This window comes from Klebsiella pneumoniae complex sp. WS1778, assembly GCF_049472055.1.
In the GTDB taxonomy this organism is placed as follows: Bacteria; Pseudomonadota; Gammaproteobacteria; order Enterobacterales; family Enterobacteriaceae; genus Klebsiella; species Klebsiella quasipneumoniae.
On record NZ_JBKGTJ010000001.1, the window covers coordinates 1,227,054 to 1,456,491 of the forward strand.

Annotated in this window: 213 protein-coding genes, 2 tRNA genes, 3 other RNA genes, 5 pseudogenes and 1 other annotated feature (2 of these 224 only partly in view); of the genes and pseudogenes, 95 read left to right on the top strand and 128 right to left on the bottom strand. The window is 58.1% G+C overall.

Annotated features, from left to right (window positions below; genetic code table 11):
* A protein-coding gene (ydiJ, locus tag ACLEXF_RS06315) for a D-2-hydroxyglutarate dehydrogenase YdiJ (RefSeq protein ID WP_032456259.1) crosses the window boundary here: on the bottom strand, positions 1–2,897 show its 5' portion. It extends 160 nt beyond the left edge of the window; 2,897 of the gene's 3,057 nt are visible here — the first part of the coding sequence; it begins with the start codon at positions 2,895–2,897; its stop codon lies off the left edge, out of view.
* A gap of 218 nt (positions 2,898–3,115) precedes the next feature.
* Here ydiJ and ydiK point away from each other — a divergent pair, with 218 nt between their 5' ends.
* The gene (gene ydiK, locus ACLEXF_RS06320; RefSeq protein WP_004203114.1) at positions 3,116–4,228 is read left to right on the top strand and encodes an AI-2E family transporter YdiK; all 1,113 of its coding nucleotides are present in this window, start codon (positions 3,116–3,118) and stop codon (positions 4,226–4,228) included.
* A 190-nt stretch (positions 4,229–4,418) separates the two neighbouring features.
* Positions 4,419–4,526, top strand: an RNA gene (gene rprA / locus ACLEXF_RS06325) — antisense sRNA RprA.
* A gap of 85 nt (positions 4,527–4,611) precedes the next feature.
* On the opposite strand, the gene ppsA is transcribed toward rprA, so the two are convergent.
* The gene (gene ppsA, locus ACLEXF_RS06330) at positions 4,612–6,990 is read right to left on the bottom strand and encodes a phosphoenolpyruvate synthase (RefSeq protein ID WP_004203115.1); all 2,379 of its coding nucleotides are present in this window, start codon (positions 6,988–6,990) and stop codon (positions 4,612–4,614) included.
* 75 nt (positions 6,991–7,065) lie between these two features.
* Between ppsA and ACLEXF_RS06335 the strand changes: the two genes are divergently transcribed.
* The 4 genes from ACLEXF_RS06335 (at position 7,066) to hemP (ending at position 9,698) form a co-directional block, all read left to right on the top strand.
* Positions 7,066–7,185, top strand: a complete 120-nt coding sequence (locus ACLEXF_RS06335) for a hypothetical protein (RefSeq protein ID WP_004203117.1) — start codon at positions 7,066–7,068, stop codon at positions 7,183–7,185.
* A 144-nt stretch (positions 7,186–7,329) separates the two neighbouring features.
* On the top strand, positions 7,330–8,163 hold the full coding sequence (ppsR, locus tag ACLEXF_RS06340; RefSeq protein WP_002909061.1) for a posphoenolpyruvate synthetase regulatory kinase/phosphorylase PpsR: 834 nt from the start codon (positions 7,330–7,332) through the stop codon (positions 8,161–8,163).
* A gap of 154 nt (positions 8,164–8,317) precedes the next feature.
* Positions 8,318–9,364, top strand: a complete 1,047-nt coding sequence (gene aroH / locus ACLEXF_RS06345; protein ID WP_004203118.1) for a 3-deoxy-7-phosphoheptulonate synthase AroH — start codon at positions 8,318–8,320, stop codon at positions 9,362–9,364.
* Positions 9,365–9,518: 154 nt separating this feature from the next.
* Positions 9,519–9,698, top strand: coding sequence for a hemin uptake protein HemP (gene hemP / locus ACLEXF_RS06350; RefSeq protein ID WP_023290103.1), 180 nt, complete (start codon positions 9,519–9,521; stop codon positions 9,696–9,698).
* Positions 9,699–9,727: 29 nt separating this feature from the next.
* Here the strand turns inward: hemP and selO are convergent, their stop codons facing one another.
* The 4 genes from selO to ACLEXF_RS06370 form a co-directional block, all read right to left on the bottom strand.
* Positions 9,728–11,170: a protein adenylyltransferase SelO gene (gene selO / locus ACLEXF_RS06355; protein ID WP_407259754.1), complete on the bottom strand. Its 1,443-nt coding sequence runs from the start codon at positions 11,168–11,170 to the stop codon at positions 9,728–9,730.
* 113 nt (positions 11,171–11,283) lie between these two features.
* Entirely contained in the window at positions 11,284–11,748 is a 465-nt protein-coding gene (locus ACLEXF_RS06360) for an NlpC/P60 family protein (protein WP_002909082.1), read from the bottom strand.
* An 81-nt stretch (positions 11,749–11,829) separates the two neighbouring features.
* Positions 11,830–12,579 (bottom strand): vitamin B12 ABC transporter ATP-binding protein BtuD, encoded by a 750-nt coding sequence (gene btuD, locus ACLEXF_RS06365; protein WP_043519798.1) that lies wholly within the window; start codon positions 12,577–12,579, stop codon positions 11,830–11,832.
* Positions 12,579–13,130: a glutathione peroxidase gene (locus tag ACLEXF_RS06370; RefSeq protein ID WP_004203124.1), complete on the bottom strand. Its 552-nt coding sequence runs from the start codon at positions 13,128–13,130 to the stop codon at positions 12,579–12,581. Before ACLEXF_RS06370 ends, btuD begins: the two co-directional genes overlap by 1 nt.
* Before the next feature lie 236 nt (positions 13,131–13,366).
* Between ACLEXF_RS06370 and ACLEXF_RS06375 the strand changes: the two genes are divergently transcribed.
* Positions 13,367–14,167, top strand: coding sequence for a MetQ/NlpA family ABC transporter substrate-binding protein (locus ACLEXF_RS06375; RefSeq protein WP_004203125.1), 801 nt, complete (start codon positions 13,367–13,369; stop codon positions 14,165–14,167).
* 45 nt (positions 14,168–14,212) lie between these two features.
* Here ACLEXF_RS06375 and btuC read toward each other — a convergent pair whose 3' ends face one another.
* Both btuC and ACLEXF_RS06385 read right to left on the bottom strand, forming a co-directional pair.
* On the bottom strand, positions 14,213–15,190 hold the full coding sequence (gene btuC / locus ACLEXF_RS06380) for a vitamin B12 ABC transporter permease BtuC (protein WP_004203127.1): 978 nt from the start codon (positions 15,188–15,190) through the stop codon (positions 14,213–14,215).
* 121 nt (positions 15,191–15,311) lie between these two features.
* Positions 15,312–16,745: a gluconate:proton symporter gene (locus ACLEXF_RS06385; protein ID WP_043519797.1), complete on the bottom strand. Its 1,434-nt coding sequence runs from the start codon at positions 16,743–16,745 to the stop codon at positions 15,312–15,314.
* Positions 16,746–17,021: 276 nt separating this feature from the next.
* On the opposite strand from ACLEXF_RS06385, the gene ACLEXF_RS06390 reads away from it, so the two are divergent.
* Genes ACLEXF_RS06390 through ACLEXF_RS06400 form a run of 3 tightly spaced genes read left to right on the top strand, consistent with a single transcriptional unit; the run spans position 17,022 to position 19,589 of the window.
* Positions 17,022–17,936, top strand: coding sequence for a LysR family transcriptional regulator (locus ACLEXF_RS06390; protein ID WP_004203130.1), 915 nt, complete (start codon positions 17,022–17,024; stop codon positions 17,934–17,936).
* A 37-nt stretch (positions 17,937–17,973) separates the two neighbouring features.
* Complete coding sequence (locus ACLEXF_RS06395) at positions 17,974–19,239, top strand: D-amino acid dehydrogenase (protein WP_323108547.1); 1,266 nt, start codon at positions 17,974–17,976, stop codon at positions 19,237–19,239.
* Entirely contained in the window at positions 19,236–19,589 is a 354-nt protein-coding gene (locus ACLEXF_RS06400; RefSeq protein ID WP_004203134.1) for a RidA family protein, read from the top strand. Before ACLEXF_RS06395 ends, ACLEXF_RS06400 begins: the two co-directional genes overlap by 4 nt.
* Before the next feature lie 52 nt (positions 19,590–19,641).
* On the opposite strand, the gene ihfA is transcribed toward ACLEXF_RS06400, so the two are convergent.
* From ihfA to ACLEXF_RS06450, 10 genes are all read right to left on the bottom strand, one after another.
* Complete coding sequence (gene ihfA, locus ACLEXF_RS06405) at positions 19,642–19,941, bottom strand: integration host factor subunit alpha (protein WP_002909098.1); 300 nt, start codon at positions 19,939–19,941, stop codon at positions 19,642–19,644.
* A 4-nt stretch (positions 19,942–19,945) separates the two neighbouring features.
* On the bottom strand, positions 19,946–22,333 hold the full coding sequence (gene pheT / locus ACLEXF_RS06410) for a phenylalanine--tRNA ligase subunit beta (protein ID WP_205437229.1): 2,388 nt from the start codon (positions 22,331–22,333) through the stop codon (positions 19,946–19,948).
* 15 nt (positions 22,334–22,348) lie between these two features.
* Positions 22,349–23,332, bottom strand: coding sequence for a phenylalanine--tRNA ligase subunit alpha (gene pheS / locus ACLEXF_RS06415; RefSeq protein WP_002909105.1), 984 nt, complete (start codon positions 23,330–23,332; stop codon positions 22,349–22,351).
* 63 nt (positions 23,333–23,395) lie between these two features.
* Positions 23,396–23,520, bottom strand: a sequence feature (Phe leader region).
* Entirely contained in the window at positions 23,471–23,515 is a 45-nt protein-coding gene (gene pheM / locus ACLEXF_RS06420) for a pheST operon leader peptide PheM (RefSeq protein ID WP_001386830.1), read from the bottom strand. It overlaps the preceding feature by 45 nt.
* A gap of 118 nt (positions 23,521–23,638) precedes the next feature.
* Positions 23,639–23,995 (bottom strand): 50S ribosomal protein L20, encoded by a 357-nt coding sequence (gene rplT / locus ACLEXF_RS06425; protein ID WP_000124850.1) that lies wholly within the window; start codon positions 23,993–23,995, stop codon positions 23,639–23,641.
* A 50-nt stretch (positions 23,996–24,045) separates the two neighbouring features.
* Positions 24,046–24,243 carry a 50S ribosomal protein L35 gene (gene rpmI, locus ACLEXF_RS06430; RefSeq protein WP_001124225.1) on the bottom strand — a complete coding sequence of 66 codons (198 nt, stop codon included), beginning with the start codon at positions 24,241–24,243 and terminating at the stop codon, positions 24,046–24,048.
* A 92-nt stretch (positions 24,244–24,335) separates the two neighbouring features.
* Positions 24,336–24,878 (bottom strand): translation initiation factor IF-3, encoded by a 543-nt coding sequence (gene infC / locus ACLEXF_RS06435; protein WP_004189469.1) that lies wholly within the window; start codon positions 24,876–24,878, stop codon positions 24,336–24,338.
* A gap of 3 nt (positions 24,879–24,881) precedes the next feature.
* Positions 24,882–26,810 carry a threonine--tRNA ligase gene (gene thrS / locus ACLEXF_RS06440; protein WP_017900777.1) on the bottom strand — a complete coding sequence of 643 codons (1,929 nt, stop codon included), beginning with the start codon at positions 26,808–26,810 and terminating at the stop codon, positions 24,882–24,884.
* A gap of 431 nt (positions 26,811–27,241) precedes the next feature.
* Complete coding sequence (locus ACLEXF_RS06445; protein ID WP_004203141.1) at positions 27,242–27,475, bottom strand: hypothetical protein; 234 nt, start codon at positions 27,473–27,475, stop codon at positions 27,242–27,244.
* Positions 27,476–27,744: 269 nt separating this feature from the next.
* Positions 27,745–28,503 (bottom strand): DUF481 domain-containing protein, encoded by a 759-nt coding sequence (locus ACLEXF_RS06450; protein WP_004203142.1) that lies wholly within the window; start codon positions 28,501–28,503, stop codon positions 27,745–27,747.
* A 356-nt stretch (positions 28,504–28,859) separates the two neighbouring features.
* Between ACLEXF_RS06450 and pfkB the strand changes: the two genes are divergently transcribed.
* The 3 genes from pfkB (at position 28,860) to ACLEXF_RS06465 (ending at position 31,148) form a co-directional block, all read left to right on the top strand.
* Positions 28,860–29,792, top strand: coding sequence for a 6-phosphofructokinase II (pfkB, locus tag ACLEXF_RS06455; protein WP_004203145.1), 933 nt, complete (start codon positions 28,860–28,862; stop codon positions 29,790–29,792).
* Positions 29,793–29,885: 93 nt separating this feature from the next.
* Positions 29,886–30,170, top strand: a complete 285-nt coding sequence (gene ghoS, locus ACLEXF_RS06460) for a type V toxin-antitoxin system endoribonuclease antitoxin GhoS (protein WP_004203147.1) — start codon at positions 29,886–29,888, stop codon at positions 30,168–30,170.
* Between the two features lie 105 nt (positions 30,171–30,275).
* Positions 30,276–31,148, top strand: coding sequence for a fructosamine kinase family protein (locus tag ACLEXF_RS06465; protein ID WP_004203150.1), 873 nt, complete (start codon positions 30,276–30,278; stop codon positions 31,146–31,148).
* 43 nt (positions 31,149–31,191) lie between these two features.
* Here ACLEXF_RS06465 and tonB read toward each other — a convergent pair whose 3' ends face one another.
* A complete protein-coding gene (tonB, locus tag ACLEXF_RS06470; RefSeq protein WP_004203153.1) occupies positions 31,192–31,938 on the bottom strand; it encodes a TonB system transport protein TonB in 747 nt (248 codons plus the stop codon).
* Between the two features lie 210 nt (positions 31,939–32,148).
* Between tonB and ACLEXF_RS06475 the strand changes: the two genes are divergently transcribed.
* Together ACLEXF_RS06475 and ACLEXF_RS06480 are read left to right on the top strand one after the other, a co-directional pair.
* Positions 32,149–32,445 carry a YciI family protein gene (locus tag ACLEXF_RS06475; protein WP_002910042.1) on the top strand — a complete coding sequence of 99 codons (297 nt, stop codon included), beginning with the start codon at positions 32,149–32,151 and terminating at the stop codon, positions 32,443–32,445.
* Between the two features lie 680 nt (positions 32,446–33,125).
* A complete protein-coding gene (locus ACLEXF_RS06480; RefSeq protein WP_072206868.1) occupies positions 33,126–33,773 on the top strand; it encodes a YceI family protein in 648 nt (215 codons plus the stop codon).
* Positions 33,774–34,051: 278 nt separating this feature from the next.
* On the opposite strand, the gene ACLEXF_RS06485 is transcribed toward ACLEXF_RS06480, so the two are convergent.
* On the bottom strand, positions 34,052–34,225 hold the full coding sequence (locus ACLEXF_RS06485) for a YciY family protein (protein ID WP_023290120.1): 174 nt from the start codon (positions 34,223–34,225) through the stop codon (positions 34,052–34,054).
* 143 nt (positions 34,226–34,368) lie between these two features.
* On the opposite strand from ACLEXF_RS06485, the gene cls reads away from it, so the two are divergent.
* Entirely contained in the window at positions 34,369–35,829 is a 1,461-nt protein-coding gene (gene cls / locus ACLEXF_RS06490; RefSeq protein WP_004203158.1) for a cardiolipin synthase, read from the top strand.
* A 34-nt stretch (positions 35,830–35,863) separates the two neighbouring features.
* Positions 35,864–36,193: an HI1450 family dsDNA-mimic protein gene (locus tag ACLEXF_RS06495; RefSeq protein ID WP_002910079.1), complete on the top strand. Its 330-nt coding sequence runs from the start codon at positions 35,864–35,866 to the stop codon at positions 36,191–36,193.
* Between the two features lie 63 nt (positions 36,194–36,256).
* Here the strand turns inward: ACLEXF_RS06495 and ACLEXF_RS06500 are convergent, their stop codons facing one another.
* The 8 genes from ACLEXF_RS06500 to ACLEXF_RS06535 form a co-directional block, all read right to left on the bottom strand.
* Positions 36,257–37,084 (bottom strand): ion transporter, encoded by an 828-nt coding sequence (locus ACLEXF_RS06500; RefSeq protein ID WP_004203160.1) that lies wholly within the window; start codon positions 37,082–37,084, stop codon positions 36,257–36,259.
* A gap of 54 nt (positions 37,085–37,138) precedes the next feature.
* A complete protein-coding gene (oppF, locus tag ACLEXF_RS06505) occupies positions 37,139–38,143 on the bottom strand; it encodes a murein tripeptide/oligopeptide ABC transporter ATP-binding protein OppF (protein WP_002910083.1) in 1,005 nt (334 codons plus the stop codon).
* Positions 38,140–39,153 (bottom strand): ABC transporter ATP-binding protein, encoded by a 1,014-nt coding sequence (locus ACLEXF_RS06510; RefSeq protein ID WP_004151853.1) that lies wholly within the window; start codon positions 39,151–39,153, stop codon positions 38,140–38,142. Before ACLEXF_RS06510 ends, oppF begins: the two co-directional genes overlap by 4 nt.
* A gap of 11 nt (positions 39,154–39,164) precedes the next feature.
* Complete coding sequence (gene oppC / locus ACLEXF_RS06515; RefSeq protein WP_004145396.1) at positions 39,165–40,073, bottom strand: oligopeptide ABC transporter permease OppC; 909 nt, start codon at positions 40,071–40,073, stop codon at positions 39,165–39,167.
* Between the two features lie 14 nt (positions 40,074–40,087).
* Positions 40,088–41,008, bottom strand: a complete 921-nt coding sequence (gene oppB, locus ACLEXF_RS06520) for an oligopeptide ABC transporter permease OppB (RefSeq protein ID WP_002910089.1) — start codon at positions 41,006–41,008, stop codon at positions 40,088–40,090.
* 85 nt (positions 41,009–41,093) lie between these two features.
* Complete coding sequence (gene oppA, locus ACLEXF_RS06525) at positions 41,094–42,728, bottom strand: oligopeptide ABC transporter substrate-binding protein OppA (protein ID WP_004203164.1); 1,635 nt, start codon at positions 42,726–42,728, stop codon at positions 41,094–41,096.
* 743 nt (positions 42,729–43,471) lie between these two features.
* Positions 43,472–44,119, bottom strand: coding sequence for a YchE family NAAT transporter (locus tag ACLEXF_RS06530; protein ID WP_002910095.1), 648 nt, complete (start codon positions 44,117–44,119; stop codon positions 43,472–43,474).
* Between the two features lie 183 nt (positions 44,120–44,302).
* Complete coding sequence (locus ACLEXF_RS06535) at positions 44,303–44,518, bottom strand: hypothetical protein (protein WP_032456270.1); 216 nt, start codon at positions 44,516–44,518, stop codon at positions 44,303–44,305.
* A gap of 77 nt (positions 44,519–44,595) precedes the next feature.
* Here ACLEXF_RS06535 and adhE point away from each other — a divergent pair, with 77 nt between their 5' ends.
* Positions 44,596–47,271 carry a bifunctional acetaldehyde-CoA/alcohol dehydrogenase gene (adhE, locus tag ACLEXF_RS06540; RefSeq protein ID WP_004203165.1) on the top strand — a complete coding sequence of 892 codons (2,676 nt, stop codon included), beginning with the start codon at positions 44,596–44,598 and terminating at the stop codon, positions 47,269–47,271.
* Positions 47,272–47,417: 146 nt separating this feature from the next.
* Here the strand turns inward: adhE and tdk are convergent, their stop codons facing one another.
* Positions 47,418–48,035, bottom strand: a complete 618-nt coding sequence (tdk, locus tag ACLEXF_RS06545) for a thymidine kinase (RefSeq protein ID WP_025999297.1) — start codon at positions 48,033–48,035, stop codon at positions 47,418–47,420.
* A gap of 561 nt (positions 48,036–48,596) precedes the next feature.
* Between tdk and hns the strand changes: the two genes are divergently transcribed.
* Complete coding sequence (gene hns, locus ACLEXF_RS06550; protein WP_002910103.1) at positions 48,597–49,004, top strand: histone-like nucleoid-structuring protein H-NS; 408 nt, start codon at positions 48,597–48,599, stop codon at positions 49,002–49,004.
* Positions 49,005–49,126: 122 nt separating this feature from the next.
* Here hns and galU read toward each other — a convergent pair whose 3' ends face one another.
* From galU to rssA, 3 genes are all read right to left on the bottom strand, one after another.
* The gene (gene galU / locus ACLEXF_RS06555; RefSeq protein WP_004203168.1) at positions 49,127–50,029 is read right to left on the bottom strand and encodes a UTP--glucose-1-phosphate uridylyltransferase GalU; all 903 of its coding nucleotides are present in this window, start codon (positions 50,027–50,029) and stop codon (positions 49,127–49,129) included.
* A 197-nt stretch (positions 50,030–50,226) separates the two neighbouring features.
* The gene (rssB, locus tag ACLEXF_RS06560; protein ID WP_017900771.1) at positions 50,227–51,240 is read right to left on the bottom strand and encodes a two-component system response regulator RssB; all 1,014 of its coding nucleotides are present in this window, start codon (positions 51,238–51,240) and stop codon (positions 50,227–50,229) included.
* Between the two features lie 89 nt (positions 51,241–51,329).
* A complete protein-coding gene (rssA, locus tag ACLEXF_RS06565; RefSeq protein ID WP_004203175.1) occupies positions 51,330–52,232 on the bottom strand; it encodes a patatin-like phospholipase RssA in 903 nt (300 codons plus the stop codon).
* Between the two features lie 112 nt (positions 52,233–52,344).
* Here rssA and ACLEXF_RS06570 point away from each other — a divergent pair, with 112 nt between their 5' ends.
* From ACLEXF_RS06570 to ACLEXF_RS06595, 6 genes are all read left to right on the top strand, one after another.
* Positions 52,345–52,803, top strand: coding sequence for a YchJ family protein (locus ACLEXF_RS06570; protein ID WP_017900770.1), 459 nt, complete (start codon positions 52,345–52,347; stop codon positions 52,801–52,803).
* 42 nt (positions 52,804–52,845) lie between these two features.
* A complete protein-coding gene (purU, locus tag ACLEXF_RS06575) occupies positions 52,846–53,688 on the top strand; it encodes a formyltetrahydrofolate deformylase (RefSeq protein WP_004203178.1) in 843 nt (280 codons plus the stop codon).
* A gap of 159 nt (positions 53,689–53,847) precedes the next feature.
* A tRNA-Tyr gene (locus tag ACLEXF_RS06580) sits at positions 53,848–53,932 on the top strand.
* Positions 53,933–53,970: 38 nt separating this feature from the next.
* Positions 53,971–54,055 (top strand) — tRNA-Tyr (locus tag ACLEXF_RS06585).
* 43 nt (positions 54,056–54,098) lie between these two features.
* A non-coding RNA gene (locus tag ACLEXF_RS06590) (RtT sRNA) lies at positions 54,099–54,219 on the top strand.
* Positions 54,220–54,262: 43 nt separating this feature from the next.
* Positions 54,263–54,394, top strand: a non-coding RNA gene (locus ACLEXF_RS06595) — RtT sRNA.
* Positions 54,395–54,510: 116 nt separating this feature from the next.
* On the opposite strand, the gene ACLEXF_RS06600 is transcribed toward ACLEXF_RS06595, so the two are convergent.
* Complete coding sequence (locus tag ACLEXF_RS06600; RefSeq protein WP_004203179.1) at positions 54,511–54,954, bottom strand: Lrp/AsnC family transcriptional regulator; 444 nt, start codon at positions 54,952–54,954, stop codon at positions 54,511–54,513.
* A 107-nt stretch (positions 54,955–55,061) separates the two neighbouring features.
* On the opposite strand from ACLEXF_RS06600, the gene ACLEXF_RS06605 reads away from it, so the two are divergent.
* Positions 55,062–55,958 (top strand): DMT family transporter, encoded by an 897-nt coding sequence (locus ACLEXF_RS06605; protein ID WP_023318560.1) that lies wholly within the window; start codon positions 55,062–55,064, stop codon positions 55,956–55,958.
* Here ACLEXF_RS06605 and narI read toward each other — a convergent pair.
* The 5 genes from narI to ACLEXF_RS06630 form a co-directional block, all read right to left on the bottom strand.
* Positions 55,955–56,632, bottom strand: a complete 678-nt coding sequence (gene narI, locus ACLEXF_RS06610) for a respiratory nitrate reductase subunit gamma (RefSeq protein ID WP_002910189.1) — start codon at positions 56,630–56,632, stop codon at positions 55,955–55,957. The genes ACLEXF_RS06605 and narI overlap by 4 nt on opposite strands.
* Positions 56,632–57,342 carry a nitrate reductase molybdenum cofactor assembly chaperone gene (narJ, locus tag ACLEXF_RS06615; RefSeq protein WP_004203182.1) on the bottom strand — a complete coding sequence of 237 codons (711 nt, stop codon included), beginning with the start codon at positions 57,340–57,342 and terminating at the stop codon, positions 56,632–56,634. Before narJ ends, narI begins: the two co-directional genes overlap by 1 nt.
* On the bottom strand, positions 57,339–58,874 hold the full coding sequence (gene narH, locus ACLEXF_RS06620) for a nitrate reductase subunit beta (protein WP_241366462.1): 1,536 nt from the start codon (positions 58,872–58,874) through the stop codon (positions 57,339–57,341). Before narH ends, narJ begins: the two co-directional genes overlap by 4 nt.
* Positions 58,871–62,614: a nitrate reductase subunit alpha gene (locus ACLEXF_RS06625; RefSeq protein WP_200927928.1), complete on the bottom strand. Its 3,744-nt coding sequence runs from the start codon at positions 62,612–62,614 to the stop codon at positions 58,871–58,873. The genes narH and ACLEXF_RS06625 overlap by 4 nt, the downstream gene beginning before the upstream one ends.
* A 404-nt stretch (positions 62,615–63,018) precedes the next feature.
* Positions 63,019–64,407 carry a NarK family nitrate/nitrite MFS transporter gene (locus tag ACLEXF_RS06630; protein WP_004203185.1) on the bottom strand — a complete coding sequence of 463 codons (1,389 nt, stop codon included), beginning with the start codon at positions 64,405–64,407 and terminating at the stop codon, positions 63,019–63,021.
* A gap of 311 nt (positions 64,408–64,718) precedes the next feature.
* Here ACLEXF_RS06630 and narX point away from each other — a divergent pair, with 311 nt between their 5' ends.
* Entirely contained in the window at positions 64,719–66,497 is a 1,779-nt protein-coding gene (narX, locus tag ACLEXF_RS06635; RefSeq protein WP_017900764.1) for a nitrate/nitrite two-component system sensor histidine kinase NarX, read from the top strand.
* 10 nt (positions 66,498–66,507) lie between these two features.
* Positions 66,508–67,158: a two-component system response regulator NarL gene (gene narL / locus ACLEXF_RS06640; RefSeq protein ID WP_002910198.1), complete on the top strand. Its 651-nt coding sequence runs from the start codon at positions 66,508–66,510 to the stop codon at positions 67,156–67,158.
* Here the strand turns inward: narL and ACLEXF_RS06645 are convergent.
* The 7 genes from ACLEXF_RS06645 to nasR form a co-directional block, all read right to left on the bottom strand.
* On the bottom strand, positions 67,155–68,537 hold the full coding sequence (locus ACLEXF_RS06645) for a YchO/YchP family invasin (protein ID WP_043520491.1): 1,383 nt from the start codon (positions 68,535–68,537) through the stop codon (positions 67,155–67,157). The two genes, narL and ACLEXF_RS06645, sit on opposite strands and share 4 nt — an antisense overlap.
* A 153-nt stretch (positions 68,538–68,690) precedes the next feature.
* On the bottom strand, positions 68,691–71,297 hold the full coding sequence (locus ACLEXF_RS06650) for a nitrate reductase (protein WP_043520493.1): 2,607 nt from the start codon (positions 71,295–71,297) through the stop codon (positions 68,691–68,693).
* Positions 71,297–75,364, bottom strand: a complete 4,068-nt coding sequence (gene nirB, locus ACLEXF_RS06655) for a nitrite reductase large subunit NirB (RefSeq protein ID WP_407259751.1) — start codon at positions 75,362–75,364, stop codon at positions 71,297–71,299. Before nirB ends, ACLEXF_RS06650 begins: the two co-directional genes overlap by 1 nt.
* Positions 75,365–75,374: 10 nt before the next feature.
* Positions 75,375–76,163: an ABC transporter ATP-binding protein gene (locus ACLEXF_RS06660; protein WP_004203195.1), complete on the bottom strand. Its 789-nt coding sequence runs from the start codon at positions 76,161–76,163 to the stop codon at positions 75,375–75,377.
* Between the two features lie 9 nt (positions 76,164–76,172).
* A complete protein-coding gene (gene ntrB, locus ACLEXF_RS06665) occupies positions 76,173–77,057 on the bottom strand; it encodes a nitrate ABC transporter permease (protein WP_004203197.1) in 885 nt (294 codons plus the stop codon).
* Position 77,058: 1 nt separating this feature from the next.
* Positions 77,059–78,315, bottom strand: a complete 1,257-nt coding sequence (locus ACLEXF_RS06670) for a CmpA/NrtA family ABC transporter substrate-binding protein (RefSeq protein ID WP_004203198.1) — start codon at positions 78,313–78,315, stop codon at positions 77,059–77,061.
* 245 nt (positions 78,316–78,560) lie between these two features.
* Positions 78,561–79,742, bottom strand: coding sequence for a nitrate regulatory protein NasR (nasR, locus tag ACLEXF_RS06675; RefSeq protein ID WP_017899845.1), 1,182 nt, complete (start codon positions 79,740–79,742; stop codon positions 78,561–78,563).
* 68 nt (positions 79,743–79,810) lie between these two features.
* On the opposite strand from nasR, the gene ACLEXF_RS06680 reads away from it, so the two are divergent.
* Complete coding sequence (locus ACLEXF_RS06680) at positions 79,811–80,164, top strand: DsrE/DsrF/TusD sulfur relay family protein (protein ID WP_064794736.1); 354 nt, start codon at positions 79,811–79,813, stop codon at positions 80,162–80,164.
* Positions 80,165–80,402: 238 nt separating this feature from the next.
* A complete protein-coding gene (locus tag ACLEXF_RS06685) occupies positions 80,403–80,645 on the top strand; it encodes a DUF1883 domain-containing protein (protein WP_002910387.1) in 243 nt (80 codons plus the stop codon).
* A 56-nt stretch (positions 80,646–80,701) separates the two neighbouring features.
* Here ACLEXF_RS06685 and ACLEXF_RS06690 read toward each other — a convergent pair whose 3' ends face one another.
* Positions 80,702–81,382 (bottom strand): gamma-glutamylcyclotransferase, encoded by a 681-nt coding sequence (locus tag ACLEXF_RS06690; protein WP_004203203.1) that lies wholly within the window; start codon positions 81,380–81,382, stop codon positions 80,702–80,704.
* 136 nt (positions 81,383–81,518) lie between these two features.
* The gene (gene chaB, locus ACLEXF_RS06695; protein ID WP_004203206.1) at positions 81,519–81,749 is read right to left on the bottom strand and encodes a putative cation transport regulator ChaB; all 231 of its coding nucleotides are present in this window, start codon (positions 81,747–81,749) and stop codon (positions 81,519–81,521) included.
* Between the two features lie 263 nt (positions 81,750–82,012).
* Between chaB and chaA the strand changes: the two genes are divergently transcribed.
* The gene (gene chaA / locus ACLEXF_RS06700) at positions 82,013–83,113 is read left to right on the top strand and encodes a sodium-potassium/proton antiporter ChaA (protein ID WP_004203207.1); all 1,101 of its coding nucleotides are present in this window, start codon (positions 82,013–82,015) and stop codon (positions 83,111–83,113) included.
* Between the two features lie 87 nt (positions 83,114–83,200).
* Here chaA and kdsA read toward each other — a convergent pair whose 3' ends face one another.
* Genes kdsA through hemA form a run of 6 tightly spaced genes read right to left on the bottom strand, consistent with a single transcriptional unit; the run spans position 83,201 to position 88,532 of the window.
* A complete protein-coding gene (kdsA, locus tag ACLEXF_RS06705) occupies positions 83,201–84,055 on the bottom strand; it encodes a 3-deoxy-8-phosphooctulonate synthase (protein ID WP_002910393.1) in 855 nt (284 codons plus the stop codon).
* Positions 84,056–84,094: 39 nt separating this feature from the next.
* Complete coding sequence (gene sirB1, locus ACLEXF_RS06710; protein ID WP_017899847.1) at positions 84,095–84,907, bottom strand: invasion regulator SirB1; 813 nt, start codon at positions 84,905–84,907, stop codon at positions 84,095–84,097.
* A gap of 3 nt (positions 84,908–84,910) precedes the next feature.
* Positions 84,911–85,303, bottom strand: a complete 393-nt coding sequence (gene sirB2, locus ACLEXF_RS06715) for an invasion regulator SirB2 (protein WP_008804389.1) — start codon at positions 85,301–85,303, stop codon at positions 84,911–84,913.
* Positions 85,303–86,151, bottom strand: coding sequence for a peptide chain release factor N(5)-glutamine methyltransferase (gene prmC, locus ACLEXF_RS06720; RefSeq protein ID WP_017899848.1), 849 nt, complete (start codon positions 86,149–86,151; stop codon positions 85,303–85,305). The genes sirB2 and prmC overlap by 1 nt, the downstream gene beginning before the upstream one ends.
* Positions 86,151–87,233 carry a peptide chain release factor 1 gene (prfA, locus tag ACLEXF_RS06725; RefSeq protein WP_004203214.1) on the bottom strand — a complete coding sequence of 361 codons (1,083 nt, stop codon included), beginning with the start codon at positions 87,231–87,233 and terminating at the stop codon, positions 86,151–86,153. The genes prmC and prfA overlap by 1 nt, the downstream gene beginning before the upstream one ends.
* Positions 87,234–87,275: 42 nt before the next feature.
* Complete coding sequence (gene hemA / locus ACLEXF_RS06730) at positions 87,276–88,532, bottom strand: glutamyl-tRNA reductase (RefSeq protein WP_002910404.1); 1,257 nt, start codon at positions 88,530–88,532, stop codon at positions 87,276–87,278.
* 271 nt (positions 88,533–88,803) lie between these two features.
* Between hemA and lolB the strand changes: the two genes are divergently transcribed.
* From lolB to dauA, 4 genes are all read left to right on the top strand, one after another.
* Positions 88,804–89,415 carry a lipoprotein insertase outer membrane protein LolB gene (gene lolB, locus ACLEXF_RS06735; protein ID WP_004203216.1) on the top strand — a complete coding sequence of 204 codons (612 nt, stop codon included), beginning with the start codon at positions 88,804–88,806 and terminating at the stop codon, positions 89,413–89,415.
* A complete protein-coding gene (gene ispE / locus ACLEXF_RS06740; RefSeq protein WP_025999204.1) occupies positions 89,415–90,263 on the top strand; it encodes a 4-(cytidine 5'-diphospho)-2-C-methyl-D-erythritol kinase in 849 nt (282 codons plus the stop codon). The genes lolB and ispE overlap by 1 nt, the downstream gene beginning before the upstream one ends.
* A gap of 183 nt (positions 90,264–90,446) precedes the next feature.
* Positions 90,447–91,394: a ribose-phosphate diphosphokinase gene (gene prs, locus ACLEXF_RS06745; RefSeq protein WP_002910407.1), complete on the top strand. Its 948-nt coding sequence runs from the start codon at positions 90,447–90,449 to the stop codon at positions 91,392–91,394.
* Between the two features lie 250 nt (positions 91,395–91,644).
* Complete coding sequence (dauA, locus tag ACLEXF_RS06750; protein WP_004203219.1) at positions 91,645–93,324, top strand: C4-dicarboxylic acid transporter DauA; 1,680 nt, start codon at positions 91,645–91,647, stop codon at positions 93,322–93,324.
* On the opposite strand, the gene ACLEXF_RS06755 is transcribed toward dauA, so the two are convergent.
* On the bottom strand, positions 93,325–94,371 hold the full coding sequence (locus ACLEXF_RS06755) for a MerR family transcriptional regulator (protein WP_407259750.1): 1,047 nt from the start codon (positions 94,369–94,371) through the stop codon (positions 93,325–93,327).
* A 222-nt stretch (positions 94,372–94,593) separates the two neighbouring features.
* Positions 94,594–94,869, bottom strand: coding sequence for a stress-induced protein YchH (gene ychH / locus ACLEXF_RS06760; RefSeq protein WP_335897751.1), 276 nt, complete (start codon positions 94,867–94,869; stop codon positions 94,594–94,596).
* A 272-nt stretch (positions 94,870–95,141) separates the two neighbouring features.
* Between ychH and pth the strand changes: the two genes are divergently transcribed.
* Positions 95,142–95,726: an aminoacyl-tRNA hydrolase gene (gene pth / locus ACLEXF_RS06765; RefSeq protein WP_004180389.1), complete on the top strand. Its 585-nt coding sequence runs from the start codon at positions 95,142–95,144 to the stop codon at positions 95,724–95,726.
* 117 nt (positions 95,727–95,843) lie between these two features.
* Complete coding sequence (gene ychF / locus ACLEXF_RS06770) at positions 95,844–96,935, top strand: redox-regulated ATPase YchF (RefSeq protein ID WP_004203224.1); 1,092 nt, start codon at positions 95,844–95,846, stop codon at positions 96,933–96,935.
* 86 nt (positions 96,936–97,021) lie between these two features.
* On the opposite strand, the gene ACLEXF_RS06775 is transcribed toward ychF, so the two are convergent.
* From ACLEXF_RS06775 to ACLEXF_RS06785, 3 genes and pseudogenes are all read right to left on the bottom strand, one after another.
* A complete protein-coding gene (locus ACLEXF_RS06775; RefSeq protein ID WP_004203225.1) occupies positions 97,022–97,351 on the bottom strand; it encodes a DUF1869 domain-containing protein in 330 nt (109 codons plus the stop codon).
* Positions 97,352–97,434: 83 nt separating this feature from the next.
* Complete coding sequence (locus ACLEXF_RS06780) at positions 97,435–98,349, bottom strand: sugar ABC transporter substrate-binding protein (RefSeq protein ID WP_004203227.1); 915 nt, start codon at positions 98,347–98,349, stop codon at positions 97,435–97,437.
* Positions 98,350–98,480: 131 nt separating this feature from the next.
* Positions 98,481–98,843 (bottom strand): annotated as a pseudogene (locus ACLEXF_RS06785) (VasL domain-containing protein); the annotation flags it as partial.
* A gap of 297 nt (positions 98,844–99,140) precedes the next feature.
* On the opposite strand from ACLEXF_RS06785, the pseudogene ACLEXF_RS06790 reads away from it, so the two are divergent.
* Positions 99,141–99,470, top strand: a pseudogene (locus tag ACLEXF_RS06790) (gamma-glutamylcyclotransferase family protein).
* Between the two features lie 115 nt (positions 99,471–99,585).
* Entirely contained in the window at positions 99,586–100,125 is a 540-nt protein-coding gene (locus ACLEXF_RS06795; RefSeq protein WP_004203232.1) for a DUF2058 domain-containing protein, read from the top strand.
* 24 nt (positions 100,126–100,149) lie between these two features.
* Here the strand turns inward: ACLEXF_RS06795 and ACLEXF_RS06800 are convergent, their stop codons facing one another.
* A complete protein-coding gene (locus ACLEXF_RS06800; RefSeq protein ID WP_407259992.1) occupies positions 100,150–100,848 on the bottom strand; it encodes an RluA family pseudouridine synthase in 699 nt (232 codons plus the stop codon).
* Positions 100,849–101,039: 191 nt separating this feature from the next.
* On the opposite strand from ACLEXF_RS06800, the gene ACLEXF_RS06805 reads away from it, so the two are divergent.
* Both ACLEXF_RS06805 and ACLEXF_RS06810 read left to right on the top strand, forming a co-directional pair.
* Positions 101,040–101,522 carry a cold-shock protein gene (locus ACLEXF_RS06805; RefSeq protein WP_004203243.1) on the top strand — a complete coding sequence of 161 codons (483 nt, stop codon included), beginning with the start codon at positions 101,040–101,042 and terminating at the stop codon, positions 101,520–101,522.
* A gap of 114 nt (positions 101,523–101,636) precedes the next feature.
* Positions 101,637–102,536: a LysR family transcriptional regulator gene (locus ACLEXF_RS06810; RefSeq protein ID WP_017899856.1), complete on the top strand. Its 900-nt coding sequence runs from the start codon at positions 101,637–101,639 to the stop codon at positions 102,534–102,536.
* On the opposite strand, the gene ACLEXF_RS06815 is transcribed toward ACLEXF_RS06810, so the two are convergent.
* From ACLEXF_RS06815 to ACLEXF_RS06825, 3 genes are all read right to left on the bottom strand, one after another.
* Positions 102,511–103,320 (bottom strand): substrate-binding domain-containing protein, encoded by an 810-nt coding sequence (locus ACLEXF_RS06815; protein ID WP_423265747.1) that lies wholly within the window; start codon positions 103,318–103,320, stop codon positions 102,511–102,513. The two genes, ACLEXF_RS06810 and ACLEXF_RS06815, sit on opposite strands and share 26 nt — an antisense overlap.
* 11 nt (positions 103,321–103,331) lie before the next feature.
* Entirely contained in the window at positions 103,332–104,627 is a 1,296-nt protein-coding gene (locus ACLEXF_RS06820; protein WP_023318579.1) for an MFS transporter, read from the bottom strand.
* Between the two features lie 326 nt (positions 104,628–104,953).
* Entirely contained in the window at positions 104,954–105,886 is a 933-nt protein-coding gene (locus tag ACLEXF_RS06825) for a LysR family transcriptional regulator (RefSeq protein ID WP_407259989.1), read from the bottom strand.
* A 99-nt stretch (positions 105,887–105,985) separates the two neighbouring features.
* Here ACLEXF_RS06825 and ACLEXF_RS06830 point away from each other — a divergent pair, with 99 nt between their 5' ends.
* Positions 105,986–106,462: a GNAT family N-acetyltransferase gene (locus tag ACLEXF_RS06830; RefSeq protein ID WP_004203250.1), complete on the top strand. Its 477-nt coding sequence runs from the start codon at positions 105,986–105,988 to the stop codon at positions 106,460–106,462.
* Positions 106,463–106,511: 49 nt separating this feature from the next.
* Here the strand turns inward: ACLEXF_RS06830 and pckA are convergent, their stop codons facing one another.
* Complete coding sequence (gene pckA / locus ACLEXF_RS06835) at positions 106,512–108,155, bottom strand: phosphoenolpyruvate carboxykinase (ATP) (RefSeq protein WP_339110575.1); 1,644 nt, start codon at positions 108,153–108,155, stop codon at positions 106,512–106,514.
* A gap of 283 nt (positions 108,156–108,438) precedes the next feature.
* Here pckA and ACLEXF_RS06840 point away from each other — a divergent pair, with 283 nt between their 5' ends.
* Positions 108,439–109,332, top strand: coding sequence for a LysR substrate-binding domain-containing protein (locus ACLEXF_RS06840; protein WP_004203253.1), 894 nt, complete (start codon positions 108,439–108,441; stop codon positions 109,330–109,332).
* Positions 109,333–109,337: 5 nt separating this feature from the next.
* On the opposite strand, the gene ACLEXF_RS06845 is transcribed toward ACLEXF_RS06840, so the two are convergent.
* The 5 genes from ACLEXF_RS06845 to ACLEXF_RS06865 all read right to left on the bottom strand — a co-directional run bounded on the left by ACLEXF_RS06845 (position 109,338) and on the right by ACLEXF_RS06865 (position 114,304).
* The gene (locus tag ACLEXF_RS06845) at positions 109,338–110,057 is read right to left on the bottom strand and encodes an ABC transporter ATP-binding protein (RefSeq protein ID WP_032456283.1); all 720 of its coding nucleotides are present in this window, start codon (positions 110,055–110,057) and stop codon (positions 109,338–109,340) included.
* A complete protein-coding gene (locus tag ACLEXF_RS06850; RefSeq protein WP_004148803.1) occupies positions 110,054–110,929 on the bottom strand; it encodes an ABC transporter ATP-binding protein in 876 nt (291 codons plus the stop codon). The genes ACLEXF_RS06845 and ACLEXF_RS06850 overlap by 4 nt, the downstream gene beginning before the upstream one ends.
* The gene (gene livM / locus ACLEXF_RS06855; RefSeq protein WP_106938938.1) at positions 110,926–112,212 is read right to left on the bottom strand and encodes a high-affinity branched-chain amino acid ABC transporter permease LivM; all 1,287 of its coding nucleotides are present in this window, start codon (positions 112,210–112,212) and stop codon (positions 110,926–110,928) included. Before livM ends, ACLEXF_RS06850 begins: the two co-directional genes overlap by 4 nt.
* A 9-nt stretch (positions 112,213–112,221) precedes the next feature.
* The gene (locus ACLEXF_RS06860; RefSeq protein WP_017899862.1) at positions 112,222–113,136 is read right to left on the bottom strand and encodes an ABC transporter permease subunit; all 915 of its coding nucleotides are present in this window, start codon (positions 113,134–113,136) and stop codon (positions 112,222–112,224) included.
* Positions 113,137–113,245: 109 nt separating this feature from the next.
* Complete coding sequence (locus ACLEXF_RS06865; RefSeq protein ID WP_025999207.1) at positions 113,246–114,304, bottom strand: branched-chain amino acid ABC transporter substrate-binding protein; 1,059 nt, start codon at positions 114,302–114,304, stop codon at positions 113,246–113,248.
* Positions 114,305–114,593: 289 nt separating this feature from the next.
* On the opposite strand from ACLEXF_RS06865, the gene ACLEXF_RS06870 reads away from it, so the two are divergent.
* The gene (locus ACLEXF_RS06870; protein WP_032425919.1) at positions 114,594–114,740 is read left to right on the top strand and encodes a hypothetical protein; all 147 of its coding nucleotides are present in this window, start codon (positions 114,594–114,596) and stop codon (positions 114,738–114,740) included.
* Positions 114,741–114,791: 51 nt separating this feature from the next.
* On the opposite strand, the gene pflB is transcribed toward ACLEXF_RS06870, so the two are convergent.
* The 5 genes from pflB to tdcA all read right to left on the bottom strand — a co-directional run bounded on the left by pflB (position 114,792) and on the right by tdcA (position 121,730).
* Entirely contained in the window at positions 114,792–117,086 is a 2,295-nt protein-coding gene (gene pflB, locus ACLEXF_RS06875; protein WP_043520516.1) for a formate C-acetyltransferase, read from the bottom strand.
* A gap of 29 nt (positions 117,087–117,115) precedes the next feature.
* Positions 117,116–118,324: a propionate kinase gene (tdcD, locus tag ACLEXF_RS06880; protein ID WP_064189411.1), complete on the bottom strand. Its 1,209-nt coding sequence runs from the start codon at positions 118,322–118,324 to the stop codon at positions 117,116–117,118.
* Positions 118,325–118,351: 27 nt separating this feature from the next.
* On the bottom strand, positions 118,352–119,683 hold the full coding sequence (tdcC, locus tag ACLEXF_RS06885) for a threonine/serine transporter TdcC (RefSeq protein WP_004203264.1): 1,332 nt from the start codon (positions 119,681–119,683) through the stop codon (positions 118,352–118,354).
* A gap of 25 nt (positions 119,684–119,708) precedes the next feature.
* On the bottom strand, positions 119,709–120,698 hold the full coding sequence (gene tdcB / locus ACLEXF_RS06890) for a bifunctional threonine ammonia-lyase/L-serine ammonia-lyase TdcB (protein ID WP_004203265.1): 990 nt from the start codon (positions 120,696–120,698) through the stop codon (positions 119,709–119,711).
* Positions 120,699–120,791: 93 nt separating this feature from the next.
* A complete protein-coding gene (tdcA, locus tag ACLEXF_RS06895) occupies positions 120,792–121,730 on the bottom strand; it encodes a transcriptional regulator TdcA (protein WP_004203266.1) in 939 nt (312 codons plus the stop codon).
* Between the two features lie 197 nt (positions 121,731–121,927).
* Between tdcA and ACLEXF_RS06900 the strand changes: the two genes are divergently transcribed.
* The 6 genes from ACLEXF_RS06900 (at position 121,928) to ACLEXF_RS06925 (ending at position 127,228) form a co-directional block, all read left to right on the top strand.
* Positions 121,928–122,050 (top strand): hypothetical protein, encoded by a 123-nt coding sequence (locus tag ACLEXF_RS06900; RefSeq protein WP_032447029.1) that lies wholly within the window; start codon positions 121,928–121,930, stop codon positions 122,048–122,050.
* A gap of 437 nt (positions 122,051–122,487) precedes the next feature.
* Positions 122,488–123,576, top strand: coding sequence for an ABC transporter ATP-binding protein (locus tag ACLEXF_RS06905; protein ID WP_017899866.1), 1,089 nt, complete (start codon positions 122,488–122,490; stop codon positions 123,574–123,576).
* Complete coding sequence (locus tag ACLEXF_RS06910; protein WP_004203268.1) at positions 123,569–124,198, top strand: ABC transporter permease; 630 nt, start codon at positions 123,569–123,571, stop codon at positions 124,196–124,198. Before ACLEXF_RS06905 ends, ACLEXF_RS06910 begins: the two co-directional genes overlap by 8 nt.
* Entirely contained in the window at positions 124,198–124,866 is a 669-nt protein-coding gene (locus ACLEXF_RS06915) for an ABC transporter permease (protein WP_004203269.1), read from the top strand. Before ACLEXF_RS06910 ends, ACLEXF_RS06915 begins: the two co-directional genes overlap by 1 nt.
* Before the next feature lie 60 nt (positions 124,867–124,926).
* Positions 124,927–125,826 carry an ABC transporter substrate-binding protein gene (locus tag ACLEXF_RS06920; RefSeq protein WP_062914099.1) on the top strand — a complete coding sequence of 300 codons (900 nt, stop codon included), beginning with the start codon at positions 124,927–124,929 and terminating at the stop codon, positions 125,824–125,826.
* A gap of 58 nt (positions 125,827–125,884) precedes the next feature.
* Complete coding sequence (locus tag ACLEXF_RS06925; RefSeq protein WP_004203278.1) at positions 125,885–127,228, top strand: LLM class flavin-dependent oxidoreductase; 1,344 nt, start codon at positions 125,885–125,887, stop codon at positions 127,226–127,228.
* 47 nt (positions 127,229–127,275) lie between these two features.
* On the opposite strand, the gene ACLEXF_RS06930 is transcribed toward ACLEXF_RS06925, so the two are convergent.
* From ACLEXF_RS06930 to ACLEXF_RS06965, 8 genes are all read right to left on the bottom strand, one after another.
* Positions 127,276–128,076 carry a phosphate/phosphite/phosphonate ABC transporter substrate-binding protein gene (locus ACLEXF_RS06930; RefSeq protein WP_049093376.1) on the bottom strand — a complete coding sequence of 267 codons (801 nt, stop codon included), beginning with the start codon at positions 128,074–128,076 and terminating at the stop codon, positions 127,276–127,278.
* A complete protein-coding gene (locus ACLEXF_RS06935; RefSeq protein WP_072140489.1) occupies positions 128,069–129,055 on the bottom strand; it encodes a fatty acid desaturase in 987 nt (328 codons plus the stop codon). Before ACLEXF_RS06935 ends, ACLEXF_RS06930 begins: the two co-directional genes overlap by 8 nt.
* A gap of 469 nt (positions 129,056–129,524) precedes the next feature.
* Entirely contained in the window at positions 129,525–130,271 is a 747-nt protein-coding gene (locus ACLEXF_RS06940; RefSeq protein WP_049093377.1) for a proteasome-type protease, read from the bottom strand.
* 16 nt (positions 130,272–130,287) lie between these two features.
* Positions 130,288–131,103 carry a transglutaminase family protein gene (locus ACLEXF_RS06945; protein WP_017900188.1) on the bottom strand — a complete coding sequence of 272 codons (816 nt, stop codon included), beginning with the start codon at positions 131,101–131,103 and terminating at the stop codon, positions 130,288–130,290.
* Positions 131,100–132,029, bottom strand: coding sequence for an alpha-E domain-containing protein (locus tag ACLEXF_RS06950; RefSeq protein WP_002910835.1), 930 nt, complete (start codon positions 132,027–132,029; stop codon positions 131,100–131,102). Before ACLEXF_RS06950 ends, ACLEXF_RS06945 begins: the two co-directional genes overlap by 4 nt.
* Entirely contained in the window at positions 132,023–133,462 is a 1,440-nt protein-coding gene (locus tag ACLEXF_RS06955; protein WP_004180417.1) for a circularly permuted type 2 ATP-grasp protein, read from the bottom strand. Before ACLEXF_RS06955 ends, ACLEXF_RS06950 begins: the two co-directional genes overlap by 7 nt.
* 286 nt (positions 133,463–133,748) lie before the next feature.
* Positions 133,749–135,140, bottom strand: coding sequence for a carbohydrate porin (locus tag ACLEXF_RS06960; protein WP_043520526.1), 1,392 nt, complete (start codon positions 135,138–135,140; stop codon positions 133,749–133,751).
* 100 nt (positions 135,141–135,240) lie between these two features.
* The gene (locus ACLEXF_RS06965; protein ID WP_407259720.1) at positions 135,241–136,599 is read right to left on the bottom strand and encodes a glycoside-pentoside-hexuronide (GPH):cation symporter; all 1,359 of its coding nucleotides are present in this window, start codon (positions 136,597–136,599) and stop codon (positions 135,241–135,243) included.
* A 512-nt stretch (positions 136,600–137,111) separates the two neighbouring features.
* Here ACLEXF_RS06965 and ACLEXF_RS06970 point away from each other — a divergent pair.
* The 4 genes from ACLEXF_RS06970 (at position 137,112) to ACLEXF_RS06985 (ending at position 143,095) form a co-directional block, all read left to right on the top strand.
* Entirely contained in the window at positions 137,112–138,854 is a 1,743-nt protein-coding gene (locus tag ACLEXF_RS06970) for an alpha,alpha-trehalase (RefSeq protein WP_407259719.1), read from the top strand.
* Between the two features lie 251 nt (positions 138,855–139,105).
* Positions 139,106–141,226 (top strand): TonB-dependent siderophore receptor, encoded by a 2,121-nt coding sequence (locus ACLEXF_RS06975; protein WP_080841587.1) that lies wholly within the window; start codon positions 139,106–139,108, stop codon positions 141,224–141,226.
* 180 nt (positions 141,227–141,406) lie between these two features.
* Complete coding sequence (locus ACLEXF_RS06980) at positions 141,407–142,258, top strand: hypothetical protein (protein WP_407259718.1); 852 nt, start codon at positions 141,407–141,409, stop codon at positions 142,256–142,258.
* 27 nt (positions 142,259–142,285) lie between these two features.
* Entirely contained in the window at positions 142,286–143,095 is an 810-nt protein-coding gene (locus ACLEXF_RS06985) for a TIGR04222 domain-containing membrane protein (RefSeq protein ID WP_228298008.1), read from the top strand.
* Between the two features lie 32 nt (positions 143,096–143,127).
* Here ACLEXF_RS06985 and emtA read toward each other — a convergent pair whose 3' ends face one another.
* Complete coding sequence (gene emtA, locus ACLEXF_RS06990) at positions 143,128–143,739, bottom strand: membrane-bound lytic murein transglycosylase EmtA (protein ID WP_004203299.1); 612 nt, start codon at positions 143,737–143,739, stop codon at positions 143,128–143,130.
* Positions 143,740–143,914: 175 nt separating this feature from the next.
* On the opposite strand from emtA, the gene ldcA reads away from it, so the two are divergent.
* Positions 143,915–144,829: a muramoyltetrapeptide carboxypeptidase gene (gene ldcA, locus ACLEXF_RS06995; RefSeq protein ID WP_423265748.1), complete on the top strand. Its 915-nt coding sequence runs from the start codon at positions 143,915–143,917 to the stop codon at positions 144,827–144,829.
* 92 nt (positions 144,830–144,921) lie between these two features.
* A complete protein-coding gene (locus tag ACLEXF_RS07000) occupies positions 144,922–146,655 on the top strand; it encodes a potassium/proton antiporter (protein ID WP_004203303.1) in 1,734 nt (577 codons plus the stop codon).
* Positions 146,656–146,671: 16 nt separating this feature from the next.
* On the opposite strand, the gene dadX is transcribed toward ACLEXF_RS07000, so the two are convergent.
* The 3 genes and pseudogenes from dadX to ACLEXF_RS07015 all read right to left on the bottom strand — a co-directional run bounded on the left by dadX (position 146,672) and on the right by ACLEXF_RS07015 (position 149,295).
* A complete protein-coding gene (dadX, locus tag ACLEXF_RS07005) occupies positions 146,672–147,742 on the bottom strand; it encodes a catabolic alanine racemase DadX (RefSeq protein ID WP_130943887.1) in 1,071 nt (356 codons plus the stop codon).
* A gap of 9 nt (positions 147,743–147,751) precedes the next feature.
* Complete coding sequence (locus ACLEXF_RS07010; RefSeq protein WP_023318600.1) at positions 147,752–149,050, bottom strand: D-amino acid dehydrogenase; 1,299 nt, start codon at positions 149,048–149,050, stop codon at positions 147,752–147,754.
* 98 nt (positions 149,051–149,148) lie between these two features.
* A pseudogene (locus ACLEXF_RS07015) lies at positions 149,149–149,295 on the bottom strand (hypothetical protein).
* A gap of 76 nt (positions 149,296–149,371) precedes the next feature.
* On the opposite strand from ACLEXF_RS07015, the gene ACLEXF_RS07020 reads away from it, so the two are divergent.
* On the top strand, positions 149,372–150,904 hold the full coding sequence (locus tag ACLEXF_RS07020; protein ID WP_004203310.1) for a SpoVR family protein: 1,533 nt from the start codon (positions 149,372–149,374) through the stop codon (positions 150,902–150,904).
* Between the two features lie 73 nt (positions 150,905–150,977).
* Here ACLEXF_RS07020 and fadR read toward each other — a convergent pair whose 3' ends face one another.
* On the bottom strand, positions 150,978–151,697 hold the full coding sequence (fadR, locus tag ACLEXF_RS07025; RefSeq protein ID WP_004203311.1) for a fatty acid metabolism transcriptional regulator FadR: 720 nt from the start codon (positions 151,695–151,697) through the stop codon (positions 150,978–150,980).
* 248 nt (positions 151,698–151,945) lie between these two features.
* On the opposite strand from fadR, the gene nhaB reads away from it, so the two are divergent.
* The 3 genes from nhaB (at position 151,946) to ACLEXF_RS07040 (ending at position 154,648) form a co-directional block, all read left to right on the top strand.
* Positions 151,946–153,496 (top strand): sodium/proton antiporter NhaB, encoded by a 1,551-nt coding sequence (nhaB, locus tag ACLEXF_RS07030; RefSeq protein WP_004203313.1) that lies wholly within the window; start codon positions 151,946–151,948, stop codon positions 153,494–153,496.
* A gap of 128 nt (positions 153,497–153,624) precedes the next feature.
* Complete coding sequence (dsbB, locus tag ACLEXF_RS07035; RefSeq protein ID WP_004203315.1) at positions 153,625–154,155, top strand: disulfide bond formation protein DsbB; 531 nt, start codon at positions 153,625–153,627, stop codon at positions 154,153–154,155.
* 148 nt (positions 154,156–154,303) lie between these two features.
* Positions 154,304–154,648 (top strand): DUF1971 domain-containing protein, encoded by a 345-nt coding sequence (locus tag ACLEXF_RS07040; RefSeq protein WP_407259717.1) that lies wholly within the window; start codon positions 154,304–154,306, stop codon positions 154,646–154,648.
* A gap of 5 nt (positions 154,649–154,653) precedes the next feature.
* Here the strand turns inward: ACLEXF_RS07040 and ACLEXF_RS07045 are convergent, their stop codons facing one another.
* The 3 genes from ACLEXF_RS07045 to ACLEXF_RS07055 all read right to left on the bottom strand — a co-directional run bounded on the left by ACLEXF_RS07045 (position 154,654) and on the right by ACLEXF_RS07055 (position 156,152).
* Positions 154,654–155,100, bottom strand: a complete 447-nt coding sequence (locus ACLEXF_RS07045) for a YcgN family cysteine cluster protein (protein WP_423265749.1) — start codon at positions 155,098–155,100, stop codon at positions 154,654–154,656.
* 94 nt (positions 155,101–155,194) lie between these two features.
* Positions 155,195–155,854 carry a fumarylacetoacetate hydrolase family protein gene (locus ACLEXF_RS07050; RefSeq protein ID WP_017900198.1) on the bottom strand — a complete coding sequence of 220 codons (660 nt, stop codon included), beginning with the start codon at positions 155,852–155,854 and terminating at the stop codon, positions 155,195–155,197.
* Positions 155,855–155,870: 16 nt separating this feature from the next.
* Positions 155,871–156,152 (bottom strand): YcgL domain-containing protein, encoded by a 282-nt coding sequence (locus ACLEXF_RS07055; RefSeq protein WP_004203320.1) that lies wholly within the window; start codon positions 156,150–156,152, stop codon positions 155,871–155,873.
* Positions 156,153–156,278: 126 nt separating this feature from the next.
* Here ACLEXF_RS07055 and minC point away from each other — a divergent pair, with 126 nt between their 5' ends.
* Genes minC through minE form a run of 3 tightly spaced genes read left to right on the top strand, consistent with a single transcriptional unit; the run spans position 156,279 to position 158,086 of the window.
* Positions 156,279–156,977 (top strand): septum site-determining protein MinC, encoded by a 699-nt coding sequence (minC, locus tag ACLEXF_RS07060; protein ID WP_004203323.1) that lies wholly within the window; start codon positions 156,279–156,281, stop codon positions 156,975–156,977.
* 23 nt (positions 156,978–157,000) lie between these two features.
* Positions 157,001–157,813 carry a septum site-determining protein MinD gene (minD, locus tag ACLEXF_RS07065; protein ID WP_002910900.1) on the top strand — a complete coding sequence of 271 codons (813 nt, stop codon included), beginning with the start codon at positions 157,001–157,003 and terminating at the stop codon, positions 157,811–157,813.
* A gap of 3 nt (positions 157,814–157,816) precedes the next feature.
* A complete protein-coding gene (gene minE / locus ACLEXF_RS07070) occupies positions 157,817–158,086 on the top strand; it encodes a cell division topological specificity factor MinE (protein WP_004103270.1) in 270 nt (89 codons plus the stop codon).
* 77 nt (positions 158,087–158,163) lie between these two features.
* Here minE and rnd read toward each other — a convergent pair whose 3' ends face one another.
* The 5 genes from rnd to ACLEXF_RS07095 form a co-directional block, all read right to left on the bottom strand.
* A complete protein-coding gene (rnd, locus tag ACLEXF_RS07075; RefSeq protein WP_072500816.1) occupies positions 158,164–159,279 on the bottom strand; it encodes a ribonuclease D in 1,116 nt (371 codons plus the stop codon).
* Positions 159,280–159,360: 81 nt separating this feature from the next.
* Positions 159,361–161,046: a long-chain-fatty-acid--CoA ligase FadD gene (fadD, locus tag ACLEXF_RS07080; RefSeq protein ID WP_025999236.1), complete on the bottom strand. Its 1,686-nt coding sequence runs from the start codon at positions 161,044–161,046 to the stop codon at positions 159,361–159,363.
* A gap of 205 nt (positions 161,047–161,251) precedes the next feature.
* The gene (locus tag ACLEXF_RS07085; RefSeq protein WP_004203333.1) at positions 161,252–161,833 is read right to left on the bottom strand and encodes a Slp family lipoprotein; all 582 of its coding nucleotides are present in this window, start codon (positions 161,831–161,833) and stop codon (positions 161,252–161,254) included.
* 38 nt (positions 161,834–161,871) lie between these two features.
* A complete protein-coding gene (gene tsaB, locus ACLEXF_RS07090) occupies positions 161,872–162,567 on the bottom strand; it encodes a tRNA (adenosine(37)-N6)-threonylcarbamoyltransferase complex dimerization subunit type 1 TsaB (protein ID WP_017900203.1) in 696 nt (231 codons plus the stop codon).
* 145 nt (positions 162,568–162,712) lie between these two features.
* A complete protein-coding gene (locus ACLEXF_RS07095; protein ID WP_004175456.1) occupies positions 162,713–164,623 on the bottom strand; it encodes an ATP-dependent DNA helicase in 1,911 nt (636 codons plus the stop codon).
* 131 nt (positions 164,624–164,754) lie between these two features.
* On the opposite strand from ACLEXF_RS07095, the gene ACLEXF_RS07100 reads away from it, so the two are divergent.
* Positions 164,755–165,099: a RidA family protein gene (locus ACLEXF_RS07100; RefSeq protein WP_002910910.1), complete on the top strand. Its 345-nt coding sequence runs from the start codon at positions 164,755–164,757 to the stop codon at positions 165,097–165,099.
* Here the strand turns inward: ACLEXF_RS07100 and ACLEXF_RS07105 are convergent, their stop codons facing one another.
* A complete protein-coding gene (locus tag ACLEXF_RS07105) occupies positions 165,100–165,285 on the bottom strand; it encodes a YoaH family protein (protein ID WP_004203339.1) in 186 nt (61 codons plus the stop codon).
* An 88-nt stretch (positions 165,286–165,373) separates the two neighbouring features.
* On the opposite strand from ACLEXF_RS07105, the gene pabB reads away from it, so the two are divergent.
* From pabB to ACLEXF_RS07125, 4 genes are all read left to right on the top strand, one after another.
* Entirely contained in the window at positions 165,374–166,729 is a 1,356-nt protein-coding gene (gene pabB / locus ACLEXF_RS07110) for an aminodeoxychorismate synthase component 1 (RefSeq protein ID WP_062914104.1), read from the top strand.
* A gap of 3 nt (positions 166,730–166,732) precedes the next feature.
* Entirely contained in the window at positions 166,733–167,311 is a 579-nt protein-coding gene (locus ACLEXF_RS07115) for a CoA pyrophosphatase (protein WP_004203342.1), read from the top strand.
* Between the two features lie 162 nt (positions 167,312–167,473).
* A complete protein-coding gene (sdaA, locus tag ACLEXF_RS07120; RefSeq protein ID WP_004203344.1) occupies positions 167,474–168,838 on the top strand; it encodes an L-serine ammonia-lyase in 1,365 nt (454 codons plus the stop codon).
* Positions 168,839–169,027: 189 nt separating this feature from the next.
* A complete protein-coding gene (locus tag ACLEXF_RS07125) occupies positions 169,028–170,584 on the top strand; it encodes an EAL domain-containing protein (protein ID WP_043520546.1) in 1,557 nt (518 codons plus the stop codon).
* A gap of 36 nt (positions 170,585–170,620) precedes the next feature.
* On the opposite strand, the gene yoaE is transcribed toward ACLEXF_RS07125, so the two are convergent.
* Entirely contained in the window at positions 170,621–172,183 is a 1,563-nt protein-coding gene (gene yoaE, locus ACLEXF_RS07130; protein WP_004203354.1) for a CNNM family cation transport protein YoaE, read from the bottom strand.
* Between the two features lie 446 nt (positions 172,184–172,629).
* Here yoaE and manX point away from each other — a divergent pair, with 446 nt between their 5' ends.
* The 5 genes from manX (at position 172,630) to mntP (ending at position 176,829) form a co-directional block, all read left to right on the top strand.
* Complete coding sequence (gene manX / locus ACLEXF_RS07135; protein ID WP_004203357.1) at positions 172,630–173,601, top strand: PTS mannose transporter subunit IIAB; 972 nt, start codon at positions 172,630–172,632, stop codon at positions 173,599–173,601.
* A 56-nt stretch (positions 173,602–173,657) separates the two neighbouring features.
* A complete protein-coding gene (locus tag ACLEXF_RS07140; protein WP_004203359.1) occupies positions 173,658–174,458 on the top strand; it encodes a PTS mannose/fructose/sorbose transporter subunit IIC in 801 nt (266 codons plus the stop codon).
* Positions 174,459–174,470: 12 nt separating this feature from the next.
* A complete protein-coding gene (locus ACLEXF_RS07145; protein WP_004145526.1) occupies positions 174,471–175,322 on the top strand; it encodes a PTS mannose transporter subunit IID in 852 nt (283 codons plus the stop codon).
* A 62-nt stretch (positions 175,323–175,384) separates the two neighbouring features.
* On the top strand, positions 175,385–175,843 hold the full coding sequence (locus ACLEXF_RS07150) for a DUF986 family protein (protein ID WP_004203361.1): 459 nt from the start codon (positions 175,385–175,387) through the stop codon (positions 175,841–175,843).
* 419 nt (positions 175,844–176,262) lie between these two features.
* Positions 176,263–176,829 carry a manganese efflux pump MntP gene (mntP, locus tag ACLEXF_RS07155; RefSeq protein WP_017900206.1) on the top strand — a complete coding sequence of 189 codons (567 nt, stop codon included), beginning with the start codon at positions 176,263–176,265 and terminating at the stop codon, positions 176,827–176,829.
* Positions 176,830–176,832: 3 nt separating this feature from the next.
* Here mntP and rlmA read toward each other — a convergent pair whose 3' ends face one another.
* From rlmA to mgrB, 6 genes and pseudogenes are all read right to left on the bottom strand, one after another.
* Entirely contained in the window at positions 176,833–177,627 is a 795-nt protein-coding gene (gene rlmA, locus ACLEXF_RS07160) for a 23S rRNA (guanine(745)-N(1))-methyltransferase (protein WP_004203363.1), read from the bottom strand.
* Between the two features lie 61 nt (positions 177,628–177,688).
* On the bottom strand, positions 177,689–179,437 hold the full coding sequence (gene ftsI, locus ACLEXF_RS07165; protein ID WP_182949103.1) for a peptidoglycan glycosyltransferase FtsI: 1,749 nt from the start codon (positions 179,435–179,437) through the stop codon (positions 177,689–177,691).
* A 187-nt stretch (positions 179,438–179,624) separates the two neighbouring features.
* Positions 179,625–179,834: a transcription antiterminator/RNA stability regulator CspE gene (cspE, locus tag ACLEXF_RS07170; RefSeq protein ID WP_001062678.1), complete on the bottom strand. Its 210-nt coding sequence runs from the start codon at positions 179,832–179,834 to the stop codon at positions 179,625–179,627.
* 85 nt (positions 179,835–179,919) lie between these two features.
* Positions 179,920–179,991: pseudogene (locus tag ACLEXF_RS07175) on the bottom strand (DUF2627 domain-containing protein); the annotation flags it as partial.
* A gap of 591 nt (positions 179,992–180,582) precedes the next feature.
* Positions 180,583–180,873 (bottom strand): YebO family protein, encoded by a 291-nt coding sequence (locus tag ACLEXF_RS07180; protein ID WP_004203366.1) that lies wholly within the window; start codon positions 180,871–180,873, stop codon positions 180,583–180,585.
* A gap of 74 nt (positions 180,874–180,947) precedes the next feature.
* Positions 180,948–181,091: a PhoP/PhoQ regulator MgrB gene (mgrB, locus tag ACLEXF_RS07185; RefSeq protein ID WP_002911375.1), complete on the bottom strand. Its 144-nt coding sequence runs from the start codon at positions 181,089–181,091 to the stop codon at positions 180,948–180,950.
* A gap of 159 nt (positions 181,092–181,250) precedes the next feature.
* On the opposite strand from mgrB, the gene ACLEXF_RS07190 reads away from it, so the two are divergent.
* Positions 181,251–181,490 (top strand): YobH family protein, encoded by a 240-nt coding sequence (locus tag ACLEXF_RS07190; protein ID WP_004203368.1) that lies wholly within the window; start codon positions 181,251–181,253, stop codon positions 181,488–181,490.
* Positions 181,491–181,545: 55 nt separating this feature from the next.
* Here ACLEXF_RS07190 and kdgR read toward each other — a convergent pair whose 3' ends face one another.
* Positions 181,546–182,337, bottom strand: coding sequence for a DNA-binding transcriptional regulator KdgR (gene kdgR, locus ACLEXF_RS07195; RefSeq protein ID WP_004203369.1), 792 nt, complete (start codon positions 182,335–182,337; stop codon positions 181,546–181,548).
* 177 nt (positions 182,338–182,514) lie between these two features.
* Between kdgR and ACLEXF_RS07200 the strand changes: the two genes are divergently transcribed.
* On the top strand, positions 182,515–183,885 hold the full coding sequence (locus ACLEXF_RS07200) for an MFS transporter (protein ID WP_064177965.1): 1,371 nt from the start codon (positions 182,515–182,517) through the stop codon (positions 183,883–183,885).
* 69 nt (positions 183,886–183,954) lie between these two features.
* On the opposite strand, the gene htpX is transcribed toward ACLEXF_RS07200, so the two are convergent.
* The 4 genes and pseudogenes from htpX to ACLEXF_RS07220 all read right to left on the bottom strand — a co-directional run bounded on the left by htpX (position 183,955) and on the right by ACLEXF_RS07220 (position 188,415).
* Positions 183,955–184,839, bottom strand: coding sequence for a protease HtpX (htpX, locus tag ACLEXF_RS07205; protein ID WP_004203371.1), 885 nt, complete (start codon positions 184,837–184,839; stop codon positions 183,955–183,957).
* Positions 184,840–185,074: 235 nt separating this feature from the next.
* Entirely contained in the window at positions 185,075–187,123 is a 2,049-nt protein-coding gene (gene prc, locus ACLEXF_RS07210; protein ID WP_004203373.1) for a carboxy terminal-processing peptidase, read from the bottom strand.
* Between the two features lie 19 nt (positions 187,124–187,142).
* Positions 187,143–187,820, bottom strand: coding sequence for an RNA chaperone ProQ (proQ, locus tag ACLEXF_RS07215; protein WP_004203375.1), 678 nt, complete (start codon positions 187,818–187,820; stop codon positions 187,143–187,145).
* Positions 187,821–187,901: 81 nt separating this feature from the next.
* A pseudogene (locus tag ACLEXF_RS07220) lies at positions 187,902–188,415 on the bottom strand (GAF domain-containing protein).
* Positions 188,416–188,547: 132 nt separating this feature from the next.
* On the opposite strand from ACLEXF_RS07220, the gene yebS reads away from it, so the two are divergent.
* From yebS to ACLEXF_RS07245, 5 genes are all read left to right on the top strand, one after another.
* Positions 188,548–189,831 carry a membrane integrity lipid transport subunit YebS gene (gene yebS, locus ACLEXF_RS07225; RefSeq protein WP_004203379.1) on the top strand — a complete coding sequence of 428 codons (1,284 nt, stop codon included), beginning with the start codon at positions 188,548–188,550 and terminating at the stop codon, positions 189,829–189,831.
* Positions 189,800–192,433: a PqiB family protein gene (locus ACLEXF_RS07230; protein ID WP_017900210.1), complete on the top strand. Its 2,634-nt coding sequence runs from the start codon at positions 189,800–189,802 to the stop codon at positions 192,431–192,433. The genes yebS and ACLEXF_RS07230 overlap by 32 nt, the downstream gene beginning before the upstream one ends.
* A 128-nt stretch (positions 192,434–192,561) precedes the next feature.
* Complete coding sequence (rsmF, locus tag ACLEXF_RS07235) at positions 192,562–193,995, top strand: 16S rRNA (cytosine(1407)-C(5))-methyltransferase RsmF (RefSeq protein WP_017900211.1); 1,434 nt, start codon at positions 192,562–192,564, stop codon at positions 193,993–193,995.
* Between the two features lie 116 nt (positions 193,996–194,111).
* Positions 194,112–194,351: a YebV family protein gene (locus ACLEXF_RS07240; RefSeq protein ID WP_002911393.1), complete on the top strand. Its 240-nt coding sequence runs from the start codon at positions 194,112–194,114 to the stop codon at positions 194,349–194,351.
* 97 nt (positions 194,352–194,448) lie between these two features.
* Positions 194,449–194,640: a YebW family protein gene (locus tag ACLEXF_RS07245; protein ID WP_002911395.1), complete on the top strand. Its 192-nt coding sequence runs from the start codon at positions 194,449–194,451 to the stop codon at positions 194,638–194,640.
* On the opposite strand, the gene pphA is transcribed toward ACLEXF_RS07245, so the two are convergent.
* Positions 194,637–195,290, bottom strand: a complete 654-nt coding sequence (gene pphA / locus ACLEXF_RS07250; RefSeq protein WP_407259716.1) for a protein-serine/threonine phosphatase — start codon at positions 195,288–195,290, stop codon at positions 194,637–194,639. The genes ACLEXF_RS07245 and pphA overlap by 4 nt on opposite strands.
* Before the next feature lie 156 nt (positions 195,291–195,446).
* Here pphA and ACLEXF_RS07255 point away from each other — a divergent pair, with 156 nt between their 5' ends.
* Positions 195,447–196,415 carry a VirK/YbjX family protein gene (locus ACLEXF_RS07255; protein WP_064149721.1) on the top strand — a complete coding sequence of 323 codons (969 nt, stop codon included), beginning with the start codon at positions 195,447–195,449 and terminating at the stop codon, positions 196,413–196,415.
* 103 nt (positions 196,416–196,518) lie between these two features.
* On the top strand, positions 196,519–196,662 hold the full coding sequence (locus tag ACLEXF_RS07260; RefSeq protein ID WP_064183818.1) for an Ecr family regulatory small membrane protein: 144 nt from the start codon (positions 196,519–196,521) through the stop codon (positions 196,660–196,662).
* A 648-nt stretch (positions 196,663–197,310) separates the two neighbouring features.
* On the opposite strand, the gene ACLEXF_RS07265 is transcribed toward ACLEXF_RS07260, so the two are convergent.
* Genes ACLEXF_RS07265 through yobA form a run of 3 tightly spaced genes read right to left on the bottom strand, consistent with a single transcriptional unit; the run spans position 197,311 to position 198,913 of the window.
* Entirely contained in the window at positions 197,311–197,649 is a 339-nt protein-coding gene (locus tag ACLEXF_RS07265) for a YebY family protein (protein WP_002911404.1), read from the bottom strand.
* Positions 197,650–197,665: 16 nt separating this feature from the next.
* A complete protein-coding gene (copD, locus tag ACLEXF_RS07270) occupies positions 197,666–198,535 on the bottom strand; it encodes a copper homeostasis membrane protein CopD (RefSeq protein WP_135722190.1) in 870 nt (289 codons plus the stop codon).
* A gap of 3 nt (positions 198,536–198,538) precedes the next feature.
* Positions 198,539–198,913, bottom strand: a complete 375-nt coding sequence (gene yobA / locus ACLEXF_RS07275; protein WP_065877427.1) for a CopC domain-containing protein YobA — start codon at positions 198,911–198,913, stop codon at positions 198,539–198,541.
* Positions 198,914–199,025: 112 nt separating this feature from the next.
* Between yobA and ACLEXF_RS07280 the strand changes: the two genes are divergently transcribed.
* On the top strand, positions 199,026–199,256 hold the full coding sequence (locus ACLEXF_RS07280) for a DNA polymerase III subunit theta (protein WP_002911406.1): 231 nt from the start codon (positions 199,026–199,028) through the stop codon (positions 199,254–199,256).
* Positions 199,257–199,334: 78 nt separating this feature from the next.
* A complete protein-coding gene (gene exoX / locus ACLEXF_RS07285; RefSeq protein WP_004203387.1) occupies positions 199,335–199,994 on the top strand; it encodes an exodeoxyribonuclease X in 660 nt (219 codons plus the stop codon).
* A 3-nt stretch (positions 199,995–199,997) separates the two neighbouring features.
* Here the strand turns inward: exoX and ptrB are convergent, their stop codons facing one another.
* The 3 genes from ptrB to ACLEXF_RS07300 form a co-directional block, all read right to left on the bottom strand.
* Entirely contained in the window at positions 199,998–202,058 is a 2,061-nt protein-coding gene (gene ptrB, locus ACLEXF_RS07290; RefSeq protein ID WP_371330341.1) for an oligopeptidase B, read from the bottom strand.
* 120 nt (positions 202,059–202,178) lie between these two features.
* On the bottom strand, positions 202,179–202,838 hold the full coding sequence (locus ACLEXF_RS07295) for a tellurite resistance TerB family protein (protein ID WP_004203389.1): 660 nt from the start codon (positions 202,836–202,838) through the stop codon (positions 202,179–202,181).
* Positions 202,839–203,033: 195 nt separating this feature from the next.
* Positions 203,034–203,381 (bottom strand): YebG family protein, encoded by a 348-nt coding sequence (locus tag ACLEXF_RS07300; RefSeq protein ID WP_004203390.1) that lies wholly within the window; start codon positions 203,379–203,381, stop codon positions 203,034–203,036.
* 135 nt (positions 203,382–203,516) lie between these two features.
* Here ACLEXF_RS07300 and purT point away from each other — a divergent pair, with 135 nt between their 5' ends.
* The gene (purT, locus tag ACLEXF_RS07305; RefSeq protein WP_060656070.1) at positions 203,517–204,695 is read left to right on the top strand and encodes a formate-dependent phosphoribosylglycinamide formyltransferase; all 1,179 of its coding nucleotides are present in this window, start codon (positions 203,517–203,519) and stop codon (positions 204,693–204,695) included.
* A 57-nt stretch (positions 204,696–204,752) separates the two neighbouring features.
* Here the strand turns inward: purT and ACLEXF_RS07310 are convergent, their stop codons facing one another.
* From ACLEXF_RS07310 to ACLEXF_RS07325, 4 genes are all read right to left on the bottom strand, one after another.
* The gene (locus tag ACLEXF_RS07310) at positions 204,753–205,394 is read right to left on the bottom strand and encodes a bifunctional 4-hydroxy-2-oxoglutarate aldolase/2-dehydro-3-deoxy-phosphogluconate aldolase (protein ID WP_002911423.1); all 642 of its coding nucleotides are present in this window, start codon (positions 205,392–205,394) and stop codon (positions 204,753–204,755) included.
* Between the two features lie 38 nt (positions 205,395–205,432).
* Complete coding sequence (gene edd / locus ACLEXF_RS07315) at positions 205,433–207,244, bottom strand: phosphogluconate dehydratase (protein ID WP_004203393.1); 1,812 nt, start codon at positions 207,242–207,244, stop codon at positions 205,433–205,435.
* Positions 207,245–207,466: 222 nt separating this feature from the next.
* A complete protein-coding gene (gene zwf, locus ACLEXF_RS07320) occupies positions 207,467–208,942 on the bottom strand; it encodes a glucose-6-phosphate dehydrogenase (protein WP_004203394.1) in 1,476 nt (491 codons plus the stop codon).
* Between the two features lie 10 nt (positions 208,943–208,952).
* Positions 208,953–209,102 (bottom strand): hypothetical protein, encoded by a 150-nt coding sequence (locus ACLEXF_RS07325; protein ID WP_032425929.1) that lies wholly within the window; start codon positions 209,100–209,102, stop codon positions 208,953–208,955.
* 159 nt (positions 209,103–209,261) lie between these two features.
* On the opposite strand from ACLEXF_RS07325, the gene ACLEXF_RS07330 reads away from it, so the two are divergent.
* Complete coding sequence (locus ACLEXF_RS07330; protein WP_072096624.1) at positions 209,262–210,167, top strand: MurR/RpiR family transcriptional regulator; 906 nt, start codon at positions 209,262–209,264, stop codon at positions 210,165–210,167.
* Between the two features lie 125 nt (positions 210,168–210,292).
* A complete protein-coding gene (gene pyk / locus ACLEXF_RS07335) occupies positions 210,293–211,735 on the top strand; it encodes a pyruvate kinase (protein ID WP_002911440.1) in 1,443 nt (480 codons plus the stop codon).
* Positions 211,736–211,792: 57 nt separating this feature from the next.
* Here the strand turns inward: pyk and ACLEXF_RS07340 are convergent, their stop codons facing one another.
* The gene (locus ACLEXF_RS07340; protein WP_407259712.1) at positions 211,793–213,127 is read right to left on the bottom strand and encodes a 2-hydroxycarboxylate transporter family protein; all 1,335 of its coding nucleotides are present in this window, start codon (positions 213,125–213,127) and stop codon (positions 211,793–211,795) included.
* A 416-nt stretch (positions 213,128–213,543) separates the two neighbouring features.
* Between ACLEXF_RS07340 and ACLEXF_RS07345 the strand changes: the two genes are divergently transcribed.
* The 3 genes from ACLEXF_RS07345 (at position 213,544) to dcuR (ending at position 217,009) form a co-directional block, all read left to right on the top strand.
* Positions 213,544–214,491 (top strand): AEC family transporter, encoded by a 948-nt coding sequence (locus ACLEXF_RS07345; protein WP_004203397.1) that lies wholly within the window; start codon positions 213,544–213,546, stop codon positions 214,489–214,491.
* 62 nt (positions 214,492–214,553) lie between these two features.
* The gene (locus ACLEXF_RS07350; protein ID WP_407259711.1) at positions 214,554–216,239 is read left to right on the top strand and encodes an NAD-dependent malic enzyme; all 1,686 of its coding nucleotides are present in this window, start codon (positions 214,554–214,556) and stop codon (positions 216,237–216,239) included.
* A 53-nt stretch (positions 216,240–216,292) separates the two neighbouring features.
* Entirely contained in the window at positions 216,293–217,009 is a 717-nt protein-coding gene (dcuR, locus tag ACLEXF_RS07355) for a two-component system response regulator DcuR (protein ID WP_043520567.1), read from the top strand.
* A 30-nt stretch (positions 217,010–217,039) separates the two neighbouring features.
* On the opposite strand, the gene lpxM is transcribed toward dcuR, so the two are convergent.
* From lpxM to znuA, 3 genes are all read right to left on the bottom strand, one after another.
* Positions 217,040–218,011 (bottom strand): lauroyl-Kdo(2)-lipid IV(A) myristoyltransferase, encoded by a 972-nt coding sequence (gene lpxM / locus ACLEXF_RS07360; RefSeq protein WP_017900217.1) that lies wholly within the window; start codon positions 218,009–218,011, stop codon positions 217,040–217,042.
* Between the two features lie 117 nt (positions 218,012–218,128).
* Positions 218,129–219,448: a murein DD-endopeptidase MepM gene (gene mepM, locus ACLEXF_RS07365; protein ID WP_004203403.1), complete on the bottom strand. Its 1,320-nt coding sequence runs from the start codon at positions 219,446–219,448 to the stop codon at positions 218,129–218,131.
* Positions 219,449–219,463: 15 nt separating this feature from the next.
* Entirely contained in the window at positions 219,464–220,408 is a 945-nt protein-coding gene (gene znuA / locus ACLEXF_RS07370; protein ID WP_032431085.1) for a zinc ABC transporter substrate-binding protein ZnuA, read from the bottom strand.
* 111 nt (positions 220,409–220,519) lie between these two features.
* Here znuA and znuC point away from each other — a divergent pair, with 111 nt between their 5' ends.
* Both znuC and znuB read left to right on the top strand, forming a co-directional pair.
* Entirely contained in the window at positions 220,520–221,239 is a 720-nt protein-coding gene (gene znuC / locus ACLEXF_RS07375) for a zinc ABC transporter ATP-binding protein ZnuC (protein ID WP_229583919.1), read from the top strand.
* Complete coding sequence (gene znuB, locus ACLEXF_RS07380; RefSeq protein ID WP_004203408.1) at positions 221,239–222,024, top strand: zinc ABC transporter permease subunit ZnuB; 786 nt, start codon at positions 221,239–221,241, stop codon at positions 222,022–222,024. The genes znuC and znuB overlap by 1 nt, the downstream gene beginning before the upstream one ends.
* A gap of 63 nt (positions 222,025–222,087) precedes the next feature.
* Here znuB and ruvB read toward each other — a convergent pair whose 3' ends face one another.
* The 6 genes from ruvB to aspS all read right to left on the bottom strand — a co-directional run bounded on the left by ruvB (position 222,088) and on the right by aspS (position 227,354).
* Positions 222,088–223,098, bottom strand: coding sequence for a Holliday junction branch migration DNA helicase RuvB (gene ruvB, locus ACLEXF_RS07385; protein WP_004148860.1), 1,011 nt, complete (start codon positions 223,096–223,098; stop codon positions 222,088–222,090).
* Between the two features lie 8 nt (positions 223,099–223,106).
* On the bottom strand, positions 223,107–223,718 hold the full coding sequence (gene ruvA / locus ACLEXF_RS07390; protein ID WP_002911454.1) for a Holliday junction branch migration protein RuvA: 612 nt from the start codon (positions 223,716–223,718) through the stop codon (positions 223,107–223,109).
* 79 nt (positions 223,719–223,797) lie between these two features.
* Complete coding sequence (gene ruvC / locus ACLEXF_RS07395) at positions 223,798–224,319, bottom strand: crossover junction endodeoxyribonuclease RuvC (RefSeq protein WP_004203412.1); 522 nt, start codon at positions 224,317–224,319, stop codon at positions 223,798–223,800.
* Between the two features lie 34 nt (positions 224,320–224,353).
* Positions 224,354–225,094, bottom strand: a complete 741-nt coding sequence (locus ACLEXF_RS07400) for a YebC/PmpR family DNA-binding transcriptional regulator (protein ID WP_002911459.1) — start codon at positions 225,092–225,094, stop codon at positions 224,354–224,356.
* Between the two features lie 27 nt (positions 225,095–225,121).
* The gene (nudB, locus tag ACLEXF_RS07405) at positions 225,122–225,565 is read right to left on the bottom strand and encodes a dihydroneopterin triphosphate diphosphatase (RefSeq protein WP_002911477.1); all 444 of its coding nucleotides are present in this window, start codon (positions 225,563–225,565) and stop codon (positions 225,122–225,124) included.
* A 1-nt stretch (position 225,566) separates the two neighbouring features.
* Entirely contained in the window at positions 225,567–227,354 is a 1,788-nt protein-coding gene (gene aspS / locus ACLEXF_RS07410; protein ID WP_004203416.1) for an aspartate--tRNA ligase, read from the bottom strand.
* Between the two features lie 267 nt (positions 227,355–227,621).
* Here aspS and ACLEXF_RS07415 point away from each other — a divergent pair, with 267 nt between their 5' ends.
* The 3 genes in view from ACLEXF_RS07415 to ACLEXF_RS07425 are tightly spaced (at most 52 nt apart) and all read left to right on the top strand, a layout consistent with a single transcriptional unit that may run on beyond the window.
* A complete protein-coding gene (locus ACLEXF_RS07415; protein ID WP_022066254.1) occupies positions 227,622–228,188 on the top strand; it encodes a hydrolase in 567 nt (188 codons plus the stop codon).
* The gene (locus ACLEXF_RS07420) at positions 228,185–229,003 is read left to right on the top strand and encodes a DUF72 domain-containing protein (RefSeq protein WP_004203419.1); all 819 of its coding nucleotides are present in this window, start codon (positions 228,185–228,187) and stop codon (positions 229,001–229,003) included. The genes ACLEXF_RS07415 and ACLEXF_RS07420 overlap by 4 nt, the downstream gene beginning before the upstream one ends.
* Positions 229,004–229,055: 52 nt before the next feature.
* Positions 229,056–229,438, top strand: partial view of an MAPEG family protein gene (locus ACLEXF_RS07425; protein WP_004203421.1) — the 5' portion only. It continues 13 nt past the right edge of the window; only the first 383 of its 396 coding nucleotides appear in the window; the start codon lies at positions 229,056–229,058; its stop codon lies beyond the right edge, outside the window.

Genomic DNA, 229,438 nt, shown 5'->3' on the forward strand with positions numbered 1-229,438 from the left:
TTGGCATGGTTTTTCACTTCATGACCATAGGTGCCTGCCATCCCGCAGCACCCAACGCTGACGTTTTCCAGCTTCGCGCCGAAGTGGGCAAAAATCTCTGCCCACTGCTTTGTCGCCGCCGGCAGCGCGGTCACTTCCGTACAATGACCGAACAGGTACCAGGGCTCGCCGCCGAGATCGGGACGGGCGTCGGTCGGCAGGGCCTTCGGCAACCACTCATGCACCAGCATGACCTGGAAATCGCCGCGCTTGTCGCCGAGCGTTTGCTTATATTCATCGCGGTAGCAAAGCACCAGCGCCGGATCGACGCCGACCAGCGGCATACCCAGCTGCGCCACGCGGTTAAGGAAGTCTGCCGTTTTCTGCGCGGTGCGCGCGAAGCGGGTCAGGAATCCTTTAATATGCTGCGCCTTGCCGTTCGGCGAGAACGGCAGGAGCACCGGCTGATAGCCTAAGGCCTCGACCAGACGGATAAAGTCAGCCACCACCTGAGCGTCGTAATAGCTGGTGAAGGGATCCTGCACCACCAGCACCATCTTCGCCTTCTGCTCGTCGCTCAGCGCTTCGAGCTGCTCAAGGGTCATATTGGCGGAGCGGTGGCCGGCCATCTGCTGCTTCAGCGACGGCGCCGAGAGCAGCGGCAGATCGACCATCCCGATATGCTTCTCCGACAGCTTTTTCAGCCACGGCTGGTTAATGAAGAAGTTAAAGGTCTTCGGCGCCTGGGCCATCAGCGGTGCATAGGACTCCACCGACGCCACCAGATGATCCCGCACCGGACGCAGATAGCGGCTGTGATACAGCTGCAGGAAGCGCGAGCGGAACTCCGGGACATCGATTTTGATCGGGCACTGGGTCGAACAGGCTTTGCAGGCCAGACAGCCGGACATCGCCTCTTTGACCTCGTGCGAGAAGTCATATTCCCCTTTGCGCGCATGCCAACTGTTACGGGTGCGCGCCACCAGCGAGCGCAGGCTAACGCCCTGCTCCGGCAGCGCCTTCTCCAGCTGATTGGGATCGACGCCGCGATCCGCCAGCAGACGCAGCCATTCGCGGACCAGCGTCGCCCGCCCTTTCGGCGAGTGGATGCGCTGGTTGCTGACTTTCATCGACGGACACATCGGACTTTTTACGTCAAAGTTGAAGCACAACCCGTTGCCATTACACTCCATCGCCCCGCGCCAGCTGCTGCGCACCGCGATGGGGATCTGCCGATCCCAGGTGCCACGCTTCACCGCATCGACTTTCATCATCGGCGCGTCGACCCCTTCCGGAGGACAGATTTTCCCTGGGTTCAGGCGGTTATCGGGATCGAAGACCGCTTTGATCTTCCTAAGTTCGCCGTACAGCGCCTCGCCAAAGAAGGCCGGGCTGTACTCCGCGCGAAAGCCTTTGCCATGTTCCCCCCACAGCAGGCCGCCATACTTCGCCGTCAGCGCCACCACATCGTCGGAGATCTGCTTCATCAGCACCTCCTGCTGCGGATCGCACATGTCCAGCGCCGGGCGCACATGCAGCACCCCGGCGTCGACGTGGCCAAACATGCCGTAGCTCAGGCCGTGGCTGTCGAGCAGCGCGCGGAACTCGACGATATAATCCGCCAGGTGTTCTGGCGGGACGCAGGTATCCTCGGCAAAGGGGATCGGCTTGGCGGCACCTTTAGCATTACCCAACAGGCCTACCGCCTTCTTGCGCATGGCATAGATGCGCTCCACGCCATCAAGATCGTGACAAACCTGCCAGCCGATGACTCCCGCCTCGCTGCGGGCCATCAGCTCGTCCAGCCGCTGGCACAGGGTGGTGACCTGCTGGTCAATCAGCGCCGCGTCATCCCCGGCGAATTCGACGATATTCAGCCCGAGCATCTCTTTATCCGGTACGTCGGTGATCAGTTCGTTCACCGAGTGCCAGACGATATCCTCGCGCGCCAGATTGAGGACCTTAGAGTCGACGGTCTCCACCGACAGGGCCTTGGCTTCCACCATAAAGGGTGCATTACGCAGCGCAGAGTCAAAGGAGTCATATTTGACGTTGACCAGCCGGCGCACCTTCGGCAGGCGGGTAATATCCAGCCGCGCTTCGGTGATAAACGCCAGCGTCCCTTCCGAACCGGTTAAAATCCGGGTCAGGTCGAACTCGCTCATCTCATCGTTAAAGACGTGGCGCAGATCGTATCCGGTGAGGAAGCGGTTGAGTTTGGGAAACTTATCCATGATCAGCTCGCGCTGCGCCTTGCAGCGCTGGTAGACCGTGTTGTAGATCCGGCCGATCGTCGAGGGCGTATTGCCCAGCGTCTCCGCCAGCGCCACCGGCACCGCCTGGGTATCGAGGATATCACCGCCCATCAGCACCGCCCGCAGGCCAAGCACGTGATCCGACGTCTTACCGTACACCAGCGATCCCTGTCCGGACGCGTCGGTGTTAATCATCCCGCCCAGGGTAGCGCGGTTGCTGGTGGAGAGCTCCGGGGAAAAGAAATAGCCATAGGGCTTGAGAAACTGATTCAGCTGATCTTTGATGACTCCGGCTTCAACGCGCACCCAACCCTCTTCGGGGTTGATTTCGATAATGCGGTTCATATAGCGGGACATATCGACGATAATTCCGCCGTTCAGCGCCTGGCCGTTAGTGCCGGTGCCGCCGCCGCGCGGGGTGAAGATCAGCGATTTAAAGCGTGGTTCGGCGGCGACGCGCGCCAGTAGCGCGACGTCTGCCGTGGAACGTGGAAAAAGGACCGCATCCGGCAGCAGCTGATAGACGCTGTTGTCGGTGGCCATCGTCAGCCTGTCGGCATAGCTGGTGGCGGTATCGCCGGTAAAACCCTGTTGCTCCAGTACCTGCAAAAAATTCAGCACCAGCTGAACTACCCCTGGCGCCTGAGAAATTTGTGGGATCATCACACTTGACCCTGCCTGACTATGTTGTGTTTGAAAATATTGTGTTGGTGCTAACTAAACGTTTGCGTAGCGCATTCAACTTTTTATCACATTTTTTTCATATGCGCCCACGTGTTTTCTGTGCAAAATCAGCCCGGCAAAATTATTGATATTATTATCAGTACATGGATTTACGCGGCGCCAGCTTTTTGGCGCGACTGGAAAGGTAAAATTTATCTATGATTAACCCCCATCAGCCTCGGGACATACCGCAAATACTGCTGTCGGTGCTGTTCCTGGCCCTGATTATCATATCCTGCCTGTGGGTTGTGCAGCCGTTTATTCTGTCCTTCGCCTGGGCCGGCACCGTGGTGATCGCCACCTGGCCGGTGCTGCTGCGTCTGCAGCGTGTGCTGTTCGGCAAACGGATGCTGGCGGTGCTGGCGATGACCCTGCTGCTGTTTTTGCTATTCGTTATTCCTATCGCTCTGCTGGTCAACAGCCTGGTGGATAACAGCGTTCCGCTGATCAAACTCATCAGCAGCGGAAATGTGACGCTGCCGGATTTCGCCTGGCTCAACAGCGTGCCGCTGGTGGGCGATAAGCTCTACTCCGCCTGGCATGGCCTGCTGGATATGGGCGGCTCGGCGATTATGGCCAAGGTTCGCCCCTATATTGGCACCACTACCAGCTGGTTTGTCGGTCAGGCGGCGCACATCGGCAAGCTTCTGGTCTACTGCGGTTTGATGCTGCTGTTCAGCGCGTTGCTCTACTGGCGCGGTGAGCAGGTGGCCTACGGTTTCCGCTATTTCGCCACGCGCCTGGCGGCTAAACGCGGTGACGCCGCCGTGCTGCTGGCCGGCCAGGCCGTGCGCGCCGTGGCGCTGGGCGTGGTGGTGACAGCCCTCACCCAGGCGGTGCTGGGCGGTATCGGCCTTGCCATCTCCGGCGTGCCTTACGCCGCTCTGCTGACCGTGGTGATGATCTTTACCTGTCTGGTCCAGCTCGGACCTTTGCTGGTTCTGGTGCCGTCGATTATCTGGCTTTACTGGAGCGGGGACACCACCTGGGGCACCGTGCTGCTGGTGTGGAGCTGCGTGGTCGGCACCATGGACAACGTTATCCGCCCGGTGCTTATCCGCATGGGCGCCGACCTGCCGATGATCCTCATTCTTACCGGCGTCATTGGCGGCCTGATCGCCTTCGGCATGATCGGTCTGTTTATCGGTCCGGTGCTGCTGGCCGTCTCCTGGCGCCTGTATGACGCCTGGGTGCACGAAGTGCCGCCGCCGCCGAAAGATCCCGACGTCGTGCTCGAAGAGCTCAGCGAGCTGGAGGCCGGGCGCAAGTAATGCATTGTCAGGCGGGGAGACCCGCCTGTTTCCCCGCCAGCACAATTGTTAAGCAAAATTTATTGATCGCCGGCTCAACGCCAGACTTGTAAGCCCCTCACCCGCGTTTCACCTTCCGGACCTTCACAACAATTTAACTATTGAGAGGAATCTGATCGACGGCAAAGGCCCCGCTGCCTACTATTAGCTCACGGTTATAAATCAACACCTTGATTTATAAGCATGGAAATCCCCTGAGTGAAACAACGAATTGCTGTGTGTAGTCTTTGCCCATCTCCCACGATGGGCTTTTTTTTGTCCTGCGCTCACGTTGCCTGGCGCTCTGACACAGGCAAAAAAAATCCCCGGCATCGCTGCCGGGGATCGGTGTTGTCAGGGCGAACTTATTTATTCAGTTCCGCCAGACCTAACCAGGTTTGCACCACGGTGTCCGGGTTGAGGGACAGGCTATCGATCCCCTCCTCCATCAGCCAGGCGGCAAAATCTTCATGGTCAGACGGCCCCTGGCCGCAGATGCCGACGTATTTACCCTGCTGCTTCGCGGCGCGGATCGCCATCGACAGCAGGGCTTTCACCGCGTCGTTGCGTTCATCAAACAGCTCAGAGACCACGCCGGAGTCGCGGTCCAGACCGAGCGCCAGCTGGGTCATGTCGTTCGAACCGATGGAGAAGCCGTCGAAGTATTCGAGGAACTGCTCCGCCAGCAATGCGTTCGACGGGATCTCGCACATCATAATGATCTTCAGCCCGTTCTCGCCGCGCTTCAGCCCCTGACGCTCCAGCTCTTCGACCACCGCTTTCGCCTGGGCAACGGTACGGACGAACGGCACCATCACTTCAACGTTGGTCAGCCCCATGTCGTTACGCACGCGCTTCATGGCTTCACATTCCAGCGCGAAGCAGTCGCGGAAGCTTTCGGAAACGTAGCGTCCGGCACCGCGGAAGCCGAGCATCGGGTTCTCTTCTTCCGGCTCATAGCGCTCGCCGCCTACCAGGTTGGCGTATTCGTTCGACTTGAAGTCCGACAGACGCACGATCACCCGTTTCGGATAGAAAGCGGCACCAAGGGTGGCGATCCCTTCGGTCAGGCGGCCAACGTAGAACTCTCTCGGCGAATCGTAGCCTTTCATCAGCTCGCGGATTTCGTTCTGCAGGCCCGGCTCCTGGTCGTCAAACTCCAGCAGCGCGCGCGGGTGCACGCCAATCATGCGGTTGATGATAAACTCCAGCCGCGCCAGACCCACGCCTTCGTTCGGCAGGCAGGCGAAGTCGAAGGCGCGATCCGGGTTGCCGACGTTCATCATCACCTTCAGCGGCAGATCCGGCATGTCGCCGACGCTGGAACTCTTGACGCTGAAGTCGAGCAGCTCGGCGTAGACATAGCCGGTATCGCCTTCGGCGCAGGAGACGGTCACGTTCTGGTTTTCCTGAATGCGATCGGTGGCATCGCCGCAGCCGACCACCGCCGGAATACCCAGCTCACGGGCGATGATAGCCGCGTGGCAGGTACGGCCGCCGCGGTTGGTGACGATCGCCGAGGCTTTCTTCATGATCGGTTCCCAGTCCGGGTCGGTCATATCCGTAACCAGCACGTCGCCCGGCTCAATGCGGTTCATCTCGCTGATATCGTGGATCACCTTCACCGGACCGGCGCCAATGCGATGGCCGATGGCGCGCCCTTCGGCGATGATCTGCCCCTGAGCGTGGAGGGTATAACGCTCCATCACCTGGCCGCGGGAACGCACGGTTTCCGGACGCGCCTGGACGATAAACAGCTTACCGGTGTGGCCATCTTTCGCCCACTCGATATCCATCGGACGGCCGTAGTGCTTCTCGATCTGCACCGCCTGCTTCGCCAGCTCCTGCACCTCCTCGTTGGTTAACGAGAAGATATCGCGCTGCGCCTGCGGCACATCTTCGATACGCACCTGCTTGCCGTGCTCCTGGGTCGGCGCGTAAACCATGCGGATCTTTTTCGAGCCCATAGTGCGGCGCACGATCGCCGGGCGGCCAGCGGCCAGCGTCGGTTTGTGGACGTAGAATTCGTCCGGGTTCACCGCGCCCTGCACCACCATCTCGCCCAGACCCCACGCCGAGGTGATAAACACCACCTGGTCAAAGCCGGATTCGGTATCGATGGAGAACATGACGCCGGAGGAGGCCAGATCGGAGCGGACCATCCTCTGCACCCCGGCGGAGAGCGCCACGCCGCGATGATCGTAACCCTGATGCACGCGATAGGAGATCGCGCGATCGTTAAACAGTGAAGCAAATACGTGCTTCACGGCAACGAGCACGGCGTCAAAGCCCTGCACGTTGAGGAATGTCTCTTGCTGCCCGGCGAAGGAGGCGTCCGGCATATCCTCCGCGGTGGCGGAAGAGCGCACGGCGAATGAGGCCTCGGCGTCATCGGCGGACAGCAGGTCATAAGCATCGCGAATCGCGTTTTCCAGTTCGCTCTGGAAGGGGGTATCGATGATCCACTGTCGGATCTGCGCGCCCGCTTTCGCTAATGCGGAAACGTCGTCAATGTCGGTTTCATCCAGCAGCGCATAGATGCGCTGGTTAACACCGCTTTGGTCCAGGAACTGGTTGAAAGCATCAGCGGTGGTGGCAAACCCGTTAGGTACGGAAACACCCATACCGGACAGATTCGTAATCATTTCACCAAGGGAGGCATTTTTGCCCCCAACTCTGTCTACATCATTCATGCCGAGTTGGTTATACCAAAGCACCAGCGGTGACGAGCCATTGTTGGACATCGAGACAATCCTTTTGTGATTTAATACCAGTGAAAAAAATTTCACGATCGACTGCAAGATTATCCTGACATATTTATGGTGCTGAAAAAAACGGTGAATCGTTCAAGCAAATTATTTTTTCTTTTTTCGGACTGTTCCTCTGATATAGATAACTTGATGATTTTTAGGAATTATGACGAGAAACGCTGGAAATAACGGCAAAAAAAAGAAAATGAACCACCCTTTTCATAAAAAACAAAAATAGCGTTTCAATTTTAACAAGAGACAAATCAAACAGGGATATGCTTAAATTTAATATCCGCTTTCAGGCAATTAAACTCATTATACCGGATGGTCAAAATGGAAAGTGCTGTAGATCGCCACGTATTTTATATTTCTGACGGTACCGCCATTACGGCTGAGGTGCTGGGACATGCCGTCATGTCGCAATTCCCGGTCGCCATCAGCAGCGTGACCCTGCCGTTTGTGGAAAATATCAGCCGCGCGCGGGCGGTGAAAGAGCAGATCGACGCGATTTATCAGCAAACGGGCATCCGCCCGCTGGTGTTCTATTCCATCGTCATTCCGGAGATCCGCGATATCATTCTGCAAAGCGAGGGCTTTTGTCAGGATATCGTTCAGGCGCTGGTGGCCCCGCTGCAGCAGGAGCTCAACCTCGACCCGACCCCGGTGGCGCACCGCACCCACGGCCTGAACCCCGGGAACCTGATCAAATACGATGCGCGTATCGCCGCCATCGATTACACCCTCGCCCATGACGATGGCATCTCGCTGCGCAACCTTGACCAGGCGCAGGTGATCCTCCTCGGCGTGTCGCGCTGCGGCAAGACGCCCACCAGTCTGTACCTCGCCATGCAGTACGGCATTCGCGCCGCCAACTATCCGTTTATCGCCGACGATATGGACAATCTGGTTCTGCCGGCCTCGCTGAAACCCCTGCAGCATAAGATGTTCGGCCTGACCATCAATCCGGAGCGTCTGGCGGCGATCCGCGAGGAGCGCCGGGAGAACAGCCGCTACGCCTCTCTGCGCCAGTGTCGGATGGAAGTGACCGAAGTGGAGGCGCTGTATCGCAAGAATAAAATCCCCTGCCTGAACAGCACCAACTATTCCGTTGAGGAAATAGCGACAAAAATCATGGACATCATGGGGCTGAATCGCAGAATGTACTAATACACTAGTACATTATTAAAAATTTGTTTATGCTATCACCCGTGGCCTATACAGGATCATGCCCTGCTCTTGCAATAAGCAGGGATTGGTTTATCGTGATGCGCATCACTTCCCGGCATTTTCGCTGGCGAAGAAACAGATTTTTGAGACCCCAATGAATAAAACAGACGAATTGCGTACCGCGCGCATTGAAAGCCTGGTAACGCCCGCGGAGCTGGCCCAGCGCCATCCCGTTACGGCCGACGTGGCCGCCCACGTCTCGGCCTCCCGTCGCCGAATTGAAAAAATCCTCAACGGCGAAGACCGCCGCCTGCTGGTGATTATCGGCCCCTGCTCCATTCACGACACCGACGCGGCGATGGAGTATGCCCGCCGCCTGCAGACCATGCGCGAGCGATACCAGCCGCAGCTGGAGATCGTGATGCGCACCTACTTTGAAAAACCCCGTACCGTGGTGGGCTGGAAAGGCTTAATCTCCGATCCGGACCTCAACGGCAGCTACCGGGTCAACCACGGGATTGAGCTGGCACGGCGCCTGCTGCTGCAGGTCAATGAGTTGGGGGTACCGACGGCCACCGAGTTTCTCGATATGGTGACCGGTCAGTTTATCGCCGATCTCATCAGCTGGGGAGCCATCGGGGCGCGCACCACTGAAAGTCAGATCCACCGTGAAATGGCTTCGGCGCTCTCCTGCCCGGTCGGGTTTAAAAACGGCACCGACGGCAATACGCGCATCGCCGTGGACGCCATCCGCGCCTCCCGCGCCAGCCATATGTTCCTCTCCCCGGACAAGCAAGGGCAGATGACGATTTACCAGACCAGCGGCAACCCGTTCGGGCATATCATTATGCGCGGCGGCAAACGGCCGAACTATCACGCCGAGGACATCGCCGCCGCCGGCGAGGCGCTGCGGGAATTCGATCTGCCGGAGCAGCTGGTGGTCGACTTCAGCCATGGCAACTGCCAGAAGCAGCATCGCCGTCAGCTGGAGGTGTGCGCCGATATCTGTCAGCAAATTCGCGCGGGCTCTACCGCCATCGCCGGCATTATGGCGGAGAGCTTCCTGCAGGAAGGGACCCAGAAAGTGGTTCCCGGCCAGCCGCTGGCCTGGGGCCAGTCGATCACCGATCCCTGCCTGAGCTGGGAAGACAGCGAACGTTTATTGAGTGAGCTGGCGGCCGCCACGGCCACCCGTCTGTGACCGCTCCGCCCGCCGCGCATGCGGTGGGCGAACCCCTTCTGACATTCCCTACCAAATTCGGTAACACGAGAAATAACGCTTGCCGTCAAAAACAACATTATTGATAATGATTATCATTGTTGCTTTGATTTTTATTTTGAGAGCTATGACGCGTATGGATAACACTGCCACAGCTGAAAAACCAAAAGACAATGCCCCCTATCCCGTGGCGACGGACAGACAGATCAGCAGTCGGGTTCTGTTAGGCAGCGAAGGACGGGTAGTCATTGAGCATGGCGGCCAGCGCTATCTGCTGCGCCAGACCCACGCCGGGAAGTTGATCCTGACCAAATAGTCGCCCCGCGGTGCGCGGGGCGAGGCGAGTTAGCTCGAGCAGCTGACTTCCAGACGTTTCCCCCAGTCCGGCGGCCGGCGGACGTAGTCGTCCTCGCGATCGGTGAAGGGATCGGCCAGCGCGGCATGCAGACGCTCCAGCTCCCCCATATCGCCAGCCTCAGCCTGCTCGATCGCCCGCTGCGCCAGCCAGTTACGTAATACCAGCGCCGGGTTGACGCCCTGCATCCGCTGCTGGCGCTGGGCATCCCCCACCTGTTCATCACGCAGCCGCGCGCGATATCCGGCGAACCAGCTGTCGAAAGCTGCACGGTCGATAAACTCGTCGCGCAGCGGCGAGGCGGCGCTGAGCTGTTCGCTGTGGCTCAGCAGGCGGAACGTTCGGGTATAGTCGCTTCTTTCGCGGATCATCAGGGCAAACAGACCGTCGAGCAGGTCGTTATCCCCTTTCTGCTGGCTGAACAGGCCAAGCTTGTCGCGCATCCGCTGGCCATAGGCGGTCAGCAAGGCGTGCTGATACTCATCCAGCGTCGCATTCAGCGCTTCGGTGCTGATAAACGGCGACAGCGACTGGGCCAGACGCTGCAGATTCCACAGCCCCACCGCCGGCTGGTTTTCAAAACTGTAGCGCCCCTGATAGTCGGAGTGGTTGCAGATGAAGTCCGGCTGAAAATCGTCAAGGAAGCCATACGGGCCGTAGTCGATGGTCAAACCGAGAATCGACATGTTGTCGGTATTCATCACCCCATGGGCAAAGCCCACGGTTTGCCAGCTGGCGATGGTCTGCGCGGTACGCGTGACAACGTCACGGAACCATAACAGGTACTTGTCCGCCTCATCCTGCAGTTGCGGCCAGTGGTGGCGAATGACATAGTCGGCCAGCTGCTGGACCTTCTGCGGCTCGCGACGATAGTAAAAATGTTCGAAATGGCCAAAGCGGACATGGCTCTCGGCCACGCGCATCAGCATCGCGCCAGGCTCCACGCGCTCGCGGTAGACCGGCGTATCGCTGGTCACCATCGCCAGGGCGCGCGTCGTCGGGATCCCCAGGGCGTGCATCGCCTCTGACGCCAGACTTTCCCGGATCGTCGAGCGCAGCACGGCGCGGCCGTCTCCCATCCGCGAATAGGGGGTCAGGCCGGCGCCTTTCAGATGCCAGTCGTAACGACGGCCATCCGCCAGCTGCTGCTCGCCGAGCAGGATCCCACGGCCGTCGCCCAGCTGGCCGGCCCAGGCGCCAAACTGATGGCCGCTGTATACCTGCGCCAGCGGGGACATGCCCGGGAGCAGCGCTTCCCCGCCCCAGACGCCGGCCCCGCTTTCAGGCGCAAACAGCGCGTCAGGGACGCCCAGCTGTTGCGCCAGCGGGGCGTTGCGCCAGATAAGTCGGGCGTTATCCAGCGGCGTTGGTGACAGGGAAGTGTAAAAGTCCGGCAGTTCATCCCGCCAGTGGGTGGTAAAAGAAAGGGTCATGGTTCCTCCTCTCTCCAGTGTAGTGCCTGGAACAGCGGATTAACACGGGCGGAGTGCAGGGTTATCGGCATAAAAAAGGGAAGCGCTCGCTTCCCTCAGGCCGCTGAATGACGTCAGATACGCCGCGCCTGCCAGAACTTTTTGTTCCAGTAGACGTTATCCAGCGAGGAACGGGTGACGCCCTGACTGGTGGAGGCATGTATAAACTGGTTATCGGTATCGTAGATGCCGACGTGCAGGCCGCTTTCGCCTGAGCCGGTTTTGAAGAACACCAGATCGCCAGGCAGCAGATCGCGCTTATCAATCCGGGTACCGATTTCCGCCTGCTCGCGGGTTTCGCGCGGCAGCTGGAGGGCAAATTTATCGCGAAACGTGCGCACCACAAAGCCGGAGCAGTCGACGCCGCGCGGCGTCATGCCGCCGTAGCGATACGGTGCGCCGCGCCAGCTGCGCAGCTGCTCGTTCAGATTCGCCACCACCGTAATGGAGTCAGCCAGCCGAGGATTCGGCGGCGGTGCCCGATGGCTGCTGCAGCCGGCTAAAATTAACGCCGCCGCCAACATGAACCAGAAGCGCATTTCAGATGATCCCTCTGTCCCTAGTCTCTTTATCGCAATAATTTAGCTTGTTTATCAATATAGTGACAAGATAACTGCGTGCTACTGTGACGCGATGAGCATAATATGACCGGCCACCTCCACGCGCTGGAACGGGATCGCATAGGCGGCGGTTAAATTTTCCTCATTCAGCACCTCGGCGGTCTCCCCGCAGGCGATGGCTTCCCCCTGGCAGAGCAGCCAGCTCTGTCCGGCATGGCGCAAAGTGTGGTTGAGATCGTGACTGCTCATCACCACCGCAATTCCCGCCGCGCTTAGCTCGCGTAACAGCCGATCCAGCGCCGCCTGCTGGGCCACATCCAGACTGTTCATCGGCTCATCCAGCAGCAGCAGTTGACCCATGGGATTGCTTAAGGGATCGATCTGCAGGATCACTGCCGCCAGCCGCACGCGCTGCCACTCGCCGCCCGACAGCTGATTGACCGGACGGCCCAGCTTATTGTCCAGACCAAGCCGGGCCGCGATATCGCTCAGACGGGCGCTATCACCCTGCTGCTGCATATGCAGCGCCAGGTAGTGCCACACCGGCATGGCGAACGGCGGGGTCTGGTGTTGACACAGATATCCGCGACGGCGCGCCAGCTCCGTCGCCGGCCACTCGTCAAGCCGTCGTCCGTTAAAATGAATCGTACCGGGGCCGTCGGACAGTCCCGCCATGCGGGCCAGCAGCGTGCTCTTCCCTGCGCCGTTAGGCCCCACCAGGTGGACGATCTCCCCGGCGCGAAAGGCCGCAGAAAACGGGGCCAAACGCCCCGCCGCTTCTACATCCTGTAGCTGCATCAGAAACGACATTATTTCGCCAGCGCTCCTTTAATCGCCGCCACCAGCTGCGGATCGTCCGGCGTCATGTCCGGAGAGAAGCGCTGAATGACGTTGCCCTGGCGATCGACGAGGAATTTTTCGAAATTCCACAGAATGTCGTCCACGTACAGCGGCGCCCGGCCCTTGCTGGCCATCCGCTCATAAAAACCGCTGCCTTCCGGGGCCACCGCCTTCGGCGCGGCGGCAACCAGCTTTTGATAGAGCGGCGCGCGATGTTCGCCGTTGACGTCAATCTTGCTGAACAGCGGGAAGGTGACGCCGTAGGTGGTGCTGCAGAAGGTCTTAATCTCTTCTTCACTGCCCGGCTCCTGGCCGAGGAACTGGTTGCAGGGGAAGCCCAGGACGCTGAAGCCCTCGCCGGCAAACTGCTTTTGCAGGTCCTCCAGTTGCTCGTACTGCGGCGTCAGGCCGCATTTGGAGGCCACATTGACGATCAGCAGTACCTTGCCGGCAAAGGATGCCAGGGTGGTTTTCTCGCCATCAATGGTCGTCACTTCGGTATTCAGAATGTCATGTTGCATAGCCTGTCCTCAATGGATAAACCGGTTTCCGGTGAAGGTGATCCCTATCTACTGTAGCGGATTCAGCGCCCGCCATTCTACTGCCAATCCCCGCGAGTTGTCGCATGATGTAACAGCGCTTCGCTGCCCGTCGACAACATGAAATCCTCTCAATTGGGCAGGCAACCATTTCCGTGTACAGTGTTCCATGAATGTAATATGGTTTTGTTACTTGTTAATTTAAGAGAGTTTTATTGATGAAGAAGTTGTTTAGCCTGGCGTTAATCGCCGCCTCTGTCGCCCTGCTGAGCGCCTGCTCTCCGGATGAAGATAATAAAGTGAAAGTCGCTATCAATACCGGGCCGGACGAAGCCATCTGGAAAGTAGTGGAGCAGGTAGCGAAGGATAAATATCACCTCGACGTCGAAGTGGTCTCCTTCAATGATTACGTGCTGCCTAACGAAGCGCTGAACAACAAAGATGTGGATGCCAACGCCTTCCAGACCCTGCCTTACCTTGAGGCGCAGTCGAAGGAGCGCGGCTATAAATTCGCGGTGGTGGGTAAAACCTTTGTCTTCCCTATCGCCGCCTATTCACATCGTATCAAAAATATCAGCGAGCTCCCTGAGGGGGCGACAGTGACCATCTCTAATGAAACCACCACCCTGGGCCGCAGCCTGCTGCTGCTTCAGGCGCAGGGACTGCTCAAGCTGAAACCGGGCGTCGGCTATTTACCCACCACGCTGGATATCATCGACAACCCAAAACAGCTGAAAATTGTGGAGGTGGATACCCCGCAGCTGACTCGTACTCTGGATGACCCGAACGTCAGCCTGTCAATCATTAACACCAACTTCTCCGCCCAGGCCGGCCTGTCGGCCGCCCGCGACGGCCTGTTTATGGAGGGACCGGATTCCCCTTACGTGAATGCGATCGTCGCCCGCGAGGATAACAAGGACAGCAAGAAAATTCAGGAACTGAAAGCCGCCTTCCAGACCAGTGAAGTCGCGGAAAAAGCGAAGGAAGTCTACAAAGGCGACGCGATCAAAGGCTGGTAAGCCCGAGCCGGCGCCGTCCCTGCAGACGGCGTCGCGCTATCCCCGTCACCGCGAGCGCAGCAGCAACCAGATAAAGACCGGCGCGCCCAGCGTCGCCGTCACCACGCCAATCGGCAGCTCAGCGGCGGAAAGCGCCAGCCGGGCGATAATATCCGCCCCCAGCAAAGCGCTTGCCCCCGCCAGCATGCAGGCCGGGAGCAACACCCGGTGATCGCTCAAGCCGCATAGCCGCAGAATGTGCGGGATCACCAGGCCGATAAAGCCAATCGCCCCCGCCAGCGCCACGCTCACGCCGACCATCCAGCCGGTCGCCACCACCAGCAGCTTGCGCCACAGCCACAGCGGCAGCCCGAGCTGACGGGCGGAGACTTCGCCCAGCGCCAGTAAATTCAGGGGTTGTGACTGCAGACAGACCCAGCAGAGCACCGGCAGGAGGGCTATCATCAGCCACAGCTGCTGCCAGTCGACGCCGCCAAACCCGCCCATCATCCAGTACATCAGCTGCCGCAGGTCAAAAGAGGTGGAGAAGTACACCGCCCAGGTCATCAGGGCGCTGCAGATGATGCCCAGCGCCACCCCCGCCAGCAGCAGACGGCTGGTGGAAAGATGGCGGCGGGCGAAACGCAGCAGAATAAAGGTGATCAGCAGCGCGCCAAGGATCGCGCACAGCCCAAGCGCCCAGCCTGGTAACAGGCCTTTGCCCAACAGGACGGCGGCAATCAGCCCGACGCCCGCGCCGTTGGAGACGCCCAGCAGACCCGGTTCCGCCAGCGGATTTTCAAACAGCGCCTGCATTATCGCCCCGGAGAGCGCCAGCGCCGCCCCCACCAGCAGCACCGCCAGGGTCCGCGGCAGGCGGATCTGCCAGATAAACAGCTGCCCCTTGGCGCTGAACCACTCGCCGGGCGGGATCCATTGATCCCCCGCGCACAGACTGATCAGCAGGGTGACCAGCAGCAACAGCGTTAAACCAAAGAGCCAACGCCGGCTGCGGCGCTGTTGGAGATGGGCGAGAGTCAGCATAGATTCCATTACGCACTGGGAACAAGAGGCTGATTTTACGGTGGCTGTCGCGGTGAGAAAAGGAAAACCTCACGGCCAAACGTCGACGCGGAGGAGGCTCCCCCGCGTCGACCATCCCGCTTTACACCAGGATCTGAAACAGCAGCGCGAAGAGAATGATGTTCGCCACCACGATTGCCCAGCCGTTATAGAGCATGTATTTCAGATGTGTAGACTGTGCCAGCCCCATCTGGCCGAACATGTCCGATGAGGGGAACGGCCCGAACCAGTCCACCTGAGACGAGGCCAGCAGCACCGCGGTGGTCCCCTGCGGCGGCACGCCGGCGGCCATCAGCATTGGGCCAAAGATTTTATGAGTAAAGGTCATCTGGGCCACCGCCGCGCCAGGCACATGGCCGATAATATTGAACGCGAAGATGCTAAAGCACAGCCAGGCCGGGGAGATCCCCTCCAGCAACGGCTGGGTATACTCCAGCAGCCCCTGATAGGCGTGCAGGCCATCCATCAGCTCAAGGATCGGGTTGTACAGCCAGTAGAGAATAAACATCCACACCAGACGACCGCAGCCGTGATAGAGCGCCTGCAGGATCTGCGTCGGCCGCAGGCCGCCCACCAGCCCGGTCATCAGCGCCACCAGCAGCATGACGATAATTGCAAAGCTAAAGCCGGCTTTAATCACCACTCCAACTACCGCCATCACGATGATGGTCGCGGCGAAAGCCAGCGCGCTTAATTTACGCCGGCGCTGCTGCGCGGCGTTAAGTTCCTCTTGCGGCTTTTCCGAGAGATCGACCTCATAGCGCAGTTTGCCTTCGGTCATCTTCTGGATCCGTCCCGCCATGATCCAGCCGGCTAACAGGGTGACGGCGCTCATCGGCAGGCCGACATACAGCAGATAATCCGGATAGCTCAGTCCGCCAAGGCTGAGGATCGTCACGGTACTGGGAGTGAAGGGCCCGGTAAAGAGTCCAACGGAACCGGCGGTCATCATCAGCGCGGCCACCGTCGGCGGCGTTAAGCGTACCGCCGCCGCTACGGGGATAATCACTGCGACAATAATCGCGTTGCCGCCGGCCATGGTGCCCAGCGAACCGCAAATTAAAATCGATGACACCACAATGCCGAACTTGACCCGCGTCTGGCTCGACAGCCCAATACGGTGGACCACGAATTTCACCAGCTCAACCGCCGCACCGGTGCGGGTGGCTACCTCCCCCACGCCGGCGCCGAGCATAATGATAAGCCCGACGGTGGCAATAAATGACCCGGTGGATTTCGCCAACATCACGCCCATTTCCTGCAGACCGGTCGAGGTCATGATCATGGCGATAATAATCGAGGAGATGACCGCCAGCACAATATCGACGCCGATCAGCGATAATATCGCTAACGCCACCAGCGGCGTAAATCCCAGCAGGCCAAGCTCGCTGCCCGGTCGACCGTGGCACCACAGCGCAATCAACACGAACAGCAGCAATAACAGACCGGTAATAACGTTTTTTCGCGTGATATTTCGTCTGACAGGCGTATTGCCTGCGAGCGTTGAGTCACTCATAACACTCCTTAATGCCAATCAATCCGACCGTAAAGGTCAGGTGGTGTATTGGGGCCTGCTCAGAAAATATCCTCCCTCTTTTTCATTATTGGCCGCGGCCTGAGGGTCTGGTGGGGTACAAAGGAAACGATTCTGAGAGCGTTTTATTCCGCCATCAGGCGGGGCCAGCAGCACAATATGTAACCAATGCGCTGATTGGTGATTAAATTTATGTTAACTTAGTGTTAGTAGAAAATGACTTTTTATCGGTAGGCTATAACCCTGAGTTAACTGTTCATGAAACTGCGTCATCTGGAAATCTTCTATGCCGTCATGACCTGCGGCTCTCTGTCACGGGCAGCGGAATCGCTCAATATCTCCCAGCCAGCGGCCAGCAAAGCGTTAAAAAGCGCCGAGCTGAAGCTGGGCTTTACCCTCTTTCAGCGGGTGCGCGGCAAGCTGCTGCCGACCAGCGAGGCGATCACACTTTTCGAAAAAGCGCAGACTATTTATCAGGACCTCGATAACCTGCGCCTGCTGGCCGATAACCTGGCCCGCGATCCGCGTGCCAAAATCACCTTAGGCTGCCTGCCAAGCCTGGGGTTAAGCCTGGTACCGGAGCTGGTGACCGATTTTTATCAACAAAACAGCAACCTGGTAATGACGCTCACCACAGAACACACCGAGACGCTGGTTAGAAAACTGGATTTACGCGAGATAGATTTAGCGCTGACGCTGCAGCCGGTGCAGCAGGGAGAGATCCTTACCACCCTGATTGCCGAAGTGCCGCTGGTGTATATCGACCGTCATTATCGTCAGGGTGCGGTGGACATCAGCGAGATCGACCAGCAGCGGTGGATCTCGCCGGGGCCGCACTCGCTCTCCGCCGCCATCGCCACCCGTCGCGACTTTTCCACTACCCGGCTAAACGTCCAGACCTACTATATGGCCACCGAGTTCGTGAAGCGCGGCATGGGCTGCAGCATTACCGATATCTTTTCCGCCCAGCACAACCTTTCTCCCGAGATGATCCATCCCATTACGCCGCCGATCGCGATTAACCTCTGCCTGTTACGGCGGGCCGACGTTTCCCTGAGCCCGATGGCGCAAAAGTTCGTCGATTTTCTCTGCCAGCGCCTGCGCCAGCAGCTCAAGGAGATTAACCTGCGGTTATACCCTGACCATAAAAAGTCAATTGCGCCGCTGGGGTAAATGCTTTGACATAACCCGATAAATTGATCAGCGGTGGATATATCGGGTTATGAACAAACGCATTGTCATTATCGGCGGCGGCGTGGTCGGTCTGGCCACGGCCTGGGAACTGATTAAGCGCGGCCATCAGGTGCAATTACTGGAGCGCAATGGCGAACCGGCCAGCGCCACCAGTTTTGCCAACGGCGGACAATTAAGTTACCGCTACGTCGCTCCCCTTGCCGACAGCGGCGTTCCCCTGCAGGGGATGAGATGGATGGGTAAAGCCGATTCGCCGCTCAATATGCGTCTCAATATCTCTTTTCAGCAGTGGCGCTGGCTGCTGCAGTTCCTGCGCGCCTGTAATAGCCAGACCAATAAAATAAACGGCGACCATATATTGCGTCTGTCGCTGCTCAGCCGGCAGGTTATGCAGTCGTGGCGGGAAGAGGATAGGCTTGCCGATTTTCACTGGCGACGCAGCGGAAAATTAATTATCCATCGCCGGGAATACGATTTTACTAAAGCGGCAAAAGGGATAGATCCTCAATATCAGCAGGTGCTGAATGCTGAAGCCTGCCTGCGGCTGGAGCCGGCGCTAAAACATATCAGCCCTTCGCTACAGGGCGGCATTTATTCGCCGGGGGATGAAACGGCGGATTGCCATCAGTTTTGCCTTGCGCTGCTCGACAAGCTCACCGCCAGCAGCCGCTTCAGCCTGCTGACCCACTGTGAGGTGCTGCAGCTCACTAAGCGCGGCGGACGCGTCAGCGCCCTGGAGACCAGCCGCGGGAGCATCACCGGCGATGAGTATGTCGTCGCCGCCGGAAACGGCAGCGGCCCGCTGCTGGGACATCTGGGCGTTCGCGTGCCGCTCTGCGCCCTGAAGGGGTATAGCCTGACCCTTCCCTATCCCCAACAGACGGGCATTGCGCCGGACATCAGCGTTACCGACTATGGGCACAAAATTGTCTATGCCCGCCTTGGCCAGCAGTTGCGCATCGCAGCGATGGTGGACATCGGCTACGACGGCGACGAACTGCGCGAAAGCCGCATTCAGGCGCTGAAGAGCATCGTCGCCCGTAGCTTTCCCGAACTCGAGGGGTTGGACAAGGCCGAAGCCTGGACCGGCATGCGCCCCTCAACGCCAGCCGGCCCACCGCTGCTGGGACGCGCCGGCTACCCCAACCTGTGGATGAACCTCGGCCAGGGAAGCCTCGGCTTTACCCTCGCCGCCGGCAGCGCGGTGGTGCTGGGCGCGTTAATCGACAATCAGATGCCAGACATTTCTTTAGAAGGTCTCACATGGAAACAAACCGCATGACAATTATTCGCAATCATCCACAACCTCGTCTTTCCGCCAGCGTTGAGTATGGCAATCTGCTGTTCCTCTCCGGACAGACGCCGAAAAGCAACGAGGAGGAGATCACCTTGCAGACCCGCGAAGTGCTGGAGAAGATCGACGCCCTGCTGGCAGAGTCCGGGAGCGATAAGCGGCACATTCTCTCCGCGCAGATCTGGCTGAAAAATATCGAACGTGACTTTGCTGCGTTCAATGAGGCGTGGGTGGAGTGGATGCCGGACGGCCATAGCCCGGCGCGAGCGGCCGTGCAGGCGGAGATGGCGCGACCAGAAATCCTGGTGGAGATCATGCTCACTGCCGTTAAAGCGTAAGTTTCGACAGAAAAGAAAAAGGCCGCGATGCGGCCTTTTTAATTAGTTCAGATTATTTGTCTTTAGGCGACGCGTTTTCGACACGGCTTTTCAGCTTCTGACCGGGTCTGAAGGTCACCACGCGCCGGGCTGTAATGGGAATATCCTCCCCCGTCTTCGGGTTACGTCCCGGGCGTTGGTTTTTATCCCGCAAATCGAAGTTGCCGAACCCGGAGAGTTTGACCTGTTCTCCGTTTTCCAGAGCACGACGGATCTCTTCGAAAAACAACTCGACCAGTTCTTTGGCATCCCGCTTGCTAAGCCCAAGCTTATCAAACAGATATTCTGACATTTCAGCTTTTGTAAGCGCCATAGGTTCAATCCCTCAATGATGCCTGGAATCGCTCTTTTAATGCCTCTACACATCTGGCAACGGTAGCGGCAATCTCCTCTTCTTCGAGTGTACGGCTGGTATCCTGCAGGATCAGGCTAATCGCAAGGCTCTTATACCCTTCCGCCACACCTTTACCACGGTACACGTCAAATAAGTTTACGCCAACTACCTGATTTACGCCAACTTTCTTACATTCGGCTAAAACATCGGCGGCAGCCACGTTTTCCGCGACCAGCACCGCGATGTCGCGACGGTTCGCCGGGAAGCGGGAAATATCGCGCGCCTGAGGCACCACGCGGTCTGCGAGCTTGTTCCACTCCAGTTCAAACACCAGAGTGCGACCGTTCAGATCCAGTTTACGTTCCAGCTCAGGATGAACAACCCCAATGAAACCAATGCGTTCACCTTTAAGATAAATCGCTGCGGATTGCCCCGGATGCAGCGCGGTGGTCGCTTCAGCACGGAATTCGATATCCGCTAATTTTCCGGTTAAATCCAGAACGGCTTCCAGATCGCCTTTCAGATCATAGAAATCGACCGTCTCTTTCGCCAGTGTCCAGTGCTCTTCGTAGCGGTTGCCGCAGATGGCCCCGGCCAGCATCACATCCTGCCGAATGCCCAGCGGCGCGTTGGTGTCCGGCACAAAGCGCAGACCACTCTCAAAGATGCGTACCCGGCTCTGCTGACGGTTCTGGTTGTAGACCACGGTCCCCAGCAGGCCAGTCCACAGCGACAGGCGCATCGCCGACATTTCGCTGGAGATCGGGCTTGGCAGGATCAGCGCCTCTTCACCGGCGTGGATCAGCTGCTGGACTTTCGGGTCGACGAAGCTGTAGGTGATCACTTCCTGATAGCCTTTGTCATTCAGCAGCGTTTTCACCCGCTTCAGCGACAGGTCGGCTTCACGGTGGGTACCCATGATCAGACCCGCCTGCACCGGCTCATCAGGAATGTTGTTGTAGCCATAAACGCGAGCCACTTCCTCGACCAGATCCTCTTCGATCTCCATGTCGAAACGCCAGCTCGGGGCCACCGCCTGCCATTCGCCTTCACCCACCGTCACTTCGCAGCCGAGGCGCTGCAGAATATCGGTAACCTGCGCGTCGTCGATATGGTGGCCAATCAGGCGATCCAGTTTGCTACGACGCAGAGTGATGGTGGCGCGTTTTGGCAGAGTCTCTTCGTTGGTCACGTCGATCACCGGGCCGGCTTCGCCGCCGCAGAGGTCGATCAGCAGACGCGTGGCGCGCTCCAGCGCTTTATACTGCAGGGCCGGATCGACGCCGCGCTCATAGCGATGAGAGGCATCGGTGTGCAGGCCGTGACGGCGCGCGCGGCCGGTGATAGACAGCGGGCTGAAGAAGGCACACTCCAGCAGCACGTTCTGGGTTTCGTCGTTAACGCCGGAGTGCTCCCCGCCGAAGATCCCGCCCATTGCCAGCGCTTTGTTGTGGTCAGCAATGACCAGGGTATCGCTGTCGAGCTTCGCTTCGGAGCCATCAAGCAGGACCAGGGTTTCGCCCTCTTTCGCCATGCGCACCACGATCCCGCCTTCGATACGGTCGCGGTCAAAGGCGTGCATCGGCTGGCCCAGCTCAAGCAGCACATAGTTGGTTACGTCAACCACCGCGTCGATGGAGCGGATCCCGCAGCGGCGCAGTTTCTCTTTCATCCACAGCGGCGTCGGCGCTTTGACGTTGATGCCTTTCACCACGCGGCCCAGATAGCGCGGGCACGCCTGCGGGGCGTCAACCTGAATCGGCAGCACATCGTCAATGGTGGCGGCAACCGGGGTGATTTCCGGCGCCTTCAGCGGCGCCTTGTTCAGCACGGCCACGTCGCGCGCGACGCCGATGATGCCCAGGCAGTCGGCGCGGTTCGGGGTGACGCTGATCTCGATGGTGTTATCGTCTAGCTTAAGGTATTCGCGAATATCGGTACCGATCGGCGCATCCGCCGGCAGCTCGATAATTCCGCTATGATCGTCGGAAATGCCCAGCTCGGAGAAGGAGCACAGCATCCCTTCTGACGGTTCGCCGCGCAGCTTCGCAGCCTTGATTTTAAAATCGCCCGGCAGCACGGCGCCGATGGTCGCCACGGCGACTTTCAGCCCCTGACGGCAGTTTGGCGCGCCGCAGACGATGTCCAGTAGGCGTTCGCCGCCGACGTTGACTTTAGTGACGCGCAGTTTGTCGGCGTTCGGGTGCTGACCGCACTCCACGACTTCACCAACAACGACGCCGTTGAAGCTGCCGGCAACCGGCTCAACGCCGTCCACTTCGAGGCCCGCCATGGTGATCTGATCGGAAAGCGCTTCGCTGTCGATCGCCGGGTTAACCCACTCGCGTAACCACAGTTCACTGAATTTCATTGTTCTGTCCTGCCCTTATTTAAACTGTTTGAGGAAACGCAGATCGTTTTCGAAGAACGCGCGCAGATCGGTGACGCCATAGCGCAGCATGGTCAGACGCTCCATGCCCATGCCAAAGGCGAAGCCGGAATACACTTCCGGATCGATACCCACGTTGCGCAGCACGTTCGGGTGCACCATCCCGCAGCCCAGCACTTCCAGCCATTTGCCGTTTTTACCCATCACGTCGACTTCCGCGGACGGTTCGGTGAAGGGGAAGTAAGACGGACGGAAGCGTACCTGCAGATCTTCTTCAAAGAAGTTGTTCAGGAAATCGTGCAGGGTTCCTTTCAGGTTGGTGAAGCTGATGTTTTTATCAACGATCAGACCTTCCATCTGGTGGAACATCGGGGTGTGGGTCTGATCGTAGTCGTTACGATAGACGCGTCCCGGCGCGATAATACGGATCGGCGGCTGCTGGTTTTCCATGGTGCGGATCTGCACGCCGGAGGTCTGGGTGCGCAGCAGGCGAGTGGCATCGAACCAGAAAGTGTCGTGGTCAGCGCGCGCCGGATGGTGACCCGGGATATTCAGCGCATCGAAGTTGTGGTAATCGTCTTCGATTTCCGGGCCCGTCGCCACGGTAAAGCCGAGCTCACCGAAGAAACTTTCAATACGGTCGATGGTGCGGGTGACCGGATGCAGGCCGCCATTTTCAATGCGGCGACCCGGCAGCGAGACGTCGATGGTCTCTGCAGCCAGACGAGCATTCAGCGCCGCCCCTTCCAGTTCGGCTTTGCGCGCATTCAGCGCCTGCTGTACCTGCTCTTTCGCTTCGTTGATGACCGCACCGGCTGCCGGACGCTCTTCCGGCGGCAACTCACGCAGGGTGGTCATTTGCAGGGTCAGATGCCCTTTCTTACCCAGGTATTCCACGCGGACGTTGTCCAGCGCAGCAACATCTGATGCCTCGTTAATGGCTGCCTTGGCACTGGCAACCAGCTCTGCGAGATGTGACATGGTTTTCCTCATTATGTCGGTGCAGACACCGGTTATAGTGAAATTAATATTCCGAATCCATATACGAAAAAAGCCTCCACAGGGGAGGCTTTCTGGCGCTGTTTTCCGTTTCTTCTTTCACGCGCTAGCCTCCTGAGTTCAGGTGCTAAAGTAAAAAAAGAAGCGGAAAATAGCAGCATTCATGCTTGCATTACCTTGTCTGGTAAGAAACGTCAGACCTGTATTGAAAAGCCTGCGCCGATAAAAGTCAATGTATTGATGGTGTTGAAACGAAAAGAGGGAGACAAGCTCCCTCTTTCAACTGGCTTATGCCAGAGCTGCTTTCGCTTTTTCGACCAGAGCGGTGAACGCTACTTTGTCGAATACGGCGATGTCAGCCAGGATCTTACGGTCGATTTCAACAGAGGCTTTTTTCAGGCCATTGATGAATTTGCTGTAAGAAATACCGTTCTGACGTGCTGCTGCGTTGATACGTGCAATCCACAGTTGACGGAACTGACGTTTACGTTGACGACGGTCACGGTAAGCGTACTGACCAGCTTTGATAACAGCCTGGAAGGCAACGCGGTATACGCGAGAACGCGCACCGTAGTAGCCTTTAGCTTGTTTCAAAATTTTCTTGTGACGTGCACGTGCAATTACACCACGTTTTACGCGAGCCATGTGTGCTCTCCTGTATCTATTCTAAGTTAAAAAAGTTAAACGTTAACGACTTATGCGTACGGCAGGCACGCGATAACCAGGCCCAGATCGCCTTTGGAAACCATGGCTTTCGGACGCAGGTGACGTTTACGCTTGGTAGCTTTTTTAGTCAGAATGTGACGCAGGTTAGCGTGCTTGTGCTTAAAACCACCTTTACCGGTTTTTTTGAAGCGCTTAGCAGCACCGCGTACGGTCTTAATTTTTGGCATTTTAATAACTTCCACTTCGCATTGTTAATAAACGAAACAAAGGCGAACAAAACCAGTGAGCCGAAGCCCACCGGAAATGTTTCTTGATGGCCTTACTGTTTCTTCTTAGGAGCGAGCACCATGATCATCTGGCGGCCTTCGATCTTCGTTGGGAAGGATTCGACTACTGCCAGTTCAACCAGATCGTCTTTCACGCGGTTAAGCACTTCCATACCGATCTGCTGGTGGGCCATCTCACGACCGCGGAAACGCAGCGTGATTTTGGCCTTATCGCCATCTTCGAGAAAGCGAATCAGGCTGCGGAGTTTTACCTGATAGTCACCTTCATCAGTACCAGGGCGGAATTTAATTTCCTTAACCTGGATAACTTTCTGCTTCTTCTTCTGTTCCTTAGAAGACTTACTCTTTTCATAAAGGAACTTGCCGTAGTCCATGATACGACAAACTGGCGGCTCGGCGTTAGGGCTGATTTCAACTAAATCTACTCCAGCCTCTTCAGCCTTTTCGATAGCTTCTCTCAGACTCACAATACCCAGCTGCTCACCTTCCAGACCTGTTAAGCGAACTTCCTGGGCGCGAATCTCGCCATTGATACGATTCGGACGTGCCGTTTGAACTCGTTTTCCGCCTTTAATACCTTATTCCTCCAGTTGTTGAAGACTGCGGCTGCGAATCTCTTGTTGCAGCTTCTCGATCACTTCATTTACGTCCATGCTGCCGAGGTCTTTCCCGCGACGGGTGCGCACGGCCACTTTGCCGGCTTCGACTTCTTTGTCGCCACAGACCAACATATACGGGACACGACGTAAAGTGTGCTCGCGGATTTTAAAGCCAATCTTCTCATTTCTCAAGTCTGCTTTTACACGAATGCCCGCATTTTGTAGTTTACGCGTCAATTCGTTAACGTATTCAGCCTGAGAATCGGTGATATTCATGACCACCACCTGCACTGGCGCAATCCAGGTTGGGAAGAAGCCAGCGAACTCTTCGGTCAGGATGCCAATGAAGCGCTCCAGAGAACCGAGAATCGCACGGTGGATCATGACCGGCACCTGACGCTCGTTGTTTTCGCCCACATAGGAGGCGCTTAAACGCTGCGGCAGAGAGAAGTCCAGCTGTACCGTACCGCACTGCCATGCACGATCGAGGCAGTCATACAGGGTAAATTCAATTTTCGGGCCGTAGAACGCCCCTTCACCCAGTTGATATTCAAATGGGATATTATTTTCTTCCAGCGCCACCGCCAGATCCGCTTCCGCGCGATCCCAGGTCTCGTCGCTGCCGATACGTTTTTCCGGGCGAGTCGACAGTTTGACAACGATCTTCTCGAAGCCAAAGGTGCTGTACATATCGTAGACCATACGAATACAGGCGTTCACTTCATCGCGAACCTGATCTTCAGTACAGAAGATATGCGCATCATCCTGGGTAAAGCCGCGAACGCGCATCAGACCGTGCAGCGCACCTGACGGCTCGTTGCGGTGGCAGCTACCGAACTCCGCCATACGCAGCGGCAGGTCACGGTAGGATTTCAGCCCCTGGTTGAAGATCTGCACGTGGCCCGGGCAGTTCATCGGCTTAATGCAGTATTCACGGTTCTCAGAAGAGGTGGTGAACATCGCATCTTTGTAGTTGTCCCAGTGGCCGGTTTTTTCCCACAGCACGCGGTCCATCATGAACGGACCTTTCACTTCCTGGTACTGGTACTCTTTGAGCTTGGAGCGCACGAAGGTTTCCAGTTCACGGAAGATAGTCCAGCCGTCGTTATGCCAGAAGACCATACCCGGCGCCTCTTCCTGCATGTGGTACAGGTCGAGCTGCTTGCCGATTTTACGGTGGTCGCGCTTCGCGGCCTCTTCCAGGCGCTGCAGGTAGGCGTTCAGGGCTTTCTTATCGGCCCACGCGGTACCATAAATGCGCTGCAGCATCTTGTTGTTGCTGTCGCCGCGCCAGTACGCGCCTGCGGTTTTCATCAGCTTGAAGTGATGGCAGAAACGCATGTTCGGCACGTGCGGACCGCGGCACATATCGATATATTCTTCATGATGATACAGGCCAGGCTTGTCATCATGAGCAATGTTTTCGTCAAGAATAGAAACTTTATAGCTTTCGCCTCGCTTCACGAAGGTTTCACGCGCTTCGTGCCAGCTCACTTTCTTCTTGATGACATCGTAGTTTTTCTCGGCGAGCTCATGCATACGTTTTTCGAGCGCGTCGATATCTTCCTGAGTCAGGGTGTGGTCGAGGTCTACGTCATAGTAGAAGCCATTATCAACAACCGGACCGATAGCCATTTTGGTGTTGGGCCACAGCTGTTTGATAGCATGGCCTAACAGGTGCGCGCAGGAGTGACGAATGATCTCCAGCCCTTCTTCATCTTTAGCCGTGATAATAGAGAGGGTGGAATCGGTTTCGATCGGGTCGCAGGCGTCTACCAGTTCACCGTTTACCCGGCCGGCGATGGTGGCTTTCGCCAGGCCTGGGCCGATATCCAGCGCGACGTCCATCGGGCTGACGGCGTGATCAAAATGGCGTTGGCTGCCATCAGGAAGCGTAATTACAGGCATTTTATGTCCTTATTTGCAGTGGTGCCCCACACGAAAGAGCACATACAAAACAATATAATCATAATTATCACCAGGTTAAGGCGCAGTTCCCGCTTCACTCTGCGAAAAGAGGAGCACGACCGGAGCGATCGTTCCCGCCTGCTGCCGCCTGCTGATAACACCGGGGAGTAGTTTACACATCATTGGTACGTGATTAAAGCCGCAATAGCATAAATGATGGCGGAATGCGGAGAAAACAAGAGCGGCGCGGATAAAAGCAGAATATCCGCCAGGAAGGGCCGATAATAATCACCAGCGAAGCCGGACGATATTATGCGGGCTAACTAAAAGAGACGCGTTGATATTGCCTGCGTGATGTTTAGCGCGGGTCGTTAAACCGGTACCACTTTACCCGGCTTAATAGACTGCCCGTGAAGCAGTAGCCTGCGATATTAAGACCACTCGCCTGCCACCAGCGTATGCACATTAAAGGCATCGCTCATGGATTGTCCGGTGCTACGGGAACCGGGGGCAATATTCGATCCGGCCTCAACGTCGGTAGCTTTGGCGATACCTACCTGCGTATGGTCCTGGTTACCCGACGGCGGAACTGGCGTGGCGGCCGATGCGCCAAAGGAAAGCACGCACAGCGCCAGGGCTGCGATGGTAAACTGGCTTTTTTTCATGATGTTTATTCTCTTATTACGGAAGACGGACCGAACAATGTCTCCATTCGGTCAGTGGCTGTTAGTATAGATCCAGATCACATATTTGTCCGTTCAATATTTAGCTTTTCGTGTCAAATAGAATGAATATTTGTCAGCAAATGGAGAATAATGGAGAAAAGATGGAGGCCAGTTTCTTTTTATAAAAACTAAAACGAATTGCCAGAAAAAATAATGTCACTTATTGCTAAATCTAAAACGATCAGGCCGGGAAACCCGGCCTGAAAATATTACATTTTATACCCGAGGGAGAGCGAGGTCCGGCGATCGGTATGCTCCGGCGCAGACGCAGGCGGCTCCGAGTTCCAGGTGACGTTGTACGCCACTTTCAACGCAAAGTGGGCGTTAATCGCCACGTTTAACGCACTCTCTGAGTTGACCGTGGTGTCCTCGGCGCCAAATACCGATACCCCTTGGGTAAATTTGGCGTTATCGGTCATCTGCCAGGCCCAGGTTCCGGAGGCGTAGCCCAGCGGTTGAGTGTCGGTATCCCCGTCGGTGTATTCGTCATAGCGGACGCCAGGACCAAATTCAAACCGCAGGCTGTGCACCGGTCCGTTGAGGATTTGACGACCATAGCCCGCCGTCAGGACATCGCGCTGCTGATAGCCGTTATAACGGTCGGTTAGCCAACTGCCCTGCCCAAAGACGTAGTTCATATCGGTCAGGTTATAGCGACTACGACCACCGACTGCATATTTCTCTGAGGAGCGCTCATCGTTGGACGAGGTGTTGCTGGCGTTGCCCCACAGCGACCAGGCGGTGGTGTTGCCATACCAGGTCAGGGTGGAATCAGCCGTCATTGAGGAGTTCTTGGTGTTGCCGGACTGCGCCAGGTAACCTGCGTTGACCACCCCTTCGAACGGTTTTTTGGCAGCGGAAGGGTCATCCATGACGGTAAATACAGAATCATCGGCCATTGCGCCAACAGACGCAAAAAGCCCCCCCGCCAGCATGACCGCTGCGGGTACTGTCTTTAAAAGCTTCATTATAACTCTCTAAAATACATTTTTTTAGGACAGTACAAATGATGAACAGGCCTAACCATGCCGGCTCATTGAATTTAGCGTCCGTACAACATAAAAGAGACCTGTGGGTCCCGGAAACTTTCGCGAGGATCGCGGAGTGCAGGTCCTAAGAAAGGTAGCAAATTATAAAAAAGCACGAATAACATAGCAATCACTTACTCTTTCGTTTTTTGAATAAGACAGCTCCGGAAACAATCTTTATTTCATAATGAAAATACAGGCTTCTTTGCAAATCTCTCAGGGACAGCACTTTCCCTCCCTGAATCATCGTGCCATGCTTAAATAAAGCACAGTCGCCGTATTAAGGAGGAGAAGGAATGACCAAAATTTATACGCTCACGCTGGCCCCCTCGCTGGATAGCGCCACCCAGACCCCGCAGATCTACCCGGAAGGGAAACTCCGCTGCAGCGCGCCGGTATTTGAACCCGGCGGCGGCGGGATCAACGTCGCCCGCGCCGTGACCTTTCTCGGCGGCAAAGCCACCGCCATTTTCCCGATTGGCGGCGCCACCGGCGAGCACCTTGCCGCCCTGCTGGCCGATGAGCAGGTGCCGATCGAAACCGTCGAAACCCGCGACTGGACGCGACAGAACCTGCACGTTCACGTGGCCGCCAGCGGCGAACAGTATCGCTTTGTGATGCCCGGCGCCGCGCTGACAGACGATGAATTCCGCCGCCTGGAAGAAAAAGTCCTGACCATCGACCCCGGCTCACTGCTGGTGATCAGCGGCAGCCTGCCGCCAGGTATCAGCGTCGAAAATCTGATGCAGCTGGTTAAAAATGCGCAACAGCAAGGCCTGCGTTGCATTATCGACAGCTCCGGCGATGCGCTGGCCGCCGCGCTGGACGTCGGCAATATTGAATTAGTGAAGCCAAACCAGAAAGAGCTCAGCGCCCTCGTGCAGCGCGATCTGAGCCAGCCTGATGACGTCCGCCTTGCCGCTCAGTCGTTGATCCAGTCCGGTAAAGTGCGCCGGGTGGTGGTCTCCCTCGGTCCGCAGGGGGCGTTAGGGGTTGACGCCAGCGGCAGCGTTCAGGTGGTGCCGCCGCCAATGAAAAGCCAGAGCACCGTCGGCGCCGGCGACAGCATGGTGGGCGCCATGACCTTGCGTCTGGCGGAAAACGCCAGCCTCGAAGACATGGTACGCTTTGGCGTCGCCGCCGGTAGTGCCGCGACCATCAACCAGGGTACCCGCCTCTGTTCGCAGGCCAATACGCAAAAAATCTACGATTATCTCTGCGGACGTTGATTTCCCCTGCCCCTCCGCGCCGGCGGAGGGGAGCCGCGAGATTTGCAGGATGGTCTATGCTGGAAAGGCCATACATAACAACGGGGTGTCGAGATGAGCAATGAAATTACCGCCTGGGTCGTCAGCGTAACCTTCCATGAGCAGGTGCTGACGGAGATCAATGAGGTCAGCAACCATTTTACCCGTGCCGGGTTTGTACTAACGCTCAATGATGAAGAGGGCACGCCCCATGAGCTGGGCACCAATACCTTTGGCCTGCTGAGCGCCCAAACAGCCGAGGAAGTGAAAGCTCTCAGCGCCGGCCTGGCGGAATCGGCCCTTGGCCGTCCGGCAGAAATCGCCGTCAGCACATTCGCCGAGTGGTTAAAAGCTCAATAAATGCGTTTAGCGCAACGGAAAGCGTCAGTTGTGCGTCAGTTCCAGGTTTACCCGGTAGTAATGCGCTAACCTTATGATATGGTGGAAAACATGGGGAGAGACAGCATGTGGCAAGCAATCAGTACTCTTTTACGCGATTGGCATACCGAAGACGCTGAAATCGAACTGAAAACCGAGCTGCCCGGCGGAGAGATCCATTCCGCCTGGCATTTGCGCTTCGGCGGCAAAGATTACTTCGTGAAATGCGACGAACGGGAACTCCTGCCTATCTTCACCGCCGAGGCCGATCAGCTGGAGCTGCTGTCGCGAAGCAAAACCGTTCGCGTACCGCAGGTCTTTGCCGTCGGCAGCGATCGCGACTACAGCTTCGTGGTCATGGAATACCTCCCTCCCCGTCCGCTGGATGCGCATAACGCTTTCCTGCTTGGCCAGCAGTTAGCCCACCTGCATCGGTGGAGCGATCAGCCGCAGTTCGGTCTGGATTTTGATAACGATCTTTCCACCACGCCGCAGCCCAACGCCTGGCAGCGTCGCTGGTCGGTGTTTTTTGCCGAGCAGCGTATCGGCTGGCAGCTGGAGCTGGCGGCGGAGAAAGGGTTGCACTTTGGCGATATCGATACCTTAGTCGATGTGGTACAGCAGCGGCTGGCCAACCATCAGCCGCAACCTTCGCTGCTGCACGGGGATCTGTGGTCCGGCAACTGCGCCTTAGGGCCGGATGGCCCCTACATCTTCGACCCGGCCTGCTACTGGGGCGACCGCGAGTGTGATTTAGCAATGCTGCCGATGCACCCGGAACAACCCCCGCAGATCTATGACGGCTATCAGTCCGTCTCGCCGCTACCGGCTGGTTTTCTCGAGCGTCAGCCGATTTACCAGCTTTATACCCTGCTGAACCGGGCGATATTGTTCGGTGGCCAGCACCTGGTGACAGTCCAGCAGGCGCTGGACGATGTCCTGATGGAAAAAACGCGTTAGACAAGGTTTACGGCGGACCTCACCGGTCCGCCGCCCTGCATTATCAGTTAATCTCGACGCCGTTGAGGCGGAATTTAATGGTCATCGTCACGCCGGTTCCCGGTCTTGCCTGCTCGTAACGCCATCTGCGCATCGCGCTTTTCACCTCGCGCTCGAACATATTCGCCGGCTGGGCGGAGAGGATCTGCAAATTATCAATTCGGCCATCTGGCGTGACGTCAAACTTCACCCGCACCGTCCCTTCAATGCGCAGCGCCTGAGCGCGCGCCGGATAGGTCGGCTGGACACGGCTGATGGCCCGCGGGCCGCTCGGGGCAGTGACGGTGGGTTTGGCCGCTGCGGTGGAGGTGCTCGGCGCGGTGCGCGCTGGCGTCGTATTGTTGTTTTCAAACGGTGAAGCCGGACGCGGCTCCGCTGCCGGCTTGACGTCCCGCTTAGGCTGCTCAACCTTTTTCTCCGGCTTGGGCTTCGGTTTAGGTTTGGGCTTCGGCTTAGGTTCTGGTTTATGGATCACCACCGGCGCCTCTTTCGGCGGCTCAGGGACCACCTCAGGTTCCGGCTCTGGTTCGGGTTCAACAACGGGCTGCACGACGGGTTGCGCCGCCGGGGGCGGCTCAAGATCGGCCGGCGCCACCATGGTGATCTCTATCGGCTGCGTCGGGGAAGGCTGTTCAATAACCTGATGTACCGAGGTATAAAGCAGCCCCGCCACAACGGCACCGTGGATAGCCACGGACAGCAGCGTTGGCCACGGGAAGCGGCGAGGTAAATCAAGGGTCATTGCGCTCATAGTCGTTTCTGTTGAAAAATGATGCTACGATTTTAAATGCAAATAGCAATCATATTCAATAAGCCGTCTTAACCTGAGTCAATTTTTGCCGCCATTTGCGGAAAAAAGCCGCGTCGGCAGGGCATTCGGCGCCGGGGCGCATCTTTGCATTGCAGTCCATCGTCGTTTAACTTAACGTAATTCGCCTGTTTATTGATAAGGAGCTTTGCCGTGCTTTACGTTATCTACGCTGAAGATATCGCCGATTCTCTGGAAAAGCGGCTCTCGGTTCGCCCCGCGCATCTTGCGCGTCTACAACTTTTACATGATGAAGGTCGGTTGCTTACCGCCGGACCAATGCCGGCCGTTGACAGCAACGAACCGGGCGCAGCCGGATTCAGCGGCTCAACGGTAATCGCTGAGTTTGAATCGCTGGAAGCGGCTCAGGCCTGGGCCAATGACGATCCGTACATTGCAGCTGGCGTCTACCGCCAGGTCTCTGTTAAGCCATATAAGAAAGTATTTTGAAAATACCCTTTTCTTTTTCTGGTTAACCGCAAAAACACACCAGTCCATCAGATGAAAGGGCGCATTTTTCTACACAACATTAAAATGCCGCCCTTTTTAACCGCACGAAAGCGCTGGCTGTTATCCGCCTGAGATGCCTGGAAGATGAGCACATCTCTTCCCCAGCGACGACATCATCGACCATCACCTCGCCTTTTGCGGCAACAGAAAATGCCGACCAAACGTCGACGCCGGGCATGATATTGAATGGCTAATATATTGAATAAGTCTGTGACAGAGATCTTGCATGGATCTATCGCTTGCTTTGCATGCCAGCGCATCCCGACATCGTCCGGTAAATCTTAAACACAGTTGAAAGAAGATCGTTAAAGAGAGAGGGATTCTCAGCAACAGATATTAACGCCTGGAGTAAATAAGCATGTATATCCGGTTCAGCTGACATAGGACCAAATATCGCCTATCTTGCTGCATTCAGGATCGCGGTGTCTGGAAAGCAACCGGAAATAAAAAAATGCGCTGATCCAGGCATATCCCATAGGGATGAACGTATAAAGATCACGTGACCAGATTTACGTTACAGAGGATTTTTTTAATGCCTATTAATTTCGTTAGGTAAAATTCACGCGGAGTGATTGTAGGGTTATTATTGGTTGGTTAAAATATTTGAACGGGAATAACAAATGTTTTCAATAAGCCCTGCATTTTTTTGGGCTACCATTTATGCACCTGACGCTTATGAGGATTTTTGTATGAACACCCTGAAAAAAACCGCATTATTTTCTCTGCTTGCCTTATATATTCCTGTATCACAGGCCGCTGCGACAGAATATAGCCTGGATCCACAGCATACTTCGGTTGTTATTGCCTGGAACCATTTTGGTTTCTCTAACCCTACCGCCTATATCTCTGATGTTTCAGGGAAACTATCTTTTGACAAAGATAACCCAGAGAAATCCTCTGTGCACGTCACGCTGCCAGTCAAAACCATTGATACGCATGTCAAAGCGTTAACGGATGAGTTTTTAGGCAAAGAGTACTTCGATGTCAAAACGTATCCTGAGGCAACCTTTCAGAGCACCCGGGTGGAAAGTAAAGGCGGCAATAAATATGATGTTGAAGGTAACCTGACCATTAAAGGTATCACTAAACCGGTAGTATTGCATGCCACCCTGAACAAGCAGGACATGCATCCGATGGTGAAAAAGGAGGCCATTGGTTTTGATGCCACTGGGGTAATAAAACGTTCAGACTTCAAGCTTGATAAATATGTTCCGGCGGTGAGTGATAACGTGACCATCACGTTATCTACGGAAGCCTATGCCAAATAAATTTACACCCACAAAAGCGGTGCATTTTAATCAGAGTGGTCACCCCGATAGTTAGCATGAAATTGAAAAACGATCGACAACCCTACGCCCTGTTCAGGCTTCTGCAGGGCGGTTAATGTCTGTCGCAGAATAAGGAGTTCTGCCGGTAATTCCCCGTCATGCCCTGACAGACATCGCATAGATATTTCATTAGGCCACCAGGCGATGTTAAAAGGGAGTTCAGCGCAGGGCTGAGAAAACGACAACGGCACCGCGCACGGTGCCGTTAGCCTGCTCGCTTAACAGTCGGGGAAAATAAACAGCAGAGCATGGCGCTGCCGTTTCACCAGCCCCTTCCTGATGGCGAGGATCCGCATATTGCGGCGTGATTGGGCTTCCAGCCAGCGCGCTTTACGGCGATTCACCTGTCTCAGCATGCGCCAGCGCCCTACTTCCGTTCTACTACGCTTCATTGCAACGACTCTACGAGTGAAAACAGCCCCCATTATAAACCTCTGCCTGCGGCTGACCACCGCTTTCGCTGCGTTTTTATTTGCCAGAAAAATACTGATGCGTAAACTCATCACATAACGTCATTCAAAAGGATTTTACATCTATGACAACCTTTTACACGGTGGTGAACTGGCTGGTCATTCTGGGGTACTGGCTGTTGATCGCCGGTGTAACATTACGAATTCTAATGAAACGCCGCGCTGTGCCGTCCGCGATGGCATGGTTATTGATCATTTATATTCTACCGCTGGTGGGGATCATCGCCTATCTCTCCTTTGGCGAGCTGCATCTTGGCAAGCGGCGGGCAGAACGCGCGAGGGCGATGTGGCCTTCCACGGCCAAATGGTTAAACGACCTCAAAGCCTGCAAACATATCTTCGCGGAAGATAACAGCCCGGTGGCCGAGTCCCTGTTCAAGCTGTGCGAACGGCGCCAGGGCATTGGCGGCGTAAAAGGCAACCAGCTGCAGCTGCTGACGGAATCTGACGATGTTATGCAGGCCCTGATCCGCGATATTCAACTGGCTCGCCATAATATTGAGATGGTCTTCTATATCTGGCAGCCAGGCGGCATGGCCGACAGCGTCGCCGAATCGCTGATGGCCGCCGCCCGTCGCGGGGTCCACTGCCGGTTGATGCTCGACTCCGCGGGCAGTGTGGCTTTTTTCCGCAGCCCATGGGCGGCAATGATGCGTAACGCCGGCATTGAAGTGGTCGAGGCTCTCAAGGTCAATCTGATGCGTGTGTTTCTGCGCCGGATGGACCTGCGTCAGCATCGCAAAATGGTAATGATCGATAACTATATCGCCTACACCGGCAGCATGAATATGGTTGATCCCCGCTACTTTAAACAGGACTCAGGGGTCGGACAGTGGATTGACCTGATGGCGCGCATGGAAGGCCCGGTGGCGACCTCGATGGGCATCGTCTACTCCTGTGACTGGGAGATCGAGACCGGCAAGCGCATTCTGCCGCCGCCGCCGGACGTCAATATCATGCCGTTCGAAGAGGCCAGCGGACATACTATTCACACGATCGCCTCCGGACCGGGCTTTCCGGAAGATCTGATTCATCAGGCTCTCCTCACCGCCGCCTATGCGGCGAAAGAGCATTTGATCATGACCACACCCTACTTCGTACCCAGCGACGACCTGCTGCACGCGATCTGTACCGCCGCCCAGCGCGGCGTGGACGTGAGTATTATTTTACCGCGCAAGAACGATTCGCTGCTGGTGGGCTGGGCCAGCCGGGCCTTTTTCACCGAGCTGCTGGCAGCAGGGGTGAAGATTTACCAGTTCGAAGGCGGCCTGTTGCATACCAAGAGCGTGCTGGTCGATGGCGAACTGAGTCTGGTGGGTACCGTGAATCTGGATATGCGCAGCCTGTGGCTCAATTTTGAAATCACGCTGGTCATCGATGACGCCGGCTTCGGCAGCGATCTGGCGGCGGTCCAGGATGACTATATCTCGCGCTCGCGCCTGCTGGACGCCCGTCGCTGGTTAAAACGTCCGCTGTGGCAGCGGATCGCCGAGCGACTGTTTTACTTCTTCAGCCCGTTGCTGTAAAACGTGCCCATCAGATACCGAATGAGTAGCAATCATGGATATGGATTTAAACAACCGTCTGACCGAAGACGAAACGCTTGAGCAGGCATACGACATCTTCCTCGAACTGGCGGCCGATAACCTCGACCCGGCGGACATCATTCTGTTTAACCTGCAGTTTGAGGAGCGCGGCGGCGCCGAGCTGTTCGACCCGTCTGCAGACTGGGAAGAGCATGTGGATTACGATCTGAACCCGGATTTCTTCGCCGAAGTGGTGATTGGCCTGGCGGATACCGACGGCGGGGAAATCAATGATATCTTCGCCCGCGTACTGCTGTGCCGCGAGAAAGATCATAAGCTGTGTCATATTCTGTGGCGTGAATAACGCTGACTAGCCAGTGAAAAGCCTGCCGCGTTCCTCCCGGCAGGCTTTTTTTATGCCGAGGGTTTACTGCGGTAACGCATGGCCACAGGCGTGACAAAACCGGGCGTTATCGTCATGGTGGCCCTGCTGGCATTGCGGGCATACCCGCTGCTGACGCCGCCGGTTCAGGGCGCTGGTCATATGGGTGGTGATAAGCCCGGTCGGAATGGCAATAATGGAGTATCCGATCAGGATGAGAATGGAGGCCAGGATGCGGCCCAGCGGTGTATGCGGCGTGATATCCCCGTAGCCGACGGTAGTGATGGTTACAATGGCCCAATAGACCGAAGCGTTGAGCGTGGTAAAACCATACTCTGGCCCTTCTATCAGGTACATTAACGAGCCGAAAATCACCATCACAATGGCGATAAACGAATAGAACAGGATCAGCTGATGGCGCGCGCTGACAATCGCCCGCCAGAACACATTGAGCGAAGGCATAAAGCGCAACAGTTTGAGAATACGCAACGCGCGGATCGCCCGCATTGCCCGCCAGGCAAAGACATAATTGAGGCTAATTTCCGGCCACAGCCACATCACGTACAGCGGCAGGATGGTCGCTAAGTCAATAAACCCCCAGAAGCTGAAAATGTAGTGGAGCGGATTGGGCCATGTCGCAATACGCAGCAGATACTCCAGGGTAAAGACCGCGGTCACCAGCAGCTCCAGCCAGACGAAAATATGCCATTCATCTAATGTCAGATGATATTGCGTGCCCAGCCCCGACTCGACAAATATCACCACCACGCTGAGCAATGCGAAAAGTCCGCACAGACCTTCGAAGCGGCGGCCGGAACGTCGGTTTTGATCGAAAAGCAAATGATAAAGCCGCAGGCGAGCGGCAGAAAGCATACCCACTTCGTTAACCTCGCAAAAAAAAGGGCTGACCTGCGTCAGCCCCTGAGATTATAACGGGTCTACCTTAAGGCAGGAAACCGCATGGCGGAAGCTGCCTTCCAGCACCGGACGGGTTTTGGCGCACTCCGGTCCAGCGAGCGGACAGCGGGTGCGGAAGACACAGCCCGAAGGCGGATTAATCGGCGAGGGTAATTCGCCCTCCAGCAGTTGGATGGTTTTCGTTTTTTCGAGGTCCGGATCGGGGATCGGCACCGCCGACATCAGCGCTTTGGTATAGGGATGCAGCGGATTATGGTACACCTCATCGTAGGTTCCCAGCTCCACCGCATGGCCCAGATACATCACCAGTACGCGATCGGAGATGTGCTTAACTACCGCCAGATCGTGGGCGATAAATATCAGCGACAGTCCCATTTCACGCTGCAGCTGCTGCAGCAGGTTGACCACCTGGGCCTGGATGGACACGTCAAGTGCGGACACCGGCTCATCGCAGATAATCAGCTTCGGCTCGAGGATCAGCGCCCGGGCGATGCCGATACGCTGACACTGACCGCCAGAGAACTCGTGCGGATAGCGGTTGATCAGGTTAGGCAACAGCCCGACTTTCATCATCATCGCCTTCACGCGATCGCGCACTTCCTGACGCGGCATCTTCGGATGATAGGTACGCAGCGGTTCAGCGATGATTTCTCCGATGGTCATACGCGGGTTCAGCGAGGCCAGCGGATCCTGGAAGATCATCTGGATATCGCTGCGCACGTCGCGCCACTCTTCCTGCTTCATGCCCAGCAGATCTTTACCCAACCAGGCCACTTTGCCATCGGTGGCCTTCACCAGGCCAATGATGGCGCGGGCGAAAGTCGATTTACCGCAGCCTGACTCCCCCACCACGCCGAGGGTCTCGCCTTCATAGAGACGCAGCGTCACGCCATCTACGGCTTTCAGCGTTTTCGACGGCTGCCAGAACCACTGTTTGCCATCTTTAATATCGAAATGCACCTTCAGGTCGGCAATTTCGAGCAGGACTTTTCGTTGTTCAGTTACGGCGTTCATAGCAGATCCCCCACCGGTTTAAAGCAGGCGCGCAGGCGACCTGGCGCGAAAGACTCCAGCGGCGGCGCGCTGCTGCACTGTTCCATTGCATGCGGACAGCGCGGCTGGAATGGGCAGCCTTTCGGCAAACGCAGCAGGTTCGGCGGGTTGCCCGGAATGGTCAATAACGCATCGCCTTCGGCATCCAGACGAGGAACCGCATTCAACAGCCCAATAGAGTATGGGTGCGACGGCTGATAGAAGACATCGCGCGCCTGACCGTACTCCATGGTGCGGCCCGCATACATCACCAGCACTTTATCGCAGATCCCCGCCACGACTCCGAGGTCATGGGTGATCATAATGATGGCCGTATTAAATTCGCGTTTCAGCTCATTCAGTAACGTCATGATCTGCGCCTGCACAGTGACGTCCAAAGCGGTGGTCGGCTCATCGGCAATCAGCAGCCGCGGCCGGCACAGTAGCGCCATGGCAATCATCACGCGCTGGCGCATCCCGCCGGAGAACTCGTGCGGGAACATCTTCATGCGCTTGCGCGCTTCCGGCATTTTCACCGCGTCGAGCATCTTGACCGACTCCTCAAATGCTTCGGCTTTGCTCAGCCCCTTATGCAGCATCAGGACTTCCATTAACTGCTCTCCCACCCGCATATATGGGTTCAGAGAGGTCATCGGATCCTGGAAAATCATCGAGATTTGCTCGGCGCGCAGTTTGTTCAGCTCACGCTCGGGCAAATTGAGGATTTGCCGACCGTTAAAGGTGGCAGAACCCCCGATGCGACCGTTGGCCGCCAGCAGCCCCATCAGGGCGAAGGCGGTCTGCGATTTACCGGAGCCGGACTCCCCGACAATACCGAGCGTTTCGCCCGCCTGGAGGGTGAAGTTCAGATCATTGACGGCGGTGACATCGCCATCCGGCGTTTTAAAGGTGACGCGAAGATCTTTCACGTCCAGCAGCAGGCCGCTGTGACTCTGCGCTTGCGGCGCTTTTGCCGTTTCAATCATGGTCATGGCAGCGCTCCTTAGCGGTCTTTCGGGTCGAGGGCATCACGCAGACCATCGCCGATAAAGTTGAAACAGAACAGGGTCACCACCAGGAAACCCGCCGGGAACAGCAACAGCCAGGGCGAGACCTCCATTGAGTTGGCGCCATCGCTGAGCAATGCCCCCCAGCTGCTGAGCGGCTCCTGCGTCCCCAGCCCCAGGAAGCTGAGGAAGGATTCAAAGAGGATCATACTGGGGACCAGCAGCGAGGCGTACACCACCACCACACCCAGCACATTAGGAACGATATGGCGCAGCACGATGCTCGCTGTGGAGACCCCGCCGACCTGCGCCGCCTCAATAAACTCTTTGCGCTTCAGGCTCAAGGTCTGTCCGCGTACGATACGGGCCATGTCCAGCCAGGAGACCATGCCGATAGCGACAAAAATCAACAGGATATTCTGACCAAAAAAGGTCACCAGCAGGATAACGAAGAACATAAACGGGAAGGAGTTGAGGATCTCCAGCAGACGCATCATCACCGAATCCACTTTGCCGCCGAGATACCCGGAAAGCGAACCGTACAGCGTGCCGAGGATCACCGCCACCAGCGCCGCCGCCACCCCAACCATCAGCGAAATACGCCCGCCGATCGCCACGCGCACCAGCAGATCGCGACCGGAGGAGTCGGTCCCAAAGTAGTGGCCAGAGGCCATGTCCGGGGCATTGGACATCATGCCCCAGTCGGTATCGAAATAGGAGAATGACGACACCATCGGCGCGAAGGTCACGAACAGCGCAATGAGCACCAGCATAATCAAGCTGGTGACCGCGGCGCGGTTATGCATAAAGCGGCGACGCGCATCCTGCCAGAGGCTACGCCCCTCCACTTCCAGCTTCTCACTGAAGTTTTCCAGCGCCTCGCTATTTTTCTTACTTAACATCATGGCGAACTCCGGCTTCAGTAGCGAATCTTCGGATCGATAACGGCGTAAAGCACGTCAACGATGGCGTTGAACAGAATAGTCAGGGCACCCACGAGGATCGTCAGGCTGAGCACCAGCGAGTAGTCGCGGTTAAGCGCCCCGTTAACGAACAGCTGGCCAATCCCCGGCAGGCCGTAAATGGTTTCAATGACCATTGAGCCCGTAATGATGCCCACGAAAGCCGGCCCCATATAGGAGAGCACCGGCAGCAGCGCCGGCTTCAGCGCATGGCGCAAAATAATGCGGCGCATCGGCAGCCCCTTCGCCCGCGCGGTGCGGATAAAGTTAGAGTGCAGCACTTCAATCATTGAGCCGCGGGTAATTCGCGCGATGCTGGCGATATAGGCCAGGGAAAGCGCCACCATCGGCAGGATCATAAATTTCAACGCCCCGCCGTTCCAGCCGCCGCCCGGCAGCCAGTGCAGGGTAATAGCAAAGATCATCACCAGCAGAGGCGCCACCACAAAGCTCGGAATAACCACGCCGGTCATGGCTACCCCCATCACCGCATAGTCCCAGCGGGTATTCTGCTTCAAAGCGGCAATAACGCCCGCAGCGACGCCGATCACTACCGCCAGCAAAAAGGCAGCGAAGCCCAGTTTCGCCGAAACCGGGAAGCTGGCCGCCACCAGATCGTTGACCGAATAATCTTTGTATTTAAAGGAGGGACCAAAATCGCCATGCGCCAGCTGCTTCAGGTAATTGAAGTACTGCGTCATGATGGGGTCGTTTAAATGGTATTTTGCTTCAATATTCGCCATGACTTCCGGCGGTAGCGTGCGTTCCCCGGTAAAAGGACTTCCCGGAGCCAGACGCATCATGAAGAATGAAATGGTAATAAGAATGAATAGCGTCGGAATCGCTTCCAGACAGCGACGTAAGATAAATTTTAACATTGCCCGTACCTTCTGGCGTGTGCCTTTGCACTGCTCTCAAATAAGACACGATGGAGCGAGCACAGGCTCGCTCCACGTATTGCCATTAATGTTTGATAACGTAAAGGTCTTTGGTATAGACGTTATCCATCGGGTCTTTACCGGTGTAGCCACCGACCCACGGTTTCACCAGGCGGGCGTTAACGTAGTAATAGACCGGTACGATCGCGCTGTCTTTGTCCAGCTGCTGCTCTGCTTTCGCATAGGCTGCAGTGCGCTGCGCTTCATCGGATGCTTTCACGGATTCAGCCATAATCTTATCGAACGCCGGGCTCTTATAGTGCGCAGTGTTCATTGAGCTGTCTGAAAGCATGGTATTCAGGAATGAGGTTGGCTCGTTATAGTCGGCGCACCAGCCTGCACGCGCCACGTCATAGGTACCCTGATGACGGGTATCGAGGAACGTTTTCCACTCCTGGTTGACTAACTTCACGTCAATGCCCAGGTTTTTACGCCACAGCGAGGCGGCGGCAATCGCCAGCTTCTTGTGCAAATCAGAGGTGTTATACAGCAGGTTGAAGGTCAACGGTTTATCGGCGCTATAGCCGGCTTCGGCCAGCAGTTTTTTCGCTTCTTCATTCCGTTTTTCCTGCGACCAGGTAAACCATTCCGGCTCGGTCAGTTTCGCGCCATCGGTATACGGCGGGGTGTAGCCGTAGGCCGGCAGATCGCCCTGTCCTTTTACCTTATTGGCAATAATGTCGCGGTCCAGACCCAGCTTCAGCGCGGTACGTACGCGCACGTCGGTGAACGGTGCTTTCTGATTGTTAATTTCGTAGTAATAAGTACACAGATACGGGTCAACGTGCAGCTCGTTCGGGATCTCTTTTTTCAGTTTCTGGAAGAGCTCGATCGGCAGCTGGTTATAGGTCATATCCAGCTCACCGCTGCGGTAACGGTTAACATAGGTCACTTCAGAAGAGGTCGGCAGCCAGGTGACAGTGTTAATAACGGTTTTGGCATTATCCCAGTAATGCGGGTTGCGCTCCATGACGATACGTTCGTTGACCACCCAGTCTTTCAGGGTGTACGCGCCGTTGGTGACGATATTGCCAGGCTGCGTCCACTTCTCGCCAAATTTTTCAATCGCTGGTTTGTAGACAGGAGACATCGCCGGGTTAACCAGCAGTTTATAAAAATAGGGTACTGGCTCGCTGAGGGTGACTTCCAGCGTGTGGTCGTCAATGGCTTTTACGCCCAGTTCGCTCGGAGCTTTCTTGCCGTCAATGATTTCGTCGACGTTCACGATATGACCATACTGCGGATAGCTGGCATAAGGAGACGCGGTTTTCGGATCCACCAGACGCTGCCAGCTATAAACGAAGTCCTGGGCGGTCACCGGCTCGCCGTTAGACCATTTCGCATCTTTACGCAGATGGAAAGTCCAGACTTTGAAATCTTTATTATCCCAGCTCTCTGCCACGCCAGGGATCGGGTGGCCATCTTTCGGCGAGGTATTCAGCAAGCCTTCGAACAGGTCGCGGCTAATATTCGCCTCAGGCACCCCTTCGATTTTATTCGGGTCCAGCGATTGCGGTTCGGCGCCGCTATTTCGCACCAGCGTTTGCTTATCCGAAAGTTGCACACCGGCCGGGACATCCGCTGCCATAGCCATATTGCCGGCCATGAGTGCGGATAGCACTCCTGCGGCGATCAAACGTTTTTTAGTGATGATGGTCATTGTGTTGTAACTCCAGTCATTATAATTACTGGTTTTTTAACCAGCCTGTTTTTTTCCCGTTTAGGGGATCTGTCCAGCGCAGGAGTGTTTGCGATTGGCAGATTGCTATCACCGACTTATTTATTACGACCGCTCGAACGGCAGTCTTAACGTCGATTCGTTCCCCCTCGCTGGGGGGCAGTTCCGGCATAGCGAGATCATTAAAAATGATTCTCATTTACGCACATAATTCAGCAGACGATAACGGCGGAAAGTACCAAAAGGTAAACACCTCCGCCAATGCAATTTGCAAATATGTTACCGGATTCTCTTTTATTGCCGGCTTTGCCAGCGTTACTCGCGGTTGTCACAAAACACCGATAGGAAAATATCATTATTAATCATTTAGTTATGATGCTTCCACCAGCCAACATACTGATCAACGACCGCAAGATGATTTTTTGTACAAAAATTTAACAATAGATTACTTTTTAGCACATTCATCTACAGCCTTGTTAAAATTACTAATATCATTTCGATGATCCGACAGCAAGTACCAGAGAATGATGTGAAGAAAATAACATCACAGGATGGGGAGACGTGAGGGGAATGTTAAGAGAAATATTTCATATATTAATGAAAATTATGGAATTAATAGCGATATCGCAAAATGTTATTCCTACCGCCGGTTACGCGCTGGCTAATAGGTTTTGCTAATAATCGCGCAGGCGAGAAGGGAACCTACCCGCCTGCGTGGCAACCAGCTAACTCAGCAGCCCCGGAAAGAGCGCTTTAATCCCCGTCACAATAAACTCAATGCCAAGGGCCATCAGCAGCAGGCCCATAATACGGGTGATAACGTTGATCCCTGTCTGCCCTAGCAGACGCACCAGCCACGGCGCCATGCGGAAAATCCCCCAGCAGCAGAGGGCAAAGACGGCAATCGCCAGTGAAAAACCGACGAGGTGCACCCAGGAGTGATACCGCGTACCCCACACGATAGTGGAACTGATTGCCCCCGGTCCGGCCATTAGCGGTAGCGCGAGAGGAACCACGCCGATGCTCTCCCGCACCGCCGTCTCCGACTTCTCCTGCTTGTTCTGCTTATCTTCACCGAGCTTACCGCTGATCATCGACATCGCGATGGTCACCACCAGGATGCCGCCGGCGATACGGAACGAATCAATGGAGATACCAAAAATCTGCAGAATGCCATCGCCGAGAAACAATGACGTCAGGAGGATGATCGCCACCGACAGGTTGGCGGTCAGGTTGGTCTTATTGCGCACTGCTGCCGGTTGGTAGCTGGTCATACTAATGAACACCGGAATAATGCCCACCGGGTTAACCAGAGCAAATAAGCCGATGAAAAACTTGAAATATGCAGAAAAATCGAACAGTGATTGAGTCACAATGGGCTCCGCAGCATCATCAAAATTGGCGGTTGACTGTTAACAGCATAAAATAACTGCGCGAAACATACGCTTTTTGCATGCAATATTCATTATAAATATGCATAACCCGGTGATATGTATCGAATGTTAGCTATTTGTAGTTTTAATGCTAATCGTTTTTTTAATTTCAAAACCCTCCCATTACACTTGATCGAACCGGTCAAAAAGCAGCCAGCTGAAAGGTATCAGCAGTGCCAATACTTGATCTAAATCACGTAATTTGTACTCAGAAGTGAGTAATCTTGATGACACCAACAGAGTGGAAGGCAGCAGTACCTGAAAGTTAAAAAGATAAAGCTTTTTTAGTAAATCGGTAAAACAGCGTCCTGATTTTCCTACATAAACATTTACATGCAAGCTGTTTACAGCCTGTCTATAATGTCGAATCGAGCGACTGATTTACTAAAAAAGTTTAACATTATCAGGAGAGCATTATGGCTGTTACTAATATCGCTGAACTGAACGCGCTTGTTGAGCGTGTCAAGAAAGCCCAGCGTGAATATGCCAGTTTCACTCAAGAACAAGTCGACAAAATCTTCCGCGCCGCCGCGCTGGCCGCTGCAGATGCTCGAATCCCTCTCGCCAAAATGGCCGTTGCCGAATCCGGCATGGGCATCGTTGAAGACAAAGTGATCAAAAACCACTTCGCTTCCGAATACATCTACAACGCTTATAAAGACGAAAAAACCTGTGGCGTCCTGTCAGAAGACGACACTTTTGGTACCATCACTATCGCTGAACCTATCGGCATCATCTGCGGTATCGTTCCGACCACGAACCCGACTTCAACAGCCATCTTCAAATCGCTCATCAGCCTGAAGACGCGTAACGCCATCATTTTCTCTCCGCACCCGCGTGCTAAAGAAGCCACTAACAAAGCGGCTGACATTGTCCTGCAGGCTGCCATCGCTGCCGGCGCACCGAAAGACCTGATTGGTTGGATCGATCAGCCGTCTGTTGAGCTGTCTAACGCCCTGATGCACCACCCGGATATCAACCTGATCCTTGCAACCGGTGGTCCAGGCATGGTGAAAGCAGCATACAGCTCCGGTAAACCTGCTATCGGCGTAGGTGCCGGTAACACCCCGGTGGTGATTGATGAAACGGCTGACATCAAACGCGCCGTTGCTTCCGTTCTGATGTCTAAAACCTTCGATAACGGCGTTATCTGTGCTTCTGAGCAGTCCGTTGTGGTGGTTGATTCCGTTTATGACGCGGTTCGCGAACGTTTCGCCAGCCACGGCGGCTACCTGCTGCAGGGTAAAGAGCTGAAAGCCGTTCAGGACATTATCCTGAAAAATGGCGCGCTGAACGCCGCTATCGTTGGTCAGCCTGCAGCGAAAATCGCTGAACTGGCAGGCTTCACCGTACCGGCCACGACTAAAATCCTGATTGGCGAAGTCACCGACGTTGACGAAAGCGAGCCGTTTGCTCACGAAAAACTGTCTCCGACGCTGGCGATGTACCGTGCGAAAGATTTCGAAGACGCCGTGACCAAAGCAGAAAAACTGGTCGCCATGGGCGGTATCGGTCATACCTCTTGCCTGTACACCGACCAGGATAACCAGCCGGCTCGCGTGGCTTACTTCGGCCAGATGATGAAAACGGCGCGTATCCTGATCAACACCCCGGCTTCTCAGGGTGGTATCGGTGACCTGTACAACTTCAAACTCGCTCCTTCCCTGACTCTGGGTTGTGGTTCCTGGGGTGGTAACTCCATCTCTGAAAACGTTGGTCCGAAACACTTGATCAACAAGAAAACCGTTGCTAAGCGAGCTGAAAACATGTTGTGGCACAAACTTCCGAAATCTATCTACTTCCGTCGTGGCTCCCTGCCTATCGCACTGGATGAAGTGATTACTGATGGTCACAAACGCGCGCTGATCGTGACTGACCGCTTCCTGTTCAACAACGGTTATGCCGATCAGATCACCTCCGTACTGAAAGCGGCGGGTGTGGAAACTGAAGTCTTCTTCGAAGTTGAAGCTGACCCGACGCTGACCATCGTACGTAAAGGTGCTGAACTGGCGAACTCCTTCAAACCAGACGTGATCATCGCGCTGGGCGGCGGTTCCCCGATGGATGCGGCGAAAATCATGTGGGTCATGTACGAACATCCGGAAACCCACTTCGAAGAACTGGCCCTGCGCTTTATGGATATCCGTAAACGTATCTACAAGTTCCCGAAAATGGGCGTTAAAGCCAAGATGGTGGCGATCACTACCACCTCCGGTACCGGTTCTGAAGTTACGCCGTTCGCCGTTGTGACCGACGACGCGACAGGTCAGAAATATCCGCTGGCGGACTACGCGCTGACCCCGGATATGGCCATCGTCGATGCCAACCTGGTGATGGATATGCCGAAATCGCTGTGTGCGTTCGGTGGTCTGGATGCAGTAACCCACGCCCTGGAAGCTTACGTTTCCGTTCTGGCTTCTGAGTTCTCTGACGGCCAGGCTCTGCAGGCGCTGAAGCTGCTGAAAGAGTACCTGCCGGCGTCCTACCACGAAGGTTCCAAGAACCCGGTTGCCCGCGAGCGCGTACACAGTGCCGCCACCATCGCCGGTATTGCGTTTGCTAACGCCTTCCTCGGCGTGTGCCACTCCATGGCGCACAAACTGGGTTCCCAGTTCCATATTCCGCACGGTCTGGCCAACGCCCTGCTGATCTGCAACGTTATCCGCTACAACGCGAATGACAACCCGACCAAGCAGACCGCGTTCAGCCAGTACGACCGTCCGCAGGCTCGTCGTCGCTACGCTGAAATCGCCGATCACCTGGGTCTCTCCGCACCGGGCGACCGCACCGCAGCGAAAATCGAGAAACTGCTGGCATGGCTGGAAAGCGTGAAAGCTGAGCTGGGTATTCCGAAATCTATCCGCGAAGCTGGCGTTCAGGAAGCTGACTTCCTGGCCCACGTTGATAAGCTGTCTGAAGATGCATTCGATGACCAGTGCACCGGCGCTAACCCGCGCTACCCGCTGATCTCCGAACTGAAACAGATCCTGCTGGATACCTACTACGGTCGCGAGTTCGTCGAAGGCGAAGCCGCCGCGAAAGCCGAAGCGGCACCAGTGAAAGCTGAGAAAAAAGCGAAAAAATCCGCTTAATCAACAAGCATAAACGTTCTGCAAGCCCCGTCATCTGACGGGGCTTTTTTTTGCCTGCCGTCAGCCATGCTTTAACCCTGCTAACCCAACGGAGCGCAGGCAATAAAAAAGGCGCCTACAGGCGCCTGGACGAGCTTCTGCGCGTATTAGCAGGGGCGGTGCAGGTTTTGTACCTGGGTTAACGAGCCGACGCTCAGCGCTTCTTTATAATGCTTACGACAGACTGAAACGTATCGTTCATTACCGCCGATGACGACCTGCTCGCCCTCATTATAAGGACGCCCCTCCTGATCGAGGCGCAGCACCATGCTAGCCTTTCGTCCGCAGAAACAGATGGTTTTTAGCTCCACCAGCTTATCTGACCAGGCCAGCAAATACTGGCTACCGGTGAAGAGCTCACCGCGAAAGTCTGTCCGCAGGCCATAGCAAAGCACCGGAATGTCCAGCGTATCGACAACTTCAGACAGCTCATGAACCTGCTCGCGCGTCAGAAACTGGCTTTCATCCACCAGCACGCAGTGAATCGGTTTTAACTTGTGCTCTGCGGCAATATCGTTATATAGCGACGTCTGTGGATTATACAAACGGGCCGGCGATGAGAGACCGATACGCGAGCTAACTTTTCCGGCGCCAAAGCGGTCATCAATCTCAGCGGTATAAACGACGGTACGCATCCCCCGCTCCTGGTAATTGTACGAAGATTGCAACAGAGCGGTCGACTTACCTGCATTCATTGCAGAGTAGTAGAAATAAAGTTGTGCCATCGGCTGCGTGACCCCAATCAAAGTGTTTTATCGCGGCGGCGATTATACCATATTTTATGCGTACAGCCGCCCGTTTAGCAGGGGTATTGTATCGCAGCCGAAGAGCCTGCAAAGCCAAAGGATTAAGAGGATGAATTGAATTTACAGGGCCATTATTTGTGCGCCCCGTTACGCTACTGGCGGGGTAACCATTGTCTTTTCGTGCTTATAGGGCGGTTAACTATGGGGCTATAAGCTGGGCCGCACGTTGTTTTATATTAAGTCTCGTAACCAAAAATGCGCTAATACTGACGAGGGTTATTTACCCATGTAAAGGATAATTTTTCTCACCGTACCTCAGAAAAAGCATACCGTCTCAGTGTTTTAGCTTACCTTCTCCTCATTGCTATAAGGATGAAAGATGTGAAGCGGCACGGGAATTTTAACTTAAATTAATTAATTCTCGCGACAAATAACCAGTAATTTTGAATTCCTTACATTCCCCCCTATTGCACAACGCATTTTATCGCTCTATTATTAGTTCAACAAACCACCCCACAATATAAGTTTGAGATTACTACAATGAGCGAAGCACTTAAAATTTTGAACAACATCCGTACTCTTCGTGCGCAGGCAAGAGAATGCACCCTGGAAACGCTCGAAGAAATGCTGGAAAAATTAGAAGTCGTTGTTAACGAGCGCCGTGAAGAAGAAAACGCCGCCGCAGCAGAAATTGAAGAACGTACGCGCAAGCTGCAGCAATACCGTGAAATGCTGATTGCTGACGGTATTGATCCGAATGAACTGCTGAGCACCATGGCAGCCGTTAAAGCCGGTACCAAAACCAAGCGTGCTGCACGTCCGGCTAAATACAGCTATGTCGACGAAAACGGCGAAACCAAAACCTGGACCGGCCAGGGCCGTACCCCGGCGGTGATCAAAAAAGCAATGGATGAGCAAGGTAAATCACTGGACGATTTCCTGATCTAATCTCCGTTGTTTCGATATAAAAAATCCCGCTGCGGCGGGATTTTTTTTGCCCTCGGGGCCGATATAAAAAACCGGGAGCGCATCTGCGGCTCCCGGTTTTGTGCTTTCAACAGCGCGGCAGATTACTTCGTGACCGCGGTTTCCAGCCAGGCTTTAAAATCGTCACCCAGCGTTTTGTGGCGAATACCATATTCGACGAACGCCTGCATGTAGCCAAGCTTATTACCGCAGTCATGGCTCTTGCCTTTCATGTGATAAGCTTCGACAGTCTCTTTTTCGATCAGCATATCAATCGCGTCAGTCAGCTGAATTTCATCACCGGCACCCGGAGGAGTCTTCGCCAGCAGCGGCCAGATATCGGCGCTGAGGACATAGCGCCCCACCACCGCCAGGTTGGACGGCGCGACGTCAGCTTTCGGCTTCTCTACCACACCCACCATCGGTACGCTTTCGCCCGGCTGCAGAGACTCACCTTTGCAGTCAACCACGCCATAGGCGGTCACGTCCTCGACAGGCTCAACCATAATCTGGCTGGCGCCGGTCTCATCGAAACGAGAAATCATCTCCGCGAGGTTATCGCGGCTCAGATCGGATTCATATTCATCCAGAATAACGTCTGGCAGAATAACCGCGACCGGCTCATCACCCACTACCGGATGGGCGCAAAGTACCGCGTGCCCCAGACCTTTCGCCAGGCCCTGACGAACTTGCATAATGGTTACGTGCGGCGGGCAAATAGACTGCACTTCTTCCAGCAGCTGGCGTTTTACGCGTTTTTCCAGCATCGCTTCCAGCTCAAAACTGGTATCGAAATGGTTTTCGATAGAGTTTTTGGACGAGTGCGTTACCAGAACAATTTCAGTAATTCCTGCAGCGATACATTCATTAACAACGTACTGAATTAACGGCTTATCTACCAGCGGCAGCATTTCTTTTGGAATCGCTTTGGTGGCCGGCAGCATCCTGGTGCCTAATCCCGCAACCGGGATAACCGCTTTTCTGACTTTAGAATTAAGGGCAGCCATTGAAATCTCCTGGACTGTTTGTTTTTTAAACTTCTCGTTACAAATAACGTGTCGAGTATATCAGTCAACCGCGTATTCACTGGTCTGAAAAGCTTCCGATAGCCTCGAATTAGGACTTTTACGCATAAAACTGCTCGATGTTACCACCGCTAAAGGGCAACGGGTAATCCCGTCTGCTTAGATATAACCGTAATTGCTCATTCCGCAGACAACATTAAGCGTAAACGCCCTCCAGCCCCCCAAATTTGGCACTGCCATGAGGTACAACGCTGGCTAATTTGGTTAAGGTAAGCATCACCCAACGTTCCCAAAGGAACGCCATTACTAATCTGAATTTGATGCTCACCGGTATTCAGCGTGCCATTGAGCCCCGCCGACACCAGAATTAAATTTTTCAGTCCGCTGTGGTAATACCCCACTAACAAAGGAAACTGACCGGGAAGGTTTGCCTGACGCAGCAGCTGATTCACCTGTTTTAGCAGACTCCCCATTTCTGGAAGCCGTTGTCCCTGATGCGCCAGTTGCTCCTGTAACAAGCCATTGAACAACGCGCGCAATAATAAAGCTGCCAGTACGCCATTATCTCCTGCTCGTGTGACATCCAGACAATAGAAGGCCAAATCATTGTCCGAGAGCGGCGCGATATCGAGTACCAGACCGGGTTTATCCGCCGACACCAGCTGGCGATAATGAATGCGGCAGTGCGACATTTCCTGTTGCACCGGCGGCTGTAATTCCTGCAGTAATCGTGAGGCGGCGGTAGGATTACTGACCAGCGCGTCCCAGTCCTCAAATAGACGCTCTTCCTCTTCCACACGTGAACTGAACATCGCAGGATAGAGGCACGCATAAACGGTTTCACGCAGGCGATTGAAATCTTTTACTGGCTTTAACAACACGTCCTGAACGCCAAGCCGCAACGCTTTGGCTATATCGGCCATGTTTTCGGTAGCGGAAATCATCAGGATCGGTAGCTGCTCGCCGCGATTACGCAACGTCTCCACCAGCTCCAGACCGTTCATTCTCGGCATCGAAATGTCGCAGATCATCAGGTCCGGATGCACCTCCGTCATTTTATGCAGGGCATCCTTGCCATCTTCCGCCTGGAAGGTCGTTGCTCCCAGCGAGGTCAGCCATCCATGCAAGAGTGAGCGGAAAACGGGTTCGTCTTCAACTATCAGAATCTGTTTTCCCGCCAATGGCTGCGTCATGATATCTCCCCTGGCTGACGATAATTCAATAGTGGCACGCTATTCTCACTATCGCCTGTCAGAATTTGCTTAAGTCAGGTACTCGTGCGTCAAATCGCGGTACGCACTAAGGGTAATAATTCATCCATTTTCTTTTCTACCGCCAGCTGCCCTGCGGTAATCGCCTCGCCGGCGCGATGGAAATCAAGCGTCGAGACTTGTGGACAGTACGGTTGCAACAGGATATCCGGCGGGTCGCCCGCCATACGATTGCGTTTAAGACGATTCTCCAGGACCTGGATAGAAGTGGTCATGATCTCCATCGCCGTCGGCGTCACGGCCGTCCGGCGGGAACTCATTTGCGTCAAGCGTGCGCGCAGACGAGTATGCCATGGCCCCTCCTTCGCTTCGGCTTCGCGCCGCGGCGTTTCGAGGGAGAATAAATCCTGCTGCATAAGGTGGGCATCATGTTGCAGATCCACGGCAATCACGATATCAGCCCCCATTGCCCGCGTAAGCGACACGGGAACCGGATTGACCACCGCGCCATCGACCAGCCAGTAACCATTATGCCTTACCGGCGACATTAACCCCGGCATACTGCAGGAGGCTCGAATCGCTAAATGCAGATCGCCTTCGGTAAACCACAGCTCCCTGCCAGTGCTTAAATTTGTCGCGACGGCGGCAAATCGCCGTTCGCAGTGTTCGATATCGGTCACGGGCATGATGCGGCGATAATGATTGAATACCTTTTCACCCCGCAACAGTCCACCGCGGCGCCAGGAGAGGTCCATCAGTTTCAGAACGTCCCAGTTGCTGAAAGAGCAGACCCAGGACTCAAGGGCCGGGAGCCGGTTACAGGCATACGCCGCCCCTACCAGCGAACCGATAGAGCAACCGGCCACGATATCAATCTCAATGCCGGCCTGCTGGAGGGCGTTGATGACGCCAATATGCGACCATCCGCGGGCGGCACCCGCTCCTAACGCCAGACCAATTTTAAGCTTTCTCATTAGTACTGATAACTATCCTTCCACTCTGAGCGTGGCAACATTGTCACGGCTCAGTTAACATAAAGCCCTTTGGCGTAGAACCGCCGTTACTCATTCTTCCATGGAGGCAGTTTTGTCGCAATTATGCCCCTGTGGCAGCGCACTGGAGTATAGCTCATGTTGCCAGCGATATCTGTCCGGCGCTGAGCTTGCGCCAGGCCCGTCACAGCTTATGCGCTCCCGTTACAGCGCGTTCGTCATGAAAGATGCCGACTATCTGATCAAAACCTGGCATCCGTCCTGTCAGGCGCGGCAGTTTCGCGCCGAACTGGAGAAAGGCTTTGCCCACACAGAATGGCTGGGCTTAACCCTGTTCGCCAGCGATGAAGGACGAGCCGCAAATGAAGGCTTTGTCAGCTTTATCGCCCGCTTTAATGACAATAACCGCCCGGGCGCCATTATTGAACGTTCCAGATTCTTAAAAGAAAATGGACAGTGGTACTATATCGACGGGACACGACCGCTGATTGGCCGTAACGACCCCTGCCCTTGCGGTTCAGGTAAAAAATTTAAAAAATGCTGCGGCCAGTAACGCTGCCGCAGCGCTTGCAAACACTACAGGATTTTCCTCGCGATGCATTCATTACAACGTAAAGTACTACGCACTATTTGCCCTGATCAGAAAGGCCTCATCGCGCGTATCACCAATATCTGCTACAAGCACGAACTTAACATTGTGCAGAACAACGAATTTGTTGACCACCGTACCGGTCGTTTCTTTATGCGCACCGAACTGGAAGGCATTTTCAACGACGCTATTCTGCTGGCCGATCTGGACAGCGCCCTGCCGGAAGGCTCGATTCGTGAACTCAATCCGGCAGGCCGCCGCCGGGTGGTGATTCTGGTGACGAAAGAGGCCCACTGCCTCGGCGATCTGCTGATGAAAGCCAATTACGGCGGGCTGGATGTCGATATTGCCGCGGTTATTGGTAACCATGACACCCTGCGCCCGCTGGTGGAACGTTTTGGCATCCCGTTTGAACTGGTCAGCCATGAAGGGCTGAGCCGCGAAGAGCACGACAAACAGATGGGCGACGCGATTGCCGCCCACGAGCCGGATTACGTGGTGCTGGCCAAGTATATGCGCGTGCTTACGCCGGAATTTGTCGCCCGTTTCCCGAACAAGATCATTAACATTCACCACTCGTTCCTGCCGGCGTTTATCGGCGCGCGTCCGTATCATCAGGCCTATGAGCGTGGCGTGAAGATCATCGGCGCCACCGCCCACTACGTGAATGATAATCTGGACGAAGGCCCCATCATTATGCAGGACGTCATTCACGTCGATCATACTTATACCGCAGAAGATATGATGCGTGCCGGGCGCGATGTCGAAAAAAACGTATTGAGCCGGGCGCTGTATCAGGTACTGGCGCAGCGCGTCTTCGTCTACGGCAACCGGACGATTATTCTTTAATCGACTGAGAAATGAATTGGTTAGCTTTACGGCGTTACGGGTAAAAATCAGGCAACCAGTTTATTTTTGTCAAAGGAATGCTTTACAGGGGCGCATCATTTGGTATGATGCGCCCCGCTTCCCGAGAAGGAAGCAGGCCAGTACTAAGCATTACCCCGTGGTGGGGTTCCCGAGCGGCCAAAGGGAGCAGACTGTAAATCTGCCGTCATCGACTTCGAAGGTTCGAATCCTTCCCCCACCACCATTCATTTTGCTGAATAGCCTACAATGTGATTTTCCCCTGGTGGGGTTCCCGAGCGGCCAAAGGGAGCAGACTGTAAATCTGCCGTCATCGACTTCGAAGGTTCGAATCCTTCCCCCACCACCATCCCTTCATGTATTACCCAGCTTACTCCACTTGCAATACTTTATATTCTGCCCTACGGGGAAGGATGAGAAGGTTCGACTCGAGCGTAGCGAGAGAACGTTGCCGCAGGCAACGGCCCGAAGGGCGAGGCGCTTTAGCGCCGAGTTATCCTTCCCCCACCACCATCTCTTCATGTCATCCCCAGCTTACTCCATCTGCGATACTCTATATTCTGCCCCACGGGAAAGGATGAGAAGCTTCGACCAGGGTTCGACTCGAGCGTAGCGAGAGAACGTTGCCGAAGGCAACGGTCCGAAGGGCGAGGCGCTTTAGCGCCGAGTAATCCTTCCCCCACCGCTGTTGCACTCTCTTCAGCCACCTGTTCTGCTATCTCCTCGCTCGCGCTTCGCTTAGCGAGGCTACAGGTGTGCCGTCTGGTAGTCCGGTCAGGTGCGCCGCACCGCCTCCGGGAAAACTCACAGCGGGGGCAGTCGCCTCTTCACCGGCGAACTTTTCACCACCGAGGTATTGCACTGCGCAAATTCGGCCAGGCCGTCCAGTAGCGTATCCAGCTGGGCAATATCACGCACCACCAGTCGCATCACGAAACAATCCTCTCCGGTCACTTTGTCACTTTCGATGCACTCCGGCATCGCCTGGATATATTTATCCACCTTCTGCAGTAGACCAGGCAGCGGCCGAACCCGCACCAGCGCCTGCAGGCTGTAGCCCAGCGCGGCGAGATTCACCCGCGCCCCATAGCCCTGAATCACGCCCCGCTCCTCCAGGCGCTTCACCCGCTCGGCGATGCTCGGCGAGGTCAGCCCCACCCGCGCGCTCAATACCTTCAACGAGACTCTGGCATCCTGAGTCAGGCAAGTGAGGATCGCCCGGTCAATTTCATCAAGTACGTCATTCATGTTTTTTACCTAATTATGAAAGGGATTTCCCCCTGTTTGCCTTAATTCAGCCATGTCAGGCTGTCAGGATTTTTCGCACAATACTGGAAAACTTCTGGAGGCGAAATATGCAAATTACCCGCGGCGTCTGGCAAATGAGCCTGGCGATGATAATTTCTGGCTCGATCGGCGCGTTTGTGCTGCTCTCTGGTTTGCCGGTAATTGATGTGGTGTTCTGGCGCTGCCTGATTGGCGCGCTCACCCTGCTGCTGTTTATCGTTCTCAGCCGCCAGCCCTTCAGTCGTCTCACGCGCTTCACCCTCGCCCTCGCGGTACTTGGCGGCATCGCGCTGGTCATCAACTGGCTGCTGCTGTTTGCCGCCTACTCGCGTATTTCAATTGGCATGGCCACGGTGGTCTACAACACCCAGCCGTTTATGCTGGTGCTGATGGGCATGGTGTTGGGGGAACGGGTCAGCGCCGTAAAATGGGGATGGTTACTGCTGGCCTTCGGCGGCGTGGTGATCCTGCTGTCAAGCGAGCTTGCCCCGACGCACGGCGAAAGTCTCACGGCCGGCGTTTTGCTGGCATTAGGCGCGGCATTTTTCTATGCCCTGACCGCCATCATCGCCCGCAAACTGCATCCGCTCCCTGCTCAGCATATTGCCTTTATTCAGGTGCTCGTCGGCGTCGTGATGCTGCTGCCGCTGGTGCAAATGCCCGACTTTTCTGCCAGCTTCCCCTGGCGCTATCTGCTGATCCTCGGCGTCGTCCATACCGGGATCATGTATCAGCTTTTATATAGCGCGATACAGAAGCTGCCGACGCCCATTACCGGTTCGCTCTCCTTTATTTATCCGTTGGTGGCGATGGGGGTCGACTATCTGGTCTTCCATCATGCGTTAACCCCTGTGCAGTTGCTCGGCGGGATGCTTATTCTGTTTGCCGCCGCCGGGAATAACCTCGGCTGGGGCGAAAAAAAACCCCGCCAGGGCGGGGTCAGTCAGCGGTCGCGGGCCAGTTAGCGACGGGCGCGGACAATCTGGTATTTGCGCGTCAGGTACTCTACCGGCGCGCTCCAGATATGAACCAGACGAGAGAATGGGAACAGCAGGAACAGGGTCATCCCCAGCACCAGGTGGACGCGGAAGATAAACGCCACGCCATCCAGGTGCTGCGACGCACCGCCGTGGAAGGTGACCACCGACTGCGCCCAGCCGACCAGCTTCATCATTTCGCTGCCGTCCATATGCTGGGCAGAGAATGGGATCGTCAGTAGACCCAGCGCACACTGCACCATCAGCAGGGAGAGGATCAGAATATCCGCGCCGGTGGTGGTGGCGCGCACGCGTGGGCTGAGCAGACGACGCTTAAGCAGCAGTAAACCGCCCACCAGGGTCATCACGCCGCAGGCGCCGCCGGCGATCATCGCCATCTTCTGCTTGACGTCGATCGGCAGGAAGGATTCATACATCCAGTGCGGGGTCAGCATGCCGAGGAAGTGGCCGGCGAAAATGCCGAGGATGCCGATATGGAACAGGTTCGACGCCAGGTTCATTCCCTTACGGTCCAGCATCTGGCTGGAGGCGGCGCGCCAGGTGTACTGACCGTAGTCGTAGCGCAGCCAGCTGCCGATCAGGAACACCGAGCCCGCAATGTACGGATAAATGTCAAAGAAGAACATATTCAGGAAGTGCATTATTGCTGTCCTCCGTTAGAGATATTCAGATATTGCGGGGCCACGGCTCCGGCAAAACGACGCTGGTGAGCGGAAATCTCCGACTCGCCGCAGCCCTGGTCGGCAAAGAATTTCACCTGTTCTTCTTCCCAGACCGCGTCCAGCGCCTGCGGCGTATCGTCGCGGGCTTCGTCGGCAATCTTCTCCGCCACCTTCTGGCTGTCGACCTGAGTGTTTGCCAGCTTCAGCAGCAGTTCGAACAGCACCGCATAGCGGCTCTCGCGCTGCTGCAGCCGCGCGCTGAGCAGGCCGAGGATCGGTGCAACGTCCCGCAGGCCGCCCAGCGCTTCCTCTTCCGGCAGCTGCGCCAGATACTCCAGATACAGCGGCAGGTGATCCGGCAACTCATGGCTATCGAGCAGCAGACCGTGGCGCTCATACTGCGCCATCAGATCAACCATCGCCTGCCCGCGATCGCGGGATTCGCCGTGCACGTGTTCAAACAGCAGCAGCGAGGTGGCCCGGCCGCGGTCAAACAGTTCGCTGTAGGCCGCCTGGGCATCCAGCGGATCCTGAGTCAGCAGATCGCGCAGAAAAACGCCCAGCGCGTGAGCATCCTCTTTGCTGAGTTTCTCTGATGACGCAAGCGCCTCGAACATCTCCTGCTGATGCTGCCATAAGGCAGCGTCAGGGTATTCGAGCAGGCGCGACACAATCACAAGTTCAATCATGCGTGCGGCTCCGTTTTGCTGGTCACGTCGATGGCGTCGATGCGACGGCTGTTGAACAGGTTGAACTGGCTGTCAGAGCCGTGGCAGCCGTCGCCAAAGCTAAAGCCGCAGCCGTTTTTCTCCGGAAACGCTTCCCGCGCCTGTTCACGATGGCTGCTTGGCACCACGAAACGATCTTCGTAGTTAGCGATCGCCAGGTAGCGGTACATCTCCTGAGCCTGCGCTTCGCTTAAGCCCACCTCATCCAGCGCGCGGGTATCGACAACGCCGTCAACGGTTTGCGCCCGCTTATAGTGACGCATCGCCAGCATCCGCTTCAGGGCCAACAGGACCGGTTGGGTATCGCCGGCGGTCAGCAGGTTCGCCAGATACTGCACCGGAATACGCAGGCTTTCCACGTCCGGCAGGATCCCATTGCTGCCCAGTTCGCCGGCATCGGCGGCGGACTGAATCGGCGACAGCGGCGGCACGTACCAGACCATCGGCAGGGTGCGATATTCCGGGTGCAGCGGCAGGGCCAGCTTCCAGTCCATCGCCATTTTCCACACCGGCGACTGCTGCGCGGCTTCAATCACCCCCTGCGGTACGCCATCTTTCAGCGCCTGCTCAATCACTTTCGGGTCGTTCGGATCGAGGAACACGTCCAGTTGACGCTGATAGAGATCTTTCTCGTTCTCGGTGCTGGCGGCATTTTCGATCGCGTCCGCGTCATACAACAGGACGCCGAGATAGCGGATTCGGCCCACGCAGGTTTCGGAGCATACCGTCGGCATTCCGGATTCAATACGCGGGTAGCAGAAGATGCACTTCTCGGACTTTCCGCTCTTCCAGTTGAAATAGATTTTCTTGTACGGGCAGCCGGTGATGCACATCCGCCAGCCGCGGCACTTGTCCTGGTCGATGAGCACGATGCCGTCTTCTTCACGCTTATAGATGGCGCCGCTCGGGCAGGTCGCGACGCACGCCGGGTTCAGGCAGTGCTCGCACAGGCGCGGCAGATACATCATGAAGGTGTTCTCGAACTGGCCGTACATCGCCTTCTGCATGTTGTCGAAGTTCTGGTCTTTGGCGCGCTTTTCAAACTCGCCGCCGAGGATCTCTTCCCAGTTCGGACCGCTGGTGATCTTGTCCATCCGTTGGCCGGTGATCAGCGAGCGCGGACGGGCGATCGGCTGGTGTTTACTCTCCGGGGCGTTATGCAGGTTCTGGTAGTCGTAATCGAACGGCTCGTAGTAATCATCGATGCCCGGCAGATGCGGGTTCGCGAAGATTTTACCTAACAGCATCGCGCGGTTGCCCATGCGCGGCTGCAGCTTGCCGTTGATTTTGCGGATCCAGCCGCCCTTCCATTTCTCCTGGTTTTCCCAGTCGTTCGGAAAGCCGACGCCAGGCTTACTCTCCACGTTATTGAACCAGGCGTACTCCATCCCTTCCCGGCTGGTCCAGACGTTTTTACAGGTGACCGAGCAGGTGTGGCAGCCGATGCACTTATCGAGATTCAGCACCATGCCGACTTGTGAACGAATTTTCATTTTACGCTCTCCTGTACCTGGTCATTGCCTTCGCCGTCTAACCAGTTAATGTTCTTCATCTTACGTACCACCACAAACTCATCGCGGTTGGAGCCGACGGTGCCGTAGTAGTTAAAGCCATAGGCCAGATGGCCATAACCGCCGATCATATGGGTCGGTTTCGGCGTAATACGGGTAACCGAGTTATGGATCCCGCCGCGCTGGCCGGTAACTTCAGAGCCTGGCAGGTTTACGATGCGTTCCTGGGCGTGGTACATCATGGTCATCCCGGCCGGCACGCGCTGGCTCACCACCGCGCGCGCCGTCAGGGCGCCGTTGGCGTTGAACACTTCGATCCAGTCGTTATCTTCGATCCCCAGATCTTTCGCATCCGCCTCGCTCATCCAGACGATCGGTCCGCCGCGTGACAGGGTCAGCATCAGCAGGTTATCGCTGTAGGTCGAGTGGATACCCCATTTCTGGTGCGGGGTCAGGAAGTTCAGCGCCTTCTCCGGGTTGCCGTTGGACTTCTCGCCCATCACCGCTTTCACCGAGCGGGTGTCAATCGGCGGACGATAAACCAGCAGGCTTTCGCCAAAGTCGCGCATCCACTGGTGATCCTGATACAGCGACTGACGACCGGACAGGGTACGCCATGGGATCAGCTCGTGAACGTTGGTGTATCCGGCGTTATAGGAGACGTGTTCGTCTTCCAGACCTGACCAGGTCGGGCTGGAGATAATTTTCCGCGGCTGCGCCTGAATGTCGCGGAAACGGATCTTCTCGTCTTCTTTGTTCAGCGCCAGGTGCGCGTGCTCGCGGCCGGTGATCTCGCTCAGCGCTTTCCACGCCTTCACCGCCACCTGACCGTTCGTTTCCGGTGCCAGGGTGAGGATCATCTCCGCGGCGTCAATGGCCGTCTCCAGCTTCGGCTGACCTTTCGCCGGGCCTTCCGCCTTGGTGTAGTTGAGCTTACGCAGCAGGTCCATTTCGCTCTGGGTATTCCAGGCGATGCCTTTCCCGCCGTTGCCGATGGTTTCCAGCAGCGGACCAATAGAGGTGAAGCGCTCGTAAGTCGCCGGATAATCACGCTCGACCGGAATAATATGCGGCGCGGTTTTCCCCGGAATCAGGTCACATTCGCCCTTCTTCCAGTCTTTGACGTCCAGCGGCTGCGCCATTTCCGCGGCGGAATCATGCTGGATCGGCAGCGTAACGACGTCGGTTTCTTTACCGAGGTGTCCCACGCACAGTTCTGAGAATTTCTTCGCGATACCTTTATAGATATCCCAGTCGCTCTTCGATTCCCAGGCCGGGTCAACGGCCGCCGACAGCGGATGAATAAACGGATGCATATCCGAGGTATTCATGTCGTCTTTTTCATACCAGGTGGCGGTCGGCAGCACGATGTCGGAGTAGAGACAGGTGCTCGACAAACGGAAGTCGAGGGTCACCACCAGGTCCAGCTTGCCGTCGAGGCCGTTATCTCGCCATTCGACTTCTTCCGGCTTCACGCCGCCCTGCTTGCCAAGGTCTTTACCCTGAATGCCGTTCTCCGTACCCAGCAGGTACTTGAGCATGTACTCATGGCCTTTACCGGAGGAGCCCAGCAGGTTGGAACGCCAGATAAACAGGTTACGCGGATGGTTTTTACCGTTTTCCGGCTGCTCCGCCGCAAAGCGAATCGATCCCTCTTTCAGGGATTTGACGGTGTAATCCACCGGCGTCATGCCGGCTTTTTTCGCCTCATCGGCGATGCGCAGCGGGTTAACGCCCAGCTGCGGCGCCGACGGCAGCCAGCCCATCCGCTCGGCGCGGACGTTGAAGTCGATCAGATGGCCGCTGTAGCGGGATTTATCCGCCATCGGCGACAGCAGCTCCTGCGCGGTCACGGTTTCATAGCGCCACTGGCTGGAGTGGTTGTAAAAGTACGAGGTGCTGTTCATATGGCGTGCCGGACGCTGCCAGTCAAGGGCGAACGCCAGCGGCTGCCAGCCGGTCTGTGGACGCAGTTTTTCCTGGCCCACATAGTGCGCCCAACCGCCACCGCTCTGGCCGACGCAGCCGCAGAAGATCAGCATGTTGATCAGACCGCGGTAGTTCATGTCGAGGTGGAACCAGTGGTTGAGACCCGCCCCGACGATAATCATCGAGCGACCATGGGTTTTATCGGCGTTATCGGCAAACTCGCGGGCGGTACGGATGATATGCGCGCGGGAGACACCGGTAATTTTCTCCGCCCAGGCCGGGGTGTAGGCTTTCACTTCATCATAGCTGGCGGCGCAGTTGTCATCGTTCAGACCGCGCTCCAGGCCATAGTTGGCCATGGTCAGATCGTACACGGTGGTCACCAGCGCGCTGGAGCCGTCGGCCAGCTGCAGGCGTTTGACCGGCAGTTTGTGCAGTAGAATGTTTTCAAGAGTGACTTTGTTGAAGTGCTCAGAACCTTCGCCGCCGAAGTACGGGAAGCCAACGTCCGCCACCTCGTCATGGCTGCCGAGCAGACTCAGACGCAGCTCAATCTCTTCGCCGGTTTTGCCATCGCGCTGTTCGAGGTTCCATTTGCCTTTATCGCCCCAGCGGAATCCGAGGGAACCGTTCGGCACGGTGAGATCGCCTTTCTCGTCAAAGGCGACGGTCTTCCATTCCGGATTCTTTTCCTGACCAAGGGAATCTACGAGGTCGGACGCGCGCAGCGTGCGGCCGGCGGCGTAATAGCCGTCGCGCTCCTCAAGCATCACCAGCATCGGCATGTCGGTGTAGCGACGCACGTAATCGGTGAAATACTGGCTCGGCTTATCAAGATGGAACTCACGCAGCATCACGTGACCCATCGCCAGCGCCATCGCGGCATCGGTACCCTGCTTCGGCGCCAGCCACAGATCGCAGAGCTTGGCGATTTCGGCGTAGTCCGGAGTGATGGCCACGGTTTTGGTCCCTTTATAGCGAACTTCGGTAAAGAAGTGCGCATCCGGGGTACGGGTCTGCGGCACGTTGGAGCCCCAGGCGATGATATAGCTGGAGTTGTACCAGTCGGCGGATTCCGGCACATCGGTCTGCTCGCCCCAGGTCATCGGCGAGGCCGGCGGCAGGTCACAGTACCAGTCGTAGAAGCTCAGGCAAGTGCCGCCGATCAGCGACAGGTAACGGGCGCCGGAGGCGTAGGAGACCATCGACATCGCCGGGATCGGCGAGAAGCCGGCCACGCGGTCCGGACCGTAAGTTTTCACGGTATAGACGTTGGAGGCGGCAATCAGCTCGTTCACTTCCTGCCATGAGGAGCGGACAAACCCGCCGCGACCGCGCGCCTGTTTGAAGCTTTTAGCTTTGTCGGCGTCTTCGATAATCGAGGCCCATGCCGCGACCGGATCGCTATGCTGAACCTTCGCCTCTCGCCACATCTTCATCAGGCGTTTGCGCATCAGCGGGTATTTCAGGCGGTTCGCGCTGTACAGATACCAGGAGTAGCTGGCGCCGCGCGGGCAGCCGCGCGGTTCGTGGTTTGGCAGGTCCGGACGGGTGCGCGGATAGTCCGTTTGCTGGGTTTCCCAGGTCACCAGCCCGTTTTTGACATAAATCTTCCAGCTGCATGAACCGGTGCAGTTAACACCGTGAGTGGAACGCACAATTTTGTCATGCTGCCAACGTTGACGGTATCCATCCTCCCAGTCCCGGTTGGTGTTTAGAAGCTGGCCGTGCCCATCGGCAAAGGTTTCACCCTTCTGTTTGAAGTAGCGAAACCGGTCCAGGAATTTACTCATCGGGTTTCTCCTGATATGGAGCCTGACGGCTCTCTGATAAATCGACATTGCTGGATTTGCAGCGAAGGTAACGCCATGAAAGCGGGCGGGAATTGATAGCGATCAATACGGACTGGCTTGTTAACGTGGCGCAAATTGGCAATTACCACCAAGGTGGTACAAAACTCAGCTTTTTAATTTGATGTTTTTTAAGGTTTTTTAGCGAAAAATAGCTCGCCAGACGCGGGATGGTTCACCAGGGAGGTATTAAGGGGTAGAGCGGTGACGCTGGCAAGCCGTCCCTCCCCGGCTCAGTGGCCAAAATGAATAAAAACGCTCAATAGTATGTTGTAACTAATTAAGCCAGTAAAAAAGGCGCCTCCCTCAGGAGTGCGCCTTTATGAAGCGACATCGACTATGGCGAATTACTGACGCTTACGGCCGTATACCGCCCAGGTGATGATTACGCAGGCAATATAGAAGATCAGGAAGACTTTCATCGCGCCGGCCGGCGAGCCGGTCAGATCCAGCGAGATACCAAACGCCTTCGGAATAAAGAAGCCGCCGATGGCGCCAATGGCGGAAATAAAGCCCAGCGCCGCCGCGGTATCGGTCGCCGCCTCGCGCATCGCCTGGGCTTCGCTGCCGCCCTGGGCCTTCACCCGGTCCATGGTCAGCTTACGGAAGATCACGGAGATCATCTGGAAGGTGGAGGCGCTGCCCAGCCCGGCGGTAAGGAACAGCACCATAAACACTGCAAAGAAGGCGATGAAGTTGCCGCCCTGGCCATTGGTCGGCAGCGTCAGGAACAGCAGCGCGCAGAAGACAGCCATCACCACGAAGTTCACCAGCGTCACGCGGGTACCGCCGAGACGGTCGGAGATCGCCCCGCCCATCGAACGCGCCAGCGCGCCAATAAACGGACCGAAGAAAGCGTAGTGCAGGATCTGCACGTCCGGGAACTGGGTTTTCGACAGCATGGCAAAACCGGCGGAGAAACCGATAAAGGAGCCGAAGGTCGCCAGATAGAGCAGCGCCATGATCCACAGATGCAGGCGTTTAAGCACCGGCAGCTGTTCGCTCAGCGAGGCTTTGGAAGCGGACAGGTCGTTCATAAAGAACCACGCCGCCAGGGTGAAGATAATCAGGAAAGGTACCCAGATCCACGCGGCGTTTTCCAGATACAGCATCGAGCCGTCCGGCTGCTGGCTGCCGGTCCCGCCAAAAATGGCAAACACCGAGACCGACACCACCAGCGGTGCGACCAGCTGCATCACGCTGACGCCCATATTGCCGAGGCCGCCGTTGACGCCCAGCGCCCCGCCCTGCTTCGCTTTCGGGAAGAAAAAACTGATGTTGGCCATACTGGAGGCGAAGTTGGCCCCGGCGAAGCCGCACAGCAGAGAGATGATGACGAAGACGCTAAACGGCGTGGAAGTATCCTGGACCGCAAAGCCCAGCCACACGCACGGCACAATCATGATCCCGGTGCTGAACGCCGTCCAGCGACGGCCGCCGAACAGCGGCACCATAAAGGCGTACGGCACGCGCAACAACGCGCCGGAGAGCGCCGGCAGCGCGGTCAGCATAAACAGCTGATCGGTCGTAAACTGAAAGCCCACTTTGTTGAGGTTAACGGCAACGGCGCTGAACAACATCCATACGCAGAACGCCAGTAACAGACAGGGAACGGAGATCCATAAATTGCGGCTCGCCACATGGTGGCCGCGCTGTTGCCAGAATTCAGGATCTTCAGGCCGCCAGTCGGTAATGACCGAGCGATTAGCCTTCTCCGGGAGGGAAGATTGACTCATAGATACCTCTGATTATTCATATTTCCTGCCGCTACCTTAGGGGTTGCCCGGGGCGGTAAGTTGATATAAATCAAAGGAAAAGCGCGGACTAATTTGTTCAAAAATAGACCATGCTCCGAAGTGAGTAGAGAATGGTGGGAAAAAAAGTGTGGTTTTTCACACGGCTGCCGGGATGCGTATAACCCCTCTCCCAACGGTGCCTACCACCGACAATTAAGGAGTAACTCTTTGGGGGTATGGGTATACTCCAGGGGATAGCCGAGAATAAGCGCCACTCCCGGAGACACGACCGGTCAGGAGCCACGCATTCCATGTTAAAACGTCTTTTTACCCCGCTGACGCTGGTCAATCAACTGGCGTTGATCGTCCTGCTTGCCACCCTTACAGGCGTCGCCGGCATGGCGATCTCCGCGCGCCTGGTCAACGGCGTGCAGGGCAGCGCGCACGCCATTAACAAAGCTGGGTCATTACGCATGCAGAGCTACCGGCTGCTGGCGGCGATCCCGCTGAATGAACACGATCAAAAGCTGGTCGATGATATGACCGCCACCGTCTTTAGTCCGGAGCTGCAAAACTCCGCCCGCCGCGACGGACAGGAGCGCCAGCTGCAGGCCCTGCAGCAGTACTGGCAGCTGGCGCTGGCTCCCGGCATGCAGCGCGCGGTCAACCAGGCGGAGGTCGCCCAGGATGTCGCCGACTTTGTCGATCGTATCGACCAGCTGGTGACCGCATTCGACCATACCACCGAGCAGCGTATCGAACGGGTAGTCTGGATCCATCGCCTCCTCGCCATCGGCATGGCGCTACTGCTGATCTTCACCATCATCTGGCTACGCGCCCGACTGCTGCGGCCATGGAAACAGCTGCTGAGCATGGCGCGAGCGGTGAGCCAGCGTGATTTCACCCAGCGGGCGCACATCAGCGGGCGCAACGAAATGGCGACTCTTGGCATGGCGCTAAATAACATGTCGGAAGAGCTGGCGGAAAGCTACGCCGTGCTGGAGCGCCGGGTGCAGGAGAAGACCGCCGGGCTGGAACAGAAGAACGAGATCCTCGCCTTCTTATGGCAGGCCAACCGCCGGCTGCACGCCAACGCCCCGCTCTGCGAACGCATTTCGCCGGTGCTGAACGGTCTGCAGGGTCTGACGCTGCTGCGCGATATCGAGGTGCGGGTCTACGATCTGGAAGATGAAGACAACCATCAGGAGTTTACCTGCCACTCGGATAATGAATGTGATGACATGGGCTGCTACCTCTGCCCACGCAACCTGCCGCCGCTACCGGATGGCGGCACGACGCTGAAGTGGCGGCTGTCGGATGCGCATAATCAGTACGGCATCCTGCTGGCGACGCTGCCGGTTGGCCGTCATCTCAGCCACGATCAGCAGCAGCTGGTGGATACGTTGGTTGAACAACTGACCAGCACTCTGGCGCTGGACCGCCATCAGGAGAAACAGCAGCAGCTGATCGTCATGGAAGAGCGGGCCACTATCGCTCGCGAGCTGCATGACTCCATCGCCCAGTCGCTATCCTGTATGAAGATGCAGGTCAGCTGCCTGCAGATGCAGGGCGACGCTTTGCCGGCGGAGAGCCGCCAGCTGCTGGGGCAAATTCGTAACGAGCTGAATACCTCGTGGGCCCAACTGCGGGAGCTGTTAACCACCTTCCGCCTGCAGTTGACCGAGCCGGGCCTGCGCCCGGCGCTGGAGGCCAGCTGTCAGGAGTACAGCGCCCACTTCGGCTTTACGGTGCAACTTGATTATCAGCTTCCGCCGCGCTTTGTGCCGTCGCATCAGGCCATACACCTGCTGCAGATCGCCCGCGAAGCGTTAAGCAACGCCCTGAAGCATGCCAGCGCGACGGAAGTGACCGTGACGGTGTCACAACGCGATAACCAGGTCCGTCTGGTGGTGGCGGATAACGGCCGCGGCGTGCCGGACCACGCCGAGCGGAGTAACCATTACGGTTTAATTATTATGCGGGATCGCGCGCAAAGCCTGCGCGGCGACTGTCAGGTTCGGCGCCGGGAAACCGGCGGGACCGAAGTGATCGTCACGTTTATCCCGGAAAAAACGTTTTCCATCCAATAAGGAGACCCCCATGAGTCAACAGGAACGGGCAACCATCCTTCTCATTGACGACCATCCGATGCTGCGCACCGGCGTGAAACAATTGATTAGCATGGCGCCGGACATCCAGGTGATTGGCGAAGCCAGCAATGGCGCGCAAGGTATCGAGCTGGCGGAGTCGCTGGATCCGGATCTGATCCTGCTGGACCTCAATATGCCGGGCATGAATGGCCTGGAAACGCTGGACAAACTGCGTGAGAAATCGCTGTCTGGGCGGGTGGTGGTCTTCAGCGTCTCTAACCATGAAGAGGACGTTGTTACCGCCCTCAAGCGCGGCGCCGATGGCTATCTGCTGAAAGACATGGAGCCGGAAGATCTGCTGAAAGCGCTGCAGCAGGCGGCCGCCGGAGAAATGGTATTAAGCGAAGCGTTAACCCCGGTGCTGGCCGCCAGCCTGCGCGCCAACCGCGCCACCTCCGATCGCGACATCAGCCAGTTGACCCCGCGCGAGCGCGACATCCTCAAGCTGATCGCCCAGGGGCTGCCGAACAAAATGATCGCCCGCCGGCTGGATATCACCGAAAGCACCGTCAAAGTGCACGTCAAGCACATGCTGAAGAAAATGAAGCTCAAATCCCGGGTGGAAGCCGCGGTATGGGTCCACCAGGAGCGAATTTTTTAAGGCGAGTCCGTCCAGGAGACGCCTGGCGCGGTGAACTTGACCAGCGGCTCGGTCAGCGCCAGGGCGATCTCATTGGATGAGACGCGCTGCCCCTGTTTATCCTCTACCACCACCGACAGGCGCCAGCGGTTCGCGGCGCCCGGTTCACTGTTCCACACCGGCATAATCACGCTCCAGCCATCGGGGCTGCGGGCATCCACCGGCGGCGTCAGGCTGAGCGCCTGGGTGTCGCCCTGCCAGTGCAGCGACTTGATACCGTGCAGACTATGGATCTGCAGCTTCAGCTGCACCGTCTCCCCGGACTGTAGATCCCAGGGCGGCGTGGCCAGATAGACCGTCAGATTTTTGCGCTGCCGATACTCCACAACCGGCAGATTATCCCGCTCCGGGCTGTCGAAGCGGCTGCCGCGCAGCGAGTTGCTGAACGCCACCTCGTCCGCCGCCAGCTGCTGCTTGAGCGGCACACCAAAGCGGTAGTTGAGCTTCAGGCCAACGTTATTCTGGCTGACGCCATTTTCCCCTTGCTTATGTTTGGCGGTCACGGTGACCAGCGGGACCGGGGTGTAATTGAGCCCGACGGAGACGGCCACCGGGTTATGGTAGCCAGTGCCGGTGTGAAACAGATCGACGCTGTCGCCGAAGTATTGTTCGACGCTGACGCTGGTGTTGATGTGCTCATAAAACGGCAGTCGCGCCTGGGCGGTAACGTCATACCCTGCGGCCATCCGCTGCTCCTGGGTTTGATTCTCCCGCAGCTGCCAGTCGCCCAGCGGATGGTAGTAGTTCGCCGACAGGCGGAGATATTCTCCCCACGCCTCGGCGCCGACGCTGCCGCGAGCCAGGCTTTCGCTCAGCACCTTGTCATAAAACGAGTTATAGCCCAGCAGCCAGCCGCCGACCCGCCAGCGCTGGCCAAGCCCAATGTTGCCCACCAGATCGTTCTCGCGCCGGGTCACCGAATACTGGTTCCACGTCAGGTAGCGATCGTTATCCTGCAATGGCACGAACCAGCTCCCTTTACTGCCGGTGAACTTCCCCTCTTTATCGACCAGCAGGTCGACATTGGCGTTGCCCCATGGCGAGAGCCAGCTCTCCAGCTGGTGGCTCACTTCATTGCCGAGTTTGTTAATGGCGAACATCTGCGCCTGTTCGCCCGCCGTCAGTCCGTTATCGCTCATGCTGGCCTCGCCGAACTTCTTAGCCACTTCGGCAAAGTGTCTGGCGTCGTCATCGACCTGCGGGGCGATCCCCAAATCGGGCAAGGAAGGTTCTTCCTGGGGAGTAAGAGTGGTGTGGCTGGCGGTCAGCGCCCAGACGGGAACGCCCGGCAGCAGCAGGAGAATGATCAGGGATGGCAGCAAACGGTACGACACAGACATCAACTGGTTTTGCGCGGGCTCGCAGAAAAAATTGGAAGATGGTTTTAGTTTATCGTTTTTTCCCCTCTCCCGCAGCCCTGAGGACAATTCCAGGAATATGCTGAAACCGGTTGGGCAATCTGTCGCCCAACCACAGAAGATATCGCCCCGCCGTTAGGCCCCGGCGCGGGCCGGTTGCGTCGCCAGCAGCGCGTTGAGCTCCGGCACGCAGGAGCCGCAGTTGGTCCCGCACTTCAGCCTGGCGCCCAAAGCCCCGACGCTGGCGCAGCCGCTGGCGATGGCCTCGCCGATCGCCCGCTCGCCGACCCCAAAGCAGCTGCAGACAATCCGCCCCGGCGGCGCGGCGGCAGCGTCCGGTCGGCCGCTGAGCAGCGCATGGCGCCGGGCGGCATCGGACGGCGGCGTGGCGAAGGCGGCGCTTACTCCCGCGCTATCCACCGCCGGCTCGCGCGCATCGCTCCACCAGCCCAGCATCAGCCTCCCCTGATGCCACGCCAGCAGGTTCCACACTGCGCCGCCGTCTGCTATCTGCAGCTGCCAGCCGCGCTGCTCGCACCAGACCCTGAGCCACTGGCGGGCTGACGCCTCCCCGGCCAGCGAGTAGTGCAGCACTCCTGTCGCCGCCCGCCGCCGCCAGTGCCAGGCCGCAGGAAATGGCAGCGGTTCGCGACAAAACAGTTCGCTGTGCCAGGCAGGCTGCCAGGCGGCGATGGCCACCGCCGCCTGTTTACTCTCCGGCTGGGCGGAATGCGGGTCCGTGACGGCGGCCAGCAGGTTATTCACCCGCCCCTGGCGGGCGAACTGATTGTTCCAGTGCATGGGGACAAACAGCGAGCCGGGGCGCTGGCCTTCGCTGATCGCCACTTTCGCCACCATCACCCCATGGCGCGACCAGATACGCGCCAGCCCATCGGCGACAAGCTGGTAGCGAACGGCGTCCTGCGGCGCCACCTCCACCACCGGCTCCGCGATATGCTGCATCAGCCGCGGCACGGCACCGGTGCGGGTCATGGTGTGCCACTGATCGCGGATCCGCCCGCTGTTGAGGATCAGCGGATAAAAGACATCGGTTGCCGCCCGGGTCGGCTGAGGCGTCACCGGCACCATTCGCAACCGGCCATCGCGATGCCAGCCGCGCGTGACATCCAGGTCGGCGCGGCGGCGGCTGACTGGCCAGCGGACCGGCGCCATGGCGTCCCACGCCTCGCGGCTGAGATCCGCCAGCGCGCCGATATCAAACGCCCGCTGGCCGTCGTTTTCGAAACCGGACAGCGCCGCATGCTCGCGGAAAACGTCATGCGGATGCTGCCAGGCAAACGCCTCGCGATATCCCAGCGCCTGCCCCACTCGGGCGATGATCCACCAGTCCGCTTTCGCCTCCCCCGGCGGCGGCAGAAAGCTGCGCTGACGGGAGATGCGCCGCTCCGAGTTGGTGACCGTGCCATTTTTCTCGCCCCAGGCCAGCGCCGGAAAACGGATGTGGGCGAAATGTCCGGTATCCGTCTCAGCGGCGACATCCGAGACGATCACCAGCGGACAGCCGGCCAGCGCCTGGCTCACCGCGTGGCTGTCGGGGAGGGACACCACCGGATTGGTGCCCATGATCCAGACCGCTTTCACCTCGCCGCGGCCGATGGCGGCAAACAGCTCCACGGCGGTCAACCCCGGGGTCTGCGCCAGCCGCTCGGTTCCCCAAAAGCGGGCCAGCCGCTGCAGATCGGCCGGCACAAAATCCATGTGCGCCGCCAGCATCGTCGCCAGCCCGCCGACTTCGCGCCCACCCATGGCGTTGGGTTGACCGGTCAGCGAAAAGGGGCCGCAGCCGCGGCGGCCATACTTTCCGCTAGCCAGATGGACGTTGATGATGGCATTACATTTGTCGCTGCCGCTGGCTGACTGGTTAATTCCCATGGTGTAGAGGGTGATGGCCCGCGGGGCGGCGATAAAATCGCGATAGAAACCCGCCACCTCATCGGCAGCCAGGCCGCAAAAATCAGCTACTTTCGCCACGTCCCAGCCACTCGCTTCGGCCAGCGCCTGCGCGCCATCGCGAAAACCGTCGACGCAGGCTCCAGCCTGCGCCAGGGCGTTAAGCAACCCCACGAACAGCCCGCCGTCGCTTCCCGGCGCCAGCGCCAGATGGCGATCGGCGATCTCGCAGGTGGCGGTGCGTCGGGGATCTATCGCCACGATCTGCAACCGGGGATTGCCCCGCTTCGCCTGCGCCAGACGCTGGTACAGCACCGGATGCGCCCAGGCAGCGTTTGAGCCGACCAGCACCACCAGATCGCTGTTTTCCACATCCTCATAGCTACAGGGCACCACGTCGGCGCCAAAGGCCCGCTTGTAGCCGGTCACCGCCGACGACATGCATAGCCGCGAATTGGTGTCGATGTTCGCCGCGCCGATAAACCCCTTCATCAGCTTGTTGGCGGCATAGTAATCCTCGGTTAACAGCTGGCCGGAGGCGTAGAAGGCCACCGCCTGCGGGCCGTGCTGGTCGATAACCTGTTGCAGGCGAGAAGCGGTCTCCGCCAGCGCCTGAGGCCAGGTCACCTTCTGGCCGTCCACCTCCGGCGCCAATAGCCGCCCCGCCAGGCCCGTGGTCTCCCCGAGGGCAGCCCCTTTGACGCACAGACGGCCGAGGTTGGCCGGGTGCTGGTCGTCGCCGCGCACGCTCACCCGCCCCGCGTCATCTACGCTCGCCAGCACCCCACAGCCTACGCCGCAGTAGGGACAGGTCGTTCGGATGGTCTTCATCAGGAGGCCTCCGCTCGCGCCAGCAGCTGCTGGCTGCCCACCCACACTTTGCCGTTTTCCACTTTCACCGGCCAGGCGCGCACCGCCTGTTCACCGCCGTCGCACGGCCAGCCGTCGCGCAGGCGAATCCGCTGTTTGTACAGCGGGGAGATCACCACCGGTTCCCCGCTGACGTCCCCTAACAGCCCCCGCGACAGCACGTTGGCCGCGCTGCCCGGCTCGCGGTTGTCCAGGGCATACACCCGATCGCCGAAGCGGAACAGGGCGATCTGCCGCTCGCCTAACCGGGCGCCGATCCCCGCCTGCGCCGGAATGGCGTCAAGGTCGCAAATCGCCTGCCACGGCCGGGATGGGAGTTCGCCTTCGGGCAACGCTTCAGCAGGCAACGGCTGCGGCTGACCGCGCAGATCGTGGCGCTGCACCGCCTCGTCGGGCTGGTCGCTGTTAACGAAGGAGCGGAACAGCGCCAGACGCTGCGGATCGTTGAGGGTGGTCTGCCACTCGCACTGGTAGCTGTCGACGATGCGGGCCATCTCCTGCTCCAGCTCCTCGCCAATGCCGAGGCTATCCTCCAGCACCACCTGCCGCAGGTAGGCGACGCCGCCCTCCAGGTTGTCCATCCAGGTGCTGGTGCGCTGCAGGCGGTCGGCGGTACGGATATAGAACATCAGCAGACGATCGATGCTGCGGATCAGCGTCGCTTCGTCGAGATCGCTGGCAAACAGGTCGGCGTGACGCGGTTTCATTCCGCCGTTGCCGCAGACGTAGAGATTCCAGCCTTTGTCGGTGGCAATCACTCCGATATCTTTGCCCTGGGCTTCGGCGCACTCGCGGGTGCAGCCAGAGACCGCCATCTTGATCTTGTGCGGGGCGCGTAGCCCTTTATAGCGATGCTCAAGCCGCACCGCGAGCCCGGTGGAGTCCTGCACGCCGTAGCGACACCAGGTTGCGCCGACGCAGGACTTCACCGTGCGCAGCGACTTACCATAGGCGTGGCCGGTTTCAAACCCGGCGTCGGCCAGCTCGCGCCAGATAGCCGGCAGCTGTTCCAGCCGCGCGCCAAACAGGTCGATGCGCTGGCCGCCGGTCACTTTGCTGTAGAGCTGATAACGTTTGGCGATCTGCCCGATGGCGATCAGCCCGTCCGGCGTCACTTCCCCCGCCGCCATCCGCGGCACCACCGAATAGGTTCCGTCCTTCTGAATGTTGGCGAAATAGCGATCGTTGGTATCCTGCAGCGGCAGGTGCGCCGGCTTCAGCAGGTATTCGTTCCAGCAGGAGGCCAGCACCGAGGCCACCAGCGGTTTACAAACCTCGCAGCCGTGCCCCTGGCCGTAGCGGCTAATCAGCTGCTCGAAGGTATGGATATGGTTGACCCGCACCAGGTGGTAGATCTCCTGGCGCGACCACGGGAAATGCTCGCAGACGTCTTTTTTCACTTCGACGCCCTGCGCCGCCAGCTGGTGCTCCATCACCTGTTTCACCAGCGCGCTGCAGCCGCCGCAGCCGGTGGCCGCTCTGGTGCAGCTTTTTATCGCCGCCATATCCCCCGCGCCATTGTTCACCGCCTGGCAGATATCGCCTTTGCTGACGCTATGGCAGGAGCAGATCGGCGCGCTGTCGGGCAGCGCCGCCACCCCCAGCGCCTTCGGCGCGGCCCCCTCCAGCGCCGGCAGGATCAGGCTCTCCGGACGCGGCGGCAGCGCCATGCCGTTCAGCATCATCTGCAGCAGCGTGGCATAGTCGCTGGCGTCCCCCACCAGCACGCCGCCAAGCAGGGCTTTGCCGTCCTGACTGACGACGATTTTTTTGTAAACCTGCTGCGGACCGTCGGTCCATTGATAGCTCTGGCAGCCCGGCGTGCGCCCCTGCGCATCGCCAAACGAGGCCACGTCAACCCCCAGCAGCTTCAGTTTGGTGCTCATGTCGGCGCCGCTAAAGCAGGCGTCCTCTCCTGCGAGGGTGGCTGCGGCGATCCGCGCCATCTGATAGCCCGGCGCCACCAGGCCGTAAATTTTATTATCCCACAGGGCGCATTCGCCTATCGCCAGCACGTCCGGGTCAGAGGTGCGGCACTGGCCATCAATGCCAATCCCCCCGCGCTCGCCGACCTGCAGCGCGCAGCCGCGGGCCAGCGCGTCCTGCGGGCGGATTCCCGCCGAGAAGACCACCATGTCGGTCAACAGCGTGCCACCGTCGGCAAAGTTCAGCCGCAGGCCGTCGGCCTCGCTCACGATGGCGGTGGTGGCTTTGCTGGTATGCACCCCCACGCCGAGGGCGACGATCTTCTCCCGCAGCATCGCCGCCCCGCCGTTATCCAGCTGGACGGCCATCAGGTTCGGGGCAAACTCCACCACGTGCGTCTCCAGCCCCAGCTGTTTCAGGGCGTTGGCGGCCTCCAGCCCGAGCAGGCCGCCACCGATCACCACCCCGCGCTTCGCCGCGGCGGCATGGGCGGCGATGCGGTCCAGATCGTCAAGGGTGCGATAGACAAAGCACCCGTCGAGATCGTTGCCAGGGACAGGCGGAACAAAGGGATAGGAGCCGGTCGCCAGCACCAGTTTATCCCAGTGGGTTTCATGTCCCTCGGCGTCCCGCACCAGCCGCGCGTCGCGGTCGATCGTCGCCACCGCCTTGCCGAGGCGGAGTTCGATGCCGTGCCGGTGAAAGAAATCATCGGCCACCAGCGACAGCGATTCGGCGCTGCGTCCGGCGAAATATTCGGAGAGGTGCACCCGGTCGTAGGCGGCGTAACGCTCTTCGCCAAACACCACGATACGATATTGCTCATGCAGGTTGCGGCTCACGCATTGTTCGAGAAAATGGTGGCCGACCATGCCATGTCCCACCAGCACTAATACAGGTTTCGTCATCGTCATTATTCCTGCAGCCTGCGGCTGCGTTGAAGAAGGATCAAAAAGCCAGTCCGCGGTGGCGGGCTCGTCGCTTTCCAGGCGCGCGGTGAGCGCGGCGGCGGCAGTGCAATCGCCCATCAGCAGCACGCCGCGCAGGCGGCCGTCGCGCAGCAGCAGGCGACGATAGTGGCGGTCGATGGGGTCCCAGCTGGTAAAAATGTCATCCTGTTCGCCGGCCTGCTGCTCGCCAGCGCTAAAGAGTTCAATGCCGGTGACCTTCAGCCGGGTGCCGACGTCCTGCCAGACAAAGCCCGCGCTGGGGACGCCGCACAGGCGATCCGCCAGCACCTCGGCCTGACGCAGGCAGGGAGCCACCAGCCCCCAGGTGTGGCCGTCAATTTCGCAACATTCGCCAATGGCGCTGATCCCCGGCAGCGAGGCGGCCATCTGGCGGTCAACCACGATCCCCCGCTGGCACAGCACACCGGACTGCGCCGCCAGACGGCTGTTGGGCTGCACGCCGGTCGCCAGCACCACTCTGTTGGCGCGGAATACGCGCCCATCCGCCAGCCGCACGCCGTCGGCGTCGATGGCGGCGATCCGGCACTCCAGCACACAGCGAATGCCGCGCGCTTCAAGCTGCTGCCTGAGCTCATCGGCGGCAAAAGCGTCGGTCAGCGGCGCCATTAATCCGCTGCCGCGATGCAGGAGAGTGACCTCCCCGCCGTGGCGACGCAGCGCTGCCGCCGCTTCCACACCCAGCACCCCACCGCCAATCACCACCGCCGGGCCGGGTATCGCCAGAATACGTTCCACGTCCGCCAGGGTGCGGAAGGGCATAACCTGCGGACGATCAATGCCCGGCAGCGGCGGGATAAAGGGCCGCGAACCGGTGGCGAACACCAGCTCATCCCACGGCAGCCAGGTCTCCGCGATGCGCAGCCGCCGTTGCACAACATCGACTTCATCCACCGCCTCGCCAGACCGCAGGCACACCCCGTGCCGGGTGTACCACTCCGCCGGCAGCAACGGGAGCTGCGCCGCTGTTTTTTCGCCAGCCAGCAGCGGCGAGAGCTGGATGCGGTTATAGGCCGGGTGCGGCTCGTCGCCGACGACGGTAATGGCAAACCGCGCAGGGTCGCGCTCAACCAGCCGCTGCACCAGACGGGTGGCCGCCATGCCGTTACCGATCACCACCAGTCGCCGCGTCATGACCGCCTCCTTACGCCGCTTTCGGCTGTTTTTCATACAGGAAATGGAGGATCTGCTGGCGCAGATGGTGATACCGGCTGTCGTCCGCCAGCTGAACGCGGTGGCGCGGACGCGGCAGATCGACCGCGAGGATCTCGCCGACCGTCGCTGCCGGGCCGTTGGTCATCATCAGCACCCGGTCGGAGAGCAGCACCGCTTCATCAACGTCGTGGGTGATCATGACGATGGTGGTATTGAGCTCCTGCTGAATCTGCATCACCGTGTCCTGGAGGTGGGCGCGAGTCAGCGCGTCCAGAGCGCCGAAGGGCTCATCAAGCAGCAGCACTTTCGGCTTCATCGCCAGCGCCCGGGCGATACCCACCCGCTGCTTCATGCCGCCGGAGATCTCCCCGGGCCGTTTATGCAGCGCATGACCCATCTGCACGCGCGCGAGATTGTGTTCAATCCACTCCCGACGCTCATGCTTGCTCATGGTGCGACGGAACACCTGATCCACCGCCAGCGCCACATTGTCGAAACAGCTCAGCCACGGCAGCAGTGAGTGGTTCTGGAAAACCACCGCCCGCTCCGGCCCGGGACCGGCGATTTCCCGGTTATCACACAGTAGTCCGCCCTCGGTAGGGGTGGTGATCCCGGCGATCAGGTTTAGCAGAGTCGATTTTCCGCAACCCGAGTGGCCGATCAGGCTAATGGTCTCCCCTTCGACGATATCGAAGGAGACATTCTGCAGCGCCAGAAACTCGCCGCTGGCGGTGTTGAAGCGCTGGCTGACGGCCTGCACCTGAATTAATGGTTTCATGTTGGCTCCTTATTTTTCCTGCCAGCTAAAGCGGCGGGCGAGCAGCATCAGACCCTGCTCCAGCAGCAGGCCGACGACGCCGATAATGACGATGGCGATGATGATGTTTTCCACATTGAGGTTGTTCCACTCGTTCCAGATCCAGAAGCCGATCCCCAGCCCGCCGGTGAGCATTTCCGCCGCCACGATCACCAGCCAGGCGATGCCGATGGAGAGGCGCACGCCGGTAAGCACCGCCGGCAGCACCGCCGGAAAGAGAATTTTGCGCATCACCGTCCACTCCGAGAGCTGGAGGACGCGGGCGACGTTGAGATAGTCCTGCGGGATCCGCCGCACGCCTTCCGCGGTGTTGATCACCATCGGCCAGATGGAGCAGATAAAAATGGTCCAGCTGGAAGCCGGCTCCGCCTTCTGGAACAGCAGCAGGCCAATCGGCAGCCAGGCCAGCGGGCTGACCGGGCGCAGCAGAGCAATCAGCGGATTAAACATGCGGGCGAAGAACAGCGAACGGCCGATCAAAAAACCCAGCGGAATGCCCGCCAGCGCCGCCAGGCCGAAGCCCACCGCCACGCGCTGCAGAGAAGCCAGCACGTTCCAGCCGATGCCCATGTCATTCGGCCCGTCCTGATAGAACGGATCGGCAAACAGGGTCAGCGCCGAGTCCAGCGTGCTCAGCGGCGTGGGAAAGCCTTTGCTGTGCATCGCCGCCAGCTGCCAGGCCAGCAGCAGCACCCCCAGCCCCAGCAGCGGGGGCAGCAGGCGCTGGATGAGCTCACGCAGCCAGCGCGTGACGGTTGGCGTGGTGCGCCGGACCTGCACCGGCGGCAGGAGAATCACTTCGCCAGGCGCGTTCTCCACGCTGACGACCGGTTGCTTACGTTGTGCCTGCTTCATCTCATGCCCCCTTACGTTGAATAGCGAAATGGCGGGCGTAGCCTTCCGGGTCGGACCCGTTCCAGACCGTACCGTCCATCAGTGTGCTGCTGCGCATCGTGGCTGCCGGCGCGCTGATCCCCCCTACCGCCTGGGCGGCAGCCTGCCAGACGTCGATGCGATTAATGCGCGACGCCACCGCGAGATAATCCGGAGCCTGTTTCAGCAGCCCCCAGCGACGAAACTGGGTGAGGAACCACATCCCGTCCGACAGCCAGGGGAAGCTCACCTCGCCCTCGGCGTAAAAGCGCATCGGATGGGGATCCTGCCAGCGGCGGCCGAGGCCGTTGTCATACTCCCCAAGCATCCGGCCGGTGAGGTACTGCTCTTTGGTATTGAGCCAGCCGCGCCTGGCGAGCAGGCGGGCCGTCTCCCGGGTGTTCTCCGCCGAGGCGGCGATCCAGCGCTGCGCCTCCATCAGGGCCGCCACCAGCGCGCGGGCGGTGTTCGGCTGGCGTTCCACCCAGTCGCGACGGGCGCCCAGCACCTTTTCCGGATGCTCGGGCCAGATATCCTGGGAAGTGGCCGCGGTGAAGCCGATACGGTCGTTTATGGCGCGGGCGTTCCACGGCTCGCCGACGCAAAAGCCGCTCATATTGCCGATGCGCATGTTCATCACCATCTGCGGCGGCGGCACCACGACGGTGCGCACATCGTTAAAGGGATCGATGCCGGCGCTCGCCAGCCAGTAGTAGAGCCACATAGCATGGGTGCCGGTGGGAAAGGTATGGGCGAAGGTGTAGCTGCCCGGCGCGCTGCGGTCGATCAGCCGCTTCAGACCGCCGAGGTCGGTCACCCCTTTCTCCTGCAGTTCGCTGGAGAGGGTGATGGCCTGACCATTGCGGTTGAGGGTCATCAGATTGGCCATCGCCTGCGGCTTGCTGGCGATCCCCAGTTCAAGTCCGTACAGCAGGCCATAGAGAATATGCGCCGCGTCCAGTTCACCGGCCACCAGCTTGTCGCGCACCGCCGCCCAGCTGGCCTCCTTACTCAGCGCCAGGGTAATGCCATATTTTTTGTCAAACCCCTTCGCCGCGGCGATGGCCAGCGGCGCGCAGTCGGTCAGCGGAATAAACCCGACCCGCACGGTGGTCTGCTCCGGTCTGTCCGAGCCGCCGGCCCATGCGGCCTGCATCACGCCCGGCAGCAGCATCGCGCCGCCCAGCGCGGCCCCTGCCTGCAGCAAGCGCCGCCGTGAAATTGAAAATTTATCGCTCATATCCGCTCCACACGCGCAAAAAAAAAAGCGCCCGACAGTGCATATGCACTGCAGGACGCCTTTATCCACGGACACCCGAACCGCCATTGGTTCGTCGCCCGGACTTTTATTCACTCACTATAACTAATGCAAAGGGGATGCCAGCTTTGGCAATGGCGCACTGGCGGGCTTTTCCTTTCGCCCGGGTCGGCTTGTCAGGCAAAAGTGCACCGCCGACAGGCAGCAAATGCCCATCGGTTGTGCATCTACTCCTTTGGAGTTACTGGCCAGATCGCCTTCACCATCAGCAGCGCGCGGGCTATCTCAACCATCCGCTGATTCTTGTCCATGGCCATCTTGCGCAGCGTCTGCCAGGCCTGCTCCTCCGGCATCCCCTGGTGTGTCATCAGCAGGCTTTTCGCTTTTTCGATCAGCTTGCGTTCCTCGAGTGCGTCTTTCAGCGAAGCCAGCTGGCTGGAGAGCTGCTGCAGCTCATAGGCCTGCTGGCGCACCAGCGGCAGCAGCTGTTTATCCAGCCGCGGCGTCACGCTGTCGCTCTCCTCCCCGGCCAGCCAGCCAGGCGCGTCGTCTTCTAACAGCGCGTCGGTGGCGTCCAGCAGATCGTCGATCAGTTGCTCTTCCACTTCGCGCAGCTGCTCAAGCCGCTGGGTCTGCAGGCCGAACCAGCGCAGCGCCGTTTCCCCACCGTCTGCCGCCGGCTGGCGGGTGCAGGCGATCCGCCGCAGCTGCTCTATGTCCAGACCGGCCTGACACTGGGTAGTAAACAGCTGGACGGTCGCCGGGCTGCCCAGCGCCAGGAAGCTGTCGAAGCAGGGCTGCTGACCGTCAATACGGTCCACCAGCTGCTGGCGCAGGCTGTCGCTGAACTCGCCGCGGGTAAAGCCCAACGCTCCCAGCGCGCGCTCCTGACCCACCAGCTCTTTTCCCTGCATAAAGCTGTACAGGGCGACCATACGCCCGGCTACCGGCGGGTCGTCAATACTGTCATTGAGCTGCGGGACGATATTCAGCAGATGGCGGATAATACGGCTGAACTGCTCCGTCGCGGCTTCAGCGGCTACCTGCCGGCGGCTGACCTGCTCACGCAGCGCCGGGAGCTGCGCCAGATCGCCTACCGCCCGGGCGATGCGCCAGCACAGCGCGCTGCCGGCGACCGCGCGCGCCCGTTCGAGGGCGGCATAGAACAAGGCCAGCCGCTCATCAACCAGCGCCCCACCCGCCCGACACTCCGCCGCGTACAGCTGGCCGCCCGAGCAAAGAAAAATATTCGACGCCCCGCGCTCGCACTGCAGCATATGCACCAGCGCGCTGAGCTGACTTGCCAGCTCGCCCAGCCGGGCTAGTTGCTGAAGCTGTTGTTTTTGCAGGCGGCGCGCCAGCTGCAGCCAGGCCGTCGCCTCGTCCGCGTGACCAGTCGTATTATTCATACCCCTCCTCCGGGTTAACGCTTTATACTGCGGTAAAGCAATAACCGTGCCTTTAAGAAGGAGTTTGTATGCAACGTATTGTGATTATCGCCAACGGCGCCGCCTACGGCAGTGAATCCCTGTTCAACAGCCTGCGCCTGGCCATTGCCCTGCGCGAACAGCAGTCCGACCTCGATCTCAAGCTGTTTCTGATGTCCGACGCGGTCACCGCCGGGCTGCGCGGGCAGAAGCCGGCGGAAGGCTATAATGTGCAGCAGATGCTGGAGATCCTCACCGCCCAGCAGGTTCCCGTGAAGCTGTGCAAAACCTGCGCGGACGGCCGCGGGGTCAGCGCACTGCCGTTGGTTGACGGGGTGGAGGTTGGCACTCTCGTTGAGCTGGCCCAGTGGACCCTGGCGGCAGATAAAGTGCTGAACTTCTGAATCTGGGGTGCCGAACGGCAGGAAATATCAGGTTTCGCCACCTGAAGAGGCGAAAAAAACGTTAGCTGAATGCTTTCAGGAACAACGTCATTTTTGTTTAATCTTTATCCCTTTTTTTGATCAAAATCAGCATCCCGACCCGCGCCGTTTGGTGTGATGCACAGAGCAAAGTGTGAACAATATCACGCGAGGACTGGGTGGGCAGGATGCTGTAGCAGGACAGAAACGGGGTACAAAAATGGCGATGGTAAAAGCAAGTTTGACGTTGTTTGGCGGTGACACGCTGGTGGTGCGGTGCTCAGAGCGCTGCCATATTCATCTGATGAGCGCGAAGGTCCCTGGCGACAGCCATGCGGATATTCTGAGCGTGCAGGATCGGGACAGCGCCTATCTGACGGTGCCCTACAGCGGCACCTGGAACGTGCTTATCGACAGTCACAGCCAGTCACTGGAGCACTCCATCAGCTACGTGCCAGCCTGACCGTCACTGACAGAACACCCGCCCGGCCATGCCGGGCGTTTTTCTTTTCCGCACGCTCAGGCCAGGCCCGGCGTCGGGCTCTCGCCCAACAGCGCGCGGACGCTGGCCACCAGATCATCAAGACTGGCGTCGTGCATCCCGAGCTTACTTAACGCCTGTTCCAGCGAAAACAGGTACTGAGCGTTGGTCCCAAGCGGCCCGCTGGCCCGGGCGATCAGCGGAGCGATGACCTGGGCGCTGGTATCCGGCTCAAACAGCGGATGACGCGGATCCATAATAAACACCAGAGCATTTACCGTTCGCCCGTCGTCCAGCTCCAGCTTGCACCAGGTGGGCAGATAGCAGCCGGTGATCATCTCCCGTTTCCACAGCAGAGTCAGCTCTTCTTCCAGCGTGTCGTCCGGCAGACGATAAGCGACGCCGGTAGTCCGGCCGCCCTCTTTCAGAGCCAGCATGCGTCCCGGCTGGCATGCGCTTCCGCGCCCGGCGGTCAACCGCAGGCAAAACGCGCGGTGCCAGCCCGGCAGCGTGCCGGTGCAGGACTCGCGATAATTGAGCGCCGGGTTCCAGATAAGCGAACCGTAGCCAAAGATCCATACTGAGCCATCATCCGGGCGGCAGGCCAGCGTCGCCGCCAGCGAGGCTGCGCGTTGTTCTGCCGACCAGAGTAGCGATTCCTCAATAGCGCCAAACGCTGTCTTACAATCCGCATTCATCAAGAAATCACGAGTTAACACTGTTTACTACCTCCGCCACTGCCCGCTTCCCGGCGTTCGTCTCATGCATCCGTCAATATTGCTGAAATATTATCCAGCTTTATCTTTCAATAAGCAATCAGCGGGGCGCTGGCAAGCGTAAAAGCGGCGTCAGCAATTATTTTTTCTTATGCCACTTATCGTCATCGCCTTTCTCGTAGCTGTTCTTCACCGCCGCCCAGGCGACTTTGTGTGCCGTCTCTTCGCGGCTGGCGTCATCGCGCCGGTCGTCTTTATCCTTATATTGATCCCAGGCGCTGTTAAACGCTTCTTTATAAATTTCCTGCGCATGGGCAGGCAGAACATGCTTAACGCTATCGGGTAGCTCTTGTTTACTGTGATAGGGCATTATGGCCTCCTGTTTGAGCATAAAGTTTAAGTCTGGAACGCAGGCGGCAGGCTATCAAGCCCATGATGAGTTAAAAATGAATTTTAGTAATTATCTGAATATTAATAATAAAAATAGAGTAATCGCAAATTATAATAAACTAATCAAGATATCTCTCGACACCCGTAAATTTAAGTAAAAATCCAGCGGCAATTTAGCAAAATCTGTTACTTTATCGCCCTGCGTTTTTATAATTATAACACCTGCATAAATGGAGATGGTTCATGACCCATGCACACGAGGCGGTAAAAACCCGCCATAAGGAGTCCTCCCTCGTCTTTCCGGTGCTAGCGCTGGCGGTGCTGTTTTTCTGGGGCAGCAGCCAGTCACTGCCAGTGGTTATCGCGATTAACATCCTCGCGCTGGTCGGTATTTTAAGCAGCGCCTTCAGCGTGGTCCGCCACGCCGACGTTCTCGCCCACCGCCTGGGCGAACCCTATGGCTCCCTGATCCTGAGCCTGTCGGTGGTTATCCTTGAGGTCAGTCTGATCTCGGCGTTAATGGCCACCGGCGACGCCGCGCCGACCCTGATGCGTGACACGCTCTACTCCATCATTATGATCGTCACCGGCGGTCTGGTCGGTTTTTCCCTGCTGCTGGGCGGGCGTAAATTCGCCACCCAATATATGAATCTGTTCGGCATTAAGCAGTATCTTATCGCCCTGTTTCCGCTGGCGATTATCGTGCTGGTGTTTCCCATGGCGCTGCCGGGCGCGAACTTTAGCACCGGGCAATCGCTGCTGGTGGCGGTGATTTCGGCGGCCATGTACGGTGTTTTCCTGCTTATTCAGACCAAAACCCATCAGAGTCTGTTTGTTTATGAGCATGAAGACGACGGCGACGATGACGACCCGCACCACGGTAAACCCTCCGCCCACAGCAGCGGGTGGCATACCGCCTGGCTGCTGGTGCACCTGGTGGCGGTTATCGCCGTCACGAAAATGAACGCCAACCCGCTGGAAACGCTGTTGACCAGCATGAACGCCCCGGTGGCCTTTACCGGCTTCCTGGTAGCCCTGCTGATCCTGTCGCCGGAAGGCCTTGGCGCGCTCAAAGCGGTGCTCAACAATCAGGTACAGCGGGCGATGAACCTGTTCTTCGGCTCCGTGCTGGCCACCATCTCACTGACGGTCCCGGTAGTCACCCTCATCGCCTTCCTGACCGGCAATGAGCTGCGCTTTGGCCTTGGCGCGCCGGAGATGGTGGTGATGGTCGCCTCGCTGGTGCTGTGCCATATCTCCTTCTCCACCGGACGCACCAATGTGCTGAACGGCGCGGCCCATCTGGCGCTTTTCGCCGCCTACCTGATGACCATTTTCGCCTGACCTCGCTTCCCCGCCCGGCGGAGTCCGGGCGAAAAAAAAGCCTGCCGGTTTTGACGCCGGCAGGCTTTTTAACTGATGAGGTCAGGCTTACTTGCTGGTATCCAGCTCGTCGAAGCTTTTCACCAGATCGTCAATCGCTTTCATCTGCTTGAGGAACGGCTCCAGTTTATCCAGCGGCAGCGCGGACGGGCCGTCGCATTTCGCGTGGTCCGGATCCGGATGCGCTTCGATAAACAGACCGGCGATACCTACCGCCATACCGGCGCGGGCCAGCTCGCTCACCTGCGCACGGCGACCGCCGGAGGCAGCGCCAAACGGGTCGCGGCACTGCAGCGCGTGGGTGACGTCGAAGATAACCGGTGAATTGTTGGAGGCTTTCTTCATCACGCCGAAGCCAAGCATATCCACGACCAGGTTGTCGTAACCGAAGTTAGCGCCGCGGTCGCAGAGGATCACTTTGTCGTTACCACCCTCGATGAACTTATCGACGATGTTGCCCATCTGGCCCGGGCTGACGAACTGCGGTTTCTTGACGTTGATCACCGCCCCGGTTTTGGCCATCGCTTCCACCAGGTCCGTCTGGCGCGCGAGGAAGGCGGGAAGCTGGATCACGTCCACGACGTCAGCCACCGGCTGCGCCTGGCTGGCTTCATGAACGTCGGTGATGATTTTCACGCCAAAGGTCTGCTTCAGCTCCTGGAAAATCTTCATACCTTCTTCCAGACCCGGCCCACGATAGGAGTGGATGGAGGAACGGTTGGCTTTATCAAAGGAGGCTTTGAAGACGTAGGGGATGCCGAGCTTCTGCGTAACGGTGACGTAATGTTCGCAGATACGCATCGCCAGGTCGCGTGACTCCAGCACGTTCATCCCGCCGAACAGCACGAACGGCAGGTCGTTCGCTACGTTGATATCACCAATGCTAACCACTTTTTGTTTCATAAGTTCGCCTTATCAGGGTGTAACCGGAATGGTTCCAGACTAATGCAATGTAATTTGTTTGTGCGAAATCGTGTTGATTTGTGCGCGGATCATCTCGCTAATCGGATCCTCCGGACATTGCTCGACAAAATAGCTCAGGTCCAGCAGCGCCACGTGATCGCAATCCAGCTGGGCATATATCAGCCCGCGGTCGCGGATCTCATACGGGTCTTCCGGGTTAAACTGCAGCAGCGCTTCGCTGGCGCGCAGGGCCAGCTCCATCTGCCGCTCTTCCATCAGCGCCGACTTCAGGGTGTCCAGCAGCTTGCGGATCACCTCGGCGTTATCCGCTTCGTCGAGATCTTCATTAAACAGTTCCGCCACCGGCCCGATGTTGCCCTTCAGCCATACCTCCAGAGTATGTTCGTCGAGGGTTTCGCCATTGAACGGATTAATCAGCCACATCTCTTCGCTGGTTTCCGGGTCCGCGCGCAGCAGCATCTGGGTCGGGAAGATCACCGGCACCACCGGCAGCCCCAGACGCTGGGCGATCCACAGCAGGATCGCGCCTAACGACACCGCGCTCCCCTGACGGTTGACCAGCACTTTATCCAGCCAAAGCGCGTCGGAAAGACGATAAACGCCCTGCGAGGCGCCAAAGCCCCACTCCTCGTAAAACAGCGCCAGCAGGCGTTCTATCTGGCGTTCCTGGTCCCACGAAGGCGCAATTTCCTCCTGCGCGAGGCGCAGCAGCCGCTGCAGCTCTTCCTCGACAAAACGCGTCGGAAAATCGTCGCGAACCTGTTCAGAAATGAGGACCATGCCATCACACAATGGCGCTTTGTTAAATTCGAAATCCGCTAATGACCCCATGACCTACCCCAGTATCGGTATTCTTGTGATGGCGAGTTGAATGATGATAAACAACACCACCAGCGCCAGCAGGAACGCGATAAAGCGGCTCTGCTGGCTGCGCGGACGACGACGGCCCAGCGCGATAAAACCTAATGCGATATAAATGATAACGCCAAACAGCTTTTCAGTCAGCCATGCGCCGTCTTCTGTGAACGGCAGGTAGTGCGTTATCGCCATTAATCCCGCACCGCTGAGAAACAGCAGCGTATCGCTGCAGTGCGGCGCAATTCGCACCCACCGCTGGTTCAGCAGCGGGCTCTGGTGATACATCCACCAGTAACGTAAAACGAACAATCCTACCGACACCACCACGCTGGCGATGTGCAGATAGAGGACAGCCGTGAATAAGTTCATCAGCCAACGTTCTCCATGTCGGGTAAACGTCCGAGGGTCAGACGCTCATTGTCGCCATAGTCGCGACAGGTCGCGACGTCCAGATAGCCCGCTTCGCGGAACAGCGCGCGCACCGCTTCGCCCTGGGTCCAGCCATGCTCCAGCAGCATCCAGCCGCCGGGCTGCAGATACTGCCGCCCCTCGCGGATAATCTGCGCCAGATCGGCCAGCCCCTCATCGCCCGCCACCAGCGCCGTTAGCGGCTCAAAGCGCACATCGCCCTCGGCGAGATGCGGGTCTGCAGCGTCGATATAGGGGGGATTGCTGACGATCATGGCGAAACGCTGCCCGGCCAGCGCGGCAAACCAGTCGCTTTGCCGTATCGTCACGTTAGCGATGCCCAGATGGGCGGCATTACGCAACGCCAGCGCCACGGCGTCCGGCATGACGTCCACCGCGGTGATCTCACAGTCCGGACGCTCGCTGGCCAGCGCCAGGGCAATGGCGCCGGTCCCGGTGCCGAGGTCGAGAATACGGCACGGCGCGACGGGCAGACGCGCCAGCGCCTGCTCTACCAGACATTCGGTATCCGGGCGGGGGATCAGCGTCGCCGGGGAGACAAACAGCGGCAGCGACCAGAACTCCCGCTGCCCGACCAGATGGGCGATGGGCTCCCCGCGCTGGCGTCGCTGCAGGAGCGCCTCCAGCGTCGTCGCCTCGTCAGCGGAGAGCGTCGTTTCGCCGAAGGCCAGGATCCAGGTGCGCGCCCGGCCGGTGACGTGTCCCAGCAGGATCTCGGCGTCGCGTCGCGGACTGTCGCTCTCCGCCAGGCGGGCGATTGCCTGCTGCAGCCAGGCCTGAAAGGTCATCATTCCTGCTCGGACAGCGCCGCCAGCTGATCGGCCTGGTGTTCCTGGACAATCGGCTCAATCAGCATGTCGAGTTTGCCCTCCATCGCCTCATCCAGACGGTAAAGGGTCAGGTTGATGCGGTGGTCGGTCACGCGGCCCTGCGGGAAGTTGTAGGTACGGTTGCGATCGCTGCGGTCGCCGCTGCCCAGCAGGTTGCGGCGCGTGGAGGCTTCCGCCTGCTGACGCTTGGCTACTTCGGCGGCGCGGATCCGCGCCCCGAGCACCGACAGCGCCTTGGCTTTGTTTTTATGCTGAGAACGTTCGTCCTGACACTCCACCACGATGCCGGTGGGCAGGTGGGTAATACGGATCGCCGAGTCGGTGGTGTTAACGTGCTGCCCGCCCGCGCCGGAGGAGCGGAAGGTATCGATGCGCAGATCCGCCGGGTTGATATCCGGCATTTCAGCCTCCGGCAGCTCCGGCATCACCGCCACCGTACAGGCGGAGGTGTGGATACGCCCCTGCGACTCGGTGGCCGGCACGCGCTGCACACGATGACCGCCGGATTCAAATTTGAGCCGGCCGTAGACGCCGTCGCCGCTGATCTTGGCGATCACCTCTTTAAAGCCGCCGTGTTCACCTTCGTTGGCGCTGAGGATCTCCACCTGCCAGCGGCGCGATTCCGCGTAACGGGTGTACATGCGGAACAGATCGCCGGCAAACAGCGCCGCTTCGTCGCCGCCGGTCCCGGCGCGTACTTCCACGAAGGCGTTACGCTCGTCATCGGGATCTTTCGGCAGGAGCAGGACCTGCAGCTGTTGCTCCAGCTGTTCGCCTTTATCTTTGGCGTCCCGCAGCTCTTCCTGCGCCATTTCGCGCATTTCCGGATCGTCGAGCATCATCTGTGCGGTTTCAATATCCTCCTGCACCTGACGCCAGTCGGTATAGCAGCGCGCCACATCGCTCAGTTGAGCATACTCCCGCGACAGCGCGCGGAATTTATCCTGATCGGCAATCGTCGCGGCATCGCCGAGCAGCGCCTGCACTTCTTCGTGGCGCTCGTACAACGCTTCCAGTTTGGCAACAATAGAAGACTTCATAGGCGTGAATTCACCCTGTCCTGAAAATAAGAGAAAGGTGCGCTATTCCAGCCCGAGGCTGTTGCGCAGAATATGCAGGCGTTCGTCGTCCCCGTCACGGGCGGCCTGCTGAAGAGATTTGGTTGGCGCGTGGATCAGGCGGTTGGTGAGCTTACGCGCCAGATCCTGCATAATTTCCTGGGCATCGCCGCCCTGCTCCAGCGCGGCCAGCGCCTTCGCCGTCAGCTCCTCACGGACCTGCTCAGACTGCGAACGGTACTCACGAATGGTCTCGCTGGCGCTCTGCGCGCGCAGCCAGGCCATAAATTCGCTGGTCTCCTGCTCGACGATCGATTCCGCCTGCACCGCCGCGGCCTTACGCTGCGCCAGGTTATGCTGAATGATGTTTTGCAGATCGTCGACGCTATAGAGGTAGGCGTTAGCCAGTTTACCGACCTCCGGTTCGACGTCGCGCGGGACGGCGATATCCACCAGCAGCATCGGCTGGTTACGCCGCGCCTTGAGCGCGCGCTCCACCATGCCTTTGCCGATGATCGGCAGCGGACTAGCGGTGGAGCTGATAATGATGTCGGCCTCTTTCAGCCGTTCGTCGATATCGCTAAGGGCAATCACCTCGGCGCCCACTTCTTCCGCTAGCGCCTGGGCGCGTTCACGAGTGCGGTTGGCGATCACCATTTTGCGCACGTGATGTTCGCGAAGATGACGCGCCACCAGTTCGATGGTTTCACCGGCGCCGACCAGCAGCACCGTCACGCTCGACAAGGATTCAAAGATTTGCCGCGCCAGGGTACAGGCGGCGAAGGCGACGGAAACGGCGCTGGCGCCGATATCGGTTTCGGTACGCACGCGCTTGGCCACCGAGAACGATTTCTGGAACATCCGCTCCAGTTCGCTCACGTTGAGGTGGCCGCGGCTGGAATCGGCGAAGGCTTTTTTCACCTGACCGAGGATCTGCGGTTCGCCCAGCACCAGCGAATCAAGGCCGCTGGCGACGCGCATCAGATGGCTGACGGCGTCGTTATCCTGGTGCCAGTAGAGGCTTTTACGCAGGTCTTCTTCATTGAGGCCGTGGTAATTGCACAGCCAGCGGATCAGCGCTTCCTGCAGGTTATCCTGCTCTTCGACGCTGAGATAGAGTTCTGTGCGGTTGCAGGTCGACAGCACCACTCCACCCTGCACCATCGGCTGAGCCAGCAAGCTCTCCAGCGCCTTATCGAGCGTTTCCGGCGAAAACGTGACGCGTTCTCGCAGGGCGACCGGAGCTGTTTTGTGATTGATGCCAAGAGCTAAAAGGGTCATTGTGAGGGAGTAGTACCAGCGTTGCTAAGGTTAGTCTGAGTGCATCATACAGGATGCGCGTAATCAATAAAAGAGAGGCTCCCCTTTTGGAGTAATAGCCAAAGCAAGACCGCCATTAAGGTTAATTTTTTGATTTCAGACAACTTGAACGTAGACGCTATCGCCCGGCGACGCTAGCATTAAGGGTTATAAATGTAACCTGCTACACAAATCGGCCCGCTGTTCCCCTGCCGCCGGATTTCACTGTAGACATCAAGGATTTGTCATCATTATGAATCGACTGTTCCGCCTGCTGCCGCTGGCCAGCCTCGTCCTGACCGCTTGTTCTGTTCATACCCCCCAGGGGCCTGGCAAAAGCCCGGATTCGCCGCAGTGGCGCCAGCACCAGCAGGCTGTTCGCAGCCTCAACCAGTTCCAGACCCGCGGGGCGTTTGCCTATCTCTCCGACGAGCAAAAAGTCTATGCCCGCTTCTTCTGGCAGCAAACCGGTCAGGACCGCTATCGCCTGCTGTTAACTAACCCGCTGGGCAGCACCGAGCTGTCGCTGACCGCCCAGCCGGGCAGCGTGCAGCTGATCGACAACAAAGGCCAGACCTATACCGCCACCGATGCCGAAGAGATGATTGGCCGCCTGACCGGGATGCCAATCCCGCTGAACAGCCTGCGCCAGTGGATCATCGGCCTGCCGGGTGACGCCACCGACTATTCGCTGGACGATCGGTACCGTCTGCGCGAACTGAACTACACGCAAAACGGCAAAACCTGGCACGTCACCTACGGCGGCTACACCACCGATACCCAGCCAGCCCTGCCGTCTAATGTCGAGCTAAACAATGGCGCCCAGCGCATCAAGCTGAAGATGGATAACTGGATCGTGAAATGATGAGCCGCTGGCCCTCACCTGCAAAACTGAATCTGTTCTTATATATCACCGGCCAGCGGGCCGATGGTTACCACACCCTGCAGACGCTGTTTCAGTTCCTCGACTATGGCGATACGCTGACCATCGAACCGCGCGCTGACGGCGAACTGCGTTTGCTTACGCCGGTGGCCGGTGTACCGGATGAAGAAAATCTGATTATTCGCGCCGCGCGTCTGTTGATGCGCGCCGCCGGCGAAAGCGGCCGCCTGCCGGCGGGCAGCGGCGCCGATATCAGTATCGATAAACGCCTGCCGATGGGCGGCGGCCTGGGGGGCGGCTCGTCCAATGCCGCCACCGTGCTGGTGGCGCTTAACCATCTCTGGGGCTGCGGGCTTTCGGAAGATGAGCTGGCGACCCTTGGTCTGCAGCTGGGGGCCGATGTGCCGGTCTTCGTGCGCGGCCATGCCGCCTTTGCCGAGGGAGTGGGTGAAATTCTCACGCCGGTGGACCCCGAGGAAAAATGGTACCTGGTGGCTCATCCAGGCGTCAGTATTCCGACGCCGATCATTTTTCGCGACCCGGAGCTACCACGAAATACCCCGCGCCGGTCAATTAATACGTTATTAAATTGTGAATTCAGCAACGATTGCGAGCTTATCGCAAGAAAACGTTTTCGCGAGGTTGATGCCGCGCTTTCCTGGCTGTTAGAATATGCGCCGTCACGCCTGACCGGCACAGGGGCCTGTGTGTTTGCTGAATTTAACACCGAATCCGCTGCCCGTCAGGTGCTGGACACTGCCCCGGCATGGCTAAATGGCTTTGTGGCGCGCGGAGTCAATCTTTCGCCGCTCAAGCAGGCCCTGCTCTGATTCCTGCGCTGTGATGGCGCAACGATCATGAGTCAGCCGGGGAAATTGAGTTACGGTGACAACGTCACCCTGTTCCAGACGTTGCATCGTGCTCTTTAAATACACCGACTGGATCGAATGGCGCCAGCCCGCACATTATTGGCCCATTCATCCACCACTGGACGCATGCCTGAGGTTCTTCTCGTGCCTGATATGAAGCTTTTTGCTGGTAACGCCACCCCGGAACTAGCACAACGTATTGCCAACCGCCTGTACACTTCTCTTGGCGACGCCGCTGTAGGTCGTTTTAGCGACGGCGAAGTCAGCGTACAAATCAATGAAAACGTACGCGGTGGTGATATTTTCATCATCCAGTCCACTTGTGCTCCCACCAATGACAACCTGATGGAACTGGTTGTTATGGTTGATGCTCTGCGTCGTGCTTCGGCAGGTCGTATCACCGCCGTTATCCCTTACTTCGGTTATGCTCGTCAGGACCGTCGTGTTCGTTCTGCTCGTGTGCCAATCACCGCGAAAGTGGTGGCGGATTTCCTGTCCAGCGTCGGCGTTGACCGCGTGCTGACCGTTGACCTGCACGCAGAACAGATCCAGGGCTTCTTCGATGTGCCAGTTGATAACGTGTTCGGCAGCCCAATCCTGCTGGAAGATATGCTGCAGCTGAACCTGGACAACCCGATCGTGGTTTCTCCAGACATCGGCGGCGTAGTTCGTGCTCGCGCTATCGCTAAACTGCTGAACGATACCGATATGGCCATCATCGACAAGCGTCGTCCGCGCGCCAACGTCTCCCAGGTGATGCATATCATCGGCGACGTCGCTGGTCGTGACTGCGTGATGGTCGACGATATGATCGACACCGGCGGCACCCTGTGTAAAGCGGCAGAAGCGCTGAAAGAGCGCGGCGCGAAACGCGTATTCGCTTACGCGACGCACCCAATCTTCTCCGGCAACGCAATCCAGAACATCAAAAACTCTGTGATCGATGAATTTGTCGTCTGCGATACCATTCCGCTGGCACCAGAAATTAAAGCGCTGGATAAAGTGCGTACTCTGACGCTCTCCGGTATGCTGGCTGAAGCTATTCGCCGTATCAGCAATGAAGAATCAATCTCTGCTATGTTCGAACATTAATCGAGCCGAGCACAAAAACCCGCTGCGGCGGGTTTTTTTGTCTCTGCATTTTTAATTCTTCCACAACATCATTCGGCATGCGTCAAGGCGGCAAGTGAATGAATCCCCGGGAGCGTACAGGCAGTACGTGACCGGGGTAAATGAACGCAGCCAACACAGAGGCATCCCGAAAGATGACGTGGAAATGATCAATGCCTCCTTCACCTGCCATTTAGTTGACAGATGATGCGCTCATGGATGAAACATTATTGTGAACAGATTATTTTCCTCACATGTGATGCCTTTCCGCGCCCTCATCGACGCTTGTTGGAAAGAACAGTACACCACCGCCCGCTTCACGCGTGACCTGATCGCCGGGATCACCGTCGGGATCATTGCGATTCCGCTGGCGATGGCGCTGGCGATTGGCAGCGGTGTGCCGCCGCAGTACGGCCTCTATACCTCAGCGGTGGCAGGGATTGTGATCGCCTTAACCGGCGGGTCGCGCTTTAGCGTTTCCGGCCCGACCGCCGCCTTTGTGGTGATCCTCTATCCGGTTTCCCAGCAGTTCGGCCTGGCGGGGCTGCTGGTGGCGACGCTGATGTCGGGGATCTTTTTAATTCTTTTCGGCCTGGCGCGCTTTGGCCGCCTGATCGAATATATCCCGCTGTCGGTCACCCTCGGCTTCACCTCCGGGATCGGTATCACTATCGGTACCATGCAGATTAAGGATTTTCTCGGCCTGCAGATGCCCCATGTGCCGGAGCATTATCTGCAGAAAGTGGCCGCGCTGGCGATGGCCCTGCCGACCATTAACGTCGGGGACGCCGCCATCGGCGTCGTCACCCTCGGCACCCTGATCTTCTGGCCGCGGCTGGGTATCCGCCTGCCGGGCCACCTCCCCGCGCTGCTGGCCGGCTGCGCGGTGATGCTGGTAGTCAACTTGCTGGGCGGCGATGTGGCGACGATCGGCTCACAGTTTCACTATCAGCTGGCGGACGGCACTCAGGGCAACGGCATTCCGCAGCTGCTGCCGCAGCTGGTGCTGCCCTGGGATATGCCGGGCTCCAGCTTTACCCTGAGCTGGGCTTCGCTGCAGGCGCTGCTGCCTGCCGCATTCTCCATGGCGATGCTCGGCGCGATTGAATCTCTGCTGTGCGCGGTGGTGCTCGACGGTATGACCGGTACCAAGCATAAAGCCAACAGCGAGCTGATTGGCCAGGGGCTGGGCAACATCGTTGCGCCGTTCTTCGGCGGGATCACCGCCACCGCGGCGATTGCCCGCTCGGCGGCGAACGTGCGCGCCGGCGCCACATCGCCGGTTGCCGCCGTGATCCACGCCCTGCTGGTGATCATGGCGCTGCTGATCCTCGCCCCGCTGCTCTCCTGGCTGCCGCTGTCGGCGATGGCCGCCCTGCTGCTGATGGTGGCATGGAACATGAGTGAGGCGCATAAAGTCATCAATCTGCTGCGCCACGCGCCGAAGGACGACATCGTGGTGATGCTGATGTGCATGTCGCTGACGGTGCTGTTTGATATGGTGATCGCCATCAGCGTCGGGATCGTGCTGGCTTCGCTATTGTTTATGCGCCGTATCGCGCGCATGACGCATCTGGCGCCGGTCAACGTCGAAGTGCCAGACGATGTGCTGGTGCTGCGGGTGATCGGTCCGCTATTCTTTGCCGCCGCCGAAGGTTTATTCAACGATCTGGAGACCCGGATCGCCGGCAAGCGCATCGTGGTGCTGAAGTGGGACGCCGTGCCGGTTCTCGACGCCGGCGGTCTGGATGCCTTCCAGCGCTTTGTGAACAAGCTGCCGGAAGGCTGTGAATTGCGCGTATCTAACCTCGAGTTTCAGCCGCTACGCACGTTAGCGCGCGCCGGCGTCAAGCCGCTGCCAGGCCGCCTGAGCTTCTACCCCGATCGTCAGGCCGCGCTGGCTGACCTGTGATCACCCGGCGGCAGGCCCCTGCGCCTGCCGCATCAACGCCCCCGTCGCCTGTTGTAGCCAGCTCAGCACCGCCGGCGTAATCCAGGTGCCCTTCATCAAATGCGGCTCCTGCTCCATTGCCCGACGAAACTTCTGCAACGTCTGCGGCCGGGTACCGGCGTAGGACTGAAACAGCTCAAGCCACGCCCGGGCCAGCGCCTGACCCGACGCTGAATCCGGCGCTATACCCTCCCGACATGCCTGATGCAGCTTCGCCACCAGCGCTGGCCACTCCTGTAGCCGGTCGAAATAGTGCTGGCGGGTGAACGCCATCTCTTCATCGTCGAGATACCGCGCCCAGATGGCCAGTTTGCTTTCGGCAAAGGCTTCGGTGATAAAGGCGATGATGGCCGGCGTGACGCCGGTCTGTTCAACCATTTGCGGCTCGGCGGCATGCATCGCGTTCAGGCGGGTCAGAAACTCCGGGCGCCCTGCTGTATCCTGCTCCAGGCGCTCCATCCAGCTCGTCGCCAGACTCATCGCCTGCGGACTGTCCGTCGGGCAGCCGCTCGCCATCAGCGTCTGCACCTCCTCCGTTAGCTCGCGCCACGCCTGGGCGCGCTGTTCATCCTGTGCCGCAAACGGCAGCGCGGCTAACTCCTGTTGACTAAACCAACGATCGTACATTTTCATTAACTCCAGCGTCTGTAGCCAGGACTCCAGATCGGGTTCATTGCCGCTCGCCAGCGCCTCGCGCAGCGCCAACAGCCGGTCGCGCAGCCTGGCGACATCACGCAGTTGGTCATTCAGCGTCTCTATCTGCTGCGTCAGCAGCTCAGGTAGCGACAGCGTTTGCCGATCGAGATAGTCCTTGATGGTGGCGAGCGTCAGCCCGGTCTGCGCCAGCGCCTTTATCATATGCAGGCGCTGAACCGCTGACAGGTTATAGAGCCGATAGCCCGCCTCGCTTCTGGCCGAAGGCGTTAACAGCCCCGTCTGTTCATAATGATGCAGCGTACGCACCGTCAGTCCGGCGCGCTTCGCCAGCTCTCCCACCTGAATTAACATGACTGCTCCTCTCTGTGGCCAGGTCCGCTACTCTGCTGCCTGACGTAACGTCAGGGTCAAGCATAAAACGCGCTTAATATTCACTTTTGGCGGCAACCATAGCATCACGAAGCTCAGGTCGGAATGGGGGTCGTTATATGGCGGGAAAAAGAAGAAGCGATAACGAGAGTCAGAGAAAAACGCATCGGCCGCGGAAGGCCGATGCGGAAAATGCGATTGCGGTTAGCTGTGACGATGCTGGTTACGACGGCAGCGTTTATCGTAGTGGCGCACCCACCAGTAGCGGTCGCTGACCTGCTCGTGGCCGCCAATACGGGCTCCGGCCAGCCAGAGCACAGCACCGACGAAGATGCTTAAGATAGCGCCATGCGCAAAGAATTGTGGCAGGTTAAGCTGCGGAAGCTGGTTCAGAATGGAGTAACCCACCCCCACAATCATCACCACCAACCCTAACCCCATGAGTACGTTACCGAGTAACGAAGCGTTTTTGCGTTTCATGTGTCACCTCCGGACTTTGGGTTGCCAGGGAATGTCCCCAAATCTTATAGGTGTAGTATAGACAAGGTCTCTTCTGCGGAGTGCGCCCACGATCACATTAGTGAACAGCGAATAGACAAAAATTTACAAATAAGTCTATGAACCATATCAAATTCTAATGATTTAGTGAGTAAATCATCAATGCCGGTATTGTCTTATAGCCAGAATTTTGTCAAGCGCGCCCGCAGACAGTACACTACGCGGCAGAGAATGCCCCATGCAGGATAGAAAACGTGACCATTAAACTGATTGTCGGCCTGGCCAACCCCGGTGCGGAATATGCCGCCACCCGGCACAACGCTGGCGCCTGGTATGTGGATTTACTGGCGGATCGCCATCGCGCGCCGCTGCGCGAAGAGAGCAAATTCTTCGGCTACACCTCGCGCATCAACCTGGCGGGCGAGGATGTTCGCCTGCTGGTGCCCACCACCTTTATGAACCTTAGCGGTAAAGCCGTGGCCGCGATGGCAACCTTTTATCGCATCAACCCGGACGAAATTCTGGTTGCCCATGATGAGCTGGATTTGCCGCCGGGCGTGGCGAAATTTAAGCTTGGCGGCGGCCATGGCGGCCACAACGGCCTGAAGGACATCATCAGCAAGCTCGGCAATAACCCGAACTTTCACCGCTTACGCGTCGGGATCGGCCATCCGGGCGATAAAAACAAGGTTGTCGGCTTTGTGCTCGGCAAACCGCCGGCCAGCGAGCAGAAACTGATTGATGATGCCGTCGACGAAGCGGCGCGCTGTACGGAAATCTGGTTAAAGGATGGTCTCACCAAAGCGACCAACCGTTTACACGCCTTTAAGGCGCAATAAGCCGTTGTCGTGCGGCATTTTTGCCGCGCACCGTGTATAATAGGCAAAGCTATTCAATTTTCTGCAATCTGTTCCTTGTAACAGATTGATTATCCAAAGATTAAGGTGATTTAAATCATGGGATTCAAATGCGGTATCGTCGGTTTGCCCAACGTCGGCAAATCCACCCTGTTCAATGCGCTCACCAAAGCGGGTATTGAAGCGGCCAACTTCCCCTTCTGTACCATTGAGCCGAACACCGGTGTCGTACCGATGCCCGATCCGCGTCTGGACAAGCTGGCTGAAATCGTCAAACCGCAGCGTATCCTGCCGACCACCATGGAGTTCGTTGATATCGCGGGCCTGGTTAAAGGCGCGTCCAAAGGCGAAGGTCTCGGCAACCAGTTTCTGACCAACATCCGCGAAACCGAAGCTATCGGTCACGTGGTTCGCTGCTTCGAAAACGACAATATCATTCACGTCGCGGGGAAAGTGAACCCGGCGGAAGATATCGACGTTATCAACACCGAACTGGCGCTGTCTGACCTTGATACCTGCGAACGTGCGATTCACCGCGTCTCCAAAAAAGCCAAAGGCGGCGATAAAGACGCGAAAGTTGAGCTGGCCGCGCTGGAGAAATGCCTGCCGCAGCTGGAAAACGCCGGTATGCTGCGCGCGCTGGATCTGACCAAAGAAGAGAAAGACGCCATCCGCTATCTGAGCTTCCTGACCCTGAAGCCGACCATGTACATCGCGAACGTCAATGAAGACGGTTTCGAGAACAACCCGTACCTCGATCAGGTTCGCGCCATCGCCGAGCAGGAAGGGTCTGTGGTGGTGCCGGTGTGCGCCGCGGTTGAAGCGGACATCGCCGAGCTGGACGATGAAGAACGTGACGAGTTTATGGCTGAGCTGGGCCTCGAAGAGCCGGGTCTGAACCGCGTGATCCGCGCTGGTTACGCCCTGCTGAACCTGCAGACCTACTTCACCGCTGGGGTGAAAGAAGTGCGCGCATGGACCATCCCGGTAGGGGCGACTGCGCCGCAGGCAGCCGGTAAGATCCACACCGACTTCGAGAAAGGCTTTATCCGCGCGCAGACCATCGCTTATGAAGACTTTATCGCCTACAAAGGCGAACAGGGCGCGAAAGAAGCCGGTAAAATGCGCGCTGAAGGCAAAGATTACATCGTCAAAGATGGCGATGTGATGAACTTCCTGTTCAACGTCTGATCCCGCTGGCTGGCATTTCTGCCGCCATCGAGTAATAAAAAATCCACGCTCCGGCGTGGATTTTTTTTCGTGCGCCAGACGGCGCGCTACTCCACGATATGGGTCTCTTCTGCCGCTTCGTAGCCATCAACGATCTGCACAATCTTTTTTAACTCGTCCTCAATAAAAGCCGGGGTGGCGCTTTCCCCTGAGGCCGGGTGATGAAGCTCCACCGAGATGCCGCTGGCAGCATTGGTCAGCGACAGGCTAATCTCCTGCGGATCCGCCGCAGACGAGGGTCGCCCGATATGCTGCGCGATGGTCGCCGCCGCCGCGCGCGTATCGACTTCCGCGAGATGCCCCCACCTCATTTCAACATGCCCCTGCTGCCCTGCCTTTATCACCTGCAGCGTATAACCGCTTTTTGCCATTGCCATGTCTTATCCTCCGGTTTCATTGCCCGGGCGACACATTCTCAGCCCGGTTTTATCAGCAAAGTTCGAACACTTCCGCCTTGCCGTTAATGACTCTTTTCCACATAGGTCTGCATATTTTCTTTGGTCACTAACTCAAACGGGATCCAGACATGGGATTCGACTTTTTCTCCTTTAATCAGCTTCAGCGCCACCGCTAAGGCCGTTTTGCCCTGACCAACGGCATCCTGGAAGACTGTTACCTGGATCTTATCGCTGGCCAACGCTTTTAGCCCATCCGGCGTGGCGTCGATCCCGCCGATCAGCAACTTCTTCTGGCTCTTCTCCAGCGCCATCGCCGCGCCAATCGCCATCTCATCGTTGTTCGCCGCCACAATATCAATCTCTTCCCCGTTACCTGCCCAGTTCTGCATCAGATCCATTCCCTCGCTGCGGGAATAGTTGGCCGGCTGTTTCTGCACCACTTTCATCGCCGGGTATTTGGCCACCACCTGCTCTACGTCTTTGGTGCGCTGCAGCGCGCCGGCATCGGTGAGATTGCCGATCATGATGGCGACGTTGCCTTTGTAGTTTGCCAGCTTCGCCAGCGCTTCCATCTGTAATGTACCGGACTCCCGCTCGTCCGATCCGACAAACACCACGCCAGGCGGTAACGTTTTATCCCCCGGCGTCCGGTTCACATACACCAGCGGCATTCTGGCCTGCTGCGCCATCTTCGTCAGCTGCGGGGTGCTGGCGGAGTCCACGGGGTCCACAATGATGGCGTCCACGCCGGAGGCGATGAAGCTCTGCACCTGATCGGCCTGGCGTCCGGTGTCGCCGCGGGCGTCTTCGAACTGCACATCGACGTGACGGGCTTGAGCTTCTTTCTCAATGGACTGACGGATAATGGTGAGAAAGTTTTGATCGAAGTAAGCCATCGAGACGCCGATCTTATCCGCTAATGCCGAAGCGGAACTGGCCAGAAGGCCTACTAACAGGATGATTTTACAGTGCTTCATAGCATGCCCTCAGAGGTCGAAATAAAATTTTCAATATAAACACAAACGGTATATTTAAATCATTTTCAGACTACGAAGGGCGTTCGGTTCTTGCAATCATGATGTAAAGAAAATGTTGCCATGCGCACATTTTATTTTACCGCCTCACTCATCAAGGCCTCACCGGTTTCGAGGAGCGCAGCGGGCGGCGAGGCCGGCTGATTTCGCTTCAGTAGGGCATTCTCCACGATCGGCTGTTGCAGATGCAGTTCGGCGAGGCTGCCGCGGGCGGCAGACCAGGGTTGACCCACGGGGAGCGCGGCCAGCTCGCGCAGCTGCTCCTCCAGCGGAACGGCACGGTTAAGCGACTGCATGATGGCAAACACCGCCGTTTTCAGTTCGCTCACCGTCAGGTACTTCCCCTTCTGCTCGTCGAGGGCATTGAGCTGACCGGCGAGCCGTTGCAGCTGCCGCATGCCCTCCGCCCAGCCGGTGAGGTGTTCCGCGGGCAAGCTGCTCGGCATACGGCCAGTTAATATTCGGCCGCGCCGGGTGGTTGAGCTTGTTCATTTCTGCACGCAGCGCAATAAAATCGGCCAGCGTGCGCGGGTCGCCACCGGTTTAATAGCGGAGGTCTGTATGTGTTGTCATCATGATGTCTGTCAGCGCGAGGATTAGCGGGCGGAGCGAGCGTCAAGGTACTGCTGGCGGTTGAGGTGGCGGATCAACACCCGGCCATTGCCAGGCGCTACATTACCCCGTATTTTGGGTTTCCGCTGTGGGCGGATGAAGTCACGATCGCGAGAGGAACAATGAAACCGTTATTTGTCTATGGGACGCTCTGTCCCGGTCGCAGCAATGCGCATATTCTGGAGACGATCGGGGGCGAGTGGCGTCCGGGCTAAGTCACTGGCACCTTTTACGCGCGCGGCTGGGGCGCTGCCGCTGATTTTCCGGGGATCGTCCTCGACGCCAACGGCCCGCGGGTCAACGGCTATCTGTTCCTGTCCGACCGGCTGGCGGCGCACTGGCCCATGCTGGACGAGTTTGAGGAGGGGTACGATCGGGTGTCGGTTGAGGTGACCACCGACGATGGACAGCAGGTCAGCGCCTGGATTTATCAGCTCCAGCCCCGGGAGTAATCCCCCGCCAGTATCGCGCTACTGGCCACAGCGGCCCAGCACGTCCGCGGGTCTGGCGTCGTTTCCGCCAATGCAGGTATACTGGCCAGATGTTTCCTAAGCTTCAGATACGCAAATGACAAAACTTACCTTACAAGAGCAGATGCTCAAAGCCGGCCTGGTCAGCAGCAAAAAAATGGCCAAAGTCCAGAGAACGGCGAAAAAATCCCGCGTGCAGGCCCGTGAGGCCCGGGAAGCGGTGGAAGAGAATAAAAAAGCCCAGCTGGAGCGCGATAAACTGCTCAGCGAGCAGCAAAAGCAGGCGATGCTGGCGAAAGAGTATAAAGCCCAGGTCAAGCAGCTGATTGAGATGAACCGCATTACGGTCGCCCGGGGCGATATCGGCTTTAACTTTACCGATAATAATCTGATCAAAAAAATCATGGTCGACAAGACCACCCAAACCCAGCTGATTAACGGCCGTCTGGCGATTGCCCGCCTGGCGGTGGATAACAAACCTGAAGGGGAGTATGCGATTATTCCGGCGGTCGTGGCAGAGAAAATTGCCCAGCGCGATGCCAGCAGCATCGTGTTGCACAGCGCCCTGAGTCAGGATGAACAGGATGAAGACGATCCGTACGCCGACTTTAAGGTGCCCGACGACCTGATGTGGTGATCGCGGGCTTCCGGCGGCAGGCGATCAGAACGAGCTTGCCTGCTGGATATGCATCGGCTCGCGGCTGACGGGATGGACAAAGCGCAGCTCGCTGGCGTGCAGCATCAGCCGCGGAGCCTGTTCCGTGCCCGGCAATTCCCGGCCGCCATACAGATCGCAGCCAAGGATCGGATAGCCCAGCAGCTGACAGTGGATCCGCAGCTGATGGGTGCGCCCGGTCTCCGGGGTAAGCGCCACCCTCGTCAGCGCCAGCGCCCTCTCCCCTTCCCGCGTCTGGTACAGGCGGTCAATGACCCGGTAGCGCGAACGCGCCGGTTTGCCGTGCCGGACACTGATCGACATGCGCGGGAAACGGGCCGGGTCTTTGGCGATCGCCGCCTCCACGACCCCCTCATCTTCCGGCAGATGGCCGCACAGCAGCGCCGTATAGATCTTACCCACCGTGCGCTGGCTGAACTGTTGGCACAGCGCAGCGTTAATCCCCTTGTTGCGGGCGACCACCATCAGACCGGAAGTGCCGAAGTCAAGGCGGTGTACCAGGGTACAGCCCGGAAAGCGCTGGACCAGTCGATGATGGACAGAGTCGAGGTTGCGCGGATCTTTGCCTGACAGGCTCAGCAGCCCGGCCGGTTTATTGATTAGCAGCAGGTGTTCATCCTGATATAAGAGGGTGATCTGGTCGCGGCACGGCGGCGCGACAAAGGTATCGATAATGGTGGACATCAGGCGGCCCGAAGAAGGAGTGGCCGGCGATAGTACCCCATTTTGTCCGCCGGTACGACGCTGGCGCACGATCCGCCCTCGCGGCGGTGTCATTTATCACCCACACTTATCGTAAAGGCATGGTCTGCGCAGGCAATGTGCTTTACACTGCGCGCTGCAAAATTTGAGTTAACCAACGAGTAAGAACGGTAATGGCGATGAACGGAACAATCACAACGTGGTTTAAAGATAAAGGTTTTGGATTTATCAAAGATGAAAACGGCGAAAACCGGTATTTTCATGTGATTAAGGTCGCCAATCCCGATCTCATCAAGAAAGACGCGGCGGTGACTTTCGAACCAACCACCAACAATAAAGGGCTGTCGGCCTACGCGGTCAAGGTCATTCCGGAGAGCAAATATATCTATATCGCCGGCGAGCGGCTGAAGCTGACCTCCATCAAGTCCTATGTGGTTTACCGGGAAGAAGAGCCGGTCGAGACCCGCGTGGATAAAGAAAACGCGGTGCTGTCGGTCGGGCTGCTGATGAACAGCATCCGGCCAAAATCCACGGTGCAGCCGGGAGAGATGCGCTCGGTGAAAAAGCTGGCGATCACCACCTTTCAGGGGACAACCCTGATCTTCTCGGAAGACGAAATCGATATCGATGCCACGGTAAAACTGCTCAAGGTTTGACGACCCGGCGTGCGGTCAGCCGCGCGCCCAGTCACCTGCCGAGCCGATTTTCGTCGCCATCGCCCCTCACCGGACGGGGCGAGGCGTCAGACAGCCGATAAGGATGCCGCCGCCATGCCCGTAAATTTTGACTTCAACGATCTCTATGCCTTTCGCGCCCTGATGGAGTATGGCAGCTTTCGGCTGGCCGCAGAATCCATTTGCCTGTCGCAGTCGGCCCTCAGCCGGCGCATCGAAAAGCTGGAGACCGCCTTGGGCAACCGGCTGTTCGAGCGCACCACCCGCCGCGTGACCCTTACGCTGTATGGACAGAATTTTGCCGAACGTTCAGAGCAGCTGCTGGCCCACGTCGAGACGGTGCTGGCGGATATCAGCCAGGTCAGCAAGGCGCGCACCGGGCTGGTGACGGTGGCGACGGTACCCTCTGCCGCCTACTACTTTATGCCGGACATCATCCGCAGCTTTCAGGCGCGTTATCCCCAGGTGCGTATCCGGCTGATTGACAGCAGCGTCGGGAATGTGATCGAGGCGGTCAGCAGCGGACAGGCTGACTTTGGGCTCTGCTTTGCCAAAAACCTGCCGGCCAGCATCGAATTCACCCCGCTGGCCGACGACCGCTATGTCGCCGCCTGTCGGCATGACCATCCGCTGGCAGGCAGGACGCACCTCAGCTGGCAGGCATATTTTGAACAGGATTATATTGGCCTCGATCGGGTCTCCGGCAACCGGACGCTGCTCGACCGGGAGCTGGCGCATCTGACGCCGGCGCGGCCAAGCATTTGCGAAACCCGCCACGTCACCACGATGCTGGGGATGGTGGAAGCGGGCATCGGCATTGCCGCCGTGCCCGCGATGTCAATGCCCGCTGGGGAGCATTCCGTTCTCCGCGCCGTGCCGCTCACCGACCCGGTGGTCACCCGCACGGTAGGCCTGATCCGCCTCAGCGGCCGTATTCAGTCCTACGTAGCGGCAGAGCTGGAGAAGCTGATTATTGAACAGTATCCTTCTGGCTGACCGGCGCAGCGGCGGCCACGCTTCGCATACCGGTGGCGTGGATGGTCTCCTGCGCCGCCGGTGAGGCCAGATAGGCTAGCAGCGCCTTTCCTTCCTGCGGGTGGTCGGCGCTGACGGTCACCGCCCCGGCAAAGCGGGTGATGTACTGCAGGTTATCCGGCAGTTCGCCGACGAAGGTTACTCCGGGCACTGGCAGCAGTTCGCTCACCTGCTGAAAACCGATCGCATAACTTCCCCTCGCCACTTCCGAGGCCACCGGAATACGCTCCACCATCTGCGCTTTGCTCTGCATCGCCTCATCAATGCCCAGGCGGTGGAACAGCGTCGAGCTGACATAGCGTCCGCTGGCGCTGTCGGAGTACGCGACCGACGGGGCAGCCAGCAGCGCCGCCCGCAGCTGGTCTGCGCTGCGGATGGCCGGCAGCGGCGCTCCCGCTTTCACCACCACGCCGATGGGCGAGTCGGCCAGCTCCCGGCGGGAATCCGGCTGCGTTCGGCCCGCTTTCTCGAGGTTGGTCAGCGCGTCGCCGACCATAATCACCACGTCCGCGTGTTCGCCCCGCGCCAGGCGGTTAGGGATCGCCTGCGGCGTTTTCCCCATTGACGGGCCGGGGATCACCACGAGATGGTTGCCAGTTTGTTTTTCCCACGCCGGGGCCAGCTTTTCCAGCGCCGCTTTGAAGCCGCCGGAGATCATCACGGTGACCTCAGCGGACAGCGCGCTGCCGCCGGTGGCGGCCAGCAGCAGCGTGGCCAGCAGAGTTCCTGTCGTTTTACGCATCATCCTCTCCCTGATTAACGTGCCGTCTGCAGCGCGACGGCGCTGCGGCGATAGAGGTAGCAGGTGGCCAGCAGACCGCAGACGGCGGCAAAGCTCATCCAGTAGCCAGGGGAGGCTTTATCACCGGTATATTCGATCAGCGCCGTGGAGATCACCGGCGTGAAACCGCCAAACACCGCGGTCGCCAGGCTATAGGCCAGCGAGAAGCCTGCCACGCGCACTTCGGCGGGCATAATTTCGGTCAGCGCCGGGATCATCGCCCCGTTGTACATGCCGTAGATAAACGACAGCCACAGCAGCACGCTCAGCATCATCAAAAAGCTCGGCGCGTTCGCCAGCATGGTCAGCGCAGGCCAGGCAGTAGCCAGCGCCAGCAGCGTCATGGCAATCAGCACCGGCCGGCGGCCAAAGCGGTCGGACAGCGCCCCGCCCACCGGCAGCCAGAAGAAGTTGGAAATCGCCACCAGCAGCGTGACCAGCAGGCTGTCAGAGGCGCTGAGCATCAGCACTTTTTTGCCAAAGGTCGGCGCATAGACGGTGATCAGGTAGAACGCGGTGGTGGTCATCGCCACCATCATCATCCCCGCGATGACCACCTGCCAGTTCGCCAGCAGGGTGGCGAACACCTGGCGCATCGCCAGGTGATGGCGGCGGGCAGTAAACTCCTGGGTCTCCTCCAGCTTACGGCGCAGCACAAAAATGAACGGCACGATCAGGCAGCCAAAAAGGAACGGAATACGCCATCCCCAGTCGCTGATGGCGCTCTGCTCCAGTACGGCGTTGAGGGCAAAGCCCATCGCGGCCGCCACCATGATGGCGACCTGCTGGCTGCCCGACTGCCAGCTGGTGTAAAACCCTTTGCGGCCCGGGGTGGCGATCTCGGCCAGATAGACGGATACCCCGCCCAGTTCAGCGCCGGCGGAGAAGCCCTGCAGCAGACGGCCGATCAGCACCAGCAACGGCGCCCACAGGCCAATGGTCTGGTAAGAGGGGATCAGCACGATCAGGAAGGTGCCGGTGGCCATGATCGACAGGGTCACAATCAGCCCTTTGCGCCGCCCAACCTTGTCGATATAGGCGCCAAGCACGATGGCGCCGATGGGCCGCATCAGAAAGCCGGCGCCAAAGACCGCAAAGGTCATCATCAGCGAGGCGAATTCACTGCTGGCCGGAAAAAAGGTATGTGCGATGTAGGTGGCATAAAACCCGAACAGGAAAAAGTCGAACTGTTCGAGAAAGTTACCGGACGTGACGCGCAGAATGGCGCCGAGCCGATCACGGGTACTCATCAGTGAGGTTGTCGAATGCATGCAGGTCTCCAGTTTGTTATCCACGCGTTGTCGCGCGCCTGTTGCTGAAGACTGAAACAGAACCCGGTATGAAATAAGCGTAATAAACGCATCCATTGATGCAATTTACGCATAAATAACATTTAGCTAATTAACATTACTTTTATATACAATCATTTAACACTTTCTGTACCCTCAGCATCGGTGGTGGAGATGAAAATGTGAGTTTTCCGTTTTGTGACCGAGGCCAGGGTACGCGGTTGCGCCCCCGACGGTATAAGACATGCCTGGTCCGGGATGGTTAACGCGATGCGCAGCGGCGATAGGTTAATAACCCGGATGTGGCCTCAGGGCGCCGGCGCCGCGGCGACGTTCCCCAGCGTCTGCAGCAAGGAGATCAGCCAGCGGGTGGCCTCGCGTTTCCCACTGCGTTTATGGGCGTAAATCTTGACGTCAAACGGGAGAACCGGAAACGGCAGCGGGAAAATGGTCAGCCGGGCGGCGCGGGCCATCGTCTCCGCCGCCCGCCGGGGCAGCGCCATCAGCAGATCGCTCTGCTCAATAATAAAGGGGGCGCTCAGCATCGAGGGCGTTTTCACCGCCACCTGCCGCGAATAGCCCTGCCGCTCCAGCTCGCAGTCCAGCACCCCCTGCCGCTCATTCCACGGGGTTACCACCAGATGACGGGCCGCAAGATAGGCGTCCAGGGTCAGCGCCGTGCGGTCAGCCTGACTGATGACCACATATTCGTCCCGCAGCCAGTTGATCTCCTCAAGATCGGGATGGGCTGGCTCGTCAGGGGTGTTGAACCCGAGAGCCAGGTCGACCTCGCCCGCCAGCAGCTCGGTCAGCGCCGGGCTATGGGGCAGATAACGAAGCTCAAACCGCAGCCCGGGCGCCTCCCGCTGCAGGCGGTGCATCAGCGTCGGAAAGACGCAGAATGCGGTGAAATCGGTGATCGCAATCTGCATGCAGTCGGTGCTGGCGCTCGGCACAAACGCCGCCGGCGGCGTCAGCTCCTGATTGAGAAATTTCAGCGCCGAAGCGATAGAGGGCGCCATCTGGCTGGCATAGACGCTGGGACACATCCGGTGGCCTTCGCGATAGAACAGCGGGTCGTTGAGGGCGCTGCGCAGCCGGGAAAGCGCATGGCTCAGCGCCGAGGTGCTCATCGCCAGCTCTTCCGCCGCCAGGCGCACCGAGCGGGAGCGATAGACCGCGTCAAAGACCGGCAGCAGGTTGAGGTCAATCCGGCGCAGGACTGGATGCATAATATTCATCATTTGCTGATTTCATTGCACTTAATTCTTTTCACAATACCGCTTATGCTCTGGGTCAGCAATGTTGCTTTCCTTGATACCATTCAGACAGGACGACCCATGAGCATCACGATCCGCCAGGCCACCCCGGACGACGCCACCGCCATTTACGACATGATTTATGAACTCGCGGTCTACGAGAAAGCCCCCGAAGAGGTGGTGACGACGGCAGAGGAGATCAGAGAGACGCTGTTTGCCAGCAGCAGCAAAACTGAGGCGCTGATCTGCGAGGTGGCGGGCAAAGCGGTGGGCTACGCCGTGTTCTTCACCAGCTACTCCACCTGGCTTGGCCGCAATGGCATCTATATGGAAGATCTGTACGTGACCCCCGACTATCGCGGGATCGGCGCCGGGAAAGCGCTACTGAAAACCATCGCGCAATATGCTGTACAGCGTCAGTGCGGGCGTCTGGAGTGGAGCGTGCTCGACTGGAACCAGCCGGCGATTGATTTCTATCTGAGCATTGGCGCGCAGCCGCAGGATGAGTGGGTGCGTTATCGCCTCACGGGCGATGCGCTGCGGGCCTTTGCGGAGTAAAGCGGCTCGCCAGCAGGTCGGCGCCAGGCGTCGACCTGCTGGCCGCGGATCAGGCTTCGACCGCGCTCTTCTGCAGCTGCGGACCGGCCAGCGCCAGACGCGCACCCGCTTCGGTATCGCTGTACTGCTTGAAGTTATCCATAAACAGCTGAGCCAGGCTCTCGGCCTTCTCCTGCCATTTATCCGCTGAGCTCCAGCCATTACGCGGATCCAGCACCGCGCTGTCTACCCCTGGAATGCTCTGCGGGATCGCAAGACCGAACACCGGGATGGTCTCCTCGCGCAGCGGGCCGGTAGTGCCGTTGAGGATCGCGCTAATGATGCTGCGGGTATCGCGCAGCGACAGGCGTTTACCCTCGCCGTTCCAGCCGGTGTTGACCAGCCAGGCTTCGGCGCCGGATTCCGCCATCTTCGCCGCCAGGACGCTGGCGTACTGGGTCGGGTGAAGCAGCAGGAACGCCGCGCCATAGCAGGCGGAGAAGGTCGGCGTCGGCTGGGTAATGCCGCGCTCGGTGCCCGCCAGCTTCGAGGTGAAACCCGACAGGAAATGGTACTGCATCTGCTCGGTGGTCAGACGGGAGACCGGCGGCAGAACGCCAAACGCATCGGCGGCAAGGAAAATCACCTTCGACGGATGGCCCGCGCGGGACACCGGCTTGACGATATTGTCGATATGCGACAGCGGATAGGAGACGCGGGTGTTTTCGGTTTTGCTGCCGTCGGCATAATCCACGCTGCCGTCAGCGCGCACCACCACGTTTTCCAGCAGCGCATTGCGGCGGATGGCGCCATAAATCTCCGGCTCCGCCTGCGGATCGAGATTGATGGTCTTAGCGTAGCAGCCGCCTTCGAAGTTAAACACGCCGTCATCGTCCCAGCCGTGCTCGTCATCGCCAATCAGCTGACGATGCGGATCGGTCGACAGGGTGGTTTTCCCGGTCCCGGAGAGGCCGAAGAACAGCGCCACGTCCCCTGCTTCGCCACGGTTGGCCGAGCAGTGCATCGACGCGATGCCTTTCTGCGGCAGCAGGTAGTTCATGACCGAGAACAGCCCTTTCTTCATTTCGCCGCCGTACCAGGTACCGCCGATGAGCTGAATACGCTCGCTGAGATTAAAGGCGACAAAGTTCTCGGAGTTCATCCCCTGCACCTGCCAGTTGGCATTGGTGCAGCCGGCGCCGTTGAGCACCACGAAGTCTGGCGTAAAGCTGGCCAGCTCGTCGGCGCTCGGCACGATAAACATGTTTTTGACAAAGTGGGCCTGCCATGCCACCTCGGTGACGAAGCGTACGCCAAGGCGGGTGTCCGGGCTGGCGCCGCACCAGGCGTCGATGATGTACAGTTTTTTGCCGCTCAGCTGGCCTGCGACCAGGCTTTTCAGGCTGCGCCACACGTCTGGCGATAACGGCTTATTGTCATTGCGGCCGAGGCCGGAGTCAGCCCACCATACGGTGTCGCGCGTCTGCTCGTCTCTGACGATATATTTATCGCGCGGCGAGCGGCCGGTGAAGATACCGGTATCCACTGCCACAGCGCCAGAGTCGGTCATCACGCCGCGGGCCGCGCCGGTCAGCTCAGGGGAGGTTTCATGTGCAATAAGCAAATCGTAATCAGGGTTGTAAAACAATTCGCCGCTTGCATTAATCCCCAGCTCCTGCAGAGCCATTTTTACTGATTCAATTTGTTGTGACATGGAACTCCTGACAAACTATTTAAGGTAAGAGGCCTGGGTTATTCATTGCTTTCGTCTTCGTCGCCCGCTATTGAATAAGATAATTCCGGGGCAATGAAATAAAGCAATAAATAACCGTGAGTCGCGATTTCATATCGTGCTCATGTAGGGTCGCCGATACGCATTCATAAATCTCAACTTTCCAAAAAATGTTAACACCTGTCGATAATTATGTTAATTGCATAGTTTCTATGCGCTATGCTAAAATTGCATAGCCTTTATTGCGTTTTTGAGGACTGGATCGGTGTTGGCAAATCTGGAAGTTAAATGGCTGTATGATGTGATTGCTCTCGAGGAGTCACGCAGCTTTACCCTGGCGGCCAAAGCCCGCAATATCTCCCAGTCCTCGTTCAGCCGACGCATCCAGTCGCTCGAGGCTTCCCTCGGATTCAGCATCTTCGATCGCAGCGCCAACCCCCTGCAGTTGACCAATCGCGGGAAGATTTTTGTCGGCTATGCGCGAAATATGCTCGACGATATGGATTTTCAGATCAGCCGTATTAAAGGTTTAAATAACACCACGCAAAAAATAAGAATCGACGCCGCCCCTTCGCTGTCGGTGTTATTGCTGCCGGAAATTATCGCCGGTTACACCGACCGTAAAAATAAGACTTTTCATGTTGAATCGATTAACGTCAACGACGCCGTATTTAACCTGAAAGAGGGTAAAAGCGATTTTATCCTCTCCTTCTATAATGAAGAATTAATGAACTATCCGTTTATTAATCATAAAATTTTTGATTCTTACCTACACCTGGTCTCCCCCTGCGACGAACATGGCCGGCCGCTGTTTCATTTACATCGCGGCGTGCTGCCGCTGATGAAATACGCCAACGACAGCTATATGGGGCGCCAGGTGAACCAGGTGATCGACCGCACGCCGGAGATCACCTTCTCCCTCACCTTTGTCTCTTCCATGAGCGAGCTGCTCAAGCGCATGATCCTCAATGGCGACGGCGTGGGCTGGCTGCCGCAGTACTCTATTCAGCGCGAGCTGGACGAAGGCCGACTGACGATCCTCGATGAGAGCCTGTCGCTGCCGATCGGCGCCTGGCTCTACCGCTCCGGCTCGCGGCTTAACCAGGCCGCCGAACGTTTCTGGCAGCACATTAAAACCCGTAACGAAGCGCAGGATTAACTCTCTCAGCCGCTGATCCCCAGATACGCCTTACGCACCTCCGGGTCGTTGAGCAGCGCCTGGCCGCTACCGCTCAGGCGGATTTGACCGTTCACCATCACATAGGCGCGGTCCGACAGGTTGAGGGCATGGCGGGCGTTCTGCTCCACCAGAAACAGCGTCATTCCCTGGGCCGTCAGCTCGCGCAGGATCTGAAATATCTGCTTCACCACCAGCGGCGCCAGCCCCAGGCTCGGCTCATCCAGCAGCAGCAGGCGCGGCCGGCTCATCAGCGCCCTGGCGATGGCCAGCATCTGCTGCTCGCCGCCGGAGAGGGTCATCGCCCGCTGTCCCCGCCGCTCTTCCAGCCGGGGGAACAGCTGGTACATCCGGGCCTTGTCCTCGGCCTGATAGCGGTTGCCGATGGCAATGGTCCCCATCAGCAGATTCTCCTCGACGGTCATATCGGGAAAAATGCGCCGCCCTTCCGGGGCCTGGGCGATGCCGTTGCTGGCGATAAAGTGGGTCGATTTCCGGCTGATCGCCTCCCCGCGATAGAAAATCTCCCCGCCGGCAATGCGCGGCTGGCCGAAGACCGACATCAGCAGCGTTGATTTACCGGCGCCGTTGGCGCCAATCAGCGCCACCGTCTCCCCCTCGTTGACGGTGAGGGAGACCTGCTTCAGGGCGTGGATCGGCCCGTAGAAGACATCCACCTCATCAAAGGCAAGCAGTGGCTGGCTCATCGGCGGGTCTCCTCTTCCTCAGCGCCAAGATAGGCGGCAATCACGCTGGCGTTGGCCTGGATCGCCTGCGGCGCGCCGCGGGCGATGACGTCCCCGTGGTCGAGCACGATGATATGATCCGAAATCTCCATCACCATCCCCATATCATGTTCGATCAGTAGCACCGTGATGCCATGTTGCTGGCGCAGAAAGCGGATAATCCGGCTCAGCGCCTGGGTTTCCACCGGGTTGAGTCCGGCCGCCGGCTCGTCCAGACAGATCATCTCCGGGCGGGTGCACATGGCGCGGGCGATCTCCAACCGCCGCTGCTGTCCGTAGGAAAGCGTTCCCGCCAGACGGTTGGCGCAGTCCACCATCTCCACCACCTCCAGCCAGTAAAAAGCGCGATCCAGCGCCTGACTCTCCGCCTGCCGATAGCCGCGGGTATTGAGGATCCCGGCCAGCAGATGGCGGTTAACCTGGGTATGCTGGGCCACCAGCAGGTTCTCAATCACCGACATCTCGCGGAACAGGCGAATATTCTGGAAGGTACGCGCCAGGCCGGCACGGTTCACCAGATGGGTGCCGCCGAACATCTTGTAATAGATCCGCCGCCCCAGCTGCGCCGGGTGGAGAAAATCGTCCGGGTGAAGCTTTTGCCCCAGCACCTGAATGACATCGGTGACCTTTTCCCGCGCCCGCAGCACGATGCTCCCCCCCGTCGCCCGATAAAAGCCGGTCAGGCAGTTAAATACCGTGGTTTTGCCCGCGCCGTTGGGGCCGATCAGGGCGGTGATCGACCCCCGCTCCACCTCCAGATTGACGTCATTCAGCGCTTTGATGCCGCCGAAATGCATCATCAGATGCTCAACGCGTAAGATGCTGTCGGTCATGGCGCGACTCCTTTTCGCCACGCTACCCCGCTGCGGCTGGTGCGCACCAGGCCGCGCGGCCGCCAGATCATCATCATCACCATCAGTACGCCAAACAGCAGCACGCGATATTCGTCAAACCCGCGCAGCAGCTCCGGGGTGACCGTCAGGACAAACGCCGCCAGCACCACCCCCAGGGTGGAGCCCATTCCTCCCAGCACCACAATCGCCAGGATCAGCGCCGACTCAAAAAAGGTGAACGACGTCGGGTTAACAAATCCCTGATAGCTGGCGAAGAACACCCCGGCGATGCCGGCGGTCGACGCGCCGAGCATAAACGCCGAGAGCTTGACCAGCACGTGGTTGAGCCCCATCGCCCGACAGGCGATCTCATCCTCGCGCAGCGCCTCCCAGGCGCGGCCGATGGGCATCCGCGTCAGGCGATGCTTCACCAGCAGCACCAGCATCACCACCAGGCACAGCACGGCGTAGAGAAAGATGAATTTCAGGTTGGGGTTGTAACTGACGTGGAAGAACTCATGGACGGGGATGCCGCCATCCTTAGCCCGGCGGGTAAATTCGAGGCCAAACAGCGTAGGGGACGGCACCGGTACGCCGTTAGGGCCGCCGGTGAAGCTCACCCAGTTGTTGAGCACCAGGCGGATAATTTCGCCAAAGCCGAGGGTGACGATAGCCAGGTAGTCGCCATGCATGCGCAACACCGGAAAGCCGAGCAATGCCCCGGCGAGGGCCGCCATCACCGCCCCCAGCGGCAGCATCGCCCAGAAGCCGAGCCCGAGGTACTGGTAGCCCAGCGCCAGGCCGTAGGCGCCGATGGCGTAAAACGCCACATAGCCCAGATCGAGCAGCCCCGCGAGGCCCACCACAATATTTAACCCCAGGCCAAGCAGAACGTAGATCAGCCCAAGGATGGCCACGGTCAGCAGATATTTTGTGGCGAGAAACGGAAAGACAATGGCCAGCCCCACCAGCAGCGGCATTATCCAGCGCAGCCGCGAGCGGTAGCCCGGCGGCCGGACGTACACCCCGTCATCCGCCCCCTCAAAGCGGGCAATAAAGGCTTTTCCCCTGTGGCTCTGCAGCAGCAGGCTGAGCGCCAGCCTGCCGGCCATCACCACCGCCACCAGAATCGCCACCCGCGCGGGCGCGAGGGTAAAGCCATACCCTTTGAGCACCACGCCGACGATCGGGCCAAAGACAATTAATGCGCAAAGACCGGCCAGCACGCTGTCGATCAGCGCGCTTTTGATTTCCCGCGCAGGCTGGCGCGTCAGTTCACCCATAGAGCCCCCTCAGACCTTGGCCACCAGCGGACGACCCAGCAGCCCCTGCGGGCGAAAAATCAGGATCGCCACCAGCAGCGCAAAGGAAAAGACATCTTTGTAATCCGAATTCACCAGCCCGGCGAACTGGGCTTCGGCCACCCCAAGCAGCAGTCCGCCCAGCATCGCGCCCGGCAGCGAGCCAATCCCGCCCAACACCGCGGCGGTGAAGGCTTTGATGCCGATAATAAATCCGATGTAGAAGTCGAAGGTGCCGTAGTTCATGGTCACCAGCACCCCGGCCAGGCCGGCCATCGCCGCGCCGATGACAAACACCAGGGAGATCACCCGGTCGGTATTGATGCCAAGGATCGCCGCCATGCGCCGGTCCTGCTGTGTGGCGCGGCAGATGCGCCCCAGCCGGGTGTACTGAATAATCCAGGTCAGGATCAGCATCCCCGCCAGCGCCGCGACAAGAATAAACACCTTGGTCCAGGTAATCTGCACCACCCCATCGCCCACCGTCATCCGCAGCGCGCCGCTGAGCAGCGTCGGGATCCCCTGCTGGTTCGGCCCCTGGCTCAGCTGGACATAGTTCTGCAGGATCAGCGACATCCCGATAGCCGAGATCAGCGGCGCCAGGCGCGTCGAGTTGCGCAGCGGCCGGTAGGCGATGCGCTCGATCGCCCAACCGTACACGCCGGTGACCACGATGGTGAACACCAGGGTGGCGAAAATCAGCAGCGGAAAGGAGTGGATCCCGAAGAAAGAGAGCAGCGCCAGGCCGATGGCGCACAGGTAGGCGGAGACCATATACACCTCGCCGTGGGCGAAGTTGATCATGCCGATGATCCCATACACCATGGTGTAGCCGATGGCGATTAAGCCGTACACCGCCCCCAGCGTCAGCCCATTGATCAGTTGTTGTAGAAAAAACGCCGTCATAGCCCCTCCAGCCGCCAGGCCGACGGCCGCCGGGATGGGTACCCGGTCGACCGCCGTCATGTGACGATTCGTAAGTCAAAAGGACAGAGCGTCCTCAGGTCGTGGCCGATCAGAGCTGGTGATATTTGCCCTTGTCGTCCCACTGATAGACCACGTAGTCGGACACCTTGAGGTCGCCTTTGCCATCCCAGGCTTTCTTGCCCATCACCGTCTCGACGTCGTGGTTCTTCAGCCAGTCGCTGGCTTTGGCGTTATCGGTGCCGACGGCGTTCCAGGCCGCGGCAATAGCCTGAATGGAGGCGTAGGCGTAGAGGGTATAGCCTTCTGGCTCAAAGCCGCTGGCGCGGAACTTCTCGATCACCGCTTTGCCTTCCGGGAGGGTGCGCGGGTCCTGACCAAAGGTCATCAGCACGCCGTTGGTGAACTGCGGCCCGCCGGCGGCCGTCACCAGCTCCTCGGTGACGATACAGTCGCCGGAGAAGAACTTCGCCTGCACCCCCTGCTCGCGCATCTGGCGCACCAGCGGGCCGGCCTCAGGGTGGCAGCCGCCAAAGTAGACCACGTCCGGCTTGAGGGCGCCGATCTTGGTCACCAGGGCGTTAAAGTCTTTTTCACCGCGGGAGAGGCCTTCGTACAACACTTCTTTGGTGCCCCGCTTCGCAAGCGCTGCGCGGGTGGCATCGGCCAGCCCCTGGCCATAGGTGTCTTTATCATGGATGACGGCAATTTTCTTCGCCTTCAGCACGTCCAGCATATAGTTGGCGGCAATCGCCCCCTGCTGATCGTCGCGACCACACATGCGGAAGAGATCCTTCATGCCGCGCTCGGTGATCTGTGGGTTGGTGGAGCCGGGGGTAATGGTCAGGATCCCGGCTTCGTCATACACCTCGGAGGCTGGCATCGTTGAGGAAGAGCAAAAGTGCCCCACCACGGCGGAGACTTTCGCTTCGTCCACCAGCCGGTTAGCCACCGCTACCGCCTGTTTCGGTTCGCACGCGTCATCCCCCTGCACCAGCACAATTTTTTCGCCTTTGATGCCGCCGGCGGCATTGATATCAGCCACCGCCTGCGAGGCCCCTTTCCAGTACTGGGCGCCGTAGGTAGCGTTGGGGCCGGTGAAGGGCCCGGCGACGCCGATCTTCACGTCAGCCTGGGCGTAAAAGGCCATGCTCATACAACCTGCTATCACAACATGAAGCGTCATTGTTTTCAGTTTCAAAGACATTCGGATATTCCTCAGCGATTTAGAGCCTGGCGTCATGGAATGACGCAGAAAATATCACTTACCGTGTGGTGCCGACGCAGGCGCAGCGCCAGGACGGCCAGGGTGGAAGAAGCAAAAATCCCGCCAGGTAGAGAGGGCGCGCCGGAGAGCGGACGCCCCGGTCGGTGCGCACGCGACGGCAACCCGTGCCGCATCCGGCAAGGGCGCATTCCCTTTCAGGTCAGGAGATTGGTTGCCATCACGTGGCGAGCCGGACAACGCGGTATCCGTACCGGCCCGTGAGCTAAACATAGATGCAGTTAGCGCTCGCTGCGCGCCAGCGTGGTGCAAAAATGCGAATATGATCAACAGTGGTGATTATTTTGTTGCGGTAATGTGAAGATGATAACAGGAGAGCCCGTTAAGGGCTCCCCTGTGGCCCGGCGGCCGCTCAGAGTTGGCTGGTGAACGTTCGGGAGATCACATCCTGCTGCTGCTCGCGGGTCAGCGCGTTAAAGCGGACCGCATAGCCGGAGACCCTGATCGTCAGATTCGGATACTGCTCCGGATGTTCTATCGCATCGAGCAGCTTTTCCCGGTTCAGCACATTGACGTTGAGATGCTGTCCCCCCTCCACCGTCTCCTCGTGATGGAAGTAGCCGTCCAGCAGCCCCACCAGGTTATTTTCCTGCGCCGACGGCGCTTTGCCGAGGGCCGCCGGCACGATGGAGAAGGTGTACGAGATGCCATCTTTGGCGTAGGTAAACGGCAGTTTCGCCACCGAGGTCAGCGACGCCACCGCCCCTTTGCGATCGCGGCCATGCATCGGATTGGCACCCGGGGCGAACGGCGTCCCCGCCCGACGTCCGTCCGGCGTGTTGCCGGTTTTCTGCCCGTACACCACGTTGGAGGTGATGGTCAGGATCGACTGGGTCGGCACCGCCTGGCGCCAGGTGGGCAGCGCCTGAATTTTGCGCATAAAGCGCTCCACCAGGTCGCAGGCGATGGCATCGACGCGATCGTCGTTGTTGCCATACTGCGGATAATCCCCCTCAATGACAAAGTCCACGGCCAGCCCGTGATGATCGCGTACCGGCTTCACCCGGGCGTACTTTATTGCCGACAGCGAATCCGCCGCCACCGACAGGCCGGCGATGCCACAGGCCATCGTGCGGTAAACGTCGCGGTCGTGGAGGGCCATCAGCGCCGCCTCGTAGCTGTATTTATCATGCATGCAGTGGATGATGTTCAGCGCGCTGATGTACTGCACCGCCAGCCAGTCCATAAAGTGGTCGAGGCTGGCCATCACGGTGTCGTAGTCCAGCACCTCATCGCGCAGCGGCGCGGTTTTCGGCCCCACCTGGATCTTCAGTTTCTCATCCATCCCGCCGTTAATTGCGTAGAGCAACGTTTTGGCCAAATTGGCGCGGGCGCCGAAGAACTGCATCTGCTTGCCGATGACCATCGGGCTGACGCAGCAGGCGATGGCGTAGTCGTCGCTGTGGAAATCGCTGCGCATCAGATCGTCGTTCTCATACTGCAGCGACGAGGTGGCGATAGAGACCCGGGCGGCGTATTTTTTAAACGCCACCGGCAGCGCCTGCGACCAGAGCACGGTCAGGTTGGGCTCCGGCGCCGGGCCCATGGTGTGCAGGGTATGCAGATAGCGGAAGGTGGTTTTGCTGACCAGGGTGCGACCATCCAGCCCCATGCCGCCCAGCACTTCCGTCGCCCAGATGGGATCCCCGGAGAACAGCGAATCAAATTCCGGGGTGCGCAGGAAACGCACCATGCGGATCTTCATGATGAAGTGGTCAATCAGCTCCTGGGCCTGCTCCTCATTCAGTAAGCCGGCGCGCAGATCGCGTTCAATATAGATGTCGAGGAAGGTGGCCGTGCGCCCCAGCGACATGGCGCCGCCGTTCTGCGACTTCACTGCCGCCAGGTAGGCGAAGTAGAGCCACTGTACCGCCTCACGGGCAGTGCGCGCCGGGTGGGAAATATCGCAGCCGTAGCGGGACGCCATCTCCTGCATCTGCTGCAGCGCGCGCCGCTGTTCGGCCAGCTCTTCGCGCAGGCGCAGGGTGGCCTCCAGCGCCTCGCCGCGTTCAAGGGCCGGCTGCAGGTCGGCAAACTGCAGCTCACGTTCGCGGACCAGAAAGCGAATGCCGTACAGCGCCACGCGGCGGTAATCGCCGATGATCCGTCCGCGACCGTAGCCGTCCGGCAGCCCGGTCAGCACCCCGGATTTACGGCAGCGCAGCATATCCGGGGAATAGACGTCAAAAACGCCCTGATTGTGGGTCTTGCGCAGCGCCGTAAACTGATACTCAAAGTCAGGATCCATTTCGCGACCATAGGCCTCGAAGGCGCTTTTGATCATATTGATGCCGCCAAAGGGATGCAGAGCGCGCTTCAGCGGCTGGTCCGTTTGCAGGCCGACGATCTTTTCCAGCGGCTGGTTGATATAGCCCGCCGCGTGGGCGGTGATGGAGGTAGCGACATTGGTGTCGAAATCCACCGGCGCATGGGTGGCGTTCTCGACGCGGATCCCGGCCATCACTTGCTCCCAGAGGGCGGTGGTGGCCGGCGTCGCGTCGGCGAGGAAAGACTCATCGCCCTCGTAAGGGGTGTAGTTATGCTGAATAAAGTCGCGAACGTTAATCTGCGTTTGCCACGCCGTACCGCGAAAGCCCTGCCAGGCGTCGGCGTATTGTGCGTCGTGGGTGTCGATATCTACTTTCATGAACATCGTCTCTCTACAGAATAAAAAAATCAGGCCAGCGCCGCCGCGGTGTGGATCCGGCCTAAGCGGATCGCATCGAGGGCAATCATGCGCTCTTCATTGGTGGGGATAACCGCACAGCGCACCCGACTGCCCTCGGCGGAGATCAGACGCTCGCCGTCCGAATTGGGCTGCTGGTTGCGGGTGGCGTCCATCTCAAGGCCAAAGACCGCCAGCCGCTCGCTTACCAGCCGGCGGATCAGCACCGAGTTTTCGCCAATCCCGCCGGTAAAAATAATGCCGTCGAGACGCTGCAGCGCGGCGGCGTGGCCGGCGATATGGCGGGCGATGCGATGGACGAAGGTTTTGATCGCCAGGCGGGCGCGGGCATGGCCCTCATGCCAGGCCTGCTCCAGCACCCGCAGGTCGGAGGAAAGGCCGGAGATCCCCAGCAGGCCGGAGGCGGTGTTGGCCACCCGCTCCAGGTCACTGAGGGTCTGCCGGGTTTCCGCGGCAATCCACGCCATGGCGCCGAAGTCGACATCGCCGCTGCGGGTGCCCATCATCAGCCCCTCCAGCGGCGTCATCCCCATCGAGGTGTCCACGCTGCGGCCGTTGCGCACTGCGCAGACCGAGGCGCCATTGCCCAGGTGGGCGATCACCAGACCACTCTCCTGCTCCGGCAACCCGAGCAGCGCCAGGGCGCGCCGGGAGACATAGCGGTGCGAGGTGCCGTGGAAGCCATAGCGGCGCACCCCGAGGTTCTGGTAATACTCCCACGGCAGACCATAGAGAAAGGCTTCCGGGGCCAGGGTCTGGTGAAAGCTGGTATCAAAGACCGCCACCTGCATCACCTCCGGGAACAGCCGCTGCGCCGAGGCGATGCCGCTGAGGCTGGCGTAGTTATGCAGGGGGGCCAGGGACGACACCTGGCGAATATTGTCGATAACCTCCTCGCTGATAATGACCGACTCGGTGAAGAGGTCGCCGCCGTGGGCGACGCGGTGGCCAATCAGGGCCACGCTGCCGATGAGGTCGCGTTGGGCTAATGCCCCGGCAATCGCCTGCAGGGCGCCTTCGTAGCCGCGCGGCGCCAGCGCCACCGGTTTGCCGCCGTTAAGCGAGAGAGACGCCTGGTCTGCGTTGATGCCCTCGGCCACGCCGTTGAGCAGGCAGTCGCAGCTGGCGGCGTCCAGCACGGAAAATTTGATCGACGACGAGCCGCAGTTGATCACCAGAACTACCGGAAATTCAGTCATGTTGTACTCCGCGTGGCCTGAGTCGGATTAGAACAGTTTGTAAACGATGTTGAGGATGGTCAGCAGACCAATAGCGGTCACAAAGAGGTTGTCGAGACGGCCACGGTATTTGGCCAGCGAAGGCGCTTTACGAATGGCGTACATCGGCAGCAGGCACAGTAGCGAGGCGATAATCGGCGCGCCCATGGCCTCAATCAGGTCGAGGATATTGGGGTTGGCATACGCCACCACCCAGGTCGAGCCCATGATGAACACCATGCTCAGGGTATTGAGCTTGCCGCTGGAGACGCGGGTTTTATCCCCTTTATAGCCGAAGCGCAGGATCAGCCCGTTCAGCCCCTCGAGGGTGCCGAGATAGTGGCCGAAGAACGATTTGAAGATGGCCACCAGGGCGATAATCGACGCGCCATATTCCAGCAGGGTGGCAAAGGTGGATTTAGTGCCCGACATCGAGGCAAAGTGATTCGCCAGATAGGAGAGCACCGGGATATTCTGCGCCTTGGCGTCCGCCATGTTCTGCGGCGAGAGGGTAAACAGGCAGCTGAAGGCGAAGAACATCACCACCGCCACCATCAGCATGCTGGCCCGGGAGATAATCTGCGAACATTTTTGTTCGGTGTACTCCCGGCCAAACTGCGCTTCATACTCTTCGCGTTTGGAGACCACAAACGAGGAGACGATCGGCGAGAAGTTGAAGGAGAACACCATAATGGAGATGCCCAGCCATACTGTCACCAGAATGCCGTCATGACCGGTTAAGGCGATATCGCTGAGGTTCACCTGGTCAATCACCGCGCTATTCCAGTAAGGGATCAGAGACAGGGAGATCACCACCAGGCTGGCGATAAACGGCCACACCAGATAGCTCATCACCTTGACCATCAGGTCTTTACCAAACCAGATGACAAACGCCATCAGCAGCAGCAGGAGCAGCGCCACCACCCCGCGGTTGAGGGCCGGCATCTGTAGCTGGTTCTCCCAGAAGGTCATGAAGGTATTGGTGATCGTGACGCCATAAATCCACAGCAGTGGGCAGATGGCGAAGAAGTACAGAAAGGTGATCACCACCCCGCCGGTTTTGCCAAAATGCTCTTCCACCGTTTCGGTGATATTGCCGGAGGGGTTAGCCCCCGACAGGCACAGCCGCGCCAGCGCCCGATGGCAATAGAAGGCAATGGGATAGGCCAGCACCAGCATCACCAGGATCGGGATCAGCCCGCCGAAGCCGGCGCGGATGGGGAAAAACAGTACCCCGGCGCCGATAGCGGTGCCAAACAGGCCCAGGGTCCAGGTGGTGTCAGATTTACGCCAGGACGAAAGGCTTGTCTGGCTGGATGCAATGCTCTCAGTCGTACTCATATCCTGTCCTCACTTCTGTATTGAATTAAGCGTCAACAAAACCCGTAATTTGCGAGACCCGCGAGAGATCGATATTGCCGCCGGAAATCAGGCTGACCGTTTTGCGGTTCTGGATATAGCTGTCTAATTTGCCGCTTAATAACGCGGCGCAGGCCAAGGCCCCGGCCCCTTCGGTGATCACTTTATTGCGCTGAATTAAGGCGACCATGCTCTGGCGAATGTCGTCCTCACTGACGAGGACGATGTCATCCACCAGCTGGCGGGCGATTTCATAGGTCAGTTTCCCCGGGCGGGCGACATCGCAGCCATCGGCTAAAGTGCCGGCGTGGCGATGGCTGGTGATCTCTCCGGCGTACCAGGAGGCGGCCATACCGTGAACATTCTCCGACTGCACGCCGATAATACGGATCGTCGGGTTAATGGATTTAATCGCAATCGCGATGCCGGCAATTAAGCCACCGCCGCCAATCGGCACGATGACATTATCCACGTCATACAGATCTTCTAATATTTCGAGACCGATGGTGCCCTGCCCGGCAATAACCTGCGGGTCGTCATAGGGGGGAATAAAGATACGGCCCTCAAGTTCAACAATATCGCTGGCTTTGGCGAGGGTATCGTTAAAATTATCGCCATGCAGCACCACCTCCGCTGAATAATCGCAGGTGGCGGCGACTTTCGATTTCGGCGCCCCTTTCGGCATCACCACTTTCCCGTCAATGCCGAGCATGGCGCAGGAGAGCGAGACGCCCTGGGCGTGGTTGCCCGCTGAGCAGGCCACCACCCCTTTGCGTTTTTCCGCCGCGGTTAACCCGCTGAGCTTATTAAAGGCGCCGCGAATTTTAAATGAGCCCGTGCGCTGCATATTTTCGAATTTAAGAAATATTTCCCCCTTGCAGCGTTCGCTAAAATAATTCGAGCGCGGCATACCCGTTTTATATATCTTTCCTGCCAGGCGTTGTTTCGCTTCGAGAATATCGTTAATCGATACCGGAAGATCGTAGGTAATATGCATGATGGCCTCTGTTTCTTAAGATAAAGTCAATAACCGGGCGTCATCCTGCTGATAACAGCGAGGATGGGTGTTGGGTTATTTAATAACTATCAGTCAGGCAATTTCTATTGGCTGCCAGTGGCGGTTGCCCTGCCCCGATGAATACTGTTTCGCCATCTCCACCAGCGACGCCGCCGCGGTTTTCAGCCGGTAATTTTTCGACCACACCGCCGCATAGCGCGCCACCGGCAAGGCCTCTTTAATGGGGATGGTGACAAACTGGCTCGAGCCGAACGGCGTGGTCATGTCGCAGGGAATGACCGTCAGAAAATCGGCATTGAGCACCAGGTTATAGATCGTCACCACCGAATCGGTATTGACGATATTTTCGCGGCGGATGCCGCTGCGCTGCAGGGTGGTCAGCAGTTCGCTGTAGTAACCCATATTGGTCTCCGGCAGCACCCACTGCTCGTGCTGGAGCGAGGCCAGGCGGACGGTGCCGTTGCCGATCCGCGCCCGGTTCGCCACCAACACAAACTCAGACTCAAACAGCGGCTCGACGTGCAGGTCCTGCAGCTTCATCTCATCGCTCAGCGTCCCGATGGCGAAGTCGAGGCGGCCGTCGCGGATTGCCGGCAAAAAGGCGGAGAGCTGCGCCTCATACATTGAGACCCGCGCCTTGGGGAAGGTCATTTTGAACTGATGCACCATCTCCGACATAAAGGTAAACCCCACCAGCGAGGGGAAACCAAAGGAGACATCCACTACCGTGCTGTTGGTCAGGGCATTCATTTCATTGACCATATTTTTCATTTCACGGGTGATTGTCTCTGACCAGTTAAGAAATACCTGCCCGGCCTCGGTGAGCGAGACGCCGGTATTTCGCCGAACGATTAACTCGCTGCCAAAATAGCTTTCCATGTCGCCAATGATTTTACTGACCGCCGGCTGAGTGAGTCCTAACGCTTTTGCTCCAGCCCCGATTGACCCGCTGCGGATCACTTCCTGGAAAACCACCAGATGCTGAGTTTTAGGCAGAGAAAAAGTATTCATCACGTCTCGCTTTCATTCCTTTGTTGACGGCGGAAAGTGTAACAAATCGCGATCACCGGGTTATGTGAGAGCTCTCACAAAGGCTCCGCCGCGGCGGATGAGCAAGAGTCACAAGTCAGAATAAATAAATTAAAATCAATACATTAAAAGCATCATGAACGCTATTTGCACGCCTTTTGTCGTGACCGAATGCGGGGATAAAAATAATTGATGGCAATAACATCGACGGCAGAATGGCGATAAAAAATACGCCTTTTGCACGCTATTTAACCAACGCTGTCAGGGTGAGAAGAGAGCCGAAAATTAAATTAATGCTGTAAAGAATAAAAAGCAGACGTAATCAACGCCCTTATTTAACGACAAGTCGGTTTGGCATCACATTTTATCTGCGGCGGGCGGGAAAAGGGCACAGGCATTATTTACATCAAAGAAACATTATATTCACAATTTAGTTTTTCTTGTGCGGCGGACGGTACGGCTTTTTCCGCCCTATCGCAGGCGGTCATACTTTGATTAAAATCAACCCTGGTAATTTATTTTTTACGGTGGCCGCTTGAGAGTCATTTGTGTTGCCGATCACAAATCCATAAAACAACCTTCCGGCTTTTCTTCCACCGCAACTGATTAACCAGCTTTTCACTATGCAAATGCAAATAACGTATTTGCCCTCCCCGCAGGCGCTCTGTAGTTTGAGCCAGGATCCCGGCGCTACTTTATCCGGGTCAGGACTTTATTATTCAGAGTGTTGAATTCCACCATGATTAAATTAACGCATCTTTGCAAAACCTACCCAGGCAGCGCCCAGCCGGCCATTCGCAACCTCAGTCTGGATATTGATCATGGCGAATTCTGCACCTTCGTCGGCCCGAGCGGCTGCGGAAAAACGACTATCCTGCGCATGATTAACCAGCTGGATATTCCCGACAGCGGCGACGTCTATATTCAGGGCGTCCGCCTCGCTGACGCTGATATTATCCAGGTCCGCCGCCAGATCGGCTTCGTGATGCAAAGCGCCGCGCTCTTTCCCCATCGTACCGTGGCGCAAAATATCGCCACCGTACCGCGGCTGGCGGGCTGGAGCAAAGCGCGGATCCGCGCGCGCATTGACGAACTGGTGGCGCTGATGTCGCTCGACAGCCATCTGCTGCACCGCTATCCGCATCAGCTCTCCGGCGGCCAGCAGGGACGCGTAGCCATCGCCCGCGCCATCGCCGCCGATCCGCCGATTTTACTGATGGATGAGCCCTTCGCCGCCATCGACCCGGTGGTCCGTGAACGCCTCCAGGACGAGCTGTTGCTGTTGCAGCAGCGGCTGCAGAAAACCATTGTACTGGTGACCCACGACATCAATGAAGCGATCCGTCTCGGCGATAAAATCGCCATTTTCCAGGAAGGCGGCGTGCTGGCGCAGTTTGATACCCCCGACCGTATTCTGGCCCACCCGGCAAGCGAGTTCGTGCGCCGCTTTATTGGTCCGGAACCCAATCTGAAGCGGCTGGGCATGATACAGGTCGGCCAGCTGCCGCGTCACGATGTCCCCCTGCTCGACGAAGCGCTAACGCCGATCGCCAGCGCCCATCCACCGCTGGCCAGCCCGCTGCGCCTGGTGCTTGACCGCCAGCGACGCCCGCTGCACTGGTTTGATCCGCTGCGAGGTCTCACCCTGCCGGTGGAGCGCCCGCTCGCCAGCAGCCACAGCCTGCGTTTTGCCTATAGCGCGCTGCTCGACGTGGCGACCGGCGTGCTGGTGCATGTGGATGGCGAAGGACAATACCAGGGGGCGGTGTCTCACGCCCTGCTGCAGCAAGTGCTCGACGGCGCGGTGGGAGTGAGACCTCATGATTGACTGGGGCTGGGTTATCGATAACCGCGCGATGATCGGCGATCTCCTCTGGCAGCATGCGCGGATGGTCCTGCTGGCGCTACTTTTCGGCTCCCTGCTCACCGGCGGCCTGTTAGCCATTACCCTGCGCTGGCCCGCGACGGCGCAGCCGCTCATCACCCTTTGCGGCGTGCTGTTTACCATTCCCTCGCTGGCGCTATTTATATTATTGCTGCCGTTTACCGGGCTGTCGCTGACTACCTCGCTGATTGGCCTGACGCTGTACTCGTTGCTGATCCTGTTGCGCAACATGCTGGCCGGCATAGAAAAGCTGCCACAGGCGGCGCTGGAGTCGGCGCGGGCGCTCGGCTACACCCGGGGATTCCGCTTCTTCGATATCGAGCTGTGGCTGCTGCTGCCCTCCTTGTTTGCCGGGCTGCGCATTGCCTCGGTAACGCTGGTCGGCCTGGTCACCGTCACCGCGCTGATCGGCCAGGGCGGGCTGGGACAGCTGCTGCTGGCGGGTTTTAATCAGGACTTTCTGACGCCGATTATCGTCAGCCTGGTCCTGAGCCTGCTGCTGTCGCTGGTCTTTGACGGGCTGATCGCCCGTCTCGGCGACTGGCTAACGCCGTGGACGAAATGATGACACTGCTTCTCGCCACCTTTCACTGGTTGACCCAGCCGGAGCACTGGCTGGGCGACGAGGGCATCCTGCTGCGCCTGGGCCAACACCTTTATTACGTGCTGGTCAGCATGGCCGTGGCCTGCGCCATTGCCCTGCCGCTTGGTATCGCCCTGGGCTACTGGCGCAAAGGCGCCTTCGTGGTGATCAACCTGTTTAATCTTGGCCGCGCCATCCCTTCGTTAGGGCTGATTTTATTATGCATCATCGTTTTTGGCTTTAACGATATCCCGGTGCTGGCGGCGCTTATCGCGCTTTCTATTCCGCCGATTCTCACTAACACCTGGGTGGGGATTTATCACGCCGACCGCCCGCTGTGCGATGCGGCCATCGCGCTGGGCATGACCCCCTGGCAAAGCCTGTGGCAGGTGCGGATCCCGCTGGCGGCGCCGCTGATCCTCGCCGGAGTGCGCACCGCGCTGGTTCAGCTTATCGCCACGGCGGTGGTCGCAGCCTATGCCGGTCTGGGCGGGTTGGGACGATTTCTGATCGACGGACTCGGGCAACGGGATATCCCGCAGGTGATCGGCGGCTCGCTGGTGGTTTCCCTGCTGGCGATAGGCGGCGAACTGCTTTTCGCCCGCTGCGCCGGCCGCCTGGTTCATCGCCGTATTGCCGCGCCTTATTAGCGTGACACTGACATGACCCCAGCGCCTGGCGCTGATTAACCTGAAAATAAAAGAGGTATTATGAAGCAATTATTTGGCAAGGCCGTCACCGCCCGTCGATTTCGTCTCTCGTTGCTGGCCGCCGGGCTGTTCAGCCTGAGCGTTTACACCTATGCCGCCAGCGTCACGGTGGGCGGGGCCAACTTTACCGAAAGTTCCATTCTCGCCAACATCTACGCCAGCGCGCTAAAGAAAAATCATATCGAGGCCAACACCCGTCTCAACCTCGGCAACCGGGAAATTATTATTCCGGCGCTGCAGAGCGGTGAGATCGATATCGTTCCGGAATATCTTGGCGCCCTGCTCAATTTCTATAACGGCAAAACCGAGGCCACCAGCCAGCAGGACGTCAGCGCTGAGTTGGCTCAGGTCCTGCCTGCCGATTTCACTCTGTTGAACCCGGCCCCGGCCACCTCGATCACCGCCTGGGCGGTACGTGCCGAGACCGCGGGGAAATACCATCTGCGCACCCTCTCCGACCTGAAGCCCGTCGCCCCGCAGCTGGTGATCGGCGGACCGCCGGAGCTGGCGGTACGCGCCCTGGGCCTGCCGGGGCTGAAACGCGTCTATGGTCTTGAGTTCAAAGCGGTGAAATCGCTGGACATGGGCGGGCCGCTGACCCGGCTGGCGCTCAATTCGGGCAAAATCGATGTCGCGACGGTCGTCTCCACCCAGGGCAATCTGGCGAAGGAGAAATGGGTGGTTCTGGAAGATGATAAACATGAGCAACCGAGTCAGAACGTGGTGCCGCTGGTGCGCAAAGCCAGTCTGACGCCGGAGATCGGCGCCGTGCTCAATGAGGTCTCCGGCAAACTGGACAATGCCACGCTGATTGCCCTCAACCAGCAGGTAGATCTTCAGCATAAAGATCCAGCGGCCGTCGCCGACCAGTGGGTTAATGCCAACCTATCCCAACACTGACCTTCACTCCGCCACGGATGGCGTTCAGCCGCGAGTCCACGCTATGTCTACCCGACACATGATCCTGAACCTGTTCTTTTATAACCCACAGGGGGATTACCGTTTCTCCTGGCGTCACCCTGACGCGCCTGAAGCGGACATATTTACCCTCAACTATTACGCCAGTCTGGCGCGCAAGGCCGAAGCGGCGACCCTCGACGCTATCTTTGTCGCCGACCATATCGCGGTGTGGGATACGGTGCCCAGCGGCCTGACCCACTACGCCAACGCCCGGCTTGAACCCCTGACGCTGCTCTCAGCCCTCGCCGCGGTGACGGAGCATATCGGCCTGATGGCCACCGCGTCCACCTCCTATAACGAACCCTATAACCTGGCTCGCTACTTTGCCTCGCTGGATTTCCTCAGCAATGGCCGGGCAAGCTGGAATGTGGTCACGTCGTGGCTGGAAGAAGAAGCAGCAAACTTCGGTCTGGAGCAGCTTCCCCGCCACGGCACGCGCTACCAGCGGGCCAATGAATTCATCGACGTGGTCACTCGTCTGTGGGATTCCTGGGAAGATGGCGCGGCGATCTTCGATAAAGCGCGCGGATTATTTGCCGATGCCGACAAGGTGCATCATCTCGAGTATCAGGGCGAGTACTTTCGCGTGCGCGGCCCGCTCAACGTCCCTCGCCCGCCGCAGGGCCATCCACTGCTGGTGCAGGCCGGCTCTTCGGAAGCAGGGAAAGCGCTGGCCGCCGCCTGGTCCGATATGCACTTCGTGTTTATTCACTCGATCGCCGAGGGGCTGGCCTATCGCGAAGAGATGAATCAACGGCTGCGCCAGCACGGGCGCGATCCGGCCCATTTCAAAATCATCGCCGGGGTCCTGCCGGTGGTGGTGAACTCCGACGAGGAGAAGGCGGCCCGCCAGCAGCTTAACGAACAGCTGATGAGCGACCAGATGGCTATCGATCTGCTCTCCTCTTATCTTCGAATGGATCTCAGCGCCCTGCCGAGGGACCAGCCCCTGCCGCCGCTCCCTGATGAAGAGAGCTTTGACGGCATCCGTACCGCGCTGAAGCTTATCCGCCAGTACGATCCGCGGCTCACTCTGCTGGAGTTGGGGAAGTTGTTATTACAGAGTTCTGATAGCTGGCTGCTGCTGGGCAGCGCCGAGGAGATTGCCGCCACCTTAACGGAGACCTGGCAGGCGGGCGCCGCCGATGGGTTCAACCTGATGTTCCCGCTGCTGCCGGGAGACTTTGACCGCTTTGTTGACCAGGTGGTGCCGCTTCTGCAGCGTAACGGCGTCATGCGTGACCGCTATCCGCCCGGCACTCTGCGTGAAAAGCTCGGTCTGCCGGCGGTGGCAAACCGCTTCACCGCCCCTTCCCGCCCCGCGTTACCGCCGACGCCGTAGTCTGCCATGACCCGCCCCGGCGCAGATCGCTGGCCGGGGCATTTTACCTATAGCTGGCTGACGCCCAGCGCCGCGGCCTCATCCCGCCACGCCAGCAGCGGAGCATAGGCCTCCCGCGACATATCGCTATAGCCGCAGATCAGCAAGGCGTCGCACAGGGGACGATAGCGCGCATCGCTCACTAACTGCTGGAGCGCTTCGCGCAGGCTGTTCAGCGTCGCCGCCGGGGTGGCGCCGGCAGTGATCAGCGGCAGCCCTGGCGCGTCCGGGCTCCAGCCGATCGCCACCAGTCCTGCCAGGGCCTGCGGCTGATGTCGCTGCAGCAGAGCGTAGGTCACACAGTCGATGGCGGCGATATCGGCGTTTTCCTGCTGCAGCTCGCGCAACGATTGCCGATGGCTGCCGCTAAACACCACAGCCGAAAAAAATCGCCCCTCCCGCGAGAGCGGCGCGACCATTTTGCGCAGCACGTTGTAGCCGGACTGCGAGTGCTCGGCATTGCACACGGCCCGGCGGCCAAAAAAGTCAGCCAGCATCCGGTGACTATCCGCTTCGCGGACCACCAGCAGGCTGCGGTAGCGGCGCCCTTCGCAACCGGGCGCGGCGTAGTGGAAGCAGCCCACCGTCTGCACCTCCGGCAGCTGGGTCACCAGCGGATAGCCACAGGTCTGACTCAGCAACAGCCTCGGCTGGCGCCAGTGGGCCAGCAGATCCTCGGGGTCATCCGCCGGCGGGTCCCCCGCCACCATCACGCCGCGTTCGGCCAGCAGCGACTGTACCGCCTGCCACAGAGCCTGGGTCTGTTGACGGTGGATGGCATACATCGGAAAGGTCATGCGTTCAGCCATGTTCTCCTCCCGCCTGCGCCTGCTCGCCAAAGCCCGGATGGGCGTTCACCGCCACCGCCCGGCGGCTAAAATGGCGTCGCCACTCACCGTACCCACGCACCAGGAACCCCTGATTACGCTGCAGATAGGCCGTCTGGCGATGCAGATACAGCTGACGTAAAGCGTACCAGGGAACCCCTGGCAGGTCATGATGCACCGCATGGTAGTTGAGATTGAGGAACAGCACTCGCCAGGGGAGCCCGGCCTCGTTGATCACCGAGCGGGCCAGCGGGTCATCCGCGGCCCGGTGTTCGAGAAAAGAGCGCACTTTGGTCAGGGCCAGCGCCGGGTAACTCACCGCCAGCACAAACCACAGCGGGGAAAAACCCTGCGCCGCCATCCAGGCCAGCAGGCCCGTCAGCAGCAACAGATGCAGGCTCCACATGGCGATGGCGCGGCGGTCGCCCTCGCGGAAAGCCCGCAGCGCGCTGCGCAGGGTGTGAACGATATCCATCAGCGGCGCCAGCAGCAGACGCCCCCAGAAGGTATTGCGCAGGTGGATAAGGCGGCGCTGCCAGGCTGAGAAGCGCTGCCAGCTTTCCGCGGTCACGTAGTACGATTCGGGATCATCCTCGGGGTGCGTCAGCAGATGGTTGCGATGGTGCGCCAGATGGCTGTCGCGATAGACGCCATAGGGATACCAGACCGCCAGCGGCAGCGTCCCCAGCAGCTGGTTAAACCATGCCAGCCGGGTGGGATGCCCATGGATCAGCTCATGCTGTAAGGACATATACCAGGCGGTAAACCAGATCAGCAGCAGCGTGGCCGGAAACAGGCCCAGCGTCCGCCAGCCCGCCACGCAGGCAAACCAGCCGCCGTAAACCGTCACCAACAGCAGCCAGGTCGGCAGCTCGCTGCGCCACAGCCAGCTGCGCGCCAGCTGGCGGATCAGGATGCGCTGTTGGTCATCCACATAGACAGCCGTCTTCTTTTCCGTCACTTCCGATACCTTGCCGTGTTGCCTCATTCCCTCCGAAGATGTGAGATAACACGTTAAATAACAAAGTATTTAATTTACTTAGCTTTGCCAAAAAGCGCGTTTGTATTGAGCATGGCAAAAAATACCGTCCATGGCGCAACAGGCTGGCGGCGTTTAAACAGATCCATTGCCCGGCGGCGCTGCGCTTGCCGGGCCTACGGGATGAACCCCACCCCCGCTCCATCCAGGCCGGTGCAGGCGCAGCCCCGCCGGACAAAAACAGTAGAGTCGCTTTTGTGCCGGGCGGCGACGGCACCTTGCCCGGCCTACGATCCGTGCGACCTGTCGTTAATTAATTCACCATTCTTGTTGAAACTCGCTGTTGGCAGCCTCGACACCGCTGTAACTTTACCGCCAGGTCGAGGACACTTAAGGGCTCCATAGCCTTATCCATCTTCGCGTCGAGGTTAGTTGTAGCGCATCAAAGAAACTACTCCTCTTCCCGCTCTGCTGGCGTCCAGGCCGGCAGAGTCTGGAAGGTGTGCAACAGCCCCTCGGACCACGCCTTGCGGATGCGGTTGAAGTAGGGATCGCTGTCGGTGATGCGATGCTGCCCGGCGCTGCTCAGGCTGCCGCTGCGGTAGAGCAGCGTATCCAGCGGCAGGCCAACGGACAGATTACTGCGCAGCGTCGAGTCAATGGAGATCAAGGCGCAGCACATCGCCTGCTCCAGCGGCGTATCGATGGTCAGCACCCGATCGATGATCGGCTTGCCGTACTTGCTTTCGCCAATCTGGAAATAAGGCGTGTCGCGGGTGGCTTCAATAAAGTTGCCCTCCGGATAAATATGGAACAGACGATGGGTTTCGCCGGCGATCTGGCCGCCAAGCAACAGGTTGCAGTTGAAGTTAGTATTACTGCAGTTTTGCTGGTTGCTGCTGTCGCGCTGGATCACCTCCAGCAGCGTTTTACCGATCAGCATGGCGGCGTCGTAGAGGGAAGTCACCTGCATCAGGTTCGGCTCCTGCTGGGTACGGATCCGCGCGCTGAGCAGGCTTATCACGCTCTGGGTGGTGGCCAGGTTGCCGGCGGATTGCAGCACCAGCACCCGTTCCCCTTCCTGATGGAAAACGTGCAGCTTTTTAAAAGTGGCAATATGGTCGACGCCCGCGTTGGTGCGGGAGTCGGAAGCAAACACCAGTCCATCCGCCAGGCACATGGCCACACAGTAGGTCATTGCGGTTATTCCCGTATTATTGCTGCTGCGCCTGCTGGCTGTGTTCGCGCACTTCAGCGTTGGTTAACATAATCTCCCCGCCGCCGCCCAGCCGGGTGCCCCGTACCGGGCAGGCGTCGAGATAATCCAGCCCAGTCGCCAGCCGCAGATGCTGATTCAGGCGACGGGTATTATTGGTGATATCAAACGACAGCCAACGGCCGTCGAGCCACACTTCCGCCCAGGCATGCATCGCGACATGCTGGGCGTTATCGCTGTAGACATAGCCGCTGACGTAGCGCGCCGGGATCTCCAGCGCCCGGCAGCAGGCGAGAAAAACATGGGTATGATCCTGGCACACGCCCTTCGCCCGGGCGAAGGCGTCGGCAGCGGAGTCCTGGACCTGGGTCGCGCCGGGGGAGTATGGCATTCTTAACAGCAGATCCGCCATCAGTTGATTCAAACTCTCTTCCGCCGCATCGGGACGATAGAGGCGCTGGGCGAACTCACGGATCGCCGTATCGGCGCGGGTCAGCGGCGTACTGCGCAGAAAAACCAGCGGCGACAGCAGCTCGGCCTCTTCATCACACGTCTCTTCCCCCTCGTCGGCGATATCGACAATCCCGCTGGCGCGGATGGTGATCTCTTTATGCGGGTTATCCAGCGTCAGCACATGCAGCACATTACCCCAGCCGTCGGTAGTGGTCACCGCCGCGCCGTCCGGCAGGGTCAGCGTCCAGGCGGTGATCGTCTGCCGTCCGGTGCTGCGCGGGGTCAGGCGCAGATACTGGGTGGAAAACTTCACTTCTTCATCGTAGCCATAGCGGGTGAGATGATCGATGACCAGTTTCATAAGGCCTCCAGATAGGTTTGTCTGATGCTGTCGGACAGGGCGTTAATTCTCGCCAGCAGTCCATTAAGCGTGGTCTGCAGGTCCGCCTGCGCCAGGTCGTCACGGGTGCTGAAGCGCAGGTCAACGTTGAGCTGATGGGCGAGACGCAGCGGCTGATAAGAGCGATCGTTGGCGATCTTCTCCAGTTCGCCCACCAGGTCGGCAATGCTGGCGCGCAGCGAACGTGGAATATCGTTACGCAGGATCAGCAGCTCCATCACCGTTTCGCGACTGACCGGCTGGCGGTAGAGGCTGTTGTAAGCTTCGCGGGCGCTGACCGCATTGAGCAGGGTATCCAGCCGGTAGTATTCGCGCACCGGGTCCGGATCGTTGGTCAGCTGTTGATCCTTAATTAGCAGCAGCTGGGTGGTGGCGAACGCGCGCTCGATCAGCGTGCCGATACCGATAAAACTCAGGGCGTCGTTGCGCAGCAGCGTGCCTATCACCGCTCCGCGAAACAGATGCACCCGCTCTTTCACCCACTCGAAAAAGCCGTCGCTCCCCAGTTCGCCCAGCCCCTGCTGGCGGAGGGTCCGCAGTTCGATGCGGGTGGCATTGATGCTCTCCCACACTTCGGCCGACAGACTGCCGCGCACCGCGTGCGCGTTGTTCCACGCCATCTCCACGCAGCTGTAAATACTGCAGGGGTTGTTGCCATCGAGGGCAAAAAAGTTGAGTAGATTGCTCATGGTAAAGCGGGCATGGCGCGCCTGAAACAGCTCGTGGGTCATTGACAAATTCAGCGGTAGCGCCAGATCCCGCGACTGCTGGCTGTGGCGGGGGATCATTGATAATTTCCAGGTCACGTCCAGCACCCGGGCGTAGCTCTCCGCCCGCTCAAGGTAGCGGGCCATCCAGAACAGTTCACTCGCCGTACGACTTAGCATGATGCGTCATCCTCCATCACCCAGGTATCCTTGGTTCCGCCGCCCTGCGACGAGTTGACCACCAGCGACCCTTCGGTCAGCGCCACGCGGGTCAGGCCGCCGGGCACCAGCCGCATCTCCTGTCCGGAAAGCACGTAGGGGCGTAAATCGATATGCCGTGGCGACAGCCCTTCATCAACGAAGGTTGGGCAGGTCGACAGCGCAAGGGTGTCCTGGGCGATATAGTTGGCCGGATTGGCCAGCAGGCGCTGGCGGAAGGCCTCCCGCTCCTCTTTGGTGGAACGCGGGCCGACCAGCATGCCGTAGCCCCCGGCGCCATGGACCTCCTTGACCACCATCAGCTCCAGATTGCTCAGCACGTAGCGCAGGTCCTCCGCTTTCCGACACTGCCAGGTGGGGATATTGCTGAGGATCGGCTGTTCGCCGAGGTAAAAGCGGATCATCTCCGGGACGTACGGATAGATCGATTTGTCGTCAGCCACCCCGGTGCCGATGGCGTTGGCCAGCACTACGCCGCCGGCGCGATAGACGGACAGCAGCCCCGGGACGCCGAGCATCGAATCGGCGCGGAAGGCCAGCGGGTCGAGCCAGGCGTCGTCGATGCGGCGATAAATCACATCCACCCGCCGCGGCCCCTCGGTGGTGCGCATATACACCGCGCCGTTTTTAATAAACAGATCGGCGCTTTCCACCAGCTCGACCCCCATCTGCTGCGCCAGGAAGCTGTGCTCGAAGTAGGCGCTGTTGAAGCGACCCGGGGTCATCACCACGACGCAGGGATCATCCACCAGCGAACTTTCGCGCAGGGTCTGCAGGAGGTAGCTCGGGTAGCGCTCCACCGGCGCAATGTGATGCTGCTCGAACATCTCCGGATAGAGGCGCATCATCATCTTACGGTTTTCGAGCATGTAGGAGACGCCGGACGGCGTGCGCAGATTATCCTCCAGCACGTAGTACTGGCCGTCGTTATTGCGCACCATATCGACGCCGGTGATATGGGCATAGGTGTTGTTTGGCAGGTTGATGCCCTGCATGCACGGTTGATACTGCTCGTTGGCCAGCACCTGCTCGGCCGGTATCAGCCCCGCGCGCAGAATATTCTGTTCATGATAGATGTCATAGAGGAAAGCGTTCAGCGCTTTCACCCGCTGGCGAATGCCGCGGTCAATGCGCTGCCACTCCCCGGCGGGTATGATCCGCGGCACGCTATCAAACGGGATCAGCCGCTCGGTTCCCTCATCCTCGCCGTACACGTTAAAGGTGATGCCGATACGGTGAAAAAGCAGTTCCGCTTGCGCTTTTTTCTGCCGGATAGAGAATTGATCGGTGTTGCGAAACCATTGCCACCAGGCATTATAGTGCGGCCGCTGCTCACCCTGGGCGGTCAGCATCTCGTCATAATAATGCCCGTCAGGAAGCGTTATTTTTATCATGGCCGTCTCCTCCGGTTGTACTCACTTTGTGGTAATCCCGATAAGAGATAAGCATTAATTATGCCAGGTCACACAGCGCGTCGGCGCAGCGTTACGCTGTGAGGCCATGGCCCTGAATTGATTAAAAAACAACCAGACACTTTGCTTATTTGTGGGCGGTTTTTAGCGTTAAACGCACCAGTTTGGGGCAAGTGGATTCACGGGACGCTGAGGCTTCGCGAGCCACGCCGCGTAGCGACAGGCGGCTGAATAGCACAGAGCCTGCGCTGTGCAGGCTCTGTGTTGCTCAGAAGAAATACTTGAAGCGCAGCCGGCCGCCATAGCGGGAGTCTTCCTGGCCGTCGCCGTTGTTTGGGTTGGATTCAATCCATGATGCGTAGGCCCCAAGATAGATGTTGAAGTTCTTCATATTCATTACGTTCGGAAACAGGTACGACGCATGGATTGTGTGGATATCATAGTTGCCCGGATCGGCGATCCAGCAATTATCGTCGCAGTTAGCGATAAAATCAGCGGTGTTAAAGCTGTCGATTTTGTTATGCGCGTAAATGTAGCCCAGCTCAAAACCGTGCCACAGGGAGTTAACGCCCGTGGTAAAGTCAGTCTCATCTTCGGCATCCATATAAGCGACGTTAAGGTTGGTCACCACGCCGTCCTGCGGATCGGTTTTTTGCCCATTCCACGTCATCGTATAGCCATAGCCGGTACGGCTGGACTGGTCGACCCAGCGTCCTTTCGCATCGTGATAGCCATAGGCGTTATTTACCACGTTGCTTTCCATGGCGATGGCAGTGGAGAAGCGCCCGCTGTTCCACGCGATAACCGGGCGCAAATAGGCCACATTTTTCTCATTTTCCAGTGCGGTGCCATGATACTGCTGGTCCTGGAATAGCGTGCTGCCGTTCTCCAGCAGGGTATTCAGTTCGAAATACCAGTTATCAAGGGTTTTGCTCATCAGGAAGTTGCCGCCGCTGTTGCTCCGACCGCGCCCTTCCTTCATCATGTAAATATAGCCGTAACCGTCGCTGTACAGATCGTTGGCGGTGTTCCCGGAGTATTCCACGAACGTATCCTGATTCAACGGGAACATATCGTAGGCTTCGAAACGACCAACCTTCACCTTCCAGTCGTTCTCCTGGCCAAAAAAGAATACCGCATCATCAAGATTCATTTTGCCGTTCAGGTCGGCCAGCGGCTGGACGGAAAAACCGGCAAAACGGCCATTATCCATTTTGCGCATGCCGTCAAAACCTAACAGCAGACGGCCATTAATATCCCAGCGTTCATTATTGCCCGGCGCCCAGTCTTTATTTGCCGTGGTTTTTACCGAAGTCAGGCTCCCGCTGCTGCTGGCGCCATCCATGTTAAATTCGACATCACCATAAAATTTGATATCCCCATAGCCGGACAGCGTTAGTGTTGTCGGCTCCGCGCCCGGTGCCACGGGCTCGGCGGACTCCACTTTGACAGTTGGCGTGCTTTTCGCCACCACGCTCTGCTGTCGGGTTAAGGTCTGGATTTTCGCTTCCGCATCGGCCGCTCGTTGCTCAGCATTTATTACGCGCTGTTCCAGCTGCGCTAAACGTTTTTCAATATCCGTCGGGTGATTATTCGTCGCGGCCCAAAGGCCAGAGGAGAACAGACCACTCATAATCAGAGCCATATAGTTTACTTTCATTATTAACATCCCTAATTACATTGTTATATGTTTCATCCAGGGTATAGCCGGGCTATCCAGGGAATTACCTGCATAGCCCTCTTAATACAGCGTGGAATAATCAGGATTCGGCGAAAGTGCCGTGTTTTAAATCATCAACGATGCCGTTCATTCTGTTTTCCGTTAAGCCGTAGAATTTAATCGAGACGGCGGTAAGCACATAAAACACGGAAGGGACCAGTGTAAACAACAGCACCACGCCCTGCACCGCTGAAGCCGACTGCACCGTGGTGTTAGCGGCGTAATGGAAATAGGCCAATATCCAGCCGAGGATGGCCCCGCCGACGGCGACGCCCAGCTTGATGACAAAGATATTTGCTGCGACATTCATACCGGTAATACGCCGCTGGGTTTTCCATTCGCCATAGTTATTCACGTCGGTAATCATCGACCACTGCAACGCGCCGTTGCCGCCCTGAATGATAGAAATCAGAATATGCACGCCGAGCACCGCAATCCAATATTGTACCGGGACGATAAAGCAGACCACGCCCAGCGCGGCGGTGAGAAGATTAATCCAGAAAGAGAATCGGACCTTACAAAAGCGCGTCCCGAAGGGTTTGGCCAGCACCGAACCCAGCATGGAGGCAAACATACCGCCGAGCATGAATATGGTAATCACGTCGGCGCCTTTATGCAGGACGCTGTTAACATAATAGACGACGGCGCCACCGCGAATTACCACCGCGATCAGCATCATAAAATTGTAAACGGAAAGAATACGCCACTGATCGTTACGAAATAGTATTTTCACGTCCCGCGCGATGTTCAGGTTCGGTTCTTTAATCGGCTGCACGCGTTCTTTAGTCGTGGCGAAACAGGTGATAAACATCAGGCAGCCGATAACGCCAAACAGGGCCATCGAGACCTGAATACCGGTCGCGCGATCGCCGGGATAGAGAAAATCAGCCAGCGGTAAAATAAAGGCAGTACCGAGCGCGCCGCCGATTGGAGTGATAGCAAAACGCCAGGACTGCAGCGAGAGGCTTTCGCGCGGATCGGAGGTCAGCGCCGCGCCCAGCGAGCAGTAAGGAATATTAATCGCCGTATACATCAGCGTCATAAATATATAAGCCGCCACGGCGTAGGCAATTTTTCCGGAGTCGGAAAAGGAGGGAATGGAATACACCAGCACGCAGCTCACCGCAAAGGGCACGCAGATCGCCAACAGCCAGGGGCGAAAGCGGCCCCAGCGGGTTGAGGTGGCGTCAGCAATCGCGCCCATAATCGGATCGGTAATCGCATCCAGCAGATGCACCAGCAAAAACATCGTCCCCATTACGGCGGGCGGCAGGCCATAAATATCGGTATAAAAATAAGCCAGAATAGCCACAGACGAGTCAAATACGATGTGACTGGCTGCGTCCCCCAGGCTATAACCTATTTTCTCTCTGACAGAAATTTTGTCGCCAGCAGACATACACCACTCCTTTATGCAAAATGAAACCGGTTTCTGTAGTGTCTGCATTTTTTACTTATCCGCTATGCGCGGCGCCATTATGTTTTTTTATTAATTATTTATGTTTTTTAATTTATGTGATCCTGCCAGGCTTCAGTCATATTAATCCCGGTATTTTTGCCTGAAAGATCACAGCCTTCATCCGTTGCGCAATTTTTAAAATGCGATAAATACGAACCTTATTGTTACAGATAAACATCCGTTCTTTTTTCGGATGCCGCTATCGAATAGCGCTTATTATTTACCCAGAAACATTCACAACAAAAATAACACCAGTCAGCATTTATATAATTAAGGATATAATATTGGGCTGAGCAGAATTGTGCCGCCTGGATAGCGACCGGTGAGCGGTAAATTCTCTGTTTTAGCGCAAAATGTTAGCTTCGACACGCGCAGCGGCGGATATTCGTCTATGGTTTTCTGATGGCCAAATGCAGTGGCACATGAGTCTGCAATGATAAGGAGAACAATCCATGACGAGTCCCTTTTCCCGTCGCCCCGCTACCCTGCCTTATGCTCTTCGTCTGGCGCTAGGGGGTGCGTTTATCGCCCTGGCGACGCTGACCGCTGAGGCTGAAGAAACCCGTCCAATCCCGCAATCACCCGATATCCTGCTCGGTCCGCTGTTTAATGATGTGCAAAGCGCGAAACTGTTTTCTGATCAGAAAACGTTCGCTGACGCCATTCCGAACAGCGATCCGCTGATGATCCTTGCCGATTACCGGATGCAAAAAAACCAGGCCAGCTTCGACCTGCGCCACTTCGTTGAGCTGAACTTCACGCTGCCGAAAGAGAACGACGCCTATGTGCCGCCCAAAGGGCAAACCCTGCGTCAGCATATCGACGGCCTGTGGCCGGTCCTGACCCGCAGCACCGTCGAGGTGGAAAAGTGGGACTCGCTGCTGCCGCTGCCTAAGCCCTACGTGGTCCCCGGAGGACGCTTTCGCGAAGTCTATTACTGGGACAGCTATTTCACCATGCTGGGTCTTGCCGAAAGCGGTCACTGGGATAAAGTCGAAGATATGGTCGCCAACTTCGCTGCGGAAATTGACACCTGGGGCCATATCCCCAACGGTAACCGCACCTATTACCTCAGCCGTTCGCAGCCCCCCTTCTTCTCCTTTATGGTAAGCCTGCTGGCGACGCACGATGGCGACCAGGTGCTGAAAACCTACCAGCCGCAGCTGGAGAAAGAGTATCGCTACTGGATGGCCGGGGCGGACGCGCTGGCACCCGGCAGCGCCGACAAACGGGCAGTGCGGATGGCGGATGGCGCGCTGCTCAACCGCTACTGGGACGATAACGACACCCCACGTCCCGAGTCCTGGCTTGACGACGTCAAAACCGCCAAAAGCAACCCGAATCGTCCGGCCACCGAGATCTATCGCGACCTGCGCTCCGCCGCCGCTTCCGGCTGGGATTTCAGCTCCCGCTGGATGGACAATCCGCAGCAGCTCGCCACCATTCGCACCACCTCGATTATCCCGGTCGATCTCAATGCCTTGATGTTCCATCTGGAGAAAACCCTCGCCCGCGCCAGTAAAGCAGCGGGGGACAGCGCCGGCGCTACCCGGTACGACGCGCTGGCCAACGCCCGCCAGCAGGCTATCGAGAAATACCTGTGGAATGAAAAAGAGGGTTGGTACGCCGATTACGATCTGAAAACCCACAAGGTGCGCAATCAGCTGACCGCCGCGGCGCTGTTCCCGCTGTACGTCAATGCCGCGTCGCGCGAGCGAGCGACGAAAGTGGCGGCCGCCGCCGAGTCGCGGCTGCTCAAACCCGGCGGGCTGACCACCACCACCGTCAACAGCGGCCAGCAGTGGGACGCCCCCAACGGCTGGGCGCCGCTGCAGTGGGTGGCCGTCGAGGGGCTGCAAAACTATGGTCAGCAGAAGATCGCCATGGAGGTCACCTGGCGCTTCCTGACCAACGTGCAGCATACCTATGACAGCAAGCAAAAGCTGGTGGAGAAGTATGATGTGAGTTCGACCGGCACCGGGGGCGGCGGTGGGGAATATCCACTGCAGGACGGCTTTGGCTGGACCAACGGCGTCACCCTTAAGATGCTGGATCTGATCTGCCCGCAGGAGAAATCCTGCGATGCGCTGCCTGCTACCCGTCCGGCGCCAACGCCTTCACCGCAGGACAAACCTGTTGCGGCGCCCGCGGCTAACGACCCCGCCCCTGCGGAACCGCAAAAGACCGGCTCCTGACGCTTTGCCGCCCCCTACCAAAATCGGTAGGGGGAAGCGGTCTCCCTGGTCACTACCGTCCCGCGCAGGCCCATTCTGCGGCTCGCGGGAAACCCTTCTCCATCCCCTCGCGCTGAACAGATCACCTTTTCGCTTGATTGCATAAATACAAACAATAATAATTCGCATTACTTTTTAACGAATAATGACAGATTCGTTTTTCCCGCGGCGGCGTACAGGAGTACCAGACCGCGCAGGTTCAGGATGATCTTATGAACGTGGCTATTTCTCGCAAACGCCCGGGGCTGCTGTGCGCCCTCGCGATCGCACTTCCCTTCACCGCGCAGGCCGAAGAGACGGTGGTGGTGACGGCCAGCCCGCCGGCATCCGCCAGCGCGCCGACTGAGGGCTATAGCGCCAGCACCTCGCTCGGGGCGACGAAAACCGACCAGCCGTTAATCACCACCGCCCAGTCGGTGTCGGTTGTCACCCGCCAGCAGATGGCGGATCAGGGGGCGAATACCATCAGCCAGGCGCTGGAATATACCCCGGGGGTCTACTCCAGCTTCGGCGGCGGCGCCACCCGGTTTGACGCTATCTCCCTGCGCGGCTACCACGGCGGCGACGTCGATAACCTGTTCCTCGACGGCATGCGCCTGATGAGCGACGGCGGCAGCCATAACGTGGTGCAGATCGACCCATGGTTTATCGAACGCGTCGATGTGATCCGCGGCCCCTCCTCCGCGCTCTACGGGCAGAGCGTGCCGGGCGGCGTGGTCAACCTGACCTCCAAGCGCCCGCAGTTCAGTCAGCAGGGCCACGTCCGCCTGACTGGCGGGACGCAAAATACCAAAGGCGCGGCCTTCGATTACACCGACGCCATCAATGAGCAGTGGGCATGGCGGCTGATCGGTATGACCCGCAGCAGCGACACGCAGTATGACCATACCCGCGAAGAGCGCTACGCCATTTCACCTTCCCTGCTGTGGCAGCCGGACAGCGATACCTCGCTGCTGCTACGCGCCTATCTGCAAAAAGATCCTTCCGGTGGCTATCATGGCTCTTTGCCGCTGGACGGCACCCGCTACGCGCACAATGGCCGTAAGCTCTCCACCAGCACCAACGAGGGCGATCCGGGAGATGGCTATCAGCGCCGCCAGCAGATCTACAGCTATGAGTTTGACCACCAGTTCACCGATGTCTGGTCGGTCTATTCCGCGGGAAGCTACACCCACACCAACGTCTCCCTCGATCAGGTCTACCAGGTCGGCTGGATAGATGACAGCGACATGCTGGCTCGCGGCTACAGCGGCTCGCGCGGTTCGCTGGACGGCTGGTCAACCGATAACCGCCTGCGCGCCGATTTCAATACTGGCGATCTGGCGCATACCCTGATCCTCGGCGCTGAATACCATCGCTTTCGCAACGATCTGTGGACCGGCGCCGGCGGCGCGGCGCCCCTTAACCCGTTTACCGGCTATACCGCCCAGACCGGGCATACCGTGACCTACAGCGATGATAATAATCGCCGTTATTACCAGACCGGGCTGTATCTGCAGGATGAGATGGTCTGGGACCGCTGGCATGTGGATGTTTCCGCCCGCTATGACCGTATCGTTTCCCAGCAGGTCAGCGATACCCTGGGCACCTCAAACCGCCGTTCAGACGACCATATCAGCGGCCGCGCCTCGCTGTTGTACGCCCTGGACAACGGTCTTTCGCCCTACCTGAGCTACAGCCAGGCGATTACCCCGGCGATGCTGCCCGGCGCTGACGGCAAACCGTTGAAACCGACCACCGCCGAACAGGTCGAAGCCGGCCTGAAGTTCCAGCCGCCGGGCAGCAGCGACCTCTATAGCATCGCGATTTACGATCTGATGCAAAAGGATGTCGCCACCCGCGACCCCAACATCGCCACCGCCACCTATATTCCGGCGGGTAAGGTCCATTCCCAGGGGGTTGAGCTGGAAGCGCACCACCAGATCACCCCGCAGCTGAGCACCCTCGCCTCGTATACCTGGAATCGTCTGCGCTTCCAGGACACTAAGGACGGTACCGACAACAACACGCCGCAGCTGACCCCGGATCAGATGGCCTCCTTCTGGGCGCGCTATCAGTTTCCGGCGGGGATCTCGCTGGGCGCCGGCGTCCGCTACATTGGTAAACAGTGGGCGGATGATGCCAACACCGCGCGGCTGCCGTCGGTCACGCTGATGGACGCCATGATGCGGGCTGACCTCGGCGTCTGGTCGCCGGGGCTGAAAGGCGCTTATGTGCAGGTCAACGCCAACAATATCGGCAATCGTGAATACGTTTCCGGCTGCTACGGCACCGGCAACTGCTACTGGGGAGCAGAGCGCAGCGTCATGGCCACCGTGGGCTACGACTTTTAACTGACAGCGTAAAGATAAGCCTCCGCCCGTGACGGCGGAGGCTTTCGTTAACAGGTGACGTCACGCTTTGATGGCTAATATTAACTTAAAGATGCCAGGCCATTATTTCACTTGCCCCCCTGTGATGAGAGGACTTAATATGCTGGCGAAAACAGGTTAGGACGCTCACAAGGAATAAAAGTGAACCCTGTCATTAGCTATCTCACCAATTTACATCCGTTATCATTTATGGGTTACCATATATTATCCACCACAGTGATATATATTCTGGTAAATATAATTATTGCGAAGACCCGCCCTACTGAAAATACCACAGCCGTTCCGGCGCCCTATTCTATCTCACCCTCTTTTTTAGCCTGGCTACGTAATAGCGCCACCAGCGTCATTCAGCTGGCCATGTTCAGGCTGTTAAGAAAAAACTATGTCACTCTCATCCATTCTGCGGACAATATTCAACTCTGCGCCAATCAGCAGTACGCAGAATGCAAAATGACCTGTGTGGAAAAAATACTTTTTGACCATTTCGCTACGCCAAAATCCAGTGACCAGGATCTGCCGCTTTCTCTGCACGTCGCCGAAAAGAACCACTGGGCGACCGATCCTCACTGCCAAGGGCTGCGGCTCAGCCCGACGCACCAAACGTGGAATATGATATTGATTGCCGCGCCCTCCCTGCTATTAATCGCCGCGCTCGCCTGGAAAACGCTTTTTGATAATCAGGCGATAATTCACTCCAGCGTATTCAGCTGGCTGACAATAGGTATTATTTCCGGCCTGTGGTGGCTGTGGCTGTTATGCATCACCTTAAACGCCACCCGACTGGATCGGGAGGGAATCTCTATTCATATCCTTGACCACCATATTACTACACTGAAAGAGACGCTTATTGCTGACGCAGATACCCTGACCGATGAAAACGCCGATTATTGCGTGGCGATCGGTAAAACCGCCCTGCTTCCCGAAAGATTTGCTGAATATGTAAAAATCATCAACCTTATTAAGTATCCCTTTTGTCTGCAGAGGCTGGATTAACGAGGGGATGGTATGTGGAATTTTATAATGCATCTGCATCCACTGCTGTTTCTCGGCGGTTTTATACTTATCGTCCCGGGTATCTATATTGCTATTGGTATAATGATTATCCTGTCGCGGCCAGCGGCTCAGCCCCAGCCGCACGCGATAGAGGTTAGCCCCTGGCTGCTGGCGTGGCTGACCGGAGAAGGGACCCGGGTGATTCAACTGGCAATGTTCAGCTTACTCAGTAATAAGCATCTGTGGATCCCGGAGCCCGGGCAGGTTTTGGCTAACGGACGCTATGCAAACCACGAAATGAACGTCATTGAAAGCATACTATTTGACCATTTTGCGGTGCGAAAGCCGTGTCATGAAGATCTGCCCCGCTGCCTGAGTATCGCCGGACGTAACCTCTGGCAGGAACAGATAGCAAGTGCGGGTTTAGCCTTAAGTCCGCTGCGCCGCGGATGGAATATGCTGGCCATCAGCATCCCTTCGGTCGCCCTCGGCGTTATCGTTGCCAGTAAGACCTTTATCTGGCTCGACCTCACCGCATACAGCATCTTCAGTTGCCTGCTCATGCCCTCGGGTTGCGTTCTGTGGGGCGGATTATGGATAGAGGCCATTAGCAAAACCATTCGTCTCGATATCAACGGCATTTCGCATCATGACGCCCACGCCTGCATCAATGCGTTACGAGAAACGTTAGCGTATAAAGGCGCGCAGGAGGATGACGCGACGGCCATGCTCTGCGTGGCGGTAAACGGCGTGGAATCGCTTCCCGAGCGCTACCGGGAATATAAAGCGTTAATAGCGCCGATTAGCGTTATCACGTCGCTGCGCACAGAGGATTAGGACCCCGCCAGGCCGGCGGGGCGAAGGTAAGGTTACATGGCGTCCAGCGCTTTCTGCAGCTTCCAGATATAGCGCGGCGCCTGCGGAGCCGGGTGTTTTTTCGCCACATGCTCGAAGAACTCATCGGCGTCGAGGTCGTTAATCTCCTCGATGGCGTCCTGCCGGTTTGACGAGAAGGTGCGCAGCAGCGCGCCAGCGCCGTTGGCATAGGAGACCACCACCGCATAGCGCATCACCTGCGGGTCTTTGATCCCCGCCAGCGGACCATTCTCCAGAATGCTCAGATAGGCGGCCCCCATCGAGATATTCCGTTCCGGGTTTTTCAGCTCACTGACCGACGGCTCGCCGCGCCAGCCCATCCGCCGGTAAACATCGCGTCCGGAGGTCGACGGCTTAAGCTGCATCAGCCCGACGGCGCCGGATTTACTCACTACCGCAGGGTTACCGCCCGACTCGATGGCAATGATCGCCGTGATCAGCTGCGGATCCACGCCCCAGGCGGCGCCGGCTTTTTCACTGATCGGCATCCACTGCATCGCCCGCTTCACCGGGACCTCGGGGTTCCACGGTGGATTGGTGTAATCGTGTTTCGAACTACAACCGGCCAGAAAAACGACTAAAATAAGCAACCATCTCAATTTCACACATCTATCCTTATCTACCCAAACGCCATCATGCTGCAGAACGACGGCAGCGGTACGTCCCCCGCCCGCCGACAGCCTGATGGATGACGGGTGCGGATTGAAGTTAGCCACCTGGAGATGACAATCGCCATTCCAGGCGGCATCATAACCCTTTCATTCATAGCAAGGAATTATCATGTCTCAGTTTTATCTGGTCGCGCCATCCGGTTATTGCATCAACCAGCAGGCAGCGGCCCGCGGCGTCGAGCGTCTGCAGCAGGCCGGGCACGAGGTGGCCCACCAGCAGGTCATTCCCCGTCGGCAGCAGCGTTTCGCCGGAACTGAACATGAACGGCTGGCCGATATTAACCAGCTTGCCCAGTTGCCAGGCCGCAACCGGATCGTTCTCGCGGTGCGCGGCGGCTACGGCGCCAGCCGCCTGCTGCCGCATATCGACTGGCAGGGGCTGATTGCCCGCCAGCAGCGTGACCCGTTGCTGATTTGCGGCCACAGCGATTTCACCGTCATCCAGTCGGGCCTGCTGGCCATGGGCAACGTCGTCACCTTCAGCGGGCCGATGCTCGCAGGGAACTTCGGCGCGGAGACCCTCGATCCGTTTACCGAACAGCATTTCTGGCAGGCGCTGCGCCAGCCTGAATTCACCCTCGAATGGCCGGGCGAAGGGCCGAACTGCCGGGTGGAAGGCACCCTGTGGGGCGGGAATCTGGCGATGCTGACTTCGCTTATCGGTACCCCGTGGCTACCGGCGATCCGCGACGGCATCCTGGTGGTGGAGGATATCAATGAGCACCCGTTCCGCGTCGAACGCATGCTGCTTCAGCTGTTGCACAGCGGCGTACTGGCGGCGCAGAATGCGGTGATCTTCGGCAGCTTCACCGGCGGCACGCCGAACGACTATGACGTGGGATATGACCTGCCGCAGGTGTTTGATTATCTGCGCCAGCAGCTCTCTGTACCGCTGATAAGCGGACTGGAGTTTGGCCACGAGCAGCGCACGGTGACCCTGCCGCTGGGCGCGCGCGCGCGGCTGGTCAACCAGCCATCAGCTACCACCCTGACAATCAGCGGCCACCCGGTGCTGGCAGAATAAATTTCCCAGACGCATAGGCGGATTCCCTGCGAATTGTTAAAATAGTGTCACTTTTAGCCATTTTTTCACGCCAGTCAGGGAGTACGTGAACATTGGACGCCGCTGCGGTCATTAGTCTGTTTATTCTGGGTTCTGTTTTAGTAACCTGCAGTATCTTATTGAGCTCCTTTTCTTCGCGCCTTGGCATCCCGATTCTGGTCATCTTTCTGGCCATCGGGATGCTGGCAGGCATTGACGGCATCGGCGGCATCCCCTTCGACAACTACCCCTTCGCCTACATGGTGAGTAACCTGGCGCTGGCGGTGATCCTGCTGGACGGCGGGATGCGCACCCAGGCCAGCTCCTTTCGCGTCGCGCTGTGGCCAGCACTGTCGCTGGCGACGGTCGGGGTGCTGATCACATCGGCGCTGACCGGGATGATGGCGGCCTGGCTGTTCAAACTGGATATGATCGAAGGCCTGCTGATCGGCGCCATTGTCGGCTCCACCGACGCCGCGGCGGTCTTCTCGCTGCTCGGCGGCAAGGGGCTCAACGAGCGCGTCGGCTCGACGCTGGAGATTGAGTCAGGCAGTAACGACCCGATGGCGGTCTTCCTGACCATCACCCTGATCGAAATGATCCAGCAGCACCAGACCGGCCTCAGTTGGATGTTCGCCGTGCATATCATTCAACAGTTCGGTCTCGGGATCGCCATCGGCCTCGGCGGCGGCTACCTGCTGCTGCAGATGATCAACCGCATCGTGCTGCCCGCCGGGCTCTATCCGCTGCTGGCGCTGAGCGGCGGGATCATGATTTTCGCCGTCACCACTACCCTCGACGGCAGCGGTATCCTCGCCGTCTATCTCTGCGGCTTTCTGCTGGGCAACCGGCCTATCCGCAACCGGCACGGTATCCTGCAGAACTTCGACGGTCTGGCGTGGCTGGCGCAAATCGCCATGTTCCTGGTGCTGGGCCTGCTGGTGACGCCCTCCGACCTGCTGCCGATCGCTATCCCGGCGCTGTTGCTGTCGATGTGGATGATTTTCATTGCCCGTCCGCTGTCGGTATTTGCCGGTCTGCTGCCGTTCCGCGGGTTCAACCTCCGCGAACGGGTATTTATCAGCTGGGTCGGCCTGCGCGGCGCAGTGCCGATTATTCTCGCGGTGTTCCCGATGATGGCCGGCCTGGACAACGCCCGCCTGTTCTTCAATGTCGCCTTCTTCGTGGTGCTGGTGTCGCTTCTGCTCCAGGGCACCTCGCTATCGTGGGCGGCGAAAAAAGCCAAAGTGGTGGTGCCGCCCGTCAGCTGGCCCATCTCCCGCGTCGGGCTGGATATTCACCCGGAAAACCCGTGGGAGCAGTTTGTCTACCAGCTGGGCGCCGATAAATGGTGCATCGGCGCGGCGCTGCGCGACCTGCATATGCCGCCGGAGACGCGGATTGCCGCCCTGTTTCGCAACAATGCCCTGCTGCACCCCACCGGCAGCACCCGCCTGCGGGAAGGCGATATCCTGTGCGTCATTGGCCGGGAGCACGACCTGCCGGCGCTGGGCAAAATGTTCAGCCAGTCGCCGCCGGTGGCGCTCGATCAGCGTTTTTTCGGCGACTTTATACTTGATGCCGAGGCCCGCTTCGCCGATGTGGCGCAAATCTACGGCCTCGACGGCGGAGAGGAGTTCCGCGAACATCAGCAGTCGCTGGGGGAAGTGGTGCAGCAGCTGCTGGGCGCCGCGCCAGTGGTGGGCGACCAGGTGGAGTTCGCCGGGATGGTATGGACAGTCGCGGAAAAAGAGAACGATCACGTGCTGAAGGTAGGGGTACGGGTCGCGGAAGACGAGGCGGAGTGATCCGCCCCGGAACAGGTTACAGGGTCACAACCGGCACCCGCGGCGCCAGGGCGCACATCAGCTCATAGCCGACGGTGCCGCAGCTGGCCGCCACGTCGTCGATTTTAATCTCTTTGCCCCACAGTTCGACCGGCGCGCCGATCCCGGCCTGCGGACAGGGCGTTAAATCGACCGCCAACATATCCATCGACACGCGCCCGACGGTGGTGGTGCGTACGCCGTCCACCAGCACCGGCGTGCCGCTCGGCGCCACCCGCGGGTAGCCGTCGGCATAGCCGCAGGCGACGATGCCGATCCGCTGCTCCTGGGTGGTGCGATACAGGCCGCCATAGCCAATCGCTTCGCCGGGGCGCAGGTTCTGCACGGCGATGATTTCGCTGCGCAGGGTCATCACCGGCTTCAGGCCGGTGTTCGCGATATCCTGCCACTGCCCGGAGGGCGATGCGCCATACAGCACGATCCCGGGACGAACCCAGTCAAAATGCGCTTCCGGATGCCAGAGCGTCGCCGCCGAGTTGGCCAGCGAGCGTGGGCAATCCAGCCCCTCCGCCGCCTGTTCGATCCGGCGCATCGGCTCAACAATCCCCTGCGGGTTCTCCGCCTCCGCGAAGTGCGACATCAGCGTCATCTCGCCGACGTTGCTTATCGCCCGCAGCTGCTGCCAGACGGTATGCACCCGCTCCGGCATAAAGCCCAGCCGGTTCATACCGCTGTTCACCTTGAGATAGATATCCAGCGGCGCGCGCAGCTTCGCCTGCTGCAGCGCCTTAATCTGCCAGTTGCTGTGGACGCTGGTGGTTAAGCGATATTGATCCAGCACCGCCAGCTCATCGGCATGGAAGAAGCCCTCCAGCAACAGGATCGGGCCTTTCCAGCCCTGCTCGCGCAGCAGGATCGCCTCTTCCAGGTTGAGCAAGGCGAAACCATCCGCCGCGCTTAACGCACTCCATACCCGCGCCACGCCATGGCCATAAGCATTTGCTTTGACCACCGCCCACAGGCGCGCCCCGGGGGCCGCGCGACGCACTATCTGTAAATTCTGCCGCAAGGCCAGCAAGTCGATACTGGCCACTACCGGACGGGTCATGCAAGCTCCTTAGTTGTGTGCGCCATGCAGATGCTGCGGACGCGCCGGGGTGAACCCGGGGCTGTAGCGGGCGACCGCCAGATCGTCGTAAGGGATCGCCGGCGTGCGGCCGGAGATCAAATCGCTGATAAGCTGCCCGGAGCCGCAGGCCATGGTCCAGCCGAGGGTACCGTGACCGGTGTTGAGCCACAGGTTTTTAAACGCCGTGCGCCCGACCACCGGCGTGCCGTCCGGCGTCATCGGCCGCAGGCCGGTCCAGAATGTGGCCTGCTCAACGTGGCCGCCGCGCGGGAACAGATCGCGCACCACCATCTCCAGGGTTTCGCGACGCGGCTGCAGCAGCGCTTTATTAAAACCGACGATCTCGGCCATACCGCCGACGCGAATGCGCTGATCGAAACGGGTGATGGCGATTTTATAGGTCTCATCAAGGATAGTGGAAACCGGCGCGCCGTCTTCCTGGGCAATCGGGATGGTTAACGAATAGCCTTTCAGCGGGTAGACCGGAATATCCACCAGCCCCTTGAGCATCGCCGTCGAGTAAGAGCCAAAGGCCATGACATAGGCGTCGCCCTTGATAATCTCATCGCCGCATTTCACCCCGGCAATGCGATCGCCCTCCTGCAGCAGGGCGTCCACCGCGGTGTTGAAGCGGAAGGTGACCCCGGCCTGTTCCGCCATCGCCGCCAGACGGGTGGTAAACAGCTGGCAGTCGCCGGTTTCATCGTTTGGCAGACGCAGGCCGCCGGTCAGTTTGTGGCTAACCTCCGCCAGCGCGGGCTCCACTTCGGCCAGCCGCTTCGCCTCCAGCAGCTGATAGGGCACGCCGGCGTCCTCCAGCACCGCGATGTCGCGGGTGGCGTTTTCATACTGTTTGGCGGTACGGAACAGCTGCAGCGTTCCGCCCTGACGCCCTTCATACTGAATGCCGGTGGTGTCGCGCAGCGCCTTCAGGCAGTCGCGGCTGTACTCCGCCAGGCGCACCATCCGGCCTTTGTTCTCCATATAGTGGCGGGTGTCGCAGTTGCGCAGCATTTGCCACATCCACTTCAGCTGGAACGATGTGCCGTCAAGGCCGATCGCCAGCGGCGCATGGCGCTGGAACATCCATTTGATCGCCTTCAGCGGCACTCCCGGCGCCGCCCACGGCGCCGCATAGCCGGGAGATATCTGCCCGGCGTTGGCCGCGCTGGTCTCCTCTGCCGGACCGGGCTGACGGTCGATGACCGTCACCTCATGACCCGCCTGACTCAAATACCACGCGCTGGCTACCCCAACCACCCCACTTCCCAGTATGACGACACGCATAGCAACTCCGTAACAGTTAAAGAACAATCATCTAATTACAAATTGATAACTCAGTTGAAAATATTATTCAACATACGCTTTATTTATGGTGACTTAACTCACAGCAAACCGCACCAGTCCTGAGCTGCAAGATTTACGATCTCATGCTGCGCTTTATTTTTACCCAGCATTTAATTCTGCAAATAAGCGCAAAAAACGGCTTTGAGATGGGGAAATCGCGAAGAAAAGCGATTGGCTGACAACACAGTTTGCTGTGCGGTGTTCTATGCTTGTTTAGAGGTTTTCCGTTCAGAGAAAACCAACAACAACGAGGGCGCGCTAATGGCTACGATTGACTCCATGAACAGGGACACCACCCGTTTAAGCGATGGACCCGACTGGACGTTCGAGTTACTGGAGACCTACCTGGCCGAAGTGGACCGGGTCGCTAAGCTCTATCGTCTTGACACCTACCCGCACCAGATCGAAGTCATTACTTCCGAACAGATGATGGACGCCTACTCCAGCGTCGGCATGCCCATCAACTATCCGCACTGGTCGTTCGGCAAAAAATTCATTGAGACCGAGCAGGCCTATAAGCACGGCCAGCAGGGCCTGGCGTATGAGATCGTCATCAATTCCAATCCCTGTATCGCCTATCTGATGGAAGAAAATACCATCACCATGCAGGCGCTGGTGATGGCGCACGCCTGCTACGGGCATAACTCGTTCTTCAAAAACAATTACCTGTTTCGCAGCTGGACCGACGCCAGCTCAATCATCGACTACCTGATTTTCGCCCGCAAATACATTACCGAGTGCGAAGAGCGCTATGGCGTCGACGAAGTGGAGAAACTGCTCGACTCCTGCCACGCGCTGATGAACTACGGCGTCGACCGCTATAAACGTCCGCAAAAAATCTCGCTGCAGGAGGAGAAGGCGCGGCAGAAAAGCCGGGAAGAGTATCTGCAGAGCCAGGTGAATATGCTGTGGCGTACCCTGCCGAAGCGCGAAGAGGAGAAGGCGATTGAGTCCGCCCGCCGCTACCCTTCCGAACCGCAGGAGAACCTGCTGTACTTTATGGAGAAGAACGCCCCGCTGCTGGAATCGTGGCAGCGCGAGATCCTGCGCATCGTGCGTAAAGTCAGCCAGTATTTCTACCCGCAGAAACAGACCCAGGTGATGAACGAGGGGTGGGCCACCTTCTGGCACTATACCATCCTCAACCATCTCTATGATGAAGGGAAAGTGACCGAACGCTTTATGCTGGAGTTTCTCCACAGCCACACGAACGTGGTGTTCCAGCCGCCGTACAACAGTCCGTGGTACAGCGGGATTAACCCCTACGCGCTGGGGTTCGCCATGTTCCAGGACATCAAGCGCATCTGCCAGTCGCCTACCGAAGAGGACAAGTACTGGTTCCCGGATATCGCTGGTTCCGACTGGCTGGAAACGCTGCATTTCGCCATGCGCGACTTCAAGGATGAGAGCTTTATCAGCCAGTTCCTGTCGCCGAAGATCATGCGCGATTTCCGCTTCTTTACCGTGCTCGACGACGATCACAACAATTATCTCGAGATCTCGGCGATCCACAACGAAGAGGGCTATCGCGAAATCCGCAACAAGCTCTCGGCGCAATATAACCTCAGCAATCTCGAGCCGAATATCCAGGTGTGGAACGTTGACCTGCGCGGCGACCGCTCGCTGACGTTGCGCTATGTGCCGCACAACCGCGTCCCGCTGGACAAAGGGCGGCGCGAAGTACTGAAACATGTGCATCGTCTGTGGGGGTTCGATGTGCTGCTGGAGCAGCAGAACGCCGACGGCAGCATTGAGCTGCTGGACCGCTGCCCGGCGCGGCCAAACGCGCTATAGCATTGCGGGACGTTAAAACGACGAAGGGGGCCATCGGCCCCCTTATTTTATTTATCGATCGCGAATAGCCGGCTTAACGCACATTCATGGCTAAATCGCCGGGCAGCGATTTCTGCATCCGGTGCCAGATCTCGCCGCTGTCATGGCCGTAGCGACGAACCAGCTCATACACCTGATCGTGCAGGCCGCCTTCGCACACCTTCGCCAGCTGATGATAAAAGCCCAGCGCCAGGCTGCGCGCTTCCGGGCTGGAGAAGTAGTGGCGGCCGATGCGGGTATATAGCCCCTTCATGCCGTTGAGGATCAGGCCATAAATCGGGTTGCCGGAGGCGAAAGCCAGACCGCGGAAAATGTTGTAATCGAGATCGGCGAAGGCGTCGGCGTGATCTTCCACTTCCCGGGCGCTGTCCAGCACCGCCAGCGCTTTATCCGGATGCTGACGGAACGCGGTGCGAATAAAAATCGTGGAAATATTGGTGCGCACGGAGAGAAGGTTATCAATCAACTGCGGGACGCTGTCGTGATCGAGACGCGCCAGCGTTTCAAGGATATTCAGCCCGGAGGTCTCCCAGAAGTTGTTCACTTTGGTGGGTTTGCCGTGCTGAATGGTCAACCAGCCGTCACGCGCCAGACGCTGCAACACTTCGCGCAGCGTGGTGCGGGTGACACCGATCAGCTCAGAAAGCTCGCGTTCAGCGGGGAGAATCGATCCAGGTGGGAAGCGGTTATTCCAGATGCTCTCAATGATATACTCTTCCGCGAAACCCGCAGGGCTCTGCGCCTTAATGACCATAATAATATTTCCATTACACATTGTTGCAATTGCACTCATCATACCAGAGCCGCTATAGCGCAGATAGCATCGCAAGTGAATTAAAAAGGGATCGCCGTTTCATTTTCCGTTTTTACTTTACGCTTTTCCTTATCTCCCGTAACCGCCGCAGCGCTGCGAAGAAAGTTGCTTCTCATTTTGCTCAACTGGTACTCTTGCCAATAGTTACGCACAAAATCATGCACTAATTGACGGGGAAGGATTCTGTCGTGGAAATTTCTTATGGCCGCGCGCTGTGGCGCAATTTTCTTGGCCAGTCGCCTGACTGGTACAAGCTGGCATTAATCATTTTCTTAATTATCAATCCGCTGGTGTTCGCCGTGGCGCCATTTGTCGCCGGCTGGCTGCTGGTGGTTGAGTTTATCTTTACCCTCGCCATGGCGCTGAAGTGCTATCCGCTGCTGCCGGGTGGCCTGCTGGCTATCGAGGCGCTGCTGATCGGCATGACCAGCCCAGCGCACGTGCGGGAAGAGATCGCCAGCAACCTGGAAGTGCTGCTTCTGCTGATGTTTATGGTGGCGGGCATCTACTTTATGAAGCAGCTGCTGCTGTTTGTCTTTACGCGCCTGCTGTTAGGGATCCGCAGCAAGATGCTGCTGTCGCTGGCCTTCTGCCTGGCCGCTGCCTTCCTCTCCGCCTTTCTCGATGCGCTGACGGTGGTGGCGGTGGTGATAAGCGTCGCCGTCGGGTTCTACGGCATCTATCACCGCGTCGCCTCGGCGCGCCCGGACGATAGCGACCTGCTCGACGACAGCCATATCGAGCAACACTACCGCGAGGTGCTGGAGCAGTTCCGCGGCTTTCTACGCAGCCTGATGATGCACGCCGGCGTCGGGACCGCGCTCGGCGGCGTCATGACCATGGTCGGCGAACCGCAAAACCTGATTATCGCCAAAGCGGCGGGCTGGCATTTTGGCGAGTTCTTTCTCCGCATGGCGCCCGTCACCCTGCCGGTGATGGTCTGCGGTCTGTTAACCTGTCTGCTGGTGGAAAAGTATCGCCTGTTTGGCTACGGCGAACCGCTGCCGCCGACGGTGCGCAAGGTGCTGCAGGAGTTTGACGATCGCAGCCGCGCCCAGCGCAGTCGTCAGGAGCGGCTACGGCTGATTGCCCAGGCGCTCATTGGCGTTTGGTTGATCGTCGCCCTCGCTTTTCACCTGGCTGAGGTCGGCCTGATTGGCCTGTCGGTGATCATCCTCGCCACCACCTTTACCGGGGTGACCGATGAGCACGCGATTGGCAAGGCGTTCACCGAGGCGTTGCCCTTCACCGCGCTGCTCACGGTGTTCTTTGCCGTAGTGGCGGTGATCATCGACCAGCAGCTGTTCACGCCGGTCATCGAGTTTGTTCTGCAGGCCTCTCCGCACGCGCAGCTGTCGCTGTTTTATCTGTTTAACGGCCTGCTGTCGTCCATCTCGGATAACGTTTTTGTCGGCACGGTCTACATCAACGAAGCGAAAACCGCCCTCGAGCATGGCGCCATCAGCCTGAAGCAGTTTGAGATGCTGGCGGTGGCAATCAACACCGGCACCAACCTGCCGTCAGTGGCCACCCCGAACGGCCAGGCGGCATTCTTGTTCCTGCTGACTTCCGCGCTGGCGCCGCTTATCCGACTCTCCTATGGCCGCATGGTGTGGATGGCCCTGCCCTACACCCTCGTACTGACGCTGGTCGGCCTGCTGTGCGTCGAGTTCACCCTGATGCCGGTCACCGAATGGTTGCTGGCTCACGGCTGGCTGGTTACCCCCACCCTGCCGTGATCCACGCGTCGCCCGGGTTCGCCCGGGCGATTCAATAACCAGTTACGTAATATTTTCCGCCGGGCCGCTGGCGTCGGTACGGTTTTCGTTTACACTGCCATGATTTAGCATCTTCCAGGGAAATGATTATGTTGCAATATTTAAACCAGTGCTCGCGGGGACGCGGCGCCTGGCTGCTGATGGCATTGACCGCGTTCATTCTCGAACTCGTCGCGCTGTGGTTCCAGCACGTGATGCTGCTGCAGCCGTGCGTGATGTGCATTTATGAACGCTGCGCCCTGTTTGGCATCATGGGCGCGGGGCTGGTGGGCGCTATCGCCCCTAAAACGCCGCTGCGCTATGTCGCCATGCTGATTTGGCTGTACAGCGCGGTACGTGGGCTACAGCTGGCGTGGGAACATACGATGATTCAGCTGCACCCATCGCCGTTCCAGACCTGCGATTTCGCCGCCCGTTTCCCGAGCTGGCTGCCGCTGGATAAATGGTTGCCGCAGGTGTTTGTCGCGTCCGGCGACTGTTCGGTACGCCAGTGGCAGTTCCTGTCGCTGGAGATGCCGCAATGGCTGGTGGGAATTTTCGCGGCTTATCTGGTGGTCGCTATCCTGGTGATCGTTGCTCAGCCTTTTAAAGCGAAAAAGCGCGATCTGTTTGGCCGCTAAGCCGCAGTGAGTACCGCACACTGAAACGCCCTACGGGGCGTTTTTTTGTGCCTGCCGTTCATCACTGAATCGTTTCCTGTCCGTGGTTGACCACACACACCAAAAGGCGCATATTAAATACATCTTTTATAACCCCACAGGAGCTCACATGTCATCATTACTGATCCCCGCAGACTGGAAAGTTAAACGCTCCACGCCGTTCTTTACCAAAGAGAACGTCCCCGCCGCCCTGCTGAGCCACCACAACACCGCGGCCGGTGTCTTCGGTCAGTTGTGCGTCATGGAAGGTACGGTCACCTATTACGGTTTTGCCAATGAACAGGCGACGGAGCCGGAGAATAAAGTCGTGATTCATGCCGGGCAGTTTGCCACCAGTCCGCCGCAGTACTGGCACCGCGTCGAACTCAGCGACGATGCCCGCTTCAATATTCACTTCTGGGTGGCGGAAGAAACCGACGGTGAAAACGGGCTGTTTCACGCGAAGAAAGCGTGACGGGCTTACCGCGCCCTGTCAGGCAGATTGAGGATATGGTCCTGCCAGTCGACAACGGTGGACTCGGGCACCGCTATATGGCGGACGGAGATGCGTTCGCCGTGCATCGCCGCTTTTGAGCCGGTCAGCAGCGGGTGCCAGGCCGGCAGAGGTTTGCTTTCCGCCAGCAGGCGATAGGCGCAGGTCGGCGGCAGCCATTCGAAGGTCGGCAGATTTTCACGAGTGAGCTTGATGCAGTCCGGCTCATATTCGAAGCGACGCTCGTAGTTACGGCACTGGCAGGTTTTGATATTGAGCTGACGGCAGGCGACGTTGGTGAAGTAGATCTCATCGGTATCTTCATCCATCAGCTTATGCAGGCAGCACTGGCCGCAGCCGTCGCACAGCGATTCCCACTCCGCGTCGGTCATGTCATCCAGGGTTTTTTGTTGCCAGAAAGGTTGTTCGCTCATCGGAATGTCCGTCGTTGCCAGTTAAGGGTGCACCTTATAACCAGTCTGGCACGACGATGCAAGTTTTGCCGCCCCAAAAGGCGGCAAACCGCGCTTACAGTACGCGGGTGGTGAGCGACAGGCCGTTGAAACCGACCTGCAGCTCGTCGCCGCTGTGCAGCGGTCCCACCCCTTCCGGGGTGCCGGTGAGGATCACGTCGCCGGCTTTGAGGGTAAAGAAGCGCGACATATAGGCGATCAGCGGCACAATCTTATGGATCATGTCGGCGGTAGTGCCCTGCTGGCGCACTTCGCCGTTAATCTTCAGACTTAACGGCGTATTCTGCGGGTCGCCGTGGAACTCGGCCGCCGGAATAAAGCCGGAAATCGGACAGGCGTTATCGAAGCCTTTGGCCTTCTCCCACGGCTGCCCGGCCTTTTTCATTTTAGCTTGCAGGTCGCGCAGGGTGAGATCCAGCGCGACGCCATAGCCGGCAATCCCTTTCAGCACATGCTCTTCCGTCGCCTGACGCAGCGTACCGCCGATCAGCACCGCCAGCTCCACTTCATGATGCACCGAACCCAGCCCCTCAGGAAGCACCAACGGCTGACGGAGATCGCACAGCGCGCTCTCAGGTTTAATAAACAGCACCGGCTCTTCCGGCGTCGCACTGCCCATTTCCTTGATGTGCTTTGCATAATTGCTGCCGACGCAAACCACTTTGCTCACCGGATAATCCAGGAGCGCTCCCTGCCAGTTATGATGTTGGTACATTATTTTCCCTCGTGGGTTAATCGGATTGTTTCCCCTGTTCCGCCAGGTGTTTCTTTAGTAGATTTTCAGATGGCGGAGGAAGTTGCAGGTAATAGCCCTGTTCGCTTAGCGCCTGTTTCACTTTTTCAAGGTCGGCGTTAACCAGTTTTTTGCGCCCATCCAGCGGCAGCAGCATCGCCATTTGCGGCGTGCCGAAACCGCGCATGAGCTCGTCAGGAACGCGTGAGAAATCGTCCTTTTTTTCGACGTATAAATAGGTTTGTTCACGTTTAGTACTTCGATAGATCACACAAAACATAGTTTTACTCGGAATTAGACCCGTGGTCACTTGCCTCAATATATCAGTGACTATAACATGCCTTTTAGTCTTCGGAATATCACCGCACTTCGGCGGTCGATAAACAGCAAATTGAGTAAGGCCAGGATGTCAAATACGCCAATCGAACTTAAAGGCAGTAGCTTCACGTTATCTGTCGTTCATTTGCACGATGCAAATCCCGAGGTTATTCGTCAGGCGTTAGAAGACAAAATCGCCCAGGCTCCCGCCTTTTTACGCCATGCTCCGGTGGTGGTGAATATCGCCAGCGTCGAGGAGAGTGTTGAATGGCGCGCCGTCAACGAGGCTATCGCCGCGACCGGTTTACGCATTATGGGCGTCAGCGGATGCAAAATCCCGCGCCTGAAAACCGAAATCGACCGCGCCGGGATCCCGTTATTAACCGAAGGGAAAGAAAAAGCCCCTCGTCCGGCACCGTCCGAACCCGCCCCGCCGCCGCCAGTTGCTAGTCAGATCACAAAAACGCGTTTGATTGATCAGCCGGTACGTTCCGGTCAGCGCATTTATGCGCCACACTGTGATCTTATTGTTACAAATCATGTGAGTGCCGGTGCGGAACTTATCGCTGACGGCAATATCCATGTATATGGCATGATGCGAGGACGCGCATTGGCAGGCGCCGGTGGCGACAGAGACGCCCAGATATTTTGTACCCACCTTGCGGCGGAGCTGGTCTCCATCGCCGGGGAATATTGGCTGAGCGATAACATCCCGGCCGAATTTTATGGCAAAGCGGCACGCCTGCGTTTAGGCGAAAGCGCTTTGACAATTCAACCGTTAAATTAATCCCTTTTTAACAAGGAATTTCTATGGCACGCATTATTGTTGTGACTTCGGGTAAAGGGGGCGTTGGCAAGACCACCTCCAGCGCGGCCATCGCTACAGGTTTGGCCCAGAAGGGAAAGAAAACCGTCGTTATCGACTTCGACATCGGCCTGCGTAACCTCGACCTGATTATGGGCTGCGAACGTCGCGTCGTTTATGATTTCGTCAACGTCATCCAGGGCGATGCCACATTGAACCAGGCGCTGATCAAAGATAAGCGCACGGAAAACCTCTACATTCTTCCGGCGTCCCAGACCCGGGATAAAGACGCCCTGACCCGCGAAGGCGTCGACAAAGTTCTCGAAGAACTGAAGAAGATGGAGTTCGATTTCATCGTCTGTGACTCCCCGGCAGGCATTGAAACCGGTGCGCTGATGGCGCTCTATTTCGCTGACGAAGCCATTATCACTACCAACCCGGAAGTCTCCTCCGTTCGCGACTCCGACCGTATCCTTGGCATTCTCGCCTCCAAATCCCGCCGCGCGGAAAATGGCGAAGAGCCGATCAAAGAGCACCTGCTACTGACCCGCTACAATCCAGGCCGCGTCAATAAAGGCGATATGCTGAGCATGGAAGACGTGCTGGAGATTCTGCGCATCAACCTGGTGGGCGTGATCCCGGAAGACCAGTCAGTCCTGCGCGCATCCAACCAGGGTGAGCCTGTGATCCTCGATGCCGCGTCGGACGCAGGCAAAGCCTATGCCGATACCGTTGAACGTCTGCTCGGAGAAGAACGCCCTTTCCGCTTCATTGAAGAAGAGAAGAAAGGATTCCTCAAACGCCTGTTCGGAGGATAAATTATGGCTTTACTCGACTTTTTTCTCTCGCGAAAAAAGAACACGGCTAATATTGCGAAAGAACGCCTGCAAATCATCGTCGCCGAGCGCCGCCGCGGGGACGCGGAGCCGCATTACCTGCCGCAGTTGCGCAAAGATATCCTGGAAGTGATCTGTAAATACGTGCAGATCGACCCGGAGATGGTCAGCGTGCAACTGGAGCAGCGGGACGGTGATATTTCCATTCTTGAGCTGAACGTGACCCTACCCGAAACGGAAGAGTCGAAACCCTGACCTGCTGTTCCATCCCGAAAAAAAACCGGCTACGCCACGCGCCGCCGGTTTTTTTATGGCCTGAACCAGACCGTCCGCTAGCGCGGATAGTCGCTTAACAGCCTCTTCAGCCGTTCGGCCATCAGCTCACCACGCCAACCGGAAATCAGCTCAGGCTCAGCGGCCTGCGTTTTCAGCTGCCAGTGCCAGTTCAACAGCTGGTTGATCTGCCGACGCGACGCCAGCAGCTCCGCGCTTACGCCCTTCTCAGCGCTCACTTCCTGCACCAGCGCTTTAATATCTTTAAAGGCTTTGCGGTAGCCCGGCATGTCGATCAGATTCTGCAGCGGCGCCGGCAGGGCCGACTCCGGCAGCGCCTGTGCTTTCTCGACCAGGCTAATCAGCGTTTTGCCATGGAAGCGAATTTCGCTACCGGACAACCCGAGGCTGTCGAGCTCGCCGAGGCTGGTGGGCATATAGCGTGCCACGCTCCACAGATGCTCTTCCCGCACCACAAAGTTCACCGCCAGGTCGCGCTCCCGCGCTTTGCGCAGGCGCCACTCCGCCAGCAGCTGCAGGCAGCCCAGCTGGCGGGTACGCAGCTGCCAGGCGTTGCCGATATCGCGCCAGGCCTCGGCCGGGTCGACCACCTCCTGGCGACGCTGCTGCATCAGGCGGCATTCGTCCAGTGCCGCCGATAGCCAGCCCGCGCGATCGGTCTCCGCCATTAATTGGCTGGCGATCGGCAACAGGTACCAGACGTCGGCCGCGGCATATTCACACTGACGCTCGGTTAGCGGACGCGCCAGCCAGTCGGTGCGGGATTCGCTTTTGTCCAGCGCAACCCCGGAATACTCTTCCACCATCGAGGCGAATCCCCAGGACATCGGCCGACCGCAGAAGGCTGCCAGGATCTGGGTGTCGATCAGCGGCTGCGGCATCAGGTTGAACGCGTTGAGAAAGACTTCTAAATCTTCGCTGCCGGCATGCAGGTATTTGGTCACATCCGGGTTGAGCAGCAGCTCGCGCATCGGCGCCCAGTCGGTAATCGTTAAGGGATCGATCAGAGAGACCTGGCGGCCGTCGAACAGCTGCAGCAGGCCCAGCTGCGGGTAATAGGTACGGGTACGGACAAATTCCGTATCCAGAGCGACGGCGGAGGCGGCGCTTGCCGCTTCGCAGACAGCGCGCAGGCCATCGTCGGTGGTGATCATCTGATAGTTCAAAGCATACTCTCTTAACTTGCGCCCATAAAAAACGCCGGCGTAGCCGGCGTCTGGCGACTCATTCGTTACTTAGCCTTTATTGTCCACTTTAGCGCGCGCTTCGTCACGCAGTTCTCGCCGCAAAATTTTCCCGACGTTGGATTTCGGCAGTTCGTCACGGAATTCCACCAGCTTCGGTACCTTGTAACCGGTCAAATGGCGACGGCAGAACGTAATCAGCGCTTCTTCGGTTAACGCGGCATCTTTCTTCACCACGAAGATCTTCACCGCTTCGCCGCTGCTGCCGGACGGCACGCCGATGGCCGCCACCTCAAGCACGCCGCTGTGCTGCATGACCACATCTTCGATTTCATTCGGATAGACGTTAAAACCCGACACCAGGATCATATCTTTTTTCCGGTCAACGATGCGCAGGAATCCCTCTTCATCCATCACCGCGATGTCCCCGGTGTGCAACCAGCCGTCTTTAATAATCTCATCCGTCGCGTCAGGACGCTGCCAGTAGCCCAGCATCACCTGCGGCCCCTTGATACAGAGCTCGCCCGGCTGACCCGGCGCCACTTCGTTATCGTCGTCGTCCACCAGTTTGGCTTCAGTGGAGGGCACCGGCAGGCCAATGCTGCCGCTGTGGTAGTCGATGTCGTGCGGGTTGACGCTGACCAGCGGCGAACACTCGGTCAGGCCGTAGCCCTCCAGCAGATATTGTCCGGTCAGTTTCACCCAGCGCTCAGCCACCGCCTGCTGCACCGGCATACCGCCGCCGGCGGAGAGGTGCAGCGAGGAGAAATCAAGCTGCTGGAACTCTTTGTTGTTCAGCAAGGCGTTGAACAGGGTGTTGACCCCGGTCATGGCGGTAAACGGATATTTCGCCAGCTCCTTCACCAGCCCGGGGATATCGCGCGGGTTGGTGATCAGCAGATTCTGCCCGCCCAGCTCGATAAACAGCAGGCAGTTCATGGTGAGGGCGAAAATGTGATACAGCGGCAGCGCGGTGACCACAAACTCTTTGCCGCGATGCAGCAGCGGGCCGTAGGTGGCATTGACCTGCTCAAGGTTGGCCAGCATGTTGCGGTGGGTCAGCATCGCCCCTTTAGCCACCCCGGTGGTGCCCCCGGTGTACTGTAGAAACGCCAGATCTTCCGCAACGATCTCCGGCTTCACGTACTGCATGCGATAGCCGTGCTGCAGCGCGCTGCGAAACGAGATGGCATCCGGTAGATGGTACTTCGGCACCAGCCGCTTGATGTACTTAACCACAAAGTTCACCAGCGTGCCTTTGGCGGTGGAGAGCTGGTCGCCCATGCGCGTCAGGATCACGTGTTTCACCTGGGTCTTCGCCACCACTTTTTCCAGGGTATGGGCAAAGTTGGAGACGATGACGATCGCCGCCGCGCCGCTGTCGTTGAGCTGATGCTCCAGTTCACGCGGGGTATATAAGGGGTTGACGTTAACCACGATCATCCCGGCGCGCAGGATGCCAAACAGGGCCACCGGATACTGCAGCAGGTTAGGCATCATCAGGGCCACCCGGTCGCCCTTCTGTAGTCCTAAGCCCTCCTGAAGGTAAGCGGCGAAGGCGCGACTGCGCTCTTCCAGCTTACGATAGGTCATCACTTCACCCATATTGATAAACGCCGGTTGGTCGGCGTAGCGGGTGGTGGCATGTTCAAACAGTTCAACCAGGGATTGATAGCGGTCAGGATTTATCTCCGCCGGAACATCTGCGGGATAACGGTTTAGCCAAACCTTTTTCACTGCATCACCTCTGAAATAGTTATTCGTCGTCATCACAGCCCCTGGAAAATACATTTTGTTAACATTATATTAACTCAGCGTACCAGTTTATTAATTAGGCAATGAGCAGGTTGCGAAGCGCGTCACTATTTTTTTTCTTATTCGACTGAAAACAAAGAAACAGCGGACCGGCCGCTGTTTCTTTGAACTAACAAAAACAACAAAATCATTCGGTTACAACGTTTCTGACCTCAGCTGGGCCGGGGTTGTACCACCCCCATCCGCCATAGCCGTAACCCCAGGGGCGCGGACCCAGCATCCACGGGTCGATCGGCTGCGGGGGCATCACCACCTGCTGCACCACGTTCCAGCGTTTGTAGCCGGTGGCGTTCATCAGCATAAATTTGTAGGGCGTGCTGCCTACTTTGCCTTCGACCACTCCGGCAATCGGCCCGACCACGGTCACCAGCTGACCGCGGAAGTCCACCGGATCGAGGAAGCCATTAACATCGGCATAGATCCGCCCGCGCGAGGGTTCGCCAAGTTCCGGTCGCGCACCGCTGTCCAGCGGCACGGTAGCGATTTCTAAGCGGGTTTTCCCCTGCTGGTTCTGCACGTTGACCACCTTGCCGCCAAAGCGCGCTTCCTGACCGACGTACAGCTGCGGGGCATTCATCACCCGCACTAAATCCTGCTGCGGCGTGGGGCTGGTGCCTTTGATGGCATCCGGCACCGATACGCAGCCGCTCAGCGCAACGGCAACCGCCGCGGCCAGCAGCAAGCGAACGCCCTGTTTTTGACCCGCCATGATGCGACTCCTTTTCTCAGTCTTCTTGTTACTGAGATTCACTCGCGGCCCGGAAGTTTCTTCCACGCCACCTCGTTACGCAAATAAACCGGCTCCGCTTTCTCCACGGCCACGGTTTTCCCTGCCGCCAGCAGATAACAGGCTAACGGCAGCATATCCTCTGCCGCCGGCAGTTCAATTTCGCCGCTGCTTAAGGTCAGTCCGCTCTCTTTCGCCAGATCCGGCCACGCCTGCCAACCGGTGCCGACGGTGGCCCATTCGCCGGAAAGCTGTGCCAGCCGTTCGGCCACCGCGTCCGGTTTGAGCACCGCTTCCGTCTCTTCGCCGTGCCAGACGCCCTGCTCGTCGCGCTGATACTCGGCCCAGTAGACTTCCCCCATCCGGGCGTCAATCGCCGCCAGCACGCGGGTGGCGCCGGTTTTGCGCCACGCGCCCTGCGCCATGGTGGCCAGCGTGGAAACACCGATCATCGGCAGCTCCGCGCCCAGCGCCAGCCCCTGAGCGATACCGATGCCAATGCGTACGCCGGTAAAGCTGCCAGGACCGCGGCCAAAGGCCAGCGCGTCCAGCTCGGTCAGGGTGGTGCCGCTCTCGGCGAGGACCTCCTGCACCAGCGGCAGGATACGTTGGGTATGTTCGCGGGGACAAATTTCGAAATGAGCACTAAGGGTGCCATCATTCCACAGCGCTGCGGAGCAGGCTTCTGTGGCGGTATCGATAGCCAAAATTCGCATGGGTGGTCACGCTCTCGTTACATAGTTCAGGCCTTCAGGCAGCCTGTTTTCCGGCAGACGGACAACCCGTCGCCACACCGCCCGAAGTCTAGTGGGAACCGCTAATTAACAAAATGGCGCGCAGCTTAACACATTTCAGGGCGGATTACCTTGCCGGCGGCACGGCGAGAAAGCGCACCGCCCGGCGGATATCGCGGGTTCGCGGCGCCGGCGGCAGACTGGCCAGAAAGACCGCGCCGTAGGGGCGCATCACCAGCCGGTTGTCGCAGATCACCAGCACCCCGCGATCGTCGATATCGCGGATCAGGCGGCCCACCCCCTGCTTAAGGGTGATCACCGCGTCCGGGAGCTGCACTTCATCGAACGGATCGCCGCCGCGCAGCCGGCAATCTTCCATCCGCGCTTTCAGCAACGGATCGTCCGGCGAGGTAAACGGCAGCTTATCAATGATCACCAGCGACAGCGCGTCGCCGCGCACGTCGACTCCTTCCCAGAAGCTGCTGGTGGCCACCAGCAGGGCATTGCCGGCGCTGACGAACTGCTGCAGAAGCTGGCCTTTACTGGTCTCGCCCTGCAGCAGCACCGGCAAAGTCATGGTGGCGCGGAACTGCTCCGCCAGATCGCGCATCATGGCGTGCGAAGTGCACAGCATAAAGCAGCGACCGTCGTTAGCCTCGATCAGCGGCTTGAGCATCGCCGCCAGATGGCGCGCCGCGCCGGGTTGGTTCGGCAGCGGTAGGTTACGCGGCACGCAGAGCAGCGCCTGATGCTGATAGTCAAAGGGGCTCGGCAGCAGTAGTGTCTGCGCCTCGTCGATCCCCAGCCGGGCGGTGAAATGGTGCAGATCGTCGTTTACCGACAGTGTCGCCGAGGTAAAGATCCAGCTCCCCGACTTCTGCGCCATCACCTCTTTAAACTTCTCGGCCACGGTCAACGGCGTCAGCGCAAGGGTAAAGTGGCGCGAGGTGCACTCATACCAGTAACTGTAGCCCGGCTGATTGATCTCTTTCAGCCGCTTCAGGCGCCCGCGATAAAGGGTGGCGCGCTCAAAGGCGGCATCGAGCAGCGCCGAACGCCCCAGCGAGAGTTTGGCGACGTCGTAACACAGTTCAAGCGCATCATCGAGCAGCAGCAGCGCCCGCTGAATGTGGCTGTCCGCCAGCAGTTCGCGCAGGTTGCCGCGGTAGCCAGGGTCCCCCAGCTGCAGGCGGAAATCCTGGGCGCTTTGCGCCAGGCGGTCGGCGCATTTTTGCAGCTGTTGAGTGTCTTTCAGTTCGGTGCGATAGGCAATGGTGATGTCTTTCGCCAGATCCAGCAGCTGGCGGCTGGAGAGCGACTGGCCAAAGTACTGGCTGGCGATATCCGGCAGCTGATGGGCTTCGTCGAAGATCATCACCTCCGCCTCGGGGATCAGTTCGGCAAAGCCGCTCTCTTTGACCACCATATCGGCAAGGAACAGGTGATGGTTGACGACCACTACGTCGGCGTCCATCGCTTTTTTACGCGCCTTCACCACGAAGCAATCTTTATACAGCGGGCAGTCGCTGCCGAGGCAGTTATCGTTGGTACTGGTGACCAGCGGCCAGGCCTGGGAATCTTCCGCCACGCTGGCGCAGGTGCTGATATCGCCATCCTGAGTTTGGTTCGACCAGGAGCGCAGGAGGATCACGTCGCTGAGGGTTTGCACCGGCAGATCGCCGCCCGCCAGCGCCTGCTGTTCCAGGCGTTCGAGGCACAGGTAGTTGGAGCGCCCTTTGAGCAGCGCCAGTTTGCCGGTGAATTTGAGCGCTTTGGCGACGGTGGGCAGATCGCGGCTGTAGAGCTGATCCTGCAGCGCTTTCGACCCTGTGGAGATAATCACCTTTTTTTTCGCCCGCAGCGCTGGCGCCAGGTAAGCGTAGGTTTTACCGGTTCCGGTCCCCGCTTCCACCACCAGCGGCCGGGAGGCCTCAATCGCTTCGCTGACCGCCACCGCCATCTGGCGCTGCGGCTCGCGCGGTTTAAATCCCGGTATGGCTTTGGCTAGCTGGCCGTCTGCTGCAAAATCGTCGATCACATTGCCCCCTGGTTATTTGGACAGTGATTATGTCAGGGAGAGCGGCGTTTCGCCAGTCCGGGTAGTGACGCGAGCGGAACATTATGGCAGTCTTGCCGCAGCTAAATGGAATGCTCAGAGAGGAATGAGAAATGACAATTACGCGTATTGATGCCGAAGCCCGCTGGTCAGATGTAGTGATCCACAATCAGACCCTTTACTACACCGGCGTGCCGGCGAATCTTGATGCCGATGCCTTCGAGCAGACCGCCAACACCCTGGCGCAGATTGACGCGGTGCTGGAAAAACAGGGCAGCGACAAGTCGCGCATTCTTGACGCCACCATTTTCCTCGCCGACAAAAGCGACTTTGCGGCGATGAATAAAGCGTGGGACGCCTGGGTGGTAGCCGGTCACGCCCCGGTGCGCTGCACGGTGGAAGCAACGCTGATGAACCCGCAGTATAAGGTTGAAATCAAAATTATCGCCGCGGTGTAATTACTCGTCTTCGTCTTCATCTTCAAAGCGCGCGACGATCCGTTCGCCGGTATGCGTCGCGCGTAGCTCTTCCGCCACCAGGGCAATCGCCTGGCCACTGCTCATCCCCTGGGCCATCAGTTCCTGGATACGTTCGACCGCTTTTTGCTGTTGCTCGTGGCTCAGCGAAGGTAAACCTGCAAACATCTTGTACTCCTGCTACATTGTGGGGCGTAATTATTTCACGCCGTCCCCGCCTACGCCAGAGGGACGGTAACGTTCAGGATCGAGAAAGATGTTGTCCCCCGCGATTATTACCCTGCCCTGGCGCCCGGATGCCGCCGAATACTATTTTACACCGTTAAGCGCCCTGCCCTGGGCGATGCTGCTACATTCCGGCTTTGCCGACCATCCGCATAACCGTTTTGATATCCTGGTGGCGGCCCCGCGCGCCACGCTGCTGACGCGCGGTGAACAGACCTGGGTCGATGACGGCGAGACCACTTTTGTCTCGGCGGACGATCCGCTGCAACTACTCCAGCAGCAGCTGGATCGTCAGCCGTTCACGCCGCAGCCCCATGAGGATCTGCCGTTTCTTGGCGGCGCGCTGGGGCTGTTCGGTTACGATCTGGGCCGCCGTTTTGAGCGACTTCCCACTGTGGCGCAGGCCGATATCGCGCTGCCGGATCTGGCGGTGGGGATTTATGACTGGGCGCTAATCGTCGACCATCAGCGCCAGCAGGTGTCGCTGCTCAGCTATGACGACCCGCAGCAGCGTCTGCAGTGGCTGGAGGCGCAAACGTCGGCGCCAGGTGAAACCTTCACCCTGACCTCTGCCTGGCAGTCAAATATGAGCCGCCAGCAATACGGCGAGAAATTTCGTCAGGTGCAGGCCTATCTGCGCAGCGGTGACTGCTATCAGGTCAATCTCGCCCAGCGTTTTCAGGCACGCTACGTCGGGAATGAATGGCAGGCTTTCCGCCAGTTGAACGCCGCCAACCGCGCCCCCTTTAGCGCCTTCATCCGCCTTGCGGAAGGGGCGATTTTAAGCCTGTCGCCGGAGCGATTTATTCAGCTCCGCCAGGGGGAAATCCAGACGCGCCCGATTAAGGGCACCCTGCCGCGGCTCGATTCGCCGCTGGCGGATGCGCAGCAGGCGGAGAAGCTGGCGAACTCGCCGAAAGATCGCGCCGAGAATTTAATGATTGTCGACCTGATGCGCAACGACATCGGCCGCGTCGCCGTCCCGGGCAGCGTGCGGGTCCCCGAGCTGTTCGTGGTGGAGCCCTTCCCGGCGGTCCATCATCTGGTCAGTACCATCACCGCCCGCCTGCCGGCGACGCTGCACGCCAGCGATCTGCTGCGCGCCGCCTTCCCGGGAGGGTCGATCACCGGCGCGCCGAAGGTCCGGGCGATGGAGATTATTGATGAACTGGAACCCCAGCGACGTAACGCCTGGTGCGGGAGCATCGGCTATCTGAGCTATTGCGGCAATATGGATACCAGCATCACCATTCGCACCCTAACGGCCTGGCAGGGGCAACTGTACTGTTCCGCCGGCGGCGGGATTGTGGCGGATAGTGAGGAAGCCGCAGAATATCAGGAAACTTTTGATAAAGTTAATCGTATCCTGCACCAACTGGAGAACTAGACCATGGCGGACCGCGCCCTCAATCTGGATGACTTTCTGTCCCGCTTTCAGCTGCTGCGTCCACAGCCTTCGCCACAGGCGCTAAACCAGCGGCAGGCGGCGGTGCTGGTACCGATCGTACGCCGGCCGCAGCCTGGCCTGCTGTTGACCCAGCGTTCGCCGTTGCTGCGCAAGCACGCCGGCCAGGTCGCCTTTCCCGGTGGGGCGGTAGATAATACCGATGCGACGCTTATCGCCGCCGCTCTGCGCGAAGCCCAGGAAGAGGTGGCGATCCCGCCTGAGAAGGTTGAGGTGATTGGCGTTCTGCCGCCGGTGGACAGTGTCACCGGCTTCCAGGTGACGCCGGTGGTGGGCATTATTCCACCGGATCTGCACTATCACGCCAGCCAGGACGAGGTCTCCGCGGTATTTGAAATGCCGCTCGCCGAAGCCCTGCGCCTCGGGCGCTACCATCCGCTCGATATCCACCGCCGGGGCAACGACCACCGCGTCTGGCTCTCCTGGTACCAGCATTATTTTGTCTGGGGAATGACCGCCGGGATCATTCGCGAGCTGGCGCTGCAGATAGGCGCGCGCCCTTAGCTATACTGATTATGAGAGGGCGCTCTCACTATTAGTAAAATCGCGGTTATCCATTAGTTTAATTCATGTGAATAGTTGAACTGACAGGGCGCTTCCCTCTTACACTATGCGCAGTTATTACATCGTTACCGCACCCGCGGTAACCCTGTCAGGAGTATTATCGTGATTAGTCTATTCGACATGTTCAAGGTGGGGATTGGTCCCTCATCTTCCCACACTGTTGGCCCGATGAAGGCCGGTAAACAGTTCGTCGATGACCTGGTCGAAAAAGGATTGCTTAATGCAGTGACCCGCGTGGCGGTTGACGTCTACGGTTCGCTGTCATTAACCGGCAAAGGCCACCATACGGACATCGCCATTATCATGGGACTGGCGGGCAATCAGCCCGATACGGTCGATATAGACGCGATACCGGCATTTATCCGTGACGTCGAGACACGCGGCCGTCTGCTGCTGGCCAACGGTCAGCACGAAGTCGACTTCCCGGCGGATGACGGCATGCGTTTTCGCAGCGACAATCTGCCGCTGCACGAAAACGGCATGACCATTCATGCCTGGGCCGGCGAGAAAGAGATCTACTGCAAGACCTATTACTCGATTGGCGGCGGCTTTATCGTCGATGAAGAGCACTTCGGCAAAGAGAACGCCAACGAACTGCAGGTGCCCTACCCGTTTAAATCGGCGCAGGAAATGCTGGCCTACTGCAAAGAGACCGGCTTGTCGCTCTCCGGGATGGTGATGCAGAACGAGCTGGCGCTGCACAGCAAAAAAGAGATCGAGGACTATTTCGCTAATGTCTGGCAAACCATGCGCGCCTGTATCGACCGCGGCATGAACACCGAAGGCGTGCTGCCTGGCCCGCTGCGCGTACCGCGTCGCGCGTCGGCGCTGCGTCGTCTGCTGGTGGCCAGCGATAAGCTCTCCAGCGATCCGATGAACGTCGTTGACTGGGTCAACATGTTCGCGCTGGCGGTCAATGAAGAGAACGCCGCTGGCGGTCGCGTGGTGACCGCGCCGACCAACGGCGCCTGCGGCATCGTTCCGGCGGTACTCGCCTATTACGATCACTTTATCGAATCCGTCAGCCCGGAGATCTATATCCGCTACTTTATGGCCTGCGGTGCGATCGGCGCGCTGTACAAGATGAATGCCTCCATTTCCGGCGCGGAAGTCGGCTGTCAGGGCGAAGTAGGCGTCGCCTGCTCGATGGCGGCGGCGGGTCTGGCCGAACTGCTCGGCGCCAGCCCGGAACAGGTCTGCGTGGCGGCGGAGATCGGCATGGAACATAACCTCGGACTGACCTGCGACCCGGTCGCCGGCCAGGTACAGGTGCCGTGCATTGAACGTAACGCCATCGCCTCCGTGAAAGCGATCAACGCCGCGCGGATGGCAATGCGCCGCACCAGCGAACCGCGCGTCTCGCTCGATAAAGTGATCGAGACCATGTACGAAACCGGCAAAGACATGAACGCCAAGTACCGCGAAACTTCGCGCGGCGGACTGGCGATTAAAGTTCAGTGTGACTAAAGTGTTGGCTTTCGCCTGCCCCCTCCCGGTGCGCAGGCGTGAAGCGAGGGGAACTGAAAGCCCCCTGCCTTCCTGATGCGCCCTCTGTGGCGCATTTCTTTTTTCTATACCTGACGATATTCTGCCACTACAATTGCTCTATTAAATAAGCCACGCTTAACCACTCGTCCTGTCGACAGGGTGTCGCACATGCAGACTGCACAAAAAGTCATTACGGCCTATCGTCGCAAACGCATTATTGTCTGCCTGCTGGTAGCCCTGGTGACCCTGGGCGCCACCTTAGCTATCCGATTTATTTCGCAGCGTAGCGAAAATGAAGGCTATATTCGCATGGCCGCCAGCCAACGGGTGGCGGCGCTGGATAATATCCTGCGTCCGCTGAGCGCGCAGCGAACCACTCTGCTTCCTCTGGTGGGTCACCCCTGCCCGGATATCCATCTGTCGCTGCGTAAAATCGCGGCCTCGTTGCAGACCGTTCGTTCCGTCGCGCTCGTGACGTCAGGTATCGTTTACTGTTCGAGTATTTTTGGGCCGCGACAGGCGGATTTACATCGCCTGCAGCCTGCGCTTCCTGCACCCCGTCCTCTGCTGCTCTTTTCGAACGACAGCTCCTTGCTCAAAGGCTCACCGGTGCTGATACAGTGGTATCCAGCCTCGGAGAGAGGCGTGGACGGCGTGATGCTGATTGTCAATATCGAGCTGCTGGGGACCTTAATTCTCAACGAAAAATCATCCCTGATAAGCGACGTCAGCCTGCAGGTTGGCGATCGTTATTTTAGCAGCAGCCATGGGCTTCTCGAGAAAGCGCATACCCCGCCGGGAACGGTGATTTATCGCCAGCGCTCTACCGAGTTTCCGTTTATCGTCAATATCAATGGCCCTGGCGCCTCGGCGATTGCGCTTGAGGAGCTGCCCGGCGAGCTGCCGCTGGCGCTGATCTTCAGCCTGTTGATGACCGGCATCGCCTGGCTGGCCACCGCCGGCAGAATGAGCTTCTCGCGGGAGATAAGCCTCGGTATTTCCGCCCGGGAGTTTGCCCTCTGGTGCCAGCCGCTGCAGGATGCGCGCAGCGGCCGCTGCTGCGGGGTGGAGATCCTGCTGCGCTGGAACAACCCCCGCCGCGGTGCGATTTCGCCGGAGGTGTTTATTCCCATCGCCGAAGGGGACAATCTGATCATCCCCCTCACCCGCTACGTGATTGCCGAAACCGCCCGCCGTCTGGATGCTTTTCCCCGCGACCGCCAATTTCATATCGCGATTAACGTCGCTGCCCGCCACTTTGCCAACGGCTTACTGCTGCATGACCTGCATAATTACTGGTTCAGCATGAACCCGGTACAGCAGCTGGTGGTCGAGCTGACCGAACGCGATGTCCTGCAGGATGGCGACCAGCACATGGCCGAAGATCTGCACCAGAAAGGCGTCCAGCTGGCGATCGATGACTTTGGCACCGGCAACAGCTCCCTGTCGTGGCTGGAAACACTGCGCCCGGACGTGCTGAAGATTGACCGCTCGTTTACCAGCTCGGTGGGGATAGACAGCGTCAATGCCACGGTGACCGATATCATTATCGCCCTCGCCAACCGGCTGAATATTATTACCGTTGCCGAAGGGGTGGAGACGCAGGAACAGGAAAGCTACCTCAGAGACCACGGTGTCGATGTGTTGCAGGGGTTTTATTATGCCCGGCCGATGCCGGTGGAGGCATTCCCGGCGTGGCTGGCCAGTCGAGAGGCAACAGAATAACGCGCCGGTCCCCGTGGGGACCGGCGCGCAGGACGATTACTCTTCTTCGTCGCTCGGCGGACGGGTGACCACCGCGCGAACCAGATCGACCCGGTAGTCATTCGCTTCCACCACGGTGAAATGCAGCGGCGGCAATGACACCACGTCGCCAATGCGCGGGATATGGCCATTGGCGGAGATCACCAGACCGGCAACCGTAGCAATATCCTCATCGTCATTGATCAGCGGATCCAGCCCCAGCGCCTGCTGCAACGCATGCAGGTCGGTCGACCCCTTAATAAGCCAGCCGTCGCCATCGATAACGATCTCCGGCGTCTCATCGGCGTCCGGGAATTCTCCGGCGATCGCTTCCAGAACGTCCAGCGGGGTCACCAATCCCTGCACCACGCCAAATTCATTGGTCACGATGACGAAACTACCGCGGGCGCGGCGCAGGACGCCGAGCAGATTGATCGGGTCCAGCGTTTCAGGTACCACGATCGCCGGGGAGGCGGAGGCCAGCGCCGCGACGTTTTCGCCCGACTCCAGAGCCACCAGCATCTCCTTCGCCCGCACGATACCAATGATTTCATCCAGTTCTCCGCGGCAGACCGGGAACAGACTGTGCGGCGACGAAAGCAGCTGACGGCGAATTTCATCTTCACTCTGCTCGGCGTCGACCCAGCTGATTTCCCCGCGCGGCGTCATGATGCTGCGCAGAGAGCGCTGAGCCAGGGTCAGCACGCCGTTAATCATGTAGCGCTCTTCTTCCGCAAAGGCGCCTTCCGGTACCGGCACCGCCGCCGGGCTGTCAGCGTCGTGGTTGACGGAGGCCTGTTTATTACGGCCGCCCATCAGACGCAAGATCGCATCCGCGGTACGGGCGCGCAGCGGCAACGTCGACTGGTGACGTACAAAGTTGCGGCGCGCCACCTGGTTAAAGAACTCAATGATGATCGAGAAACCGATCGCCGCGTAAAGGTACCCTTTCGGAATATGGAAGCCAAACCCTTCCGCCACCAGACTCAGGCCGATCATCAACAGGAAGCTCAGACAGAGCACCACCACCGTCGGGTGCTGGTTGACAAAGCGCGTCAACGGCTTGGAGGCCAGCAGCATCATGATCATCGCGATCACGACCGCTGCCATCATCACCGGCAGATGGTTCACCATCCCGACCGCGGTGATCACCGCGTCCAGTGAGAAGACGGCATCCAGCACTACGATCTGCAGTACCACCACCCAGAAACTGGCATAGCCTTTCCCGTGACCGGCATCGTGCTGGCGGTTTTCCAGCCGTTCATGCAGCTCAGTTGTCGCCTTGAACAGCAAGAAGATCCCGCCAAGCAGCATGATGAGGTCACGCCCGGAAAAGGAGAAATCGGCGATAGTAATCAGCGGCTTCGTCAGCGTCACCATCCAGGAGATCACCGACAGCAGCCCCAGGCGCATCACCAGCGCCAGCGACAGGCCGATCAGTCGCGCTTTATCACGCTGCTTCGGCGGCAGTTTGTCCGCCAGGATGGCAATAAACACCAGGTTATCAATACCGAGCACAATTTCCAGAACGATAAGCGTCAACAGGCCGGCCCAGATTGAGGGATCCATTAACAATTCCATGTGCGACTCCGGTTAGCGGCAAGGTCAGTCATCGCCATGTCATGCACGGACGCGACAATAGATGCTGAAAGATAAGCGTGATGCGTGGAGGTGGCAACCAGGTGCCAGAAAGTGAAAAGACGTCGATGACGGTCCATACTGCGGGCTATGCCCTATACTCCTGAGTAATTAAACGGAAGTTAAACATAGCAAAATATAGAGCGAAATTGGAAAAGATTTACCTGAATTTGCAATAACTAAGGCTATTTTTTGCGCTGCAAAATTATTAGCAGGCGATGCCTGATTAACGGATCTTCATCACATTAATTATTTTTTCACTGTCTAAAATAATTCGCGGTAGTAACTATTTTCTATCTTACACCCTAACTGAATCGATTTTGTCCTCAAGAGTGATTCAGGATGTATCAAAGCAGATGATGCATTCACGATAATAAAGGAGGTAGCAAGTGACGATTGCTATTGTAATAGGCACACATGGTTGGGCTGCAGAACAGCTGCTGAAAACAGCAGAGATGCTGTTGGGCGAGCAGGAAAACGTTGGCTGGATCGATTTCGTTCCGGGTGAAAACGCCGAAACGCTGATCGAGAAATACAATGCCCAGTTGGCAAAACTGGATACCAGTAAAGGCGTGCTGTTTCTCGTCGATACATGGGGAGGCAGCCCGTTCAACGCTGCGAGCCGCATTGTCGTCGATAAAGAGCACTACGAAGTTATCGCCGGCGTCAACATCCCGATGCTGGTGGAAACCTTCATGGCCCGCGATGACGATCCTTCCTTTGATGAGCTGGTCGCCTTAGCGGTAGAGACCGGCAGCGAAGGCGTGAAAGCGCTGAAGGCCAAACCGGTGGAAAAAGCGGCCCCTGCGCCCGCTCCAGCCGCGGCGCCTAAAGCCGCAGCACCGGCCAAACCGATGGGTCCGAATGACTACATGGTGATTGGCCTCGCGCGTATCGACGATCGCCTGATCCATGGTCAGGTCGCCACCCGTTGGACCAAAGAGACCAACGTCACCCGCATCATCGTCGTCAGCGACGAAGTCGCCGCAGATACCGTGCGCAAAACCCTGTTGACCCAGGTTGCGCCGCCAGGCGTCACCGCCCACGTGGTGGACGTCGCCAAAATGATCCGCGTCTACAACAACCCGATGTACGCCGGACAGCGCGTCATGCTGCTGTTTACTAACCCGACCGACGTTGAGCGCGTCGTCGAGGGCGGCGTGAAAATCACCAGCGTCAACATCGGCGGTATGGCGTTCCGCCAGGGCAAAACCCAGGTTAACAACGCGATTTCGGTCGATGCCAAAGATATTGAGGCGTTTAACAAGCTGAACGCACGCGGTATCGAGCTGGAGGCACGTAAAGTGTCCACCGACCCGAAACTGAAAATGATGGATCTGATCGCCAAGGTCGATAAATAACCCGGACGATCGCGCCCCAGTTTTCACTTTAAGACTTAATCAACAGGAGAAGTACAATGGAGATTACCCTTCTTCAGATTGTGCTGGTGTTCATCGTCGCGTGTATTGCGGGTATGGAGTCGGTGCTTGATGAATTTCAGTTCCACCGTCCTCTGGTCGCCTGTACGCTGATCGGCGCCGTTCTCGGCGATATGAAAACCGGTATTATTATCGGCGGTACGCTGGAAATGATCGCCCTGGGCTGGATGAACATCGGTGCGGCGGTTGCCCCTGATGCCGCGCTGGCGTCCATTATTTCCACCGTTCTGGTTATTGCCGGCCATCAGAGCATCGGCGCCGGCATCGCGCTGGCTATCCCGCTGGCGGCTGCAGGCCAGGTGCTGACCATCATCGTGCGTACTATCACCGTAGCCTTCCAGCACGCGGCGGATAAAGCGGCGGAGAATGGCAACCTGACCGCCCTGTCGTGGCTGCACGTCTCGTCCCTGTTCCTGCAGGCGATGCGTATCGCTATCCCGGCCGTCATCGTGGCCATTTCCGTCGGTACCAGCGAAGTCCAGGGCCTGCTGAACGCAATCCCTGAAGTGGTCACCAGCGGCCTGAACATTGCCGGCGGCATGATCGTGGTGGTTGGTTACGCGATGGTCATCAATATGATGCGCGCGGGCTACCTGATGCCGTTCTTCTACCTCGGCTTCGTCACCGCCGCCTTCACCAACTTCAACCTGGTGGCCCTGGGCGTGATTGGCGCGGTCATGGCAATCCTCTACATCCAGCTGAGCCCGAAATATAACCGCGTCGCCGGTGCCCCGGCTCAGGCGGCTGGTAACAACGATCTCGATAACGAACTGGACTAACAGGTGAGCGAAATGGTTGATATGACTAAAAATACCACCGAGAAAAAACTCACTCAGAGTGATATTCGTGGCGTGTTCATTCGTTCTAACCTGTTCCAGGGTTCATGGAACTTCGAACGTATGCAGGCGCTGGGCTTCTGCTTCTCTATGGTTCCGGCGATTCGTCGTCTGTACCCGGAGAATAACGATGCGCGTAAGCAGGCGATTAAGCGTCACCTTGAGTTCTTCAATACCCATCCTTACGTTGCCGCTCCGGTACTGGGCGTAACCCTGGCGATGGAAGAGCAGCGCGCCAATGGCGCAGAGATTGACGATGGCGCTATCAACGGCATCAAAGTCGGTCTGATGGGGCCGCTGGCCGGTGTCGGCGACCCAATCTTCTGGGGCACTGTGCGTCCGGTGTTCGCGGCCTTAGGCGCCGGGATCGCGATGAGCGGAAGCCTGCTCGGCCCTCTGCTGTTCTTTATCCTGTTCAACGCGGTGCGACTGCTGACCCGCTACTATGGCGTCGCCTACGGCTACCGCAAAGGCGTGGACATCGTGAAAGATATGGGCGGCGGCTTCCTGCAGAAACTGACTGAAGGGGCGTCAATCCTCGGCCTGTTTGTCATGGGGGCGCTGGTTAACAAGTGGACGCACGTGAACATTCCGATGGTGGTGTCAAAAATCACCGGCTCTGACGGACAGGTTCATGTCACCACGGTGCAGACGATCCTCGACCAGCTGATGCCGGGCCTGGTACCGCTGCTGCTGACCTTCGCCTGTATGTGGCTGCTGCGTAAGAAAGTTAACCCGCTGTGGATCATCGTTGGCTTCTTCGTCATCGGTATCGCGGGCTACGCTGTCGGCCTGCTGGGTCTGTAATTTCCAGGTTGTACGCCGGGGGCTAGCCCCCGGCTTTTTTTTATCAGGAGGAACGCAAAGCAATGACATTCACGGACCTGGTGATCATCCTGTTCATCCTTGCGCTACTGGCCTACGCGGTGTATGACCAGTTTATTATGCCGAGGCGCAACGGCCCGGTGCTGCTGGCCATTCCCCTGCTTCGCCGCAGCCGCGTTGACGGCCTGATCTTTGTCGGCCTCATCGCCATTCTAATCTATAACAACATCACCCAGCACGGCACCCCAATCACCACCTGGCTATTGTCTGCGCTGGCGCTGATGGGACTCTATTTATTCTGGATCCGTACGCCGAAAATCATTTTCAAACCGCGCGGCTTTTTCTTCGCCAACGTGTGGATAGAATATCAGCGAATTAAAGAGATGAATTTATCCGAAGACGGCGTGCTGGTGATGCAATTAGAGCAACGGCGGCTGCTGATTCGCGTACGAAATATCGACGATCTGGAGAAGATATACAAACTTCTTGTTTCAACTCAATGAGTTATAAATATAGCCAGCGCTATGTTTTTTCCGATTTCGTCTGGGGGATTATATAGCCATGGCTATATTTCCCCACCTGCTCTTCTGTTTTTCATTAACTATTTATTTACTTATAAATTCAAATGAAAATCGTTATCATTTGGTTATTAAAATAGCCCTCTTCTGTTATTGTTTTATATTCTAAAAATATGTTAAGGTTGCGCCCGTCGTTGGGGAGTAGCCGATTTCCTGCCCGCCAGGAAATGTACGTGTCAACATACTCGTTGCAAAACGTGGCACGTACGGGTTGAAGTGATTCAATCAGGCGAGACCATAGATACATCACTGCTGTACGTATTGCTCAGCCATTGAGCGGCTCCGCGTATATTTACTGGGGGCAGCGATGTGTCATATGGATTATCCCCGGTCAGGACAGGCACATGAATTTATCCGCAACCCTTCTTCTCGCTTTCGGCATGTCTATGGACGCCTTCGCGGCCTCTATTGGCAAAGGCGCCACCCTGCACAAACCCAAATTCTCAGAAGCAGTGCGCACCGGGCTGATTTTTGGCGCTATTGAAACCCTGACGCCGCTGGTCGGCTGGGGACTGGGCATGCTGGCCAGCCAGTTTGTTCTCGAATGGAACCACTGGATTGCCTTTATTCTGCTGGTGTTTCTCGGCGGGCGGATGATCATCGAAGGGTTTCGCGGCGACAGCGACGAGGCGTGCGAGGCGCCTCGCCGGCATGGCTTCTGGCTGCTGGTCACCACCGCCTTCGCCACCAGCCTTGACGCCATGGCGGTCGGCGTCGGTCTGGCCTTCCTGCAGGTCAGCATTGTCACCACCGCGCTGGCGATCGGCTGCGCCACCTTTATCATGTCGACGCTGGGGATCATGGTAGGTCGCTTTATCGGCCCGCTGCTGGGCAAACGGGCCGAAATTCTCGGCGGTATCGTGCTGATTGGCATCGGCAGCGAAATCCTCTGGAGCCATTTCGCCGGTTAAGCTTTACTCCTCGCGCTGCCAGCAATGGATCATAAAATCGGTCTGGCAGCCAAAGGTTGCCTGCTGACGCAGCGCGTCATGCACGTCGGCGTTGGCCCGCCACGCGAAAGGCGTCATCTGCAGCAGGGCCTGCGCTTCACTGCCCGTCAGGGTCATCGGATAAGCCAGCTGCTGCTGCGCATCCAGGCGGAACCCCGGCATCGCTTCCGTCTTCAGCTCATGCAGGCGGATCTCATCGTAAATCAGCCCTTTCAGCTCCAGCAAATGGCGGGGTCCCGGCGTGGCGGTGATCACCCACCCGCCAGGCCGCACCACTCGCGCCAGCTCACCGGCGTTGCAGGGGGCGTAAATGCGCACTACCGCATCGAAGCTGTTATCGGAGAACGGCAGACGCTGGCTGGAGGCGACGCAAAAATTCACCTGCGGATAGCGTTTTGCCGCCGCGCGGATTGCCGGCTTCGATACGTCCAGCCCCCAGCTGCGGCTGGCGATGGCGGCAAACGCGTGGGTGTAATATCCTTCGCCACAGCCGATATCCAGTAACGCCTGAGGGGCAGCGTGCCGCAATCGCTCAGCGATAGCGTCCCGCAGCGGCTGATAATGCCCGGCGTCGAGGAACGCCCGACGGGCCTGCATCATCTCAGCGCTGTCGCCGGGATCGCGCGACCGTTTGAACTGCACCGGTAGCAGATTGACGTACCCCTCTTTCGCCAGATCGAACTGGTGCCGCTGCGGGCAGGAATAGTGGTTGTCGCTACGGCTGAGCGGCGCGTGGCAAAGGGGGCAACTGTATGACATGACGGCTCCGGTGTCGCTGAAAGGGCGAAAGTGTAGCGCTATTCGCCCTTGCAGACCACTGTTACAGCGCCGGCGCCAGCGGGTGGCTGTCGTGCATGACGATCAGATTCTCCGCGCCTTGCGGCATACCGTCCGGCATGACGTTCTCCAGCCGCAGGACGTCGCCCATAATCTGGCTGAATACCGGAGCGGAAACGGCCCCGCCGTAATACGAGCCATTGCTGGGATCGTTCATCACTACCACCAGCGCGAACTGCGGACGGCTGGCGGGCGCCACGCCGGCGGTATAGGCCACATATTTATCAATATATTTGCCGTCCGGACCGATCTTCTTCGCCGTCCCCGTTTTTACCGCCACCCGGTAGTCGCGCACCGCCGCCTTGGTGCCGCCTCCGCCCGGGAGCGCCACGCTCTCCATCATATGCTCCACGCTGTGGACAATATTCTCCGGCATTACGCGCGTGCCAATCACTGGCGGGTCGATACGGGTGATCGACAACGGTCGTTCAATGCCGAAGCCGCCGATGGTGGCATAAACGTGTGCCAGCTGGAGCGGAGTCACCATCAAACCATAGCCGAAAGCGAAGGTGGCGCGATCCAGTTGCCCCCAGTAGCGACGATGCGGCATCAGCCCAGCGCTTTCCCCGGTCAACCCCAGCCCCGTCGGCTCGCCGAAGCCGAAAGCCGTATAGGTGTCAATCAGATGCTGCACCGGCATGGCCAGCGAGAGATGCGACACGCCGGTATCGCTGGATTTCTGCAGGATCCCGGTCAGGCTCAGCTCCGGATAATAGCCGACATCGCGGATACGGTGGCCGTCAAGGACAAACGGATGGGTGTCCACCACGCTGTCCGGCTGGACAATCCCCTGCTGCAGCGCGGTCATGATCACCAGCGGTTTGACGGTCGACCCCGGCTCGAAGGTATCGCTGATGGCCCGGTTGCGAAAATCATCCAGCGTTGCGGCATCGCGATTGTTTGGATTGAAGTCGGGATAGCTGGCCATCGCCAGGATCTCGCCGGTATCGATTTTGATCAGCACCGCTGCCCCTGACTCGGCTTTATTCCAGCGAACAGCGTTGTCGAGGGCATCTTCCGTTACCGTCTGCAGGCGCTCATCGATACTCAACTGCAGATTATGCGCCGGCACCGGCGGTACTTCGGTAATATTCTCAATCACATTGCCATGTTTATCTTTACGCACCAGACGTCGCCCGGGTTTACCGGTCAACTGGGCGTTGAAGCTTTTCTCCACCCCTTCGATGCCCTGATTATCGACATTGGTAAAGCCCAGCAGATTGGCAGCCACGTGGCCTGCCGGATAGAAACGCCGCGATTCATCACGCAGGTAGACGCCAGGCAGATGCAGTTTATCAATCCACCCCGCCTGCTCGGGATTGATCTGCCGCGCCAGATAGAGAAAGCGGGCGTGAGGATGGCTCTGTACCCGCTGGGCCAGTTCCCCGAGGTTGAGATGCAGCGCTTCGGCCATCGCCTGCCAGCGGGGACCGTAGCCGACGCCGCCTTTCTCCATGGTGGTCTGCGGATCGATCCAGATCGCGCTAACCGGAACGCTCACCGCCAGCGGTCGTCCTTCCCGGTCGGTGATCATCCCCCGCTCAACCGCAACGGGCTCTTCGCGCAGAGAACGCATATCCTCTTGTTTTACCAGATTATCGGGGGAAACAATCTGCAGCCAGCCCACGCGGGCCAATAGCAGTCCCAGACAACCGAGTATGGCCACACAGAGTAACCCGAAGCGAATCGGGGTAAAGCTGGCGGCGGACTTCATTTTTTTGTTTAGCACCATAGCTCCGGCATTGTTTTGCAACCAACTGATTTAACAGAAAATTAGCAAAACAGACTGCTACACAATGCTAATAAAGTTGAGTATTTGCAACAAGACGCGACGAGAGGGGGAAAAATGACATGCTTTGCAATAAAAACGCAAAAGCCCCGCACAGGCGAGGCTTTTATACAAGAAGAGTGGTCTTGTATCAGATAGCAGTTACGTTAACTGCAGCCGGACCTTTCTGGCCGTCCTGAATTTCGAACTCAACGTTCTGGCCTTCAGCCAGAGTTTTGAAGCCGTTACCCTGGATAGCGGAGAAGTGTACGAACACGTCTTTGCTGCCATCAGCCGGAGTAATGAAACCAAAACCTTTAGACTCGTTGAACCACTTAACTTGACCTTTAATCTTTGCCATTTGCAAAATTCCTTAGACTGTTTTCTTCGCCTGCTGGCGTTTACATAGATAAAACTGACACATAACTGCATGAGGCACTAATTTAAGGTTCGGCAGAGAAGCGGTATTCAACGACAACGTGTTTACTCAGGACTTCTTTACTGAAAATGCCACACATAAACAGAACTGTACCTCGTTTAACCCGAAAGGTGTTATCACACACTACGTAAATAATGGCAAGCCATTTTTAAACGTGTCTCGATCGTTCGCACAAATTATAAGGTAATCCTTTGATCGCCTGCACATTTATGCGTCTTTGCCGCCCCTGGCAAGGCGCTATGGCGTTTATCAATAACGCCGGAGCGCTGCCTTGTAACTGCAACTTTTTTACCATAGCTCAACAACTTCGCTTCGTCCAGGTATGTCCGTATACGAACTGCCAGTATACGGGCGACTGACGAGCCATGATGAATATTGATGCGCAAAATTCGTTATAACCCCAGACGAAAAATCGCTAAAGCCAGGCCAGTGTAGTGATAATAAATCCTTTCAGTCGTCTCGCTAAAAATAGTACTAATTCTGCACCTTAATAATGAAAAAAAGATGACAGCGTCACGTTATCCGACAATAAACGCGGCGGGGATCACTTTATTTACAGCGTGTATAAAAGAGGATAGTGCATTGAGAAAGGAATAATGGAATAAGAATAAGATATTACCGACCGCTATCATGCAGGTGCGCATCATATGATGCACACCTGTCGAGGTACTTAGCGCTCTGCCACCAGGCGGATAAACTCATCCTCCCCTTTCGCCTTACCGGCGACGGTCGGCTCGACCACGTCCTCTTTTTCCGGCGCACTGGCTTCGCACAGGCGACGTAGCAGCGCATTCTGCCGCTTTTGCTGATCCAGCAGAGCCTGCAGCAGTTCTATCTGCTCATTCGCCCGCGAGCTGGCGCGGTTGACGAAGAACCATAACAACAGACCGACAAGCAGCAGCGCCACAGACACGGCCAGCGATGCCAGATTTAAGATCCCAGGATTTAGTAACTCACTCATTTCACCACCTCAAAGAGAAGGCGTTCATTCTACCACCCGCGGCGCAGAAGGAAATCAGTCGTCAGAAAAATGTCTTACCACGGGATAAATTTATTGATAGTGCAAATGCCGCTGAAAAACTGAACATCCTGGTCGCACATTACGTTAAGCATCTGAGTCCACAGCAACAGGCAGCCTGCTATGATGACTATCAGTAAAACCCACCGTAATTTTTTCACTCCACTCTCCGCATCAGTACTTTATGTCGCCAGGATAACACGGCCTTCTTAAACCGCGGCTAACTGTAATACGAAAGGCAAGTTTAGGAATCATCGACTTGTTTCAAAACGTGTTCGTGTCAAAATCACGGCAAGGATCATACAAATAATGAGGCATCAATGCGATTAATCATTCGTACTATTGTGGTCGTGGCTATCTTATGGATTGGCGTATTATTAAGCGGCTACGGGGTATTATTCCACAGTGAAGAAAACGTCGGCGGCCTGGGCCTGAAGTGTCAATATCTCACCGCCCGTGGGGTCAGTACCGCACTTTATGTGCATTCCGATAGCGGCGTGATCGGCGTCAGCAGCTGCCCGCTGCTGCGTAAAAGCGCAACCGTCGTGGATAACGGCTAATATCGAATCGGCGACCGCGACGATAGCGCCGCGGTCGCCGAATGCTTCAGCGCGGTCAGAAGGGGTAGTCGTTGTAGCCCATCTGCTCAGAAATCTTGCGTGCCGCCTGGTGCAGCATCGCCACATATTCATGCAAACGTTCTTCAGAGAACCGTAAGGTCGGGAAAGAGATACTCAACCCGGCGATGACTACGCCGAAACGGTCGAATACCGGTACCCCAATGCAGCGCAGCCCCTCTTCCTGCTCTTCGTTATCTTCGCCGTATCCCTGCTCGCGAACGCCATCCAGCACCTTGAGCAACTCAGCGGTACTGGTGATGGTCCGCTCGGTGCTGCGTTTATACTCCACGCCGTCAAGGATCTGCTCCACTTCGCTGCGATCGCGCCACGCCAGCAGTACCTTGCCAATCGCGGTGCTGTACAGCGGATTGCGACGGCCGATACGAGAGTACATCCGCAGGTTGTACATCGAGTCAATCTTGTGAATGTAAACAATACTGTCTTCATCCAGCGCGCCGAGATGGATCGTCTCTTTCGTCAGTCGGGAGAGTTCCCGCATCTGAATATCGGCGCTGCGCACCAGGTCGACGTTCTGCAGCGCGCGCGCCCCCAGCTCGAACAGTTTGAGCGTGAGGGAGTATTTCTCAGACTCTCCCTCCTGCGCCACATAGCCCAGTGATTTCATGGTCTGTAAAAAGCGATAAACGGTGCTTTTCGACATCATGACGCGCTGGGACAGTTCGGTAATGCCAATTTCACGCTCTTCACCCAGCGCCTGCAGGATGCCGAAAACCTTCAATACCGAAGAGACAGAATCTGGCTGTTTATCCAAATCTGCACCTGCCATTTATCACCTCGTCGTAACTGTTTTATAAAATTTAGAACCGGTTTTTATTATAAATTCGCCGCCTCTGCGCCGCAATCATTCTTCTGCCACTTCGTTACAAATCTGCGACATACTGCGGAATAATCAATGCTAAACTCATCATTCAAAAAACCGTTTCATTTAAGACTCATTTTCACCATGGATAAAAACTCTTCCGATGGCGTGCCGCTGCCGCAGCGCTATGGCGCCATTCTGACCATTGTGCTTGGGCTGACCATGGCCGTGCTCGACGGGGCCATCGCCAACGTCGCGCTGCCGACCATCGCCAGCGATCTTAACGCCTCCCCGGCGGCTTCAATCTGGATCGTTAACGCCTACCAAATCGCCATTGTGATCGCCCTGCTACCGCTCTCTTTCCTCGGCGACATGGTCGGCTATCGTCGTATCTATAAGATAGGCCTGGTAGTGTTTATCTTTACCTCGCTGGCCTGCGCCCTGTCGCGCAGCCTCGAAATGCTAACCTTCGCCCGCGTCGCCCAGGGGCTGGGCGGCGCCGCGCTGATGAGCGTAAACACCGCGTTGATCCGCCTGATTTATCCGCAGCGCTTTCTCGGTCGTGGCATGGGTATCAACTCCTTTGTCGTCGCCGTCTCTTCGGCGGCAGGCCCGACGATCGCCGCTGCGATCCTCTCCCTCGCCTCATGGCAATGGCTGTTTTTAATTAACGTGCCTCTCGGCATCGTCGCCTTACTTCTGGCGATGCGCTTTCTGCCGCCCAACAGCGCGCGCAGCAAAATCGTCCGCTTCGATTTGCCGAGCGCCATCATGAACGCGCTGACCTTCGGGCTGTTGATCACCGCCCTGAGCGGTTTCGCCCAGGGCCAGTCCACTCAGCTGGTGCTGGCGGAGGTCGCCGCTATGCTGGTGGTGGGCTTTTTCTTCGTTCGCCGTCAGCTCACGATGCCCGTCCCGCTGCTGCCGGTCGATCTGCTGCGCATCCCGCTCTTCTCCCTCTCTATCTGCACCTCCATCTGCTCTTTCTGCGCGCAGATGCTGGCGATGGTCTCTCTGCCCTTCTTCCTGCAAACAATGATCGGGCGCAGCGAAGTGGAGACCGGCCTGCTGCTGACGCCGTGGCCGCTGGCAACGATGGTGATGGCGCCGCTGGCCGGTTATTTAATTGAAAAATGCCATGCGGGGTTGCTGGGGGCCATTGGGCTGCTGGTTATGGCCTGCGGCCTGTTCGGCCTGGCGCTGCTTCCGGCGTCGCCCAGCGATCTGGATATTATCTGGCGTATGGCGCTGTGCGGCGCCGGCTTCGGGCTGTTCCAGTCGCCAAACAACCACACCATTGTCGCCTCGGCCCCGAGCCATCGCAGCGGCGGCGCCAGCGGCATGCTGGGTACCGCTCGCCTGCTCGGCCAGAGCACCGGCGCCGCGCTGGTGGCCCTTTTATTCAACCTGCTCGGCAACAGCGGCACCCACACCGCCCTGCTGCTGGCCGGCATCCTGGCGACCGTCGCTGCGCTGATTAGCGGTCTGCGCATCACTCAGCCGCGCGCAGCCTGACGATTAAGGACAAAAAAAATCCGCAGCCTTCGGGCTGCGGATTTTTATTTTCAGCGTCAGATTGACGGACTATTTCAGATATTCTCCGCTACGCAGCGCTTCAATACGCTTGTCCAGCGGCGGGTGGGTCATAAACAGCTCGCTCATGGACTTCGCTTTACCGTTGATGCAGAACGCCATCATGCTGCTGGCTTCCTGCGGCTCATAGCTGGTTTTCAGGCGCTGCAGGGCGGCAATCATCTTCTCGCGGCCCACCAGACGCGCCGAGCCGGCATCAGCATGGAATTCGCGATAACGAGAGAACCACATGGTGATAATGCTGGCCAGAATACCGAACACCAGCTCCAGCACCGTGGCGACGGCGAAGTAGATCAGCGGATTACCATTGCTGCTCTCGCCTTCATCTTCCCGGTTGCCGCCGAGGAAGCCGGCCGCAATCTGCGCGATAACGCGGGAGATAAAGATAACGAAGGTGTTCACCACCCCCTGAATCAGAGTCATGGTGACCATATCGCCATTGGCGATGTGGCTGATTTCATGGGCGATGACCGCTTCCGCTTCATCACGGCTCATGTTTTGCAACAGCCCGGTACTGACAGCGACCAGCGAGGCGTCGCGACGCGCACCGGTAGCGAAGGCGTTGATGTCAGGGGCGTGATAGATAGCCACCTGCGGCATGGCAATGCCCGCCTGCTGCGCCTGCTGCGCAACGGTGTTCATCAGCCAGCGTTCCGTTTCGTTGCGCGGCTGCTCGATCACTTCCCCACCCACAGACTTCAGCGCCATCCATTTCGACATCATCAGCGAAACGATAGAACCACCGAAGCCGAACAGCAGGGCCATAATCAACAGACCGGTCATGCTGCTGGATTGGATCCCCGTGAGGCTTAACACCAGCCCGAACACGACCATCACTGCCAGGTTCGTCAGCAGGAAAAGCGCGATTCGCATCATAATTTTCTTTTTACCTCAATTTAACAAAACGCACTATGCGATTACCCACATCGTATGGGTCAGGCTGCAATTTTCAACCATCAGCCCCCGCTAAGTCACGATAAAAACACAACTTTACATTTTGTAGCATCTTGCTGACAGCGGCAGAGCAGGTTGACATTTTGTTAGATGAGCTGAATGGCGATGACAAAGGGCATAAAAAAAACGGGCACCTCTCAGGGTGCCCGTTGGCGACTTATTGGCTGGCCGGGGGTTCCACCGCCGGGCGCGCTTTTTCGAGATGGGCGAGGTCTACCGCGATATGGACCGTCTCATCAAGATACGGATCCGGCTCCTGGTAATCCTTCGGCAAATCGTCCAGTTTTTTCAGCGGCGGTTTGCCTTCGCGTTTCAGGCGATCGTTAATCCGCGCCAGACGAATCGCATCATCCTCTTCGTTCTCTTTTTCACGCTGAGCGTAGTTCAGAGAGACGATGTTACGTTTGTCCTTCATCGCGTTATAACGGGCAATATCCTTCATGATGTACTGGAACTCAGGATCCTGGGCAATACGCTCGTCGTGGCGCTTGAGCAGTTCCGGTCCAAATGGGGTCAGATCCCCGGACTTCACGTAGGTGGCCGCGTTGATGCTATCCCACGGCAGCGCGTTGTCTTCATACTGCTCGCCGGTTTCGCGATCTTCATTGCCGGTTGGCATCATGATATCCGGCGTAACGCCTTTGCGCTGAGTACTGCCGCCGTTAATGCGGTAGAACTTCTGGATGGTGTACTGCACGGAACCTAACGCCGGCCAGTCCGGACGCAGCATCTGATCGTAGATACGATTCAACGAGCGATACTGCTGTACGGTACCTTTGCCGAAGGTCGGCTCGCCAACGATCAGCGCGCGGCCATAATCCTGCATTGCGGCGGCAAAGATCTCAGACGCCGAGGCGCTAAAGCGGTCAACCAGCACCACCAGCGGCCCTTTGTAATAGACTACGCCATCGTTATCGCTGTCTTCGCGCACCTTGCCATTGTTATCCCGCACCTGCACCACCGGGCCGGACGGAATAAACAGCCCCGACAGCGATACCGCTTCGGTCAGCGCCCCGCCGCCGTTGCTGCGCAGATCGATAACGATGCTACTGACGTTCTGTTTTTCCAGCTTCTGCAGCTGCACCTTCACATCATCGGTCAGGCCAACGTAAAAGCCCGGGATATCCAGCACGCCGACTTTTTCTTTACCAACGGTTTTCACCGACATCTTCACCGCGCGATCTTCCAGCCGGATGCGCTCGCGGGTCAGGGTGACGATACGCGTCTTGGCCCCTTTGCCTGCCGGCAGGATCTCAAGGCGAACCTTGCTGCCCTTCGGCCCTTTAATTAGCGCCACGACGTCATCCAGACGCCAGCCAATGACATCGACCATCGACTTCCCGGTCTGGCCGACGCCGACGATGCGGTCGCCGACGCTGATCGCTTTGCTCTTCGCAGCCGGACCACCGGCCACCAGCGAATTAATCACCGTGTAGTCATCATCCATCTGCAGCACAGCGCCGATCCCTTCGAGTGAGAGACTCATCTCGGTGTTGAACTGCTCGGTATTGCGCGGCGACAGATAGTTGGTGTGCGGGTCGATTTCGCGGGCGAAGGCGGTCATCGCCAGCGAGAAGACATCCTCGCTGTTGGTTTGCGCCAGACGACGGATAGCGAACTTGTAGCGACGGGTTAAGGTGTCGCGGATCTCTTTATCGTCTTTTCCCGCCAGCTTCAGGCTTAACTGGTCAAATTTAACCTTGGCGTCCCACAGCTTGTTCAGCTCGGCCTCGTCTTTCGGCCACGGCGCTTTGGAGCGGTCAAGGTTGAAATTGTCGTTGCCGGTAAAGTCCATCGGACGTTCCAGCACCTTCAAAGCATACTGATAGCGCTCGAAGCGGCGCTGCTGCGCCAGGTTGTAGAGGTCGTAGAAGACATCCAGTTTCCCGGTGCGCAGTTCGTCGCCGATTTGGTCTTTTTTCGCCGCGAACTTCGCCACATCGCTGGCCAGCAGCACATTATGGCTGTAGTCCAGCAGGTTCAGATAACGGTCAAAAATTTTTGCCGAGAAGGCGTTGTCGAGATCGAACTGACGGTAGTGAGAGCGGGTAAAGCGCGACGTCACGCGCTCGCTCACCGTCGCGTGCTGCGGCTCTTCTTTCAGCACGGGGATTTGATCTGCACGGGTTATTTCATCAACAGCGAAGGCATGGCCTGCTATTGCCAGCAGGCCCGCAAGCGCGGTGATTTTAAAAAATGTGTTCATGCCTGGCCCGGCCTCCGTTTCAGAACACCAGGTGTTCTGCGCGTACAATCATTGACATACCAGAAGTCAGCTGTACACGAACGCCATCTTTGGTGATTTCCAGAACGGTGGCGTCCATTGCGTTATTGCCTGCTTTTACCTTCAGCGCCTGGCCGACGGTCAGAACGGAAACATCCGATACCGGAGTAAGACGCTCTTCACGCGGAGCTTTGGCCGCAACAGGACGCGGTTTACGCTGTTCAGCGCCCTCTTTACGACGCGGCTGCTGAGGACGCGGTTTACGCTCGCGGCGAACGCCTTCATCCGGCTGGCCTGCAGCGGCAGCGGCTTCGCGTTTTTTCGCCTGCTGGGCAGCGCGCTGCGCCTGAACGCGAGCTTTCGCTTCTTCCAGCTGCTGACGCGCATGGGCAATGTGCTGCTCTTCCAGTTCGCCGCACGGGTTGCCGTCCAGGTCAACGCGGATAGCGCCGGCTTTTACGCCGTAGAGATAGCGCCAGCTCGAGGTATAGAGACGTAATGCAGCGCGAAGCTGGGTTTTGCTGAGATTCATCTCACCACCCACTCGCTCAACGAGATCCTGAAAAATTCCGATTTTCAGGGGGCGCGCTTCGCCTTCAGCGCTGAAGCACTGAGGGAAACGTTCGGCCAGAAAGGCGATAACTTCTTTACTGCTATTCAACTTAGGTTGATTTTCCATGAAATTTCCTGATTACAACGGACGTAGCCAACAAGCCGCAGGCATGAACAGGCGACATTATAATGACGTCCTCGCTAAATGCTACGTTATCCGTTGATTATCCCACGACACGGGTAAAGATTTTTTGATAATCAGTGGCCGCGATAAGTTTTTCCAGATGCTCGACCAGCGTGCGCAACCCCTGCTCATCTTCAGCAGTGAAGCGGCCGTAAGCCGGACTGTCGATATCCAGCACGCCGATAATCTGGTCGTTCACGCGCAGGGGGAAGACAATTTCCGAATTACTGGCGGCATCGCAGGCAATGTGGCCGTCAAAGGCGTGGACGTCCTCGACGCGCTGCACCTGGGCTTGCGCCACCGCCGCGCCGCATACGCCGCGCCCAACCGGGATCCGGACGCAGGCCAGTTTGCCCTGGAACGGCCCCAGCACCAGGGTATCGCCTTCCAGAAGATAGAAACCGGCCCAGTTGACCTCGCCCAGTCGTTCAAACAGCAGCGCGCTGGTATTAGCGATCATCGCCAGAAAACTGGTTTCACCTGCCATTAATGCCTGGAAATCGCGGTTCAAATCCGCGTAAAATTCTGTTTTGCTCATTATATCTTCACTTGGTTGTCTTACTGCCTCATACGTACAGCCTACTAAAATAAGCATTAAATGCGCTTGGGCTCAAGATGAATTCATTCATAGGTTAAGATAGTGAGATACATTCATTCCTGTACGTAATAAATGCCGATAAAAACACCCACCCTTAAGCCTGCGAATAAGATGGTCGTGCATGCCGTCAGCACGCCGCTTCCCTATGCGCATTATCAGCGCTGTACGCAGTGTGACATGCTGTTCCGCTTACCGGTGCTCAAACGCAACCAAAGCGCCTGGTGTCCACGCTGTAACGCGAAGGTGCGCGATGGCCGCGACTGGTCGCTGACCCGTCTGGGCAGCATGGCCCTGGCCATGCTGCTGTTAATGCCCTTTGCCTGGTCCGAACCCCTACTGCGCCTTCACCTGCTGGGGGTTCGCATTGACGCCAACGTCCTGCAGGGGATTTGGCAGATGACCGCGCAGGGCGACCCGCTTACCGCCGCGATGGTGCTGTTTTGCGCGGTGGTCGCCCCGGTACTGCTGGTGGTCTCGATTAGCTATCTGTGGCTGGGCAACGTGCTGGGGATGAACCTGCGCCCGGTGCTGCTAATGCTCGATAAGCTCAAGGAGTGGGTGATGCTGGATATCTATCTGGTGGGCATCGGCGTCGCCTCCATCAAGGTGCAGGATTACGCCTTTCTGCAGCCCGGCATCGGCCTGGTGGCGTTTATCTCCCTGACGCTGCTGAGTATCCTGACGCTTATCCATATGAACGTCGAAGAGCTATGGGAGCGCTTCTATCCCGAACGGCCGGCGACCCGCGCCGATAACAATCTGCAGGTGTGCACCGGCTGCCACTACACCGGCTACCGCGACGCCCGCGGCCGCTGCCGACGCTGCCACACGCCGCTGCACCATCGCCGGCCGCAGAGCCTGCAGCGCAGCTGGGCGGCGCTGATTGCCTCGCTGGTTTTCCTCCTACCGGCCAACCTGCTGCCGATCTCTATCATCTACGTCAACGGCGCGCGCCAGGAAGACACCATCCTTTCCGGGATCATCTCCCTCGCCAGCAGCAATATCGCCATTGCCGGCGTGGTATTTATCGCCAGTATTTTGGTGCCATTCACCAAAGTTATAGTGTTATTTACCCTGCTGCTCAGCATACAATTCAAGTGCGAGCAGGGGCTGCGCACCCGCATCCTGCTGCTGCGGCTGATAACCTGGATTGGCCGCTGGTCGATGCTGGATCTGTTTGTTATCTCACTCACCATGTCGCTCATTAATCGCGATCAGCTCCTCGCCTTTACGATGGGGCCGGCCGCGGTTTACTTTGGCGGCGCGGTAATTTTAACTATTCTTGCAGTTGAATGGCTGGACAGCCGCTTACTTTGGGACGCACATGAGTCAGGAAACGCCCGCTTCGCAGACTGAAGCCAGAATAAAAACCAAACGTCGTATCTCGCCATTCTGGCTGTTGCCGGTCATCGCGCTGCTGATTGCCGCCTGGCTCATCTGGACCAGCTTTGACGACCGCGGATCGACGATTACTATCGATTTCCAGTCTGCTAACGGCATCGTGCCGGGGCGGACGCCTATCCGCTATCAGGGGGTGGAAGTCGGTACCGTCCAGGATATTAGTCTCAGTAAAGACCTGAGCAAGATTGAAGTTTCCGCCAGCATCAAGCGCGATATGAAAGAGGCGCTGCGCAAAGATACGCAGTTCTGGCTGGTCACGCCGAAAGCCTCTCTGGCCGGCGTGTCGGGCCTTGATGCGCTGGTGGGCGGGAACTATATCGGCATGATGCCGGGCAAGGGCGAACCCGAAGATCACTTCGTCGCCCTCGACACTCAGCCAAAATACCGTATCAACAACGGCGAGCTGATGATCCACCTGCAGGCGCCCGACCTTGGCTCTCTGAGCAGCGGCTCGCTGGTCTACTTCCGTAAGATCCCGGTCGGGCGGGTGTATGACTTCACGCTGAATGATAATAATCAGGGGGTCACCATTGATGTGCTGATCGAGCGCCGGTTCACCAACCTGGTGAAAAAAGGCAGCCGTTTCTGGAACGTCTCGGGGATCAAAGCCGATGTCGGCCTGAGCGGGGCCAAAGTGCAGCTGGAGAACCTTTCCGCGCTGGTGAACGGTGCCATCGCCTTTGACTCCCCTGCCGATTCGCAGGTCGCGTCGCAAAACGATGACTATCATCTGTATGAAGACCTGGCGCACAGCCAGCGCGGGGTGGTGGTGACCCTTGACCTGCCTGACGGCGACGGCCTGAAAGCGGGCTCGACGCCGCTGATGTATCAGGGGCTGGAAGTGGGCCAGTTAAGCAAACTGAATCTTAACCCCGGCGGCAAAGTCACTGGCGAGATGACCGTCGATCCAAGCGTGGTGACCCTGCTGCGGGAGAAAACGTTGATTCAGATGAAGAAGCCGAAGATCTCCCTCGATAACCCCAGCGTCAGCGCCCTGCTCACCGGCAATACCTTTGAGCTGGTGCCCGGCGAAGGCGAGCCGCGTAATCACTTCTCCGTCATGCCAGCGGATAAAGCGCTGCTGGAGGAGCCCAATGTCGCCACCGTCACCCTTTCGGCGCCGGAGAGCTACGGGATCGACGGCGGCCAGCCGCTGGTGCTTCACGGAGTGAAAGTCGGCCAGGTGCTGGAGCGCAAGCTGACGGCCAAAGGGGTAACCTTCCAGGTGGCGATTGCCCCGGAATACCGCGATCTGATTCGCGGCGACAGCAAGTTTGTGGTGAACAGTCGTCTGGACGTCAAAGTGGGACTTGATGGCGTGCAGGTGCTGGGCGCCAGCGCCAGCGAATGGGTGAACGGCGGGATCCGGGTGATCCCGGGTGAAAAAGGCGAAATGCAGAGCAGCTATCCGCTGTACGCCAACCTCGAAAAGGCGCAGGAAAACAGCCTGAGCGAAGTGCCGACCACCACCCTGAGCCTCTCCGCTGAGACGCTGCCTGACGTTCAGGCTGGCTCGGTGGTGCTGTATCGTAAATTCGCCGTCGGCGAGATCATCGCCGTGAAACCGCGCAAAGACGCTTTCGATATCGATCTGCATATCAAGCCGGAATACCGCTACCTGCTGACCAACAACAGCGTCTTCTGGGCGGAAGGGGGTGCGAAGGTTAAACTTGACGGCAACGGACTCACCGTTCAGGCCTCGCCGCTGGCCCGCGCCATAAAAGGGGCGATCAGTTTCGATAACCTCAACGGCAGCAGCGCCAATGCGCGGCTGAATAACAAACGTATCCTTTACGCTTCTGAAACGGCGGCGCGCGCCGTGGGCGGCCAGATCACCCTGCATGCGTTCGACGCCGGGAAGATGGCGGCCGGGATGCCGATTCGCTATCTCGGCATCGATATCGGTCAGATCCAGTCGCTGGAGCTGATCACCGCCAAAAACGAGGTGCAGGCGAAAGCCGTGCTTTATCCGGAATACGTCGGCACGTTTGCCCGCGCCGGGACCCGCTTCTCGGTGATCACCCCGCAGATCTCCGCCGCGGGCGTGGAGCATCTCGACACCCTGTTCCAGTCCTATATTAACGTTGAGCCCGGACGCGGCCCGGCGCGCCGCGACTTTGAGATCCAGGATACGACGATCAGCGACTCGCGCTATATCGACGGCCTGAATATCGTGGTGGAAGCACCGGAGGCCGGATCGCTCGGCATCGGTACGCCGGTGCTGTTCCGCGGCCTGGAAGTCGGGACGGTGACCGGTCTGTCGCTGGGATCGATGTCTGACCGGGTCATGGTTAAGATGCGCATCAGCAAGCGCTACCAGTACCTGGTGCGCAATAACTCGGTGTTCTGGCTGGCCTCGGGTTACAGCCTCGACTTCGGCCTGGTTGGCGGCGTGGTGAAAACCGGGACCTTCAATCAGTTTATCCGCGGCGGGATCGCCTTTGCCACGCCGCCGGGTACGCCTCTGGCGCCGAAGGCCCAGGACGGCAAGCACTTCCTGCTGCTGGAGAGCGAGCCGAAAGAGTGGCGGGAGTGGGGCACCGCCCTGCCGCAGTAATCCTCGCCTCCCCTTCTCCCGCCCCGGCAAACGCCGGGCGCGGGCAGACACAAACCTCACGCCCCGGTGTCCTGCACCGGGGCGTTTGTGCTAAACTGCGCACCCTTTTTTTCTGTGGTGCGCTGCCTGTGGCCGAAAATACTGTCTATTTCCCTGAAGCGTTTCTCGCTCAAATGCGCGCGGCGATGCCGGCGCACCTCTCTTTCGACGAATTTATCGCCGCCTGTCAGCGCCCGCTACGCCGAAGTATTCGCGTCAATACGCTGAAAATCAGCGTCGATGATTTTCTCTCTCTGGTCGCCCCCTATGGTTGGCAGCTGACGCCGGTCCCCTGGTGCGAGGAGGGATTCTGGATCGAGCGGGACGACGACGACGCGCTGCCGCTGGGCAGCACCGCCGAACATCTCAGCGGTCTGTTCTATATACAGGAAGCAAGCTCAATGCTGCCGGTCGCCGCCCTGTTCGCCGATAACCCGCAGCCTGAACGAGTCATGGACGTTGCTGCCGCTCCGGGGTCGAAAACCACCCAGATCGCCGCCCGGATGGGCAATGCGGGCGGCATCCTGGCGAATGAGTTCTCCGCCAGCCGGGTGAAAGTGCTGCATGCCAACATCAGCCGCTGCGGCATCAGCAACGTCGCCCTGACCCATTTCGACGGCCGGGTGTTCGGCGCGGCATTGCCCGAAGCCTTCGACGCCGTTCTGCTTGATGCCCCCTGCTCCGGCGAAGGGGTGGTACGCAAAGATGCGGACGCGCTGAAAAACTGGTCGCCGGAGAGCAACCTCGACATCGCCGCCACCCAGCGCGAGCTTATCGACAGCGCTTTCCATGCCCTGCGCCCCGGCGGGACGCTGGTCTATTCGACCTGCACCCTGAACCGCGAAGAAAATCAGTCCGTCATTCACTGGCTGCTGTCCCGCTACCCGCAGGCGGTGGCGATCCAGCCGCTGGGAGAGCTGTTTCCCGGCGCGGCCGATGCCTTAACCGCCGAGGGATTTCTGCATGTTTTCCCGCAGATCTACGATTGTGAAGGCTTCTTTGTCGCCCGCTTGCGCAAGACGGCGGCTATCGATCCGCTCCCGGCGCCGGGCTACAAGGTCGGCAAGTTCCCGTTTGCGCCGCTGAAGGGCCGGGAGGCCGCCGCGGCGACCGCCGCCGCCCGCGCTGTCGGGCTGGAATGGGACGCGAGCCACACGCTGTGGCAACGGGATAAAGAGCTGTGGCTATTTCCGCAGTCTATGGAGCCTCTGTTTGGTCAGGTGCGGTTTTCGCGCATTGGCGTGCGTCTGGCGGAACTGCACAATAAGGGTTACCGCTGGCAGCATGAGGCGGTTATTGCCTTTGCCGCGCCGCAGCGCGCCTTCGAGCTGACGCTGGAGGAAGCGGAGGAATGGTATCGCGGACGCGACGTCTATCCGCAAACCCCGCCAGCGCAGGATGAAGCCATTGTCACCTTCCAGGGCGTGCCGCTGGGCCTGGCCAAGCGCGTCGGCTCCCGTCTGAAGAACAGTTACCCGCGCGAGCTGGTACGCGATGGGAAACTTTTTGCCGGCAAGGTGTGACGCCGCGCAAAAAATACGCACTTTTTGACTGGCGGTTTTCCCCCCATTGACTACGCTGAAAAATGACGACCGCAACTGGTCGTACCACAACTCAGCTGAAAAAATGGGGTGAAGCGATGAGTAAAACCAATGTCCGCATCGGCGCGTTTGAGATAGACGATGCCGAACTGCATGGTGAACATCAGGGTGAGCGAACGTTAAGCATTCCCTGCAAATCCGATCCAGATTTATGTATGCAGCTTGACGCCTGGGATGCCGACACCAGCGTTCCCGCGATTCTCAATGGTGAACATTCCGTCCTCTACCGTAAACATTACGACCGCCAGTCCGATGCCTGGGTCATGCGCCTTGCCTGACGCCAATGAACCCGTCGCCTGAGACGGGTTATTTATTTCCCCGTCCCGCCGTCATCCCCTACACTAAACAGTATGTCCCCCCGAACATGAGGCCAGGATGTTTGCCTTAGTGTTGTTTATTTGCTATCTGGATGGCGGCTGCGAGGACATTGTGGTTGACGTCTACCGCGAGGAAACGCAGTGCCTGGTGGCGATGGAAGATCAGCGGATCCGCCACGGCGGCTGCTACCCGATAGAAGATTTTATTGACGGCTTCTGGCAACCCGCCAGCGAATACAGTGACTTTTAGTCTGCCGACTGCAGCGCCACCAGCGTCAGCGTGCCGCCGAACACAGCGCCGGTGTCAATATAGTGTTGATTGTCGTAGTCATAACGCGCGCGAAGCGGCGTATGGCCAAACCAGAAATGGTCAGCCCCGGCGATAGCGCCATGACGCCCCGCCAGATGTTCACTCAGACGATGGCGGCTCCACAGGACCCGCTGGGGATCCACCGGCTGCTGCCAGCGATAGACCGGCGCCGGATAATCGGCATGGGCGATCACATGCCGCGCTTTTGCGCACTCCACTTCAATAATCAACGGCAGCCGCTGACAGCGCGCCAGCAGGCGATCGACGTCAGACCGCTGCCGCACGTTGCTCCGGGCGTACCAGTCGCCGCCGTTCATCTGCCAGAGCGTCATATCTCCGCTCTCCAGCGCCTCCAGCGCCATCTGCTCATGATTCCCGCGCACAGCCCGGAACCAGCGGCTGCGCAACAGGCCGAGACAGTCAGCGCTTTGCGGCCCGCGATCGATCAGATCGCCCACCGAGATCAGCAGATCGGCCCAGGGATCAAAGCGCAGTCGGCGCAGGCGCGCCATCAGCAGCGCAAAGCAGCCATGCAGATCGCCCATCAGCCAGATATTACGCCAGTCTCTGCCATTAATACGCTGATACATATAATTACCTCTCTGCTGTAATTATAGGTAATTCCAACTTATAGCCGCTGTTTTTTATTTACACCTCAATCGATTTTAAACAAATGGCAAATATAGTCGGCCAGAGGATTAAGCTTATCAGCGCCTCGTTTTAAAATAGCAGGAAATAACAACGAGGTGTTTATCGTGACAGACAATAGCCTGCATTCATCCAGCGTGCTTACGCCGCGCTCGCATCTCATTGCCGATCTGGTGATGGGTAGATTAACACCCGCACCTATATGGCGGCAGAAAAATTACCGCTTTAAATTTCTGCTGCGCACGGCATTATTTTATAGCCCGACCAAAGCGATGCTGGAGGCGCTGAGCGCTCGTGACGATTTTAACCAGCTGCTGGCGGCGCAGGCGACGCTGCCGGGGAAAGTGCACCGTCAATATCTAACGCGCGATCTCAACGCCTGGCAGCGAGCGATGGCGGTAATAAGCCATTATCGCTATGTCGATACCCTGCGCAGTTCCCGGCTGGCGCATGCCATGACCGCGGTGTGCGAGGTCCCGTTGCTGACGCTCAATGGAAAGGATCAGCGCCAGTTTTCCCTCTCGGCCTCTTCGGCCGGGAAGGCCGAGCGTGAGGGTGAAACCACCCTGTGGCTGCGCGACAGCGATCATACCCTGCTGGCCAGCGCCACCTTCAGCGTGACCTGGGATGGCGAAGCCTGGCAGCTGGTCATCGGCGGCTTGCAGGGACCGCGACGCCACGTTTCTCATGAGGTGATCAAGCAGGCGACCCGCGCCTGCTACGGTCTGTTCCCGAAGCGCCTGCTGCTGGAGTTTATCTGGCTGCTGGCCGCTCGCAGCCATATCGCAGCGATTTACGGCGTTAGCGATAATGGCCATGTGTTTCGCGCCCTGCGCTATCGCCTGAGCAAGGGGCGCCATTTCCACGCCAGCTACGACGAATTCTGGCAATCCATCGACGGCAAGCCGGAAAGCCCCTGGCGCTGGCAGCTACCGCTGCGTCTGGAAAGAAAACCGCTGGAGAGCATCGCCAGTAAAAAACGGGCCGAATACCGGCGTCGATTCCAGCTGCTGGATCAGCTGGCGGAGCAGGTGGCAATATTGACGCAGCCACTGCCGGGCGAGTAATTTCACGACCAGTGAACTCGCCCCGTCACGCGGCGTTTGCTTATTATGTTCTTATTTCGCTACTATCATGGTCCCCGCAGACCACTGGATAGTCGTTAGCATGATAAGTAAAACCGAAATTTTCCTGCTGATTATTCTGGCGGTCGTGCTGCTGGGCAGCATATGGTTTATTTTCAGCAATGAAATTTGGCTTCTACTCTGCTATCTGGAAAGTCAGATATTTCCCACCTTCAGCGTTCCGGAATAATACCGGACGCCCGAAACTACACCCCTCAATATTATTTCCCGCCATTTCGGGGGGCGCGGACGGCTAATCGCATGAATTGCCAAATCAATAAGGTTTTGTTTATTCTATTTATCATACAAATATGTATACTAGCAGCCTTCCGATGTTGGCCCGCCAGTTAACCTGCACGCCGGGCCTGTTTAGGTGCAGGTTTTTTCTTTTCCTCTCCCCTCGCTTACGGTTCCGCCTTCCCCATACCGTTCTTCCGCAGGATGCAATTTGTGTGTAAATGAATTGTGTATGCTAAAAACGGTGTGCTATAACGGGACATCCAGAAGCCAGCCTGGTGATTGACTGAATTGACTGACAGGATGTCGCTGGTGATCGCGAAAGCAGACAGATTAAGATAAAAAGAGACCGAATACGATTCCTGTATTCGGTCCAGGGAAATGGCTCTTGGGAGAGAGCCGTGCGCTAAAAGTTGGCATTAATGCAGGCTAAGTCGCCTTGCACTATAAGAATAGTTTAACGCGTCAGCTTTTCCAGTCTGCGGCCAATGTGGCCGAATAATTCCTGGAAAAGTGGGCGCTGCCAGCAAAAAAACCGCCACTGCCGTTGTCCGGCAAGGGCGGTTTTTTTTATGCCATTACAGCGAGATAGCGCGAAAATCTAGCAGAGCTTCTGCGCGCGCTCGATAAACGGCGCGAGGCTCATTTTTTGCCCAGGATGCTGCGGATCGTCGATCTGGATCACTGAGATCGGCTGGGCGGTGGTTTTGCCGGCTTTGACCTGCTGCTCAGCCACCTCATTGAGCGGATACTGGACCAGGGTGCTCGGGTTGATAGCGTAAAGGGCATTGCCCGGACGACAGGTCAACATCACTTCTTCACGGTTGAACGCCCAGCTCTCCTTCCCTACCTCAAAGCGGCTCACGGTGATAATTTGCGGCGCCGCCAGTGCAGCGCCGGAGCTTGCCAGTAACAACATGGTCAGAACAATTTTTTTCATGATTTTGCCAGTTAATTCAATAAGGTTCCCAAGTGGCAAACAGACTGACGGCCAGCAGCGCCAGCGCGCCCAGCCCTATCTCAGCCTGCGTGGTTCGCAGGATCAGACTTTCCGCCCGCGAACCGCTTGCCGACATGCGCGGTACCAGAACATACCTGTTCACTAACGCAATTACCACCATCCCGGCCACCAGCGCACATTTGATCAACAGCAGACGTCCCCAGGGCGATGCGCCAATCATCCCTCCCTGGATCAACAGCGCATTGATCGCCCCGCTGGCAAGGGTGCCGGCGACGGCCAGATGCCCGTAACGTGAAAAGCGCGCCATGGTATAGACCGCGGCCTGCCGCCAGCGCCCCTGCGCCAGGCGCAGGCAATAGATAAAGGGCAACAGGCCGCCGAACCAGCTGGCAACGCAGAAGAGGTGGACAGCATGATTAGTCCGCTGCAGGGCGCCGAGTAAACCATCATGCATGGCGGCATGCCCTACCCCAGCGGAAAGCAGCAGCTGGGCCGCCAGCAGGGCCACCAGCTGGCGAGCGCCATGTCGGGGACGGATCCACACTACGGCGAGGGCGATCCACGCCAGCAGGATCTGCCAAATCCACACCCCGCCGAAGCGGGTGCCCGCCACCGCCCGCCAGACGGCGGGTTGCCAGACATCCGCCCAGCCGTCGCCCATCAATCCCCCCTGCAGCAGATACAGCGCCAGGGTAGAGAGGGCGCCGATCAGCAGCAGCGGGCGCAGCAGCGGATAGAAGCGCAGCATCAGTACGCGTCGCAGCGGCACCGGCGCCCACCAGGCGCCATACAGCACGCAGCCAAAAGCCAGCATCAGGGTGATAAAGTGCCCAAAGCGCAGAGTAATGTAGAGCCCGGTCAGCATCGCTTACTTCACGCTAAAGGTGTATTGCCCTTTGGTTTTATGGCCATCCACTGAGACCACATGCCAAGCCACCGTGTATTCTCCCGGCGGCAAGGTTTCCGCTACAGGCACGGTGACCTGGGCGGGGTTGTCGGCGCTGCGGGTCAGTTTGCCGGTGGCCACCGCATGCTGCTGAGGGCCGGTGACGGTCACTCCGCTGAACGCGGGTTCAATGCCTTCGGAGAAACTGAGCGTCAACGTCTGCGGGGAGGCCGCCAGCTGCGCCCCAGCGGCGGGGATCTGCTGCTCCAGGTGAGCGTGGGCGAGCGCGCCCGCCGCGGTTAATAGCCCGGCAAACGCAACGGAGAGGCGCAATGCGCGTCCAGCAAGAAGTCGCATATTCGTCATTCCCTTTTGTTATGTCTGTAGCACAGAGAATAACCCTGTATAATGGCAGAGTCGAGCCGGGCGTCAGGCCCTGACCGGGTTTACAAGCAGAGTGGAGTGTATGATGGAAAGAAATCTGGCCAAAATTTCGCAAGATGAGATGGATAAAGTTAACGTCGATCTCGCCGCCGCCGGCGTCGCCTTTAAAGAGCGGTATAATATGCCGGTGGTCGCTGATTTGGTCGAGCGTGAACAGCCCGCCCATCTGCGCGACTGGTTCCGCGAACGGCTGATCGCCCATCGGCTGGCCTCCGTTTCACTGTCCCGCCTGCCCTGGGAGCCGAAACAGAAATAATGCCTACTTGCCTCCTCGCCGTCGGTTGGCAAGCCCGGCCAATTACTTTACGCTTATTGTTTTGCTCTGGAGCGAGCCATGCTGCGCGTCATTGATACCGAAACCTGCGGACTGCAGGGGGGCATCGTTGAAATCGCCTCGGTCGACATTGTCGACGGGCAAATCACCAATCCCATGAGTCATCTGGTGCGTCCTGACCGCCCCATCAGCCCGCAGGCGATGGCTATCCACCGGATTACCGAAGAGATGGTCGCCGATAAGCCGTGGATTGAGGAGATTATTCCGCACTATCATGGCAGCCCGTGGTACGTCGCGCATAACGCCAGCTTCGATCGTCGGGTGCTACCGGAGATGCATGGCGAGTGGATCTGTACGATGAAGCTGGCCCGCCGGCTGTGGCCGGGGATCAAATACAGTAATATGGGGCTCTATAAATCACGTAAGCTGAACGTGGCCACGCCGCCGGGGCTGCATCACCACCGGGCGCTGTATGACTGCTATATCACCGCTGCGCTGCTGCTGGATATCATCAACGTTTCCGGCTGGACGCCTGACGAAATGGCCGATATCACAGGTCGGCCGGCGCTGCTCACCACCTTTACCTTCGGCAAATATCGCGGTAAAGCCGTCGCCGAGATTGCTGAAAACGATCCAGGCTATCTGCGCTGGTTATTCAACAATCTCGACCGCATGAGCCCAGAACTACGCCTCACGCTCAAGCATTACCTTGGGGAATAGCCCCTACACTGCCGCTTTCCCCGGCAGTGTCCCCTGCGCCAGGGCGATGAAAAAGGCGTACTCCAGCGCCACCCCCTCATAGCTTTTAAAGCGCCCGGATTTTCCGCCATGCCCGGAGTCCATATCGGTGCAAAGCAGCAGCAGGTTATCGTCGGTTTTCAGTTCACGCAGTTTTGCCACCCACTTCGCCGGCTCCCAGTATTGCACCTGGGAATCGTGCAGCCCGGTGGTCACCAGCATATGCGGATACGCCTGCGCCTTCACGCCGTCGTAGGGGCTGTAGCTTTTCATGTAGTGGTAATAGGTTTCATCCTGCGGATTCCCCCACTCTTCAAATTCGCCGGTCGTCAGCGGAATGGTCTCATCCAGCATGGTGGTTACCACGTCGACGAACGGCACCTGGGCTATCACGCCGTGGAACAGCTCTGGACGCTCGTTAACGGCCACCCCCATCAGCATCCCGCCGGCGCTGCCGCCTATGCCATAGCAGAGCCGCGGGTCGCCGTACCCCTGAGCCAGCAGCGCGTCGCAGACGTCGAGATAGTCGTTAAAGGTATTTTTCTTACACAGGAATTTACCGTCCTCATACCACTGCTGACCCAGCTCGCCGCCGCCGCGGACATGGGCGATGGCGTAGACAAAGCCGCGGTTGAGCAGGCTCAGCCGACTGGCGCTGAAATCGGCATCGATACTGTCGCCATACGAGCCATAGCCATAGACCAGCAGCGGATTGCTCCCTTTACGAAAATGGTCGCGATGGTAGACCAGCGAGACCGGGACTTCGACGCCATCGCGGGCGGTCACCCACAGGTGCTCGCTCTGATAGCAGCGGGTGTCCAGCCCCTTTACCTCCTGCTGCTTGATCACCCGTCGTTCGCCGGTATCCATATCCAGTTCAAACAGGGTGTCGGGCGTCGTCATCGAGGAGTAGCCGTAGCGCAGGCGCGACGTTTCGGGCTCCGGATTATAGGCAAGCCAGGTGACATAGGCCGGATCGTCAAAGGCGATCCCCACCACCTCCCGGGTCTTGCGGTTAATCTGCCGCAGACTGGTCAGGCCGCGCTGACGCTCCTCGACGACCAGCCAGTCGGTAAACAGGGTAAATCCTTCAAGCATCACGTCGTGACGCGGCGGGATCAGCGTGGTCCACTGATCTTCATCGCGTAGCACGGTACGATAGAGACCAAAATTCTTCCCGTCCCGGTTGGATCGCAGATAGAAGGCGTGCTGATAGTGATCGAGGCTATATTCATGATCTTTACGCCGCGGCAGGAAGCAGACCGGCTCAGCGTCTGGCAGTTCGGCGTTGAGCAGCAGTACTTCGCTGGTGGTGGCGCTGGAGAGATAAATCACCACGAACTGCTGGGATGTGGTTTTATGCACGCTGACGTAGAAGGTCTCATCTTTTTCCTCGTAGACCAGCACGTCGCTCTGCGCCGGCGTCCCGACGGTGTGGCGCCAGACCTGATAAGGAAGCAGCGTGGTGGGATGTTTACGCACGTACCACACAAAGCGTGAATCATTGCTCCAGGCAAAGCCGGAGGTGACATTTTCCAGGGTCTCCGGATACCACTCGCCGTTGCTGAGGTCGCAAAAACGCAGACCGTACTGGCGACGGGAGAGATAATCTTCCGCCACCGCCATCAACTGGTTGTTGGGCGCAATACCCAGCCCGCCCAGGGTGTAAAACTCGCTCTTTGCCGCCCGCTGGTTGGCATCAAGCAGGATCTCCCACTCGTCCCACTCTTCTTTCAGCACCGACTGTCGCTGGTAGATAGCGTATTCGCAGCCCGGCTCATACACCTGCCGGTAGCGAAAGCCGTTTTTACTATAGGGGGCAGAGACTTCCCGCTGCGGAATGCGGTCGATAATCTCTTTCAGCAGACGCTCCTGCAGGCTGAGCTGCGAATCCATCACTTGCTTGCCGTAGGCGTTTTCCGCGTGCAGATATTCCAGCACATCAGGCCGCGCGCGTTCATCGTCGCGCAGCCAGTAATAGTTATCGATGCGTGTATCGCCATGCAAGGTCATGGCGTGAGGGATCCGTTTGGCTTTAGGTGGCATGTTATTCTTCTGCTGCTTTTTCGTGACACAAGAGCATTCAGGCCGCAGGGTGGCGCCTGAATGATGACGTGTCTATAAGGGTGGCAAAAGACGCGGGCGATGCAAGCGAAACGTGATAATTTAAACGCTTAGCGCCTGTTTTTGTGACTGGATGTCCTGTTCGATGTCGGCCCGGACATCTTTTGGCAACGCCAGGGCCTCACCCAGGGCGTTGAGATAGCTGCGCTCCATAAAGTGGTCGATATCAATCACCGCGCAGCTGACGTAGTAGATCTCCAGCGCCTCCTGCGGGTCAACGATGCCCTCGGCGAGACGCTGCGGATCCAGCGGCTGAGCCAGCGCCTGGTCAATCAGCACCCGGGCCTGCACGTCAATATTGGCCTCCCGAAGCTGGGCTTCAATCCTCGCCCGCTCGTGATCGTCGATATGACCATCGCTTTTGGCGGCAAACACCAGGGCGGTGATCAACCGCACGCTGCGCGGATCGACCTCCGTCGGCGCCGCAGCCGTCTCGGGTGTCGGAGCGGGCGTGTTCTGAGCGCGCATTTTCTGCTGATACTTGTTCCACAATACGGTACCCGCCACCGCCCCACCGCCAGCCAGCAGCGCGCTGGTGCCATATTTCGCCAGCAGCTTGCGTGACGATTTGCTGGCCACCAGCAGCCCCGCCAGCCCGCCGATGGCGCCGGGCAGCAGGGCGCTCCCTTTTGACGACTCGCCGGACGGCGACGCGCCCTGCTGTCCGAGCAACGACTGCAGTTGATTTAGCCAGTTAGCCATGGTTTTCCTCTCAGGTGACAAACACTGTTATCAGCCTAAACGACGCGATGTCAGGAAATGTTAGACATGGCTAAAGATGCGCAAAGGTGCGCGCGGCGGGGGCTCCGGGTCCAGCCGACCAACCGACCAGCCCATCAGCCCATCAGCCCATCAGCCCATCAGCCCATCAGCCCATCAGCGGCTGACCGCCAGCCATCAGGCCGCTTTGGCTTTCCGCGTTTTGGCAGCTGGCGCGGCGGCCTCTTCCGCCGGGGAAGCCTCAGCGTCCGTTGACGGCGCGGGCGCATCGTGCGCAGTCGCATCCTGCTCCGGCAGTCTGCCGGCGCGCAGAATATGCTGCAGCGCCTCTTTACGCTCCGCCAGCCACATCGCCATGGTATCGCGCTGGGCATCGTCCATTTCCAGCGGCGATGCTACCAGCCAGTCATTCAGCACCTCTGCCAGATCGAGCATTTTGTCGTAAGCGTCGGCCTCTTTTTTGCTGGCAAAAGACATTTTTTCCTCACCTTCGCGGATCACTACATATTTAATTTCAACCGCCATGCTGCAGCCTCTTAGTACTGTATTTTTATACAGTATAGCAAATTTCCCTTCCGGACTCAACTCACGCGCATAAAGACAGACGCAAACGTTTTCGTTTATAATCGACCGCATCTTTTTTTACTGCGGAAGAGAGTTATGACTGTATTAGGCACCGCGCTGCGCCCGGCAGCCACCAAAGTTATGCTGTTAGGCTCCGGCGAGCTGGGTAAAGAAGTCGCCATCGAATGTCAGCGTCTGGGCATTGAAACTATCGCCGTCGACCGCTACCCCGATGCCCCGGCGATGCAGGTCGCCCACCGCGCCCACGTCATCAATATGCTGCACGGCGAGAGCCTGCGCGCGCTGATCGAACAGGAAAAACCCGATTACATCGTGCCGGAGATCGAAGCTATCGCCACCGATACCCTGGTCGAACTGGAGCAGGCCGGGCAGAAAGTGGTCCCCACGGCGCGGGCAGCGAAGCTCACCATGAACCGCGAAGGCATACGCCGTCTGGCGGCCGAAGAGCTGCAGCTCCCCACCTCCAGCTACCGTTTCGCCGACAGTGAAGAAGCCTTCCGCGCGGCGGTAGCGGAGATCGGCTTGCCGTGCATCGTCAAGCCGGTGATGAGCTCCTCCGGTAAAGGCCAGAGTTTTATCCGCTCGGCTGACCAGCTCAGCGAAGCCTGGCGCTACGCCCAGCAGGGCGGCCGCGCCGGCGCCGGGCGGGTGATCGTCGAGGGGGTGGTAAATTTCGACTTTGAAATCACCCTGCTCACCGTCAGCGCCGTCGATGGCGTGCATTTCTGCGCCCCGGTCGGCCATCGTCAGGAAGACGGCGACTACCGCGAGTCCTGGCAGCCGCAGCAGATGAGCGACCTGGCCCTTGAACGCGCGCAGGATATCGCCCGCAAGGTGGTGCTCGCGCTGGGAGGTTATGGCCTGTTCGGCGTGGAGCTGTTCGTTTGCGGCGACGAGGTGATCTTCAGCGAAGTCTCCCCGCGCCCGCATGACACCGGAATGGTGACGCTTATTTCGCAGGATCTCTCGGAATTCGCCCTGCACGTTCGCGCCTTTCTTGGATTGCCCGTCGGCGCTATCCGCCAGTATGGTCCGGCCGCTTCCGCGGTGATCCTTCCGCAGCTGACCAGTCAGAACGTCAGCTTCGGCCAGCTGCAGTCAGCCGTCGGAGCTGGCCTGCAGCTGCGTCTGTTCGGCAAGCCGGAGATTGACGGCACCCGTCGTCTGGGGGTGACCCTCGCCGTCGCCGATTCGGTGGAAGAGGCTGTGGCGCGGGCTAAAACCGCCGCCGCGGCGGTTATCGTCGAAGGGTAAAGACAAAAAAACCCGGTCGCGTTGCCGCTAACCGGGTTGTTGACCTTGAGGTGCGGTTTACTTCGCGCCTTCCACCGCTTCACGCGCCAGGGTGGTGATGCGATCGTAGTCGCCAGCTTCCAGGGCGTCGGCCGGCACCAGCCAGGAACCCCCGATGCACAGCACGCTGTTCAGCGCCAGGTAATCACGGTAGTTAGCCGGGGAGATACCGCCGGTCGGGCAGAAACGAATGTGACCGAACGGACCCGCAATCGCCTGCAGCGCTTTCACGCCGCCGTTGGCTTCCGCCGGGAAGAATTTAAACTCTTTCAGACCGTACTGCATGCCCAGCATCAGCTCGGAGACGGTGCTGATCCCTGGGATCAGCGGAATAGTGCCGTCTTCGGTCGCCGCTTTCAGCAGAGATTCGGTCAGCCCCGGGCTGATAGCGAACTGCGCGCCGGCTTCCGTTACCGCTTTCAGCTGCTCGACGTTGGTCACCGTGCCCGCGCCGACAATCGCATCCGGCACTTCTTTAGCAATCGCGCGGATCGCCTCCAGGGCGCACTCGGTGCGCAGAGTCACTTCCAGGACGCGCACGCCGCCCGCGACCAGCGCTTTCGCCATCGGTACCGCGTGTTCCAGCTTTTTCACTACGATAACCGGGACAACCGGACCGGAGGTGAGGATTGCTTCTGCTGTTGTTTTCCAGTTTTTCATCAGGATTTTCTCTCGCCAGATCTACAAATTAAATCGTCTTAAAAAGTGATGCAGGTTGCGCCCTGCTCCGCGCCAGAGAGCTTCTCACGCAGCGCCCCAAACATCTCCCGACCGGTTCCTACGCGCGACGCGCTGAGGTCAGGGATATGCGGCTGACGCGCCGCCAGTTCGGCATCGTCCACCAGCAGCGTCAGTTCCCCCGTCTGCCCGTTCACGCGAATAAGGTCGCCATCGCGCACTTTCGCCAGCAACCCGCCGTCATAGGCTTCAGGCGTGACGTGGATGGCTGACGGGACTTTACCGGAGGCGCCAGAGAGTCGGCCATCGGTCACCAGCGCTATTTTGAAACGGCGGTCCAATAATACACCAAGTGGCGGCATAAGTTTATGTAATTCTGGCATCCCGTTCGCTTTTGGCCCCTGATGACGGACCACCACCACGCAGTCTTTGTCCAGCAGACCCGCTTCGAAGGCCGGCAACACGTCGTGCTGGCTCTCGAACACCACCGCCGGCGCTTCGATCACCTGGTTCTCAGCCGGGACTGCCGAGGTTTTCATGACCGCGCGTCCCAGGTTACCGCTCAGCACCTTGGTGCCGCCGTGACGGGAGAACGGTTTCTCGAATGTCGCGATGACCTGATCGTCAAGCGGCGCCGTCGCCCCTTCCCGCCAGTCCAGCTCGCCGTTGTTGAGCCACGGCTCGAGGGTGTAGCGCGACAGACCGAAGCCAGCGACGGTGTGAACGTCCTCATGCAGCAGGCCGCCTTTCAGCAGCTCGCGCACCAGAACCGGAACGCCGCCCGCTGCCTGGAAATGGTTGATATCCGCCGGACCGTTGGGGTAGAGGCGCGCCAGCAGCGGTACCACGTCTGACAGGTCGGAGAAATCATCCCAGTTAATGATAATGCCCGCCGCGCGGGCCATCGCCACCAGGTGCATAGTGTGGTTGGTGGAGCCGCCGGTCGCCAGCAGCGCCACAATGCCGTTGACCACCACTTTTTCGTCAAACATTTTGCCCAACGGCATCCACTCGTTGCCATTGCCGGTCATGCGGGTGACCTGGCGCGCGGCGGCGGCGGTCAGCGCTTCCCGCAGCGGAGCATCCGGATGGACAAAGGACGAGCCCGGCAACTGCATGCCCATAAACTCCACCACCATCTGGTTGGTGTTCGCCGTACCGTAGAACGTACAGGTTCCCGGCGCGTGGTAAGAAGCGGCTTCGGACTCCAGCAGCGCCATGCGGTCAACTTTGCCCTCCGCGTACAGCTGGCGAATGCGAACCTTTTCTTTATTAGGCAGGCCGCTGGCCATCGGACCGGAGGGAATAAAGACCGACGGCAGGTGGCCGAATGAGAGCGCGGCCATGGTCAGTCCGGGCACAATTTTATCACACACGCCGAGGTACAGAGCGCCATCGAACATGTTATGCGACAGGCCGATGGCCGCGGACATGGCGATCACTTCGCGACTCAGGAGAGAGAGCTCCATGCCGTCCTGTCCCTGGGTCACGCCATCGCACATCGCCGGCACGCCGCCGGCCACCTGACCGACCGCATTGGCGCTGTGCAGCGCTTTGCGAATGATATCCGGGTAGTGTTCATAGGGCTGGTGCGCGGACAACATATCGTTGTAGGAGGTGATGATGGCGATGTTGTTGCGCAACATGCTTTTCAGAGAGGCTTTGTCGTCGGCCTGACAGGCCGCGAAACCGTGAGCCAGATTGCCGCAGGCCAGTTGCGCACGATGCACGGTGTCGGTTTTGGCCTGGTTAATCCTTGCGAGGTAAGCCGCGCGGGTATCACGCGACCGTTCGATAATGCGATTTGTTACCCGTAACATTGTCGAATTCATAAAGGCTCCTCAAAATTTTATCTGTCCGGCCGCTGCGAGATGACGTGTTTTGGTGCCCGAAGCCACCAACACCAGCGCTCAGGGGCAAAATATCTGAAGGCAGTGTAATAAAAAAAGCCCCGTGGGTGAATCCTCACGGGGCTTAAAAGATTAAAAAGCGTGCGACTTTCTGCGTCAGATCATGTTACCGGTAAAATAACCCTGACGGATAAGATCGCGAGCTTACTCAAACTCGTTCCACGAGCGTCCATCGCGGGTGATCATGGCCACCGAGGCCACCGGTCCCCAGGTCCCGGCCTGATACGGTTTCGGCGCATCGCGGTCGGCCGCCCAGGCTTCGGTGATGGAGTCCACCCACTTCCATGCCTCTTCCACTTCATCGCGGCGGACGAACAGAGCCTGGATACCGCGCATGGTCTCCAGCAGCAGACGTTCATAGGCATCGGCCAGATGCGTCTGGTTGAAGGTTTCGGAGTAGCTCAGATCCAGCTTGGTGATCTGCAGGTTGTGCTTATGGTCGAGGCCCGGCACTTTGTTCAGGACCTGGATATCCACCCCTTCGTCCGGCTGCAGACGAATGGTCAGCTTGTTCTGCGGCAGCTCCTGCCAGGTCTCTTTAAACAGGTTCAGCTCCGGCGTTTTGAAGTAAACCACCACTTCGGAACATTTGGTTGGCAGACGTTTGCCGGTACGCAGATAGAACGGTACGCCAGCCCAGCGCCAGTTATCGATATCAACGCGGATCGCCACGAAGGTTTCGGTGTTGCTGGTTTTGTTCGCCCCCTCTTCTTCGAGGTAGCCTGGCACTTTTTTGCCCTGGGCAAAGCCGGCGGTGTACTGGCCGCGAACGGTTTTCTCGCGCACATTGGAGCGGTCAATACGGCGCAGGGATTTCAGCACCTTGACCTTTTCATCACGGATGCTGTCGGCGCTGAGATCGGACGGCGGCGACATGGCAATCATGCACAGGATCTGCAGCAGGTGGTTCTGGATCATGTCGCGCATCTGTCCGGCCTGGTCGAAGTACCCCCAGCGCCCTTCAATGCCTACCTCTTCCGCGACGGTGATTTCCACATGATCGATGGTACGGCAGTCCCAGTTATTGACGAACAGAGAGTTGGCAAAGCGCAGCGCCAGCAGGTTGAGGACTGTCTCTTTTCCGAGGTAGTGGTCGATACGGTAGACCTGGCACTCTTCAAAAAACTCGCCGACCTGATCGTTGATTTCCCGCGAGGTTTCCAGCGAGGTGCCCAGCGGTTTTTCCATTACCACGCGCGCAGGCTTGGCATTGAGCTTCGCTTCGCCCAGACCTTTACAGATGGCGCCAAAGGTGCTCGGCGGCATGGCGAAATAGTTGATGGTGACGCGATTCTTTTGGTCCAGCATGTCACCCAGGCGGGTGAAGCCGCTGGTGTCATTGACGTCAAGATTACAGAACTCCAGGCGGCCGCTCAGGGAATCCCACAAACCTTCATCAATTTTTTCCTTCATGAAGGTTTCCAGCGCTTCGCGCACCACTTTGGTGTAAGCCGCTTTATCCCAGTCGGCACGGCCGACGCCAATGATCCGGGTGTCGGCGTGGATCTGGCCCGCCTTTTCAAGCTGATACAGGGAAGGCAACAATTTACGCCGCGCCAGGTCGCCCTTCGCGCCGAAAATGACCAGGTCGCATGCCTGGGCCGTTTGCGTTACCGCCATGTCATTCTCCTCAGTTGATAGTCTGGTGCTTTTGCCAGGCTATATTTGTAATTTTCTTACACTGCACTGTACTGTGTTTACCTGTTTCCCGAAAGCCTTCCCCTCCGTTTGCAGCGGGAAAACCGCACAGGGTGAAAACATTCGGCGATGATTTAGGCATCTGGCTGATATTGTTCGTTGTTTGTACCTGTTTCAGGTCAGTAAAATACGACTCTGATCATGTAATGAAAAAAAACAACATTTTTTCCCGTCATTCCTCACCGCTTGCGCTTGCGGAGGGGTATATTCTTGCTAAAACGCCCGATGATTTCACCCATTAATGAAATCGTTTCCATTGATGAGCGCCCTGTTACTAATGAACATGCTGGAAAAAATCCAGTCCCGACTGGAACACCTTAGCAAATCTGAACGCAAAGTGGCGGAAGTGATCCTTGCCACCCCCGCGCAGGCCATTCATTCGAGCATCGCCGCCCTCGCCCTTGAGGCCGGAGTGAGCGAACCGACCGTCAATCGCTTCTGCCGTAGTCTCGAAACCCGCGGCTTTCCTGACTTCAAACTGCATCTCGCCCAGAGCCTTGCGCACGGCACGCTCTATGTTAACCGCAATGTTGATGAAGACGACAGCGTTGAGTCATACACGGGAAAAATATTTGAATCGGCCATGGCGAGTTTAGATCAGGTCCACCATTCTCTCGACATGTCGGCGGTGAATCGTGCGGTGGATCTGCTGACTCAGGCAAAAAAAATCGCCTTTTTCGGCCTCGGCTCCTCGGCGGCGGTCGCTCATGACGCGATGAACAAATTTTTCCGCTTTAACGTGCCGGTCATCTATTCCGACGACATTGTCCTGCAACGCATGAGTTGTATGAATTGCGATGACGATGATGTGGTGGTGATTATCTCACATACCGGAAGAACCAAGAGCCTGGTAGAGCTGGCGCAGCTGGCGCGTGAAAACGATGCCATGGTGATCGCTCTCACCTCCCCCGGCTCGCCGCTGGCCCGGGAAGCCACGCTGGCCATTACCCTGGATGTGCCGGAAGATACCGACATCTATATGCCGATGGTCTCGCGTCTGGCCCAGTTGACCGTCATTGACGTGCTGGCGACAGGCTTTACCCTGCGCCGGGGGGCAAAATTCAGAGATAACTTGAAGAGGGTCAAGGAAGCGCTGAAGGAATCGCGTTTTGATAAAGAACCGTTCGTACCCAGTGATAATCAATAAAAGTTGATAACAAGCAGTACCCCATTACACCTTCGATAACGATCCGGCTGTGCGACGTTGCAGGCTGGCGCTACCGAATCCATGTTCACGCAACACCAAAGTTGTATCAGTCAACGGAGTATTACATGTCCAGAAGGCTTCGCAGAACCAAAATCGTTACTACCTTAGGCCCGGCAACTGACCGCGATAACAACCTGGAAAAAGTTATCGCCGCGGGCGCAAACGTAGTGCGTATGAACTTCTCTCACGGCACCCCGGAAGATCATCAGCTCCGTGCCGATAAAGTGCGTGAGATCGCGGCAAAACTGGGCCGTCACGTGGCCATCCTCGGCGACCTCCAGGGACCAAAAATTCGCGTATCGACCTTCAAAGAAGGCAAAATTTTCCTCAACGTCGGCGATAAATTCCTGCTGGACGCCAACCTCGGCAAGGGCGAAGGCGATAAAGAGAAAGTCGGAATCGACTATAAAGGCCTGCCGGCGGACGTCGTGCCTGGCGATATCCTGCTGCTCGACGATGGTCGTGTGCAGCTGAAAGTCCTCGAAGTTCAGGGGATGAAAGTCTTCACTGAAGTGACCGTTGGCGGCCCGTTGTCCAATAACAAAGGGATCAACAAGCTCGGCGGCGGCCTGTCTGCCGAAGCGCTGACCGACAAAGACAAGGCCGATATCGTCACCGCCGCTAAAATCGGCGTCGACTATCTCGCCGTCTCCTTCCCGCGCTGCGGCGAAGACCTGAACTACGCCCGTCGCCTGGCGCGCGATGCCGGCTGTGATGCGAAAATCGTCGCCAAAGTCGAGCGTGCGGAAGCCGTCTGCGATCAGGACGCCATGGACGACGTGATCCTCGCCTCCGATGTGGTGATGGTTGCCCGCGGTGACCTTGGCGTCGAAATCGGCGATCCGGAGCTGGTGGGCATCCAGAAAGCGCTGATTCGTCGTGCGCGTCAGCTGAACCGTTCCGTCATTACCGCCACCCAGATGATGGAGTCGATGATCACCAACCCGATGCCGACCCGTGCGGAAGTCATGGACGTGGCCAACGCCGTGCTGGATGGTACCGATGCCGTGATGCTCTCCGCGGAAACCGCTGCCGGTCAATACCCGTCGGAAACCGTGGCCGCGATGGCGCGCGTGTGTCTGGGCGCCGAAAAAATCCCGAGCCTCAACGTCTCCAAACACCGTCTGGACGTCCAGTTCGACAACGTGGAAGAAGCGATTGCCATGTCGGCGATGTATGCCGCCAACCACCTGAAAGGCATCACGGCTATCATCACCATGACCGAATCAGGCCGCACCGCGCTGATGACCTCGCGCATCAGCTCCGGTCTGCCAATTTTCGCTCTGTCCCGCCACGAGCGCACCCTGAACCTGACCGCCCTCTACCGCGGGGTGACGCCGGTGTTCTTCGACAGCCAGAATGACGGGGTGGCCGCTGCGCACGATGCCGTCAATCTGCTGCGGGACAAAGGCTACCTGGTCTCCGGCGATCTGGTGGTTGTTACCCAGGGTGACGTGATGAGCACCATCGGCAGCACCAACACCACGCGTATCCTCACCGTCGAGTAAGCCTCGGTGTCTACCTGCCAGCGATACGGCTGGCAGGTTTTTTTGCCCTCCGGCAGGCTACACCATCCAGCTCAGTAATAGCGTCGCGGCGATCACCGTCGACGCCCCGCCGATACGCGTCGCAATCTGTGCAAACGGCATCAATCCCATGCGGTTTGAGGCCGAGAGAATGGCCACATCCCCCGTTCCGCCTAACCCGCTGTGGCAGCTGGTGACAATGGCGGCTTCCACAGGATACATATTTAGACGTGAAGCGATAAAGAACCCGCTCAGCGCCATGGCAATGACAATTGAGCCGCACACCACGACGTAGCCAACGGAGAAGACCGATACCACGCTCTCCAGCGGTACATACAGCATGCCCAGGCCGATCATCAGCGGCCACACCAGCGCGGCGGAGACGAACTTGTAGCAGCTGTGTGCCCCCAGCTCCATCGCCGCCGGGATAACTTTGGTATATTTGCAGAATACCGCCGCCAGAATCATCAGCACCGGCCCCGGAATATGCACCACCTTCTCCAGCAGGCCGCCGACAATAAAAAAGGCACAAATCATCAGCAACCCGGCGCCCATGAGCTGAAAATCGGTCGGCTGCGTACTCTGATTCTGCGCAAAGACGCTGTTATCTTCATGGCTGCGGATCAGTAGCCCGTTGCCGGACAGCGCCGGGCGACGGGCGCCCATGCGGGCCAGAAAGCCGGCGCAGATAATGGCGAAGATGTTACCCACCACCGCCGCCGGCGCCAGCTGGGCCACGTAGACATCAGGCGTCTGCCCGAGGATCGCCGAATAAGCCAGCGACAACGGCAGGATCCCTTCGCCAATGCCGCCGCCGATAATCGGCACAATGATAAAGAAGAAGGTGTGATACAGACTGTAGCCGAATAAGCTGCCCACCAGCAGGCCGGTGGCGATTGCCGCGCCGGACCCAACCACCAGCGGGACAAACATGCGCACCATCCCCTGGATCAGAATCGTGCGGTTCATTCCCAGGATACTGCCGACCACCAGGCAGGCGATGACGAAATAGAGGAGATTGGCCTCCTTCATCAGCAAATGCACGGTATCGAGCGTATGCGCTTCAAACACGCCAAAGTAGACCAGCACTGAGGGCATCATCAAACACAAAATCGCCGGACCGCCAATATCTTTTAACACCGGCACCATGCGGCCAATTTTCGCCAGCGCGAACCCCAGGGTCATGATGACCGCCAGTCCGCCAATCATGTTTTTTGGCAACAACCCCGCGCCCGCGGAGAGCGCCACTATCGCGGCGATACCGATGAACAGCGTTAATGGCACAGCGCCGACTTCGATATTGGCGAAAAGTCGAGTCGCTTGCCCGTTCGGCAATGTTTTATCTATCGGTTGGTTGAGTGAATTATTTTTCATATTTTTACCTGAATAATAAAGAGGTCACGTAGGGTCAGGATGCAATATTAAAATTGCGCAGCACTATGAATTCAAAAGCGCTAAACGCCGTATCAACTAAATACACCGAAACGGTAACACAGGACTTTAAAACTAAAAACGACAACCGTATTAACGCTGTCGGCTTTGTGACTGAGCCATAAAGTTTATTTTAAGTAATTTAATTTATTATCACGAAGCTAAAGTTATCGTCCGCTAAAATAATAAACCCTGTTAATGCAACCCTATGATTTAATCCTCTTTTCCCTATTTGTAAGTAAAGTAGCCAAGGCGAAATTATTTAAAGCCAGATGACTGTGATGGCTATCACCTTTTAAATGTTAGGGGATCGTTAGATTGGCAGCACAACAAACCGATAATATATGTCAGGACCTTTTATGCCTTCACTGCTCTTGCAATCTCTTTTCCCGTTGGTATTTATCATGCTGCTCGGATGGCTTAGCGGCAAACTCGGCTATACCCGCCGTGAGGACGCCTCCGTTCTCGCCACGGTAGTTATCCGCTTTGCGCTTCCTTTTCATCTTTTTATCGGCGCATTACATACCAGCCCGGATAAAATAAAAAACTTCACCTTTATGGCGGTGCTGGTTATCGGTCTAATGGGGTCGTATTTTCTTACGCTACTGATCTCGCGCTATGTTTTTCGTCATGATATTAAAACTAGCGCGATTCAGTCGCTGGTTTGCGCCTTCCCCGATATGGCCTACTTCGGCGCCCCCGTGCTGGCGGTGCTGATAGGTCCGGAGGGCTTTCTCGGGGTGCTTATCGGAAACCTGGTGACCAGCGTGTTGATGATCCCTCTGACCATCATCCTGATCCGCATGGGAGACCAGCCCGGAGACGCTGGGGCTCCCCAGCTCCACGCCGGGCAGTTGATCCTGCAAAACCTGCTGAAAGCCGTGAGAAACCCCATTGTCTGGATCCCCATTTCCGGCGTACTGCTCAGCCTGGCCGGGATCCAGCTGCCGCATCTGCTCAGCGTACCCGTTGAAATGGTGGGTAAAATCGCCGGCGGTCTGTCACTCTTCGCCCTTGGGCTGCTGTTTTACGGTGAACGTCCGACGGTCAATATTCAAACCTGCACCAACATCAGTATTAAAAACCTGATCCAGCCGGCCATGATGGCGCTGGCCGGGCTAGCCTTTGGGCTCAGTCATACCCTGATGCAACAGGTTATTATCATCGGCGCGACGCCTTCCGCTATCGCGGCAGGGATGTTTGCCCTGCGCAGCGATACCTATATTGAACCCGCCTCATCTTCTATTTTGCTGGGCACCGCCATCGGCGTGGTCACCGAAGGCGTCATGATTTATCTCATTTCGTAATCACGGAAATAAAATACCTAGACATCAGGCAACGTTTTAATTTGATATTCAGGAGTCATGTCATGTTAGCCACAGAAACCTTATACACCCCCTATAATGGTGCCGTCCTGCTGGAAAACCCGTTATTAAATAAAGGCCTCGCGTTTACGGAAAGCGAACGCACAGCGTTTAATCTTCAGGGACTGTTACCGCACAATGTGGAAACCATTGAAGAACAAACCGAGCGCGCATGGGGCCAGTTTTGCCAGTTCAAAAAAAGTATTTCGCGCCATATTTATCTCAGAAATATTCAGGACACCAACGAGACGTTATTCTATAACCTGCTGCGCAGCCATATGAAAGAGACGCTGCCGATTATTTATACCCCGACGGTGGGTGAAGCATGCGAACATTTTTCAGAAATATATCGCCGAGGACGCGGCCTGTTCATCTCCTGGCCCAACCGTCACCATATTGACGAGATGCTGCAGGGATTTTCCCGCAACGATATCAAAGTCATCGTGGTGACCGATGGCGAGCGTATTCTGGGGCTGGGCGACCAGGGGATTGGCGGGATGGGGATCCCCATCGGCAAACTCTCGTTATATACCGCCTGCGGGGGTATTCATCCGGCATCAACGCTGCCCATTATGTTAGATGTCGGTACCAACAATCCGCAGCATCTGGAAGATCCGCTGTATATGGGCTGGCGACATCCGCGCATCAGCGACGAGCAATACCTGGAGTTTATGGACATGTTTGTCCATGCCGTTCAACAGCGCTGGCCGAATGTCTTGCTCCAGTTTGAAGATTTTGCCCAAAAAAATGCCACGCGACTGCTCAACCGCTATCGACACCAGCTTTGCTGTTTTAACGATGATATTCAGGGAACCGCCGCCGTGACATCGGGGACGCTGATCGCCGCCGCTGCCGCCGCCGGGATGCCGCTCCGCGATCAGCGGGTGGTTTTCCTTGGCGGCGGTTCGGCCGGATGCGGCATTGCGGAAAAAATCATTGCGCTGATGGTGGATGATGGGCTCTCAGAGACGGAAGCACGCCGCCGCATCTTTATGGTTGACCGCTTTGGTCTGCTGACTGATCAGATGCCTAATCTGCTCGATTTTCAGCGCGAGCTGGTCACCCCCCGAGCCAGTATCGCCCACTGGGATACCGAGGCGGCCCAGCTGTCGCTGATGGATGTCGTACGCAACGTCCACCCTACCGTGCTGATCGGCGTGTCAGGCCAGCCGGGGCTGTTTAGCGAAGAGATAGTGAAAGAGATGCATCGGCACTGCCCGCGTCCGATTATTATGCCGCTCTCTAACCCCACCTCCCGGGCCGAGGCCCAGCCGAAGGATCTGCTGGAGTGGACTCGGGGTAGCGCGCTTATCGCCACCGGCAGCCCGTTCGACCCCGTCTTCTATGACGGCAAAACCTACGACATCGCCCAGTGCAATAACGCCTATATTTTCCCCGGTCTGGGGCTGGGGATCCTTGCCAGTAAAGCCGAGCGCGTCACCGAAGCAATGCTTATCACCTGCAGTAAAACGCTGGCCGCCCACTCGCCTCTGGCGACCCGCGAAACCGGCGGGTTGCTGCCGCCGGTAGAAGAGATCGAAATGATTTCCCGGGCCATTGCCGCTGATGTCGCCCGCGCGGCTCAGCAGGACGGCGTAGCGCCGCAGATTGACGAGGTGCAACTGGCGGCGAATATCGATAAAACCTTCTGGCGAGCGCGCTACACCGCGTATAAACGTTCGTCATTGTGATCGCTCATCTCCCGGGAAGCCGGCAGGCTTCCCGCCACTCGGGGGAACCACTCATGTTCAATGTGCTGATTGTCGATGATGATCCCATGGTGGCCGAACTGAACCAGTTATTTATCAGCCGGGTAGCTGATTTTCACTGCTGTGGAGTAGCGGCGACGATCGCCGACGCCAAAGCGATGCTAAGCCATCTGGCGCAGGTCGATCTGCTGCTGCTGGATGTCTATATGCACCAGGAGAGTGGCCTGGACCTGCTGCCGGCGCTTCGCGCTGAGGGGCGGAATATTGACGTCATCATGATGACGTCCGCCGCCGATGCGCTCACCGTCCAGACGGCACTGCGCTATGGCGTGGTTGATTACCTGATTAAACCGTTTCAGTTTTCGCGCTTTGAGGAGGCGCTGCGGACCTGGCGCAATAAACGCGATGCGAAGCAAGCGAAATCCTGCTACGCCCAGGCGGATATCGACACCCTGCTACGCCGCGGGGTTCTGCAACAGGACGGTCCCCGCCGCTTGCCGAAAGGGCTGACGCCGCAAACGCTTCGCCTGGTGTGCCGGTGGATAATCGCGCATCAGGCGCGGGATTTTTCAACCAATGAGCTGGCGGCGGCGCTGCAGATCTCCCGAGTATCGTGCCGCAAATACCTGATCTGGCTGGAGCAGATCAACGTGCTCTTCACCAGCAATCACTACGGCATCACCGGCCGCCCGGAGTATCGCTACCGGCTTGTGGCCGAGAGCGTGATGTTGCTGACGCAATATAGCCAGTGAGCCTGGAATGCCCACTGGCGCGCTTGCAGTCTACTTCTTAGGGTACAGCTCTTTGCGTTTGTAGGGCTCTATTTCACCCGGCTTGCGCGTCTTCAGCAGCTTCAGGATCCAGGTGTACTGCTCGGTGTGCGGCGTAACAAACACCTCCACCTCTTCGTTCATCCGCCGGGCGATTGTTGTATCGTCAGCGTCCAGCAGATCGTCCATCGGCGGGCGCACCAGCACCGTCAGGCGATGCGTCTTGCCATCGTAGACCGGGAACAGCGGAACGACGCGGGCGCGGCATACCTTCATTAAGCGGCCAATCGCCGGCAGGGTGGCCTTATAGGTAGCGAAGAAATCCACAAACTCGCTGTGCTCGGCGCCGTGATCCTGATCGGGCAAATAGTAGCCCCAGTAGCCCTGGCGCACCGACTGAATAAACGGTTTGATCCCGTCGTTGCGCGCGTGCATCCGTCCGCCAAAACGACGACGCACGGTATTCCACACGTAATCGAAGACCGGGTTGCCCTGGTTGTGGAACATCGCCGCCATCTTCTGCCCACCGGAGGCCATCAGCATCGCCGGGATATCCACACCCCATGCATGCGGGACGAGGAAAATCACCTTCTCGTTATTGCGCTGCAGCTCGTCGATGATCGCTTTACCCTGCCAGTCGACGCGGGCGAGAATTTTCTGCGGATCGCGCAGACCCAGCTCGGCCATCATCACCATCGCCTGCGGCGCCGAGGCGTACATGGCGTCGATGATCGCTTCCCGCTCGTGCTCGCTTTTTTCCGGGAAGCAATACAGCAAATTAATCTGCGCCCGGCGGCGCGAGCTTTTCGCCAGACGCCCGACCAGACGACCGAGTTTGCCGAGGAGCGGATCGCGGAAGGATGGCGGCGTCAGCGCAATACCGGCGAAGGCAAAAACTCCCAGCCAGGCGCCCCAGTAGCGCGGCAGTAAAAAAGATTTTTCAAACTTAGGGATAAACTCAATATTATTTTTTTTCGTTTCCATGCCCAATCCGCAGATCGACTGCTTAATCAAGATAATGGGATAGTGTAGCGAGACGTTGGGTATCCTACAAAAGAAAAAGCCGGCGCCCTGGGGCACCGGCTTTCCACTGACCGGTGGTTAGTCAAACCGCAGCTGCGGAACGACCTCTTTGACCTGCGCCAGATAATCGGTACGGTCGGAACCGCTCAGCCCTTCGGTACGCGGCAGTTTCGCCGTCAGCGGGTTGACCGCCTGCTGGTTGATCCACACTTCGTAGTGCAGGTGCGGCCCGGTAGAGCGTCCGGTATTCCCCGATAGCGCAATACGATCGCCGCGCTTCACTTTCTGCCCCGGCTTCACCAGCAGCTTACGCAGGTGCATGTAGCGAGTGGTATAGGTACGGCCGTGGCGGATTGCCACGTAATACCCGGCGGCGCCGCTGCGCTTGGCCACCACCACTTCGCCATCGCCCACTGCCAGCACCGGCGTTCCCTGCGGCATCGCAAAATCGACGCCACGGTGCGGCGCGACGCGCCCGGTGACCGGATTCAGACGACGCGGGTTAAAATTAGAGGAGACGCGGAACTGACGCGCCGTCGGGAAGCGCATAAAGCCTTTCGCCAGCCCTGTCCCGTTGCGGTCGTAGAATTTACCGTCTTCGGCGCGGATGGCAAAGTAGTCCTTACCGTCGGAGCGCAGACGCACGCCGAGCAGCTGGCTTTGCTCGCGTTTGCCGTCAAGCATTTCGCGGGACATCAATACCGAGAACTCATCGCCTTTCTTCAGCTTACGGAAATCCATCTGCCACTGCATGGCCTTGATCACCGCGCTGATTTCCGTGCTGGTCAGCCCGGCATCGCGCGCGCTGGAGACAAAGCTGGCGCCGACGGTGCCCTTCAGCACGCTGTTGACCCAGTCGCCTTTCTGCAGCTCGCTGCTCATTTTAAAGCCGTTATCCACGCGGGTGTAGGTGCGGGTTTCGCGGCGGGACATCTCCCAGGTCAGACTCTGCAGATCGCCGTCGGCGGTCAGGGTCCAGGAGAGCTGCTGGCCAATCTTCAGATTACGCAGCTCTTTATCGGCGGAGGAGAGCTGGGCGATATCACCCATATCGATACCGTACTGATTCAGGATGCTGCTGAGGGTATCGCCAGTCGACACCACGTATTCGTGCCCGCCGGCATCGCTATCGGCTTTTTCGTCGAGTTCATCCTGAGGAATGGCTTCTTCTTCCTGCGGGGCCTGATCGATCGGCTCGGAGGCTTCCGGCAGCAGGGAGCGGATCTCGCTTTTTTCCAGCTCAATGGTTCTGACGATGGGGGCGGATTCCGGGTGGTAAATGTAGGGTCGCCAGACGGCGACCGCTAAGGTAAGAACGCTAAGCGACCCCAGCATAACGCGATGAGGTCGTGGCAGATTGTTAAATGCCTGAGTGACAGCGCGGGCTATCTGTTGCACGTATTCACTTCCTCGTTAATCTCCTTTCAGGCAGCTCGAATACTGATTCGCCAGTTGGGTGAGGAATTGCGGGTAACTCGCTTTACCCAGCTTAATTCCGCTACCCAGTGGATCCAGGGTCCCCATGCGCACAGACGTGCCCCGGGCAACAGCTTCGATAACCGCTGGCCTGAACTGTGGCTCAGCAAAAACGCAAGTGGCTTTCTGCTCAACCAGTTGTGTTCTGATTTCGTGTAAACGCTGCGCACCAGGCTGTATTTCAGGATTGACGGTAAAATGCCCCAGCGAGGTTAAACCGTAGTGCTTTTCAAAGTAACCGTAGGCGTCATGAAAAACGAAATAACCCTTTCCTTTCAGCGGTGCCAGCTCATTGCTAACCTGCTTGTCGGTCGCCGCCAGCGCGGCCTCGAACTGCTGCAGGTTGCTGTCGAGTTTGGCTCGACTCTGCGGCATAAGTTCCAATAATTTATCGTGGATTGCAACCGCCGAAAGCCGCGCTATCTCTGGGGATAACCACAGATGCATATTGTAGATACCGTGATGGTGATCGCCGTCACTTTTTTCCGCTGCGCCATGGTCATGACCATGATGATCGTCATCATCGTCAGCGCCGGCGATCAGCAGCGGTTTGACCCCATCCAGCTCAGCGATGGTCACCTTTTTATTCGCCGCAATGCTTTGCGTCGACTTATCCATAAAGGCTTCCATTTCCGGACCGATCCACACCACTAAGTCTGCGTTCTGTAAGCGTTTTACATCGGAAGGACGCAGGGAATAATCATGCTCAGAGGCACCATCGGGCAGCAGCACCTGGGTGTCGGTGACCCCATCTGCGATGGCTGCTGCGATAAAGCCCAGCGGTTTCATGGAAGTCACCACGGCGGCGCTGGCCTGCGGTACCTGTGCGAACAAAAAAACAGCGCTAAGTCCAGCGCAAAGAAGCGTATTTTTATGTAACATAATGCGTCTAGTCATCGAAACGAGTGAGTGTGATGTGATATTATAACATTCACTAGCTTGTGCAACCCCTAAATGATTATGACAAACCTTGTAACGCTGGAAAATGTCTCGGTGGCCTTTGGCCAACGCCGCGTGCTGTCTGACATCTCGCTGGCTCTCACGCCAGGCAAAATATTAACCCTGCTGGGGCCCAACGGCGCCGGTAAATCGACGCTCGTGCGGGTGGTTCTCGGGCTGGTAGCACCGACACAGGGTGTTATCAAGCGCGAAGAACGCCTGCGGATCGGCTATGTACCGCAGAAACTGCATCTGGACGCCACGCTGCCGCTGACCGTCAGCCGCTTCCTGCGTTTACGTCCGGGTACCCGCAAAGACGACATCCTGCCGGCGCTGAAGCGCGTGCAGGCCGGGCACCTGATCGACGCGCCGATGCAAAAACTTTCCGGAGGCGAAACCCAGCGCGTGCTGCTGGCCCGCGCCCTGCTCAATCGTCCGCAGCTGCTGGTGCTGGATGAACCGACCCAGGGCGTCGACGTCAATGGCCAGGTGGCGCTCTACGATCTTATCGACCAGCTGCGCCATGAGCTGGACTGCGCGGTGCTGATGGTCTCCCACGACCTGCATCTGGTGATGGCCAAAACCGACGAGGTATTGTGCCTGAACCAGCATATCTGCTGCTCTGGCGCACCGGAAGTCGTCTCGATGCATCCGGAGTTTATCTCCATGTTCGGCCCGCGCGGCGCGGAACAGCTGGGGATCTACCGCCATCACCATAATCACCGCCACGATCTTCAGGGGCGAATTGTATTGCGTCGGGGAAACAGCCGCTAATGATTGAACTTCTCTTACCTGGCTGGCTGGCCGGGATGATGCTGGCCTGCGCCGCCGGCCCGCTGGGCTCCTTTGTGGTCTGGCGCCGCATGTCCTATTTCGGCGATACGCTGGCGCATGCGTCGCTACTCGGCGTCGCTTTCGGTTTACTGCTTAACGTCAATCCGTTTTATGCGGTGATCGCCGTGACCCTGCTGCTGGCCGGCGGGCTGGTATGGCTGGAAAAACGGCCGCATCTGGCGATTGATACCCTGCTGGGCATCATGGCGCACAGCGCGCTGTCCCTTGGGCTGGTGGTGGTCAGTCTGATGTCTAACGTCCGCGTCGATTTGATGGCGTACCTGTTCGGCGATCTGCTGGCGGTCACGCCGCAGGATCTGATCGCCATTGCTATTGGCGTGGTGATTGTGATTGGCATTCTGCTCTGGCAGTGGCGGAATCTGCTGGCGATGACCATCAGTCCGGACCTGGCGTTTGTCGATGGCGTGAAGCTGCAGCGGGTCAAGCTGCTGTTGATGCTGGTCACCGCCCTGACTATCGGCGTGGCGATGAAGTTCGTCGGGGCGCTGATCATCACTTCTCTGCTGATTATCCCGGCCGCTACCGCCCGCCGTTTTGCCCGCACGCCGGAGCAGATGGCCGCCGTGGCGGTGGGCGTGGGCATGCTGGCCGTCACCGGCGGGTTAACCTTCTCGGCTTTCTACGACACTCCGGCCGGGCCGTCGGTGGTGCTGAGCGCTGCGGTGCTGTTTATTCTCAGCATGACGAAAAAAGCCGCCAGCTAAAAGTGAAAAAGCCCGGTCGCGCTGCTGACCGGGCTTCACCATGAACGGCTCAACCACAACGCGCTACGGCATTTCCGGCGGCGTAATCCCGAAATGGTTCCAGGCGCGCACCGTCGCCATTCTTCCCCGCGGCGTACGCTGTAGAAAACCCTGCTGAATTAAGTAGGGCTCCAGCACATCTTCAATGGTTTCCCGCTCTTCGCCAATCGCGGCGGCGAGGTTATCCAGCCCCACCGGCCCGCCGAAGAACTTATCTATCACCGCCAGCAGCAGCTTGCGGTCCATATAGTCGAACCCTTCCGCATCGACGTTGAGCATATCCAGCGCCTGGGCGGCAATGTCGGCGGAGATAGTGCCGTCGTGGCGCACTTCCGCGAAGTCACGCACCCGGCGCAGCAGACGGTTGGCAATACGCGGCGTGCCGCGTGAACGGCGGGCCACTTCCAGCGCGCCCTCGTCGCTCATCTCCAGCCCCATATGGCGGGCGCTGCGGCTGACAATATGCTGCAGATCGGGGATCTGATAGAACTCCAGACGCTGCACGATGCCAAAGCGGTCGCGCAGCGGCGAGGTCAACGAACCGGCCCGGGTGGTGGCGCCAATCAGGGTAAACGGCGGCAGGTCGATTTTAATCGAGCGCGCCGCCGGCCCTTCGCCAATCATGATATCCAGCTGGTAGTCTTCCATTGCCGGATAGAGCACCTCTTCCACCACCGGCGAGAGGCGATGGATCTCATCGATAAACAGCACATCGTGCGGTTCGAGGTTGGTGAGCATCGCGGCGAGATCGCCCGCTTTCTCCAGCACCGGGCCGGAGGTGGTACGCAGATTCACCCCCATTTCATTGGCGACGATATTGGCCAGGGTGGTTTTCCCCAACCCTGGCGGGCCAAAAATCAGCAGGTGATCGAGGGCGTCGCCGCGCAGCTTCGCCGCCTGGATAAAGATCTCCATCTGCGAACGCACCTGCGGCTGGCCGACATATTCTGCCAGCAATTTTGGGCGGATGGCGCGGTCAGCGGCCTCTTCGAAGCCGCTGCTGTCTGCCGATACCAGCCGGTCTGCTTCAATCATCCCTTACCTCACAACGCGGCGCGCAGCGCTTCGCGGATTAGCGTTTCACTGTTGGCGTCCGGACGCGCGATCTTGCTGACCATCCGGCTGGCCTCCTGCGGTTTATAGCCCAGCGCGACCAGCGCGGCAACCGCTTCCTGCTCGGCATCGTCCGCCGTCGGGCCTGCCGGCGAGGTTAGCACCAGATCGGCCGCCGGGGTGAACAGATCGCCGTGAAGCCCTTTGAAGCGGTCTTTCATCTCGACGATCAGGCGTTCAGCGGTTTTTTTACCAATCCCCGGCAGCTTCACCAGCGAGGCGACCTCTTCCCGCTCAACGGCGTTGACGAACTGCTGCGCCGACATGCCGGAGAGGATCGCCAGCGCCAGCTTTGGCCCTACGCCGTTGGTTTTAATCAACTCTTTAAACAGGGTACGCTCCTGTTTATTGTTAAACCCATACAGCAGCTGGGCATCTTCACGCACCACAAAGTGGGTGAAGACAATCGCCTCCTGCCCGGCCTCCGGCAGCTCATAAAAGCAGGTCATTGGCATGTGCACTTCATAGCCGACGCCCGCCGTTTCCAGCAACACCAGCGGGGGTTGTTTTTCGAGAATGATGCCTCTGAGTCTGCCTATCACGTGGGGCTCCTGCGTTATGGTCTAAGTATCTGGCGGTATCATAAAAAAAGGCTGGATAGATATCCAGCCTGATTTGCGATTATCGTAAGCGCCCTCGCGCCAGATTGAGCCGGGTCTCGCTGATCTGAGCGGCATTCTGACTGACATGGCAATGGGTGATGGCGATCGCCAGCGCATCCGCCGCATCCGCCTGCGGATTGGCAGGCAGCTTGAGCAAGGTGCGCACCATGTGCTGGACCTGACTCTTTTCAGCGCTGCCAATGCCGACAACCGTCTGCTTAACCTGGCGGGCGGCGTATTCAAACACCGGTAGCGACTGATTGGTTGCCGCCACGATCGCCACCCCGCGCGCCTGCCCGAGCTTTAACGCCGAGTCGGCATTCTTGGCCATAAAGACCTGCTCAATGGCGAAAAAGTCGGGCTGGAACTGGGTGATGATCTCCGTCACCCCGGCGTAGATCAGCTTCAGCCGCGACGGCAGATCGTCCACTTTGGTGCGGATACAGCCGCTGCCAAGGTAGCTCAGCTGCCGGCCGACCTGACGGATCACGCCATAACCGGTAACGCGCGACCCCGGGTCAATGCCGAGAATAATAGCCATCACGCGCCTCCGGTGAACCGTGGATGCGGCTGCATCACAGGGTGGCTGCGACCTCGTCGGAGATCTCGCCGTTATGGTACACTTCCTGCACGTCGTCGCAGTCTTCGAGCATATCGATCAGACGCAGCAGCTTCGGCGCCGTCTCGGCATCCATATCCGCTTTGGTGGACGGGATCATCGAGACTTCAGCAGCGTCGGCTTTCAGGCCAGCGGCTTCCAGGGCGTCGCGCACGGCGCCCATCTCTTCCCATGCGGTGTAGACGTCGATCGCGCCGTCGTCATAGGTCACCACGTCTTCAGCGCCAGCTTCCAGCGCCGCTTCCATGATAGTGTCTTCATCGCCTTTCTCGAAGGAGATGACGCCTTTTTTGCTGAACAGGTAGGAGACAGAACCGTCGGTGCCGAGGTTACCACCGGTTTTAGTGAAGGCATGACGCACTTCCGCAACGGTACGGTTACGGTTGTCGGACAGACATTCCACCATCACCGCGGTGCCGCCAGGGCCATAGCCTTCGTAAATGATGGTTTCCATGTTCGCGTCTTCATCGCCGCCGACGCCGCGCGCGATGGCGCGGTTCAGAGTGTCGCGGGTCATGTTGTTAGACAGCGCTTTATCCACCGCCGCACGCAGACGCGGGTTGGACGCCGGATCGCCGCCGCCCAGACGCGCTGCGGTAACCAGTTCGCGAATGATTTTCGTAAAGATTTTACCGCGCTTGGCATCCTGTGCCGCTTTGCGGTGTTTGGTGTTGGCCCATTTACTATGACCTGCCATAAAAAACTCTCCAAAAAGCGCGCCCTTTCAGGCGGCGTTAATTACAAATTCTTCAATCGCCTGCCGGTTGCTCCACGACTTGGTCAGCGCAGCGGCTTCCGTCGCGCTGACCCAGCGGTAGGCCAGATGTTCGGTAAAGGTAATTTCCCGCTCATGAGGCAGCGCAAGACAGAACCAGAATTCCGTATTTCGCTCCACTCCCGGCGCATAGCGATGACGCAAATGAGAAAAGATCTCAAACTCCACCGTGCGCTGACAGTCGATTAAGGTCAGTTGCTCGCAGGCAACGTCAATGGCGACCTCTTCCTTTACTTCACGCGCGGCAGCCTGCAGCGCGGTCTCTCCTGCTTCCAGGCTGCCGGTGACCGACTGCCAGAACGCGGGATCGTCGCGCCGCTGCAACATCAGCACCCGTTTCGTATCTTCGGCGTAAATCACCACCAGCACCGAAACGGGCAGCTTAAATGACATATTACTTGTTCTCCAGAGACGCTTTTGCCTCTTTCTCCACAACCTGAATACCCAGTTCACCGAGCGCCGCCGGATTGGCGAAGCTTGGCGCTTCGGTCATCAGGCAGGCGGCCGCAGTGGTTTTCGGGAAAGCGATAACGTCGCGGATGTTATCGGTACCGGTCAGCAGCATGGTCAGACGGTCAAGACCGAACGCCAGGCCCGCATGCGGCGGGGTACCGTATTTCAGCGCATCGAGCAGGAAGCCGAATTTTTCACGCTGCTCTTGCTCGTTAATGCCCAGAATACCAAATACCGTCTGCTGCATGTCGCCGCGGTGGATACGCACCGAACCGCCGCCGACTTCATAACCGTTAATCACCATATCGTAGGCGTTGGCCACGGCCTCTTCCGGCGCGGCTTTCAGCTCGTCCGCCGTCATATCTTTCGGCGAGGTGAACGGATGGTGCATCGCCGTCAGGCCGCCTTCGCCGTCGTCTTCGAACATCGGGAAGTCGATCACCCACAGCGGCGCCCATTTGCTCTCGTCAGTCAGGCTCAGGTCTTTACCCAGCTTCAGACGCAGCGCGCCCAGCGCGTCGGCCACCACTTTCTTATTATCGGCGCCGAAGAAGATCATGTCTCCGTCCTGCGCGCCGGTGCGGTCAAGGATCGCTTCCACGATTTCAGCGGTGAGGAATTTGGCCACCGGGCTGTTGATCCCGTCCATGCCTTTGGCACGCTCGGTCACTTTAATATAGGCCAGCCCCTTCGCGCCGTAGATCTTCACAAAGTTGCCGTATTCGTCAATCAGCTTGCGGGTCAGAGAAGCCCCGCCCGGAACGCGCAGCGCCGCCACACGCCCTTTCGGATCGTTGGCCGGGCCGGCAAAGACCGCGAACTCCACCGATTTCAGCAGGTCGGCGACGTCCACCAGCTCCATCGGGTTACGCAGATCCGGTTTATCGGAACCGTAGCGACGTTCGGCTTCGGCGAAGGTCATGATCGGGAAATCGCCCAGGTCGACGCCTTTAATCTCCAGCCACAGCTGACGCACCATCGCTTCCATGATCTCACGCACCTGCGGCGCGGTCATAAAGGAGGTTTCCACGTCGATCTGGGTAAATTCAGGCTGACGGTCGGCACGCAGGTCTTCATCGCGGAAGCATTTGACGATCTGATAGTAGCGGTCGAAGCCGGACATCATCAGCAGCTGTTTAAACAGCTGCGGCGACTGCGGCAGCGCGTAGAATTTGCCTTTATGCACGCGGGAGGGCACGAGGTAATCGCGGGCGCCTTCCGGGGTGGCTTTGGTCAGCATCGGGGTTTCGATGTCGAGGAAGCCATGGTCATCCATAAAGCGGCGCACAAAGCTGGTGATTTTCGCGCGGGTCTTCAGACGCTGCGCCATTTCCGGACGACGCAGGTCGAGGTAGCGGTATTTCAGACGCGCTTCTTCGGTGTTGACGTGATTGGAGTCCAGCGGCAGCGATTCTGAGCGGTTAATGATCGTCAGATCGGAAGCCAGCACTTCGATAGCGCCGGTGGCCATGTCCGCGTTGATGTTTTTCTCTTCACGCGCGCGAACGGTGCCAGTGACCTGAATGCAGAACTCATTACGCAGTTCAGAGGCTAACTTCAACGCATCCGCACGATCCGGATCGAAAAACACCTGAACGATGCCTTCGCGGTCGCGCATATCGATAAAAATGAGGCTACCGAGATCGCGACGGCGGTTGACCCAACCACACAGAGTCACCTGCTGCCCAACGTGGGACTGTCGAAGCTGTCCGCAATATTCTGTACGCATGAGATATCCCTTAACTTAGCCGTCGGCGGATTGTCGTCTGCCCTGCAGGCGACGAGGTCGCAGCTTTAGCTGATGTCACAACTGAATGAAAAAAGGCGGCTATTATACTGGAAATTCTGTCGTTCGATAAGTCCGACGCACGATGTACGCTGCTTTGCTGCGCGCTTAACGTCCACACTCACATAAATTAACAAAATTTGTTACCCTTTTGCTGAAGCCGCAAAGGTATTGTAGCCGCCTGACAACAGATGAAGATACGGGGATACCATGTTAGAACTCAATGCGAAAAACACGGCGCTGGTGGTGATCGATCTGCAGGAAGGCATTCTGCCTTTCGCCGGCGGCCCACATCGGGCTGACGAGGTGGTGGCGCGCGCCGCTCGCCTGGCAGACAAATGCCGGCAACAGGGTTCGCCGGTGATCATGGTCCGCGTCGGCTGGTCGGCCGATTTCGCCGAAGCGCTGAAACAGCCTGTCGACGCTCAGGCCGGGGCGCATACGCTGCCTGAGAACTGGTGGACCTATCCGGCCGCGCTGGGTAAACAAGAGCGCGATATCGAAGTGACCAAACGCCAGTGGGGCGCGTTCTATGGCACCGACCTTGAGCTTCAGCTGCGCCGCCGCGGTATCGACACCATTATTCTCTGCGGCATCTCCACCAACATCGGTGTCGAATCCACCGCCCGCAACGCCTGGGAGCTGGGCTTTAACCTGGTCATCGCCGAAGATGCCTGCAGCGCCGCCTCCGCCGAACAGCATCAGGGCAGCATGACGCATATTTTCCCGCGCATCGGCCGCGTGCGCAGCACCGAGGAGATCCTCGCCGCGTTATGATTTATATTGGGCTTCCCCAGTGGTCGCACCCGAAATGGGTGCGCCTTGGCATCACCAGCCTTGAAGAGTACGCCCGCCACTTCAATTGCGTCGAGGGCAACACCACCCTGTATGCGCTGCCCAAGCCGGAGATTGTCGCCCGCTGGTACGAGCAGACCCACGATGACTTCCGCTTCTGCTTTAAATTCCCGGCGACTATCTCGCACCAGGCCGCCCTGCGCCATTGCGACGAGTTAAGTAGTGAATTCTTCACCCGCCTGGCGCCGCTGGCCTCGCGCATCGGCCAGTACTGGCTGCAGCTGCCGGCGACCTTTGGTCCTCGCGATCTCCCCGCGCTATGGCACTTTCTCGATGGGCTACCGAAGGATTTCACCTACGGCGTCGAAGTTCGTCACCCCGAGTTCTTCGCCAAAGGGGAAGCGGAACAGCAGCTCAACCGCGGGCTGCACCAGCGCAACGTCAACCGCGTGATCCTCGACAGCCGCCCGGTCCACAGCGCCGCGGCCACCAGTCCGGCGATGATCGACGCGCAACAAAAGAAACCGAAGGTGCCGGTGCATGCAGTGATGACCGCCCGGCAGCCAATGGTGCGCTTTATTGGCGGCGACGATATGGTCCATAATCGGGAACTGTTTCGCGTCTGGCTGCAGACGCTGCCGAAATGGCATCAGTCGGGGACGCCGTGGCTGTTCCTCCATACCCCCGACATTGCTTACGCGCCGGCGCTGGTGGATACCCTGTGGGGCGATCTGCGCGCTGCCCTGCCGGCGCTAGGAAATGCGCCGTCGATTCCGCAGCAATCTTCTCTTTTCTGATATCCTGCTATCATATCCGGAGCCATCTGCCAGAGTTAAAGGGAGTTTTCGTATGGTCAGCGCGCTGTATGCCGTTTTAGGTGCGTTATTGTTAGTGAAGTTCTCATTTGACGTGGTGCGTTTGCGCACCCAATACCATGTAGGCTATGGCGACGGCGGCTTCAGCGAGCTGCAGGTCGCCATCCGCGTTCACGGCAATGCCGTCGAATATGTGCCGATTGGCCTCATTTTGCTGTTATTTATGGAGATGAACGGCGCCCAGACCTGGATGGTGCACGTTTGCGGCATTTTATTGATCCTCGGACGACTGATGCACTCCTGGGGTTTTCATCACCGTGTCTACCACTGGCGCCGCTCCGGCATGAGCGCCACCTGGTGCGCGTTGTTGCTGATGGTGCTGGCCAATCTCTGGTATATGCCCTGGGAGTTGGTTTT

Coding starts and splice junctions, on each gene's coding strand:
- ydiK (WP_004203114.1), top strand. CDS start 3,116: ATGATTAACCCCCATCAGCCTCGGGACATACCGCAAATACTGCTGTCG.
- ppsA (WP_004203115.1), bottom strand. CDS start 6,990: ATGTCCAACAATGGCTCGTCACCGCTGGTGCTTTGGTATAACCAACTC.
- ACLEXF_RS06335 (WP_004203117.1), top strand. CDS start 7,066: ATGGTGCTGAAAAAAACGGTGAATCGTTCAAGCAAATTATTTTTTCTT.
- ppsR (WP_002909061.1), top strand. CDS start 7,330: ATGGAAAGTGCTGTAGATCGCCACGTATTTTATATTTCTGACGGTACC.
- aroH (WP_004203118.1), top strand. CDS start 8,318: ATGAATAAAACAGACGAATTGCGTACCGCGCGCATTGAAAGCCTGGTA.
- hemP (WP_023290103.1), top strand. CDS start 9,519: ATGGATAACACTGCCACAGCTGAAAAACCAAAAGACAATGCCCCCTAT.
- selO (WP_407259754.1), bottom strand. CDS start 11,170: ATGACCCTTTCTTTTACCACCCACTGGCGGGATGAACTGCCGGACTTT.
- ACLEXF_RS06360 (WP_002909082.1), bottom strand. CDS start 11,748: ATGCGCTTCTGGTTCATGTTGGCGGCGGCGTTAATTTTAGCCGGCTGC.
- btuD (WP_043519798.1), bottom strand. CDS start 12,579: ATGTCGTTTCTGATGCAGCTACAGGATGTAGAAGCGGCGGGGCGTTTG.
- ACLEXF_RS06370 (WP_004203124.1), bottom strand. CDS start 13,130: ATGCAACATGACATTCTGAATACCGAAGTGACGACCATTGATGGCGAG.
- ACLEXF_RS06375 (WP_004203125.1), top strand. CDS start 13,367: ATGAAGAAGTTGTTTAGCCTGGCGTTAATCGCCGCCTCTGTCGCCCTG.
- btuC (WP_004203127.1), bottom strand. CDS start 15,190: ATGCTGACTCTCGCCCATCTCCAACAGCGCCGCAGCCGGCGTTGGCTC.
- ACLEXF_RS06385 (WP_043519797.1), bottom strand. CDS start 16,745: ATGAGTGACTCAACGCTCGCAGGCAATACGCCTGTCAGACGAAATATC.
- ACLEXF_RS06390 (WP_004203130.1), top strand. CDS start 17,022: ATGAAACTGCGTCATCTGGAAATCTTCTATGCCGTCATGACCTGCGGC.
- ACLEXF_RS06400 (WP_004203134.1), top strand. CDS start 19,236: ATGACAATTATTCGCAATCATCCACAACCTCGTCTTTCCGCCAGCGTT.
- ihfA (WP_002909098.1), bottom strand. CDS start 19,941: ATGGCGCTTACAAAAGCTGAAATGTCAGAATATCTGTTTGATAAGCTT.
- pheT (WP_205437229.1), bottom strand. CDS start 22,333: ATGAAATTCAGTGAACTGTGGTTACGCGAGTGGGTTAACCCGGCGATC.
- pheS (WP_002909105.1), bottom strand. CDS start 23,332: ATGTCACATCTCGCAGAGCTGGTTGCCAGTGCCAAGGCAGCCATTAAC.
- rplT (WP_000124850.1), bottom strand. CDS start 23,995: ATGGCTCGCGTAAAACGTGGTGTAATTGCACGTGCACGTCACAAGAAA.
- rpmI (WP_001124225.1), bottom strand. CDS start 24,243: ATGCCAAAAATTAAGACCGTACGCGGTGCTGCTAAGCGCTTCAAAAAA.
- thrS (WP_017900777.1), bottom strand. CDS start 26,810: ATGCCTGTAATTACGCTTCCTGATGGCAGCCAACGCCATTTTGATCAC.
- ACLEXF_RS06445 (WP_004203141.1), bottom strand. CDS start 27,475: ATGAAAAAAAGCCAGTTTACCATCGCAGCCCTGGCGCTGTGCGTGCTT.
- ACLEXF_RS06450 (WP_004203142.1), bottom strand. CDS start 28,503: ATGAAGCTTTTAAAGACAGTACCCGCAGCGGTCATGCTGGCGGGGGGG.
- pfkB (WP_004203145.1), top strand. CDS start 28,860: ATGACCAAAATTTATACGCTCACGCTGGCCCCCTCGCTGGATAGCGCC.
- ghoS (WP_004203147.1), top strand. CDS start 29,886: ATGAGCAATGAAATTACCGCCTGGGTCGTCAGCGTAACCTTCCATGAG.
- ACLEXF_RS06465 (WP_004203150.1), top strand. CDS start 30,276: ATGTGGCAAGCAATCAGTACTCTTTTACGCGATTGGCATACCGAAGAC.
- tonB (WP_004203153.1), bottom strand. CDS start 31,938: ATGAGCGCAATGACCCTTGATTTACCTCGCCGCTTCCCGTGGCCAACG.
- ACLEXF_RS06480 (WP_072206868.1), top strand. CDS start 33,126: ATGTTTTCAATAAGCCCTGCATTTTTTTGGGCTACCATTTATGCACCT.
- ACLEXF_RS06485 (WP_023290120.1), bottom strand. CDS start 34,225: ATGAAGCGTAGTAGAACGGAAGTAGGGCGCTGGCGCATGCTGAGACAG.
- cls (WP_004203158.1), top strand. CDS start 34,369: ATGACAACCTTTTACACGGTGGTGAACTGGCTGGTCATTCTGGGGTAC.
- ACLEXF_RS06495 (WP_002910079.1), top strand. CDS start 35,864: ATGGATATGGATTTAAACAACCGTCTGACCGAAGACGAAACGCTTGAG.
- ACLEXF_RS06500 (WP_004203160.1), bottom strand. CDS start 37,084: ATGCTTTCTGCCGCTCGCCTGCGGCTTTATCATTTGCTTTTCGATCAA.
- oppF (WP_002910083.1), bottom strand. CDS start 38,143: ATGAACGCCGTAACTGAACAACGAAAAGTCCTGCTCGAAATTGCCGAC.
- ACLEXF_RS06510 (WP_004151853.1), bottom strand. CDS start 39,153: ATGACCATGATTGAAACGGCAAAAGCGCCGCAAGCGCAGAGTCACAGC.
- oppC (WP_004145396.1), bottom strand. CDS start 40,073: ATGATGTTAAGTAAGAAAAATAGCGAGGCGCTGGAAAACTTCAGTGAG.
- oppB (WP_002910089.1), bottom strand. CDS start 41,008: ATGTTAAAATTTATCTTACGTCGCTGTCTGGAAGCGATTCCGACGCTA.
- oppA (WP_004203164.1), bottom strand. CDS start 42,728: ATGACCATCATCACTAAAAAACGTTTGATCGCCGCAGGAGTGCTATCC.
- adhE (WP_004203165.1), top strand. CDS start 44,596: ATGGCTGTTACTAATATCGCTGAACTGAACGCGCTTGTTGAGCGTGTC.
- tdk (WP_025999297.1), bottom strand. CDS start 48,035: ATGGCACAACTTTATTTCTACTACTCTGCAATGAATGCAGGTAAGTCG.
- hns (WP_002910103.1), top strand. CDS start 48,597: ATGAGCGAAGCACTTAAAATTTTGAACAACATCCGTACTCTTCGTGCG.
- galU (WP_004203168.1), bottom strand. CDS start 50,029: ATGGCTGCCCTTAATTCTAAAGTCAGAAAAGCGGTTATCCCGGTTGCG.
- rssB (WP_017900771.1), bottom strand. CDS start 51,240: ATGACGCAGCCATTGGCGGGAAAACAGATTCTGATAGTTGAAGACGAA.
- rssA (WP_004203175.1), bottom strand. CDS start 52,232: ATGAGAAAGCTTAAAATTGGTCTGGCGTTAGGAGCGGGTGCCGCCCGC.
- purU (WP_004203178.1), top strand. CDS start 52,846: ATGCATTCATTACAACGTAAAGTACTACGCACTATTTGCCCTGATCAG.
- ACLEXF_RS06600 (WP_004203179.1), bottom strand. CDS start 54,954: ATGAATGACGTACTTGATGAAATTGACCGGGCGATCCTCACTTGCCTG.
- ACLEXF_RS06605 (WP_023318560.1), top strand. CDS start 55,062: ATGCAAATTACCCGCGGCGTCTGGCAAATGAGCCTGGCGATGATAATT.
- narI (WP_002910189.1), bottom strand. CDS start 56,632: ATGCACTTCCTGAATATGTTCTTCTTTGACATTTATCCGTACATTGCG.
- narJ (WP_004203182.1), bottom strand. CDS start 57,342: ATGATTGAACTTGTGATTGTGTCGCGCCTGCTCGAATACCCTGACGCT.
- narH (WP_241366462.1), bottom strand. CDS start 58,874: ATGAAAATTCGTTCACAAGTCGGCATGGTGCTGAATCTCGATAAGTGC.
- ACLEXF_RS06625 (WP_200927928.1), bottom strand. CDS start 62,614: ATGAGTAAATTCCTGGACCGGTTTCGCTACTTCAAACAGAAGGGTGAA.
- ACLEXF_RS06630 (WP_004203185.1), bottom strand. CDS start 64,407: ATGAGTCAATCTTCCCTCCCGGAGAAGGCTAATCGCTCGGTCATTACC.
- narX (WP_017900764.1), top strand. CDS start 64,719: ATGTTAAAACGTCTTTTTACCCCGCTGACGCTGGTCAATCAACTGGCG.
- narL (WP_002910198.1), top strand. CDS start 66,508: ATGAGTCAACAGGAACGGGCAACCATCCTTCTCATTGACGACCATCCG.
- ACLEXF_RS06645 (WP_043520491.1), bottom strand. CDS start 68,537: ATGTCTGTGTCGTACCGTTTGCTGCCATCCCTGATCATTCTCCTGCTG.
- ACLEXF_RS06650 (WP_043520493.1), bottom strand. CDS start 71,297: ATGAAGACCATCCGAACGACCTGTCCCTACTGCGGCGTAGGCTGTGGG.
- nirB (WP_407259751.1), bottom strand. CDS start 75,364: ATGACGCGGCGACTGGTGGTGATCGGTAACGGCATGGCGGCCACCCGT.
- ACLEXF_RS06660 (WP_004203195.1), bottom strand. CDS start 76,163: ATGAAACCATTAATTCAGGTGCAGGCCGTCAGCCAGCGCTTCAACACC.
- ntrB (WP_004203197.1), bottom strand. CDS start 77,057: ATGAAGCAGGCACAACGTAAGCAACCGGTCGTCAGCGTGGAGAACGCG.
- ACLEXF_RS06670 (WP_004203198.1), bottom strand. CDS start 78,315: ATGAGCGATAAATTTTCAATTTCACGGCGGCGCTTGCTGCAGGCAGGG.
- nasR (WP_017899845.1), bottom strand. CDS start 79,742: ATGAATAATACGACTGGTCACGCGGACGAGGCGACGGCCTGGCTGCAG.
- ACLEXF_RS06680 (WP_064794736.1), top strand. CDS start 79,811: ATGCAACGTATTGTGATTATCGCCAACGGCGCCGCCTACGGCAGTGAA.
- ACLEXF_RS06685 (WP_002910387.1), top strand. CDS start 80,403: ATGGCGATGGTAAAAGCAAGTTTGACGTTGTTTGGCGGTGACACGCTG.
- chaB (WP_004203206.1), bottom strand. CDS start 81,749: ATGCCCTATCACAGTAAACAAGAGCTACCCGATAGCGTTAAGCATGTT.
- chaA (WP_004203207.1), top strand. CDS start 82,013: ATGACCCATGCACACGAGGCGGTAAAAACCCGCCATAAGGAGTCCTCC.
- kdsA (WP_002910393.1), bottom strand. CDS start 84,055: ATGAAACAAAAAGTGGTTAGCATTGGTGATATCAACGTAGCGAACGAC.
- sirB1 (WP_017899847.1), bottom strand. CDS start 84,907: ATGGGGTCATTAGCGGATTTCGAATTTAACAAAGCGCCATTGTGTGAT.
- sirB2 (WP_008804389.1), bottom strand. CDS start 85,303: ATGAACTTATTCACGGCTGTCCTCTATCTGCACATCGCCAGCGTGGTG.
- prmC (WP_017899848.1), bottom strand. CDS start 86,151: ATGACCTTTCAGGCCTGGCTGCAGCAGGCAATCGCCCGCCTGGCGGAG.
- prfA (WP_004203214.1), bottom strand. CDS start 87,233: ATGAAGTCTTCTATTGTTGCCAAACTGGAAGCGTTGTACGAGCGCCAC.
- hemA (WP_002910404.1), bottom strand. CDS start 88,532: ATGACCCTTTTAGCTCTTGGCATCAATCACAAAACAGCTCCGGTCGCC.
- lolB (WP_004203216.1), top strand. CDS start 88,804: ATGAATCGACTGTTCCGCCTGCTGCCGCTGGCCAGCCTCGTCCTGACC.
- ispE (WP_025999204.1), top strand. CDS start 89,415: ATGAGCCGCTGGCCCTCACCTGCAAAACTGAATCTGTTCTTATATATC.
- ACLEXF_RS06755 (WP_407259750.1), bottom strand. CDS start 94,371: ATGTTAATTCAGGTGGGAGAGCTGGCGAAGCGCGCCGGACTGACGGTG.
- ychH (WP_335897751.1), bottom strand. CDS start 94,869: ATGAAACGCAAAAACGCTTCGTTACTCGGTAACGTACTCATGGGGTTA.
- ychF (WP_004203224.1), top strand. CDS start 95,844: ATGGGATTCAAATGCGGTATCGTCGGTTTGCCCAACGTCGGCAAATCC.
- ACLEXF_RS06775 (WP_004203225.1), bottom strand. CDS start 97,351: ATGGCAATGGCAAAAAGCGGTTATACGCTGCAGGTGATAAAGGCAGGG.
- ACLEXF_RS06780 (WP_004203227.1), bottom strand. CDS start 98,349: ATGAAGCACTGTAAAATCATCCTGTTAGTAGGCCTTCTGGCCAGTTCC.
- ACLEXF_RS06795 (WP_004203232.1), top strand. CDS start 99,586: ATGACAAAACTTACCTTACAAGAGCAGATGCTCAAAGCCGGCCTGGTC.
- ACLEXF_RS06800 (WP_407259992.1), bottom strand. CDS start 100,848: ATGTCCACCATTATCGATACCTTTGTCGCGCCGCCGTGCCGCGACCAG.
- ACLEXF_RS06805 (WP_004203243.1), top strand. CDS start 101,040: ATGGCGATGAACGGAACAATCACAACGTGGTTTAAAGATAAAGGTTTT.
- ACLEXF_RS06810 (WP_017899856.1), top strand. CDS start 101,637: ATGCCCGTAAATTTTGACTTCAACGATCTCTATGCCTTTCGCGCCCTG.
- ACLEXF_RS06815 (WP_423265747.1), bottom strand. CDS start 103,320: ATGATGCGTAAAACGACAGGAACTCTGCTGGCCACGCTGCTGCTGGCC.
- ACLEXF_RS06820 (WP_023318579.1), bottom strand. CDS start 104,627: ATGCATTCGACAACCTCACTGATGAGTACCCGTGATCGGCTCGGCGCC.
- ACLEXF_RS06825 (WP_407259989.1), bottom strand. CDS start 105,886: ATGAATATTATGCATCCAGTCCTGCGCCGGATTGACCTCAACCTGCTG.
- ACLEXF_RS06830 (WP_004203250.1), top strand. CDS start 105,986: ATGAGCATCACGATCCGCCAGGCCACCCCGGACGACGCCACCGCCATT.
- pckA (WP_339110575.1), bottom strand. CDS start 108,155: ATGTCACAACAAATTGAATCAGTAAAAATGGCTCTGCAGGAGCTGGGG.
- ACLEXF_RS06845 (WP_032456283.1), bottom strand. CDS start 110,057: ATGAGCCAGCCACTGCTTGCCTTTGATGAGGTGGATGTCTTCTACGGG.
- ACLEXF_RS06850 (WP_004148803.1), bottom strand. CDS start 110,929: ATGACCGACAGCATCTTACGCGTTGAGCATCTGATGATGCATTTCGGC.
- livM (WP_106938938.1), bottom strand. CDS start 112,212: ATGGGTGAACTGACGCGCCAGCCTGCGCGGGAAATCAAAAGCGCGCTG.
- ACLEXF_RS06860 (WP_017899862.1), bottom strand. CDS start 113,136: ATGACGGCGTTTTTTCTACAACAACTGATCAATGGGCTGACGCTGGGG.
- ACLEXF_RS06865 (WP_025999207.1), bottom strand. CDS start 114,304: ATGGCCTTTTACGCCCAGGCTGACGTGAAGATCGGCGTCGCCGGGCCC.
- pflB (WP_043520516.1), bottom strand. CDS start 117,086: ATGAAAGTAGATATCGACACCCACGACGCACAATACGCCGACGCCTGG.
- tdcD (WP_064189411.1), bottom strand. CDS start 118,324: ATGACTGAATTTCCGGTAGTTCTGGTGATCAACTGCGGCTCGTCGTCG.
- tdcC (WP_004203264.1), bottom strand. CDS start 119,683: ATGAGTACGACTGAGAGCATTGCATCCAGCCAGACAAGCCTTTCGTCC.
- tdcB (WP_004203265.1), bottom strand. CDS start 120,698: ATGCATATTACCTACGATCTTCCGGTATCGATTAACGATATTCTCGAA.
- tdcA (WP_004203266.1), bottom strand. CDS start 121,730: ATGAATACTTTTTCTCTGCCTAAAACTCAGCATCTGGTGGTTTTCCAG.
- ACLEXF_RS06905 (WP_017899866.1), top strand. CDS start 122,488: ATGATTAAATTAACGCATCTTTGCAAAACCTACCCAGGCAGCGCCCAG.
- ACLEXF_RS06910 (WP_004203268.1), top strand. CDS start 123,569: ATGATTGACTGGGGCTGGGTTATCGATAACCGCGCGATGATCGGCGAT.
- ACLEXF_RS06915 (WP_004203269.1), top strand. CDS start 124,198: ATGACACTGCTTCTCGCCACCTTTCACTGGTTGACCCAGCCGGAGCAC.
- ACLEXF_RS06920 (WP_062914099.1), top strand. CDS start 124,927: ATGAAGCAATTATTTGGCAAGGCCGTCACCGCCCGTCGATTTCGTCTC.
- ACLEXF_RS06925 (WP_004203278.1), top strand. CDS start 125,885: ATGATCCTGAACCTGTTCTTTTATAACCCACAGGGGGATTACCGTTTC.
- ACLEXF_RS06930 (WP_049093376.1), bottom strand. CDS start 128,076: ATGGCTGAACGCATGACCTTTCCGATGTATGCCATCCACCGTCAACAG.
- ACLEXF_RS06940 (WP_049093377.1), bottom strand. CDS start 130,271: ATGACCTACTGTGTGGCCATGTGCCTGGCGGATGGACTGGTGTTTGCT.
- ACLEXF_RS06945 (WP_017900188.1), bottom strand. CDS start 131,103: ATGAAACTGGTCATCGATCATCTCACCCGCTATGGCTACGATGAAGAA.
- ACLEXF_RS06950 (WP_002910835.1), bottom strand. CDS start 132,029: ATGCTAAGTCGTACGGCGAGTGAACTGTTCTGGATGGCCCGCTACCTT.
- ACLEXF_RS06955 (WP_004180417.1), bottom strand. CDS start 133,462: ATGATAAAAATAACGCTTCCTGACGGGCATTATTATGACGAGATGCTG.
- ACLEXF_RS06960 (WP_043520526.1), bottom strand. CDS start 135,140: ATGAAAGTAAACTATATGGCTCTGATTATGAGTGGTCTGTTCTCCTCT.
- ACLEXF_RS06965 (WP_407259720.1), bottom strand. CDS start 136,599: ATGTCTGCTGGCGACAAAATTTCTGTCAGAGAGAAAATAGGTTATAGC.
- ACLEXF_RS06970 (WP_407259719.1), top strand. CDS start 137,112: ATGACGAGTCCCTTTTCCCGTCGCCCCGCTACCCTGCCTTATGCTCTT.
- ACLEXF_RS06975 (WP_080841587.1), top strand. CDS start 139,106: ATGAACGTGGCTATTTCTCGCAAACGCCCGGGGCTGCTGTGCGCCCTC.
- ACLEXF_RS06985 (WP_228298008.1), top strand. CDS start 142,286: ATGCATCTGCATCCACTGCTGTTTCTCGGCGGTTTTATACTTATCGTC.
- ldcA (WP_423265748.1), top strand. CDS start 143,915: ATGTCTCAGTTTTATCTGGTCGCGCCATCCGGTTATTGCATCAACCAG.
- dadX (WP_130943887.1), bottom strand. CDS start 147,742: ATGACCCGTCCGGTAGTGGCCAGTATCGACTTGCTGGCCTTGCGGCAG.
- ACLEXF_RS07010 (WP_023318600.1), bottom strand. CDS start 149,050: ATGCGTGTCGTCATACTGGGAAGTGGGGTGGTTGGGGTAGCCAGCGCG.
- ACLEXF_RS07020 (WP_004203310.1), top strand. CDS start 149,372: ATGGCTACGATTGACTCCATGAACAGGGACACCACCCGTTTAAGCGAT.
- fadR (WP_004203311.1), bottom strand. CDS start 151,697: ATGGTCATTAAGGCGCAGAGCCCTGCGGGTTTCGCGGAAGAGTATATC.
- dsbB (WP_004203315.1), top strand. CDS start 153,625: ATGTTGCAATATTTAAACCAGTGCTCGCGGGGACGCGGCGCCTGGCTG.
- ACLEXF_RS07040 (WP_407259717.1), top strand. CDS start 154,304: ATGTCATCATTACTGATCCCCGCAGACTGGAAAGTTAAACGCTCCACG.
- ACLEXF_RS07045 (WP_423265749.1), bottom strand. CDS start 155,100: ATGAGCGAACAACCTTTCTGGCAACAAAAAACCCTGGATGACATGACC.
- ACLEXF_RS07050 (WP_017900198.1), bottom strand. CDS start 155,854: ATGTACCAACATCATAACTGGCAGGGAGCGCTCCTGGATTATCCGGTG.
- ACLEXF_RS07055 (WP_004203320.1), bottom strand. CDS start 156,152: ATGTTTTGTGTGATCTATCGAAGTACTAAACGTGAACAAACCTATTTA.
- minC (WP_004203323.1), top strand. CDS start 156,279: ATGTCAAATACGCCAATCGAACTTAAAGGCAGTAGCTTCACGTTATCT.
- minD (WP_002910900.1), top strand. CDS start 157,001: ATGGCACGCATTATTGTTGTGACTTCGGGTAAAGGGGGCGTTGGCAAG.
- minE (WP_004103270.1), top strand. CDS start 157,817: ATGGCTTTACTCGACTTTTTTCTCTCGCGAAAAAAGAACACGGCTAAT.
- rnd (WP_072500816.1), bottom strand. CDS start 159,279: ATGATCACCACCGACGATGGCCTGCGCGCTGTCTGCGAAGCGGCAAGC.
- ACLEXF_RS07085 (WP_004203333.1), bottom strand. CDS start 161,833: ATGGCGGGTCAAAAACAGGGCGTTCGCTTGCTGCTGGCCGCGGCGGTT.
- tsaB (WP_017900203.1), bottom strand. CDS start 162,567: ATGCGAATTTTGGCTATCGATACCGCCACAGAAGCCTGCTCCGCAGCG.
- ACLEXF_RS07100 (WP_002910910.1), top strand. CDS start 164,755: ATGACAATTACGCGTATTGATGCCGAAGCCCGCTGGTCAGATGTAGTG.
- ACLEXF_RS07105 (WP_004203339.1), bottom strand. CDS start 165,285: ATGTTTGCAGGTTTACCTTCGCTGAGCCACGAGCAACAGCAAAAAGCG.
- pabB (WP_062914104.1), top strand. CDS start 165,374: ATGTTGTCCCCCGCGATTATTACCCTGCCCTGGCGCCCGGATGCCGCC.
- ACLEXF_RS07115 (WP_004203342.1), top strand. CDS start 166,733: ATGGCGGACCGCGCCCTCAATCTGGATGACTTTCTGTCCCGCTTTCAG.
- ACLEXF_RS07125 (WP_043520546.1), top strand. CDS start 169,028: ATGCAGACTGCACAAAAAGTCATTACGGCCTATCGTCGCAAACGCATT.
- yoaE (WP_004203354.1), bottom strand. CDS start 172,183: ATGGAATTGTTAATGGATCCCTCAATCTGGGCCGGCCTGTTGACGCTT.
- ACLEXF_RS07140 (WP_004203359.1), top strand. CDS start 173,658: ATGGAGATTACCCTTCTTCAGATTGTGCTGGTGTTCATCGTCGCGTGT.
- ACLEXF_RS07145 (WP_004145526.1), top strand. CDS start 174,471: ATGGTTGATATGACTAAAAATACCACCGAGAAAAAACTCACTCAGAGT.
- ACLEXF_RS07150 (WP_004203361.1), top strand. CDS start 175,385: ATGACATTCACGGACCTGGTGATCATCCTGTTCATCCTTGCGCTACTG.
- mntP (WP_017900206.1), top strand. CDS start 176,263: ATGAATTTATCCGCAACCCTTCTTCTCGCTTTCGGCATGTCTATGGAC.
- rlmA (WP_004203363.1), bottom strand. CDS start 177,627: ATGTCATACAGTTGCCCCCTTTGCCACGCGCCGCTCAGCCGTAGCGAC.
- ftsI (WP_182949103.1), bottom strand. CDS start 179,437: ATGGTGCTAAACAAAAAAATGAAGTCCGCCGCCAGCTTTACCCCGATT.
- cspE (WP_001062678.1), bottom strand. CDS start 179,834: ATGGCAAAGATTAAAGGTCAAGTTAAGTGGTTCAACGAGTCTAAAGGT.
- ACLEXF_RS07180 (WP_004203366.1), bottom strand. CDS start 180,873: ATGAGTGAGTTACTAAATCCTGGGATCTTAAATCTGGCATCGCTGGCC.
- ACLEXF_RS07190 (WP_004203368.1), top strand. CDS start 181,251: ATGCGATTAATCATTCGTACTATTGTGGTCGTGGCTATCTTATGGATT.
- kdgR (WP_004203369.1), bottom strand. CDS start 182,337: ATGGCAGGTGCAGATTTGGATAAACAGCCAGATTCTGTCTCTTCGGTA.
- ACLEXF_RS07200 (WP_064177965.1), top strand. CDS start 182,515: ATGGATAAAAACTCTTCCGATGGCGTGCCGCTGCCGCAGCGCTATGGC.
- htpX (WP_004203371.1), bottom strand. CDS start 184,839: ATGATGCGAATCGCGCTTTTCCTGCTGACGAACCTGGCAGTGATGGTC.
- prc (WP_004203373.1), bottom strand. CDS start 187,123: ATGAACACATTTTTTAAAATCACCGCGCTTGCGGGCCTGCTGGCAATA.
- proQ (WP_004203375.1), bottom strand. CDS start 187,820: ATGGAAAATCAACCTAAGTTGAATAGCAGTAAAGAAGTTATCGCCTTT.
- yebS (WP_004203379.1), top strand. CDS start 188,548: ATGCCGATAAAAACACCCACCCTTAAGCCTGCGAATAAGATGGTCGTG.
- ACLEXF_RS07230 (WP_017900210.1), top strand. CDS start 189,800: ATGAGTCAGGAAACGCCCGCTTCGCAGACTGAAGCCAGAATAAAAACC.
- ACLEXF_RS07240 (WP_002911393.1), top strand. CDS start 194,112: ATGAGTAAAACCAATGTCCGCATCGGCGCGTTTGAGATAGACGATGCC.
- ACLEXF_RS07245 (WP_002911395.1), top strand. CDS start 194,449: ATGTTTGCCTTAGTGTTGTTTATTTGCTATCTGGATGGCGGCTGCGAG.
- pphA (WP_407259716.1), bottom strand. CDS start 195,290: ATGTATCAGCGTATTAATGGCAGAGACTGGCGTAATATCTGGCTGATG.
- ACLEXF_RS07265 (WP_002911404.1), bottom strand. CDS start 197,649: ATGAAAAAAATTGTTCTGACCATGTTGTTACTGGCAAGCTCCGGCGCT.
- copD (WP_135722190.1), bottom strand. CDS start 198,535: ATGCTGACCGGGCTCTACATTACTCTGCGCTTTGGGCACTTTATCACC.
- yobA (WP_065877427.1), bottom strand. CDS start 198,913: ATGCGACTTCTTGCTGGACGCGCATTGCGCCTCTCCGTTGCGTTTGCC.
- ACLEXF_RS07280 (WP_002911406.1), top strand. CDS start 199,026: ATGGAAAGAAATCTGGCCAAAATTTCGCAAGATGAGATGGATAAAGTT.
- exoX (WP_004203387.1), top strand. CDS start 199,335: ATGCTGCGCGTCATTGATACCGAAACCTGCGGACTGCAGGGGGGCATC.
- ptrB (WP_371330341.1), bottom strand. CDS start 202,058: ATGCCACCTAAAGCCAAACGGATCCCTCACGCCATGACCTTGCATGGC.
- ACLEXF_RS07295 (WP_004203389.1), bottom strand. CDS start 202,838: ATGGCTAACTGGCTAAATCAACTGCAGTCGTTGCTCGGACAGCAGGGC.
- ACLEXF_RS07300 (WP_004203390.1), bottom strand. CDS start 203,381: ATGGCGGTTGAAATTAAATATGTAGTGATCCGCGAAGGTGAGGAAAAA.
- purT (WP_060656070.1), top strand. CDS start 203,517: ATGACTGTATTAGGCACCGCGCTGCGCCCGGCAGCCACCAAAGTTATG.
- ACLEXF_RS07310 (WP_002911423.1), bottom strand. CDS start 205,394: ATGAAAAACTGGAAAACAACAGCAGAAGCAATCCTCACCTCCGGTCCG.
- edd (WP_004203393.1), bottom strand. CDS start 207,244: ATGAATTCGACAATGTTACGGGTAACAAATCGCATTATCGAACGGTCG.
- zwf (WP_004203394.1), bottom strand. CDS start 208,942: ATGGCGGTAACGCAAACGGCCCAGGCATGCGACCTGGTCATTTTCGGC.
- ACLEXF_RS07325 (WP_032425929.1), bottom strand. CDS start 209,102: ATGCCTAAATCATCGCCGAATGTTTTCACCCTGTGCGGTTTTCCCGCT.
- ACLEXF_RS07330 (WP_072096624.1), top strand. CDS start 209,262: ATGAAATCGTTTCCATTGATGAGCGCCCTGTTACTAATGAACATGCTG.
- pyk (WP_002911440.1), top strand. CDS start 210,293: ATGTCCAGAAGGCTTCGCAGAACCAAAATCGTTACTACCTTAGGCCCG.
- ACLEXF_RS07340 (WP_407259712.1), bottom strand. CDS start 213,127: ATGAAAAATAATTCACTCAACCAACCGATAGATAAAACATTGCCGAAC.
- ACLEXF_RS07345 (WP_004203397.1), top strand. CDS start 213,544: ATGCCTTCACTGCTCTTGCAATCTCTTTTCCCGTTGGTATTTATCATG.
- ACLEXF_RS07350 (WP_407259711.1), top strand. CDS start 214,554: ATGTTAGCCACAGAAACCTTATACACCCCCTATAATGGTGCCGTCCTG.
- dcuR (WP_043520567.1), top strand. CDS start 216,293: ATGTTCAATGTGCTGATTGTCGATGATGATCCCATGGTGGCCGAACTG.
- lpxM (WP_017900217.1), bottom strand. CDS start 218,011: ATGGAAACGAAAAAAAATAATATTGAGTTTATCCCTAAGTTTGAAAAA.
- znuA (WP_032431085.1), bottom strand. CDS start 220,408: ATGTTACATAAAAATACGCTTCTTTGCGCTGGACTTAGCGCTGTTTTT.
- znuB (WP_004203408.1), top strand. CDS start 221,239: ATGATTGAACTTCTCTTACCTGGCTGGCTGGCCGGGATGATGCTGGCC.
- ruvB (WP_004148860.1), bottom strand. CDS start 223,098: ATGATTGAAGCAGACCGGCTGGTATCGGCAGACAGCAGCGGCTTCGAA.
- ruvC (WP_004203412.1), bottom strand. CDS start 224,319: ATGGCTATTATTCTCGGCATTGACCCGGGGTCGCGCGTTACCGGTTAT.
- ACLEXF_RS07400 (WP_002911459.1), bottom strand. CDS start 225,094: ATGGCAGGTCATAGTAAATGGGCCAACACCAAACACCGCAAAGCGGCA.
- nudB (WP_002911477.1), bottom strand. CDS start 225,565: ATGTCATTTAAGCTGCCCGTTTCGGTGCTGGTGGTGATTTACGCCGAA.
- aspS (WP_004203416.1), bottom strand. CDS start 227,354: ATGCGTACAGAATATTGCGGACAGCTTCGACAGTCCCACGTTGGGCAG.
- ACLEXF_RS07415 (WP_022066254.1), top strand. CDS start 227,622: ATGTTAGAACTCAATGCGAAAAACACGGCGCTGGTGGTGATCGATCTG.
- ACLEXF_RS07420 (WP_004203419.1), top strand. CDS start 228,185: ATGATTTATATTGGGCTTCCCCAGTGGTCGCACCCGAAATGGGTGCGC.